The sequence below is a fragment of the Pseudoxanthomonas sp. SL93 genome, from assembly GCF_026625825.1.
In the GTDB taxonomy this organism is placed as follows: Bacteria; Pseudomonadota; Gammaproteobacteria; order Xanthomonadales; family Xanthomonadaceae; genus Pseudoxanthomonas_A.
The window spans coordinates 2484132-2712999 of the sequence record NZ_CP113065.1; the positions used below are offsets into that span (position 1 = coordinate 2484132).

At 67.7% G+C, this 228868-nt stretch carries 201 protein-coding genes, 2 tRNA genes, 4 pseudogenes and 1 riboswitch (1 of these 208 running past the window's edge); of the genes and pseudogenes, 100 read left to right on the plus strand and 107 right to left on the minus strand.

Features of this window, described 5'->3' with window-relative positions; translation table 11 throughout:
- Positions 1–138: 138 nt before the first annotated feature.
- The 11 genes from OVA13_RS11820 to OVA13_RS11870 all read right to left on the minus strand — a co-directional run bounded on the left by OVA13_RS11820 (position 139) and on the right by OVA13_RS11870 (position 17345).
- Positions 139–1227: a hypothetical protein gene (locus OVA13_RS11820; RefSeq protein WP_267790678.1), complete on the minus strand. Its 1089-nt coding sequence runs from the start codon at positions 1225–1227 to the stop codon at positions 139–141.
- Entirely contained in the window at positions 1211–1831 is a 621-nt protein-coding gene (locus OVA13_RS11825; RefSeq protein ID WP_267790679.1) for an aKG-HExxH-type peptide beta-hydroxylase, read from the minus strand. The genes OVA13_RS11820 and OVA13_RS11825 overlap by 17 nt, the downstream gene beginning before the upstream one ends.
- A 2954-nt stretch (positions 1832–4785) precedes the next feature.
- Complete coding sequence (locus tag OVA13_RS11830) at positions 4786–5334, minus strand: molybdenum cofactor guanylyltransferase (protein WP_267790680.1); 549 nt, start codon at positions 5332–5334, stop codon at positions 4786–4788.
- Complete coding sequence (locus tag OVA13_RS11835; protein ID WP_267790681.1) at positions 5334–6581, minus strand: molybdopterin molybdotransferase MoeA; 1248 nt, start codon at positions 6579–6581, stop codon at positions 5334–5336. The genes OVA13_RS11830 and OVA13_RS11835 overlap by 1 nt, the downstream gene beginning before the upstream one ends.
- Positions 6582–6998: 417 nt before the next feature.
- A complete protein-coding gene (locus OVA13_RS11840) occupies positions 6999–9560 on the minus strand; it encodes a glycoside hydrolase family 3 protein (RefSeq protein WP_267790682.1) in 2562 nt (853 codons plus the stop codon).
- Positions 9561–9878: 318 nt separating this feature from the next.
- Entirely contained in the window at positions 9879–11945 is a 2067-nt protein-coding gene (locus OVA13_RS11845; RefSeq protein WP_267790683.1) for an oxidoreductase, read from the minus strand.
- Positions 11938–13263 carry an amino acid permease gene (locus OVA13_RS11850; protein ID WP_267790684.1) on the minus strand — a complete coding sequence of 442 codons (1326 nt, stop codon included), beginning with the start codon at positions 13261–13263 and terminating at the stop codon, positions 11938–11940. Before OVA13_RS11850 ends, OVA13_RS11845 begins: the two co-directional genes overlap by 8 nt.
- 42 nt (positions 13264–13305) lie before the next feature.
- Complete coding sequence (locus OVA13_RS11855) at positions 13306–14361, minus strand: aromatic ring-hydroxylating oxygenase subunit alpha (RefSeq protein WP_267790685.1); 1056 nt, start codon at positions 14359–14361, stop codon at positions 13306–13308.
- 103 nt (positions 14362–14464) lie between these two features.
- Entirely contained in the window at positions 14465–14587 is a 123-nt protein-coding gene (gene cydX, locus OVA13_RS11860; protein ID WP_267790686.1) for a cytochrome bd-I oxidase subunit CydX, read from the minus strand.
- Positions 14588–14597: 10 nt separating this feature from the next.
- The gene (gene cydB / locus OVA13_RS11865; RefSeq protein ID WP_267790687.1) at positions 14598–15746 is read right to left on the minus strand and encodes a cytochrome d ubiquinol oxidase subunit II; all 1149 of its coding nucleotides are present in this window, start codon (positions 15744–15746) and stop codon (positions 14598–14600) included.
- Positions 15747–15758: 12 nt separating this feature from the next.
- The gene (locus tag OVA13_RS11870) at positions 15759–17345 is read right to left on the minus strand and encodes a cytochrome ubiquinol oxidase subunit I (RefSeq protein ID WP_267790688.1); all 1587 of its coding nucleotides are present in this window, start codon (positions 17343–17345) and stop codon (positions 15759–15761) included.
- A gap of 193 nt (positions 17346–17538) precedes the next feature.
- Between OVA13_RS11870 and ccoN the strand changes: the two genes are divergently transcribed.
- The 13 genes from ccoN (at position 17539) to OVA13_RS11935 (ending at position 31068) form a co-directional block, all read left to right on the plus strand.
- On the plus strand, positions 17539–18978 hold the full coding sequence (ccoN, locus tag OVA13_RS11875) for a cytochrome-c oxidase, cbb3-type subunit I (protein WP_267790689.1): 1440 nt from the start codon (positions 17539–17541) through the stop codon (positions 18976–18978).
- 9 nt (positions 18979–18987) lie between these two features.
- A complete protein-coding gene (gene ccoO / locus OVA13_RS11880; protein WP_267790690.1) occupies positions 18988–19608 on the plus strand; it encodes a cytochrome-c oxidase, cbb3-type subunit II in 621 nt (206 codons plus the stop codon).
- A 3-nt stretch (positions 19609–19611) separates the two neighbouring features.
- Positions 19612–19752 carry a cbb3-type cytochrome oxidase subunit 3 gene (locus tag OVA13_RS11885; RefSeq protein WP_267790691.1) on the plus strand — a complete coding sequence of 47 codons (141 nt, stop codon included), beginning with the start codon at positions 19612–19614 and terminating at the stop codon, positions 19750–19752.
- Positions 19749–20684: a cytochrome-c oxidase, cbb3-type subunit III gene (gene ccoP / locus OVA13_RS11890; protein WP_267790692.1), complete on the plus strand. Its 936-nt coding sequence runs from the start codon at positions 19749–19751 to the stop codon at positions 20682–20684. Before OVA13_RS11885 ends, ccoP begins: the two co-directional genes overlap by 4 nt.
- Positions 20681–20977 (plus strand): hypothetical protein, encoded by a 297-nt coding sequence (locus OVA13_RS11895; protein ID WP_267790693.1) that lies wholly within the window; start codon positions 20681–20683, stop codon positions 20975–20977. The genes ccoP and OVA13_RS11895 overlap by 4 nt, the downstream gene beginning before the upstream one ends.
- Positions 20978–21100: 123 nt before the next feature.
- On the plus strand, positions 21101–22654 hold the full coding sequence (locus OVA13_RS11900; protein ID WP_267790694.1) for a 4Fe-4S dicluster domain-containing protein: 1554 nt from the start codon (positions 21101–21103) through the stop codon (positions 22652–22654).
- 2 nt (positions 22655–22656) lie between these two features.
- Positions 22657–23169: a FixH family protein gene (locus tag OVA13_RS11905; RefSeq protein ID WP_267790695.1), complete on the plus strand. Its 513-nt coding sequence runs from the start codon at positions 22657–22659 to the stop codon at positions 23167–23169.
- Between the two features lie 9 nt (positions 23170–23178).
- Positions 23179–25560 carry a heavy metal translocating P-type ATPase gene (locus OVA13_RS11910; RefSeq protein ID WP_267790696.1) on the plus strand — a complete coding sequence of 794 codons (2382 nt, stop codon included), beginning with the start codon at positions 23179–23181 and terminating at the stop codon, positions 25558–25560.
- Positions 25557–25739 (plus strand): cbb3-type cytochrome oxidase assembly protein CcoS, encoded by a 183-nt coding sequence (gene ccoS, locus OVA13_RS11915; protein WP_267790697.1) that lies wholly within the window; start codon positions 25557–25559, stop codon positions 25737–25739. Before OVA13_RS11910 ends, ccoS begins: the two co-directional genes overlap by 4 nt.
- Positions 25729–26454, plus strand: a complete 726-nt coding sequence (locus tag OVA13_RS11920) for a sulfite exporter TauE/SafE family protein (RefSeq protein ID WP_267790698.1) — start codon at positions 25729–25731, stop codon at positions 26452–26454. The genes ccoS and OVA13_RS11920 overlap by 11 nt, the downstream gene beginning before the upstream one ends.
- 43 nt (positions 26455–26497) lie before the next feature.
- Positions 26498–28207, plus strand: coding sequence for a thiol reductant ABC exporter subunit CydD (gene cydD, locus OVA13_RS11925; RefSeq protein ID WP_267790699.1), 1710 nt, complete (start codon positions 26498–26500; stop codon positions 28205–28207).
- The gene (cydC, locus tag OVA13_RS11930) at positions 28204–29898 is read left to right on the plus strand and encodes a thiol reductant ABC exporter subunit CydC (protein ID WP_267790700.1); all 1695 of its coding nucleotides are present in this window, start codon (positions 28204–28206) and stop codon (positions 29896–29898) included. The genes cydD and cydC overlap by 4 nt, the downstream gene beginning before the upstream one ends.
- Positions 29899–29964: 66 nt before the next feature.
- On the plus strand, positions 29965–31068 hold the full coding sequence (locus OVA13_RS11935; RefSeq protein WP_267790701.1) for a phage tail sheath family protein: 1104 nt from the start codon (positions 29965–29967) through the stop codon (positions 31066–31068).
- Between the two features lie 10 nt (positions 31069–31078).
- Here the strand turns inward: OVA13_RS11935 and OVA13_RS11940 are convergent, their stop codons facing one another.
- Positions 31079–31849, minus strand: coding sequence for a Crp/Fnr family transcriptional regulator (locus OVA13_RS11940; protein ID WP_267790702.1), 771 nt, complete (start codon positions 31847–31849; stop codon positions 31079–31081).
- A 401-nt stretch (positions 31850–32250) separates the two neighbouring features.
- On the opposite strand from OVA13_RS11940, the gene OVA13_RS11945 reads away from it, so the two are divergent.
- The 3 genes from OVA13_RS11945 to OVA13_RS11955 all read left to right on the plus strand — a co-directional run bounded on the left by OVA13_RS11945 (position 32251) and on the right by OVA13_RS11955 (position 34654).
- Complete coding sequence (locus tag OVA13_RS11945; protein WP_267790703.1) at positions 32251–33618, plus strand: DEAD/DEAH box helicase; 1368 nt, start codon at positions 32251–32253, stop codon at positions 33616–33618.
- Positions 33619–33682: 64 nt separating this feature from the next.
- On the plus strand, positions 33683–34036 hold the full coding sequence (gene queD / locus OVA13_RS11950) for a 6-carboxytetrahydropterin synthase QueD (RefSeq protein WP_267790704.1): 354 nt from the start codon (positions 33683–33685) through the stop codon (positions 34034–34036).
- A gap of 225 nt (positions 34037–34261) precedes the next feature.
- Complete coding sequence (locus OVA13_RS11955; RefSeq protein ID WP_267790705.1) at positions 34262–34654, plus strand: phasin family protein; 393 nt, start codon at positions 34262–34264, stop codon at positions 34652–34654.
- A gap of 226 nt (positions 34655–34880) precedes the next feature.
- On the opposite strand, the gene bioD is transcribed toward OVA13_RS11955, so the two are convergent.
- Together bioD and OVA13_RS11965 are read right to left on the minus strand one after the other, a co-directional pair.
- Entirely contained in the window at positions 34881–35546 is a 666-nt protein-coding gene (gene bioD, locus OVA13_RS11960; RefSeq protein WP_267790706.1) for a dethiobiotin synthase, read from the minus strand.
- The gene (locus OVA13_RS11965) at positions 35539–35793 is read right to left on the minus strand and encodes a hypothetical protein (protein WP_267790707.1); all 255 of its coding nucleotides are present in this window, start codon (positions 35791–35793) and stop codon (positions 35539–35541) included. Before OVA13_RS11965 ends, bioD begins: the two co-directional genes overlap by 8 nt.
- Before the next feature lie 98 nt (positions 35794–35891).
- Here OVA13_RS11965 and OVA13_RS11970 point away from each other — a divergent pair, with 98 nt between their 5' ends.
- From OVA13_RS11970 to btuB, 3 genes are all read left to right on the plus strand, one after another.
- On the plus strand, positions 35892–36377 hold the full coding sequence (locus OVA13_RS11970; RefSeq protein WP_267790708.1) for a free L-methionine (R)-S-oxide reductase MsrC: 486 nt from the start codon (positions 35892–35894) through the stop codon (positions 36375–36377).
- Positions 36374–36748 (plus strand): TfoX/Sxy family protein, encoded by a 375-nt coding sequence (locus OVA13_RS11975; protein WP_267790709.1) that lies wholly within the window; start codon positions 36374–36376, stop codon positions 36746–36748. The genes OVA13_RS11970 and OVA13_RS11975 overlap by 4 nt, the downstream gene beginning before the upstream one ends.
- Before the next feature lie 12 nt (positions 36749–36760).
- A riboswitch (cobalamin riboswitch) is annotated at positions 36761–36988 on the plus strand.
- Positions 36989–37106: 118 nt separating this feature from the next.
- On the plus strand, positions 37107–38996 hold the full coding sequence (gene btuB / locus OVA13_RS11980) for a TonB-dependent vitamin B12 receptor (protein ID WP_267790710.1): 1890 nt from the start codon (positions 37107–37109) through the stop codon (positions 38994–38996).
- Between the two features lie 83 nt (positions 38997–39079).
- On the opposite strand, the gene dinB is transcribed toward btuB, so the two are convergent.
- A complete protein-coding gene (dinB, locus tag OVA13_RS11985) occupies positions 39080–40150 on the minus strand; it encodes a DNA polymerase IV (RefSeq protein WP_267790711.1) in 1071 nt (356 codons plus the stop codon).
- Positions 40151–40364: 214 nt separating this feature from the next.
- Between dinB and fabA the strand changes: the two genes are divergently transcribed.
- Positions 40365–40880, plus strand: a complete 516-nt coding sequence (fabA, locus tag OVA13_RS11990) for a 3-hydroxyacyl-[acyl-carrier-protein] dehydratase FabA (protein ID WP_267790712.1) — start codon at positions 40365–40367, stop codon at positions 40878–40880.
- Positions 40880–42088, plus strand: coding sequence for a beta-ketoacyl-ACP synthase I (gene fabB / locus OVA13_RS11995; RefSeq protein ID WP_267790713.1), 1209 nt, complete (start codon positions 40880–40882; stop codon positions 42086–42088). The genes fabA and fabB overlap by 1 nt, the downstream gene beginning before the upstream one ends.
- 6 nt (positions 42089–42094) lie before the next feature.
- On the opposite strand, the gene OVA13_RS12000 is transcribed toward fabB, so the two are convergent.
- Positions 42095–43141 carry a glycerophosphodiester phosphodiesterase gene (locus OVA13_RS12000; RefSeq protein ID WP_267793518.1) on the minus strand — a complete coding sequence of 349 codons (1047 nt, stop codon included), beginning with the start codon at positions 43139–43141 and terminating at the stop codon, positions 42095–42097.
- Positions 43142–43425: 284 nt separating this feature from the next.
- On the opposite strand from OVA13_RS12000, the gene OVA13_RS12005 reads away from it, so the two are divergent.
- The 7 genes from OVA13_RS12005 to OVA13_RS12035 all read left to right on the plus strand — a co-directional run bounded on the left by OVA13_RS12005 (position 43426) and on the right by OVA13_RS12035 (position 54592).
- Positions 43426–44067 carry a YjfI family protein gene (locus OVA13_RS12005; protein ID WP_267790714.1) on the plus strand — a complete coding sequence of 214 codons (642 nt, stop codon included), beginning with the start codon at positions 43426–43428 and terminating at the stop codon, positions 44065–44067.
- Positions 44067–44729, plus strand: coding sequence for a PspA/IM30 family protein (locus OVA13_RS12010; RefSeq protein WP_267790715.1), 663 nt, complete (start codon positions 44067–44069; stop codon positions 44727–44729). The genes OVA13_RS12005 and OVA13_RS12010 overlap by 1 nt, the downstream gene beginning before the upstream one ends.
- An 11-nt stretch (positions 44730–44740) precedes the next feature.
- Positions 44741–45376 carry a hypothetical protein gene (locus tag OVA13_RS12015; protein ID WP_267790716.1) on the plus strand — a complete coding sequence of 212 codons (636 nt, stop codon included), beginning with the start codon at positions 44741–44743 and terminating at the stop codon, positions 45374–45376.
- A 30-nt stretch (positions 45377–45406) separates the two neighbouring features.
- On the plus strand, positions 45407–47380 hold the full coding sequence (locus OVA13_RS12020; protein ID WP_267790717.1) for a flotillin family protein: 1974 nt from the start codon (positions 45407–45409) through the stop codon (positions 47378–47380).
- Positions 47381–47469: 89 nt separating this feature from the next.
- On the plus strand, positions 47470–52794 hold the full coding sequence (locus tag OVA13_RS12025) for a DNA repair ATPase (protein ID WP_267790718.1): 5325 nt from the start codon (positions 47470–47472) through the stop codon (positions 52792–52794).
- On the plus strand, positions 52791–53495 hold the full coding sequence (locus OVA13_RS12030) for a hypothetical protein (protein WP_267790719.1): 705 nt from the start codon (positions 52791–52793) through the stop codon (positions 53493–53495). Before OVA13_RS12025 ends, OVA13_RS12030 begins: the two co-directional genes overlap by 4 nt.
- A complete protein-coding gene (locus OVA13_RS12035) occupies positions 53492–54592 on the plus strand; it encodes a toxic anion resistance protein (RefSeq protein WP_267790720.1) in 1101 nt (366 codons plus the stop codon). Before OVA13_RS12030 ends, OVA13_RS12035 begins: the two co-directional genes overlap by 4 nt.
- Before the next feature lie 80 nt (positions 54593–54672).
- On the opposite strand, the gene glmS is transcribed toward OVA13_RS12035, so the two are convergent.
- Entirely contained in the window at positions 54673–56499 is a 1827-nt protein-coding gene (gene glmS / locus OVA13_RS12040; RefSeq protein ID WP_267790721.1) for a glutamine--fructose-6-phosphate transaminase (isomerizing), read from the minus strand.
- A 192-nt stretch (positions 56500–56691) separates the two neighbouring features.
- Between glmS and OVA13_RS12045 the strand changes: the two genes are divergently transcribed.
- The 7 genes from OVA13_RS12045 (at position 56692) to OVA13_RS12075 (ending at position 65334) form a co-directional block, all read left to right on the plus strand.
- Positions 56692–57960 (plus strand): efflux RND transporter periplasmic adaptor subunit, encoded by a 1269-nt coding sequence (locus OVA13_RS12045; protein ID WP_267790722.1) that lies wholly within the window; start codon positions 56692–56694, stop codon positions 57958–57960.
- Between the two features lie 128 nt (positions 57961–58088).
- On the plus strand, positions 58089–58823 hold the full coding sequence (locus tag OVA13_RS12050) for an ABC transporter ATP-binding protein (RefSeq protein WP_267790723.1): 735 nt from the start codon (positions 58089–58091) through the stop codon (positions 58821–58823).
- 10 nt (positions 58824–58833) lie between these two features.
- On the plus strand, positions 58834–60144 hold the full coding sequence (locus tag OVA13_RS12055) for an ABC transporter permease (RefSeq protein WP_267790724.1): 1311 nt from the start codon (positions 58834–58836) through the stop codon (positions 60142–60144).
- A 23-nt stretch (positions 60145–60167) separates the two neighbouring features.
- Complete coding sequence (locus OVA13_RS12060) at positions 60168–61391, plus strand: ABC transporter permease (RefSeq protein WP_267790725.1); 1224 nt, start codon at positions 60168–60170, stop codon at positions 61389–61391.
- A gap of 56 nt (positions 61392–61447) precedes the next feature.
- Positions 61448–62668, plus strand: a complete 1221-nt coding sequence (locus OVA13_RS12065) for an ABC transporter permease (protein WP_267790726.1) — start codon at positions 61448–61450, stop codon at positions 62666–62668.
- Positions 62669–62671: 3 nt separating this feature from the next.
- The gene (locus OVA13_RS12070; RefSeq protein ID WP_267790727.1) at positions 62672–64009 is read left to right on the plus strand and encodes a sigma-54-dependent transcriptional regulator; all 1338 of its coding nucleotides are present in this window, start codon (positions 62672–62674) and stop codon (positions 64007–64009) included.
- The gene (locus tag OVA13_RS12075; protein WP_267790728.1) at positions 64006–65334 is read left to right on the plus strand and encodes a sensor histidine kinase; all 1329 of its coding nucleotides are present in this window, start codon (positions 64006–64008) and stop codon (positions 65332–65334) included. Before OVA13_RS12070 ends, OVA13_RS12075 begins: the two co-directional genes overlap by 4 nt.
- Here OVA13_RS12075 and OVA13_RS12080 read toward each other — a convergent pair.
- Positions 65331–65900: a hypothetical protein gene (locus OVA13_RS12080; protein WP_267790729.1), complete on the minus strand. Its 570-nt coding sequence runs from the start codon at positions 65898–65900 to the stop codon at positions 65331–65333. The genes OVA13_RS12075 and OVA13_RS12080 overlap by 4 nt on opposite strands.
- 12 nt (positions 65901–65912) lie before the next feature.
- Positions 65913–67274 (minus strand): bifunctional UDP-N-acetylglucosamine diphosphorylase/glucosamine-1-phosphate N-acetyltransferase GlmU, encoded by a 1362-nt coding sequence (glmU, locus tag OVA13_RS12085; protein WP_267790730.1) that lies wholly within the window; start codon positions 67272–67274, stop codon positions 65913–65915.
- 80 nt (positions 67275–67354) lie between these two features.
- Here glmU and OVA13_RS12090 point away from each other — a divergent pair, with 80 nt between their 5' ends.
- Positions 67355–68929, plus strand: coding sequence for a hypothetical protein (locus tag OVA13_RS12090; RefSeq protein WP_267790731.1), 1575 nt, complete (start codon positions 67355–67357; stop codon positions 68927–68929).
- Here the strand turns inward: OVA13_RS12090 and OVA13_RS12095 are convergent.
- Positions 68892–69818, minus strand: a complete 927-nt coding sequence (locus OVA13_RS12095; protein WP_267790732.1) for a glycosyltransferase family 2 protein — start codon at positions 69816–69818, stop codon at positions 68892–68894. The genes OVA13_RS12090 and OVA13_RS12095 overlap by 38 nt on opposite strands.
- Positions 69819–69897: 79 nt before the next feature.
- Here OVA13_RS12095 and OVA13_RS12100 point away from each other — a divergent pair, with 79 nt between their 5' ends.
- On the plus strand, positions 69898–70332 hold the full coding sequence (locus OVA13_RS12100) for a GtrA family protein (RefSeq protein ID WP_267790733.1): 435 nt from the start codon (positions 69898–69900) through the stop codon (positions 70330–70332).
- Positions 70333–70405: 73 nt separating this feature from the next.
- Here OVA13_RS12100 and OVA13_RS12105 read toward each other — a convergent pair whose 3' ends face one another.
- From OVA13_RS12105 to OVA13_RS12145, 9 genes are all read right to left on the minus strand, one after another.
- A complete protein-coding gene (locus tag OVA13_RS12105; protein WP_267790734.1) occupies positions 70406–70828 on the minus strand; it encodes a F0F1 ATP synthase subunit epsilon in 423 nt (140 codons plus the stop codon).
- Positions 70829–70955: 127 nt separating this feature from the next.
- Positions 70956–72362, minus strand: coding sequence for a F0F1 ATP synthase subunit beta (gene atpD / locus OVA13_RS12110; protein WP_267790735.1), 1407 nt, complete (start codon positions 72360–72362; stop codon positions 70956–70958).
- Positions 72363–72505: 143 nt separating this feature from the next.
- On the minus strand, positions 72506–73369 hold the full coding sequence (gene atpG / locus OVA13_RS12115; protein WP_267790736.1) for a F0F1 ATP synthase subunit gamma: 864 nt from the start codon (positions 73367–73369) through the stop codon (positions 72506–72508).
- An 81-nt stretch (positions 73370–73450) separates the two neighbouring features.
- The gene (gene atpA, locus OVA13_RS12120; protein ID WP_267790737.1) at positions 73451–74998 is read right to left on the minus strand and encodes a F0F1 ATP synthase subunit alpha; all 1548 of its coding nucleotides are present in this window, start codon (positions 74996–74998) and stop codon (positions 73451–73453) included.
- Positions 74999–75043: 45 nt separating this feature from the next.
- The gene (locus OVA13_RS12125; protein WP_267790738.1) at positions 75044–75571 is read right to left on the minus strand and encodes a F0F1 ATP synthase subunit delta; all 528 of its coding nucleotides are present in this window, start codon (positions 75569–75571) and stop codon (positions 75044–75046) included.
- 16 nt (positions 75572–75587) lie between these two features.
- On the minus strand, positions 75588–76058 hold the full coding sequence (locus OVA13_RS12130) for a F0F1 ATP synthase subunit B (RefSeq protein ID WP_062357049.1): 471 nt from the start codon (positions 76056–76058) through the stop codon (positions 75588–75590).
- Positions 76059–76163: 105 nt separating this feature from the next.
- Entirely contained in the window at positions 76164–76463 is a 300-nt protein-coding gene (gene atpE, locus OVA13_RS12135) for a F0F1 ATP synthase subunit C (protein WP_055939490.1), read from the minus strand.
- A 76-nt stretch (positions 76464–76539) separates the two neighbouring features.
- The gene (atpB, locus tag OVA13_RS12140; RefSeq protein ID WP_267790739.1) at positions 76540–77337 is read right to left on the minus strand and encodes a F0F1 ATP synthase subunit A; all 798 of its coding nucleotides are present in this window, start codon (positions 77335–77337) and stop codon (positions 76540–76542) included.
- A gap of 24 nt (positions 77338–77361) precedes the next feature.
- Complete coding sequence (locus tag OVA13_RS12145; RefSeq protein ID WP_267790740.1) at positions 77362–77733, minus strand: hypothetical protein; 372 nt, start codon at positions 77731–77733, stop codon at positions 77362–77364.
- Positions 77734–78207: 474 nt separating this feature from the next.
- On the opposite strand from OVA13_RS12145, the gene OVA13_RS12150 reads away from it, so the two are divergent.
- Together OVA13_RS12150 and OVA13_RS12155 are read left to right on the plus strand one after the other, a co-directional pair.
- Positions 78208–79029, plus strand: a complete 822-nt coding sequence (locus OVA13_RS12150; protein ID WP_267790741.1) for a porin family protein — start codon at positions 78208–78210, stop codon at positions 79027–79029.
- A 105-nt stretch (positions 79030–79134) separates the two neighbouring features.
- The gene (locus tag OVA13_RS12155) at positions 79135–79338 is read left to right on the plus strand and encodes a DUF2061 domain-containing protein (RefSeq protein ID WP_267790742.1); all 204 of its coding nucleotides are present in this window, start codon (positions 79135–79137) and stop codon (positions 79336–79338) included.
- 72 nt (positions 79339–79410) lie between these two features.
- Here the strand turns inward: OVA13_RS12155 and lpdA are convergent, their stop codons facing one another.
- The 3 genes from lpdA to OVA13_RS12170 are packed head-to-tail and all read right to left on the minus strand — an operon-like array spanning position 79411 to position 83671.
- A complete protein-coding gene (gene lpdA / locus OVA13_RS12160; RefSeq protein WP_267790743.1) occupies positions 79411–81549 on the minus strand; it encodes a dihydrolipoyl dehydrogenase in 2139 nt (712 codons plus the stop codon).
- A gap of 20 nt (positions 81550–81569) precedes the next feature.
- A complete protein-coding gene (locus tag OVA13_RS12165; RefSeq protein ID WP_267790744.1) occupies positions 81570–82238 on the minus strand; it encodes a hypothetical protein in 669 nt (222 codons plus the stop codon).
- Positions 82235–83671 (minus strand): dihydrolipoyllysine-residue acetyltransferase, encoded by a 1437-nt coding sequence (locus OVA13_RS12170; protein WP_267790745.1) that lies wholly within the window; start codon positions 83669–83671, stop codon positions 82235–82237. The genes OVA13_RS12165 and OVA13_RS12170 overlap by 4 nt, the downstream gene beginning before the upstream one ends.
- Before the next feature lie 330 nt (positions 83672–84001).
- Between OVA13_RS12170 and OVA13_RS12175 the strand changes: the two genes are divergently transcribed.
- Positions 84002–84760, plus strand: a complete 759-nt coding sequence (locus OVA13_RS12175; protein WP_267790746.1) for a TspO-related membrane protein — start codon at positions 84002–84004, stop codon at positions 84758–84760.
- Here OVA13_RS12175 and OVA13_RS12180 read toward each other — a convergent pair.
- The 7 genes from OVA13_RS12180 to OVA13_RS12210 form a co-directional block, all read right to left on the minus strand.
- Entirely contained in the window at positions 84750–85280 is a 531-nt protein-coding gene (locus tag OVA13_RS12180; RefSeq protein WP_267790747.1) for a DNA-deoxyinosine glycosylase, read from the minus strand. The two genes, OVA13_RS12175 and OVA13_RS12180, sit on opposite strands and share 11 nt — an antisense overlap.
- Positions 85281–85284: 4 nt before the next feature.
- Complete coding sequence (locus OVA13_RS12185) at positions 85285–85740, minus strand: DMT family transporter (RefSeq protein ID WP_267790748.1); 456 nt, start codon at positions 85738–85740, stop codon at positions 85285–85287.
- 73 nt (positions 85741–85813) lie between these two features.
- A complete protein-coding gene (locus OVA13_RS12190; RefSeq protein ID WP_267790749.1) occupies positions 85814–87052 on the minus strand; it encodes an MFS transporter in 1239 nt (412 codons plus the stop codon).
- A gap of 162 nt (positions 87053–87214) precedes the next feature.
- Positions 87215–89623, minus strand: coding sequence for a TonB-dependent receptor (locus OVA13_RS12195; RefSeq protein ID WP_267790750.1), 2409 nt, complete (start codon positions 89621–89623; stop codon positions 87215–87217).
- Between the two features lie 74 nt (positions 89624–89697).
- A complete protein-coding gene (gene pgmB, locus OVA13_RS12200) occupies positions 89698–92727 on the minus strand; it encodes a beta-phosphoglucomutase (protein ID WP_267790751.1) in 3030 nt (1009 codons plus the stop codon).
- Positions 92728–92967: 240 nt separating this feature from the next.
- Positions 92968–94002 (minus strand): LacI family DNA-binding transcriptional regulator, encoded by a 1035-nt coding sequence (locus tag OVA13_RS12205; protein WP_324288208.1) that lies wholly within the window; start codon positions 94000–94002, stop codon positions 92968–92970.
- A gap of 5 nt (positions 94003–94007) precedes the next feature.
- Positions 94008–94457 (minus strand): DUF1801 domain-containing protein, encoded by a 450-nt coding sequence (locus OVA13_RS12210; RefSeq protein ID WP_267790752.1) that lies wholly within the window; start codon positions 94455–94457, stop codon positions 94008–94010.
- A gap of 332 nt (positions 94458–94789) precedes the next feature.
- Here OVA13_RS12210 and OVA13_RS12215 point away from each other — a divergent pair, with 332 nt between their 5' ends.
- Positions 94790–95431: an OmpW/AlkL family protein gene (locus OVA13_RS12215; protein WP_267790753.1), complete on the plus strand. Its 642-nt coding sequence runs from the start codon at positions 94790–94792 to the stop codon at positions 95429–95431.
- A 55-nt stretch (positions 95432–95486) separates the two neighbouring features.
- On the opposite strand, the gene OVA13_RS12220 is transcribed toward OVA13_RS12215, so the two are convergent.
- Positions 95487–96047, minus strand: a complete 561-nt coding sequence (locus OVA13_RS12220) for a DUF1453 domain-containing protein (protein WP_267790754.1) — start codon at positions 96045–96047, stop codon at positions 95487–95489.
- Positions 96048–96077: 30 nt separating this feature from the next.
- A complete protein-coding gene (locus tag OVA13_RS12225) occupies positions 96078–96959 on the minus strand; it encodes a DMT family transporter (RefSeq protein WP_267790755.1) in 882 nt (293 codons plus the stop codon).
- A gap of 76 nt (positions 96960–97035) precedes the next feature.
- Here OVA13_RS12225 and OVA13_RS12230 point away from each other — a divergent pair, with 76 nt between their 5' ends.
- Both OVA13_RS12230 and OVA13_RS12235 read left to right on the plus strand, forming a co-directional pair.
- Positions 97036–97518 (plus strand): YajQ family cyclic di-GMP-binding protein, encoded by a 483-nt coding sequence (locus OVA13_RS12230; RefSeq protein WP_267790756.1) that lies wholly within the window; start codon positions 97036–97038, stop codon positions 97516–97518.
- 1 nt (position 97519) lies between these two features.
- Positions 97520–98074 carry a DUF1415 domain-containing protein gene (locus OVA13_RS12235; RefSeq protein WP_267793520.1) on the plus strand — a complete coding sequence of 185 codons (555 nt, stop codon included), beginning with the start codon at positions 97520–97522 and terminating at the stop codon, positions 98072–98074.
- Positions 98075–98157: 83 nt separating this feature from the next.
- Here the strand turns inward: OVA13_RS12235 and OVA13_RS12240 are convergent, their stop codons facing one another.
- The 5 genes from OVA13_RS12240 to OVA13_RS12260 form a co-directional block, all read right to left on the minus strand.
- Positions 98158–98646: an REP-associated tyrosine transposase gene (locus OVA13_RS12240; RefSeq protein ID WP_267790757.1), complete on the minus strand. Its 489-nt coding sequence runs from the start codon at positions 98644–98646 to the stop codon at positions 98158–98160.
- An 83-nt stretch (positions 98647–98729) separates the two neighbouring features.
- Positions 98730–99413 (minus strand): HAD family hydrolase, encoded by a 684-nt coding sequence (locus OVA13_RS12245; protein WP_267790758.1) that lies wholly within the window; start codon positions 99411–99413, stop codon positions 98730–98732.
- The gene (locus tag OVA13_RS12250) at positions 99410–100117 is read right to left on the minus strand and encodes a pseudouridine synthase (protein WP_267790759.1); all 708 of its coding nucleotides are present in this window, start codon (positions 100115–100117) and stop codon (positions 99410–99412) included. Before OVA13_RS12250 ends, OVA13_RS12245 begins: the two co-directional genes overlap by 4 nt.
- Positions 100118–100121: 4 nt before the next feature.
- Positions 100122–101141 (minus strand): class I SAM-dependent methyltransferase, encoded by a 1020-nt coding sequence (locus OVA13_RS12255; RefSeq protein WP_267793521.1) that lies wholly within the window; start codon positions 101139–101141, stop codon positions 100122–100124.
- Between the two features lie 72 nt (positions 101142–101213).
- Positions 101214–101381 carry a hypothetical protein gene (locus OVA13_RS12260; protein ID WP_267790760.1) on the minus strand — a complete coding sequence of 56 codons (168 nt, stop codon included), beginning with the start codon at positions 101379–101381 and terminating at the stop codon, positions 101214–101216.
- On the opposite strand from OVA13_RS12260, the gene OVA13_RS12265 reads away from it, so the two are divergent.
- From OVA13_RS12265 to OVA13_RS12285, 5 genes are all read left to right on the plus strand, one after another.
- On the plus strand, positions 101380–101505 hold the full coding sequence (locus OVA13_RS12265; RefSeq protein WP_267790761.1) for a hypothetical protein: 126 nt from the start codon (positions 101380–101382) through the stop codon (positions 101503–101505). The genes OVA13_RS12260 and OVA13_RS12265 overlap by 2 nt on opposite strands.
- A 433-nt stretch (positions 101506–101938) precedes the next feature.
- Positions 101939–102008: transfer RNA gene (locus tag OVA13_RS12270), tRNA-OTHER, on the plus strand.
- Positions 102009–102010: 2 nt separating this feature from the next.
- A tRNA-Asn gene (locus OVA13_RS12275) sits at positions 102011–102076 on the plus strand.
- 387 nt (positions 102077–102463) lie between these two features.
- Complete coding sequence (locus OVA13_RS12280; protein ID WP_267793522.1) at positions 102464–103582, plus strand: slipin family protein; 1119 nt, start codon at positions 102464–102466, stop codon at positions 103580–103582.
- A 55-nt stretch (positions 103583–103637) separates the two neighbouring features.
- Entirely contained in the window at positions 103638–104861 is a 1224-nt protein-coding gene (locus OVA13_RS12285; RefSeq protein WP_267790762.1) for an RtcB family protein, read from the plus strand.
- Positions 104862–104950: 89 nt separating this feature from the next.
- Here the strand turns inward: OVA13_RS12285 and OVA13_RS12290 are convergent, their stop codons facing one another.
- Both OVA13_RS12290 and OVA13_RS12295 read right to left on the minus strand, forming a co-directional pair.
- Positions 104951–107452: an ABC transporter permease gene (locus OVA13_RS12290; protein ID WP_267790763.1), complete on the minus strand. Its 2502-nt coding sequence runs from the start codon at positions 107450–107452 to the stop codon at positions 104951–104953.
- Positions 107449–108198: an ABC transporter ATP-binding protein gene (locus OVA13_RS12295; protein WP_267790764.1), complete on the minus strand. Its 750-nt coding sequence runs from the start codon at positions 108196–108198 to the stop codon at positions 107449–107451. Before OVA13_RS12295 ends, OVA13_RS12290 begins: the two co-directional genes overlap by 4 nt.
- Before the next feature lie 97 nt (positions 108199–108295).
- Between OVA13_RS12295 and OVA13_RS12300 the strand changes: the two genes are divergently transcribed.
- The 3 genes from OVA13_RS12300 to OVA13_RS12310 all read left to right on the plus strand — a co-directional run bounded on the left by OVA13_RS12300 (position 108296) and on the right by OVA13_RS12310 (position 109845).
- Complete coding sequence (locus OVA13_RS12300; RefSeq protein ID WP_324288287.1) at positions 108296–108913, plus strand: arylesterase; 618 nt, start codon at positions 108296–108298, stop codon at positions 108911–108913.
- A 137-nt stretch (positions 108914–109050) separates the two neighbouring features.
- Entirely contained in the window at positions 109051–109263 is a 213-nt protein-coding gene (locus OVA13_RS12305) for a hypothetical protein (RefSeq protein WP_267790765.1), read from the plus strand.
- Between the two features lie 87 nt (positions 109264–109350).
- A complete protein-coding gene (locus OVA13_RS12310) occupies positions 109351–109845 on the plus strand; it encodes a DUF1579 domain-containing protein (protein WP_267790766.1) in 495 nt (164 codons plus the stop codon).
- A 30-nt stretch (positions 109846–109875) separates the two neighbouring features.
- Here OVA13_RS12310 and OVA13_RS12315 read toward each other — a convergent pair whose 3' ends face one another.
- From OVA13_RS12315 to OVA13_RS12330, 4 genes are all read right to left on the minus strand, one after another.
- Positions 109876–110532, minus strand: a complete 657-nt coding sequence (locus OVA13_RS12315) for a DsbA family oxidoreductase (RefSeq protein ID WP_267790767.1) — start codon at positions 110530–110532, stop codon at positions 109876–109878.
- Between the two features lie 10 nt (positions 110533–110542).
- Complete coding sequence (locus OVA13_RS12320) at positions 110543–111829, minus strand: Xaa-Pro dipeptidase (RefSeq protein ID WP_267790768.1); 1287 nt, start codon at positions 111827–111829, stop codon at positions 110543–110545.
- A gap of 228 nt (positions 111830–112057) precedes the next feature.
- Positions 112058–113092 carry an aldo/keto reductase gene (locus OVA13_RS12325; protein ID WP_267793524.1) on the minus strand — a complete coding sequence of 345 codons (1035 nt, stop codon included), beginning with the start codon at positions 113090–113092 and terminating at the stop codon, positions 112058–112060.
- 113 nt (positions 113093–113205) lie between these two features.
- Complete coding sequence (locus OVA13_RS12330; protein ID WP_267790769.1) at positions 113206–113940, minus strand: SDR family oxidoreductase; 735 nt, start codon at positions 113938–113940, stop codon at positions 113206–113208.
- 213 nt (positions 113941–114153) lie between these two features.
- On the opposite strand from OVA13_RS12330, the gene OVA13_RS12335 reads away from it, so the two are divergent.
- Both OVA13_RS12335 and OVA13_RS12340 read left to right on the plus strand, forming a co-directional pair.
- Positions 114154–115059: an AraC family transcriptional regulator gene (locus OVA13_RS12335; RefSeq protein ID WP_267790770.1), complete on the plus strand. Its 906-nt coding sequence runs from the start codon at positions 114154–114156 to the stop codon at positions 115057–115059.
- Between the two features lie 111 nt (positions 115060–115170).
- Entirely contained in the window at positions 115171–115743 is a 573-nt protein-coding gene (locus OVA13_RS12340) for a DUF3016 domain-containing protein (RefSeq protein WP_267790771.1), read from the plus strand.
- 45 nt (positions 115744–115788) lie between these two features.
- Here OVA13_RS12340 and OVA13_RS12345 read toward each other — a convergent pair whose 3' ends face one another.
- Positions 115789–116592 carry a hypothetical protein gene (locus OVA13_RS12345; protein ID WP_267790772.1) on the minus strand — a complete coding sequence of 268 codons (804 nt, stop codon included), beginning with the start codon at positions 116590–116592 and terminating at the stop codon, positions 115789–115791.
- 99 nt (positions 116593–116691) lie between these two features.
- Here OVA13_RS12345 and msrB point away from each other — a divergent pair, with 99 nt between their 5' ends.
- The 5 genes from msrB (at position 116692) to OVA13_RS12370 (ending at position 119803) form a co-directional block, all read left to right on the plus strand.
- Entirely contained in the window at positions 116692–117159 is a 468-nt protein-coding gene (gene msrB, locus OVA13_RS12350) for a peptide-methionine (R)-S-oxide reductase MsrB (protein WP_267790773.1), read from the plus strand.
- A gap of 89 nt (positions 117160–117248) precedes the next feature.
- A complete protein-coding gene (locus tag OVA13_RS12355) occupies positions 117249–118310 on the plus strand; it encodes a CorA family divalent cation transporter (protein WP_267790774.1) in 1062 nt (353 codons plus the stop codon).
- A gap of 47 nt (positions 118311–118357) precedes the next feature.
- Entirely contained in the window at positions 118358–119125 is a 768-nt protein-coding gene (locus OVA13_RS12360) for a HipA family kinase (RefSeq protein ID WP_324288288.1), read from the plus strand.
- Positions 119112–119519 carry a DUF3037 domain-containing protein gene (locus tag OVA13_RS12365; protein WP_267790776.1) on the plus strand — a complete coding sequence of 136 codons (408 nt, stop codon included), beginning with the start codon at positions 119112–119114 and terminating at the stop codon, positions 119517–119519. The genes OVA13_RS12360 and OVA13_RS12365 overlap by 14 nt, the downstream gene beginning before the upstream one ends.
- Positions 119516–119803 carry a DUF4031 domain-containing protein gene (locus OVA13_RS12370; RefSeq protein ID WP_267790777.1) on the plus strand — a complete coding sequence of 96 codons (288 nt, stop codon included), beginning with the start codon at positions 119516–119518 and terminating at the stop codon, positions 119801–119803. Before OVA13_RS12365 ends, OVA13_RS12370 begins: the two co-directional genes overlap by 4 nt.
- 140 nt (positions 119804–119943) lie before the next feature.
- Here the strand turns inward: OVA13_RS12370 and OVA13_RS12375 are convergent, their stop codons facing one another.
- From OVA13_RS12375 to OVA13_RS12405, 7 genes are all read right to left on the minus strand, one after another.
- Positions 119944–121821, minus strand: coding sequence for a M56 family metallopeptidase (locus OVA13_RS12375; RefSeq protein ID WP_267790778.1), 1878 nt, complete (start codon positions 121819–121821; stop codon positions 119944–119946).
- 1 nt (position 121822) lies between these two features.
- Complete coding sequence (locus OVA13_RS12380; RefSeq protein ID WP_267790779.1) at positions 121823–122218, minus strand: BlaI/MecI/CopY family transcriptional regulator; 396 nt, start codon at positions 122216–122218, stop codon at positions 121823–121825.
- 110 nt (positions 122219–122328) lie between these two features.
- Complete coding sequence (locus OVA13_RS12385; protein ID WP_267790780.1) at positions 122329–122808, minus strand: DoxX family protein; 480 nt, start codon at positions 122806–122808, stop codon at positions 122329–122331.
- Entirely contained in the window at positions 122805–123110 is a 306-nt protein-coding gene (locus OVA13_RS12390) for a DUF3861 family protein (protein WP_267790781.1), read from the minus strand. Before OVA13_RS12390 ends, OVA13_RS12385 begins: the two co-directional genes overlap by 4 nt.
- Positions 123107–123616: a DUF1097 domain-containing protein gene (locus tag OVA13_RS12395; RefSeq protein WP_267790782.1), complete on the minus strand. Its 510-nt coding sequence runs from the start codon at positions 123614–123616 to the stop codon at positions 123107–123109. The genes OVA13_RS12390 and OVA13_RS12395 overlap by 4 nt, the downstream gene beginning before the upstream one ends.
- Positions 123617–123631: 15 nt before the next feature.
- A complete protein-coding gene (locus OVA13_RS12400; RefSeq protein WP_267790783.1) occupies positions 123632–124540 on the minus strand; it encodes an SDR family oxidoreductase in 909 nt (302 codons plus the stop codon).
- A 56-nt stretch (positions 124541–124596) separates the two neighbouring features.
- Positions 124597–125346 carry an SDR family oxidoreductase gene (locus tag OVA13_RS12405; protein WP_267790784.1) on the minus strand — a complete coding sequence of 250 codons (750 nt, stop codon included), beginning with the start codon at positions 125344–125346 and terminating at the stop codon, positions 124597–124599.
- Between the two features lie 122 nt (positions 125347–125468).
- Between OVA13_RS12405 and OVA13_RS12410 the strand changes: the two genes are divergently transcribed.
- The 3 genes and pseudogenes from OVA13_RS12410 to motB all read left to right on the plus strand — a co-directional run.
- Positions 125469–126377, plus strand: a complete 909-nt coding sequence (locus OVA13_RS12410; protein ID WP_267790785.1) for a LysR family transcriptional regulator — start codon at positions 125469–125471, stop codon at positions 126375–126377.
- 68 nt (positions 126378–126445) lie between these two features.
- Entirely contained in the window at positions 126446–127300 is an 855-nt protein-coding gene (motA, locus tag OVA13_RS12415; RefSeq protein ID WP_267790786.1) for a flagellar motor stator protein MotA, read from the plus strand.
- 9 nt (positions 127301–127309) lie between these two features.
- Positions 127310–128370: pseudogene (motB, locus tag OVA13_RS12420) on the plus strand (flagellar motor protein MotB); the annotation flags it as partial.
- On the opposite strand, the gene OVA13_RS12425 reads toward motB, so the two are convergent.
- The gene (locus OVA13_RS12425; RefSeq protein ID WP_267793633.1) at positions 128343–128618 is read right to left on the minus strand and encodes an alpha/beta fold hydrolase; all 276 of its coding nucleotides are present in this window, start codon (positions 128616–128618) and stop codon (positions 128343–128345) included. The pseudogene motB and the gene OVA13_RS12425 sit on opposite strands and share 28 nt — an antisense overlap.
- 235 nt (positions 128619–128853) lie before the next feature.
- Positions 128854–129306 (minus strand): annotated as a pseudogene (locus tag OVA13_RS12430) (alpha/beta fold hydrolase); the annotation flags it as partial.
- Positions 129307–129469: 163 nt separating this feature from the next.
- Here OVA13_RS12430 and OVA13_RS12435 point away from each other — a divergent pair.
- Positions 129470–130291 carry a helix-turn-helix domain-containing protein gene (locus OVA13_RS12435; RefSeq protein ID WP_267790788.1) on the plus strand — a complete coding sequence of 274 codons (822 nt, stop codon included), beginning with the start codon at positions 129470–129472 and terminating at the stop codon, positions 130289–130291.
- A gap of 28 nt (positions 130292–130319) precedes the next feature.
- Here OVA13_RS12435 and OVA13_RS18015 read toward each other — a convergent pair.
- The 5 genes and pseudogenes from OVA13_RS18015 to OVA13_RS12460 all read right to left on the minus strand — a co-directional run.
- Positions 130320–130622, minus strand: a pseudogene (locus OVA13_RS18015) (OmpA family protein); the annotation flags it as partial.
- A gap of 698 nt (positions 130623–131320) precedes the next feature.
- Entirely contained in the window at positions 131321–134731 is a 3411-nt protein-coding gene (locus OVA13_RS12445) for a hypothetical protein (protein WP_267790789.1), read from the minus strand.
- Complete coding sequence (locus tag OVA13_RS12450) at positions 134728–144270, minus strand: SdrD B-like domain-containing protein (RefSeq protein ID WP_267790790.1); 9543 nt, start codon at positions 144268–144270, stop codon at positions 134728–134730. The genes OVA13_RS12445 and OVA13_RS12450 overlap by 4 nt, the downstream gene beginning before the upstream one ends.
- Before the next feature lie 377 nt (positions 144271–144647).
- Positions 144648–147137 (minus strand): mechanosensitive ion channel family protein, encoded by a 2490-nt coding sequence (locus tag OVA13_RS12455; RefSeq protein ID WP_267790791.1) that lies wholly within the window; start codon positions 147135–147137, stop codon positions 144648–144650.
- 62 nt (positions 147138–147199) lie between these two features.
- Complete coding sequence (locus tag OVA13_RS12460) at positions 147200–147754, minus strand: DUF6630 family protein (RefSeq protein ID WP_267790792.1); 555 nt, start codon at positions 147752–147754, stop codon at positions 147200–147202.
- Between the two features lie 335 nt (positions 147755–148089).
- Here OVA13_RS12460 and OVA13_RS12465 point away from each other — a divergent pair, with 335 nt between their 5' ends.
- The 4 genes from OVA13_RS12465 (at position 148090) to OVA13_RS12480 (ending at position 150185) form a co-directional block, all read left to right on the plus strand.
- Positions 148090–148545, plus strand: coding sequence for a fasciclin domain-containing protein (locus OVA13_RS12465; protein WP_324288289.1), 456 nt, complete (start codon positions 148090–148092; stop codon positions 148543–148545).
- Between the two features lie 132 nt (positions 148546–148677).
- Positions 148678–149391 carry a DUF6445 family protein gene (locus tag OVA13_RS12470; protein ID WP_267790794.1) on the plus strand — a complete coding sequence of 238 codons (714 nt, stop codon included), beginning with the start codon at positions 148678–148680 and terminating at the stop codon, positions 149389–149391.
- 81 nt (positions 149392–149472) lie between these two features.
- On the plus strand, positions 149473–149721 hold the full coding sequence (locus tag OVA13_RS12475) for a DUF3297 family protein (RefSeq protein WP_267790795.1): 249 nt from the start codon (positions 149473–149475) through the stop codon (positions 149719–149721).
- A gap of 89 nt (positions 149722–149810) precedes the next feature.
- The gene (locus tag OVA13_RS12480; protein WP_267790796.1) at positions 149811–150185 is read left to right on the plus strand and encodes a YciI family protein; all 375 of its coding nucleotides are present in this window, start codon (positions 149811–149813) and stop codon (positions 150183–150185) included.
- Between the two features lie 6 nt (positions 150186–150191).
- On the opposite strand, the gene OVA13_RS12485 is transcribed toward OVA13_RS12480, so the two are convergent.
- The 10 genes and pseudogenes from OVA13_RS12485 to OVA13_RS18020 form a co-directional block, all read right to left on the minus strand.
- On the minus strand, positions 150192–152135 hold the full coding sequence (locus OVA13_RS12485) for an alpha/beta hydrolase family protein (RefSeq protein ID WP_267790797.1): 1944 nt from the start codon (positions 152133–152135) through the stop codon (positions 150192–150194).
- A gap of 70 nt (positions 152136–152205) precedes the next feature.
- Positions 152206–153540, minus strand: a complete 1335-nt coding sequence (locus OVA13_RS12490; protein ID WP_267790798.1) for a phospholipase effector Tle1 domain-containing protein — start codon at positions 153538–153540, stop codon at positions 152206–152208.
- A 23-nt stretch (positions 153541–153563) separates the two neighbouring features.
- Positions 153564–154100, minus strand: a complete 537-nt coding sequence (locus OVA13_RS12495; protein WP_267790799.1) for a hypothetical protein — start codon at positions 154098–154100, stop codon at positions 153564–153566.
- A gap of 279 nt (positions 154101–154379) precedes the next feature.
- Positions 154380–154787, minus strand: a complete 408-nt coding sequence (locus OVA13_RS12500) for a VOC family protein (protein ID WP_267790800.1) — start codon at positions 154785–154787, stop codon at positions 154380–154382.
- Between the two features lie 22 nt (positions 154788–154809).
- Complete coding sequence (locus OVA13_RS12505) at positions 154810–155238, minus strand: YciI family protein (RefSeq protein WP_267790801.1); 429 nt, start codon at positions 155236–155238, stop codon at positions 154810–154812.
- Positions 155239–155351: 113 nt separating this feature from the next.
- Positions 155352–157451 (minus strand): NHL repeat-containing protein, encoded by a 2100-nt coding sequence (locus OVA13_RS12510; RefSeq protein WP_267790802.1) that lies wholly within the window; start codon positions 157449–157451, stop codon positions 155352–155354.
- 84 nt (positions 157452–157535) lie between these two features.
- Entirely contained in the window at positions 157536–158048 is a 513-nt protein-coding gene (locus OVA13_RS12515; RefSeq protein ID WP_267790803.1) for a DUF1697 domain-containing protein, read from the minus strand.
- Positions 158049–158061: 13 nt separating this feature from the next.
- Complete coding sequence (locus OVA13_RS12520; protein WP_267790804.1) at positions 158062–158817, minus strand: TonB family protein; 756 nt, start codon at positions 158815–158817, stop codon at positions 158062–158064.
- Between the two features lie 50 nt (positions 158818–158867).
- Positions 158868–159827 (minus strand): isoaspartyl peptidase/L-asparaginase family protein, encoded by a 960-nt coding sequence (locus OVA13_RS12525; protein ID WP_267793526.1) that lies wholly within the window; start codon positions 159825–159827, stop codon positions 158868–158870.
- A gap of 225 nt (positions 159828–160052) precedes the next feature.
- Positions 160053–160994 (minus strand): annotated as a pseudogene (locus OVA13_RS18020) (cyanophycinase); the annotation flags it as partial.
- Between OVA13_RS18020 and OVA13_RS12535 the strand changes: the two are divergent.
- From OVA13_RS12535 to OVA13_RS12545, 3 genes are all read left to right on the plus strand, one after another.
- Positions 160929–161525 carry an RNA polymerase sigma factor gene (locus OVA13_RS12535; RefSeq protein WP_267790805.1) on the plus strand — a complete coding sequence of 199 codons (597 nt, stop codon included), beginning with the start codon at positions 160929–160931 and terminating at the stop codon, positions 161523–161525. The pseudogene OVA13_RS18020 and the gene OVA13_RS12535 overlap by 66 nt on opposite strands.
- Positions 161503–162564: a FecR family protein gene (locus tag OVA13_RS12540; RefSeq protein ID WP_267790806.1), complete on the plus strand. Its 1062-nt coding sequence runs from the start codon at positions 161503–161505 to the stop codon at positions 162562–162564. The genes OVA13_RS12535 and OVA13_RS12540 overlap by 23 nt, the downstream gene beginning before the upstream one ends.
- Before the next feature lie 96 nt (positions 162565–162660).
- On the plus strand, positions 162661–165747 hold the full coding sequence (locus OVA13_RS12545) for a TonB-dependent receptor (RefSeq protein ID WP_267790807.1): 3087 nt from the start codon (positions 162661–162663) through the stop codon (positions 165745–165747).
- 81 nt (positions 165748–165828) lie between these two features.
- Here the strand turns inward: OVA13_RS12545 and OVA13_RS12550 are convergent, their stop codons facing one another.
- Together OVA13_RS12550 and arfB are read right to left on the minus strand one after the other, a co-directional pair.
- Positions 165829–166425 (minus strand): lysophospholipid acyltransferase family protein, encoded by a 597-nt coding sequence (locus tag OVA13_RS12550; protein WP_324288210.1) that lies wholly within the window; start codon positions 166423–166425, stop codon positions 165829–165831.
- A gap of 4 nt (positions 166426–166429) precedes the next feature.
- Entirely contained in the window at positions 166430–166864 is a 435-nt protein-coding gene (gene arfB, locus OVA13_RS12555) for an alternative ribosome rescue aminoacyl-tRNA hydrolase ArfB (protein ID WP_267790808.1), read from the minus strand.
- A 125-nt stretch (positions 166865–166989) separates the two neighbouring features.
- On the opposite strand from arfB, the gene OVA13_RS12560 reads away from it, so the two are divergent.
- The gene (locus tag OVA13_RS12560) at positions 166990–167550 is read left to right on the plus strand and encodes a DUF2059 domain-containing protein (protein WP_267790809.1); all 561 of its coding nucleotides are present in this window, start codon (positions 166990–166992) and stop codon (positions 167548–167550) included.
- A 115-nt stretch (positions 167551–167665) separates the two neighbouring features.
- Here the strand turns inward: OVA13_RS12560 and ung are convergent, their stop codons facing one another.
- The 5 genes from ung to rhlB all read right to left on the minus strand — a co-directional run bounded on the left by ung (position 167666) and on the right by rhlB (position 172672).
- Entirely contained in the window at positions 167666–168373 is a 708-nt protein-coding gene (gene ung / locus OVA13_RS12565) for a uracil-DNA glycosylase (protein ID WP_267790810.1), read from the minus strand.
- 16 nt (positions 168374–168389) lie between these two features.
- A complete protein-coding gene (locus tag OVA13_RS12570) occupies positions 168390–169229 on the minus strand; it encodes a response regulator (RefSeq protein WP_267790811.1) in 840 nt (279 codons plus the stop codon).
- Positions 169230–169243: 14 nt separating this feature from the next.
- Entirely contained in the window at positions 169244–170188 is a 945-nt protein-coding gene (gene ftsX / locus OVA13_RS12575) for a permease-like cell division protein FtsX (protein ID WP_267790812.1), read from the minus strand.
- The gene (ftsE, locus tag OVA13_RS12580) at positions 170185–170874 is read right to left on the minus strand and encodes a cell division ATP-binding protein FtsE (RefSeq protein ID WP_267790813.1); all 690 of its coding nucleotides are present in this window, start codon (positions 170872–170874) and stop codon (positions 170185–170187) included. Before ftsE ends, ftsX begins: the two co-directional genes overlap by 4 nt.
- A gap of 103 nt (positions 170875–170977) precedes the next feature.
- Complete coding sequence (rhlB, locus tag OVA13_RS12585) at positions 170978–172672, minus strand: ATP-dependent RNA helicase RhlB (protein WP_267790814.1); 1695 nt, start codon at positions 172670–172672, stop codon at positions 170978–170980.
- Between the two features lie 227 nt (positions 172673–172899).
- Between rhlB and trxA the strand changes: the two genes are divergently transcribed.
- Both trxA and rho read left to right on the plus strand, forming a co-directional pair.
- Positions 172900–173241, plus strand: a complete 342-nt coding sequence (gene trxA, locus OVA13_RS12590; RefSeq protein WP_324288211.1) for a thioredoxin TrxA — start codon at positions 172900–172902, stop codon at positions 173239–173241.
- Between the two features lie 201 nt (positions 173242–173442).
- Positions 173443–175173, plus strand: a complete 1731-nt coding sequence (rho, locus tag OVA13_RS12595; protein WP_267790815.1) for a transcription termination factor Rho — start codon at positions 173443–173445, stop codon at positions 175171–175173.
- Positions 175174–175218: 45 nt separating this feature from the next.
- Here the strand turns inward: rho and OVA13_RS12600 are convergent, their stop codons facing one another.
- On the minus strand, positions 175219–175629 hold the full coding sequence (locus OVA13_RS12600; RefSeq protein ID WP_267790816.1) for a hypothetical protein: 411 nt from the start codon (positions 175627–175629) through the stop codon (positions 175219–175221).
- Positions 175630–175660: 31 nt separating this feature from the next.
- Positions 175661–177187 (minus strand): winged helix-turn-helix domain-containing protein, encoded by a 1527-nt coding sequence (locus tag OVA13_RS12605; protein ID WP_267790817.1) that lies wholly within the window; start codon positions 177185–177187, stop codon positions 175661–175663.
- Between the two features lie 208 nt (positions 177188–177395).
- Here OVA13_RS12605 and OVA13_RS12610 point away from each other — a divergent pair, with 208 nt between their 5' ends.
- Positions 177396–178238, plus strand: a complete 843-nt coding sequence (locus tag OVA13_RS12610; RefSeq protein ID WP_267790818.1) for a DUF2306 domain-containing protein — start codon at positions 177396–177398, stop codon at positions 178236–178238.
- A gap of 151 nt (positions 178239–178389) precedes the next feature.
- Here the strand turns inward: OVA13_RS12610 and OVA13_RS12615 are convergent, their stop codons facing one another.
- The gene (locus tag OVA13_RS12615) at positions 178390–179235 is read right to left on the minus strand and encodes an energy transducer TonB (protein ID WP_267790819.1); all 846 of its coding nucleotides are present in this window, start codon (positions 179233–179235) and stop codon (positions 178390–178392) included.
- Between the two features lie 164 nt (positions 179236–179399).
- Here OVA13_RS12615 and OVA13_RS12620 point away from each other — a divergent pair, with 164 nt between their 5' ends.
- Positions 179400–181205 carry a monovalent cation:proton antiporter-2 (CPA2) family protein gene (locus OVA13_RS12620; protein WP_267790820.1) on the plus strand — a complete coding sequence of 602 codons (1806 nt, stop codon included), beginning with the start codon at positions 179400–179402 and terminating at the stop codon, positions 181203–181205.
- An 18-nt stretch (positions 181206–181223) separates the two neighbouring features.
- On the opposite strand, the gene OVA13_RS12625 is transcribed toward OVA13_RS12620, so the two are convergent.
- Entirely contained in the window at positions 181224–184535 is a 3312-nt protein-coding gene (locus OVA13_RS12625; RefSeq protein ID WP_267790821.1) for an ankyrin repeat domain-containing protein, read from the minus strand.
- Positions 184528–184785: a YcgL domain-containing protein gene (locus tag OVA13_RS12630; protein ID WP_267790822.1), complete on the minus strand. Its 258-nt coding sequence runs from the start codon at positions 184783–184785 to the stop codon at positions 184528–184530. Before OVA13_RS12630 ends, OVA13_RS12625 begins: the two co-directional genes overlap by 8 nt.
- Before the next feature lie 187 nt (positions 184786–184972).
- On the opposite strand from OVA13_RS12630, the gene OVA13_RS12635 reads away from it, so the two are divergent.
- Genes OVA13_RS12635 through hemF form a run of 3 tightly spaced genes read left to right on the plus strand, consistent with a single transcriptional unit; the run spans position 184973 to position 188853 of the window.
- Positions 184973–187315: a S9 family peptidase gene (locus OVA13_RS12635; RefSeq protein WP_267793528.1), complete on the plus strand. Its 2343-nt coding sequence runs from the start codon at positions 184973–184975 to the stop codon at positions 187313–187315.
- Between the two features lie 14 nt (positions 187316–187329).
- On the plus strand, positions 187330–187878 hold the full coding sequence (locus tag OVA13_RS12640) for a hypothetical protein (RefSeq protein WP_267790823.1): 549 nt from the start codon (positions 187330–187332) through the stop codon (positions 187876–187878).
- Between the two features lie 45 nt (positions 187879–187923).
- Positions 187924–188853 carry an oxygen-dependent coproporphyrinogen oxidase gene (gene hemF / locus OVA13_RS12645; RefSeq protein ID WP_267790824.1) on the plus strand — a complete coding sequence of 310 codons (930 nt, stop codon included), beginning with the start codon at positions 187924–187926 and terminating at the stop codon, positions 188851–188853.
- Between the two features lie 174 nt (positions 188854–189027).
- Here hemF and OVA13_RS12650 read toward each other — a convergent pair whose 3' ends face one another.
- Together OVA13_RS12650 and polA are read right to left on the minus strand one after the other, a co-directional pair.
- Complete coding sequence (locus OVA13_RS12650) at positions 189028–189516, minus strand: DUF421 domain-containing protein (protein WP_267790825.1); 489 nt, start codon at positions 189514–189516, stop codon at positions 189028–189030.
- 362 nt (positions 189517–189878) lie between these two features.
- Complete coding sequence (polA, locus tag OVA13_RS12655) at positions 189879–192662, minus strand: DNA polymerase I (protein ID WP_267790826.1); 2784 nt, start codon at positions 192660–192662, stop codon at positions 189879–189881.
- 101 nt (positions 192663–192763) lie between these two features.
- Here polA and OVA13_RS12660 point away from each other — a divergent pair, with 101 nt between their 5' ends.
- Positions 192764–193060, plus strand: coding sequence for a DUF2782 domain-containing protein (locus OVA13_RS12660; protein WP_267793529.1), 297 nt, complete (start codon positions 192764–192766; stop codon positions 193058–193060).
- A 27-nt stretch (positions 193061–193087) separates the two neighbouring features.
- Here OVA13_RS12660 and OVA13_RS12665 read toward each other — a convergent pair whose 3' ends face one another.
- From OVA13_RS12665 to OVA13_RS12675, 3 genes are all read right to left on the minus strand, one after another.
- The gene (locus OVA13_RS12665) at positions 193088–193528 is read right to left on the minus strand and encodes a universal stress protein (protein ID WP_267793530.1); all 441 of its coding nucleotides are present in this window, start codon (positions 193526–193528) and stop codon (positions 193088–193090) included.
- A 154-nt stretch (positions 193529–193682) separates the two neighbouring features.
- Entirely contained in the window at positions 193683–195887 is a 2205-nt protein-coding gene (gene uvrD / locus OVA13_RS12670) for a DNA helicase II (RefSeq protein WP_267790827.1), read from the minus strand.
- A gap of 38 nt (positions 195888–195925) precedes the next feature.
- Positions 195926–196567 carry a TIGR00645 family protein gene (locus tag OVA13_RS12675; RefSeq protein ID WP_267790828.1) on the minus strand — a complete coding sequence of 214 codons (642 nt, stop codon included), beginning with the start codon at positions 196565–196567 and terminating at the stop codon, positions 195926–195928.
- 122 nt (positions 196568–196689) lie between these two features.
- Here OVA13_RS12675 and OVA13_RS12680 point away from each other — a divergent pair, with 122 nt between their 5' ends.
- The 3 genes from OVA13_RS12680 to OVA13_RS12690 all read left to right on the plus strand — a co-directional run bounded on the left by OVA13_RS12680 (position 196690) and on the right by OVA13_RS12690 (position 200174).
- On the plus strand, positions 196690–197406 hold the full coding sequence (locus OVA13_RS12680) for a glutathione binding-like protein (protein WP_267790829.1): 717 nt from the start codon (positions 196690–196692) through the stop codon (positions 197404–197406).
- Positions 197407–197470: 64 nt separating this feature from the next.
- Entirely contained in the window at positions 197471–199699 is a 2229-nt protein-coding gene (locus OVA13_RS12685) for a dipeptidyl aminopeptidase 4 (RefSeq protein ID WP_267790830.1), read from the plus strand.
- Positions 199700–199730: 31 nt separating this feature from the next.
- Complete coding sequence (locus tag OVA13_RS12690) at positions 199731–200174, plus strand: cytochrome c oxidase assembly factor Coa1 family protein (protein ID WP_267790831.1); 444 nt, start codon at positions 199731–199733, stop codon at positions 200172–200174.
- A 101-nt stretch (positions 200175–200275) separates the two neighbouring features.
- On the opposite strand, the gene OVA13_RS12695 is transcribed toward OVA13_RS12690, so the two are convergent.
- Complete coding sequence (locus tag OVA13_RS12695; RefSeq protein ID WP_267790832.1) at positions 200276–200737, minus strand: hypothetical protein; 462 nt, start codon at positions 200735–200737, stop codon at positions 200276–200278.
- Between the two features lie 152 nt (positions 200738–200889).
- Between OVA13_RS12695 and OVA13_RS12700 the strand changes: the two genes are divergently transcribed.
- From OVA13_RS12700 to hemB, 5 genes are all read left to right on the plus strand, one after another.
- Positions 200890–201909: a chorismate transformation FkbO/Hyg5 family protein gene (locus OVA13_RS12700; RefSeq protein ID WP_267790833.1), complete on the plus strand. Its 1020-nt coding sequence runs from the start codon at positions 200890–200892 to the stop codon at positions 201907–201909.
- Between the two features lie 73 nt (positions 201910–201982).
- Entirely contained in the window at positions 201983–202231 is a 249-nt protein-coding gene (locus OVA13_RS12705) for a hypothetical protein (protein WP_267790834.1), read from the plus strand.
- A gap of 185 nt (positions 202232–202416) precedes the next feature.
- The gene (locus OVA13_RS12710; protein WP_267790835.1) at positions 202417–202860 is read left to right on the plus strand and encodes a post-PEP-CTERM-1 domain-containing protein; all 444 of its coding nucleotides are present in this window, start codon (positions 202417–202419) and stop codon (positions 202858–202860) included.
- The gene (locus OVA13_RS12715) at positions 202853–204481 is read left to right on the plus strand and encodes a PA domain-containing protein (protein ID WP_267790836.1); all 1629 of its coding nucleotides are present in this window, start codon (positions 202853–202855) and stop codon (positions 204479–204481) included. The genes OVA13_RS12710 and OVA13_RS12715 overlap by 8 nt, the downstream gene beginning before the upstream one ends.
- A gap of 110 nt (positions 204482–204591) precedes the next feature.
- On the plus strand, positions 204592–205581 hold the full coding sequence (hemB, locus tag OVA13_RS12720) for a porphobilinogen synthase (protein ID WP_267790837.1): 990 nt from the start codon (positions 204592–204594) through the stop codon (positions 205579–205581).
- Between the two features lie 76 nt (positions 205582–205657).
- On the opposite strand, the gene OVA13_RS12725 is transcribed toward hemB, so the two are convergent.
- Both OVA13_RS12725 and OVA13_RS12730 read right to left on the minus strand, forming a co-directional pair.
- On the minus strand, positions 205658–206359 hold the full coding sequence (locus tag OVA13_RS12725; protein WP_267790838.1) for a putative outer membrane beta-barrel protein: 702 nt from the start codon (positions 206357–206359) through the stop codon (positions 205658–205660).
- 292 nt (positions 206360–206651) lie between these two features.
- Entirely contained in the window at positions 206652–207551 is a 900-nt protein-coding gene (locus OVA13_RS12730) for a TolB family protein (protein WP_267790839.1), read from the minus strand.
- A 41-nt stretch (positions 207552–207592) separates the two neighbouring features.
- On the opposite strand from OVA13_RS12730, the gene aroE reads away from it, so the two are divergent.
- Positions 207593–208441 carry a shikimate dehydrogenase gene (gene aroE / locus OVA13_RS12735; protein ID WP_267790840.1) on the plus strand — a complete coding sequence of 283 codons (849 nt, stop codon included), beginning with the start codon at positions 207593–207595 and terminating at the stop codon, positions 208439–208441.
- A gap of 168 nt (positions 208442–208609) precedes the next feature.
- On the plus strand, positions 208610–208960 hold the full coding sequence (locus tag OVA13_RS12740) for a hypothetical protein (RefSeq protein ID WP_267790841.1): 351 nt from the start codon (positions 208610–208612) through the stop codon (positions 208958–208960).
- Between the two features lie 65 nt (positions 208961–209025).
- On the opposite strand, the gene OVA13_RS12745 is transcribed toward OVA13_RS12740, so the two are convergent.
- The 7 genes from OVA13_RS12745 to OVA13_RS12775 are packed head-to-tail and all read right to left on the minus strand — an operon-like array spanning position 209026 to position 215930.
- Positions 209026–210324: a DUF58 domain-containing protein gene (locus tag OVA13_RS12745; RefSeq protein WP_267790842.1), complete on the minus strand. Its 1299-nt coding sequence runs from the start codon at positions 210322–210324 to the stop codon at positions 209026–209028.
- Positions 210321–211319 (minus strand): AAA family ATPase, encoded by a 999-nt coding sequence (locus tag OVA13_RS12750; protein ID WP_267790843.1) that lies wholly within the window; start codon positions 211317–211319, stop codon positions 210321–210323. The genes OVA13_RS12745 and OVA13_RS12750 overlap by 4 nt, the downstream gene beginning before the upstream one ends.
- Positions 211316–212512 carry a DUF4350 domain-containing protein gene (locus tag OVA13_RS12755; protein ID WP_267790844.1) on the minus strand — a complete coding sequence of 399 codons (1197 nt, stop codon included), beginning with the start codon at positions 212510–212512 and terminating at the stop codon, positions 211316–211318. Before OVA13_RS12755 ends, OVA13_RS12750 begins: the two co-directional genes overlap by 4 nt.
- A complete protein-coding gene (locus OVA13_RS12760; protein WP_267790845.1) occupies positions 212509–214083 on the minus strand; it encodes a DUF4129 domain-containing protein in 1575 nt (524 codons plus the stop codon). The genes OVA13_RS12755 and OVA13_RS12760 overlap by 4 nt, the downstream gene beginning before the upstream one ends.
- Positions 214073–215071: a stage II sporulation protein M gene (locus OVA13_RS12765; RefSeq protein WP_267790846.1), complete on the minus strand. Its 999-nt coding sequence runs from the start codon at positions 215069–215071 to the stop codon at positions 214073–214075. The genes OVA13_RS12760 and OVA13_RS12765 overlap by 11 nt, the downstream gene beginning before the upstream one ends.
- Positions 215068–215748, minus strand: coding sequence for an RDD family protein (locus OVA13_RS12770; protein WP_267790847.1), 681 nt, complete (start codon positions 215746–215748; stop codon positions 215068–215070). The genes OVA13_RS12765 and OVA13_RS12770 overlap by 4 nt, the downstream gene beginning before the upstream one ends.
- Positions 215748–215930, minus strand: coding sequence for a hypothetical protein (locus OVA13_RS12775; protein ID WP_267790848.1), 183 nt, complete (start codon positions 215928–215930; stop codon positions 215748–215750). Before OVA13_RS12775 ends, OVA13_RS12770 begins: the two co-directional genes overlap by 1 nt.
- Positions 215931–216004: 74 nt before the next feature.
- On the opposite strand from OVA13_RS12775, the gene OVA13_RS12780 reads away from it, so the two are divergent.
- Entirely contained in the window at positions 216005–216271 is a 267-nt protein-coding gene (locus OVA13_RS12780; protein ID WP_267790849.1) for a YkgJ family cysteine cluster protein, read from the plus strand.
- Positions 216272–216344: 73 nt separating this feature from the next.
- Here OVA13_RS12780 and OVA13_RS12785 read toward each other — a convergent pair whose 3' ends face one another.
- Entirely contained in the window at positions 216345–216887 is a 543-nt protein-coding gene (locus OVA13_RS12785; RefSeq protein ID WP_267790850.1) for a gamma carbonic anhydrase family protein, read from the minus strand.
- A gap of 56 nt (positions 216888–216943) precedes the next feature.
- Here OVA13_RS12785 and OVA13_RS12790 point away from each other — a divergent pair, with 56 nt between their 5' ends.
- The 3 genes from OVA13_RS12790 (at position 216944) to xth (ending at position 220845) form a co-directional block, all read left to right on the plus strand.
- Positions 216944–218338, plus strand: coding sequence for a coniferyl aldehyde dehydrogenase (locus tag OVA13_RS12790; RefSeq protein ID WP_267790851.1), 1395 nt, complete (start codon positions 216944–216946; stop codon positions 218336–218338).
- Positions 218339–218443: 105 nt separating this feature from the next.
- Entirely contained in the window at positions 218444–220003 is a 1560-nt protein-coding gene (locus OVA13_RS12795) for an MFS transporter (protein WP_267790852.1), read from the plus strand.
- A gap of 71 nt (positions 220004–220074) precedes the next feature.
- The gene (gene xth / locus OVA13_RS12800) at positions 220075–220845 is read left to right on the plus strand and encodes an exodeoxyribonuclease III (protein WP_267790853.1); all 771 of its coding nucleotides are present in this window, start codon (positions 220075–220077) and stop codon (positions 220843–220845) included.
- A 73-nt stretch (positions 220846–220918) separates the two neighbouring features.
- Here xth and OVA13_RS12805 read toward each other — a convergent pair whose 3' ends face one another.
- Positions 220919–221176: a GlsB/YeaQ/YmgE family stress response membrane protein gene (locus OVA13_RS12805; protein ID WP_267793531.1), complete on the minus strand. Its 258-nt coding sequence runs from the start codon at positions 221174–221176 to the stop codon at positions 220919–220921.
- 257 nt (positions 221177–221433) lie between these two features.
- Positions 221434–221691, minus strand: coding sequence for a GlsB/YeaQ/YmgE family stress response membrane protein (locus OVA13_RS12810; RefSeq protein WP_267790854.1), 258 nt, complete (start codon positions 221689–221691; stop codon positions 221434–221436).
- Positions 221692–221913: 222 nt separating this feature from the next.
- On the opposite strand from OVA13_RS12810, the gene OVA13_RS12815 reads away from it, so the two are divergent.
- From OVA13_RS12815 to cls, 8 genes are all read left to right on the plus strand, one after another.
- Positions 221914–222465 carry a 4'-phosphopantetheinyl transferase family protein gene (locus OVA13_RS12815; protein ID WP_267793532.1) on the plus strand — a complete coding sequence of 184 codons (552 nt, stop codon included), beginning with the start codon at positions 221914–221916 and terminating at the stop codon, positions 222463–222465.
- A 32-nt stretch (positions 222466–222497) separates the two neighbouring features.
- Positions 222498–223157: a 16S rRNA (guanine(527)-N(7))-methyltransferase RsmG gene (gene rsmG / locus OVA13_RS12820; RefSeq protein WP_267790855.1), complete on the plus strand. Its 660-nt coding sequence runs from the start codon at positions 222498–222500 to the stop codon at positions 223155–223157.
- Positions 223158–223339: 182 nt separating this feature from the next.
- Complete coding sequence (locus OVA13_RS12825) at positions 223340–224137, plus strand: ParA family protein (RefSeq protein ID WP_267790856.1); 798 nt, start codon at positions 223340–223342, stop codon at positions 224135–224137.
- A complete protein-coding gene (locus OVA13_RS12830) occupies positions 224137–225033 on the plus strand; it encodes a ParB/RepB/Spo0J family partition protein (protein ID WP_267790857.1) in 897 nt (298 codons plus the stop codon). Before OVA13_RS12825 ends, OVA13_RS12830 begins: the two co-directional genes overlap by 1 nt.
- 252 nt (positions 225034–225285) lie before the next feature.
- Positions 225286–227049, plus strand: a complete 1764-nt coding sequence (locus OVA13_RS12835) for a DUF885 domain-containing protein (RefSeq protein ID WP_324288212.1) — start codon at positions 225286–225288, stop codon at positions 227047–227049.
- Positions 227050–227460: 411 nt separating this feature from the next.
- Positions 227461–227697, plus strand: coding sequence for a 50S ribosomal protein L28 (gene rpmB / locus OVA13_RS12840; protein WP_267790858.1), 237 nt, complete (start codon positions 227461–227463; stop codon positions 227695–227697).
- A 13-nt stretch (positions 227698–227710) separates the two neighbouring features.
- The gene (rpmG, locus tag OVA13_RS12845; RefSeq protein ID WP_027070918.1) at positions 227711–227875 is read left to right on the plus strand and encodes a 50S ribosomal protein L33; all 165 of its coding nucleotides are present in this window, start codon (positions 227711–227713) and stop codon (positions 227873–227875) included.
- A 187-nt stretch (positions 227876–228062) separates the two neighbouring features.
- On the plus strand, positions 228063–228868 hold the 5' portion of the coding sequence (gene cls / locus OVA13_RS12850) for a cardiolipin synthase (protein WP_267790859.1). It continues 607 nt past the right edge of the window; the window shows 806 of its 1413 coding nt (coding positions 1–806); its start codon is at positions 228063–228065; the stop codon falls past the right edge of the window.

Consider the following 228868-nt stretch of genomic DNA (forward strand, 5'->3'; position numbering starts at 1 on the left):
CTGCAGCTGACCACAGTATCAGCAGGGCCACCGCATATCTGATTATGGCCATCCAATCTGGCATAACTCCGATTGTAGGAAGCAATAGCATTTCGCACATGCAAGAATTAGCGGCCATTGGAGTGGCTATTGAGAAACTTACGCTCGATGCCCGATTGAGCGTTCGGTAGCATCCCTGATCGCACACAGAACCTCTTGCGCTAGCTCCGTCAGCTCGATGTGACGCTTTCCTATAACAGCGATCACGTCCGCCCCGAATCCTTTAGCACTCCGGTCGAGAAGCTCGCCTCCGCGACGACCCTCACACACCAGATGCGCGGCACCTTTAGCCAACGCATACCAGATCATCACCGCATGCACATACGTGCGAAGCGACAACATCTGACCGGTCCATGGAGATCTTATTACCCGCTCCTGTGAAGCAGAAGTGGTAAGCGGCGTCTCAAGCTCAACAATATCAAGCATAGAGTGAACTGCCTCATGAATGAGAGCATCATAGATCGCTTCTGGATACGCAGAACTTGGGTTATGTAGAACGGTCATTCCATTCGCCACCGGCGTCGAAGATGACCTAAAAGAAGGGCTTGCGGGATCACTCCGAACGACCACGGAGCGTGTAAAGCTCCGGAAGACACTAGCATGCCCCTCAAGGCCAGACTCGACCAGCGCGGCGGCTTTCACGATGAGGCTCAGGACAACACCGAATTCTCCTGGCGACCATGCTTGATGGCCACCACGCACCTGCGATAATGGACCGGTGGCGTAAGTACTCAGGCCGTCTACTACACAGCCGGCATTCAACCTTGGCAAAAATAACGCCTTCCCTTCCAGCAAGGCCGCGTCGCCTAGCGCGGTCCAGTTTGCTAGGGCCAGCCCACTAAAGCTCTCAGAGCCAACCACTGATTCATGCTCTGCAGGATCCTTGGACGCTAAAACTGCCTCCACGTGCAGGCAACGATCTAGCCAGCGAAGCTGCTGTGCTGGCTCCCGCAGCACGAACACTTCCCACGTCTGCGGCGCCTCAAGAACCCTAGTAACCTGAGTAGCGGGTGCGGCCAGGATGAGATCTACAAATCCCTTTTCCAATGTCAGAAGAGCGGCCAATCGCTCGCCAATGTATCTTCGCCGACGAGATAGTAGCGTAGCGTGGAATGTATCGCTTTCGTGCCCGCTCAATACCGCTAGTATCTGCGAGGCGACCTCGCCATTGCTAGGCGCGCCTTTCACGGATGCCTTCAACTAGCGCGGGATAATCCGATTTCATTACCATCTTCTGCATGGCGTATATACAATCGATAAGTATAGGGTCAGTCAAATGCCTCCACGAAGAGGTGAGCCCCACAAGATCGGAACGATAGAAACCTTTTCTTGCATCCCAGGCCATGGCAGCGGCGCGCTCATTTCCGAACTCCTTCACAGCCCCTGGCATTGTCCAGAATTTATACAAACCGAACCAAACGAAGCATGCCTGCATGAACTGCCGGGGCGTTAGCGTTCTTCCTGACCAGGGTGAGACAGCGCCATATCCGACGCCCGAGTAGACGTCTGCATCGGTGACCCAAGGAGCCATCTTCTCCTGCATATACAGGACGGAGTGGATGCTCTCGTGAACGAGAGCATCCGCAAGCACTGCCAGGTCGACTCCTGGCGCAAGTACGTTGGTGAGACAAGTTCTTCCAACATACTGCCCTGTCGATCCAGAAGTAAATCTGGATGGCTGCCGCGGATCATTTCGCACAACGAGGGAAAGCGTGAAACTCGTGACTGTCTCACCTATATGCTTATCAACTCTGTGTATGCGCCGCAGTGCTTCCGCCAGCTTAGCAACCACCTCCGACTCCTCGGCTAGCGTGTGAAGATGGACTCGACCCTCCAGAAAATGACGCTCCAGTTCTGAGCTTGTGAGCTGAGGGTGGTCCTCCTCAAGAAGAATCCCTGTTGCGTTTGGCGACCTAAAGTCAGCGCTCAGTCCATAGCCGATCGAAGATGCCTCAATTTGATCGCGAGCATCATCAGCCGGAAACAGCTGAGCCCGCGATTTAGCCTTTCCAAACCAGTCTCCCTGTGCCGTCCATAACTCGAGTTCGGGATCAGCACATTCAACACCATCTCTAGCGCGAAGCTCTGCGTGAACTGCACGGCGAAAGAAATCGGCTGACTCTGATGGTTGAACGTTATGCCAGGCAAAGTATGACGCCAAAGGCGAAGTTGACACTCTTTGAATAGAGTCTTCGCTTAGCCTAAGCCAAAGCCCTATTAATGAATCATCGTGCGCAGACGCATTTGCAAGCGCAATGCCAAGACCTCGCCGCGTACGAGAAAAGTAGGCGGACCTTAGCTCACCCAAAGACTGACTAAACTCTTTCTCCCATCCAAGCCAGTCTGGTGTGGCATCTATAGTTATTGTCACCCCGCTCCCCTTTGTGACCTGATGTGCTCAAGAGCTGACCTCCTACGTAAGGTTTCATTGCTATCGACTCTAAGCAGCACTCGCACTCTATGGAATATAGCTTTTATGTCCTTACACCAGATAGACGAGTGGTTGAACTTTGAAGCCCGCTCTCGCGCGTCATTCCTGTATCTATGCGGCAGGTATCCGCCCGCGCAAGTTGCACTCTCGCTGCACTCGACACAGTCGTCGGGCAAAGGCAGTTCACCTCGGGACACCATTGCGGAGAAGGAGTCACTACGAACGTAGTCGTGAAAGCCATGGCGGGAAACATTCAGAGAAGTTGCAGTCAGCCCGCTCTCACACACCTTCAGCACATCGAGCCCCTCGATGGTTCCATCCGCTTCTACGAACACGTAAGGGAGAGATCCAGAGCCGAAGGTGTCTACTCTTGAGCGACCACCCATCACTAGTTCTGCCACTTGCCGGAGTATTCTCACCCCTCCGCTTAGGTCTCCTCGAACTATCCATTCATCTAGCAGCGGAATGAGAAAATCTGCGACTGGGGTCTCACCGAATTCTCGCGTCGCAGCCAAGTGTTCTTCATATGACATGTCTGGGAACAAGAAATCTATTGACTCAAATCCCATACCCTTTAATGCAGTCATGACCTCATGGGGATTCTCTCCAAGAGGAATCACGCATAGCGCACTGAAAGTGGCCGAAGCTCGCTTAAGCTCTTCGACGCCCCTAGCCACACTTGCATAGCTGCCGTTCCCTCGCTTGTCTACACGATGCAAATCGTGCGACGCCTGAGTTCCATCTACGCTGACACTTGTATGCACATTGTGGTGCGCCAGCATTGTTGCCCAGGCAGGTGTGAGCAACGTTCCGTTCGTCTGGAGCACTATGTCAACTCGTCGAGGCGCCAAAGTCGATACAGCATAGCGGCACAAATCATCAAAGCGCCGAGCTCCGACAAGAGTAGGCTCCCCGCCATGCAGAACGATCTGCACTCTATCTAGGGACTCAATCTCTGCGTAGGAAGCTATGCGCTTTATGGCTTCATGCACAACCTCGCTTGACATTAGCTTAGGGCGGTTGCGCCAGCTAGCGTCTGCTTTGAAGTAGACGTAGCAGTAGTCGCACGCGAGATTACATCTCGACGAAATCTTAAGGACGAAGGATCTTAGTCTTGGGGCTGCTGAGCTTGGGCTACTCATCCCCTAAGTGGATCTTCTAGTTACTGGACAAGAAGGCACGCGCGAAGGCTATGTTCGCTTCCTCGGATATTTCAGGGGAACGCGCCACCCCATCCAGTATCTGAGCCCTACTAAAATCATGCCCAGATTTACTATGTCCGGTTCCACCACTCCGCGAGAAACCCGTCTCTTGTGTAGAGCCGTTTGAGTATGCCTGGAATGCCAGGCTCCCCTCTAGGGCCTCCTTCATGGCATTCAAAATCTCATTCTTCGCCTGACCGTCGGACGACATCGCACCCACTCCTTTGACAAGGACCCTTTGGATATCAATCAAAATCTAACCTGTCAACGCCATTCGTCAGAAGAGAGGTGTGTAATTCGTATTCTAGTGGGCGGCTCAGTAACCTTTCGGAATAGTTGATTCGAAACCGGAATGATCGTGTTCATTCGTTACCAACGCTTAGCGGTAAGTAGGATTACAAAGCCGCGACGTCCGAAGACTTAGTAAGGATTGGAAACTCTGCCGAAGTGGGCCTTCGGCTGGCGGCTTCTCGAGTTTGGATTTTTCCGATTATCCTGGGATCCAGCATCTACTACGCATGCTACGGACGCGAGCTCCAGAAGGCCAGCAAGCTTCGCACTGATGACGTACGCCCCTTCTCGTCCATGAGCCGGATTTCCATGACGCGGTGGCGGACCACTCCTGACGTGTACTCCCTTTGAAGGTTCAGCAGCTCGCCCTACTTGCCTTAGAAGGCCGCCGGCTTCAGGCCGGCTTATCAGCCTGTAAGTCGGCAGTCCGACTTAGGAAAACACTGATCTTCCTCATTATTTTCAGGAACTTGGCCGCATCGAGTCTTCACTCATAATGCTGGGGTCGGTGGTTCGAGTCCACCCATAGCCACCACACCGCGTGACCTGAAGCCTTGCAGCGAGGCGGGGCTTTTTCATTCCCAAGGGCAGCCATTGGGCTCCGCGGATCGCGGAAAACCTCCGGATCCCGCTGAGGTCTTCGGTGACCTCTGGCCATGCCAGGCGCTTGCGGGTCAAGCCCCAATGCGATCCCCCTCGTGGCATAGACCCATCCGGCCACCGCGTGCACGAGTTGGGGCAAACGCAAATCCGCTGACCCCCGCGACCCAAGACAGCAGAGACATTGGCCGTCACTTGGAGCACAGGACGCGCTGTACGTCGTCAGCGCGCCACGCCCTGCAACGCCATCCATTCCTCGGGCGTATTGCAGTTGCGCAGCGTCTGTTGCCAGGGCGAAGCCGGTACATGCACCGCGTGCAGGTGTTGCTGCAGCGCGCGCAGCGAGCGTTCGCGGCCGGTACGGTTGCCCATGCCTTCAATCACGGCGCGCATGTCGGCGTCGAGGCGCAGCGCCATCGGCAGGGGATGGTCTTCGACACAGACGCAGGCGGCGTCCGTGGCCAGCAATGCCTGCAACAGGTCTGACGACAACAGCGGCATGTCCACCGGCACCACGATCCATGCGCCATCCTGAAGTCGCGGGGCGAGCTGCGCCAGCGCGCCCATCGGTCCGGTATCTGGCCGCGTGTCGGGGATGCCCTGCAGGCCCGGCCGGTCACCACTGACGATGACCTCCTGCGCACCCGCCGCCTGCAGCAACGCGTGCATGTGCGAGAGCAACGTACCGCCACCCCACGGCAGGAGGGCTTTGTCCGCGCCCATGCGCGAGGATCGTCCGCCCGCCAGCAGCACCGCACGCCATGGCTTCATCAGAAGAGGGTCCACGACGGCGGATGCAGGTGGCCGTGCCCGTGAACCAGCACGCGTGTGCCAGCAGGTGCATGCGCTTCTTCAGCCGGCAACGTGATCCAGGCGGAGGAGCGCGAGAACGGCAGCAGCCGGAACGACGCCTGCGCCTCGGCGACATGCGCGCTCAGCCGTCCGTCGGCATCGCATCGCAGCGTGGCATGGTAGGCGGCGTGCAGGCCGGCACGCTTGCCGCACGAAGTGGCCAGCGGCAAGCGGAACTCCGCTTCCTCCGGCATGCCCAGCCACGCACGCAGCACAGGTTCCACCAGGAAACGGAACCCGACCGCCGTCGACAAGGGATTTCCCGGCAGGCCGACAAACAATGGACCCTCAGGCAAGCGCGCGCCCAGGACCGGCTTCCCGGGCCGCAAGGCCACGCCGTGGAAAAGCCGCTGTGCACCGCGCGCGTCCAATGCGTGCGGAACGAAGTCGTAATACCCCTTCGACACCGCACCCGTGCTGAGCACCAGGTCGACACCCTCCGCCAGTGCAGCATCCAGCGCCGCCTGGAAAGCCTCCACGTCGTCACCGACGCGCACGCGGCGTACCGGCTCCGCACCCGCGGCGATCAGCGCGGCAGCGAGGTACGGCGAGGTCGCATCGTGGATGCCGCCCGGTGGAAGCGGTTCACCGGGTGCCACGATCTCCCGCCCGGTCACCAGCAGGGCGACGCGCGGGCGTCGCGCCACCGCGACGTCATCGATGCCGAGGCCTGCCAGCAGCATCAGTTGTGCGGCTTCGATCAGGCGACCGCTCTCCAGCACCGTTTGCCCAGCTCGCACATCCTCGCCAAGCCGACGGATGTTCGCGCCCGGTCGCGCATCGGCCAGCAGCCGCACGCGGGCAGCGACTTCCAAAGTGGGTGCGATGTGCTCGATGTGCTCGACGGGCATGACGGTATCCGCACGCGATGGCAGCGGTGCACCGGTCATGATTTCCCAGGCACGGGCGGCGTCATGCGATGGCGACACGTCACCGGCACCGATGCGGGCCGCGGTCTCCCACTCGCTGCCCGCGGGCTGTACCTGTCCGCCAGACGCCAGCGCGATGCCATCCATGGCGGCATTGTCGAACGGCGGCAACGCGCTGCCGCTGACCACATCGGCGGCCAGCACGCGGCCGACGGCGGCACGCAGTGACACGCGCTGCACGGCGAGCAGGCTTGCGCCCTCCCGCAATCGTGCCACCGCCTCGTGATAACCGATCACCCTGCCTCCCTGTGCATGCCGCACCATCACCGACCATCGCCCGGTCGCGCATGGCGGGTCGCCGACAGCCTAGTGCGCGGTCGCTGCGAACGCCAATTGTCGCGTTGCGTGCTGCCACGCTCAGGCGTGCACGTAACCCAGCAAGGTTAACCTCACGCTGCGGCGAAAACCTTCTCCAGGACACCGCACAACGCAATACGCGTCCGGATGACCTCGACGGCTCCCGATATGGAATCCCCCAGTCGTGAAGTCGTCGACATCGCGGATCCGGAAACGCCCTTGTCCAGTACGTGCGGCGCCAACAGCGGGATGTCGGGAGCCCACGCGGATGGGAACCCCGGGCCGATGATCAGCCGTGTGGACTCCGCGATACTTTCATGTCTCCCGGGCGCGGGTGCGCCCGGGATTCGTGTTGTGTCAGCGTGCGCAGTCGACGGTCTGCTCCGCCTGGTCCAGCGACCCGAGTGCGACGCGCGAGACCGATACCGTCATCGCGCCAGCGGTGCCGATGGACCACGGGCGGTCCAGCTTGCTGACATCGGCGCCGGCCTTGGCCAGGCACTTCAGCGGCACGCCGACGCGCGTCCACTGGCCCACCGGCAATTTCGCCAACGTCGGCGCCAGCGCCACGCGTGCCGTGCAGCCGGTACCGCAGCCCACCGACAACCAGGCCTCCCCGCTCGGCGCGGTGTCCACACGCAGCGTGGTCAGCAACATCACGTCGCCGTTGCTCTCGCGTTGCAGGTCCAGCGCCGTATGCGATTGCAGCGCCGCGACCGCCTCGCCCTTGCCGGACCAGGCCAGCCGGCGTGCGTCTTCCTGCGCCAGATGGTCCACGCCGGTGACTTTCAGCAGATCGGCGTTCAGTGCCTCGGGTACCTTGGTGACGGTGACGCCCTGGCCATCGCCGGCTTCCAGACGCAACGCCACGCCGGAACCGGCATCGCCACGGGCGAAGTAGACGCCGCTCGCGCCCTCGTCGCCACTGACACCGGATTCTTCCGGCAGCGCCGCCAGGTCGCCCTTGTCGGCATAGGTCAGGCCGAAGCCGAACGCGAACAGCGGGTCGTAGTTTTCCTGACCCACGTTGTTGGCGTACTGCGTCGCCGTCCGCGGCCAGCTGAAGCTGAGCTTGCCCTTGAAGTCGTGCTGCACGCTGCCATCGGCCTTGCGCAGCAGGACATCAGCGATGCCCGCGCCTTCCGAACCCGGCAGCCATGCCGCCACGAAGGCATCGGCCGCATTGATCTCGCGGTTCATCCACAACGGGCGTCCACTCAGGAACACCGCCACCACCGGAATGCCATCGGCTTTCAGCCGCTTGATCAACGCGAGGTCGGCGTCGTCACCCGGCTTGTAGAGCAGTGTCTGCAGGTCGCCCTGGAATTCCGCGTACGGGTTCTCGCCGAACACCACTACCGCCACGTCGGGCTTCTGCGTGTACTTGCCGTCGACCGACAGCAGCGCCTCGCCACCGGCGGCCTTCGCCTGCTGCGCGATGCCTTCATAGATGGAATCCGCGTTCGGGAAATCCTTGCGCGTGGTGCCGGTGCCCTGCCAGTTGAGCGTCCAGCCACCGGCCTGCTTGCCGACATCGTTGGCGCCGTCACCGGCCACCAGGATGCGCTGCTTCGGCTGCAGCGGCAGCACGCCACCGGCATTCTTCAGCAGTACCAGCGATTCGCGCACGGCCTGGCGTGCGACCGCACGATGTTCCGGTGCGCCGAGCAGCGCGAACTGCCCGCCCACCGTGCGCGCCGACGGCTTGCCCGCCTCGAACAGGCCCAGGCGGAACTTCACCCGCAGGATCCGGCGCACCGCGTCGTCCAGGCGTTCCTGGCTGATCGTGCCGGCCTTCACTGCTGCCAGCGTGGTCTCGTAGAACCCCTTCCAGCTGTCCGACGCCATGGCCATGTCCAGGCCGGCGTTGATCGTCGCCGGGCAATCGGTGTTGGTGCAGCCCTTCACCTGGCCGTGGCCGTTCCAGTCGCCGACCACGAAGCCGCCGAACTGCATGCGACCCTTCAGGGCGTCGGTCAGGTACGGCTTGTTGCCGTGCATCTTCTCGCCGTTGACGCTGTTGAACGACGCCATCACCGTCTGCGCACCCGCCGCGATCGCGGGCGGATACCCGGCGGCATGGATGCGCACCAGGTCGGCCTCGCTGATCTTGGTGTCGCCCTGGTCCTTGCCGTTGGTGGTGCCGCCGTCGCCCAGGAAGTGCTTCACCGAGGCGATGACGTGGCGCCCGTCAAGGAAGCCCGGTGTGCCGACCTTGCCCTGCAGGCCTTCGACCATCGCGCCGGCATAGCTGGCGACGATCTCCGGCGACTCCGAATAGCCTTCGTACGAACGACCCCAGCGGTCGTCCTGCGGCACCGCCACGGTCGGCGCGAACGCCCACTCCATGCCGGTGGCGCGTGTTTCCAGCGCGGTGATCTCGCCGATGCGGCGCAGCAGGTCCGGGTTGCGCGTCGCGCCCAGGCCGATGTTGTGCGGGAACAGCGTGGCGCCGACGATGTTGCTCTGTCCGTGCACGGCATCGATGCCGAAGATCACCGGGATCGCCTTGCCGCCCTGCGAGGTGTCCATCGACGCCTCGTAGTAGGCATCGGCAAGGGCCAGCCATTCGGCCGGTGAGGCGTCGTAGCGCCCGCCGGGATCGGAATTGCCACCGGCGAGGATCGAGCCGAGCCGGTACTTGCGCACGTCGTCCGGGGTGATGCTGGCGATATCGCCCTGCACCAGCTGGCCAACCTTCTCTTCCACGGTCATCGTGGCCAGCAGGTCATTGATGCGTTTCTCGAGCGCGGCGTCCTCGGCCAGCGGCCAAGCCACCTGTGGCCAGGGATTGGACGGCGCCTGTGCCTGTGGGGCCGGCGCGTCGGCCTTGCCGTCGCCCTTGCAGGCAGCCAGCGCCAATGCCAGCGCGGCGAGCAGCAGGCCGCTGCGGGCACGCATCACGTTGCGGTTCGTCATCGTATTCATCCTTCCATCTGCTCCAGTTCCTTGCCCTTGGTCTCGTGAACATGCTCAAGCACGAAGAATACCGAGATGATCGCTCAGATCCGCTCGACGCTGTAGCCCTCGGCCAGCATACCCATTCCCTGGCGCCACGACCGTCGCCCCTCCCTCCGCGAGCCGTTTTGGAACGCCAGGACTACCCGTCTGCGATGTCGAAGACGGCCCGAGGTTGGCCCCCATTCCGGCTTCTTCAGCCTGCGGCTGGCGCTGTACAGCGCCGGGGCGGGTGCGGTCGAGCCCAGGCGACTTCCGCTATCGCCCTCGCCTGAGGCCTCACGCGATCGGCGTATCGTGGTGGAAGTGCCGCTTGAACGGCACCCCGTCGTGCTTCGGGGCATCCAGTTCCTGCGCATAGCGATGGCCGGCGTACACCGCGTGCGCGATCAGGCCAGGCGCCAGCGCATCGCCGATGCAGGCCACGCTGCGCATGCCCGCGTCGGCCCATTCCGGCTCCCGTGCCTTCAACGCGTGGTAGAGCGCATCGTCAGGCAGGCGCGCAGTGACCACCACGACGGCATTGCACTCAAGCGACGCGACGGCACCGCTCCATACCTGCTCCAACGCCAGCGTGGTACCGGCATAGCCGGTCACCATGTGCGAGACGCGCTGGGCGACGCCGAGCCCGGCCATCCGCCACTGGATGTGGCGGTAGTCCAGCGTATTCGCGCTCCACGAAGCGACGGTGTCGTCCGGCGTGAGCCAGGTGACCTCGCATCCGCGCAGGCGCAGGGCTTCGGCGACGACGCTGGCGGTGTAGAAGTAGTCGTCGTCGTAGACCGCGACGCGGCCTTCCGGCCAGCGCCCGTCCATCAGGTCGTCCGGGGTGAACACGCGCGGATTGCCGGCGAAATCCGCGACGCCCAGACCGTGCGTGCGGCCGAACCCGTCCCTCCGCCAATGGCAACCGGTGGCGATGACGACGTGGTCGGCGCCGAAATCGAGCACGTCCTGCGCGGTGAGCGCGGAGTCGAGGTAGGTGCTGACGTTCGCCAGCTTGCTAATCTGCCCCAGCCGCCAGTCGCGCACGCGCGCCCATTCGGCCAGGCCCGGCAGGCGGGCCTCGCGGGTGACGCGACCGCCGAGTTCTCGCCGTGCTTCGGCGAGATGCACTTCGTACCCGCGCTGGCCCAGCGCGCGCGCCGCTTCCAGGCCGGCCGGACCGCCGCCGACCACGAGCACGCGGGCCTCGCTCGCCTTCGCCGCGATGCGCTCCGGATGCCAGCCCTTGCGCCATTCCTCGCCCATGCTGGGGTTCTGCGTGCAGCGGATCGGCGAGATCGTCATGTCGCCGGACACGCAGATGTTGCAGCCGATGCATTCGCGGATGTCGTCGACGCGGCCTTCCTCGATCTTGCGCGGCAGGTAGGGATCGGCGATGGACGGGCGCGCGGCGCCGATCAGGTCGATCACGCCGCGGCGGATCTGCGACACCATCGTGTCGGGGGAGGTGAAGCGGCCCACGCCGACCACGGGCTTGGTGGTGGCCTTGCGGACGAAATCGATGAAGGGTTCCTGCGCGCCTTCGCGGGCGAAGCGCGAGGGCACCGAATCGTTGTACCAGGCCGCGACATTGACGTCCCACAGGTCCGGCAACTCCGCGAGCATCCCGACGATGTCCTGCGCCTCGGCCAGTTCCACCCCGCCCGGCCCCAGCAGTTCCTCGGTGGCAAAGCGCAGCGCCACGGCGCAGCGGTGGCCGACCGCCTCGCGCGTGTCCTGCAGCACCTCGCGCAGCAGGCGCACACGGTTCTCCAAGCTGCCGCCATAGGCATCGCTGCGCTGGTTGCGGCGTCGCTGCAGGAAGTGCATCGGCAGCGACAGGTCGTGTGCGGCGTAGACATAGATGATGTCCATGCCCGCCTTCATGCCACGCACCGCCGCTTCACGATGCCAGCGGCGGTACTCGGCGATGTCGTGCAGGTCCATCGCCCGCGCCTGCGAGGGATAGCCATACTTGGAAGGCTGGTGCGACGGCGCCAGCAGTACTTCCCGCGAGTAAAGGTTCGAGGCAGTCGGTCCGTTGTGCGACAACTCGAGCGCCGCCAGCGCGCCATGCGCGTGCACCTTGTCGCACATCAAGGCGAGCGCCGGGATGTCGCGGTCATCCCACAGCCGCGCCTCGACGTAGGGCGTCAGGTCGCTGCTCGGGTGGATCTCGCACTCCTCCGTCGACACCACGCCCCAGCCACCCTCGGCCTTCACCTCGCGCATGGCCGCGTGCGCCAGCGGCATCGCATGGCCCATGCCGTTGCAGTGCGGCACCTGGAAGAACCGGTTCTTCGTCGTCACCGGACCGATGCGTACCGGCTCGAAGAGGATGTCATAGCGCGGATCACGCATTACCCACCGCCCGGCCATGACGACGGCGCAGCAGGAAGTACAGCGGAAGACCCACCACCATCAGCGCCATCGCCAGCAAGAACGGCTGCGCGCCCATGCCGATGAAGGCGAACACCGCATAGGCCGTGCCGAGCACTGCCGCGACCAGCAGGTCGCGTCCTGCGTCGCGATGCCCGCGCCACCAGAGCACGCCAAGGGCGAGCGAAGCACACAGGTACAACGGCAGGTTGGCCGCCGTCACCACCGTGCTGAGGAAGGTGAAGCCGGACACCAGCGAGCGGCTGTAGCTCATCATTACCATGCCGCTGGCCAGCAGGCCGGTCAGGACCAGCGCGGCAACCGGCGCGCCGAAGCGGTTGTTGCGCCCGAATGCACGGGGCAGCACGCCGTTGTCGGCCATGGTGCGGGTCAGCTCGCCGGCCAGCAACGTCCATCCATTCAACGCGCCCAGCCCGCTGATCACCACGAACAGCGCGAGCCAGCGACCGTAGCCTTCGCCACCGAAGCGCTCCATCACCAGGGCGAACGGCGCGCTGGCTTCGGCAAGTTCTGCATGCGGGACCAGCAGCAGCGGCACCGCCGACACCACCAGGTAGATCGAAGCGGTGATCCAGGTGCCGGCCATGGTCGCGCGCGGAATGGTGCGTCCGGGGTCCTCCACCTTGGCCGCGGGGATGGTGGCCGATTCCAGGCCCAGCATCGCGAACAGCGCCAGCGTCGAAGCCGCCATCGCATCGCCCAGGCTGATCGGCCGCGCCGGCGGGTGGGCCGCGAAGGAGCCGGGCGACTGCACGAGCATCCACGCGCCAAGCAGTGCGACCGCCAGCATCGGCAGCAGCTTCATCACCGTGGTGGCCACCTGCACGCGCCCGCCCATGCGCACGCCCAGCAGGTTGATGCCGACGAAGAGCCACAGCAGCGTGATCGCCAGCAACGAAGGCTGCACGCGCGACAACGACGGGAAGATCGCCATCGCATACCCCACCACGCCCGTCACCAGGGCGGCATGGGTGATCCAGATGGACACCCAGTACGACCACAGCACCATGTACGCCGGCAATTCGCCCAGCGTGCCGCGCACGTAACCGTAGGGACCGTCCGCCCCCGGCAGCAGGCGCGCCAGCCGTGCGAAGACGCGGGCCAGTGCAAGGCAGCCCAGTACCGTGATGCCCCAGCCCAGCAGTGCGTTGTAGCCGAACGGCGCCAGCGAGGCGGGCAGCACGAAGATACCCATGCCGATCGTGTTGCCCACCACCAGCGCGGTGCACGTCCAGAACCCGATCTTCCTGCCATCGCCTGCGCGCATGTGATCGCTCACGAGCCGAAGCCGGTCGGCGTAGCGCTGTGCATGGCGCGGGTATCACGCATCGCCGTACGCGGCACGCAGCAGGTTGTGGAAATGCCACACGCCGCTTTCCCGCTTCGGGCACAACCGGCCCGCTTCGTAGAAGCCGGAGGCCAGGCCTTTCTGCACCGCCTCGCAGATGGCGATGTCCTCCGCCTGCACTTCATCGCTGAACGCCTGGTCGTTGGCGGTGCGCGCCAGCGCCGCATCGTCCTGGGCGTAGTAGTAGTCGAACTCCACCCGGCAGCGTCCCGGCCCCAGCGGCAGGATGCGGTTCGTCTGCAGGCGTCCCGGCATGATGTTGAGCATGATGTTGGGGTAGACGAAGTAGTAGAACGCGTCCCCCTCCCCGTAGAGGTCGCCGCTGTCGCGCAGCGGGGAATGCTGCAACGAATGCCACGGGAACAGCACGGTGTCGTAGGCACGGTAGTCCAGCACCTTGGACAGCCCCGGGTGCACATGCGGCAGGTGGTAGCCCTCCAGGAAATTGTCCACGTACACCTTCCAGTTGCACGCGATGTCGTAGCGGTCGCGGCGGTGGAAGCGCATGGCGGCCAGGTCGATCGGCGCGATGCGCTCGGCGATGCCGGCGTATACCTCGTCGAACGGTGGCACGTCGTCGTGCAGCGCCACGAACACCAGCCCCTGCCACGCATGCACCCGCAGCGGCGGCAGCCGGATGTCGCCGACGTCGAAATCGGCGGCGCCCTGCATTTCAGGCGCGCTGCGCAGCTGGCCTTCAAGCGTGTAGGTCCAGCCGTGGTACCTGCAGTGCAGCGCGCGGGCGCCCTTGCCGTTGCACAGCGCCAGCGGTCCGGCGCGGTGCCGGCAGACATTGGGGAAGGCACGCAGCACGCCGTCCTGCCCGCGCACCAGCAGCACCGGCACGCCGCCGACCTCTTCGACCACATGGTCGCCCGGTTCCGCCAGCTGTCCTTGGTGGGCGACCAGTTGCCAGCTGCGGTGGAACACTGACGCCTGTTCCATTGCCAGCATCGCGTCGCCGGCGTAGTAGCGCGCCGGCAAGGCGCGTGCGCGCTCCAGTGGAAGCGGGCTCTGTGGATCTGTCATGGCGTCGGCGCCCCGCCTGTCGGCATGGTGGATAGGCGCCCAAGGCTACCGCAGTCGACGCGTGTTGCGCGGCTCGCCGGCATGCGGGCCGGGTGGCGCAGGGTTACCCCTGTGACGCGCGCTCGGCGGCTTCGCGGTCGTTCTCGCGCATCTCGTACCACATGCCGTTGAGGATGGCGAAGCTGGCCGCGAGGCTGACGCCGAGTATCCAGGAGAAGTACCACATGGTGCGTTCCTCAGTAGGCGTTATGGTTCTGTTCCAGGCTTTCCGGGCTCACCTTGCCGCGCAGTACGCGGTACACCCAGGAGGTGTACAGCAGCACCAGCGGCAGGAACACGATCGTCGCCACCAGCATCACGAACAGTGTCAGGTGGCTGGACGAGGCGTCCCACAGCGTGAGGCTTGAACCGGGATGGGTGGACGACGGCAGCAGGAACGGGAACACCGCCAGGCCTTCCGTCAGGATGATGCCGGCGATGCCGAGCGCCGAGGCAAGGAAGGCCGCCATGCCACGCCCGGCACGCAACAGCGCGGCCGCGGCCAGTGACCCCGCCACGCCCAGGACCGGGAAGATCCAGGTCCATGGCATCGCCTGGTAGTTGGCCATCCAGCCGCCGCGCAGGGTGGTCACCTGCTTGAACAGGGGATTGGACGGCGCGTCGGTGACGGCGGCACCCGCCAGCGCATAGCCGTCCACGTCCAGCGCCAGCCAGGCCCCACCCAGCACGAACAGCACCGCCGTCGCCAGCGCCGCCAACATGCCGATGCGCCGTGCGCGCAGCGCCACGGGTCCGTCCGTCTTGATCACCAGCATGCTGGCGCCATGGGCCACCAGCATGGCGACGCTGACCAGGCCGCACAGCAGCGCGAACGGCGACAGCAGCCCGAAGAAGCCCCCGGAATAGTGGATGCGCAGGGTGTCGTCGAAATAGAACGGCACCCCCAGCAGCACGTTGCCCATCGCCACCCCGAACACCAGCGCGGGGACGAAACCACCGACGAACAGCGCCCAGTCCCACACCGCGCGCCAGCGCGGGTCTTCCACCTTGCTGCGGAACTTGAAGCCGACGGGCCGCAGGATCAGCGCGAACAGGATCAGGAACATCGCCATGTAGAAGCCGGAGAAGCTGACCGCATACAGCGCCGGGAACGCGGCGAAGATCGCGCCGCCGCCCAGGATCAGCCAGACCTGGTTGCCTTCCCATACCGGGCCCACCACGTTCAGCACCAGCCGGCGCTCGGCATCGGTGCGCGCCACCGCGGGCAACAGCGTGCCGATGCCCAGGTCGAAGCCGTCCATCACCGCGAAACCGATCAGCAGGATGCCCAGCAGCAGCCACCAGATCAGGCGCAGGGTGGCGTAGTCGAGGGGAATCGTGTCCATGTCGTCCTCCTGTCAGGCCACGGTCGTGGAAGCAGGCGCCAGCGGCGCACCTGCCTGGTCGGGTCGTCGTTCGCCGCCGGGCACGTCGTCCGGTCCCTTCAGGATCACCTTGCGCAGCAGGTACACGTCGATGACCGCCAGCGTCGTATAGACCAGCACGAACCCGCTGAGCGAGATGATGACCTGGTGCAGCTTCAGGCCCGACGCGGCGAGGAAGGTCGGCAACACGCCGTCGATGGCCCATGGCTGCCGCCCGTACTCGGCGATCAGCCATCCGGCCTCGATCGCCAGCCAGGGCAGCGGCAGGCTGTACAGCGCCAGCTTCAGGAACCAGCGGTAGTGGTCAAGCTTCTGCACCGTGGCCAGCCAGAACGCCAGCGCGAAGAAGGCGATGAAGTAGAAGCCGATGCCCGCCATCAGGCGGAAGCTCCAGAACAGCGGCGCCACGCGCGGGATGGTATCGGCCGCGGCGCGCGCGATCTCCTGCTCGGTGGCGTTGCCGATGTCTTCGCGATAGCGCTTCAGCAGCAGCGCGTAACCCATGTCTTGCCAGTGCTGGTCGAAGACCGCCTTCGCCTGCGCGTCCTCGCGGTTGGCGCGCAGCTGCTGCAAGGCCGCGTAGGCCAGCTGTCCGTTGCGGATGCGATCTTCGGCGCGCTCGACCAGTTCGCCGATGCCGGGGATTTCGGTGTTGAACGACCGCGTACCGATCAGGCCCATCACCCACGGGATGTGCAGCGCATACTGGTTGGCACGCGCATTCTGGTCGGGGATGGCGAAGGCGGTGAATCCCGCCGGCGCGGGTTCGGTCTCCCACATCGCTTCGATGGCGGCCAGCTTCATCTTCTGGTTCTCGCCGGCCACGTAGCCGCTCTCGTCGCCCAGCACCACCACCGACAGCGCCGCGGCCAAGCCGAAGCTGGCCGCCACCGCCATGGAGCGTTTGGCGAGGTCCGCGTGGCGCCCACGCAGCAGATAGAACGCGCTGATCGACATCACGAACACCGCGCCCAGCACGTAGCCCGCACTGACGGTATGCACGAACTTGGCCTGCGCCACCGGATTGAACAGCACGGCCGCGAAGTCGGTCACCTCCATGCGCATCGTGACCGGATTGAACTCCGCGCCGACCGGGTACTGCATCCAGCCGTTGGCGATCAGGATCCACAGCGCCGAGAAGTTGGTGCCCAGCGCCACCAGCCAGGTCACCATCAGGTGCTTCACGCGCGACAGCCTGTCCCAGCCGAAGAAGAACAGGCCGATGAAGGTCGCCTCCAGGAAGAACGCCATCAGCCCTTCGATAGCCAGGGGCGCACCGAAGATGTCGCCGACGTAGTGGCTGTAGTAGGACCAGTTCATGCCGAACTGGAACTCCATCACGATGCCGGTGGCCACGCCCATGGCGAAGTTGATGCCGAACAGCGTGCCCCAGAACATCGTCATCCGTCGCCAGATGTCGCGCCCGGTCATCACGTAGACGCTCTCCATGATCGCGATCATGAAGGAGAGGCCCAGCGTCAGCGGGACGAACAGGAAGTGGTACATCGCCGTCAGCGCGAACTGCAGACGGGAGAGCTCGACTACGGTCATGTCCGGCATGGCGGGGGCTACCGTGTGGATTGACGGGGATTCTAGACCCATCCGTGCCGCACCGGGCGCGACCGTCGGTCGCACCCCGGCGGGTGCGCGCCAGCCCGTCCTTCGCGCCCACGGCGGGGGCGATTGATCTGGATCAATGCCGCTTCTGGACCGGCGGCCGACAATCCCGCCGCACAGACGAGGAGGGGGTCGCATGCAAGGCGTCCAGGGGACATACAACGACAAGGTGGTGCGCCAGTTCACGGTGATGACCGTGGTCTGGGGCATCGTGGGGATGGCGGTGGGGGTGCTGATCGCGGCGCAGCTGTACTGGCCGGCCCTGAACTTCGACCTGCCGTGGCTCAGCTACGGCCGGCTGCGGCCGCTGCACACCAACGCGGTGATCTTCGCGTTCGGGGGCTGCGCGCTTTTCGCCACCAGCCTGCACGTGGTGCAGCGGACCTGCCATGTGCGGCTGCTGTCGGACCGGCTGGCCGCGTTTGTGTTCTGGGGTTGGCAACTGGTTATCGTGGCGGCGGCGGTCACGCTGCCGCTAGGGCTGACGCAGGGCAAGGAATACGCAGAACTGGAATGGCCCATCGACATCCTGATCACCGTCGTGTGGGTGGCGTACGCGGTGCTCTTCTTCGGCACCATCGCCAAGCGGCAGGTGAAGCACATCTACGTGGCCAACTGGTTCTACGGCTCTTTCATCATCGCCGTGGCGCTGCTGCACATCGTCAACAGCATGGCCATCCCGGTGGGCCCGACCAAGTCGTACCCGGTATACAGCGGCGCCGTGGATGCCATGGTGCAGTGGTGGTACGGCCACAACGCGGTGGGCTTCTTCCTGACCGCCGGCTTCCTGGGAATGATGTATTACTTCGTCCCCAAGCAGGCCGGGCGGCCGGTGTACTCCTACCGCCTGTCGATCGTGCATTTCTGGGCCCTGATCGCCGTGTACATGTGGGCCGGCCCGCACCACCTGCATTACACCGCGTTGCCGGACTGGGCGCAGAGCCTGGGCATGGTGTTCTCGCTGGTCCTGCTGGCGCCCAGCTGGGGCGGTGCCATCAACGGCATCCTCACGCTGTCGGGCGTGTGGCACAAGCTGCGCACCGACCCGATCCTCAAGTTCCTGATCGTCTCGCTCTCGTTCTACATGATGAGCACGTTCGAGGGGCCGATGATGTCGATCAAGACGGTCAACTCGCTGAGCCACTACACCGACTGGACCGTGGGCCACGTGCATGCCGGCGCACTGGGCTGGGTGGCGATGATCTCGGTGGGTGCGGTCTACGCCATGCTGCCGCGTCTGCTGGGTGGCGAGCGGATGTACTCCATCAAGGCCATCGATACCCACTTCTGGATGCACACCCTCGGCGTGGTGCTCTACATCGCCTCGATGTGGATCGCCGGCGTGATGCAGGGCCTGATGTGGCGCGCCACCAACGATGACGGCACGTTGACCTACAGCTTCGTCGAATCCCTCAACGCGACCTATCCCTATTACCTGATCCGGCTGTGCGGCGGACTGCTGGCGCTGGGTGGCATGTGCGTGATGGCCTGGAACATGGCCAAGACGTTCCAGGCCGCCCGGTCGACGGCGCCGCAGCCGGTGCTGGCGCCCGACGTTTCCGAAGCCCGCGCCTGAGGACATGACATGAGCAACGGAAATCCCCACGAGAAGATCGAAAAGAACGTTGGCCTGATGGCGGTGCTGATCGCGGTGGCGGTGTCGTTCGGCGGCCTGGCCGAGATCGTGCCGCTGATGTACCAGGCCGAGGCCATCCAGCCGCTGGAAGGCGTCAAGCCCTACCCCGCGCTGCAGCTGGCTGGCCGCGACGTCTACGTGCGCGAGGGCTGCTACAACTGCCATTCTCAGATGGTGCGCACGCTGCGTTTCGAAAGCGAGCGCTACGGCCACTACTCGCTGGCAGGCGAGTCGGTCTACGACCGCCCGTTCCAGTGGGGCAGCAAGCGCACCGGGCCGGACCTGGCACGCGTGGGCGGCCGCTACTCCGACGACTGGCACCGGGTGCACATGATCAATCCGCGCGACGTCGTGCCGGAATCCAACATGCCCGGCTTCCCCTGGCTGGCGAAGAACGCGGTGGACGGCGGGCAGGTCACCGACCGCATGCGCGCGCTGAAGAAACTCGGCGATCCCTACAGCGATGAGGAGATCGCCAACGCCGCGGGCGCCGTGGCCGGCAAGAGCGAACTGGATGCCGTGGTCGCCTACCTGCAGGCGCTGGGCAAGCAAGCACCGAGGGGGGGCTGAGCCATGGTGTCGGGCATCGTGACGGCGGTACTGCTGGTGTTGTTCGTGGCGGGCTGGATCTGGGCCTGGAGCCCGCGCCGCAAGAAGGATTTCGAGGATGCGGCGCGACTGCCGCTGGGCGAGGCCGGGGAGAAGGGCGAATGAGCGCCGCATGGACATGGTTCATCATCGCGCTGGTCGCGCTGAACATCCTGGGCTGCGTCTGGCTGCTGTGGTGGACCGCGCGCCGACGCCCCGGCGATCCCGCACCCGAAGACACCTCGCACGTGTGGGACGGCGACCTGACCGAATACAACAAGCCGCTGCCGCGCTGGTGGATCAACCTGTTCTACCTGACCATCGTGTTCGCGGTCGGATACCTCGCCTGGTATGGCGGGCTGGGGGCGATCCCGGGCTACGGCAAGTGGAGTTCGGCGGGCGAGCACGCGCAACAGAAAGCCAGGGATGACGGCAGGCTGGAGGCCACGTTCAAGCCGTACGCGCAGCAGCCCCTCGATACGCTGGCGCAGGACCCGAAGGCGCTGGCTCTGGGCCGCTCGATCTTCAACAACACGTGTGCGACCTGCCACGGTTCGTCGGCGCAGGGCGCAGTGGGCTACCCCAACCTCCGCGACGACATCTGGCACTGGGGCGGCGCGCCCGAGCAGGTGCTGCAGACCGTCCTCGACGGCCGCGAAGGCGTCATGCCCGAGTGGGGCACCGCCTTGACGAGCATGGGGGGCCCGGATGCGGTCGACTACACCATCGCCTACGTCAACACGCTGTCCAACCCGGAAAGCCTGCACAACAACTTCATGGCCTCGCAGGGCAAGGCGCTCTACAACGGCCTGTGCGTGGCCTGCCACGGCGTGGACGGCAAGGGCAACCAGGAACTCGGCGCGCCCGACCTCACCGATGCCTACTGGCTGTACGGCAGCAGCAAGGAGAGCCTGCGCCAGACCATCATGCAGGGGCGGCATGGCGTGATGCCCGCGCATCGCGAGTTGCTGGGCGAAACGCGCGCACGGCTGGTCGCCGCCTATGTGTGGTCGCTGTCGCACGACAAGCCTCCCGGCACGGCAGGCGCGGCGAGATGACCGATTTCAGCCAACCCCGGCTGGACCACCCGCCCCGGCCGCTCGCGCAGCGCATCGGGGCGGTGCTTTGGCCGAGCTTCTTCGCCGCGGGCGTGGCGACGATGGTGTTCTTCGCGTTCGTCGACCCGCTGACGCTGCGCGATGTGACCTTGCCCGACCTGGCGATCAGCCGGGAGCTGGGCTACACGCTGGGATTCTTCATGTTCTGGCTGGCCACGGCCTCCAGCAGCCTGTTCACCTGGATCCTGCTGCGCCCGGCCAGCCGCTTCAACCGCGCGCTGCCGCTGGACTGATCCGACCCCCATGGACATCACCGCCACCTTGCCCGTGTCGCTGCGACAAACCGTCGCTGCACCGCCGGTGGCGCGACAGCGAGCATTACGCCAGCCATGCCAGCCACGCCTGCCGAGCCACCCGTGAACCGTCGCATCCCCCTGGATGTGGTGGACGAACATGGCAACTCGTTCTACGTCAGCGAACGCAAGGTCTACCCGCGCGATGTGGCCGGCACGCTCAACCGCTTGCGCGTGGCAGCGGTGTGGTGGCTGCTGGGCATGTACTACGTGTTCCCCTGGCTGCGCTGGGACGACCGCCAGGCGGTGCTGTTCGACCTGCCGGCGCGCAAGTTCCACGTGTTCGGCCTGGTGTTCTGGCCGCAGGATTTCCTGCTGCTGGCCGTGCTGCTGATCATCGCGGCGATGGCGCTGTTCTTCTTCACCGCGCTGGCCGGCCGCCTGTGGTGCGGCTACGCCTGCCCGCAGACGGTGTGGACGGAAGTGTTCCTGTGGATGGAGCGCTGGACGGAAGGCGACCGCAGCGCGCGCATCAAGCTGGATGCGGCGCCGTGGAGTGCGCACAAACTGCTGCGCAAGGGTGGCAAGCACGTGCTGTGGGCGCTGTTCGCGCTGTGGACAGGCTTCACCTTCGTCGGCTTCTTCACCCCCATCCTCGACCTGGGGGCACGCCTCTGGCCGTTCGCCTGGGGCGGCTGGGAAACCTTCTGGGTCTTCTTCTACGCGCTGGCCACGTGGGGCTTCGCCGGTTTCCTGCGCGAACAGGTCTGCAAGTACATGTGCCCGTATGCGCGGTTCCAGAGCGCGATGTTCGACCGCAACACGCTGATCATCGCCTATGACCCCATGCGCGGCGAACCGCGCGGTCCGCGCAAGCGCGGCCTGGGCAGCGTGCTGGAACGCGCGCGCGGCCTGCTCGACCAGGTCACCGCCTACGACTACGTGGTGCGTGCCAACGCGCATCCCAGCGTCGCCGACGAGCGCCTGGGCGCGCGCGGCACCATCACCTTCGCCGGCGCCGGCGCGGTGGTCGAACCGCTGCCGAAATTCGTCCCGGAACAGTTGGGCGACTGCATCGACTGCACGATCTGCGTGCAGGTCTGCCCCACCGGCATCGATATCCGCAACGGCCTGCAGTACGAGTGCATCGCCTGCGGCGCGTGCATCGACGCCTGCGACGACGTGATGGGCAGGATGGGCTACCCGAAAGGACTGATCCGCTACACCACCCAGAACGCCATCGATGGCAGGCCATCGCGCGTGCTGCGTCCGCGCATCTTCCTGTATGGCGTGCTCCTGCTGGCGCTGGGGGTCGGCTGGGCATGGGGAGCGACGCATCGCAGCGAACTGATCGCCGAAGTGCTGCGCGACCGCAATGCGCTGTACCGCGATGTCGGCGGCGGCGCCATCGAGAACGACTACACGCTCAAGCTGGTCAACAAGGACCAGCAGCGCCACGACTACCGCATCACCCTCGGGGCCGCGACGCCCGGCATCCGCCTGCGCGGCGGCGACCTGCGCGTGCCGGCTGGGCCGGAGCAGGTACTTTCCGTGCCGCTGACGGTCACCGCGCCTGCGAACGTGCGGGGGCGCCACGCCATCACCGTGCGTGTCCGGCGCGAGAGCGGCGGTGAGGAAAAGACCATTGAAAGCAGTTACTTCGGGCCGACGCCATGACCATGACCACCAGCAGCTCCGCCCCCACCGCTCGTCCCTCGTGGCGCGAACCCATGCTGTGGCTGGTGTTCGGGCTGCCCCTGGCCTCCATCGTCGCCGGCGTGGGACTGGTGATCGTGGCCGTGCGCGCGGGTGGTGCCGACAGCGTGACCGACCAGGTGCAGCGCGTGGCGCAGATCCAGACCACCGACATGGGCCCGGACCAGCGTGCGCAGGCGATGAACCTCAGTGCGATCGTGCGGCTTGAGTCGGGGCGCATCGATGTGGTGCCGGTCACCGGCAACCTCGGCACGGGTGCGTTGCGGCTCACCCTGGCGCATCCTGCGCAGGCCGCCGAGGACCGGCAGCTGACGCTGGTACGTACCGCGACCGGCTGGTCGGTGGACGGCGTCCTCGATGCCGGCCACGACTGGAACGTGCAGGTCGCCGACGATGTTGGCCGATGGCGCCTGCGTGGGCGCTTGCAGAAGAACACCCAGGCGGTCCGCCTTGCGCCATCGCAGGCGCGTGACTAGGCCACCGGCATGGACATGGCCATCGCCTGCTGCCATCACTGCGGGGAGCCCGTCCCCCGGAGGGCGACGTCCGTCCGCGAAGATGCAACGACGCACGTTTACTGCTGCGAAGGATGCGCCGCGGCGGCAACGTGGATCGAACAGTCCGACCTGGGCAGCTATTACCGCCTGCGCAGCAGCACCGCCAATCGCGTGCAGGCCGACGCGGCGGACATGCAGGACTGGGACCGCACCGAACTGCTGGACGAACACGCGCGTGTCGTCGCCGGCGGCCGCGAGATCGTGCTGCTGACCGATGGCATGCGCTGCGCCGCGTGCGCGTGGCTGATCGATCGGGCGCTGGCGCGGGAACCGGGCGTGCTGGACACCACGGCCAACGCGGTGACCGGCCGCATCCGCATCGCCTGGGATCCTTCACGCGCATCGCTGTCCTCATTACTGCAACGGCTGGCGATGCTCGGCTACCGCGCCTACCTGGCCACCGGTGAAGCGCGCGAACAGGCGCGCCTGAGCGAGCGCAGGCGCTGGTTGCTGCGACTGGGCGTGGCCGGGCTGGGTTCGCTGCAGGCGATGATGCTGGCCGAGGCGCTGTACCTGGATGTCAACGCGACGATGCCGCTGCCCACGCGCGACCTGTTCCGCTGGCTGACGTTCCTGGTCAGCACGCCGGTGGTGTTCTACAGCGGCTGGCCCTTCCTGTCGGGGATGGCGCGCGAACTGCGTGCGCGTCACGTGGGCATGGACACGTTGATCGCCGGCTCCACGCTGCTGGCCTATTTCGCCAGCCTGGTGGAGACGGTCCGCGGCGGCACCCATGTCTGGTACGACGCGGCGGTGATGTTCGTGTTCCTGCTGCTGGCTGCACGCATGCTGGAGCAGCGCGCGCGCCACATCGCCACCGCGCAGGTCGATGCGCTGGCACGCGCGCAGCCCGTGTTCGCCACCCGTGAGCGCGCAGACGGCACGCGCGAAACGGTACCCCCGTCGGCGTTGCGCATCGGCGACACCGTCTGCGTGGCGGCGGGCGATGGCGTGCCGGCCGACGGCACGCTGCTGGACAGCCAGGCGGTGTTCGAGGAAGCGCTCCTGACCGGTGAGTCGCATCCTGTGGTGCGGCACCAGGGCGAGCCGGTCTATGCCGGCACCACGTGCCGCGAGCGGCCGGCACGGTTGCGCGTCGGCGCCACCGGCCCGGCCACGCGGTTGTCGCAGCTGGCCACGCTGGTGGAACAGGCGCAGGCGCATCGCCCACCGCTCGCCCGGACGGCGGATCGCGTGGGCCGCTATTTCGTGGTGACGCTGCTGGTGCTGGCCGTGCTCGTCTACGCGGGTTGGCGCATCGTCGCACCGGAGCGCGCCTTCGAAGTGACGCTGGCCCTGCTGGTCATCAGCTGCCCGTGCGCGCTGTCGCTGTCGGTGCCTGCCGTGCTGGCGGCCGCGCACGGCGCGCTGGCCCGGCGCGGGGTGCTGGCCACCCGACCGGAAGCCCTGGACACATTGGCGCGTGCAACCGACATCGTGTTCGACAAGACGGGCACGTTGACCGATGGCGCGCCTTCGCGCGTCTCGGTCGATCGATTGGCGGGTATCGATGAAGCCGCCGCGCTCACCATCGCGGCGGCACTGGAAAAAGACAGCGGCCATCCCTTGGCGGCGGCGTTTGCTGACATCGCGGTGCAGCGGACCGCGGTTTCGGTGACCACGGTCAGTGGCCTCGGCGTGCAGGGCCACGTGGATGGGCGGCTCTGGCGGCTCGGTCGCGCCGACTGGGCCGCGGGTCGGGGGGACGACGGCGCTGTGTGGCTGGGCGATGGCACGCAGGCCATCGCGCGCTTCCAGGTGAGCGAGCGCCCGCGCGCGGACGCGGCCCCGGCGCTGGCGGCCCTGCGTGCCCAGGGCCTGCGCATCCATCTGGCCAGCGGCGATGGCGAAGGGGCGGTGCAACGGCTGGCGCATGCACTGGACATCGGTGACGCGCATGCGCGCCAGTCGCCGCTGGACAAGCTGGCGCTGGTGAAGCGCCTGCAGGCAGAAGGCCGCATCGTCGCGATGGTGGGGGACGGGCTGAACGATGCACCGGTGCTCGCCGGTGCGGATGTTTCCATCGCCATGGGGGAAGGTGCACCGCTGGCGCAGCGCGCCGCCGACCTGGTGACCCTGCGCCCCAGCCTGCTGCGCATCGCCGATGCCGTACACGTGGCCCGCACGTCACGCCGGCTGGTCGCGCAGAACCTGGCGTGGGCGATCGGCTACAACGTGCTGGCGCTGCCGCTGGCCGCCGCGGGCATGGTGACGCCGTGGATCGCTGCCCTCGGCATGGCGGTATCCTCATTGGCCGTCACCCTCAACGCGCTGCGTCTTGCGCGGGATGGAGAAACGATCACCGCATGAACATCCTGCTGCTGCTGTTGCCGATCAGCCTGCTGCTCCTGGGCGCTGCCATCGCCGCGTTCGCCTGGGCCGTGCGCAAGGGCCAGTTCGACGACCTGGATACGCCGGCGCTGGACATCCTGGACGACGCGCCGCCTGCCCCGCCGCGCGCGCGGAAGAGCGACGGCGATGCCGGCTGACACGCCTGTGCTGGTGGCGGCACTGCTGGCCGGGCTGGTCGGTAGCACGCATTGCGCGGTGATGTGCGGCGGCATCGCCACGGGTTTCTCGGCACTCTCCGCGCGGCAGGGCTGGCCGCATGCGCTGCAGCTCAACCTGGGCCGGGTCGCGGGTTACGCGCTGGCGGGTGGGCTGGTAGGCGCATTCGGTGGCGGGCTGCTGATGCTGTTCCGCCACGATGCCGTCGCACTGGCGATGCGCGTGGGTGTCGGACTGGCGCTGGTGCTGCTTGCGTTGCGCCTGCTGGACCGGAAGGGGCGGCTTGATGTCGTCGCCCGGCCCGGCGCAAAGCTGTGGCACGCATTGCGCCCGCTGCATGCACGCGTACTGCCTGCGGACACCGTGCCACGCCGCCTGCTTGCAGGGGCCTTGTGGGGCTGGCTGCCCTGCGGCCTGAGTATCAGCGTGCTCACGGTCGCCTGGCTGCAGGCCAATCCGCGAGATGCGGCCTTGACGATGGCCGCCTTCGGCCTGGGTACGCTGCCGCTGATGGTGCCGCTGACGTGGTCCGGCGCGCGCCTGGGCCGACTCTGGCAGCGGACGTCCCTGCGCGCGTTCGCCGCCTCGGTGGTGATGCTGGCGGGCGTGCTGACCATCGCCTCGCCATGGTTGATGCAGCAACCCGCGCTGCACGGCATCCTTGCCGCCCTTGGATGTCGTACGTTGCCTGCATGAGCCTGATTGTCTGCGCAACGCCCCACTCCCCGGCGGCAACCCCATGAGCGCCGCACCTGGTTCCAACGGAGCGCGCACGGCCGCCGGGCAACTGGCGGGGCTTGGGCACGCCGCACGCGGCCGCCTGCGCGCGGCCAGCGCACTGGCCGTGCTGTCCGGCGTACTGCTGATACCGCAGGCCGCCCTCATCGCCTCGGCCGTGCAGCAGGTCTTCATCGACGGCGTGGCGCCTGGCCATGTCGCGATGTCGCTGTGGGGGCTGCTAGCCATCCTGCTGCTCCGCGCCGGACTGGGCTGGGCGGGTCGGCGGCTGGCCGACCGGGCGGTGGAACGCATCCGCGTGGATCTTCGCGCGCGCATCGCGCGGCGGCTGGTCGCGCGTGGGCCCTACTGGGTGCGTTCGCAGCAGAGCGGCGCGCTGGCCGAGCGCATGGGCACCCACGTCGACGCGCTGGAAGGCTACTTCGGCGGCTTCCTCCCCGTACGCGCCGAAGTGGTGTGGGTGCCGCTGGCGATCCTGGTGGCGGCGTTCTCGGTGGACCGCACGGTGGGCGCCATCCTGCTGCTGACACTGCCCCTAGCGCCGGTGTTCATGATGCTGGTGGGGTACGGCGCGGAAGCGGCCAGTCGCCAGCAGTTGCAGGCGCTGTCGCGGATGGGCGGGCATTTCGCCGACCGCCTGCGCGGGCTCGGGCTCATTCGCCTGTATGGCCAGGGCGAGAACGAACTGTGCGGCATCGAAGCCGCGGCCGAAGGCCTGCGCGTACGCAGCCTGAAGGTGCTGCGCATCGCCTTCCTGTCATCGGCGGTGCTGGAGTTCTTCGCGTCGCTCAGCGTGGCGATGGTCGCGTTGTACCTGGGGCTCACCTATCTGGGCATGCTCGACCTGCGCGCGTCGCCGCTGACGTTGGGCGCAGGCGTGTTCTGCCTGCTGCTGGCGCCTGAATTCCATGCGCCGTTGCGCCGGCTGGCGACGCACTACCACGACCGCGCAGCCGCACTGGCGGCGGTGGACGAGATCACGGCGGTGCTGGGCGATCTGGACGAGACCGTGCCTGGCGATGCGTCCACGACCGCGACCCTTGTCGTGGGCAGCACCACGGACGACATCGGCGCGCCGCTCATCTCGGTCCGTGGCCTGCGCGTGCGACACGCCGCGGCGATGCCGCCGGTGATCCAGGCATTGGACCTGACACTACGCCGCGGCGACCACATCGCCCTCGCCGGCCCCAGCGGCGGCGGCAAGAGCACGCTGCTGGAAGCACTGGCGGGCTGGCTGCCGATCAAGGACGGCACCATCGAGCGCGCGCACGGCCTGCGCATTGGTTACGCGCCGCAACGGCCTTTCCTGTTTGCCGGCAGCCTGGCCGACAACCTGCGCCTGGCGCGGCCGGACGCGAGCGACCTCGACCTCCGTCGCGCCGCCGAGGCGGCGCAGGTGCTGCGCTTTGCCGATCGCCTGCCGGAGGGACTGGACACGGTGATCGGTGAGCGGGGTTTCGGCCTGTCGGGAGGCGAGGCGCGCCGCATCGCGTTGGCGCGCGTGTTCCTGCGCGACCCGGACGTGCTGCTGCTTGACGAACCCACCGCCTTCCTCGACGCCGACACCGAAGCGGCGGTGCTGCGCGCGATCATCGCGTTCGCACAGGGCCGCGCCTTGCTGATGGCCACGCACGGTCGTACGGCGATGGCGTCGATGCAGCAGGTGTACCGGCTGCGGGATGGGCGCCTGCGCGCGGAGGACGCGGCATGAGCCTTCCCGACGACCTGAGCGGCGCCTCGCTCCGTTGCGTGTTCCAGCGGCATCGGCGCCTGATCGTGCTGACGGTGGCACTGCTGCTGTTGACGCTGCTGGCCGGCACGGGCCTGCTGGGCCTGTCAGGCCACTTCCTCACCGCCGCCTCGCTGGCGGGCGCGGGGGCGATGGGGTTCAACTTCTTCGGGCCATCGGCGGGCATCCGTGCTTTGACGTTCGTGCGCATCCTGTCGCGCTACGCCGAAAAGCTGCTGGGCCACGACGCCACCCTGCGCGTGGCGCGCGACCTGCGCGTGTGGTTCTTCCGCCGTGCCCTGCCACGGGCACCGCTGGGCCTGGGGCGCCTCCGCATCGGCGATCTCATGGCACGGCTGGTGGCGGACATCGAGGCCGTCGACGGCCTGCTGGTGCGCGCCATCGGTCCGCTGCTGGCTTTGCTGATGCTGGCGCTGGTGGCCGTGGGCGTCGCGCTTTCACTGCTGCCGTCGGCCGGCGTGCTGCTGCTTGGCGTGCTGTTCCTGCTGGGCGGCGCCATCCCGTGGATCACCTCGCGCGGTGTCGCGACGCTGGAAGAGGATCGCGCCACGGCACGGTCGGACCTGCGTGCCGCCGTGCAGGAAGGCATCGAGGGCGCCACCGACCTGGCCGCGATGGACGCCACCGCCGCGTGGCTGCAGGCCCTGGATGCACGCAGTCGTGCCGTCGCCACGTGGGAGGACCGCCGCAAGCGGCGGCTCGCCGCCGGCAACGCGGCGCATGCCGGCGTCACTGCACTCGCATTGCCGGCGATGCTGTGGCTGTTGCTGTCCGCCGCGCATGAGGGACGCATCGCTGCCGCCACGGCGGGCGGCCTGTTCTTCATGAGCCTGGCCGTGCTGGAAGCGGCCGCGGGCATCGCACTGGCATGGCAGTCCTGGCGGGCCACGACCGCGTCGGCGCGGCGACTGGAGGACATCACGCAGCCGGGGGACGACAGCACCGAGGCCACGGGCGGGGCGGCACCCTCGCGGCACGGCGAACTGGAGTTGCGCGACGTGTCCTTCCACTGGCCAGGCAGCACGCGGCAGGTGCTGGAAGGCGCGCAGTTGCGGGTCGGTGCGGGCGAGCGCGTCGTCATCTACGGCGACAGTGGCGAAGGCAAGTCCTCGCTGCTGGCGCTGGTGCTGCGCCTGTGCGACCCGCAGGCGGGCAGCGTGCGGTTCGATGGTGACGACCTGCGCACGCTCGATGCCGCGCAGTGGCACGCCCGCATCACCTGGCTGCCGCAGGACGCGCCGGTGTTTTCCGGCAGCGTGCGCGAGAACCTGCAACTGGGCGACCCGCAGGCCCCCGATGCACGCCTCTGGCAGGTATTGGAACAGGTACGCCTGGACACGCGGTTCCGCGAGACGGACCTGGGGCTGGACACATGGGTCGGCGAGAGCGGGGCCACGCTGTCGGCCGGACAGTCGCGGCGACTGGCGCTGGCGCGCGCGCTGCTGCGGGACGCGCCGCTGCTGTTGCTGGATGAACCCACCGAGGGACTGGACCACGACACCGCGGACGCGCTGATGCAGGACATGGCCACGGCCTGCGAAGGCCGCAGCGTACTGATCATCAGCCACGACACCCTGCCGGACGGCGTCGTGCATGCGCGCTACCGGCTGCGCGACGGCACGCTGCAGCGGATCCAAGCACCCGCGGAATGAGCGGACAGTGGCACCCTTGGACCGCTTTATGCGTGATCAAGGGCAATCGCTCGGAGCATGTGGCGCATGCCGACCTACCAGGCCCCCGGGGTGTATATCGATGAGGCCGGGCGCCGGCCGGGCATGCCGTCGGCCGCGCCCGCGACGTTGTTCGTCTGCGACACCCTGCAGGATGATGAAACGCACATCGTGCGGGTCGCCGGCATGGCGGACTATGCCGCGCAGTGGGGCAGCCCCGACACACACCTGGTCGGGCGCGCCCTCCGGCATTTCTTCGCCAACGGCGGGCACACGGCCCACGTACTGCGGCTGGCGAAGGACGAAGACGGCGTTGCCGCGGCCATCGCATCCGCGCTCGCGGCCGGAGGCGCACTGGAGACGGCGAGCTTCACCCTGCTCTGCGCACCGGGCCTGGCCGACCTGCCTGCACTGAAGGCCCTGCAGCAATGGTGCGCCGCGCGCGACGCGTTCCTGCTGATCGACGCGCCGCGTGACGCCAGCCACGATGCCGTGCTCGCCCATGCCGATGCGCTGGCCGGCGAAGACGCCTCGCACTCCGCGCTCTACCACCCCTGGCTGCGCGACGCGCGCGGCGCCTGTCCGCCATGCGGCGCCCTTGCCGGGCTGTACACGCGCAACGATGCCGCGCATGGCCCGTGGAAGGCGCCGGCGGGCACCGACGCGGACCTGCGCGGCGTACTGGGCGTGCAGGTGATGCTGTCCGACCAGGAGATCACCCGCCTCAACCCGCGGGCGGTCAATGCGATCCGCTGGGGCCGCAGCAGCGTGATCGCGTGGAGTGCACGCACGCTGGCGGGCCAGGACGGCAACGCGTCGGCATTCAAGTACGTTTCCGTGCGCCGCCTGGCCTCGCACCTGCAGCTGACGCTGCGGCATGACCTGGCGTGGGTGGCGTTCGAATCCAACACGCCGGCCCTGTGGGCACGGGTCGCGTCGCACGCGGAGCGCGTGCTGCAGGGGCTGTTCCTGGAGGGCGCATTCCGCGGTACCCGGCCGCGCGACGCCTACGTGGTCCGCTGTGGCAGCGATACCCTGACCGCCGACGACATCGCCCACGGCCGGGTCCATCTGCTGGTCGGATTCGCCCCGCTCAAGCCCAGCGAATTCGTGATGCTGCGCATCACGCTGCAGGCCGCGGACGCCACCTGAGTGATTCGGCTTACGCGCGCGCTTCCGCCAGCGCGTCGAGGCGTGCGCGGTCGAGCAGGCGCACGTGGTGGGGATCATCGGTGGCGATGCTGCCTTCCTGGCGCAGGCGGGTGAAGCTGCGGCTGACGGTTTCCACGGTCAGCCCCAGGTAGTCGGCGATGTCGGTGCGGGTCATCGGCAGGATCACCTCGCTGTCGTCCTGCCCCTGGCGTCGGCGGCGCATCGCCATGTCCACCAGGAAACCCGCCAGCCGCTCCATGGGATTGAGCCGCGCAAGCGACATCAGGTTGCCGCGGGTGGCATCCAGCTCCACGCAGGCGCGTTCCAGCAGTTCGCGCTCCAGCTGCGGATGGTCGCTGCACAGCGTGCGCATGTCGGACATCGAGAACGCGCAGACCGTGCTGTCGATGATGGCTTCGATGCTGTGGCGGTAGTGCGAGGCGCCGCTGAAGCCGATGAAGTCGCCCGGCATCAGGAACCCCGCCACCAGGCGGCGGCCATCCGGCAGCAGGCGCATGCGGCGCAGCGCACCCCTCGTGACCGTGAAAACGCCGCGCCGGGCCTCGCCCTCGCGCACCAGCAACTCACCGGCGCGCAGCCGCATGTCGTCTGCCAGGGCTTCCAGTTCGCGTGCGTTTTCCAGGGGCAGGGCCGCGCAGACGGCCAGATGGCGGACCAGGCAGCCGGTGCAGCCGCGCGCATTGGCCTGGCAGGCGGGGGGGTCAGCCAACGCCTCCGCAGGCACCGGCACGCCGTTCTGGCGGAGGATGCGGAAGCTCATGAGGGGCGCGGGAAGGATCGCATTCAGCGGGCATCATACGCCCGCGTCTCCACCCCCATCGCCGGCATCGACCTGAACCGTCGGTCCGGGCGCCAAGGAATTTCCCCCATTCAGGCGGCGGATCGGTTACAGTGCGCGCCGCTTGCCAGCGGCCGTTCGTTTCCCCATGGTCCGCCGGCGCCGGGATGTCCAATCGACCTCCCGCGCCCGCCCGCTCCGACTTCTTTCGTTGCGCAAGCCCGGATCCGCCGTTTTGGCGACTCCGCACCCCTTCTCGCAGCGCGGTTTCAGGGAACGCTTCGAGTCACGGTCATTCCGCATTCCGCGTGTCGAACGCTGCCGCACAGTTCCTGTGCCGGCGTCGCGCGTGTGTCCGGCCGGCCGACTTTGGAGCTTCAACAATGACGTTTGAAAACCTTGGCCTGGCGCCTGCCCTCCTGCGTGCGCTGGACGAACAGGGCTACACCCAGCCCACCCCCATCCAGGAACAGGCCATTCCGCTGGCCCTGGCAGGCCACGACCTGCTGGCCGGCGCCCAGACCGGCACCGGCAAGACGGCCGCGTTCGGCCTGCCGCTGATCCAGTACCTGGCCACCACCCCGCAGGAAGTCGCCGCCCGCGGCCCGCGCAAGCCGCGCGCGCTGGTGCTGACCCCCACCCGCGAACTGGCCGTGCAGGTGCACGACAGCCTGCGTGGCTACGGCAAGTACCTGCGCATTCCCAGCACCACCATCTACGGCGGCGTCGGCATGGGCAACCAGCTGGATGCGCTCCGCCGTGGCGTGGACATGGTGATCGCCTGCCCGGGCCGGCTGATCGACCATATCGAACGCCGCAGCATCGACCTGTCCGGCATCGAGATGCTGGTGCTGGACGAAGCCGACCGCATGCTGGACATGGGCTTCCTGCCGTCCATCAAGCGCATCCTGGCCAAGCTGCCCAAGCAGAACCGCCAGACCATGCTGTTCTCCGCCACGTTCGCCGAGCCGATCCGCGAACTGGCCATGGAGTTCATGCGTGATCCCAAGCAGATCCAGGTCACGCCGAAGAACACCGTGGCCGAGACCATCACCCACCGCGTCCACCCGGTCGACGGCAGCCGCAAGCGCGACCTGCTGCTGCACCTGCTGGCCAAGGACAGCCGCCTGCAGACGCTGGTGTTCGCCCGCACCAAGCACGGCAGCGACAAGCTGGCGATGTTCCTGGACAAGAGCGGCATCAAGACCGCGGCGATCCACGGCAACAAGTCGCAGGGCGCCCGCCAGCGCGCGCTCAACGACTTCAAGGCCGGCCGCATCAACGTGCTGGTGGCCACCGACATCGCCGCGCGCGGCATCGACATCGACCAGCTGCCGCAGGTGATCAACTTCGACCTGCCGATGGTGGCCGAGGACTACGTGCACCGCATCGGCCGTACCGGCCGCAATGGTTCGACGGGCGAAGCGATCTCGCTGGTCGCCCAGGACGAAGCCAAGTACCTGCGCGCCATCGTGCGCATGCTGGGCCGCGACGTGGACCTTCGTGACGTGCCGGGCTTCGAGCCGCAGACGCCGATCCGCTGGGGCAACAGCGCACCGGGCAAGGCCGAGCAACCCGGCGGCGACCATGCCCCGCGCCGCACGTCCGCGCAGAAGCATGCCCGACGCCCGCACAGTGAGGCCCCGCGCCATGCCCATGCCGGCCCGAAGAAGCACGGCAGTGGCCCGCGCCGCGAAGGCGACCGTCGCCCTGCCGGCGCCCGCCAGGGCCAGGCGCGTCCTGCCCGCTGAGCTGATCCGTGCGGCGCCGTCACCGGCGCCGCACGTTTGTTTCCACGCCCTCTAGAATCCCCCCATGGATATCTTCAAGGTCTTCACCCTGGAAGCCGCCCACCGGCTGCCCAACGTGCCCGAAGGGCACAAGTGCGCGCGCCTGCACGGGCATTCGTTCCGCATCGAACTGCACCTGAGCGGTGAACTCGACCCGCATACGGGCTGGGTGATGGACTTCGCCGACGTCAAGGCCGCCTTCAAGCCGATCTACGACCGGCTGGACCATCACTACCTCAACGACATCCCCGGCCTGGAAAACCCGACCAGCGAGCGCATCGCCGCCTGGATCTGGGAACAGGCCAAGCCCGTGCTGCCGCTGCTGAGCGAAGTCGTGGTGCACGAGACCTGCACGGCAGGCAGCCGTTACCGGGGCTGACCATCACGGGGCTGTGTGGGAGCGACGTCAGTCGCGATGACGCCATCGCGGCGGTCGATCGCGACTGACGTCGCTCCCACAGCGCCGCAGCGGGACCCATACAAGCGTTTGATTTTAAACGAACCCTGACCGTTCGTCGGCAAACCATACGGCTGTTATTGCACTGCAACATTTTCAGGGGTATGCTGCGTCGCAACAAATGGGAAATCCCCTCAGGAGTACGCCATGACCACCCAATTCAACGAAAGCTTCAGCCAGTTCACGCACCAGTTCGCCGCCGCTGCCTCGCGCGCCAACCGCCTGGCCCTGGAAAGCGCCGAGACCGTGTTCGGCGTGCAGCTGAAGACCTTCGAGAAGAACATCGACGCCACCACCGCCTTCTTCGGCGAGCTGGCCGAGACCCGCGACCTGGACGGTTACAAGAACCTGTGGCCGAAGGGCCTGCAGGTGGCCAAGGACAACGCCGAGCGCGTCGTCGCCGCCAGCCAGGAAGTGTTCGGCCTGAGCCTGAAGACCGGTGAGGCGTTCGGCCAGCTGGTGAAGACGCAGTTCGAAAGCGCGACCGACAACGTCCAGGCCTCCGTGGCCAAGGCGACCAAGGCCGCCAAGGGCAAGTAATCCCGCCCTGCTCCAACGCTTATTGCGCGGCTCCCCCTCCCTCCGCGCAGCCCGACCCGGCAGCACCTCCACGCTGCCGGGTTTTTTATTGCCGCGCCGCGCCGCGCCCACTGGAATCGTCAGCGGTGGGAACATCGAACGCGTCGCAACGCGTCCATCAGGTGAACGGCACCGCTTCCGAGCAGCCGCGACAGACACTCCGCGCCGCCAAGAACGCACGCGCGCCCTACGGCGGCGACAGATACGTCGCCAGATCCACCGCGCCCGCCTCCGGCGCATGCGGCAGCCTGCCCCAGCACGCCACCGGCATGCGCGCGGACAACAGCGCGAAGTTCTCGTCGCGGCGCTCCATCTGCGGGTCGACTTCGTTGGCGATCCAGCCCACCAGCCTCGCGCCGTCGGCCTGGATGGCGCGCGCGCTGAGCCGCGCATGGTTGATGCAGCCCAGCCGCATGCCGACCACCAGCACCACCGGCAGGTCCAGCGCCTCGACCAGATGGCGCTGGTCCAGCGTGGCGGTCAACGGCGCCGCCCAGCCGCCCACGCCCTCGACCAGCACGAGATCGGCACTGCCGCGCAGCCGCTCGAACGCCACCTGCAACGGCGCCAGTTGCACGTCCACGCCCGCCTCCCGTGCGGCGATCTCGGGCGCCAGGGGGGCCGGCAGGGCGAACGGATTGAGGTCGGCATAGGCCGGCACCGGCTGGCTGGCGGCCTGCAGTGCCAGTGCGTCGTCGTTGCGCCACCCGTCGCCGGTCAGCACGCAGCCGCTTGCCACCGGTTTCATGCCTACCGCACGCAACCCACGCGCCCGCCATGCATGCAGCAAGGCACAGCTGGCGACCGTCTTGCCTGCACCGGTATCGGTCCCGGTGACGAAGACCCTATCCATGCGACGCCTCCCGACCACGACGCCCGGCCCAGCGCAGGTGCGAGTACCGGAACATCGCCAGCCTCGCGAAACCGGCGGCGTTCAACGCCTGCAGCAACGCGGCCACGCTGCCGGGGATTCGATCGGCGGCAATCATCCACAGGCTGGCGGCGAACGCGACGACGGCATCGATGAAGGACGCAAGCTGCGGGTTGCCATGCCCGCACGCGTTGCCGCTGTCGTCGTCCGTCTGCGTCGTGATCGTCATGTTGCCCTGCCCGTACCGGTTGGGCGGCATCATATCGGGCCGAAGCGTTCCAGCCATCCTGCCGACGGCTAAAGCGGCGCGGGAGTAGAATCCGGGGCATGTCATTCACCACACAGACCCTGTCCGGCAGCAAGCCGGAACAATACGCACAGCTGGCCGCCCAGGCCCGCGCACTGCTGCATGGCGAAAGCGACCGCATCGCCAATGCCGCCAACCTGGCTGCCCTGCTCTACCACTCGCTGCCCGACTTCAACTGGGCCGGCTTCTATTTCTTCGATGGCCGGGAATTGGTCGTAGGTCCGTTTCAGGGATTACCAGCCTGCGTGCGGATCCCGTTGGACAAGGGGGTCTGCGGAGCCGCCGCACGCACCCGCCAGACCCAGCGCGTGGACGATGTGGAAGCCTTCCCGGGCCACATCGCCTGCGATGCGGCCTCGCGTTCCGAACTCGTGGTGCCGCTCGTCCGGGGCGACACGCTGATCGGCGTGCTGGACCTCGACAGCCCGCGCGTGGCCCGCTTCGATGCGGACGACCAGCAGGGCATGGAAACCATCGCGCGCCTCTTCGTGGAGTCCCTGGAATGACAGCCGCCAAGATGCGCAACATCGGCCCCAAGTCCGCCGCCTGGCTGCGCCAGGTCGGGTTGCGCACGCAGGAAGACCTGGCCTCGGTCGGGTCGGTGGAAGCCTTCATCCGGGTCAAGCGTGCCGGCTTCCGGCCCAGCCTCAACCTGCTGTACGCCCTGGAAGGCGCGCTGCTGGATTGCCACTGGCAGCAGTTGCCGGAAGACCGCCGCGGTGAACTGATCACCGCCTACGACGCCGCTGCCGCGCTGTTGCCGCCGCCACGCGGCCGCCCCGCCGCGGGCCCCGTCACCACCACCCACACCGAGCGCGAAGAGGACAGCGGCCCGTCGCTGAACCTGTTCGATGCACGCGGTGGCGACGACGACTGAGCCCCATCGCGTATACTCGCCGCGCTTCAAGGTGACCTGCGGCCACGGCCGGAGGTTGAAACGGGAAGCCGGTGACGTGCCCGCCACAGCGGCACCATTCCGGCGCTGCCCCCGCAACGGTAAGCGAAGACAGCCACGGCATCGGCCACTGTGCGTCCAACACGCATGGGAAGGCGCCACGGCGGAGTGCCCTGCACTCGTTCGCAAGCCCGGAGACCGGCCTGGGAGTCCACTGGTTGCGATGCGGAGGGCGTCGCGGCGTGCCGCGCCGCTTGCCTGCGCTGTCCGCAACGTTTCCCTTCGTGCTGCAACTCCACCCCGATGAATGCGCGCGGGGCGCGCGATGGAGTTGTTTCCGATGCACAAGCGTTTTCCCACTTCCCACCGACTGGCGATGGCCGTCGCGCTGGCCCTTCCCTTCTCCGGGCTGGCGCAGGACGCCACCACCGAGCTCGACGAAGTCGTCGTGTCCGGCACGCGCACCGAGGTGTCGGTGCAGGACAGCCTGGTGCCTGCCCAGGTGATCAACCGCGAGGAGATCGAGCGCTCGCAGGCGCGTTCGCTCCCCGAACTGCTGAAGGGGCGCGCAGGCATCAACCTGACCAACCAGGGCGGCATGGGCAAGCTGACCACGCTGTTCCTGCGCGGGGCCGAATCGGACCACGTGCTGGTGCTGGTGGACGGCATCCGCATCGGCTCGGCGAGCGCCGGCCTGGCGTCGTTCCAGGACCTGCCCGTCGACCAGATCGATCGCATCGAGATCATCCGCGGCCCGCGCTCCAGCCTGTACGGTTCCGAAGCCATCGGCGGCGTGATCCAGATCTTCACCCGTACCGGCGGCATGGGTTTCAGCCCGCGCCTGCGCGTCGGCGCCGGCAGCCACGGCCTGCGCGAAGCCAGTGCGGGCTTCAGCCAGCACACGGAGCGCGGCTGGATCAGCGCCGATGGCGCGTACCAGGAGACCGACGGCATCAATGCCTGCCGCGGCTCCGCCGTCACCTTCCAGGGTTGCTTCGCCGACGAACCCGATGCCGATGGTTACCGCAACGTCTCGCTGTCGCTGCGCGGCGGCCTTGAGCTGGCCGACACGCTGACGCTGGAAGGGCACTTCCTCAATGCCGACGGCGACAACGAATACGACGGCAGCATCTTCGGCGGCAACGAGACCGAAACCACGCAACGCGTCGTCGGCAGCAAGCTGACGTGGACGCCGGGCGATCGCCTGAAACTGACCGCGCAGGCGGGCCGCGCGGCGGACCAGTCCGACGCCTACTTCCGTGATGCCGGCGTGCGCACCTACGTCAACACCTTCGACACGCGCCGCGACACCGCGTCGTTGCAGGCGGACTTCACCCTTGCCGAAGGCCAGCTGCTGAGTGCAGGCGGCGACTGGCAGCGGGACGAGGTGACCAGCACCACGGCGTTCACCGTCGACAGCCGCGACAACACCGGCGTGTTTGTGGAATACCAGGGCCAGTTCGGCGCGCACCAGCTGCAGGCCAGCGTCCGCAACGACGACAACGAGCAGTTCGGCAACCACACGACCGGCAGCGTTGGCTGGGGAATGGCGCTGGGCGGCGATTTCAGGCTCAACGCCAGTTACGGCACCGGCTTCAAGGCGCCCACGTTCAACGACCTGTACTACCCGTTCGGTGGCAATCCTGATCTCGAGCCGGAGGAATCCGAAAGCCTCAACGTGGGCATCGGCCAGTACGCGGATGCCTTCAGCTGGACCTTCAACGTGTACGAAACCCGCATCGACGCCCTCACCGGCTACGACAGCTTCTTCAACCTGGTGCAGGTGGATGAGGCGCGCATCCGTGGCGCGGAGTTCACCTTCGCCACCACGCTGGCGGGTTGGGACATCGCCACGCAGCTCAGCTATGCCGATCCGCGCGCCCGCGCCGATACCACGGCCGAAGGCGCTTCGAATCCCAACTACGACAACCTGTTGCCGCGCCGCGCGCCGCGGACGGGTCGCATCGACGTGGATCGCCGCTTTGGCGCGTTCCGGTTCGGCACCACGGTCAACGGCGCCAGCGCGCGCTACGACGACGCCGCCAACAACGTGCGCGTGGCGGGGTATGGCACCGTGGACCTGCGCCTGGAGTACGCCATCAGCGCCGACTGGAGCGTGCAGGCGCGCGCCACCAACGTGTTCGACCGCGATTACGAAACCATCGCCTGGTACAACCAGCCGGGTCGCGAGTACGGCATCAGCCTGCGTTATCAGCCTGCGTCGGACTGATGGCGCGGCGGTTGCCAGCGTGAAAAAGAAAGCCCGGCAACGCCGGGCTTTCTTTTTCAGGCTTGCCGGGATTGCGCGGCCCCTCACTCCCCGGGAACGTCGAACAATCCCGGCTGTGCGGCTTCATCGCGCTCACGGAATCCCGACAGGCCCACGCCCACCAGCCGGTACAGCGTGGACGCCGGCAACGCCACACGGTCGCGCAGGGCCAGCGCGATGTCGATGAATTCGTGTGCCGATGCCGGCGGCGCCTCCGGCGTGAAGCTGCGGGTGAGGATGCGGAACTGCGCCGTCTTCAGTTTCAGCACCACGGTGCGGCCGACGCGATCCGTCTTGCGCGTGGCCTCCCACGTCTTGCCGGCCAGCTGGCGGATGGGCGCCTCGAGTTCGGCCAGCGGGATGTCGGTGGCGAAGGTGTCCTCCGACGAGATCGACTGCACCGGCTGGTCCGGTTGCACCGGACGTTCGTCGATGCCGCGCGCGCGCCGGTACAGGCTGCCGCCGAAGCTGCCGAAGCGCTGCTCGAGATCGTGCTGCGCGAAGGTGCGCAGGTCGCCTACCGTGTGGATGCCCGCCGCGTTCAACTTCCCCTGCATCACCTTGCCCACGCCGGGGATGCGCTCCACTGGCAGCGGCGTCAGGAACGCCTCCACCTGGTGCGGACGCAGGACGAACTGGCCATCAGGCTTGCGCCAGTCCGACGCGATCTTCGCGAGGAACTTGTTGGGCGCCACCCCGGCCGATGCGGTCAGCGCGGTTTCCTCCCGGATCTGCGCGCGGATGGTTTCGGCGACGGCCGTCGCGGTGGGCAGGTTTGACTTCGGCGCGGTGACGTCGAGATAGGCCTCGTCAAGCGAGAGCGGTTCAACCAGATCGGTGTGGCGCAGGAAGATCTCGCGCACCTGCCGCGACACCGCCTTGTAGCGGACGAAATCCGGCGGCACGAACACCGCCTGCGGGCACAACCGCTCCGCGCGCACGGCCGGCATCGCCGAGCGCACGCCGAACACGCGTGCCTCATACGATGCCGCGCACACCACCGACCGCTCGCCGCGCCACGCCACCACCACGGGGCGGCCACGCAGCGACGGATCGTCGCGCTGTTCCACAGAGGCGTAGAACGCGTCCATGTCGATGTGGATGATCTTGCGCATCACGTGATGATATCGGCCGCCGTACGCGATCGCATGGATGCATGCGCGCACGATACGCACGCGTGTGGAGTCGCGGGCAGAAAGCGCGAAACCCTTGCCGCAATTACGTCGCGCGAATGGTACGCCGGCGTATGGAAAAACCCGGTTGCCCTGCGTCAAGACAAGCGTATGCACATGTGTGCATTATTTGCGGCTTCGCATAACGGACCACGCAATGAACGCCCCTGCTTCCTTCTCGCGCGAACAGCTGCTCGCCAGCGCGCGCGGTGAACTCTTCGGCCCCGACAGCGGCCGCCTGCCGAACGACCCGATGCTGATGTTCGACCGCATCACCGAGATCCGCGAGGACGGTGGTGCGCACGGCAAGGGCATGGTGCGCGCCGAACTGGATATCCACCCCGAGCTGTGGTTCTTCAAGTGCCACTTCCTCGGCGATCCGGTGATGCCCGGGTGCCTAGGGCTGGATGCGATGTGGCAGCTCACCGGCTTCTTCCTGACCTGGATCGGCGCGCCTGGCCGTGGCCGCGCGCTCGGCACCGGCGAAGTGAAGTTCACCGGCCAGGTGCTGCCCACGGCCAAGCGCGTGACCTACGAGATCGACATCAGCCGCGTGATCAACCGCAAGCTGGTGCTGGCGGCAGCCGATGGCCGCATGCTGGTCGACGGCCGCGAGATCTACACCGCGCGCGACTTGCGCGTGGGTCTGTTCACCTCGACGGAGAGCTTCTGATGCGCCGCGTCGTCATCACCGGCCTGGGCATCACTTCCTGTTTGGGCAACGATGCGGATACCGTGTCGTCCGCGTTGCGCGAAGGCCGTTCGGGCATCCGCCATATCCCGCAATACGCCGAACTCGGCTTCCGCAGCCAGGTGGGCGGTGCGCCGGAGATCGACCTTGACGCGCAGATCGACCGCAAGCAGAAGCGCTTCATGGGCGATGCGGCGGCGTTCGCGCACATCGCGCTGCGTGATGCGATCGCCGATGCCGGCCTGGACGATGCACTGGTCAGCCAGCCGCGCACGGGCCTGATCGCCGGTTCCGGTGGCGGTTCGGCGGAATGGCAGATCGAAGCCGCGGACCTGCTGCGCGCGCGCGGCATCCGCAAGGTGGGGCCGTACATGGTGCCGCGCACGATGTGCTCGACGGTATCGGCGACGCTGGCCACCGCGTTCAAGATCAAGGGCGTGAGCTATTCGATCTCCGCCGCCTGCGCGACCTCGGCACACTGCATTGGTGCGGCGGCGGACCTGATCCGCGCCGGTCGCCAGGACATCGTCTTCGCCGGCGGCGGCGAAGAACTGCACTGGGCGCTGACGATGATGTTCGATGCGATGGGCGCGCTGTCGAGCAAGCGCAATGACGATCCCACGCACGCCTCGCGACCCTACGATGCGGACCGCGACGGCTTCGTCATTGCCGGGGGCGGCGGCATGCTGGTGCTGGAGGACTACGACCACGCGATGAAGCGCGGTGCACGCATCCGCGCCGAATTGCTGGGCTACGGCGTGACGTCCGATGGCGCCGACATGGTGGCGCCCTCCGGCGAAGGCGCCGTGCGCTGCATGCGGATGGCACTGGAAGGCGTCAGCGCCCCGCTGGATTACCTCAACACGCACGGTACCTCGACGCCGCTGGGCGACGTGATCGAACTCGACGCGATCCGCACTGCACTCGGCGACGCGCTGCCGCCGATCTCGTCCACCAAGGCGCTGTCCGGCCACTCGCTGGGCGCGGCCAGCGTGCACGAGGCGATCTACTGCCTGCTGATGATGCGCGATGGCTTCAGCGCCGGCTCGGCCAACATCGAGACGCTGGACGAGGGCGCCGCGGACTTCCCCCTCGTGCAGGTGAGCCGCGAGGCGACGCTGAACACCGTCATGTCCAACAGCTTCGGGTTCGGCGGCACCAACGCCAGCCTGGTGTTCGGCCGGGTGTGAGGCCGGTCAGCGGGCGTCGACCGCGCGACGCCCCAGCGCCGGATCGTCGGTGAAGAAGCCGCCGATCCCCAGCGCGAGATAGGCGCGGATCTCGGCAAGGGATCCGGCCTCGTTGCGCGTGCGCGGATCGTCGCCTTGGCGCAGTGCCTCCGGCAGGAACTGGTTCTCCGGCCGGAAGGTGTACGGCCACACGTGCAGGCCTTCCTTGCGCGCATCCGTCGTCAGTGCAGTGGGCGCGCCAAGCGTGCCGTCCTCCGCCACCGGGATCAGCAGGCGTGTCCACGGCCCGATGATCTCGGCGTAGCCGGCGATGTCCCGCAATCCTGCGGGCGTCATCAGGTCCGCGTAGCGTGTCGACTTTCCGGCTGCCAGTGCATCCCCGGGTTGCGTGTCCGCCGGGCCCAGCAGCTGCAGCAGGCGGATGTTCCCGTGCGACGGCCCCAGCCGCGTGCGCAGCGCACGCAGGTTCGCCTGTTCGAACGATTGGATCACCACCGGTGCCTCGCGCGTGTACGCATGCGCCGCCAGCGTCCCCAGCAGCCGCTCCTCCATCGGCAGGCCGATGCGCTGGAAGTGGCTGGGATGCTTGATCTCGGGAATCAGGCCGATGCGACGCCCACTGCGCGCAGCATGCTCCGCCGCCAATGCGATGACCTCATCCAGCGTCGCGATGTCGTATCGGCCATCGTGCGACGTACCGCGCAGCGCGGGCAATCTTTCACGTGCACGCAGCGTCTTCAGTTCGGCCAGGGTGAAGTCTTCGGTGAACCAGCCGTCGAATGCCTCGCCATCGATCACCTGCCGGCGCTTGCGTGCGGCGAACTCGGGCCGCTGCGCGACATCGGTGGTTCCGCTGATCTCGTTCTCGTGCCGTGCGACCAGGACGCCATCGCGCGTGGCCACCAGATCGGGCTCGATGTAGTCCGCACCGTCCTCCATCGCACGCGCATACGCCGCCAGCGTGTGCTCCGGCAGCTGCGCGCTGGCGCCACGGTGTGCGATCACGAGCACATCGGCCCACTCTTCGCCGGCGTGGACGGATGCGGCCGGCATCAGGGCCAGCAGGAAGGGGAGCAATCGACGGAACGGCATAGGCAATCCTTCATGCATGCAAGCATGCCATGCGAAGCACGGGAGCCGGACAGCACAAAGCCCGACCTTCGCCGGGCTTCGGTGCAACGCGGGAGGAGAGAGGCCCCGTTGCAGCGCGTATTCTGCGCGCCGACTGTTACAGGCGGGCGACAGCGGCGCCCCGTGGACCGCTGCAGTGGTTCATGCCGCACTTCGCTGCCGCACCGCCAGTTGACAACATTACATGTAATACATATCGTTATTTCATGACAGACACCCGCCCTGCCATAAAGGCATCCACGCTGCACGTTCGCAACTACCGCGAGCGCATGCGTGAGCAGGGACTGGTCAAGAAGGACGTGTGGATCCGGCCCGAGTATGCCGAGGAACTGGCGGCCATCGAGAAGGCCATGCGGGAATCGGCTCGGGATGCGGGCATCCCTTACCTGCCCACGCAATCCACGGAGGCGGGCTGGACGCTGGCCGCCATCCGGCACGCCCTGCAGCAGGCCAGCACGGTGCGGGACGGCCTGATCAGCCTGGAGACCATCGAAGGCGCGGAACCCAGCCTCCATCTGGTGATGCACGAATACGGGGACCTGTCGGTGTTCCTTGCTGTGGGTGGCGAGCAGATCCTGGTCGAAGCGTACCTGTGGCCGGTGGATGACGTGGCCGACCCGGCCGCCTTCAATGCGCATGTGCTGAGCACGCACGTGCTGCTGCCGCTGTCGACCATCGGCATGCAGCGCATCGGCGGCGTCCCTGGCTACACGATGTTCGGCGCGCTGGACACGCATTCCAGCCTGGCTAACGTCATGTTCGAGATCGAGACGCTGGCCGAGAATGTCATCAGCGCTACCGAAGCCTACCGCCCGTTCCTGCGCACGGCGACGCGGAGGAAGGCCTGATGCCCGACACGCTGAAGACACTGTTCAAGCGCATCCAGGAGGGCATGGAAGGGTTGGCTGGCTCCGTGATGGGCGACCGCGCAGAGCGCCTACTCGACGAAGAGATCCGCACCATCGATGATGCCCTGCATGCCACGCGCGGCGAGCACGCGGCGGCGAAGGCACGTCGTGTCGCCAGCGAACAGCACCAGGCGAATCTGGTCGCACGCATTGGCGAGGTCGAGGCCAAGGTGGAGACCGCGCTGCGCCAGGGTCGCGCGACACAGGCGCGCAAGGCAGCGGACGAGGTCGTCCATCTCCAGGCCGAGCGCAGCCAGCGCGTGGCGGAGGGACAGGAACTCGCCATGCAGGAACGCCAGTTCGCCCACGTCGTGGAACAACTCGAAGGCCGCCTGCGCCGCCTCAAGCACCAGTTGGACATCCTGCGTGCGTCGAACAGCCTGCAGCGGGCTCAGGCAACGGTGGCGCGTCGACAGCCCGGCGACGCGTTGTATCCGGAGCCGGCATTCGCTTCTGCTGCGCGGATGAAACAGCGCCGCGGACCATCGACAGGGGGGACCGCCGCCGTCCGGGAGAAGGGCAAGAAGACCACCGCGGATCCCGCAGAGGCTGTGCTGGACCGTGCCCGCAAACGCATCACATCGTCCGCGCGTAAGCGCTGAAGGGGAGTTGCTTGAACGAGTTCCTCACCATCATCCTGAGCTTCCCGACCGTCGTGTACGGCGTGCTGCTCGCCCTCTGCGTCATCTATTGGCTGCTGGCCGCGACTGGCCTGTTCGAGCTCGATACCGTGGACGGATGGCTGGGCAGCGACGGCGACACCATCCAACCGTCATCCGTCGCCGGCATGCTCGCCAAGATTGGCCTGTCCGGCGTTCCGCTGACGCTGGTGCTGACGACACTCGCGCTGTTCGGGTGGATTGTCTGCTTCCTCGCCCAGCGCTACCTCATCCCGCTGGTTCCGGGCGCCTTGCGAGGATTTGCCGGCCTTGCGGTCGCGGTCGCAGCGCTGGTGCCAGGAATACTGGCGACATCGGCGACGTTGAGGCCGCTTGCGATGCTGATCGCGCGGCTGCGACCGCCCATTCCGCCTTCCGTGCTGGGTCGCACCGGCCAGGTCGTTTCGCCCTCGGTCGACGAACGAAGCGGGCGCGCCCACTTCGATGATGGTGGTGCCGGCCTGATCCTGCAGGTCCGCGCCCCGCCAGGGCAGCAATTCCACCGCGGTGACCCGGTCGTCCTGATCGAGCACCTGGAAACCGCCAACGCCTTCCGGGTCATGTCCAAGACCGAATTCGACCAGCAGTAAGCATCCGCCACATCCTCAAGGAGTTTCGCCATGGATACCACCAACCTGATCTTCGTCCTCACCATCCTCGGCGTTGCGGTGGTGCTGCTGTTCGGCTTCATCGGCATCTTCAAGGCCTTCTACAAGAAGGTCGAACAGGGCACGGCCCTGATCGTCAACGACATGAGCGCGCAGCCGAAGGTGCACTTCACCGGCGCGCTGATCATCCCTGTGCTGTACAAGGCCGAGCTGATGAAGATCAGCCTGATCACCCTGCAGGTGGATCGCCGCGGCAAGGAAGGCCTGGTCTGCAAGGACAACATGCGCGCCGATATCGCGGTGGCGTTCTACCTGCGCGTCAACGAGACTCCTGCCGACGTGTTGCGCGTGGCCAAGGCAATCGGTGCCGACCGCGCGTCCGACAAGCACGCCGTGGACGAGCTGTTCAACGCCAAGTTCTCCGAGGCGCTCAAGACCGTCGGCAAGAAGTTCGACTTCACCGAACTTTTCGACAAGCGCCAGGAGTTCCGCGACGAGATCGTCGCCGTGATTGGCCAGGACCTCAACGGCTACGTGCTGGAAGACGTCGCCATCGACTACCTGGAGCAGACGCCGAAGCACCTGCTCGACCCCAGCAACATCCTCGACGCCGAAGGCATCCGCAAGATCACCGAGCTGACCGCGCGCCAGAACGTGCAGACCAACGAACTGGAACAGAACGAAAAGCTGGCGATCACCAAGAAGAACACCGAAGCCCGCGAGGCACTGCTCGCGCTCGAACGCCAACAGGCCGAAGCCGAGGCGCGCCAGCAGCGTGAAGTGGAGACTGTGCGCGCCCGCGAGGCCGCCGAGACCGCCAAGGTGATCGAGGAGCAGCGCCAGGTGTCCGAGCGCGCGCGCCTGGAGACCGAGGAGCAGATCAAGATTCGCGAGCAGGAGCAGCTGCGCCAGGTCGAGGTGGCCGAGCAAAACCGCCGCCGCGCCGTCGCCATCGAACTCGAGCGCGTGGCACGCGCCGAGCAGCTCGAGCGCGTCAACACCAACAAGGAAGTACAGCTGCAGGAAGTCGACCGCGACAAGGTGGTCGAACAGGGTCGCATGGAAGTGGCGAACGTCGTCCGCGAGCGCACGCAGATCGAACAGACAGTCGCCGTGGCCGAAGAGAAGATCAAGGAAACCCGCGAGGTCGCCGAAGCCGACCGCGCGAAACAGGTGACCATCCTGGCCGCCGAAGCTGCCGCGCAGGAAACGCTGGTCAAGGACGTCAAGGCCGCAGAAGCCGCCGAACAGGCCGCGCGCCACCGTGCCGTCGAGCTGACCGTGCTGGCCGAAGCCGAACTGCAGGCCGCCGGCAAGCAGGCCGAAGCCAAGCGCGTGATGGCGGACGGCGTGCGTGCCGAAAGCGCCGCACCCGGCCTCGCACTCGCCCAGGTGCAGGAAGCCAATGCCGTGGCGATGGAGAAGACCGGCCTGGCCGAAGCACGCGTGCTGGAAGCCAAGGCCGACGCAACCTACAAGCAGGGCAACGCGGATGCGCGTGTGCTTAACGAGCGCCTGACCGCCGAAGCCGAAGGCGCACAGAAGCTGGGCCAGGCCAACGCCAGCGCCAGCCAGGCCATGGGCGACGCCGAGGCCAGCAACATCGCCAAGAAGATGTCCGCCGAAGCCGAGGGCCTGACCTCCAAGTTCGACGCGATGGGCAAGATGAGCCCCGATGCGCGCAGCCACGAGGAGTTCCGCATGCTGCTGGAAACCCAGCTGCGTCAGTTGCTGGCGTCCATCGACGCAGGCAAGGCGATCTCGCGCGAGAACGCCGAGGTGCTGGCCAGCGCATTGAAGAACGCCAACATCGAGCTGATCGGCGGCGATGGCGGCGTCTTCAACGCGTTGACCAAGGGCATCTCGCTGGGCAAGGCACTGGAAGGCATCGTGGGCGAAAGCCCGATCGCATCGCAGCTGCTGGGCCGACTGGCAGGCGCTGGCCTGCCAGTGTCCGGCCGCCAGGCCGAGGCGACCGACGCCTGACGCACTGCCGCCTGAGCCCGGCCGGCGGCGATGGCCGCCGGCCCCCGATTTCCGCATCAACCGCCCAGGATGGGCGAGGATGAGGTTCGATGCCCGACACGACGAACACAGAAGTCCCCTCCACCGACACGCAGGTCGACCAGGCAGTGGCCCAGGGCGGCGCCTACGACGTGCTGCGTCGGCGGCTCGATGAGCAGGCCACGCGCCTGCGCACTGTCGTCGAAGCGCTCAACACGCGCCGGCTGCAGGAATTCGGCGACAGCCGGATGGAGGCGATCGGCCGCCTGCGCATCCGTACCGAACACAACTCCGTCGGCCGCGACATCGTGCAGGTCGGCGATCTGCTGCTGTTCGGTTTCAACGTCTACATGGGGCTTAAGGCGACCACGTCGGTGGCCGACGTGTTCGGTATCTACCGCCTCGTGGAGACCGGCGAAGGCTATGACGTGGCACCGGTCGACATCGCAGCGAGCTTCCTCGCCGATGGCGCGTTTCAGCGTGATTTCAGCGAGCTCTACAGTTATTACAAGGACGCGCGCCTGCTGCAGCTGATCGTCCGCGACGGCCGCCTGCTGATGGCGTTCCAGATCGGCCTGAAGTCCACCGACGTGCGCGTGTTCCGCTGGACGCTCACCGCGGAGGGCGAGGTCAATTACCTGGACGCGCGCGGCGAGCGCGACATCGTGCTGCCGCCGCCGTTCGATTTCGAATGGACGCGCGCGACCAAGGACATGGAGGTAAGCGGCCGCCATCCGCACCTGAACATCCTCGACACGCTGTTCGTCGAGACGATCGGCGGCGACCTGACCCTGAAGGCGGAAAACAACACCGAGACCGGCGCCGGCGTCTACAGCGAGCCGGTGGAGGACCGCACACAGTCGCTGGACGATGCGCAGATCGAGTTCGCGCGTGTCGGCTCGCTGATCCTGATCAAGGTGCTGCCCTACCGCGAGAGCGCGTGGCGCGGCCTGGTCTACAACACCCAGACCGGCAAGGTGACGCGACTGGACGCCATCGTGCAGGCCTGCATCCAGCTGCCCGAAGACCACGGCATCATCTTCCCCGGCGGCTACTACCTGCAGAGCGGTGAACACAAGGCGTTCGATGCCGCTGTGCAGGACATGCAATACAAGCGCACGATCCGTTCGCCGAACGGCGAAGACGTGATGTACATTTTTTACGAGCGTGAAACTGGCCAGGCTGCCTTGCTCGTCTACAACCTGGTGCAGCGCCGCCTGCAGCCGCCGGTACTCGCACATGGCTACGCGCGCCTGCACGACGGACGCATGGTGCTGTTCCGCGCCGAGAACGACGACGCCACGCGCGTCCACCAGATGCAGCTCTGGCAGACGCCTTTCAGCTCGGACGAATTCGCCGCGACGCGGCCTGCCGGCACCTCGTTCATGGCCAGGCTGGGCAATGCCGAACTGGTGCGCGCGGTGTCGAACCTGTTCGACCTGGCCCGCGAGATCGAGCGCCCGGACGTCTCCGCGCAACGCTACCAACTGCTGACGCACCGCACGCGCCGCCTGTTCGACCTGCATCACTGGATCGACGACGCGCAATGCGAAGGCCTGGGCACGCTGCTGCACGAGATCGCCGCCACCGGCGAATCGGTGCTGGACGAATACGAGAAGGTGCAGGAGATCCGGCGACAGTCCGAGACGTCGATGGCGCATGCGCAACGCGACCATCGGGCCCTGATCGGCCGCTTGCAACCGGAGGGATGGAACGGCGTCACCGAGTTCGTCGAAGCGCTCGGCGCGATCTCGCGCCTTCGCGGCCATCTGCTGACGCTGCGCGACTACCGCTACATCGATATTCCCGCCATTGACGCGATGGTCGCTTCGCTGCAGGAAGCCCACGAGCGCGTCGGCACGGCAACAGGACAGTTTCTTGCCGGCGAGAAAGCGTTGGCCCCGTTCCAGCAGCGCCTGGTCGCGCTGGATGCGCAGGCCCAGAAAGCCGCGAGTGCGCGCGAGCTGGTCGAGGCGATCGAGGCCATGCAGGGCATGGCCGGCGAGCTGGACATGCTTTCCGAACTGATGGCAACGCTGCGGGTCGACGACGCTACCCAGCGCACCCGCGTGGTGGATGCACTGTCGGGCATCTACGCGAAACTCAACCAGACCCGCGCGCGCGCCACCCAGCGCCGTCGCGAACTCGGCTCGGCCGAAGCGGTGGCGCAGTTCGGTGCGCAGTTCACCCTGTTCGGCCAGGCGGTCAGCAACGCGCTGGCGATGGCGACCACGCCAGAGCGCGCCGACGAGCAACTGTCGCGCCTGATGGTGCAGTTGGAGGAGCTGGAGAGCCAGTTCGGCGAGCACGAACAGTTCCTCGGCGACATCCTGTCCAAGCGCGAGGAAATGCTGGAGGCCTTCGAGGCGCACAAGCAGGCGCTGCTGGACGAACGCCAGCGCAAGGCGCATGCGGTGCAGGAAGCCGCCAATCGCATTCTCGAAGGGCTTGCGCGCCGTACCGAACGCTTCAGCACCCCGGACGAGCTCAATGCGTTCTTCGCCGGCGATGCACTAATCCTAAAGCTGCGCGAACTTGCTGGCCGTCTGCGCGAGCTGAAGGACTCGGTGAAGGCCGACGACATCGAGGCGCGCATCAAGGGCGCCCGCGACCAGGCCGTGCGCGGCCTGCGCGACCGCAGCGACCTGTTCGAGGACGCCGGCAACGTCATCCGCCTCGGCCCGCGCCACCGCTTCAGCGTCAACGCGCAGCCGCTGGACCTGACCCTAATCCCGCGCGGCGACACACTGGCCGTGCACCTGACCGGCACCGACTACCTGGCACCGTTGCAGGAGCCAGCGCTGGACGCGTTACGCGACTACTGGCATGTCACGCTCGAATCGGAATCGCCCTCGATGTACCGCGGCGAGTATCTCGCGTGCCGGCTGCTGGAAGAGGCGCTGGCGGGTGCTGGCGAACCGGACATGGCGCAGCTGGACCATGCCCTGGCCGATCCTGAAGCACTGGACCGGATCGTGCGCGACTATGCCGCCCCGCGCTATCGCGAGGGTTACGAAAAAGGCATCCACGACCACGACGCCGCTGCGATCCTGCGCGCGTTCCTGCCCTTGCGCAGCGCCGCCGGCACGCTGCGGCATGCGCCGGCGGCGCGTGCGTTGGCGGTGGCCTGGTGGTGCCGCAGCGACGCCGCCCCACAGGAGGCGATCGACCGGATCCGCGCGGCGCGCGCGATCGATGCGATGTCGCCGGCGGGACGCGCATTGCAGTCGGTGCGCGAGGAACTGGCGACCGCCATCATCGAATGGGTGCAGCGCGACGCGCTGCCCTTCGCTGCCACGGATGCCGTAGCGGCGGCGGCCTTCCTGGTGGACACCGTCGCCACGGCGACGCCCACGTTCCGTTTCACCCATTATGCGGAAGCACTGGTGACCGCGTTCCGCGGCCGCCTGTCCAACGACGCCGGCGGCGGCGTACTGACCAGTGCGCTGCAACGCCTGGACGGACGAGCGGCCGCGGCCTGGTCACTACTGCGACAGGCGCTGGATGCGCTGGTCGCCTTGCCGGAGTACGCGCACCTGGCCGCCTACGTGCCAGAAGCGATCGCGCTGTTCCGCCACGGCGCGCAGCTGACGCATGTAGTCGAGCACGTGACGCTGATGGCGACCGTCGAAGGTTTGCTGGGCGAACACGAGCGCATCCGCGAGGGCCGCCTGTCGCTGGCGGTGGACGACCTGCCGGCGCGCTTCGCCGCGCACCGAGACCACTTCGTCCCGGCCTGGCAGCGCTACCAGGCGCTGCGCAGCGAAGTCGCGCAGCGCGAGCGCGCGGCGATGCGCCTGTCGGAATTCAAGGCCCGTCCCCTCAGCTCGTTCGTGCGCAACAAGTTGATCAACGACGTGTACCTGCCAGTGATCGGCGACAACCTCGCCAAGCAGATGGGCACCGTGGGCGAAAACAAGCGCAGCGACCTGATGGGCTTGCTGATGATGATTTCGCCACCCGGGTACGGCAAGACCACGTTGATGGAGTACGTGGGGCACCGGCTGGGCCTGGTGTTCATGAAGATCAATGGGCCGGCGCTCGGGCACGGGGTGCGCTCCCTTGACCCGGCGCAGGCACCTGACGCGACATCACGACAGGAGCTGGAGAAGCTCAACCTGGCACTGGAGATGGGCAACAACGTCATGCTGTACCTGGACGACATCCAGCACACGCATCCGGAGTTCCTGCAGAAGTTCATCTCGCTGTGCGACGGCACGCGCCGCATCGAGGGCGTCTGGCGCGGCAAGACCAAGACCTACGACATGCGCGGACGCAAGTTCGCGGTGGTGATGGCCGGCAACCCGTACACGGAGTCCGGCGAGGTCTTCAAGATCCCGGACATGCTGGCCAACCGTGCAGACATCTACAATCTGGGCGACGTGCTGGGCGGCATGGAAGATGCCTTCCTGCTGAGCTACGTGGAGAACTGCCTGACCTCCAATCCCGTGCTGGCGCCGCTCGCCACGCGTGACATGGCCGACCTGTACCTGCTGGTCGACAAGGCTCGCGGCAAGGAGGTCAGCACCAACCAGCTGTCGCATGCCTACAGCGGCGCGGAGATCGGCGAGATCGTCGCGGTGCTGCAGCGCCTGTTGACCGTGCGCGACGTGGTCTACCGCGTCAACCGGCACTACATCGCCAGCGCCGCGCAGGCGGACAATTACCGCGTGGAACCACCTTTCCGGCTGCAGGGCAGCTACCGCAACATGAACAAGCTGGCGGAGAAGATTTCGCCGGTGATGAATGCGGCCGAACTTCAGCAGCTGATATCCGACCACTATCTTGGCGAAGCGCAACTGCTGACCACGGGTGCCGAAGAGAACCTGCTGAAACTGGCCGAACTGCGCGGCACGCTGACCGGCGAAGAGCAGATGCGCTGGGCCCAGATCAAGGCGGACTTTCTTCGCAACAAGGCCATGGGCGCTGAAGATGCCGATGTCGGCGGTCGGGTCGTCGCACAGCTGGCCGACATCGCCGTTGGCCTGCAGCGACTGAGCGACCCCGCCCCGGTGCAGGCCACTCAGCCGGCGCCTTGGGAGGCACTGCTGTCGGCGCTGCACTCGCTGCGGCCACCAGAAGCGGTGCCCCCCGCTCCGCCTGTGCCGCCTGCTGCGCCCGCGGTCGATACCGCACCCGTGCTGCAGGCCCTTCAACAGACGATGGCGAGGCAGGACCAGCTCAACGCAGCGCTTGTGGCACTGGCGCAGGCCATGCGCAGTGGAGCCCCTGCACTTGCAGCCACCGGCGTGCGCAAAGCCAAGCCGCGCTCGCCGCGCGAGGCGGAGTTCGACCAGGTGATCGCGAGTCTCGCGTTCAAGGAAGAACGCCCCACGCCAACACTGGATGTTTCACCGTCCCGACCGGACAGTGAAGAGGGAGACGGTTCGAGGTGAACCAGACGCGCATCGCGGATGTCGAGATCGCCGGCGTGGCCGAACACGCCGCCGCCATCCGCGCGTTGGCGCAGGCGGGGGCAGGCGATCTGCAGGCGACCCTACGCGACCTGCGCACCGTGCTGCTCTCGGCAGACCCGCGTGCGCTACGCCGCAGCGTGGGATTCTGGGGCCGGCTGATCGGCCGCGACATCCGCCTGGCCGCCGAAGCGCGCTCGCTGCGTGAGCGCACCGGCATCCTGCTGCAGCAAGCTGGTTTTGAAGCATCACGGCTGCGCAACCAGCACGCCACACTCGCTACACATGCGCAGCGGCTGCGCGACATCTGTGCACAGCTGCAACAAGTCATCGACAGCCTCGGGCGCCAACAGGCGATGGCGGAAGGCGACACGCCTGCCCGATCCCCACGTCTCGCGCACCTCATCACGCTCCGCAGCGCGTACGAGATCACGGCCAGCCAGCTGGACCTCGTCGCCGCCAATGCGCTCGCCATCGCCGACCGTCACGCGCAGCAACTGCCCCGGCTGACCGTGCTGCTCGACCAGCAGCTAGGTGTCACCGCCGGTGCCAGCCACGGAATGCAGCTATCCTCCGCTGCGCGGACGATAGAAGAGCTGGAAGCCCATATCGAAAACCTGCCCGCACCATCCGCCGCGCCCGCGACGGCGGCGCGCGCCACTCAAACCCAGGAGGCCTCATGACGACCCATCCCGAACAGCCGCTGGTTCCCGCGACGCTGTCGCCCCAGCTGCTGACAGACCTGGGCCTGCAAAACGGCGACATCCCGCGTATCCAGGAAGCAGCGAAAGCGCTGCAGGACATCACACCCGGCAACCTGCACACCTACGGTCGCGAAGCGACCACCAAGACCAGCGCCTTCAGCACGCAGTTGCTGGACAAGGTCCGCAATGCCGACCTTGACAGCAGTGGCGACAAGCTGGGCGAAGTGGTGCGCATCGCGCGTTCGCTGAACCTCGAATCCTTCCATGGCCGCTCCAAGTTGCCGATCCTCGGCCCGCTGATCGACAAGATGCGCGCCACCAAGAACGACCTGGTCCAGCGATACAGCTCGACCAACCGCCAGATCGACCAGCTGATGGGCGACGTGGGCAAGACCCAGCAGATCCAGCAGCAGCGCGTCCGCGAGTACGACCAGATGCACGACATCGTGCTGGAGGAACGCCGCGAGCTGGGCGTGCACGTGGCCGCCGGCCGCGTCCGCATTAGCGAGCTCGAGGCGGAACTTGCTTCGCTGGCAGGACATGAAGATCCCGAATCGCGCACCCGGCATGCGTCCCTCGACACGGCGCTGCGCCTTATAGACAAGCGCGTGTCCGATCTGCAGGTGCTGCAGCACGCCGCCAATCAGACGCTGCCGATGATCCGGCTGATCCAGGCCAACGCGATCCAGCTGATCGAGAAATTCAGCGCGGTACGCGACGTCACCATCCCGATGTGGCGCAACCAGTTCGCCATCCAGCTCTCGCTGGCCGACCAGCGCAACGCCGTGGAGCTGGCGAACGCCATCGACGATGCAAGCAATGAGTTGATGCGCAAGAACGCCGAACTGGTTCACTCCACCGCCGTTGGCACCGCACGAGCCAACCAGCGCTCGGCGATCGACATCGAGACGCTGCGGACCGTCAATGACACCCTTATCCGCACCGTCGAGGAAGTCCGCGAAATCCATCGCGATGGCATGGCCAAGCGTAAGCAGCTGTCCAGCGAACTCGTCGGCATGCGTGAAGATCTGGAGAAGCGGCTGGCACTCCCGACGACAGGCAGCACGCCAGCCTGACCACGAATTAACAGCGCTCGCCGCAAACGCAACGGGCCGCCCAAGGGCGGCCCGTCCTGTTCGCCTGGCAGCCTGCCGACTTACTCCACCGTCACCGACTTGGCCAGGTTGCGCGGCTTGTCGACGTCGGTGCCGCGGGCCAGGGCCGTGTGGTAAGCCAGCAGCTGCACCGGGATCGTGTGCACCACCGGGCTCAGTACGCCGGTGTGGCGGGGGGTGCGGATCACGTGGACGCCTTCCGATTCGCTGAAGTGGCTGTCCTGGTCGGCGAAGACGAACAGTTCGCCGCCACGCGCGCGCACTTCCTGCATGTTGGACTTCACCTTCTCCAGCAGCCGGTCGTTGGGGGCGATGACCACCACCGGCATGTCGGCGTCCACCAGCGCAAGCGGGCCATGCTTCAGCTCACCGGCGGGATACGCTTCGGCGTGGATGTAGGAGATTTCCTTCAGCTTCAACGCGCCTTCCAGGGCGATCGGGTAGTGCAGGCCGCGACCGAGGAACAGCGCATCGGACTTGGGTGCGAAGCGCTCGGCCCACAGCGCGATCTGCGGTTCCAGGTTCAACGCATGCTGCACGCTGCCGGGCAGGTGACGCAGCTCTTCCAGGTAGCCGGCCTCGTCTTCCGCGCTGACCTTGCCATGCAGCTTGCCCAGCACGACGGTCAACTGGAACAGTGCCGCCAGCTGAGTGGTGAAGGCCTTGGTGGAAGCCACGCCGATCTCGGCACCGGCGCGGGTGTAGCAGACCAGTTCACTGGCGCGCGGGATGGCGCTCTCGGGCACGTTGCAGATCGACAGCGTGTGCAGGTGGCCCAGGGACTTGGCGTATTTCAGCGCTTCCATCGTGTCGAGCGTTTCGCCCGACTGCGAGATCGTCACCACCAGGTGCTTCGGATTCGCATAGGCGGCGCGATAGCGGTATTCGCTGGCGATTTCCACGCTGCACGGCAGGCCGGCGATGGCCTCGATCCAGTAGCGCGCCGTCAGGCCGGCATAGTAGCTGGTGCCGCAGGCGAGGATCTGCACGCCCTCGACGCCTTTCAGCACCGCCTCGGCATTCGCGCCGAACAACGTCGCGGAGAAGCCGCCGTCGATCACCGCCTCGATGGTGTCGGCAATGGCGCGGGGCTGCTCGTGGATTTCCTTCTGCATGAAGTGGCGATACGGACCAAGCTCAAGCGACGCCAGGGAAACGTCGGAGACGTGCACCTCGCGCGTGATCGGCTGGTTGTCGCCGTCGAATACCTGCACCGCATCGCGGCTGATGTCCGCCGTGTCGCCCTCTTCCAGAAAGATCACCCGGCGCGTGGCCTGGATGATGGCCGACACGTCCGATGCGACGAAGTTCTCGCCGTCGCCCAGGCCCACCAGCAGCGGGCAGCCCATGCGTGCGCAGACCAGGCGTTCGGGTTCCTGGCGGCTGACGACCGCCAGCGCATAGGCGCCGGTGAGTTCCTTGACCGTCCGCTGCAGCGCGGCCAACAGGTCGTTGCCATCCTTCAGGTGGTAGTGCATCAGGTGCGCGATGACTTCGGTATCGGTCTGCGACTCGAACACGTAGCCCAGTGCGCGCAGCCGTTCACGCTGCTCCTCGTGGTTCTCGATGATGCCGTTGTGCACCAGCGCCACGCCATGGCTGATGTGCGGGTGCGCGTTGGATTCGGTGACCCCGCCATGGGTGGCCCAGCGGGTGTGGCCGATGCCCAGCGTGGCCTGGAAGCCCTCGGCCGCGGCGGCATTTTCCATTTCCGAGACCCTGCCGGTGCGGCGCACGCGGCGTACATCCTGCTGGTCAACCACCGCGATGCCGGCGGAGTCGTAACCCCGGTACTCCAGTCGCTTGAGCCCTTCGATCAGAACCGGAACCACATCGCGATCTGCGATCGCGCCCACAATGCCGCACATAGGCTGCTGCCACCGTTGGTTGAAGTTGATACGCCATTCTACGTGTCCGGGCCGGACAGTCGCTGTCCGCCCACTGTCCGCGGACAGCCGGACAGCGGCCATTCCCCGGACAACCCCTTTTGAATCAAATGCTTGCGTTTGGCACGCATCCTGCTTTGTTGTGCAGGTCTCTCCACAGAACGCACGCCACCGATGATTCGGGACACCTCCGCTCAAGACCGCCCCATCACCGCCGCCCAGACCCGCGCCCCCTGGCGCCGCTGGGTATGGCCTGCCGCTGGCGGCGCGCTGCTGCTGGCCGGCATCGTGTTCGCCGCGCGCGGGTGGCTGGGGGGCACGGCGTCCATCGACGGCGAGCGCCTGCGCATCGCCGAGGTGACGCGCGGTGACCTGGTCCGCGACATCGCCGCCGACGGCCGCGTCATTTCCGCCAACAGTCCCACCCTGTACGCCGTCGCCGGTGGTGTGGTGACCCTGAAGGTGGTGGCCGGCGACCAGGTCAAGAAGGGCCAGCCGCTGGCCGAGATCGACAGCCCGGAACTGCGCAGCAAGCTGGCGCAGGAACAGACCACGCTGGCCGGCCTGGAAGCCGAAGCCAGCCGCGCCACGCTGGACGCCAGCGTCACCCGCGCCAATGCGCAGAAGGCACTGGACCAGGCCGAAATCGAACGCCAGGCCGCCGAACGCAACCTGCAGCGCTACCAGCGCGGTTTCGACGGTGGCGCGGTGCCTCAGGTCGACGTGATGGAAGCCCAGGACAACCTGCGCAAGAGCGAGATCGCCGTAGCCCATGCGCGCAAGGATCTGGGCCTGCAGGGCCAAGGCGCGGGCCTGGATGCCCGCAACAAGCACCTGCTGGCCGATCGCCAGCGTGCCGTCGTGGTGGAAGTGCAGCGCCAGGTGGATGCATTGACGCTGCGCGCGCCGTTCGATGGCCAAGTCGGCCAGATCCAGGCCGTGCAGCGCTCCAACGTGGCCATCAATGCGCCCGTGCTGAGCGTGGTGGACCTGTCCGTGTTCGAAGTCGAGATCAAGGTGCCGGAAAGTTTCGCGCGTGACCTGGCCATCGGCATGCCGGCCACGCTGACCAGCAACGGCGCCCCCTTCCCCGGCGCGATTTCGGCCGTGTCACCGGAAGTGGTCAACGGCGAAGTGGTCACCCGTCTGCGCTTCTCCGAGAAGCAGCCGCCCGGCCTGCGCCAGAACCAGCGCCTGTCGGCCCGCATCATGATGGACACGCGTCGCAACGTGTTGATGGTGGAGCGCGGTCCGTTCGTCGAACAGGGCGGCGGCCGCTATGCCTACGTGATGGACGGCAGCACCGCCGTCCGCCGTCCCGTGCAGCTGGGCGTCAACAGCCTGAGCGCCGTCGAAGTGCTCGGCGGGCTGCAGGCCGGCGACAAGGTCGTCGTCTCCGGCAGCGATCTGTTCGGCGATGCCGAGCGCGTATCGGTCAACTAGCAATGCCAGGTGATTGGTGAGACGTGATTCGCAAGAGCACGCCTATCCCCGACCACCGCGCACCTCACCTCCCTCACCTCCCTCGAATCACCAATCACGAACCACGAATCACCATTAGGAGTCCGACAATGCTCGAAATGCGCCAAGTCGCCAAGGTCTACCGCACCGAACAGGTGGAAACGCACGCGCTGCGTTCGCTCGACCTGCATGTCCGCGAAGGCGAGTTCGTCGCGGTCACCGGTCCGTCGGGTTCCGGCAAGACCACCTTCCTCAACATCGCCGGCCTGCTGGAGACCTTCACCGGCGGCCAGTTCCTGCTGGACGGGCAGGATGTCAGCGGCCTGAACGACGATGCGCGCTCGCGCCTGCGCAACCAGAAGATCGGCTTCATCTTCCAGGGCTTCAACCTGATCCCGGACCTGAACCTCTTCGACAACGTCGACGTGCCGCTGCGCTACCGCGGCATGCCGGCGGCGGAACGCAAGCAACGCATCGAGGATGCGCTGGCGCGCGTGGGCCTGGGCTCGCGCATGAAGCACTTCCCGTCGGAACTCTCCGGCGGCCAGCAGCAGCGCACCGCGATCGCGCGCGCGCTGGCCGGCAGCCCGCGCCTGTTGCTGGCGGACGAACCCACGGGCAACCTCGACTCGCAGATGGCACGTGGCGTGATGGAGCTCATGGAGGAGATCAACCGCCAGGGCACCACCATCATCATGGTCACCCACGATCCGGAACTGGCGGCGCGCGCGCAGCGCAACGTGCACATCGTGGACGGCGCAGCCACCGACCTGTCGGTGGAACCGGCCCTGATCCGCGCGGCGCACTCGGCCGAATCCAGCCCCTCCGCTCCCGCCTCCGCGTAAGGGGAACGCCATGTTCGGCTACTACTTCAATCTCGCCCTGCGCAGCTTCAGGCGCAACAAGGCGCTGACGATGCTGATGGTGCTGGCGATCGCACTGGGCATCGGCGCCAGCATGACCACCCTGACGGTGTTCTACGTGCTGTCGGGCGACCCGATCCCGCAGAAGAGCGACAAACTGTTTTATCCGCGCATCGATCCGCGCTCGATGAACGGGTTCACCCCGGGCACCGAGCCGGAAGACCAGATGACGCGCTACGACGCCGAGCGTCTGCTGCGCGACAAGAAGGGCGACCGCCAGGCACTGATGACCGGCGGGCAGATGCCGGTGGAATCCGGCGACGGCAAGCTCGATCCGTTCGCGGTGGAGGCACGCTACACGTCGGCGGACTTCTTCCCGATGTTCGACGTGCCGTTCCGCTACGGCAATGGCTGGGCGGCGACGGACGACGAGGCGCGTGCGCGCGTGGCGGTGATCTCGACGGCGCTGAACGACAAGCTGTTCGGTGGCGCCAACAGCGTCGGCCGCGACCTGCTGGCGTCGGGCTACACGTTCCGCATCATCGGCGTGATGGACGACTGGCGGCCAACGCCGAAGTTCTACGACATGACCAACGACCGGTTCACCGAAGTCGAGCAGGTCTTCGTGCCGTTCTGGACCTCGCGCGCGCTTGATCTGGGCACGCAGGGCAACATGAACTGCTGGGGCGACTCGAGCAAGGAAGAAGAAGGCGCGACCGGCCCGAACGCACCGTGCTCCTGGCTGCAGTACTGGGTGGAGCTGGGCACGCCGGCCAAGGTCGCCGACTACAAGCAGTACCTGGCGAACTATTCGGACCAGCAGCGCGCCGCCGGCCGCTTCGAACGCCCGAGCAACGTCGACCTGCACAACGTCATGCAGTGGCTGGACAAGAACAACGCGGTGCCGGGCGACGTGCGCCTGCAGGTGTGGCTGGCCTTCGGTTTCCTGGCCGTGTGCCTGTTGAACACGGTGGGCCTGCTGCTGGCCAAGTTCCTGGGCCGCTCTTCGCAGATCGGCGTGCGTCGCGCCCTGGGTGCCACGCGTGGCGCCATCTTCACCCAATGCCTGGTGGAAGCCGGCACGGTGGGGCTGGTGGGTGGCGTGCTGGGACTGGCGCTGGCCTGGCTGGGACTGTGGGCCGTGCGCCAGCAACCGGCCGGCTATGCCGAGCTGGCCCACATGGACATACAGATGCTGCTCACCACGTTCGCGCTGGCCATCGTCGCCAGCCTGCTGGCGGGCATGCTGCCGGCATGGCGGGCGATGCAGGTGACGCCTGCCATCCAGCTGAAGAGCCAGTGACCCATTCACCTACGAGGCACGTCATGGACATCCGCCCCATTCTTTCGACACTGGCCCGCCACAAGACCGCCGCCGCACTCATCGTGCTGGAAGTGGCGCTGTCGTGCGCGATCATCTGCAACGCGGTCTTCCTGATCAACAACCGGCTGGAGCGCATGCAGCGCCCCACCGGCCTGGCTGACAACGAACTGGTCCGCATCAACATCGGTGGGATCGGCGAAGCCGCCGATGCCGACGCGCTGGTCAAGCAGGACGTCGCCAGCCTGCGTGCGCTGCCCGGCGTGAAGGCCGCCAACAGCATCAACCACGTCCCGTTCGACAATTCGTCCTGGAACAGTTCGATCAGCCTGCAGCCGAACCAGCCGATGCCGAACATGAACGCCAACGTCTATCTGGGGGAAGGCGTGATCGACACGTTCGGCCTGCGCCTGGTCGAAGGCCGCGATTTCACCGCCGACGAGTACCAGAACTGGACCGCGCTGAACGAGACCAACGCCGTCACCAACATTCCTTCGGTGATCCTGAGTCGCGAGACGGCCAACAAGCTGTTCCCGGGTGAAAGCGCCATCGGCAAGAACATCTATGCCTGGAACAGCGACGACGTGCCGCACCGCGTGGTGGGTGTGGTGGATCGGCTGATCCGCACCAACGACAATGGCGGCCCGGCCGAGCATGGCTACACCATGATCCTGCCGATCCGCGACTTGACGATGGGCCGTTTCGTGCTGCGCACCTCGCCCGACCGTCGCGACGAGGTGCTGAAGGCCGCGGTCGCGCAGCTGGAGAAGAACAGCGCACGCCGCCTGATCCTGCGCCAAGGGACGTTCTCCGAGGTCGCCGAGACCTACTACCGCGAGGATCGCGGCATGGCATGGCTGTTGGTGGCCGTGATCGTGGCGCTGCTGGTGGTCACCGCACTGGGCATCGTGGGCCTGGCGAGTTTCTGGGTGCAGCAGCGGACCAAGCAGATCGGCATCCGCCGTGCGCTGGGGGCGACCAAGGGGCAGATCCTGCGGTACTTCCAGACGGAGAACTTCCTGCTGGCCACGCTGGGCATCGTCATCGGCATGATCCTGGCCTACGGCATCAACCAGTTGCTGATGGGCAAGTACGAACTGCCTCGCCTGCCGCTGATCTATCTGCCTGTCGGCGCCGTGCTGCTGTGGCTGCTCGGCCAGGTGGCCGTGTACGGCCCCGCACGCAAGGCCGCATCGGTGCCGCCTGCCGTGGCGACGCGTACCGCCTGAGCACCGTGACCGCGCACGTCCTTCGGCGACGTGCGCGGCTGCCGGGACAAGACGCCATGGGAATGCGCTCACGCCTGCTGCTGCTTGGCCGCCATCCCATCCTGGTGGCGGCATTGGCCACGCAGTTGGCGGTCGGGTTCGTGCTGGCATGCGCGGCGTGCGCTGCAGCGATCACGCTGTGGAAAGAAACGACTGCCCCCCGTGGCATCGCGGACGACGAAGTGATGCTGGTGCATCCTCCGTATTTCGCGGATGGCCGCCGCGTACCGACCACCGATGTCCTCCGCGTGCTGCGTGCCGTGGACGGTGTCCGCGGCGTCTCGGCACTCAACCAGGTGCCGTACGGGCGCAACGCGTGGCATGCGGGCATTTCGATCACGCCGTTCCCGTCGCCGCGCCTGATGTCATCGGTCTATCTTGCCGATGAGCACGCCCTGGAGACGCTGGGGGCAAGGCTCGTACTTGGCCGCGGCTTCGGGCCCGATGAATTCCACGCCTACGGCGGCGATTCCTCTCGCCTGCATGATTCACCGTTGCCGGCGATCATCACGGCGTCTCTTGCGCGGCAGCTCTATCCGGATCGGGATCCGCTCGGGCTGCCGATGTACGTGCGCGGCGCCACTCCCCTGCGCATCATCGGGGTCGTCGAAGACCTCGCGCTACCCGCAGGCGCGCACCATCCCGACCATGGGAACCTGGGCGTGCTGCTGCCATTGAAGGTGGCAAACGCGACCGATGCCCACTTCCTGCTCCGCATGCCGACAGCCGGGCATGCCCAGCACGACCCCGTCGTCAAACGGGCGCTTCGCGATGCCTTTCCTGCCTGGGTCGCGACGACACCGACGCCGCTGTCGTCGTTGCGTCGGGAATCACTGGCACCGGAGCGCCAGCATCTGTGGCTGCTGTCGCTCGCCGTGGCGGCCTGGAGTTGCTTGACCCTGTTCGCCTTCAACGTGGCCGGCCAATGGTGGATCCAGCAGCATCCGCAGGAGCTCAGCCTGCGTCGCGCGCTGGGGGCCAGCCAACGCCAGGTGGACGCGGAGCTGCGACTGGAATACCTCGTGGTGGCCTGCGCCGGCATGCTGCTGGGTTTCGCCTTGCTGCGCCTGCTGGCGACCGGCGCGTGGGGGAGCTTGGGCAACCCGTCCCTCTTCGTCATCGTTGGCGTGGCCGCCCTGCTGATGGCGCTCGTCCAGCTGGCGATCGCATGGCCCCTGCGCGCCACGCGGAACATCCCGCCCCATCTGGTCAGCCGCAGCCCATCGGTTAGGCTATAGCGCATGCCGACCATTCTCGTGATTGACGACAACCTGGCCGTGAGCACCGCACTGGAAGTGCTGTTCTCACTGCATGACATCGATGCGCTGCACGCCGAATCACCCGAAGCGGGATTGGCGATGCTGCAGGAACATGCCGTGGACCTGGTCATCCAGGACATGAACTTCACGGCCGACACCACGTCGGGCCAGGAAGGCGAAGCGCTGTTCAGCGCGCTGCGTGCGCAGCGCCCGGACCTGCCGGTGATCCTGCTGACCGCCTGGACCCATCTGGAAAGCGCGGTCGGGCTGATCAAGGCGGGCGCCGCCGACTACGTCGCCAAACCCTGGGACGATCGCAAGCTGCTGGCCACGGTCAATACGCTGCTCGAACTCTCCGAGGCCCGCAACGAACTGGACCGCCGCCGCAGCCGCGAACGCCGCAGCCGCGACGAGCTTCTGCAGAAGTACGACCTGCGCAACCTCGTATTCGAAGACCCGGCCAGCGAACGCGTCATCGCGCTGGCGTGCCAGGTCGCGCGTTCGGACCTGCCGGTGCTGATCACCGGGCCCAACGGCGCGGGCAAGGAGAAGATCGCCGAGATCATCCAGGCCAATTCCAGCGTCAGGCAGGGGCCGTTCGTCACCCTCAACTGTGGCGCACTGCCTTCCGAACTGATCGAAGCGGAACTGTTCGGCGCGGACGCCGGCGCCTACACCGGCGCCAACAAGGCACGCGAAGGCAAGTTCGAAGCCGCCGACGGCGGCACGCTGTTCCTCGACGAGATCGGCAACCTGCCCTTGACCGGGCAGATGAAGCTGCTGCGCGTGCTGGAGACCGGCCGCTTCGAGCGGCTGGGCTCCAACCGCGAGCGCAAGGTGTCGGTGCGGGTCATCAGCGCCACCAATGCCGACCTCGGCGCGATGATCCGCGAAGGCACGTTCCGCGAAGATCTCTACTACCGCCTCAATGCCATCGAACTGGCCCTGCCGCCGCTGGCCGAACGGCCGGGCGACATCCTGCCGCTGGCCGAACGTTTCCGCCCCGACGACAAGCCGCTGGGCGAAAGTGCGCGCGCCGCGCTGCTGCGCCACGCTTGGCCCGGCAACGTGCGCGAACTGCGCAACGTCATCCAGCGCGCGGGACTGCTTTCCACCGGCAGCCGCATCGAAGCCGCCGACCTCAACCTGCCCAAGCCGCCGCCGGTGAAGACGGTGCACGTGGAGGAGCCTGAGCGCGCCGACATCGAAGCGGCGATCGCCCGCGCCGGCGGCGTCATCGCCCAGGCGGCCGCCGAGTTGGGCATGAGCCGGCAGGCGCTGTACCGGCGCATGGAACGCTTCGGCATCAAGGCAACATGATCCGTCGCTCGCTCGCCGGCCGCGTGCTGACCTGGCTGCTGCCGTTGCTGGCACTGGCCATCGCACTGCCCCTGCTGCTGTCGCACTGGTTGCAGGACGATCGGCTGGCGCTGCTGCTGTCCGCGCTGGTGGTGCTGCCGCTGGCGATGTGGGCGATCAAGCGCGGCCTGCGCTCCACCCACTCGCTGTTCCGTGCCCTGGCGGGCGGCGTCAACAGCTACCGTGATGGCGAGTACAACTTCGGCATCCACTGGCAGGGCAATGACGAGCTGGGCGAACTGGTCAGGGCGCATGCCGATCTCGGCGACGTGCTGCGCGAACAACGCCAGGGCCTGGTGCAACGCGAACTGCTGCTGGACACCATGGTGCAGAACACGCCGGTGGCGATGCTGCTGGTCACGCCCGGCGGCGACGGCGTGCGACGTGTGGTATTCGCCAACGTCGCCGCACGCAAGCTGCTGCACGGCGGCTGGAAGCTGGAGGGACAGGATTTCGAGTCGCTGCTGGCGGCCGCGCCCACCGAGATGCGCGAGGCGCTGTCGCGCGGCGGCGACAGCCTGTTCGCCATCGGCAGCGAGGAAGAGGACGAGGAAGAACAGGTCTACCACCTGGCCCGGCGCAATTTTCGGCTGAATGGCCGTCCGCACGAACTGCTGCTGCTGCGCCTGCTGACCAACGAACTGCGCCGGCAGGAAGTGATGACCTGGAAGAAGGTCATCCGCGTGATCAGCCACGAGTTGAACAACTCATTGGCACCGATCGCCTCGCTCGCTCATTCCGGTGCGGAACTCGTGCGTCGCGGCCGGCACGAGCGGCTGGAGGAGGTGTTCGGCACCATCGAGGATCGCGCCCGCCACCTGGAAGGCTTCATCCGCGGCTACGCACGCTTCGCCAAGCTGCCGCAGCCGCAGCTGCAGACCGTGCACTGGCGGAGTTTCCTGGAAGGCCTGCAGCGGCAGATCGCGTTCGAACTGGTCATGGCCGACGAGGAGGCGGCGGGACGCATCGACGTGGCCCAGGTCGAGCAGGCGCTGCTCAACCTGCTGAAGAACGCGCACGAATCCGGCACCACGTCGGACGGCGTATCGGTGCGCGTCACCCGCCTGCCCGACTGGTTGCGCATCGAAGTGATGGACCGCGGCAGCGGCATGAACGACGCCGTGCTGCAGAACGCGCTGGTGCCGTTCTATTCCACCAAGCGCAACGGCACCGGCCTGGGGCTGGCGCTGACCCGCGAGATCATCGAAGCGCATGGCGGCCGCCTGTCGCTGCACAACCGTGATGGCGGCGGGCTGTGCGTGGCGATCCAGCTGCCGGAAGCCTAGATCCGTCCGTACCGCTCGTGGGCCAGGTTTTGCATGATGCACCGTCGCGCCATCGCGCCCGCGAACAGGCTGCCCTTGTGGATCAGCAGTAGTTCGGCGCGCCGGACCTTTGCCACGTCTGACGATAGCAACGTCGCGGATACGGAAGACCAGAATCTGTTTCTCCCCCGACGGTGCATGAATTTGCACATCGCGAAGAACTCGCGGGATGCCGTCCGGTCAAGGTACCGCAAGGCTGCCCGTTCAAGCTGGGACAGTTCTCTCGCTTGAAGCGGACAATGCGCCAGCCATCGCCATAGATATTCCTTCAGGTAGCCCGAACGGAAGTGCATCGGATCAGCCAGCAGGAAGGCGAGCGCCGCATCCAGCGCCTGCGGATCATGGTGCCTGACCCGGTTGAATAGCGCGCCCCCGCCCGGGTAAACGAGCGAGTCGAAGCGTGCATGGAACTCGCGACACGCCTCCCGATGGGCATCTGAGTGAGGACGCTCGCGCGACAGAGCATTGATGTGTGCTCTGAGCCGATTAAGCTCCTCCGAGTCTCGCAGGATGTACCGGGCACTCACCATGCAGGCGGGTTATTTCTTCACCGGTCGCTGCCAGCCGTCCACGGTGACCTGCCGCGCGCGTGCGACCGTGAGCTGGTCGGCAGGCGCGTTCTTGGAGATCACCGAGCCCGCGCCGATGGTGGCGCCATCGGCCAGGGTCACCGGCGCGACCAGCGATGAATTGGAACCCACGAAGACGCGATCACCGATCGTGGTGGTGGATTTGTTCACGCCGTCATAGTTGCAGGTGATGGTACCGGCGCCGATGTTGGTACCGCTGCCGATCACCGCATCGCCGAGATAGGTCAGGTGGTTGGCCTTGCTGCCTTGCCCCAGCGTGGCGTTCTTGGTCTCGACGAAGTTGCCGACATGCACGCCGTCGGCCAGCACGGTCCCGGGCCGCAGGCGCGCATACGGGCCGATGTGCGCGGCGCCTTCGGTCACCACGCCCTCGAGGTCGCAATGCGCGCGCACCAGCGTGCCGGCGGCGAGCCTGACGTCCTTGAGCCGCGTGAACGGGCCGATCACCACGCCGTCGCCCAGCTCCACCTCGCCTTCCAGCACCACGTCCACATCGATCTGCACGTCACGGCCCACGCGCACCGTGCCACGCTGGTCCAGCCGCGCGGGGTCGAGCACGCGTGCGCCCTGCACGCACAGGGCGCGGGCGGCGCGCAGCTGGTATGCGCGCTCGAGCTGGGCGAGCTGCCACGGATCGTTGGCGCCCTCGGCCTCGATGGGATCGGAGACCAGCACCATCTCCGCCGGCGTGAATTCCTCGGCCGCCATCGCGAATACGTCGGTCAGGTAGTACTCGCCTTGCGCGTTGTCGTTGGACAGCCGCGCCAGCCAGCCCTTCAGCGCGCTGGCGTCGGCCGCGATGATGCCGGTGTTGACCGTGCGGATGCGGCGCTGCTCCTCGTCGGCATCCTTGTGCTCGACGATGGCGGCCACGCGCCCTTCGGCATCGCGCAGGATGCGTCCGTAGCCGGTCGGGTCGGTCGGCTCGGCCACGAGCACCGCCAGCCTGCCCGGCGCGTCCAGCAGGCGCTGCAGCGTCTCGGGTCGCGTCAGGGGCACGTCGCCGTACAGCACCAGCACGGAAGCACCATCGGGGATCTGCGGAATCGCCTGCGCGACGGCATGACCAGTACCGAGTTGTTTTTCCTGCTGCGCCCACTGAAGATCGGAGCGTCCGGCGAACGCCGCCTGGACCTGGTCGCCGCCATGCCCGTAGACCACGTGGATGCCTGCCGGCGACAGCGCGCGCGCGGCCTCGATCGCGTGGGCCAGCATCGGCCTGCCCGCCACCGGCTGCAGCACCTTCGGCAGGGCGGATTTCATCCGCTTGCCTTCGCCCGCGGCCAGGATGACGACGTGTAGTTGCTTCATGTGGTTTCCCATTACGATGATGCCGGCCTCGCGCCGTGCTGCGATGGTATCAATTCAGCCCCATGCACAAGGATGTTCCCTTGATTCCTGCTTCGTCCGCCGCGCCGCATCCCTGGAAGGCCCCCGCCATCACCGCGCTGGTACTGGTACTGCTGGCGATGGCGATCCAGGGACAGGATGGCAACTGGGACCTGCGCAATTACCACCTCTATACGCCATCCGCACTGCTGGACGGCCGCTTCAGCCAGGACATCGCCGCCGCGCAGCTGCAGACCTGGCACAACCCGATGCTGGACGTGCCGTTCGCATGGATGGTGCGCACCGGCTTCCCCGGCTGGCTGGTTTCGCTGTGGCTGGGCCTGCATGCGTTCATCGCCGTGCTGTTCGCCCTGCGCCTGCTTGACCAGCTGTGGCCGCAACAACGCAGCACGCTGCGCACCGCCATGGCCGGCCTGGTCGCCGTGGGCGGCGCGGCCGTGATGCCCAGCATCGGTACCACGTTCAACGATGCCTTCGTGGCGGCCGGCATGATGGCGGGCATGTGGTGGGCCGTGGATTCACACGGCCGGCGTGGCGCCTGGGCCACCTGGGTGCCGGTGGGACTGTTCGCCGGACTGGCCGCCGGCCTCAAGCTGACCGGCGCGATGTACTGCATCGGCTTCATCGGCGCGGCATGGGTCGCCGGTCCGCTGCGTGGCGCGCCTGCGCGGCTGCTGGCGCTGGCGGTCGGCGGCATCGCCGGTGGGCTGCTGACCGCAGGACCCTGGGGGCTGCATCTGTGGCAGACGCATGTCAACCCGTTGTTCCCCTACTTCAATGAATGGTTCGCCTCGCCCGATGCGTTGCCGCATGGCCACAAGGACACGCGCTTCGTTCCACAGGGTCTGGACGCCCTGCTGGTGCCTTTCCACCTGCTGGTCGAAGGCACCCGCTTCTCCGAGAGCAAGCTGGCCGACCCGCGCCTGCTGCTCGGGTTCTCCGCGCTTGCGGCCTGGTGGGTGACGGCGTGGCGTGCACGCGCCAGGCACGCACGCGACATGGGCATGGTCCATGCGCTGCTGGTGTTCGTGCTGCTCAGCTTCGTGGTCTGGGTTAAGCTCTACGGCATCTATCGTTATCTGTTCGCACTGGAACTGGTCTGCTCGATCGCGATCATCGGCATGCTGTCGCAGTGGCTGCCCAGACGCTTTCCCCGCACGGTGCTGGTGCTGTCGGCGTTGCTGCTGGTCGGTGTCGCCAATCGGCCCGGCTGGGGCCGCGAGTCCTTCAGTACGCCGATGGTGGACGTGCGCCTGCCCGCGTTGCCGCGCGACAGCCTGGTGGTGCTGGCCCAGGACCATCCGCTGGGTTACGCGGTGGCGTATCTGCCCAGCGGCGTGCCGGCGATCTCGATCCACAACAACTTCATGACACCGGAACGCTGCACGCGGCTGCAGGCGCGCGCCGAGCAACGCGTGCGGCGGCATGCCGGGCCGCTGTTCCTCCTGCGTGAGGTGCCGAAGTCCGCGCCACCCGCGGAGCACTACCAGGCTTACGGGCTCGCGCTTGGCGGCGCGTGCCAGGCCGTGCCGACCAACCTGAGCGGGCTCGAAATCTGCCCGCTGGTACGCCGCTCCGCTACTCCGACGATCTGCCCCGCAGCACCTGGTCGGTGATCAGGCGCAGGATCTCGTTCGAGCGGCGATTGACCGTGTCCAGGATCAGGCCCGTGGCCAGCGCCACCACGCCCACCAGGGTGAAGGCCACCGCCAGCACGGCGGTGGACGGATGCGTCACCAGGCCGGTCTGGGTGAATTCGTGGATGACGAACGCGCCGAAGCCCAGCCCCGCCAGCACGCAGAGCAACGACAACGTGCCGAAAAAGAGCAGCGGCCGCATATCCTTGAACAGGAACAGGATGGTCTTCAACACCCGCATGCCATCGCGGTAGGTGTTGAGCTTGGACTCGCTGCCGTCGGGGCGCGTGCCGTACTCGATGGTGCGCTCTGACAGGACGAAGCCATTGGACAGCGCGAATACGGTCATCTCCGTTTCGATCTCGAAGCCGCGCGACAGCACCGGCATCGACTTGACGAAGCGCCGCGAGAACACCCGGTAACCCGACAGCACGTCGCGCACGGGATGCCCGAACAGCGCGCCGATGCAGCTGCGCACCAGGCGGTTGCCGAATCCATGGAAACGGCGGAACGACGCGGTTTCGTGCGATTCCAGCCGCGTGCCCACCACCATGTCGGCGCGTCCGTCGGCCACGTCATGGATCAGCGCGCGCGCGGAGGCCGCCGGATAGGTGTCGTCCCCATCGGCCATCACGTAGATGTCGGCATCGACATCGCGGAACATGGCACGCACCACGTTACCCTTGCCCTTCGCCAACACCCGGCGCACGCGCGCGCCCGCCTGCGCGGCCAGCTCCGCGGTGCCGTCGCTGCTGGCGTTGTCGAAGACCCACACCTCGGCTTCCGGCAGCGCGTCGCGGAAGTCGGCGACGACCTTCTGCACGGTCAGTGCTTCGTTGTGGCAGGGGATCAGGACGGCGATGCGCAAGCGAAGTTTCCCGGGTCCGTGTGGGCGGCAAGCATCTTACACGGCAAGCCGTACGCGCCCCGCGGTTTAAGATGGCGGCATGATTCCGCGCCTGCGCCGACATCGCCTGCTCAAGCACCCCGTGTTGCAGCGTGGCCTGCTGCGCGAGGGCGGCAGCTTCGTTGTCGTGGGCGCTGCGCAGCTGCTGGTCGACTGGCTGGTCTTTGTCGCGCTGACCGCGGCGGGCGTGCCGGCCGCACCGGGCAACCTGGCGGGACGGGTCTGCGGCGCCCTGCTGGGGTTCTGGCTGAATGGCCGGGTGACCTTCGCGCAGGCGGGCGTCGCACGCCTGGGATGGCCGCGTTTCGGCCGGTTCCTGCTGGTCTGGATCCCGCTGACGCTGGTCAGCACGCTGCTGGTGAGCGGGGCCGCGTCCGCACTGGGGCTGCACCTGGCCTGGCTGGCAAAGCCGCTGGTGGAAGGCCTGCTGGCCGTGGTGGCCTTCTTCCTGTGGCGGCACGTGGTCTACCGCTGACGCCGCGTCGTTGCGCGCATAAAAAAACGCCGGCACATGGCCGGCGTTCTGTGAAGCAAGACCACGATGGGTATTAGTGCTTCAGGTTCTTGCGCAGACGCTCCAGCGCGCTCAGCTGGGCAATGCTCATGGCCAGCTGGGCCTGGGCTTCTTCCACGCTCATCTTGGGGTCCTGCTTGGCCAGGATGCGCTCGGCTTCTTCCTTGGCCTGGCGCACCGAGGCCTCGTCGATGTCCTGCGCGCGGATGGCGGTGTCGGCCAGCACGGTAACGACCTGCGGCTGCACTTCCAGGATGCCGCCGGAAATCGCGAAATCCAGCTGCTCGCCGGTGGTCAGCGTCACCACCACCTTGCCCGGCTTCAGGCGGGTGATCAGCGGCGCGTGCTTGGGCGCGATGCCCAGCTCGCCCAGTTCGCCGGTGGCCACGACCAGGGTGGCTTCACCGTGGAAGATTTCCTGCTCGGCGCTGACGATGTCGCAACGGATGGTGCTCATAGGTTCCTCACTGCATTCGGAACGTGATTCGTGATGGGTGATGCGTGATTGGCAAGAACATCAAAGCCCGCCAACCACCCATCGCCGCTTCCGCGAATCACGACTCACGCATCACCAATCCCGGCGCTTACGCCTTTTCGGCGAGCTTCTTGGCCTTCTCGACGGCTTCTTCGATGCCGCCGACCATGTAGAACGCCTGTTCCGGCAGGTGGTCGTATTCGCCGTCGACGATCGCCTTGAAGCCGCGGATCGTGTCCTTCAGCGAAACGTACTTGCCCGGCGAACCGGTGAACACTTCCGCCACGTGGAACGGCTGGCTGAAGAAGCGCTCGATCTTGCGGGCGCGCGACACGGCCTGCTTGTCTTCTTCGGACAGCTCGTCCATGCCGAGGATGGCGATGATGTCCTTCAGTTCCTTGTACTTCTGCAGCGTCGACTGCACGCGGCGCGCGGTGTCGTAGTGCTCGTGGCCGATGACGTTCGGGTCCAGCTGGCGGCTGGTCGAGTCCAGCGGGTCCACGGCGGGGTAGATACCCAGCGAGGCGATGTTGCGGCTCAGCACGACGGTCGCGTCCAGGTGGGCGAACGTGGTGGCCGGCGACGGGTCGGTCAGGTCGTCCGCGGGCACGTACACGGCCTGGATCGAGGTGATCGAACCGGTCTTGGTGGAGGTGATGCGCTCCTGCAGCACGCCCATTTCCTCGGCCAGCGTCGGCTGGTAGCCCACGGCCGACGGCATGCGGCCCAGCAGCGCCGACACTTCGGTACCGGCCAGCGTGTAGCGGTAGATGTTGTCGACGAACAGCAGCACGTCCTTGCCCTTGCCGGATGCGTCCTTCTCGTCGCGGAAGTACTCGGCCATGGTCAGGCCGGTCAGCGCGACGCGCAGGCGGTTGCCCGGCGGCTCGTTCATCTGGCCGTACACCATCGCGACCTTGTCGAGGACGTTGGAGTCCTTCATCTCGTGGTAGAAGTCGTTGCCCTCGCGGGTACGCTCGCCCACGCCGGCGAACACGGACAGACCCGCGTGCGCCTTGGCGATGTTGTTGATCAGTTCCATCATGTTGACGGTCTTGCCCACGCCGGCGCCGCCGAACAGGCCGACCTTGCCGCCCTTGGCGAACGGGCACATCAGGTCGATCACCTTGATGCCCGTTTCCAGCAGGTCGTTGGCCGAGGACTGGTCCTCGTACGACGGGGCGGCGCGGTGGATTTCCCAATGGTCGGTCGCCTGCACGGGGCCGGCTTCGTCGATCGGGTTGCCCAGCACGTCCATGATGCGGCCCAGCGTGCCGGCGCCGACCGGCACCGAGATGGCCTTGTCGGTGTTGACGGCGATGAGGTTGCGCTTCAGGCCGTCGGTGGAACCGAGGGCGATGGTGCGCACGACGCCGTCGCCGAGCTGCTGCTGCACTTCGAGCGTGATGGCGGTGTTTTCCACCTTCAGCGCGTCGTACACCTTCGGCACTTCATGGCGCGCGAATTCGACGTCAACCACCGCGCCGATGATCTGAACGATCTTGCCCTGACTCATGTTTGCTGCTCCGATTTAACTTGTTCGTTTCGGCGAGTTCATCGCCTGCCTGATTACGTGTGATGGGTGATTCGTGGTTCGTGATTCGTAAGGCGCGGGTCGCTGCTCTTTCCAATCACCAATCACTGGTCACCGATCACGGCTTACACCGCTGCCGCGCCACCGACGATTTCGGAAATTTCCTGGGTGATCGCCGCCTGGCGGGCCTTGTTGTAGACCAGTTGCAGCGTGCCGATCAGCTTGTTGGCGTTGTCGCTGGCGGCCTTCATGGCCACCATGCGCGCCGCGTGCTCCGACGCGATGTTCTCCAGCACGGCCTGGTACACCAGCGACTCGATGTAGCGCGTGATCACGTGGTCCAGCACGCTGGCCGCATCGGGTTCGTAGATGTAATCCCAGTCGTGGTGCGCCACCTGCGTTTCCGCCGCGGGAAGCGGCAGCAGCTGGTCGAACGCGGCACGCTGGGTCATGGTGTTGACGAAATCGTTGTACACCACGTACACGCGGTCCAGCTTGCCTTCGGTGTAGGCGTCCAGCATCACCTTGACCACGCCGATCAGCTGGTCCAGCTTGGGCGAATCGCCCAGGTGGGACACGCTGGCCAGCATGTTGACCTTGACGCGACGGAAGTACACCGAGGCCTTCTGGCCGATGGTGACCACGTCGACCTCGACGCCCTTCTCGTTCCACTGGCGGATCTCGCCCAGCATCTTGCGGAACAGGTTGTTGTTCAGGCCGCCGGCCAGGCCGCGGTCGGACGAGACCACCAGGAAGCCGACGCGCTTGACGTCCTTGCGCTCGACCATGAACGGATGCCGGTAATCGGTGTTGGCCTGGGCCAGGTGGCCGATCACCTGCTTCATCGCGCGCGCGTAGGGGCGCGAGGTCTTCATGCGCTCCTGTGCCTTGCGGATCTTGGAGGCCGAGACCATCTCGAGCGCGCGCGTCACCTTGCGGGTGTTCTGCACGCTCTTGATCTTGGTTTTGATTTCGCGTCCGCCTGCCATGCTCTGCTCGCTTGATTCGTCTTCGTAGGGCGGGCCCGGCCCGCCGCCTTCACGAATGGTGGGCCGGGGCCCACCCTACGCTTACCAGGTACCGGTCTGCTTGAACTCGGCGATGCCCTTCTTGAAGGCACCTTCGATCTCGTCGTTCCAGTTGCCGGTGCTGTTGATCGTGTCGACCAGTGCGCCCTGGGTGTTGGTGAAGTGCGCGTGCAGCGCCTCTTCGAACGCCAGGATCTTGTTGACCGGCACGTCGTCGATGTAGCCCTCGTTGACGGCGTAGATCGACAGCGCCTGCAGCGCGATCGACATCGGCGCGTACTGCTTCTGCTTCATCAGCTCGGTGACGCGCTGGCCGCGTTCCAGCTGCTTGCGGGTGGCTTCGTCCAGGTCCGAGGCGAACTGCGCGAAGGCAGCCAGCTCGCGGTACTGCGCCAGCGAGATGCGGATGCCGCCGGACAGCTTCTTGATGATCTTGGTCTGGGCGGCGCCACCGACGCGCGACACCGAGATGCCGGCGTTCACGGCCGGGCGGATGCCGGCGTTGAACAGGTCGGTTTCCAGGAAGATCTGGCCGTCGGTGATCGAGATGACGTTGGTCGGCACGAACGCGGACACGTCGCCGGCCTGCGTTTCGATGATCGGCAGCGCGGTCAGCGAACCGGTCTTGCCGGTGACCTTGCCTTCGGTGAACTTCTCCACGTACTCCTCGGACACGCGCGCGGCGCGCTCCAGCAGGCGGGAGTGCAGGTAGAACACGTCGCCGGGGTAGGCTTCGCGGCCCGGCGGACGCTTCAGCAGCAGCGAGATCTGGCGGTAGGCCACGGCCTGCTTGGACAGGTCGTCATACACGATCAGGGCGTCCTGGCCGCGGTCCATGAAGTACTCACCCATGGTGCAGCCGGAGTAGGCGCTGATGTACTGCATGGCGGCGGATTCGGAAGCGGTGGCGGCCACGACCACGGTGTGCGCCAGCGCGCCGTTCTCTTCCAGCTTGCGCACGATGTTGGCCACGGTCGAGGCCTTCTGGCCGATCGCGACGTACACGCACTTGATGCCGGTTCCCTTCTGGTTGATCACGGCGTCGATGGCCATCGCGGTCTTGCCGGTCTGGCGGTCGCCGATGATCAGCTCGCGCTGGCCACGGCCGATCGGGATCATGGCGTCTACGGACTTGTAACCGGTCTGCACCGGCTGGTCGACCGACTTGCGCCAGATCACGCCGGGAGCCACGCGCTCCACCGGCGCGGTCAGCGAGGTGCCCAGCGGGCCCTTGCCGTCGATCGGTTCACCCAGGGCGTTCACCACGCGGCCGAGCATTTCCGGACCCACCGGCACTTCCAGGATGCGGCCGGTCGTCTTGGCCACGTCGCCTTCGCGCAGGTGCTCGTAGTCGCCCAGCACCACGGCGCCCACGGAGTCGCGCTCCAGGTTCAGCGCCAGCGCGTAGGTGTCGTTCGGCAGTTCGATCATTTCGCCCTGCATGACGTCGGCCAGGCCGAAGATGCGCACGATGCCGTCGGACACGCTGGTGACCGTGCCTTCGTTGCGCGACTCGGCGGCCAGCTTGACCTTCTCGATGCGGGTCTTGATCAGGTCACTGATTTCAGAGGGGTTGAGCGTGGTAGCCATGGGTAAGTCCTATGTGCCGGCTTGCGCGCGGCGGTTCAATTGAATTCAGTGCGTAAGTGCGGACTGCAGGCGCGCCAGCTTGCCCTTCAGGGAGCCGTCGATGACCACGCTGCCCGCATCGATCACGGCGCCGCCGATCAGCGACTCGTCGATGGCCGTTTCCACGTCCACCTCGCGGCCGAAGCGCTTCTTCAGCGCGGCCTTGATGGCATCCAGTTCACCCGCCGGCAACGCCGTGGCGGAGGTGACCTTGGCCTTGACGATGTGCTCGGCCTCGGCGCGCAGTTCCTCGAACAGCCCGGCGATCTCCGGCAGCTGCGGAAGGCGGCGGGCATCGGCGAGGATGCCGAGGAAGCGGGCGAACGTCTCGCTGGCCCCCTCGGGCGCGAGCAGCGCCACCGCGTCGGCGGGCAGCAGCTGCGGATTGGGCAGCAACGCAGCCACGCGCGGATCCGCCGCGACATGCGCGGCAAAACCCAGCGCCTGCGACCAGGCAGCAAAGTTGCCTTCGTCGCGCGCGGTCGCGAAGGCGGCGCGGGCGTAGGGACGGGCGACGGTAAGTGCCTGGCTCATCGATCAGGTCGTCCGATCAGATTTCAGCGGCGAGTTCGTCGAGCAGCGCCTTGTGGGCGTTGGCGTCGATCTCGCGCTTGAGGAGCTTTTCGGCACCACTGACGGCCAGCGCCGATACCTGCTTGCGCAGGTCTTCGCGGGCACGCGTGGCGGCGGCGTCGATTTCGGCTTCGGCCAGCGCCTTCTGGCGGTTGGCTTCGGCGATGGCCTCGTTCTTGGCCGCATCGACGATCTGGTTGGCACGTGCGTGCGCCTGATCGATGATCTCGTTGGCCTTGACCCGGGCTTCCTTCAGCGCCTCGTTGACCTTTTCCTGCGCCTGCGCCAGGTCCTTCTGGCTGCGGTCGGCAGCGGCGAGGCCCTCGGCGATTTTCTGCTGGCGCTCTTCGATGGCAGCCAGCAACGGCGGCCAGATCTTGGTCGCGATGATCCAGATCAGGCCTGCGAAGGCCAGTGCCTGGGCGAACAGAGTGAGATTGATATTCATCGTAAACCTGCCGGTGATGAAGGGCCCGCGCACATCGCGCCGGCCCAGCTACGCCTGGTGACTGACCGCGGGCGGATGCCCGTGGTCAGGCGTGCACGCGACGGATCAGCCCGCCAGCTTGGCCAGCTGTTCGGTGAAGATCGTGATGAACGGGCTGGCGAAGGCGAACAGCAGGCCGACGGCGACCGAGATGATGAACGCGGCGTCGATCAGGCCGGCGGTGATGAACATGCGCACCTGCAGGACCGGGATCAGTTCCGGCTGACGGGCAGCCGATTCCAGGAACTTGCCAGCCATGATGGCCAGACCCAGACCCGCGCCCAGCGCGGCCAGGCCGATCATGATGCCGATGGCGAGGGCGGTCGAAGCCTGGACCTGGGCGAGGTTGGTGAGGATGCTTTCCATGGTGATCTCCGGAACTTAAGTGCTTGAAAGGTGGATGGTACGAAGGGAACGTGAAAAATAAGGGTGAAGCGGAAACTCAGTGACTGTCTTCCGACAGGCTCAGGTAGACGATCGACAGCATCATGAAGATGAAGGCCTGCAGCGGGATGACCAGCAGGTGGAACAGCATCCAGCCCAGGCCGAACGTCGCACCGCCGAGCATGCCGAGGATGCCGGCGCCGCCCAGCACCCAGATCAGCAGGAAGACGATCTCGCCGCCGAACATGTTGCCGAACAGTCGCATCGCCAGGGAGATGGGCTTGCTGACCCATTCGACGATATTGAGGATCAGGTTGAACGGCATCATCCACTTGCCGAACGGCGCCGTGAGGAATTCGTGCGCGAAGCCGCCCAGGCCCTTCGAGCGGAAGGCGAAAACCAGCATCAGGAAGAACACGCTGATCGACATGCCAAGGGTGGCATTGACGTCGGCGGTGGGCACCGGCTTCCAGTAATGCACGCCCATCAGTTCGAGCGGCTTGGCGATGAAGTCTGCCGGGATCATCTTCAGCAGGTTCATCATCAGGATCCAGAAGAAGATGGTGATCGCGATGGGCGTCACCAGCTTGCTGGTCCCGTGGTAGGTGTCGCGGGCCTGCTTGTCGACGAACTCGAGCATGATCTCGACGAAGGCCTGCCACTTGCCCGGCACGCCGGCGGTGGCCTTGCGGGTCGCCATCCAGAAGGCGAACACGATGACCAGGCCCATCAGCACGGCGGTCACGAAGGTGTCGACGTTGATCGTCCAGAACGGACCGTCACCGCCCACCTGGGCCGTGAGGTTCTTCAGGTGGTGCTGGATGTAGCTGGTGGGAGTAAGAGCCTCGCCCGCCATGAGTCGGAAACCTTTCTAGTTGGGTTATCGCTGCTTGCCGGTCGCAACCAGCACCTGTGCCACCAGTCCGGTGATCACGCCTGCCAGCAAGGGCAGCGGAGGCAGCTTGTACAGCCCCGCGCCCATCACCAGCACGCCAATCACCACGACCCACTTCACCACCATGCCCGCCACCAGCCTCAGGACCGCCGAGACGGCGCCGAGTACGCCGCCGCCGAAGGCCATCCAGGCCGCCAGCAGCGCGCCGGCCACGATTGCCGCCCCGCCCACCGCCGCCGCCAGTGCCTGGGGCACGCCCCAGAGCAGGAAGAGTGCCGCGACCAGCAGCACGGCCAGCCCTTGCCAAGCGGCGGCGCGCAACACTAGCCGCCGGCCCGCAGCGACGGAATTCAGCACACGAAAGCCCTACGGAATTGGCGGGGTACAAGGCCACAAAGCGCCTCGCCGAGCCGCAAAAGTATAGCAGGGGGGACATTTCAGGGACAACCGCCAGAGGTCAAAAACACCCGCAAACGCGCCACCGGGGTGCAAAGCCCCGCCCCGCATGGGTGGAAGCGTTTTCCCTGTTCAGAATTTTCCCGCACATTTCGCGGAACTTTGACCAATGCCCCCGGTCAGTCCTTGCAAGGCCTGCCGCACAAACTTCCTCGTCCGATGCTCCGTTGCAGGCCTATCAGAAGCCCCGGCTGCTCCCGGGGCTTCTTTTTTTCCGGCGCCGCAACGGCGCGGAGGCGCTGGCACGGGGGTTCTCCAGATGATCAGCCTCGTGCGCGGATGCGGGTACGCGCCGCGTTTCGTTCATCTAATTCACCGCGCGTCGACTTGCGGCCCACGAAGGTTGGATTCCCCCCCTCGTGAATGGAGCACGTCATGCCCTTCGGTTTTTCCCGCAACACCCTCGTCCTTCCCTCCTGCCTCGCCCTCGCACTGGCGACCGCACTGCCTGCGCAGGCGGCCGAAGGCGATGATCGCTTCACCTTGCGCCTGGGCGCCATGAACGTGGATGCCGAGGGTGAACTGCGCGGGTCCACCATCTTTGCCGGCAACGACATCGGCTTTTCCGAAGACTTCGATTTCGGCAGCACCGAGCTGGTGCCGCGCATCGATGGCGTGTTCCGCCTGGGCGAGCGCAACCGGCTGATCTTCGATTACTTCAAGTACGACAAGTCGCAACAGGCCACGCTTGGCGAAGACCTGTCCTATGACGACGTCACCATCCCGGCCGGCAGCTTCGCGCGCGGCGAGGCCGAGTTCCAGTTGGCCAGCCTGGTGTACGACTTCGCCGTGGTGGACGGCGAACGCAGCAGCCTGGGCCTGCAGGTGGGCGCTGAATGGGCAAAGCTGAAGGGCACGCTGGAGGCCGAGGCCGGCGAGAACCGCTACCGCGACACCGCCAGCGAGAGCGGCTACGCCCCGGTGCTGGGCCTGCGCTTCACCACCCGCCCCTCGGACAAGTGGCTGATCAACCTGCAGGGCCAGTATCTGGATACCGGTTGGGGCAACTTCGGCGATTACGACGGCAGCATCACGCGGGCCAACGCCATCGTCGAGTATCGCTTCACGCCGCGCTTCGGCGCCTTCGTCGGCTATGACTGGTTCAAGCTGGACGTGGAGCAGGCCGGATCCGATGGCCTGCTGGGCCTGGACCAGCGCTTCAAGGGCCCGGTGGCGGGCGTCTCGCTGGCGTTCTGACGCCCGCGAACCAATAGGCAAGACCTATTGATGCTTGCGGATCGTTTCATTGGACAGGTGCCGGGAGCGCCCCATAATGAGATCAATTCTCATCTGGAGCATGTCGTGAACAAGACCCTGAGCTTCGCCATCCTGCATTTCGCGGTGGCTTTCACGCTGGGCTACCTGTTCACCGGCAGCCTGTTGGTGGGCGGCATGCTGGCACTGATCGAACCGGCGACCAATACGGTGGTCTTCCATTTCCACGAGAAGGTCTGGAAGCGCATCGAGGCGAGGCGCGCCGCGCGCGTGCAACCGCTGGCCGCCTAGCAGCAAGCCAGCGGAAAAGAAAAAGCCGCGCCCATGGGCGCGGCTTTTTCGTGCGGCCCGCCTGTCGGCGGGCTACTTCTTCTTCGGGATGTACAGGTCGGTGATGGTGCCTTCATACACTTCCGCCGCCATGCCCACCGATTCGCTCAGCGTGGGGTGCGGGTGGATGGTGTGGCCGATGTCCGCCGCTTCGGCACCCATCTCGATGGCCAGCGCCACTTCGGCGATCAGGTCCCCGGCATGCACGCCGACGATGGCGCCGCCGATGACACGGTGGGTGGTCTCATCGAAGATCAGCTTGGTGAAGCCTTCGCCCCGCCCGATCCCGACAGCGCGCGCCGAGGCGACCCAGGGGAACTTGCCCACGCCGACCTTCAGGCCCTTGGCCTTGGCTTCGGTTTCGGTCACGCCCACCCATGCCACTTCCGGATCGGTGTAGGCCACCGACGGAATCACCCGCGCCACCCACTCCTTCTTCTCGCCGGCCGCGACTTCCGCCGCCAGCTTGCCTTCATGCGTGGCCTTGTGCGCCAGCATCGGCTGGCCCACCAGGTCGCCGATGGCGAAGATGTGCGGCACGTTGGTGCGCATCTGCGCATCCACCGGGATGAATCCGCGGTCGGTGACGGTGACGCCCGCCTTGTCGGCACCGATCTTGCCGCCGTTGGGCGAACGACCCACGGCCACGAGCACGCGGTCGTACGTGCCGGATTCCAGCTCGGTCTTCTGTCCCTCGGTGGCGCTTTCGAACGACACCGTGATGCCCTTCTTCGACGCCTCGACCTTGGCCGCCTTGGTCTTCAGGTAGACCAGCGCGCCCTGCTTCTTCAGGCGGTCGGCCAGCGGCTTGACCAGGTCCTTGTCGGCGCCTGGCATCAGCTGGTCCATGAATTCCACCACCGTCACTTCGCTGCCCAGCGCGCGGTACACGGTAGCCATCTCCAGCCCGATGATGCCGCCGCCGACGACGAGCAGCTTCTTCGGCACTTCTTCCAGCTGCAGCGCGTCGGTGGAATCCATCACGCGCGGGTCGTCCCACGGGAAGTTGGGCAGTTTCACCGCCTGCGAACCTGCCGCGATGATGCATTGTTCGAAGCGCAGCAACTGCGTCTTGCCGTCGGCGCCGACGATCTCGAGCTCGTTCGGCGAAACGAACTTCGCCACGCCCGTCACCGTGCGCACCTTGCGCTGCTTGGCCATGCCGGCCAGGCCCTTGGTGAACTGGCCGACCACCCTGTTCTGCTTGAAATCGCGCAGCTTGCCCAGGTCGATCTTCGGCTTGCCGAACTCCACGCCGATGTCGGCCGAGTGCGCGGCTTCGTCGATCAGCGCCGCGGCATGCAGCAGCGCCTTGGAGGGAATGCAGCCGACGTTGAGGCAGACGCCGCCGAGCGCTTCATAGCGTTCGATCATCACCGTATCCAGGCCGAGGTCGGCGGCGCGGAAGGCGGCGGTGTAGCCGCCCGGGCCGGACCCCAGCACCACGATGCGGCATTCGATGTCGGCCTGCCGGCCGGTACCCAAGGCGGGCTTGGGCGCCGAAGCGGTGGGCGCGGGGGCCGCGGGCGAAGGCGCGACCGGTGCCGCCTTGCCCGGGACGGCCGCTGCGGCGCCTTCCGCCTCGATGATCGCCACCACGCTGCCCTCGGAAAGCGCGTCACCCAGCTTGACCTTGATCTCCTTCACCACGCCCGCCACGGACGAGGGAACTTCCAGCGTGGCCTTGTCCGACTCCAGCGTCACCAGGCCCTGGTCCTTCTTCACCGTGTCGCCGACGGCGACCAGGATCTCGATGACGGGCACATCGGTGTAATCGCCGATGTCGGGAACCTTCGCTTCCACCGGTCCGCCCGGGCCCGCTGCCGAAGCACCAGGCGGTGTCGCAGGTGCAGGTGCGGCGGCAGCCACCGGGGCGGGTGGCGCGACGGCAGCAGCCGGCTTGGCGGCTTCAGGTGCCGGTGCGGTGGCCGCGCCTTCGGCCTCCAGGATCGCCACCACGCTGCCTTCCGACAACGCATCGCCCAGCTTGACCCTGATCTCCTTCACCACGCCGGCAGCCGACGAAGGCACTTCCAGCGTGGCCTTGTCCGACTCCAGCGTCACCAGGCCCTGGTCCTTCTTCACCGTGTCGCCGACGGCGACCAGGATCTCGATGACGGGCACATCGGTGTAATCGCCGATGTCGGGGACCTTGATTTCAATGGTGGACATTCGATTCTCCTGGGATCGTGTCAGTCGTTCGCCGGCGCCTGGCCGGAAAGCGACTGCTGCAGTTCATCCAGCGCGGCGTCGAGCTGCTGCCAGCGCTTTTCCTGTTTGGATTCGCTTTCGTTGCTGGCTTCGACCAGCAGGTCGACCTGCTCGAACAGCAGCTCCGCGGGCCCGCAGTCCGGCGCGACACCGCTGAAACGTTCGCCATTGACCAGGAACGACACCAGTCCGCGATCCTGCAGCGGCGCATTGACGCCTTGCGGTGCGGCCCGCTCCAGCGCCTGCTGCCACAGGCTGGCCACGCGCTGCGCCAGCGGGACGGGCATGCGCACCTCATCGCGGTCGGGCGTCTGCTCGGTGCGGAACTGCACGCCGCCACGGGCGCTGCCGCCGCTCCATACGTGCACGCGTTCGTCCGCTTCGCTGACACGCAGGGTCCATGCCGCCCCCTCCGCGCCGGGAATCAGCGCGATGCCGCGTTCCTTGCCGGTGGCGGGCAGCCACACCAGGGACACGGCAGGCTGCACATCACCGGTGAACAGCTGCTCCACCGCGGCGCCGTGATTGCCGGTGGCCGGTGGCCAGCCACGCCCGAAGCTGAGCGTGCAGTCGTCCTGCGCGAAGGCAACCGGTGCGGCGACCAGCAGCAGCGCGCCGATCAGCGCATGGCGGGCGGTGCCACGCGTCACAGCAGCACGCGGCGCATGTCGCCCAGCAACTGCGCCAGGTAGGCGGTGAAGCGGGCAGCGGAGGCACCATCGATCACGCGGTGGTCATAGCTCAGCGACAGCGGCAGCATCAGGCGCGGCTGGAACTGCTTGCCGTCCCACACCGGCTGGATCGATGACTTGGACACGCCCAGGATGGCCACTTCCGGCGCATTGACGATGGGCGTGAACGCCACGCCGCCGATGCCGCCCAGCGAGGAGATCGAGAAGCAGCCGCCGGACATCTCGGCCGGACCCAGCTTGCCGTCGCGCGCCTTCTTGGCCAGTTCGCCGGTTTCCTGCGCGATCTCGTTGACGCCCTTCTTGTCCACGTCGCGGATGACCGGCACGACCAGGCCGTTCGGCGTGTCGGCGGCGAAACCGACGTGGAAGTACTTCTTCAGCGTGAGGTTCTCGCCGCTGGCGTCGAGCGAGGCGTTGAAGTCGGGGAACTTCTTCAGCGCCGAGACGCTGGCCTTCATCAGGAAGGCGAGCATGGTCAGCTTGATGCCGGCCTTCTCGTTTTCCTTGTTCAGTGCGACGCGCAGCGCTTCCAGGTCGGTGATGTCGGCGTGGTCGTGCTGGGTGACGTGCGGGATCATCGCCCAGTTGCGCGCCAGGTTGGCGCCGGAAATCTTCTTGATGCGCGACAGCGCGACGGTCTCGACTTCACCGAACTTGCTGAAGTCCACCTTCGGCCATGGCAGCAGGTTGAGCCCGCCACCAGCGGCCGCCGGTGCACCCGCGCTTGCCGGCGCGGCAACGCCGCCCGCCAGCACGCCCTTGACGTACTTCTGCACGTCTTCCTTGCTGATGCGGCCACCGCGTTCGGTGCCGGCCACCTGGTGCAGGTCCACGCCAAGCTCGCGCGCGAACAAACGCACAGCAGGGCTGGCGTACGCCACCTTGTCAGGCAGCACGCGGTCGGCATTGAATTCCACCGGCGGCGAGCGCGGCGGCGAGGCTTCCGGATCGATGCCGGGCCTGTCGTCCAGCACGCGGGAAGCCGCGGGGGCGGCAGAGGCGGGCGCCGCGCGCTCCTGCGCGATCTCGCGCTGGGCGATCTTGTCGGGGACCGCCGCCACCGCCACCGGCTCCACCTTGATGCCGGTTTCGGCGGTGGCCGGTTGCGATGCCGGCGCGGACGGCGCGGGCTTGGCTTCGGCGGCGGCTTCGCTGACCTCGATCAGGGCGACCAGCGCGCCTTCGGCCAGTTCGTCGCCCAGCTTCACCTTGATTTCCTTCACCACGCCCGCGAACGCCGACGGCACTTCCATCGTCGCTTTGTCCGACTCCAGCGTGACCAGGCCCTGGTCCTTCTTCACCGTGTCGCCCACGGCCACCAGCACTTCGATCACCGGTACGCCACTGTAGTCACCGATGTCGGGAACCCGTGCTTCCTTGATTTCGGCCATTGTGTGACTCCAGCGGTCTGACTCAAAAGGGGAACCCCTATTGTGTCCGCATGGGCGCGATGCGCCAACCTTTGGCCGGATTTAATTTTCTGTCCTGAGCGGGACATCGCACCCCGCGGCGTCACGCATGGCATTCGCGTGCGCGCGAGCGGGCATTGGTATCGCTTTGGTCCGTGCCGCGTGGCGTTGGCGCGCGGGGTTCTCCGCACGATACGCATGCGCACTGTGGGCGACGGGCACCCATCCCGGGCACGCACAGCGAACGCGACTGCATGGCGCCTTCACGCCCCCGCGCCTACGATCGGCCGCTCTCCGTCCCGAGGATCCGCCATGCGCTGGACACTGCTCTTGTTGTCGCTCCTGATGCCCGCCGTGTCGTGGCTTTCGCAGCAGGAAGCATTCGGCCCCACCAATGGCGCCATCTCCGACCGCTACCCGACCCTGATCGTCGCAGCCGGGTATGCCTTCGCCATCTGGGGACTGATCTTCCTGTGGGATGTGGTGTTCGGTGCATGGCAGGCGTTCTCGAAGCGGGCCGCGGGCGCGGCGCTGGCCGGCGCACGCCCCTGGGCGGCCGGCGGGTTCGCGTTGACGGCCGCGTGGATGCCGGTGTTCTCGCAGCAGCTGTTCTGGCTGGCGCTGCTGATCATCTGGGGCGCGCTGGCTTGCCTGCTGGTGGCTGCGCTGAAACTGTCGAACGATGCCGCCCCTGTTCCGGGCCAGACCTGGCTGGCCTGGGCGCCCGTGTCGCTGCATGCCGGCTGGCTGGCGCTGGCGGCATTCCTCAACACCGCGCAGGTGATCGTGGCGTATGGCCTGTTGTCCACCACGAACATGCTGCCGTGGACGTTGGTGCTGTTCGCAGCGGCGGCAGTGCTGTTGTTGCTGGCCAATCGCAGGATGCGCGGCAACCTGCCCTTCGTGGCGGCGGCCCTGTGGGCGCTGGCGGCGGTCTACGTCAAACAGTCGCAGGCTGCCCTGGCCGGCGCCGATACGGCGGCGTGGGTCGCCGTGGGCGTGGCCATCGTGCTGGCGGCGCAGACGGTGTGGTTGCGCCTGCGGGCGCAGCCGCTGCACGTCACCGGTTGAGCGCCTCGCGATAGGGCTGCAGCACGGACCACGCCTGCTGCAGCTGCGGCAACGACATGGCGGCGTGGGCAGGGCTGGTGGAAGGCAACGCGAGGCATGCGATGTCGCCACGCGCCGATGACGCCAGCAGGGGCTGCACATGGCGACGGAAGGCCGTCGCCGCCTTCCCCCCATTCAGCGCGATCGCGCGCAGTGCCGGCGACGCATGCACCAGGTCCACGATCGGGTTGACCACTTCAGTGCCGCGCACGATGGCGGCATCCAGGCTGCCGGCACGCTCGCATTGCCCGATGACGTCCCAGACGCCCACGCCCGCCGCGTTCAGGGCTTGCAGGCGGCGCTCATACGGGAGAGTGGCGTCGAAACCGCACAAGGCGCCCATCACCGGCCAGAAGCGGTTGCGGGGATGCGCGTAGTACTGCGCGGCCTGCAGGGACGCGTCGCCCGGCATCGAACCCAGTACCAGCACGCGGCAATCGGCGGCGATGCGCGGCGGCAGGCCGGTCAACCGTGCCGCCATGCCGTCAGCCCGCCGAGCTCTGCCAGGGCCTTACGACCAGCAATGCGCCCACGACGACCATCAGCAGGCCGACGATGCGGAGCGGATCGACCGGCTGTCGCGCATGCAGCACGCCGAAATGGTCCAGCACCACCGACCCCACCAGTTGCCCGGCCACCACCAGGCAGATCAGCGACGCGGCCCCCAGCCGGGGCACCAGCAAGGTGGCCGATGCGACGAACAACGCGCCGATCACACCGCCTGTCCAGGCCCACCACGGCACTTTCGCCAGCGCGGCCGGGACGAATACCGGGCGCGTCAGCAGCCACCAGGCCAGCAGCACCAGCGTGCCCACCATGAAGGACGCCAGCGATGCGAACAGCGGCCCGAACGTCTGCCGCCCGAGCGAGGCATTGATCAGCGCCTGCAGCGGCAGCAGCAGGCCGATCAGGAGGGCCAGCGCAACACCGGTCGCGTTCATGGAGTGTCTCGTGACGAAAAGGCTGTCGCCACGATACGCGATGCGCCCGATCAAGCGACAGCGACCTCCGTCGTCACGCGCCCGGCAGCACGTGACGACGGCCGACCGCGCGCTGCAGCAGCGCCATGGACACCAGCAGCATCGCCATGGGCGCCAGCAGCAGGTAGAACGCGCGCGCGCCATCGAAATGCGCGAACAACTGGCCGGTGACGAACGAGCCCGTGGTGCCGCCCAGCGCCGAGAACACCACGATCAATCCGGTCATCGCGGCATGCCGCGACTTCGGCAGCGCGCTCAGCACCACCGAATTGATGGCCGGATAGATGGGCGCCATCAGCAGGCCGATCAGCGGGAACACATACGCCGCCACGGGCGCGTTCCACCAGCTCATGTCGTCGCGCGGGTGCACGTTGGCCGCCAGCGGCAGCGCCAGCAGCACCAGCACAGCCATGGCGACCACGCAGCCAGACAACAGCCAGAACCACGGCACGCGGCGCAGCAGCACGCCACCGCCCAGCCGGCCCAACGCCAGTGATCCGGCGAAGATGCTGGCGGCCTGCACGCTGAGCGTGGTCGGCAGGTGCAGGATCTCGCGGTTGAACGTGGGCAGCCAGGTGTTGATGGCCTGTTCCATCAGCACGTAGAGGAAGGCGGAAACCAGGAACACGCCCACCAGCGGCAACGCCAGCAGCCGGAACATGTCGACGAACGACTCACCCGCCGCGTGGTCGTCGCGCGCCGCGCGTTCGTCCAGGGTGCAGGTCGCCAGCAGCACGACCACCGCCACGCACAGCGCAGCCAGCACCCAGTAGACATCCAGCCAGACCGGGTCCCCCGGCGCGTCGGCATTGATGAAGGCGGCGAACAGCCACGCACTGCCCAGGATGCCCACCATGAACCAGCCTTCCACCGTGCTGGTCAGCGCGGCATGCGCCTTGGCATCGTCCGTCAGCAGGCCGATGCTGGAATACACCGCCACCTTGACCAGCGCGAACGACACGCCCACCGTGGCGAACAGCAGCTTGGTGGCCCAGAACGACTGCAGCAGCGGCATGGTGGCGCAGGCCAGCGCGACCAGAAGCAACCCGAGCATCATCGCGCGTCGGTAGCCCAGGCGCGGCAGCCATGAGGCGACCAGGAACGACGTGATCGCGATGGGCAGGTCCTTGAAGGCTTCCAGCAGGCTGGCATCGGCCTTGTCGATGCCGAAGCCCTGCACGGATTGCAGGATCACGGTGCCCACCGAGTTCAACAGCATGGCGAAGATCATGTAGGTCAGGATCATCGCCAGGATCATGCGGCTTCGGGTCATGTCCGGTACCGGTCGCGTCATCGGAATCCTAGCCCGTCCGGGCACACGCATGCGATCCGCCCGCCAGGGCCAGTGACCACGCGTGCCAGCAACGGAAGACGTCGGGTGGGGAGAGACCACCCGACGAAGAAGGAGGGCGCCGCAGGCGGCGCCCTGTGGACATCACCACCGGTACGCGGCGGATACCTGGTAGGACGTGCCTTCCAGCGGACGACCCATGAACACGCCGCCACTGGTCGCATTGCCCAGCACACGCGCATTGCCTTCGGTCAACGCGATCTCGTCGGTCACGTTGCGGCCCGCCAGGGTGAACTCCCAGTTCTCGCCCACGTGCGCGCTCGCACCGAGATCCCAGGTGTCGTATTCCGGCAGCACCTGGCCGTTGGCGGGATCGGAGTAACGGTCGCCCACGTGCGTGTACGTGGTGAACACCTTCAGGTCACCCCAGGGCATCGACCAGTAGTAGCTGGGCGTCAACCGCGCGCGGAACTTCGGCTGGCGGACCACCTGGTTGCCATCGAAGGTGGAGAAGTCACCGTACTTGGCGCGCAGCCAGGTCGCGTTCCACGCCAGTTCGAAGCCGCCCGCCGGCCGCCATGCGCCTTCGAATTCCAGGCCACGTGCCTTCGAGTCGCCGATGATCACGACGTTGTTGCCGTTGTTGTCGAACGCCTGGTACCGCAGGCCGGTGAAGTCGTTGTAGAACGCGGTCAGGTACATCTCGTACGTCTCGCCGCCGGCCTTCAGGCCCAGCTCGTACTGGTCGATCTCGGTCTTGTTGTTGGCGCCGTCGCGCAGGTTGTCGAACTGCGGGAAGGTGAAGCCCGAGTTGACGCGGCCGAACAGGCTGACGCTGTCGTTGAGGGTGTAGTTCAGGCCGGCCGTCCAGGACACGTCGCTGTCGTTCTGGTCGATGCTGCGCGGGGTGGTCGAGACCGAGGTGCTGTTGTCGTACAGCGTGTTCGGATTGCCGTCCAGGTCGACCGTGACCGGATCCCACACCGTGCCGTCCACTTCCTGCCGCTCGTAGCGCACGCCCGCGTCCAGGCGGATGCGGTCGTTGACGGTCCATTCGTCGGCGATGAAGAAGGCCGTGTTCTGCCCGTCGTAGTCGCCGCGGATGTTGTAGAACGCCGTGCCGACGAAGCCGTCGCGCGTGGCGACCTGGCCATTCGACAGAGCCAGGTTCACGCGGCGCGCGTTGTCCTGTGCGGTGAGCAGCATGTTGTTGCCCAGCCACCAGCGGTCCTTGGACGAATAGTCCGCGTAGTACACGCCGAAGGTCAGCGCATTGTTGTCGGTCAGGTCGATGCTGAAGCGCAGGTCGTTGGTGAACGAACTGATCTCCTTGTCCACCACCCAGAAGCCGGCGGTCAGCACCTGCTGGTTCGGGTCCACGGTGCCCCCACCATTGACGAAGCTGCCGGTGCCGGTGACACCCGCACCATAGGTGTCGGTGATGTAGGACGACAGGGTCTGCGGATTGGCGCCGGTGAACAGCGCGTAGGTCGGCGCATCGCCCTTGAGGTAGTTGAACTTGTCGCTGATCGTCCAGTTGCCGACGTACCAGTCCAGCGAACCGCCGAACACGTCGATGTCCACGCCGCGGCCATCGGCCAGGTCGCGCGTCATCGTCTGGTTGCCGACGCCGGTAGGCAGCGTCACCCGACGGAAGTCTTCACCGACCAGCGTGCCGGTGGTGGCATCCAGGCCCGGGAAGCTGGAGATGTCCTTGCCGTCGTTGCGCGAGACCAGCGGCACCGCGGTGTAGAAGGTGTTCTTGTCGTCGGTGTGGCGGGCATACAGATTGAACTCGCCCTCCGCCCAGCGCCTGGTCAGCGTGGCGCTCAGCTGGCCGCCCTTCTCCACCGGGAAGCCCGTCTGGCGCACGCCATCGGTCTCGCGGTAGAAGCCGCCCACGCTGTAGTACCAGCCGGTGTCGGTGCCCAACGGGCCGCCGCTGTAGAAATCGAGACGACGCAGGTCGTCGGTGCCCACGGTCAGCCGCACCAGGCCTTCCGGCGTGTCCTCGCCCTTCTTCTGGATGAAGTTGACGGTCACGCCGGGCTGGCCGTTGGAGTAGATGGGGCTGGGGCCGCCGCGCAGGCCTTCGACGCGCGCGATGGTGTCGTCGATGCGGAACAGGGTGGTGTTCTCGAGGAACGACAGCGTCGGCGGCGGGAAGATGGGCGAGCCATCCAGCTGCAGGGTGAAGAACGGCGCGTCGCCCTCGGAGGGCATGCCGCGCACGAAGACGTTGGCGCCGGTGCCGCCGCCGCTCGCTTCCGCCCACACACCGGGCACGATCTTCAGCAGGTCGGCGGTGCTGGTCGGCGCCGTCTCCTGGATCTGCTCGGGCGTGGCGGTGCTGATCGAGAAGCTGGTGTCGCGCTTGCGCAGGCCCTTGAACTTGGCCGTACCGCTGACGACCACCGCGTCCAGCGTGGTGGCCTCTTCGCGCGCCGCGGGCTCGGCGAGGGCGGCGTCCTGCGCGGCGGCCAGCGCGGGCGCCAACGCCAGTGCGATGGCCGCGGACAGCGCATATCGCATCGGGTGCTTGGTGTGTTGCATGGTCTCTCCCTCCACTTTCATTGTTGTCGTGTTGTTGACAGGCTTTCCACCGCGGCTTCTGTGGCCGCGTGCGGTCAAGGTGAAACGAAGTCCCTCAGGGTGAAGTCGGCGATGCGGGGAATCACCGCATCGGCATGGCGCAGGGCGCGGGCGTCACCGATGCCGATGGCCGCCATGCCGGCGGCGTGGATGGCATCGATGCCGGCAGCGGCATCTTCCACGCCGATGCACTGGTGGGCGGGCACGCCGAGCGCGGCGGCCACGTCCAGGAAGATGCCCGGGTCCGGCTTGGCCCTCGGGATGTGGCCGGCGTCGGCGATGTAGTCGAAGCGGTCGGCAATGCCGAGTTTCTGCAGCAGCATCGGCGCATTGCGGCTGGCCGACGCCAGCCCCAGCCTGAGGCCGGCCGCGCGTGCGGCGTCGAGCACCTCGACCACGCCGGTGAACAGGTCCTGCGGACCGAAGCGCTCGATCTCCTGCACGTAGTAGCCGTTCTTGATGTCGGCCAGTGCGCGCTTCTCGTCCGCGCTGTAACGGCGCGGCGCGCGCTCCAGGATGATCTCGAGCGACGCCATGCGGTCAACGCCCTTGAGGCGTTCGTTGACCTGCTGGTCGAACGGCACACCGATCTCGTCGGCCAGACGCTTCCAGGCGTGGTAATGCGTGTGGGCGGTGTCGGTGAGCACGCCGTCCAGGTCGAAGATCAATGCCCGGCAGACGCGGGGAAAGGTCGCTCGCGGGGGTGAAGGCAGCGCCAGCGGCAGCAGCGCTTCGCGCCCGGCTTTCAGCATGACCGCGCTGCCCGCATGACCGAAGGCCAGTGCATCGCCTTCGTCCAGCCGGTAGCGCACCCCGCGCATGTCCACGTCCACGCGCAGTGCGCAGCCGCGCCAGCGCAGGTTGAAGCCGTACCCGGTCCAGCCGGCGGGCAACGTGGGCGCGAACACCATCCGGCCGTCTTCCACCCGCAAGCCGCCGAACCCCTGCACCAGGCCCAACCAGCTGCCCGCCATGGCCGCCATGTGCACGCCGTGGTCGGTGTTGCCGTGCAGGTCGTCCAGGTCGACGCGCAGGCTGGCGTCGAAATAGCGCCATGCCTTCTCGTCCTGCCCGACCTCGCTGGCGAGAATGCCGAACACCGGTGCGGACAGGGTGGAGTCGTGCGTGGTCACGGCTTCGTAGTAGTCGAAGTCACGGCGCTTGCTGCCCAGGTCGATGCCGTCACCGGCCAGCACCAGCGCCATCACCACGTCGGCCTGTTTGCAGACCTGGTGGCGGTACAGCGTGAGCGGGTGGTAATCCAGCAGCAGCGGCCGGTGTTCGCCTTCGCGCTTCGGGAACGGCCAGCGGGGCTTGTCCAGGAAATCGTCGTCCTGGGCATGGATGCCGAGTGCGTCGTCGTAAGACAGGTACATGGTGTCCGCCGCACGGCGCCACACCGTCACTTCCCCTTCGTCCAGTCCCAGGCGCCCGGCGAGTTCCGCGAGCACCTGCGGCCGGCGCGCCTGCAGCGTTTCCCACGCGGAAACGGCACGCTGCAGATGCCGCTGCGCCATCCGGTTGGTGTAGTAGTTGTTGTTGACCAGCGTGGTGTACTCGTCCGGCCCGGTCACCTCGTGGATGCAGAACGCACCCCCACGGCGGGGATTGAAGTGGCCGGCCTGCGGCCAGATGCGCGCGGTCTCGAAAAGGATCTCGGCGCCAGCCTCGCTGAGGAAGTCGAGGTCTTCGCTGGCGTCGAGATAAAGGCCGATTCCGTGCGCGATGGCTGCGTTGATGTGGTACGCCGCCGAGCCACTCGGGTAATGCGCGGAGCATTCGCCACCGGCGATGGTGCGCCACGGGTAGAGCGCACCGGCCGGATGGTTCATCGCACGTGCCTGGGCACGCGCCGCCTCCAGCGTGCGGTAGCGGTACATCAGCATCGCGCGCGCCACGTCCGGGGCGGTGAACACCATCACCGGCAGCACGAATGCTTCGGTATCCCAGAAACAATGGCCTTCGTAGCCCTCGCCGGTAATGCCCTTGGCGGCGGTGCCGTTGACACCGTCGCGCCCCGCCGACTGCAGCAGGTGGAACAGATTGAAGCGCAGCGCCAGTTCAGCCGCCGGATCGCCGTGCACCGAGAGGCCCGCGCCCTGCCAGAAGGCCTGCATCGCTTGCGCCTGCGTGGCCGCGATGGCCTCGAAACCCTGCGCGACCGCCCGCTCCAGCAGGGCCGCGACGTCGCCTTCCGGGCCGCCGTTGCCATCGTCATAGGCCACGAATTTCTGCAGCGCGACCGTCATGCCTGGCCGCATCTCGGCCTCGAAATGTTGCGCCACGCGGCCGTTTTCCGCGTCCGCGCCCACGAAGGCGAGCCCCTCCCCGGCAACGCGATGGCGCTGCGCGCACACCAGCCGGATGCCACTGTGGTGCGTGCGCTGGACCAGCGACGCCAACTGCGCATCGGCCTGCTCGTCGGACACCGCCATCGGTTCGCCACCCGACACGCCGATGCGCGGATCGTCGCCCTGTTCCACCGCCTGCCGTCCGGTTTCGATGGACGACACCAGCCGCAGCGGCCCGGTGTAGTCGATGGAGATGACGCTGAAATGGATCGCCAGCAATGCACGCTCGGCCAGCGGCACCACGCGCCGGGCACGGATCTCCAGCGTGTGGCCGGATGCGGTCTTTAGCCGAAGGCGGCGGTCCAGCGATCCTGCGGCGAGATCAAGCGAGCGTTCGAACGCGAGCCATTCGCACTGCTCCAGCTGTAGCGGCACGTCACCCAGCAGCAGGCGGATGTGCTTGCCGTCCGCGACCGGCACGCGCGTATCGGTGCTGCGCGGAAAGCCGGTGAAACGTTCGTGGTAATGGATCGGGTTCTGCTCGAACACGCTCGCCAGGAAACTGCCGTCGCTGGCACTGCTGCCTTCCTCCAGGCCGCCGCGCACACCCAGCGTACCGTTGGCCAGTGCGAAGAGGGTTTCGTCGCGCGCGGCGCGATGGCCATCAAGGCTTCGCTGGGTGTATCGCCACGGGTCGACGGCGGACGTCGTGCCCTGGCTTTCCACTGTCTGCTTCGATCCCGTTTCCTGTTCCACCGACAACCCCGTCCGCATCCTGTCCCGCGCCCGGCCGGGCAGCGGCGGGAGGGAAGCTAGGAGGCATTGTTATCGATGTCAAGTTATCGATGTCATATCTCGCTCGCCCGCTCGGGGACCGATGACCAGCGGCGCGATACCACCCCATCAACGGGGCAAACAATGCATTCAAAACAACGGGTTGGGCGACACCGCCCCGGGCATGGTCAAGCGCTCACGGCCAGCCGTGTTCCGCTGCAACGCAACAGCCGGTTGCGCTCAGGTGGCGCGCAGCACCAGATGGGTGGGAAGGGTCTCGGACTGGGCCGGCTCGCCTTCGATCAGTCCCCGGATCTTCTTGGCCAGCAGCACGCCGGCATCCAGGAAATTCTGGTGCACCGAGGTCAGGGGCGGCACGTAGGTGGCACCCAGCGGGGTGTCGTCATAGCCGATGACCGAGACGTCTTCCGGCACGCGGCGGCCGCGCTCGATCAACGCGCGGATCGCGCCGATGGCGAGCAGGTCGCTGGCGGCGAACAGCGCATCCACCTGCGGCTGTTTTTCCAGCAGTGCATGCACGGCGTCGGCACCGGCGCTGACGGTGAAGCTGGCCACGGTCGGCGTCAGCGGGGTGATGCCATGGCGCGCCAGTGCACCGGTGAATCCTTCAAGACGCTCAGCGAACTCGCCATGCGCGGCATCTCCCAGGAAGGCCGGACGTCGACGCCCCAGCGCGATGAAGCGATCGGCGGCCAGCGCGCCGCCGCGACGGTTGTCGCTGCCCACCACCACCTGCGATTCGTGGCGGCTCACCGCACCCCAGACGACCATCGGGCGTCCCCAGCGCTGCACTTCGTGCATGGCGTCCTCATGCGCGCCCTGGCCGAGCAGGATCACGCCGTCGGCGGCCTGCACGTTGGGCAACGCGCCGCCCTGCAGCGACGTCAGCAGCACGCTGTAGCCGGTGGTGGTGAGTTCCTGGGTGATGCCGCCCAGCAGGTCCAGCGGATAGGGGCCGGACATCTGGCGCTCAACGGTGGGTTTCATTTCCACCACCACCGCCACGGTCATGCTGCGACGCAGGCGCAGGTTGCGTGCGCTGACGTTGAAGGAATAGCCGTACTGCTGCGCCACCTGGCGCACGCGCTCGCGCGTTTCCGCGTTGACCAGCGGGCTGTCCCGCAACGCACGCGACACCGTGATGGCCGAAACACCCGCCACTTTCGCCAGGTCCGCCATGGTCAGGTGATCACCGGGCGTGGGGAGCGCAGGCCGGGAACGTGCGGTACGTGGCGTGCGTTTGGCGGGGGGCATGCGGGTCACTTCCGTGCGCGGCTGGCTTCGTAGTGTGCAATATGCACGTCCACCGGCGTGGACGCGATCACCGCCGCGACGGGCTCCGGCAACAGCTCGTCCAGCGCCTTGAAGCGCAGGCAGGACTTGCCCATGTCCAGCTTCCTGCCCGCTTCCGCGTATGCCTGATGCAACGCGGCGTGGTGGGGCGAGCCTTCGCCGCAGCCCGACAGGTACAGGGCGAAGTACTGCTTCTGCGCCGCCAGCGCGACATAGGGAAGCGGTTGCCCGTTGTAGGTGACCGGATAGCGCGACAGCGGGATCTCCCAGCTGATCATTCCCCAGTTCATCCCCTCCGCATAACCCTCGGGAAGGTGGCGATTGACCAGGTCACGCACGGCTGCCACCACGGCGCGCCGTGGCTCGGGCAGTTCCTCCAGATACGCATCCACCGTTGCCGCCTTGCTGCTGACCATGGGTCTTCCCTCGCTGTCGCCCGCGCGCCGACCTTAGCGCAACCCCGGCAGGACGTCATCCGCCGCCCGCGCGCGGTGGGCTTTCGCATGTCATCCCGAGGGTCTTCGTGCGGATCCGCAGGCTGATGCGAAGTCGTGCATCACTTCATCAACGTCAGCGCAGGGTGAAATCGCGCGCAACTCCAGCGCGTTTTCGCCGTTATTTGAAAAGTGTTCATGTCGCGGCGCGGTCTGCATTCATGCAGGGGTGGTTACGGTGCGCTCGCCCTGCATCGATCCGCGGCATCACGCCGCTGGATGCAGGGCCATAAGAACACAACAGGAGAACCTCCATGACTTCGATCCGTACTTTGACGCTTGCGCTTGCTTCGCTGGTGGCCGTTTCCCCGGCCGCATTCGCACAGGATGCGTCCACGGACACTGCGTCCTCTTCCACCGGCAAGCGCTTTGCCGTGGTGGGCGGCGCCGCGATCCTGCACCCGGATTCCGATCCGCTGCCCGGCTCGCGCCTCGACATCGACGGCGACATCGCGCCGACCATCAGTGCCAGCTGGTACGCCACCGACAACATCGCGGTGGAACTGTGGGGCGCGGCCGACAAGTTCAACCATCGCGTGCGCGGCGACGCCGGCAAGATCGGCACCGTCGAGCAGCAGCCCATGGCGCTGAGTGGCCAGTACCATTTCGGTGCGCCCGACAAGGTGATGCGCCCGTTCGTGGGCCTGGGCTATTACGAGTCCAACTTCAGCAATGAAGACATCTCCGGCGGTGGCGACCACGTGGGCCTGGAAACCGCCAAGGGCGCCATCGCCACGGCGGGCGTGGACTTCAACATCAACGAGCGTTGGTTCGCCCGCGCCGATGCGCGCTACCTGAAGGGCGATGCGGAACTGCGCGTCGCCGGCCAGGGCACCGGTGAAGAGCTGACGCTGGACCCGTGGGTGGTGGGTGTGGGTATCGGCGCGCGTTTCTGATCATTCCTCGCGCTGATGCCAGCGGCGGGTCCTTCGGGGCCCGCCGTTTTCCTTTTCAGGGGGCGGCGCGACCTCGCAGGCGGTCCAGGCGGGCGACGCGCCACTTCACGCCCCACGCGTACGCCAGGTAGTAGCCCAGCAGCAGGCCTGCCACCCCGACCAGGCTGCCGTGGCCCGCCCACGCGGCCAACGCCGGGCTGGCATCGCTCTGCCAGTAGCGCGCCAGCTGGAAGAAGCCCAGCGCAATGCGCGCCGCCACCACCACCAGCAAGGCCAGCACCAGCCACGCATTCGGCTGGTAGAACACGCCCTGCGGCGCCACCTCCCACCGCGTCAGCCCTACGCCCGCCACGCCCAGCGCGGCACCGAGGGCGAGCCCCAGGCCTGCATGCATCAGGCTGTCGGGCCACCAGACCAGGCTCACCGCCGTGGCGACCAGGAAGACCGCCACCGACAGCAGCAGTCCCCATGCATTGATCAGCAACACCCAGCCGCGCGCCAGCCGGCGGGCGCGCCCATAGCGGTAGCGCTGCCACAGCGACAGCGGCAGCAACACCACCCACAGCAGGGGCAGCAACAGCAGCAGGATCAGCAGCAGGAAGGGCATGGCGGCCATGATGCCGCAACACGCGTGAGGATTGCCGGCTCAGGGGTGCTCGGCTTCGACGTGCACTTTTTCCCGCCTCAGCAGGTAGATGCCGCTGGCGACGATGATGGCCGCACCGATCCACGTGACGCCATCGGGCAGCACGCTCCAGAGCGCGAGATCCAGTGCCACGCCCCAGACGAGCGCGGTGTACTCGAGCGGCGCGATCAGCGAAGCTTCGCCGCGCCGGAACGCCTCCGTCAGCGCGACCTGCGCCAGCGAACCCGCAAGGCCGACCATGCCGATGATCCACAGGTGTCCGGCCTGCAGCGGCACCCAGCCTGGCAGCGCCAGCAGCCAGGCGCCCAGCGACAGCAGCACCATGAACCAGAACACCATCGCCTGCGTACTGTCGCGCTGGGCCAGCATGCGCACGGTGATGGCGCCGGCCGCATAGCAGACCGCCGCGATCAGGATTGCCAGGCCACCGGCCGTCAGCATGCCTTCGCCGGTGGGCCGCAGGATCACCAGCACGCCGACCAGGCCGATCACGATGGCCGCCCAGCGCCCCGCCCCGACCTTCTCGCCCAGCAGCGGACCCGCCATCGCGGTCACCAGCAGCGGCGCCACGAAGGTGATGGCATAGGCCGTGGACAACGGCATGGTGCGCAACCCGTACACGAAGCCGACCATCATGCAGATGCCCAGCAGCCCGCGCACTAGATGCAAAGGCCAGCGCACCTGCAGCAACGTGGCGGGCTTCACCGTGGCCAGCACCCACAGTGTCACCAGCGGCAGCGATGACAGGCCACGCAGCGCCGCCACCTGCAACGGTGGGTAGTGCGGCGACAGCAGCTTCAGCCCCGCATCCATCAGCGCGAACATCAGCACGGCCAGCAGCATCAGGATGATGGCGGCGGAATGGGGGTGGCGGGACGTCATGCCTCATTATCCACGGGAGCGCGACGCGGTTGGGGGCATCAGGCTAAAATTCGCCGGTACCAGCAAGGAATCCCCCATGCCCTCTTTCGACGTCGTCTCCGAAGTCAACGTGCACGAACTGACCAATGCGGTCGACCAGGCCAACCGCGAACTGTCCACCCGCTTCGACTTCAAGGGCGTGGACGCGAAGTTCGTGCTGGAGGACAAGCTGATCACCCAGTCCGCGCCGAGCGATTTCCAGCTCAAGCAGATGACCGACATCCTGCGCGCGCGCCTGATCGCGCGGCAGATCGATGCGCGCTGCCTGGACTTCGGCGAGGTGGAAACGAACCTCGCCGGCGCGCGCCAGAAAGTCACCGTGCAGCAGGGCATCGAGCAGAAGCTGGCGAAGAAGATCGTCGCCACCATCAAGGAAGCCAAACTGAAGGTGGAGGCGCAGATCAACGGCGACAAGCTGCGCGTGACCGGCAAGAAGCGCGACGACCTTCAGGACGTCATCGCCCTGCTGAAGAAGACCGAGTTCGAGCTGCCGCTGCAGTTCGACAATTTCCGTGACTGAGTTGCCTCGTGAAGACGCCGATGGCGTCGACCCCATCGCCGCCACCCGCCGCTGGGTGGAACGCGCAGTCATCGGCCTGAACCTGTGCCCGTTCGCCAAGGCCGTCTACGTCAGGCAGCAGGTGCGCTTCGTGCTGAGTGATGCCTCCACCCCGGAGGCGCTGCTGGAGGAACTGGCCGAGGAGCTGGTGCTGCTGCGCGACACCGACCCGGCTGAGATCGACACCACGCTGATCGTCCACCCGGATGTGTTGACGGACTTCCTGGACTACAACGATTTCCTCGACAACGCCGACGCCGCCATCGAGGCGCTCGACCTGCAGGGGGAGCTGCAGGTGGCGAGTTTCCACCCGGACTACCAGTTCGCCGGCACGGCGCCGGACGACATCAGCAACTACACCAACCGTTCGCCCCACCCCACCCTGCACCTGCTGCGCGAAGCCAGCATCGACCGCGCGGTGGAGGCCTTCCCCGATGCGGACGTCATCGTCGAGCGCAACGTGAAGACACTGGACGCGCTGGGGCACGCCGGCTGGGCGAGGCTGTTTGCTGATTGAGGTCGGGCGGGTTTGCTGTAGGAGCGACGTAAGTCGCGACCGGGAGTCTTTTCCACCATGACCCCCACCAGCACGCCCGCGCCCTAAAGCCACATCGCATCCCAGTACGGGTACTTCCCGATCTCCTCGACCAATCCGGCACGCAGCGGATTGGCAACCACATATCGCGCAGCTATCCGCAGATCATCATCGCGCCGCATGGCCCGGTCATGGAAGCTGGCTTCCCAGACTCGCCGCGGGCTCCCTCTGCTTGCCGGGTACGCCCGGGCCGTATTCGCCTTCAGCCTCTGCACGCACACGGATAACGTCTCCATCGGGCCCAGTTCGATCAGGCCGTGCCAATGGTCCGGCATCAGGACCCAGGCCAGAAGGCGCGAGCGATACCACAGGCGCTTGTCGGTGATGGCGCGCGCGACGGCATGCGCCGCTGCCGGGTCGGAGAACAACGGCCTGCGATCACGCGTGACGCACGTGACCAGGTAAGCCTGTCCAGATATCGATGCGCGACCGCGGCGGAGTGCCGCATGGCCATGCAGGGTCCTCTTCGCAGTGCCATCCATGCCGACCAACATGGCTAGAAGCTGCGTTAGACGACATCAGGAGATGACAGAAATCCTTGTAGGACTTTGCCGTGCGGTCGCGACTTACGTCGCTCCTACAGGGCGAGCCCCAGCCGCTGCTCCAGCAGCACGCGCGCATCATGCAGCGACGGCAGGATGGTGTGGCCGAGTGCGCGAACGGCGTCGTCGGGCTCCAGCAGGTCCGGGATCTGGATGGGGTGCATGCCGGCCGCCAGTGCCGCACGCACGCCGGTGGGTGAATCCTCAAGCACCAGACACAGCGCTGGATCGACATCCAGCGAGCAAGCCGCCAGCAGATAGACATCGGGCGCAGGCTTGGGGTGTTCGACGTCGCTGCTGGTGCAGACCGCGTCGAAGTACGGCAACAGCTGCGAGGCTTCTAGCTTGCGCAGGGCCAGCGGCCGGCGCGTGGACGTGGCGACAGCGCGCGGAATGCCGCGCGAGCGCAGGAACTCCAGCATCTCGATGATGCCGGGGCGGTGCGGCATGCCCGTCGCCACGATGGCGTCGTACAACGCATGCGAGCGCTGCAGGATCAGCTCGCGCTTCGCCTCGCCCACGGCTTCATCCAGCAGATGCCGGCATACGGCCTCACTGTGGCCGACCATCGACAGCCACAGCACCTCGGGAAGGTCGTGGCCGAGCTCGCGCGCGGCTTCCGCCAGGCAACCGATGATCGCGCGCTCGCTGTCCAGCATCAGGCCGTCCATGTCGAAGATGACCGCGACGGGCGCGAACGGCAAGGAAGGATCCTTCACGCATCGGCCTCGAACAGGCGGCGCAGATCGCCTTCATCCAGAAGACGCCACTGTCCGGGCGAGAGATCGCCCAGCGTCAGTCCCCCGATGCGGCTGCGATGCAGCGCCTCCACGTGGTTGCCGACGGCGGCGAACATGCGACGCACCTGGTGGTAACGACCTTCGGTGAGCGTGACCTGCCCATGGCGCGGATCGATCACGTGCAAGCCGGCCGGCGCCAGCGGCGTCTGCTCCGACTCCAGCATCAACGTGCCACTGGCGAAGACCGCGCCTTCGTCACCGCGCAGATCCTGCGCCAGCGTGACGTCATAGACCTTGGGCAGGTTGGCCTTCGGCGAAATGATCCGGTGCAGCAGTCCACCGTCGTCGGTGAGCAGCAACAGGCCACTGGTCTCGCGGTCCAGCCGTCCCACCGTGGACAGCACCGGCGAGCGCTCGCGGAAACGCGACGGGAACAGGTCGTAGACGATGCGGCCGGTGTCCTTGGTCGAGCAGGTGTAGCCGACGGGCTTGTGCAGCAGGATCGCCAGCCCCGGCGCCGGATCGAGCGGCTCGCCATCCACGCGGATGTTGTCGTGGTCGACGGGATCATCGGCGTACAGCACCTCGCCCGCGGCGTCGGTGATGCGGCCTTCGCGGAACATCCATTGCACCTGCTTGCGGCTGCCGTAGCCCAGGTTGGCGATGTGCTTGACGATCTTCATGCGCTCAACGCCTCGCCTTGACGGCAGCGATGACTTTGAAGCCATCGCGTTCGCCCGCCACGCGCACGTCGCCGAAGCGCTCGTTCAGTATCTGCTCGTACGGCAGATGGCGATTGGCGACCAGCCAGAGGCGGCCGCCCGGCTTCAACGCCTCGGCGGCCACGCTGATGAAACGCTGGCCGATGTCGGGACGATCGGCACGGCTTTGCGTATGGAACGGCGGATTGCTGACGATGAAGTCATAGCGCGCCGGCAGCCCGCGGGTGACGTCGTGCCACAGGAACTGGCGTGTAGCGGACGACGTGGAATCGGCCAGGTTGGTTTCGGCCAGTGCCAGCGCACGTGCTTCGGCCTCGTAAAGATCCAGCGCGGTGATCTTCGGGCAGCGCGCCAGCAGTTCGCTGGACAGGTAGCCGTAGCCCGCACCGAGATCCGCGCCCTGGCCGGCGATGTCGGCAGGCAGGTGCTCGACCAGCAGGGCGGAAGCCGGATCGATGCGGTTCCATGCGAACACACCGGGACGACTCAGGAAGCGACCGCCTTCGATGCGGCGCGGCGCATCGAGCGATGTCCACTTCTCCAGCAGCGCAATGTCGGCCGCCTCATGCAGGGGCCGCGTCCAGAAGGTGCGGCAGTGGAACTTGGTCAGCGTGCCCGCCAGGCCGGCGAGCTGCTTGAGGTCCGCCTCGCCCGACTTGGCGCCTTCGTTGTTGGTCATGCCGGCCACCACGATGCCGCCGGGCGCCGCCAGCTGCACCGCGCGCGCCAGCAGCGCGCGCGCTTCTTCACGCTGGCGCGGCGGCAACACCAGCACCAGCGGGTAGCGCGTGGCCGATGACGACGGCGATGCTTCGGCAATGACCTGGAGGCCGGCGTGCTCGAGCGCTTCCGCATCGGGACGGAAGCTCTGCTCGCATACCAGCTGCGACAACGGGAACTGGCGCAGCGCGGCGCCATCGCGCGCGCGCAGGAACAGCACCGGCCCGCTCGGCCAAGCCACCTGGCCCTGCACGAACGGCAGCATCAGCGCATCCAGCGCGGGATCGGAGTATCGGAAAGCCAAGGGGCACCGCCAGCAGGAAAACAGATGGCGATTCTAACCGGCCGCGTGCCTGCCTCCGGCAGCGACCGTTGCCTGCACGGCGTGGCCGCCGGTCGGCGCATTGATACCGCGGTTAAAAAAATGTTGCACATCGAAAACAACCGGCGTATCGTGCGCGGCCTTCGGCCCCTGCGGCTGTTTTTTCACCAGAACGATTTCCATGAAGCCCGCGCACTCCATCACCAACACGCTTGACCTGCAGCCATCGCGCTGCGGCCTGCGCGTGCGTGCGTATGCGTTCGATGCCAACCCCGGCAACGAATCCGCGCGGCATCTGGCCACCTGACATCCGGCTGACTCCCAGGGAGATCGGCCACCCCGATCTCCCGAGGAAACGCGAACGCCCTCGGGTCGCAAGCCGCGGGGGCGTTTTGTTTCCAGCGTTCGCGGAGGATGCGCATGCATCGACCAGGTTCCATCCATTCCACCACGGAAATTCCTTTCCGCCCTGAAGCATCCGGGTAACGCGCCTGCGCGTCCCGAGGCAGGGGCGCGGCTGCAACCGGCGCATGTGCGCTGCGTTGTGATGCTTCGACGCGAGCGGCGCGGGGAATGGACACCACAAGGGCGCATGGCGCCCGCACGGATTGCCGTTGGCGACAGCCGGCAATGAGGAACATCGATCGAACACGCTACAGCGGTGCGGGCTTGTGTCCCGTCCGGTGCGCGCGGCGTTGCCGTGGCGTATGCCGAAGCGTGGGAGGAGGTGTTCCTCGAGCGGACGATAGCTCAGAGGCAGAGCAGCGGCGCATGCCGTTGGCCACCGGTTCGAATCCGGTTCGTCCACCACTGGATAGCTCAGATGGTTAGAGCATCGGACTGTTAATCCGACTGTCGCGGGTTCGATTCCCGCTCCAACGCCTGAAAAGGCACATGACCTTTCACGTCATGACATGGGGACGCAAGTCCCACCCCGGAAACGCCCCGTGCGGCGTGACGCTTTCCCGCGACGGAGCGCAGGAAGACGGCATGTCGCAGCGGGGACGAAGCCGGCACCGCGCCCTCGACGCGGAGGCGCGCAGCGTTCGATGCGGTCCACCGATCGCACCCTCGTTGCGAAGCATCCGCGGACAGCGCCGGCCGCCCGCCTCGCCTCCGTCCAGGGGCGTTTCCACCTTCTTCCGTCGATCGCAGTGTGCGGTCGGCACACCATCGTCGTGGCGTTCGATCCTCCACGACGGTGTTCCCCAACGGATCGAACCACCAGAGCCAACAAGGAGAACAACGCCATGCTTCTGAACAGCATGTCCTGGACCAAGAGGGTCGTGATCGGTGACGGCGAGCGCGGCCTGGTGTATCGCAACCGTCGGTTCGAGCAGCTGCTCGCGCCCGGCGTGTACCGCTGGTTCGACCCGATGGGTCGCATCGAAGTACGCACCTTCAACATCGCCGCGCCGGAATACGCCGGCCACGACGTCGACGCGCTGATCGCGCGCCTGGGCGAACGCCTGGGCGACACCTTCGTCCTCGCCGACATCGGGGTGGACCAGGTCGGCCTGGTGCTGAAGAACGGCAAGCTGGAAGACGTGCTGCCGCCCGGCACGCGACGCCTGTACTGGGTCGGCCTGGTGAAGGTCGACGTGCAGGCCGTGTCGCTCGCCACGCCGGACGTGGACGTCGCCGTCGCGCGGCGCCTGCGCCAGCTGGGTGCGCTGTCGAAGCTGGCGGTGGTGGCCGATGTGCCGGCGGAGTTCGCCGGCCTGGTCTTCATCGATGGCAAGCTCGAGCGCACGCTGGCACCGGGCAGCTACGCCTTCTGGAACTTCCAGAAGAACGTGGTGGTGGATGTGGTCGACCTGCGCGTGCAGTCGATCGAGGTCTCGGGCCAGGAACTGCTGACCCGCGACAAGGTCAGCCTGCGCGTGAACCTGGCCGCCAGCACCCGCGTCACCGACGTGGTGGCGGCGCGGACCAAGGTCGCGAAGGTCGGCGACTTCGTCTACCGCGAACTGCAGTACGGCCTGCGCAAGGCGGTTTCCGCCAAGACGCTGGACGAACTGCTGGGCGACAAGGCCTCGCTGGACGCCGATATCTTCGCCTACGTGCGCGGCCAGTTGACCGGCTTCGGCGTGGAAGTGCTGGGCGTCGGCGTGAAGGACGTGATCCTGCCGGGCGAGATGAAGGAGATCCTCAACGGGGTGGTGCAGGCGGAGAAGACGGCGCAGGCCAACGTGATCCGCCGCCGCGAGGAGGCGAACGCCACGCGTTCCCTGCTCAACACCGCAAAGCTGATCGACGAGTCGCCGGTGCTCATGCGCCTGAAGGAGCTCGAGGCGCTGGAAAAGGTCACCGAGAAGATCGACAAGCTCACCGTGTTCGGCGGCCTGGATGGCGTGCTGAAGCAATTGGTGACGTTGAAGTAGTAAAGCCGGTCGCGGTGGACGGAACCACCGCTTCCGGCTTCAATGGAATGACGACATGAGTACGCAAACACACTTCGAACTGCTGCACGCCGAGGGCAGCACCACGCCGATCAAGGGCTGGGTGCGCGGCGTGCCCCTGGACCAGGGCGCCCACGAGCAGCTGCGGAACATCGCGGCGATTCCGTTCGTCGGTCCGTGGGTCGCGGTGATGCCCGACGTGCACCTGGGCAAGGGCGCCACCGTGGGTTCGGTCATCCCGACCCGCGGCGCCATCATCCCCGCCGCCGTCGGCGTGGACATCGGCTGCGGCATGGCTGCAGTGCGCACCACGCTGCGCGCGAAGGACCTGCCGGACAGCCTGGCGCAGTTGCGCTCGAGCATCGAACGCAGCGTGCCGGTAGGCAACGGTCGCGGTGGCGAGCACTGGAAATTGCCGGACAGCATCGCCACGCGCATCGCGCAGTCGGGGCTGGAACCGCGCCTGGAGGCGATCAAGCAGAAGCACCGCAAGATCCGCACCGACAAGCTGGACCGCCAGATCGGCACGCTGGGCGGCGGCAACCACTTCATCGAGATCTGCCTGGACGAGGCCGACGCGGTGTGGGTGATGCTGCACAGCGGTTCACGCGGCACCGGCAACCTGATCGGCACGTATTTCATCGAGCGAGCGCGCGAGCAGCTGGCGCACCGCGTGCTCGGCTTCCACCTGCCGGACAAGGACCTGGCCTTCTTCATGGAAGGCGAGCCCCTGTTCGACGACTACGTGGAAGCGGTGTCGTGGGCGCAGGACTATGCCCGCGAGAACCGTGAGGCGATGATGTCGCGCGTGCTGGCCGAGATGCGCCACCGCCTGCCGAAGTTCCAGTTGGAGAAGATGGCAGTCAACTGCCACCACAACTACGTGCAGAAGGAAATGCACGGCGGCATGGACCTGCTGGTCACCCGCAAGGGCGCGGTGAGCGCGCGTGCTGGCGAGCTGGGGATCATCCCCGGCAGCATGGGCGCGAAGAGCTTCATCGTGCGTGGCAAGGGCAACGCGGACAGCTTCCACAGCTGCAGCCACGGGGCCGGCCGCGTGCTGAGCCGTACCGCCGCGCGCCAGCAGATCACGCTGTCGCAGCACCGCGAGGCCACGGCGCACGTCGAATGCCGCAAGGACGCCGGCGTGATCGACGAGTCGCCGGCGGCCTACAAGGACATCGACGCCGTGATGGCCGCGCAGAGCGACCTGGTTGAGGTCGTCCACACGCTGCACCAGGTGGTGTGCATCAAGGGGTGAGCTTCGGCTCGCCCCTCTTTTTTTACCGCCATTGCGGTTGTGGGAGTGGTGCCGGCATTGCTGGCACCACTCCCACAACCTCGGGGAGGCTACCCCTGAAGTTCCCTCAACGTCACCGACGGCGGCGCATCCAGCACCTTGCGCGTGGCGAACAGCCCGGCGCCCAGTGCCGCCAGCATGCCCAGCCCGCCACCGATGGCGGCCAGCTGCCAGTTCGCCTTCCACGGCAGGTCGAACACCTGCGTGGCGACGACGCCCGACAGCACGGAAGCTGCGATCGCCGCGACCAGGCCCGCGAGCAGACCGATGGCCGCGAACTCCGACGCCTGGGCCAGACGCAGCTGGCGACGGCTGCCGCCCAGCACGCGCATCACGCCACCTTCGAGCAGGCGTTCGTCCTGGCTGGCGCTTACCGCCGCCATCAGCACCAGCAGGCCCGCCGCCAGCGAGAACCAGAACACCACCTGCACCACCAGCGACACCTGTTCGGCGGTGCTGCGGACCTGCTTCAGGACCGCCTCCACGTCGACCACCGACAGGTTGGGGAACTGCCCGACCAGATCACGGGTGAACGTGGTGGACCCGGCGGGCACGCTGACCGCGGTGATGTAGCTGGCGGCATAGCCATCCAGTGCGCCGGGCGATGCCACGACGAAGAAGTTCGGCCGGAAGCTTTCCCAGTCGACGCTGCGCAGGCTGGTGATGCGGCCTTCGAAACGCTGGCCCGCGATATCGAAGGCGACGCGGTCGCCGATCTTCCAGCCCAGCGACTCGGCGAATTCCTCTTCCACCGACAGCTCCGGCGATGAAGGCGTCCTTCCGGTCCAGAATTCGCCGGCGGTCACCACGTTGTCGTCGCGCAGCGCGTCGGCCATGGACAGGTTGAATTCGCGGTCGGCGCGGCGCTGCGTACGCTCGTCCTGTTCGGCGTAGTCCTCGCCGCGGGTCGGCTTGCCGTTGAGTTCCAGCAGGCGGCCGCGGATCATCGGGTACAGCGTGGCCTCGCCCAGTTCGCGCTGCGCCATGAAGGCGCGCACCGGATCCAGCTGGTCCTGCTGCACGTTGATGATGAAGCGGTTCGGCGCATCCTTGGCCAGCGCCAGCTGCCAGCGGTCCAGCAGGTCGGTGCGCACGAACGTCAGCAGCAGCAGTGCCATCAGGCCCAGGCCCAGCGCGGAAATCTGCGCGATGCTGGTGCTGGCGCGCCGGCTGACGTTGGCCAGGCCGTAACGCAGGCTGCCGCGCAGGCGCGAGCGCAACCGGCGCACCAGCACGATCAGCAGCCAGGCCAGCAGCGCTAGGACGGCCAGCGTGCCCGCGATGCCGACCAGCATCGCCGTGCCCAGCGTGGCCGAGCCTGCCTTCCACCACAGCAGCGCACCCAGGCCGCCGATACCCGCCAGGCCGACCAGCCAGGCGCTGGGTTCGGTCGGGTCCAGGTCGCGGCGCAGCACGCGCAGCGCAGGCACGCGGCGCAGCGCGAGCACCGGCGGCGCACCGAACGCCAGCAGCACCACCATGCCCACGCCATAACCCTGCAGTGCGGGCAGCAGGCCTGCCGGTGGAATGTCGATCTTCAACGCCTGCTGCAGCCAGCTGCCGATGCCCCACTGCAGGCCGAAGGCGATCAGCACGCCCACCGTGCACGCGGCCAGGCCGAGCAGGATCAGTTCGCCGACATGGATGCCGACCAGCGTGCGCTGCTGGGCGCCCAGGCAGCGCATCACCGCCGTGCCGGAAAGATGGCGTTCGCTGTGCCGGCGCGCGGCCATCGCCACCGCGACGGCGGCCAATACGACCGAAACCAGCGCGGCCAGGCCCAGGAAGCGGCTGGCGCGGTCCAGCGCGGAGCGCACTTCCGGGCGTGCATCGCGGATGGTCTCCATGCGCTGGCCGCGCGCGAGTTGCGGCTCCACCTGGTCGGTGAACTGCTCCACGGCGGCGGCATCACCGGCGACGACCAGCCGGTAGCGCAGGCGGCTGCCTTCCTGCACCAGGCCGGTGGAGGGAAGGTCGGCGAGATTGAGGAAGACTTTCGGTGCGACGTTGAAGTAATCCAGCGCCGCGTCGGGCTCCTGCACGACCAGTGCGGCGAGCTTCAACTGGCGCGTGCCGATGCCGATCTCGTCGCCGAGTCTGGCGCCGAGCGTCTCGGCCCCCGCCTGGCTGATCCACAGCGTGCCCGGCGCGGGAATGCCCGCGGCATCGCGCTCCGTGCGATCCGACGCATCGACGATACGGAATGCGCCACGCAGCGGGAAGCCTTCGCCCAGTGCCCGCAGGTCACCCAGCGACAGCGCCTCGCCGGCGCGGATCATGCTCTGCAGTTCCTGCGTCTCGGTGGCCTTCAATCCCGGCGCCTGGGCCAACCGACGCAACGCGGCCGACGGCGCGGTATCACCGCGGACCACCACGTCGCCACCCAGCAGGCGGTTGGCTTCGATGGCCAGCGCGCGTTCGGCACGATCGGTGACGAAGCCGACCGACGTCACCGCGACGACGGCCAGCACCAGTGCGGCGAACAGGATGCGGATATCGCCCGCCACCAGGTCGCGGCGCAGCTGGCGCCAGGCCAGCAGCAGCGTCCTCATGCCCGCGCATCCTCGCTGGCGAGCAGGCGGCCGGCCTCCATGCGCAGGCGGCGCTGGCAGCGCTCCGCCAGGTGTTCATCGTGGGTGACCAGGACCAGGGTGGTGCCGGTGTCCGCGTTCAGCGCGAACAGCAGGTCGATGATGGCCTGCCCGGTGTGCGTGTCGAGGTTGCCGGTGGGCTCGTCGGCGAACAGCAGCGCGGGCCGCGTCACGAACGCGCGCGCCAGCGCGACGCGCTGCTGCTCACCGCCCGACAGCTGTCGCGGATAGTGCCCCAGCCGCTGGCCCAGGCCGACCTTCTCGAGGATCTGCCGGGCCGGCCCTTCCACGTCGGTGTCGCCCCGCAGTTCCAGTGGCAGCATGACGTTCTCCAGCGCCGTAAGCGAGGGCAGCAGCTGGAAACTCTGGAAGACGAAGCCGACCTTCTCGCCACGCACGCGCGCACGGCCATCCTCGTCCATCGTGGACAACGACTCGCCGTCCAGCAGCACCGTGCCCACGCTGGGCACATCCAGGCCGGCCAGCAGCGACAGCAGCGTGCTCTTGCCGGAGCCCGAGGCGCCCACGATGGCGACGGTGTCGCCGTGATCGATGCGGAAGCCGACGTCCTCCAGGATGGTCAGGTCGCCCCCCGGGAGCGGCACATGCTTGCCCAGGCCGGATACCTGCAGGACAGGTTGCGTGCGGGGTGAACCGGCTTCAGTGTGCAGTCTGCTGGAATCGGCCATCATCGTCTCGTCGGTCATGTCGTCGATCATCAGGAGCGCGGATTAAATGTTCTTTAATTCTTTCAGGTATGGGGCCGTGCGGGTGGGCGCGCAATGGGCTTTGGGTCTCGCCGTGATGCTGCTGGTCGCATTATCCGCACGGCCTGCCGCAGCCCAGAGCGCGCAGGCCAAGCCCGCAGCCGCCGCACGCACGGTCCTGGTGATGGGCGATTCGCTGTCGGCCGCCTACGGGCTTTCGCCCGCGCAGGGCTGGGTGGCGCTGACCGCGGACCGCATCGGCAAGACCCGACCCGGCTGGCGCGTGGTCAATGCCAGCGTCAGTGGCGAAACCACCGCCGGCGGCGCTTCCCGCATCGCCGCGGAAATGCAGCGCCATCGTCCCGCCGTGGTGGTGATCGAACTGGGCGCCAATGATGGCCTGCGTGGGCTGCCGCTGGCACAGACCCGCGCCAACCTGGAGAAGATGATCAAGGCCGCGCAGGCCGGCAAGGCCAAGGTGCTGCTGGTCGGCATGCGCATGCCGCCCAACTACGGGCCGGACTACACGCGCGGCTTCGAGCAGAACTACACCGCGCTGGCCAAGCAGTACAACACCGCGCTGCTGCCCTTCCTGCTGGAACCGATCGCGCTGGATCGCGCCGCGTACCAGGCCGACAACCTGCACCCGGTCGCCAGCGCGCAACCGAAGCTGCGCGACCATGTGTGGAAAGCACTGGATCCGCTGTTGAAGTGACCGCATGTCGGGTGGCGGAGCAGCGTAGGAGTTTTCCTACACGCAGGCGCGGTTTCTCCCGAATGTGATAACCGGCACATTCGCGCACGCTATGCAGGCCGGATCCCTGCCCGGCGTCGCCCGTGCTGGAGATCACCATGCCCCGTCTACTTTTCACCATCGTCGCTGCCGCCAGCGGCTGGCAACTCTATGAGGGCGAGTACGGCCGCAACTGGTTCGAGACCCTCGGTGATGCGCGCGAGAACGCCAAGCTGCTCGCGGCCACCCTGCACCAGCACCATGGCATCCCCACTGCCGTGGTCATCGAGATGACCAGCAACGAGTCGGTGCTGCTGGCGCGACACGGCTGAGCCGGTCGCCGCATGGCCGGGCGCGCTGCAGCAGCCGGCCCCATTGCCCCGTGGCATGATCCCCGCTCCATCAACGGAGGCCGCACCATGGGCAAGCAGGCGTTCGAGGAATCATTGGCGCAGGGCCGGCATCGTCAACTGGCCGAGATGGCCGGCGAGTGGGAGGGGCGCTTCCGCCTGTGGTTCACCCGGGATGAACTGGCCTGTGAAGCCCCGCAACGCGGGCGCATCCGCAGCGTACTGGGCGGCCGGTTCCTGATGCACGAGTACGAAAGCCGCTTCAACGACGAACCCATCGAGGGCATCGTGCTGTACGGCTATCACCTGGACGACGGCAACTGGGAGTCGGCCTGGGTGGAAAGTTTCGGCACCGGCACCAGCATCATGTTCTCCACGGGCGGCGGCGACCCGAACCCCAATGTGCTGGGCAGCTATGGCGACGGCCAGGGCGGGCCCCGCTGGGGCTGGCGCACCACGCTGGAACAACCCGACCCGGACACGCTGGTCATCACCATGTTCAACATCACCCCGCAGGGCGAAGAGATGCGCGCGGTGGAGACCCACTACACCCGCGTCAGGTGACCGGAGCCGGCCGTTGCAATGCGGGAGTGATCAGGCCGCGACGCCCGACAGCTGGCGCAGCACCTGCTCGAACACCTCCACCGGTTGCCCGCCCTGCACCAGGTGGCGGTCGTTGAAGATCACCGAGGGCACGGCGCGGATGCCGTGCTGCTGGTAGAACTGTTCGCGTTCGCGTACCTGCGCGGCGAAGGTACCCGCATCGATCACCCGTCGCGCTTCGGCACCCTCCAGCCCGACGGACGCGGCGATGTCCACCAGCGTATCGGGATCGGACACGTTGCCTCCTTCCCCGTGGTACGCCCGCAGCAGCGCGTGCTTGAGTGCACGCTGCGGCGCCGCCCCCTGTTCGCCCGCCCAATGCAGCAGTCGGTGCGCATCGAAGGTGTTGTAGATGCGGTCGCGCTTCTGCAGGTCGAACCTGAAGCCGAGCGCCTCGCCACGCTGGCGCAGCGACTCGCCGTTTTGCGCGAGCTGTTCGGGCGTCAGCCCGTACTTGCGCCCCAGGTGCTCGGCGATGGACTCACCTTCCGGTCCCATGTCCGGATTGAGCTCGAACGGCTGGAAGCGCAGCTCGACCTGCAGTCCGTTGCCGATGCGGGCCATGGCGCGCTCCAGCGCCGCCAGGCCGATCGCGCACCACGGGCAGGCGACGTCGGAGACGAAATCGATCTTCACCGGGTTCGACATGCGCTGCGCCTCACTCGTTCGCCGTGTTCTTGTACACACGCCCCTGCTTCATCACGAAGCCGACGTTCTCGAGCAGTGCCACATCCTGCAGCGGGTCGCCATCGACGGCGATCAGGTCCGCGTAGTAGCCCGGCTTCAGTACGCCGACCTCCTTCTCGATGCCGAACAGGCGCGCGTTGACCACCGTCGCCGAGCGGATGGCCTGCAGCGGCGTCATGCCGAACTGCACCATGCGCGAGAGCTGGCGCGCGTTCTGGCCGTGCGGGTACACGCCGCCGTCGGTGCCGAACCCCATGATGGCGCCGGCCTGGTGCGCCTTGCGGAAATTCTCGCGCTGGGTGGCGCCCACACGACGTTCCTTCTCCAGCGACTCGGGCAGGAAGCCGGCCTTCTCGCCTTCGCCGAGGATGTACTCGGTGTTGTAGATGTCCATCACCAGCACGGTGCCGCCCTTCTTCGCCAGCGCGATGCCTTCGTCGTCGATGAAGCTGGCGTGCTCGATGGAGTCCACGCCGGCCAGCAGCGCATTGCGGATGCCGGTGGCGCCATGCGCATGCGAAGCGACCTTGCGGCCCAGGCTGTGCGCCTCGTCGACCAGCGCCTTCAGTTCTTCCAGCGAATACTGCGGCGCGCCGACTTCGGTGCCCTTGGACAGCACGCCGCCGGTGGAACAGGTCTTGATGAAGTCGGCGCCGAACTTGACGTTCTGCCGCACCTTCTGCCGCGCGGCCCACGGGCCGTCGGCCACGCCTTCGCCCACGGCCTTGTACTCCGCCGGCAGCAGGTTGTTGTCGCTGCAGTGGCCGCCGGTGATGCCGACCGACACGCCGCCGGCGAGGATGCGCGGACCTTCGACTTCGCCCGCCGCGATCGCATCGCGCAGCGCCACGTCGGCATACCCGGGCGAGCCGGGCACGCGCACGGTGGTGAACCCGGCCAGCAGCGTCACGCGTGCATTCTTGGCGCCCTTGATGGCGGCCGCGGGCAGCGAGATGGCCAGCCGGCGATAGCCCTGCAGGTCGGCATCGCCATGCAGGTGCACATGCGCATCCATCAGGCCGGGCAGCACGGTCTTCGTCGACAGGTCATGGACCGTCGCACCGGCGGGCACCGGCGTGCTCGCGGCGGGACCGACAGCGGTGATGCGCGCGTCCTCGATGACGATGGCCTGGTCGGCCAGCAGGCGGCCGGATTCCACGTCCAGCAGGCGGCCGGCCTTGACGTAGGTCGTGGCGGCGAACGCGGGTGCGGCAGCGGACAGCAGGACGGCAACGGCCAACAGGGACGGACGGCGCATGGGCGCTCCAGAGAAAGAAGATCAGGCGAATGTACCAAGGCTACGGGTGGGAGCGACGTGAGTCGCGACGTTTTCCCGTGGTCGATGGTCCCGGTCATGGACGGACGACCACGACGCGAGACCGATGCACCTGACGACGGCCTCTACTTCCCGTCGCGACTCACGTCGCTCGCACCGCTTCAGCACCCGCCAGACAGAGCACCGTTGCCGCGCGGGTGCGCGGGCGACTCAGACCGGCGTCGGATTGCGGTACTTGAAGCCTGCCTGGTGCCAGTACGGGTACGGCTTCGGGCGCTGGCTGGCGGCATCCAGCTTCGCCACCTGCGCGGGCGTCAGGTTCCAGCCCACCGCACCGAGGTTCTGCTGCAGCTGCTCCTCGTTGCGCGCGCCGATCACCACCGTGCTGACGGTGGGGCGCTGCAGCAGCCAGTTCAGCGCGACCTGCGGGATGGTCTTCCCGGTCTCCTGCGCGACTTCGTCCAGCGCATCGACCACGTCGTAGAGATAGTCCAGTTCCACCTGCGGACCGGCGTCGTTGGCGGTCTGCGACTGCAGGCGGCTGGTTTCCGGCAGGGGCTGGCCGCGGCGGATCTTGCCGGTCAGGCGACCCCAGCCCAGCGGACTCCAGACTACGGCGCCTACGCCCTGGTCGGCCGCCAGCGGCATCAGCTCCCACTCGTAGTCGCGGCCGACCAGCGAGTAGTAAGCCTGGTGCGCCACGTAGCGCGACCAGCCGTGGCGATCGGAGACGGCCAGCGACTTCATCAGGTGCCAGCCGGAGAAATTGGATACGCCCAGGTAGCGGAGCTTGCCCGCCTTCACCAGCGTGTCGAGCGTGGAAAGCACTTCCTCGGCGGGCGTGCGCGCATCGAAGCCATGCAGCTGGAACAGGTCGATGTAGTCCGTGCCCAGCCGCTTAAGGGCGCCATCGACGGCGTTGATCAGGTGATGGCGCGACGAGCCCACCTGGTTCTCGCCATCGCCGAACCGGAAGGTGGCCTTGGTGGAAATGATCAGCGAGTCGCGCGGGCGGCCCTTGATGGCCTCGCCCAGGATGGATTCGGCCGCGCCCTTCGAATAGACGTCGGCGCTGTCGAACATGTTCAGGCCGGCATCCATGCACAGGTCGACCATGCGGCGTGCCTGGGCGACATCGGTGCTGCCCCAGGCGCTGAACAGCGCACCCTCGCCACCGAAGGTGCCGGTGCCGAAACTGAGGACGGGGACGCGGAAGCCGGACGCACCGAGGTAGCGGTGCTCCATGGGCGGATGTTCCATGGGGAATGTTCCAGAAGCGGGGGGAGTGCGCCATTGCACTCCCCCTGCACCTCGGCGGCAAGCCCCGCGATGGAAAACTTTGTCGCGCGCGGGAACGCTCAGTTGGGGCTGGCGGCGGGGCGCACGATGATCTCGCTGACGTCCACGTCGTCGGGTTGTTCCACCGCGTAGGCGATGGCGCGCGCGATGGCCTCGGCGGGAATGGCGACTTGGCGGAAGTCCTCCAGCCACGCCTTGATGCCGGCATCGCTGGTGGTTTCGGCCAGTTCGCTGGTGGTCACGCCCGGCGACACCACGGTGACGCGCAGGTTGTCGTGTTCCTGCCGCAGGCCTTCGGAGATGGCCAGCACCGCGTGCTTGGTGGCGCAGTAGACCGAGGCGCTGGGCCACACGCGGTGGCCTGCCGTCGAGGCGATGTTGATGACCTGTCCGCCACCCTGCGCCTGCATCACCGGCAGCACCGCGGCGATGCCGTGCAGCACGCCGCGGATGTTGACGTCGATCATCTGGTTCCATTCGTCGATCTTCAGCGCGGCCAGCGGCGACAGCGGCATGACGCCGGCATTGTTGACGATGACGTCGAGGCGGCCGAACTGCGCGCGGGCGAAATCGACGAACGCCTGCACGTCGTCCAGGCGGGTGACGTCGAGCGTGCGGTAGCGGGCCACGCCGCCCGCGGCTTCGATGCCGACGGCCAGCTGTTCAAGCCGGTCGGCACGGCGCGCGCCCAGGACAACGCGTGCGCCGCGGCGGGCGAGTTCACGCGCGGCGGCCTCGCCGATGCCGCTGCTGGCACCGGTGATGGCGATGACTTTTCCTTCGATTCCGGACATGGGAGTAGTACCTCGTTGGGGGAACGGCGCGGGCTGCGCCGGAGCGGAGCGAAGTCTGGGCGCGCCAGCCGGGGCGTCGATATCCGGTTCCTCCGCGATCCTTGCCTGATCCTGCGCAGGCCGGCCCCACGCCATTCCCGCGTGCCGCTGGCTGCGTAGACTGGCCTCCAGCATTCCCGACCCCCTCGCTGCCCCTTCCTGCAGAGTCTTCCCATGCCTGACGCCGCTGCCCTCCACGACGCCCGCATCCACGAACTGGCCAACCTGATTGAACGATCCACCGGCAAGGACGGCCTGCACACCACCGCGATTCCTGCCCTGCAGTTCTCGCGCCTGAGCGCGCCCATGGCGCTGCCGATGCGCGGCGTGCAGGAGGCCGCGCTGTGCCTGATCGTGCAGGGGGCCAAGCGGGCGATGCTGGCGGACGAAGTCTACGAATACGATGCGAGCCGCTTCGTGGTGGCCTCGGTCGACCTGCCGGTGACCGGCCAGGTGACCGCCGCCTCGCCGGAAGCGCCGTACCTGTGCCTGGTGCTGAAGCTGTCGCCCGCCACCATCGCCGAACTGGTCACCGAAGCCGAAACGGCGAACGCACCGCTGCCGCCGCCTTCGCGCGGGCTGTTCCTGCAACCGAGCAGCGTGGAAATGCTGGACGCCGCGATCCGCCTGGTGAAGCTGCTCGACGCGCCGCACGACATCCCGCTGCTGGCACCGCTGATCGAACGCGAGATCCTCTACCGCGTGCTGTGCAGCCCGCAGGGCGCGATGCTGCGCCACATCGGCATCGCCGACAGCCAGGGCCAGCGCGTGGCGAAAGCGATCCACTGGCTGCGCCAGCACTATGCCAAGCCGCTGCGCATCGACCACATCGCCCGCGAAGTGCACATGAGCGCGTCCGCCCTGCACCATCACTTCAAGGCGGTCACCGCGATGAGTCCGCTGCAGTACCAGAAGCAGCTGCGCCTGCAGGAAGCGCGGCGGCTGATGCTCAGCGAAGTGATGGACGCCGCCAGTGCCGGCCACCGCGTGGGGTACGAAAGCCCGTCGCAGTTCAGCCGCGAGTACAGCCGCATGTTCGGCGCCCCACCCCTGCGCGACGTGGAACGCCTGCGGGGATGAATGCACTCTGACGGGTCCGGGTGGCGCGACCGGGGGCTGCGTTGCGGCGCCCGGTGGGCAGGCGCAGAATCACATTGAGCACGATCCGCGCTTGCCCGCAGGAGTCCCGCCATGAAAGCTTCCACCCTGCTGTTGACCGCCCTCCTGGGCCTGACGGCTGCATTGCCCGGCATGGCCCGCCAGAAGGACGTGACCGACCCCGCCCTGCCCCGCAGCCTGCCCGACAACGGCGGCGCGGTCAGCGTCAGCTGGACGGACCCCGCCGATTTCAGCGAACTCAAGTACAGCGGCAACCGCTGGGAGTCCAAGCGCGGCAACTGGGTCGTCACCCTGGCCGAACACCTGCGTGACGAGTCCGCCAAGCGCCTCGCGCGTGGCCAGACCCTGCAGGTGACCATCACCGACATCGAACGTGCCGGCCGCTACGAACCCACCGTACGTCCCGGACTGGACGACATCCGCATCGTGAAGGACATCTACCCGCCGCGCATGACCTTCAACTTCACGCTCAAGGGTCCCGACGGCCAGGTGCTGGCCGAAGGCGAGCGCAAGCTGGTCGACCACGGCTTCCTCAACGGCAGCTCGATCAGCAACAACGACAACCTGCGCTACGAGAAGCGCATGATCGACGACTGGGCGCGCCGCGAGTTCAAGGACACGCCGGCGGTGACGTCCACGCCCTGACGCGCCGTCCCCGCACGCGCCGCATGACACAGGCCCCGCGCTGCCTCAGCGCGGGGCCTGCGCGTTTGCGGCCTGCGGTTCGTGCGGGTAGACCGCCGATACCGTGCACTGGAAGCGAGTGCCGGGCCGCGAGAACCGGCGCGGGTCTTCCGGCAGCATCAGGCCCGGATCGCCGGTATCGAACAGGGTCCCGCCGCCGCTGTCCTGCGCGATGATGCGGTCGCCGGGATTGCCGCAGATCACGCCGATGCCCACCCCCGAGCGGAAGACGATCGCCGGCGCCGCGTCGAGGTCGGGACAATTCTGCGCCAGTTCCACCCGGTAATAACGGTGGCCGCCGGAGCGGCGCGGCGACAGCTCCACCAGCATGCCCTCGCTGTCCTCCGACCAGGCACGCAGGTAACGCGGGTTGAAACAGAAACTCGGCGAACCGGCGAATCCGCGACGCCGCGGCGCGCGCACGCTGACCGTCTCCAGCGTGGTCACGCCGTCATCGGCCTGCGAGGCCGTCCGCGCCAACGCGGCGTAGGTGCGCGCATCGACGCCGGCCAGCGCGGTGACCGCGCAGGTGGCAGGCCCGGTGCGGACGAACTCGTTCCCGGTACCGCACACCCAGCCTTCGCGCGCCAGCAGCACCGCAGGGGTGTCCGCCTGCAGCGGGCAGTCGGTGGCCAGCGCCAGGCGGAAACGGCGGCCGTCGCTGTCCTGCACGGCGAGCGTCCGCGCGTCGGCCTGGTGGATCTCCTGCATCCGGCGCGCGTCCAGGCAGTCGGGAGACGGGGCGGGGCTGCGCTCCTGCGCGTGCGCGGGCAACGCCGCGGCGAGTAAAAGAAAGACGATCGGTCGCATCCATGTGCTGCCAGGGGAACGGTGGCCCATCGTAACCGCGCCTTGCCTCACCCGGGTTGCGGCACCATATCCGGACCATCCCCGCGACCGGACACGACCATGAGCGCCTTCGACCTCACCCCACCCACCGACGCGCAGCGCGACGACCTGATCGCCGGCCTCAGCGACGAGGAACGCCGCGTGCTGCTGCACCACGGGACCGAGGCGCCGTTCTGCGGCGTGTTCCTGGACAACAAGACCGACGGCGTCTACACCTGCCGCCTGTGCGGCCTGCCGTTGTTCCGGTCCAGCGCCAAGTTCGATTCCGGTACCGGCTGGCCCAGCTTCTTCAAGCCCTACGACGCCGCCCACATCCGCTACATCCGCGACACCAGCCACGGCATGATCCGGGTGGAGGAAGTCTGCGCCCGTTGCGGCAGCCACCTGGGCCATGTCTTCCCCGATGGCCCGCCGCCTACCGGCGAACGCCACTGCCTCAACTCGGTCTCGCTGAGCTTCACGCCCGTGGGCGAGGCGCTGCCGGACAGCCTGCAGCGTGGTGGCGTCGAGGCGCAGCCCGCCGACTGACGCCGCCCCGCGGCTGTCATCTGCGCGGCATGTGGGACAGGTAGCCTGACCGTCATCGAACGGTCTTCCTCCTGCCCCACGGTCGCAACATGCCCATGCTGGTCGACACCCGCGACGCGTCTCCTTTTTCCGGCATGCCCGGCGTGCTGTGGGCCTACCGGTTCCATGCCGACGGCCACGCCGATGCCGTCGATGCCGGGGCGATGGCGGTGGAGTCGCTGTTGGCCTCGTGTCCCGCGCACGGCTGGATGTGGCTGCACCTCAACCTGAGCGATGCCCGCAGCGCACAGGTGATCGCCGCATTGCCCCTGCCCGAGGATGCACGCGAGGCGCTGCTTTCCCACGACACCCATGTCAGCCTGCAACGCGACGAGGACACCGCCTACGGCGTCTTCGTCGACTGGCAGCACCAGCGTGGCGTCGAACTGGGCGCGGACGCCGGCCTGCGCGGCGATGACGACACCGGCTGGCTGCATTTCGTGCTGACCGCCGGGCTGCTGGTCACCGCGCGCCGGCACGCGCTGCGCTCGGTGGAGATCAGCCGGCGCCGGGTGAACGCCGGTGCACGCATGACCTCGCCGGAGCGCCTGCTGGAGGCCATCACGGAACAGTTCGCCGATGCGGTGGAGCGCGCCACCGACGGACTGGCGTCGCGGCTGGACCACATCGAGGACCGCGTGCTTGCCGACACCATCGGCGAGGAGCGTCGCGACCTGGCCCTGCTGCGGCACCAGACGGTGCGCCTGCACCGGCCGCTCACCGCGATGCGGCGCGTGCTGAAGCAGTTCGAGCAGCGCCATGCGCCGGAGGGTGAGCACGAACTTCTGCTGGCCGCCGTGTCGCGACTGACGCAGCGCTTCGACGATCTGGATGGCGACGTCACCACCCTGCAGGAACGCGCGCGGCTGCTGCAGGACGAGGTGGCCGCCAAGCTCGCCGAACGCACCAACCGGCACCTGTACGTGCTGTCGATGATCACCGCCCTGCTGCTGCCGCCCAGCCTGGTGGCCGGCGTGTTCGGCATGAACCTGCCCGGCCTGCCGTTCGCGCACAGCACACATGGACTCGCGCTGGCGCTGGTGCTGGGCGCAGGCTCCAGCGTCGCGGTCTATCTGGTCCTGAGGCGCATGGGCGTGGCGCGTTCCACCTGAGCCGGAACGGGCGTGGGACGGCGACGGGTTATCCTTGCGCAATGAGCCTGCGAACGTTGTCCGCCACGCGTTACGTCACCCCGCTGCGCGAAGGCGGCTCGATGCCGGCCGTGGTGGAGGCCGACGACGATGGCCTTTACGTGCTGAAGTTCCGCGGCGCCGGCCAGGGACCGAAGGCGCTGGTGGCGGAGGTGATCGCCGGCGGCCTGGCCCACGCGCTGCAGCTGCCGATGCCGGAGATCGTGCTGCTGGAACTGGATGCGGAACTGGCGCGCACCGAGGGCGACCCCGAGATCCAGGACCTGATCCGCGCCAGCGCCGGCCTCAACCTGGGCATGGACTATCTGCCCGGTGCGGTGAACTTCGATCCGGTGGCCGAGCAGCCGGAGGCGACGCTGGCCTCGCGCATCGTCTGGTTCGATGCCTTCATCAGCAACGTCGACCGCACCGCGCGCAACACCAACCTGTTGATGTGGCACCGCCAACTGCGCCTGATCGATCACGGTGCCGCGCTGTACTTCCACCATGGCTGGGACGGCGACACCACGAACGCCGCGCGCCCGTTCCCGCTGATCCGCGACCACGTGCTGCTGCGCTGGGCGTCGCGCCTGGCCGTAGTGGATGCGGAGATGGCGGAGAAGCTGGGCGGTGACGTGGTCCGCGACATCGTCGCGCAGGTACCCGACGCCTGGCTGCAGGGGCCGGACAGCTTCGGCGACCCGGCCACGCAGCGCGCCGCCTACGTCGAATATCTGACGCAACGGCTGGCACGGCGCGACGGCTTCGTGCAGGAGGCGATCCGTGCACGCGCATGACACCTACGATTATGCGGTGATCCGCGTGGTCCCGCGCGTGGAGCGCGAGGAATTCATCAACGTCGGCATCATCCTGTCGTGCGAGAAGACCGGTTTCCTCGAGGCCCGCATCGACCTGGACGAAGCCCGCGTGCGCGCACTCGATCCACTGCTGGACATCGAGTCGCTGCGCCGCCACCTGGACACTATTCCCGCCATCTGCCGCGGCGGCGAGGCGGCCGCGCCGATCGGCCTGCTGCCGCAGCGCGCCCGCTTCCACTGGCTCACCGCCAAGCGCAGCTCCATCATCCAGACATCGCCCGTGCACATGGGCAGGTGCGGCGACCTGCCCGCCACGCTGGAACACCTGATGGACCGCATGGTGCGGGTGAAGGCCGCGACGCGCGCGCCATGAGCGTGTACGTGGACGACGCAGTGACCTTGTGGCGGGGCCGCCGCTGGGCGCACATGATGGCCGACACGCTGGAGGAACTGCATGCCATGGCCGCACGCCTGGGCATGCCGCGACGCGCGTTCCAGGACAAGTCGAGTGGCGCGCATTACGACCTGACGGTGGAACTGCGCGAAGAAGCGCTGCGCCTGGGGGCCGTCGCGATCTCCCGCCATCGCGACCGCGAGCAGGTGCGCGCGATCATCCGCCGGGCGCGCGCGCAGTGGAGCGGTGCAGGCCCAGGCTAGGTGTTGGGTTGCGTGCCGGCGTGGGCAGGATCAGCCGCCGGCCATCGCGGGTGGCGCCCTTCGACACGCAAGTGGGCACCGCTCAAACGCGAACGCCGGGCAAGCCCGGCGTTGCATGCATCAACCGACGCGAGCGGCTATCAGAGCCGCTGCGCCGTTCCGTTGCGGATGGCCTCGCTGATCACGCGTTCCACTTCGCGCTGCATCGCCACGGAGGCGGCTTCCTGCTTGCGGGCCAGGGCTTCCTGCTGGCGCGCCAGCGGTTCCTGCTGACGGGCCAGCGCTTCCTGCTGCCTTGCCAACGCTTCCTGTTCCTTCGACAGGGCATCCATCCGGCGGTCGTGTGCCTGTTCCTGCGATGTCTGTCCGTCGCGTGCTTCGCGCATCGCGCGTTCGACGCGCTCGCTGGCCAGTTCCGCCATCTTCATGCCCAGTTCGCCCTGGCGTTCGCCAAGCTCGCCCTGGCGTTCACCCAATGCGCCCTGCTTCTCGCCGAGCGCACCCTGCTGCTCGCCCAAGGCCTCCACCGGTGCGTGGGCCTGCGCCAGGCGCTTCAGCGTGGCCGCATCGCGGACCACGTACTGCTTGCCATCCTGGCGAATCCACAGCAACGGCTGGCCGTCCTGCTGCAGCTGTTTGACACGCCGGATGTCATCGCTGTCGCCATTCATGGTGACGTGCTTGCCGTTGATCAGGATGTACGAGTCGTCGCTGTCCCCTCCGTTGCGAATGCTCCACGACGACACGCCGTGGCCGAGCGACAACGCGGGCGGCGGCGGTGGCGCAGGGGGAGCCGGTGCGACGACGGTCGGCGTGGCGGGCGGACTGGGTGGCGCAGGGGGCGCCGGCATGTCGGCGGCACGCGCCACCCTGATCGGGCCCGGTGCCGCGACCGGATCCGGCGCGGCCGCCGGATCGGGCTGCGGCGCCACGGTCGGGCGCGCGACGGGTGCCGGCGCTGCGGGTGCAGGGGGTGCGGCAGGTGCGGCCGGCGCGCTGCTGGCGGTGACGCGGTACGGCACCACGCCCAGCAGGACCACGCCCAGCGTGAGCGCGAGTGCGCTGGCGCGCAGGGGGGAAGCGGTGTGCTGCAGCATGAGCAGTCTCCTCTTGAGGATGCGGAACGTGGGGGAGGCACCGGCCAGTGCCGGCGCGGGCGCGGTGGCGACGCCCAGCTTCACCAGCAGGCGTCCGTAGTCGTGCGGGGCGTGGCGTTCGTCGGCGATCACGGCGGCATCGCAGGCGACTTCGCGCGCGAAGCCGTACTCGCGTGCCGCCAGGTGCGCCACGGGGTGGAAGAAGAACAGGTGCTGGGCGAGCACGGGCATCCAGCTCCACCACAGGTCGCGGCGCTGCAGATGGGTCAGTTCGTGGTGCAGCGCCATGCGCAGGTCATCGGCTCCCATGCGTGCCAGCTGGTGCGACGGCAGCAGCAGCACCGGTTCGATGGGACCCACAAGCTGCGGCGAGTCGATGTCGTCGCTGGTCCGAAGGGCGGGCAGGCGGGCGATGCCAAGCTGCTCGCCGAGGTTGACGTATTCCTTGCACAGCGCGCGATCGGTGCAGGGGCGGGAGCGCGCGACGCGGCGACGCAACTGCACCCAGGCATGCAGCGTGCGCATCAGCATGACGCCAACGCCGGCCGCCCAGGCGAACAGCAGCACGACCGGCCACGACGGCAGTTGCCACGCCGTTGCCCCCACATCGGGAGAGGCCGTGGAGACCGCGGACGCGGCCAGCGGCGCGATTGCCAGGTTTTCGCCGGACAGCCCGGCGGTGGCGACCGCCATGACCGGCGCGGGTTCCGCCGGCAACAGCGGCAGGGGAACCGGCGAGGTCCACAGCAGGCCCACCACCATCTGCGTCGCCACCAGCCACCAGAGCCAGCAGCGCGTACTGGCGTCCAGGCGCGGCAGGTAACGGCACAGCGCCCAGACCAGGGCGGCGAGCACCAGCGACTGCGCGCTCACGGCCAGCAGGCGCGACAACACGACATCGGCAAGGCTGATCAGGTCCATGTCAGCCCTCCTTCCGGCGCGACTGCAGGTTGGCGACCATGGCTTCCAGCTCGGCCATTTCGTCGTCGCTCACTTCCGTGCGCTCGGACATCCAGGCGACGAAGGGCGACAGCGAGCCCTGCAGCGTCTTCTCGACGAAGCTGCCCACCGCGTGCCGCATCACGTCGTCGGACTGCGCGACCGGTGCGTAGCGGTAGACGCCCCCGACCTGCCGGCGGCGCAGGTAGGCTTTCGCGCGCAGCCGTTCCATCATGGTCAGCACGGTGGAGCGCGCCAGGCCGCGTGGCTCGCCGAACGCGGCGGCCACCTCGCCCACGCTGGCATCGCCGTGCTCGGAGAGATGCTGCAGCAGCGCCAGTTCCTGGTCGCCGATGGATTTGCGGGATTTGCCGGCCACGGATCGCCTCGCTGTAACTACATGTGTAGTCACCATGCCCGATGACGACAACTGTAGTCAACCGTGCCGAAGGTCATTCCCCCGGCCCGGCCGACGAACGGCATGCCGGTTCAGCGCCAGCCCAGCCAGCGATCCAGCGCATGGCGGCCACTTCCGCGGAAAGCCATGAACACCGCCAGCCACAGCATCAGGAACGGATACTCGATGCCGCGGTCGATCCATGGCCAGGTCGGCCCCAGGGCGATGCAGATGGCCAGCATCTGTACGGCGAACATCGGCGCCAGCAGCCGTGTGCCCAGCCCCAGTGCCAGCAGCACGCCCCCCACGCCTTCCAGCAGCGCCACGAACATCGCCAACGCCTCGGCGCCCGGCAGGTGCAGCACGTGGCGGATCAGATGGGTGGAACCTGCCATCGGATCCGCCATCGAGCCATGCGCGGTGCCGGCCAGTTTCGGCAGGCCATGGGTGAACAGCACGCCGCCGAAGACGATGCGCAGCAGGGTGTACGCCACCTCGCTGCCCTGCATGCACAGCCATTCGAATCGCGTCCGCAGGGTCGAGGGGGATGCGTCATGCGGTGCGCCGCTCATGGCATGTCCTCCGGCAACTTGGCAGCCGACTCCCCTCCATCCACCCGCGCCTTCAGGTTGCCGATGAAGGTGCGCATCGCCGGTTGCAGACCGGCGAACAGCGGATCGCGGCGATGACGCAGCATCACCCCGGTCAACAGCTTGGCGCCCACGGCCAGCGCCGCCGCGTCCGCGTCGAACGCGCCGCTGCTGCGCACGCGCTCGACGATCCGCAGCAGGTCGTCGTGCTGCTCCACGTCGAAGGACAGGCCGGCGTCCTGCGCCAGCGACTGCACGGTGATGCGGTAACAGTGCGCTTTCATGCCGCTGCACTCCCGTGCCTGTGCGGTGCCGTCGCGGCGATGTGGTGGTGCAGGCGGCTGGCGAACCACGCGGCGGTCGCGCCCAAGGCGGCTGAGCCCGCCAGCGTCAGCCAGGCCTCCATCGAGGGCGGCTGGTGTGCGGCGAACCAGCCCACCAGTCCGAGGAAGAACCCCAGCAGGTTGTTGAACACCGGCACGTGCCGCATCGGCAGCACCGCCGTCGCCACCGCGAACACCACGGCACCGGTCGTCAACGTGCCCAGCAGCGGCGACAGTTCGGCCATCGCCATGGCGGCCAGCACGCCGACGGCCATGCCGCCCGCCACGCAGGCCAGGTTGACCAGGCCGTGGCGCGCAGTGACGCCGCGGGTGAAGTACGAGATCCAGCCGATGAACATCGCCCACACCGGCCACTCCAGCAGCACGGCACCGCTGGCGGCGAGCGATGCCACCGCCGATTCGCCCAGCACGACCTTCACGGCCGTCGGAAAAGAGGAACGTGTCATGTCCGCGCCCCCCGGTCAGGCCGAGGCCGCGACGACGCGCGGCTTCAGCAGGTCATCCAGGCCGATGCGGCGCAGCAGTTCCGCGCGCACGCGGTCGGCCACGCCATTGACGATCTCGGCACCGTCACTGGAAGGATCGATGTGCACGCGGAACGGACGCTTGCCGAACGTCGCATCCACCACGTCGACGATGGCGGTGGCGACCGACTGCGGATCGGCATCGTCCGGTTCCAGCGCCGCCAGACCGCGGAGGGCGATATCGGCGATGTCCGCCGTGGGGCCATGTGCATAGACCTGCGCCGTCGCGTCGTCTTCCGGCTGGCCGGCGTGCGCGAAATGATTCGTGCCCTGGGTGAAGGCACCCGGCACGACGATCGAGGTCTCGATGCCCCAGCGTGCGAGTTCGCCCGCATAGCTGACCGCCAGCGAATCCATCGCCGCCTTCGCCGCGAAGTAGGGGCTGAGATACGGGGGCGTGCCGCCGCGCACGCTGCTGGACGACACCCAGACCAGCAGGCCCTTGCCCTGCCAGCGCAGCTGCGGCAACGCGGCACGGTTCACCCGCTGCGTGCCGAGCACGTTGATGTCGTAGAGCTGCGCGAACTGCTCCGGCGTGAAGGCTTCCGCAGGACCATAGCCCATGTGGCCGGCGTTGTGCACCACCACGTCCAGCCGGCCGTGGGCAGCGATGATCTGCGCGACGGCCGCGTCGACGGATGCCTGCGACTGCACGTCCATCTCGATGGCGCGCAGGTCGACGCCGTGCTCAGCGGCGTAGTCGTTGGCGGCCTGCACCTGCGGTGCGTTGCGAGCGGTCGTGGCGCGCATGCCGGCATAGACGGTGTGGCCGGCCTGCGACAGTGCACGCGCCGTCATGGCGCCGAAGCCGCTGGAGGCCCCGGTGATGAGGATGATCTGGTTCATGTCATGGCTCCTGGAATGCGGGGAAATGTCGTGCGAGGCGGAAAGGACGCAGGCAATCAGGCGAAGCCGCCGTTGGCGCGCAGCACCTGGGCGTTGACCCAGCCGCCTTCCGGGCCCGCCAGGAAGGCCACGACACCGGCGATGTCGTCCGGCGTGCCCAGGCGCTCCAGCGGCGGCAGCTTGGCGATCTGCGCGATCTGCTCGTCGCTCTTGCCGTCGAGGAACAACTGCGTGGCCACCGGGCCAGGGGCGACGGCGTTGACCGTGATGTCGCGGCCGCGCAGTTCGTTGGCCAGCACGTGCACCAGCCCTTCGACGCCCGCCTTCGAGGCGATGTAGGCGCCATACGTGGGGAAGGCCTTGGCGATGACGCTGGTGGACAGCGCGATGATCCGGCCGCCCGCCCGCACATGGCGCGCGGCTTGCGACAGCACCAGGAAGGCACCGCGCAGGTTGGTCTGCAACAGGCGGTCGAACGCCTCGACATTGCCTTCGGCGATGACGTGGTTGGCCATCACGCCCGCGCTGTTCACCACCACGTCGACGTGGCCGAAGGTGGTCGAGGCGGTGTCGAACAGGCGCTGCATGTCGGCCGGATCGGCGACGTCGCCCTGCACGGCGATCGCACGGCCACCGGCCTGTTCGATCAGCGCGACGGTCTGGTCGGCGCTGGCGTGGTTGCCGGCGTAGTTGGCGACGACCGTGAAGCCGTCGCGGGCCAGGCGCTGGGCGATGACGCGGCCGATGCCGCGCGAGGCGCCGGTGACGATGGCGACGCGATCGCCGGGTTGGGAGGAGAGGTTCATTGGGGGGCTCCGGTCGAGCGGCGGGGTGCCGCGGGAGGGAGCCAGTGTGTTAGTTCGTCCCGTATGGATAAATCGGCATAACTTGCCAATACAATCCAACCAGCCACAACAATGGAGCGACCATGGACCGGTTCGAAGCGATGAAGCTGTTCACCCGCATCGTGGAGCTGGGCAGCTTCACCCGCGCGGCGGGCGACCTGGACATCCCGCGGGCCACCGCCACCCATGCGATCAAGGAACTGGAAGCGCGCCTCGGCGCGCGACTGCTCGAACGCACCACGCGCCAGGTCCGCCCCAGCCTGGACGGCCAGGCGTTCTACCAGCGCTGCGTGCAGCTGCTCGCCGACCTGGACGAAGCCGAGTCTTCGCTGAGCGTGGCCGCCACCAACCCGCGCGGGACCCTGCGGCTGGAGCTGCACGGCGCGCATGCCAACCACATCATCCTGCCGCGCATCGGCGAGTTCCGCGCCCGCTACCCGCAGCTGGACCTGGTGGTGAGCAGTGGCGACCGGCTGGTGGACCTGGTGCGCGAAGGCATCGACTGCGTGGTGCGCGCAGGCCACCCGCGGGATTCCTCGCTGGTGGTGAAGCGGCTGGCCGCGATGCCGGAAGTGGTCTGCGCCAGCCCGTCCTACCTGCGGTACTTCGGCACGCCGCAGCATCCGGACGAGCTGCAGGCGCACCAGGCGGTGGGCTTCTTCGCCAGCGATCGCGACATTCCCTACCCGTTCGAGTTCACCATCGAAGGACAGGCGCGCGAGTACACGGTCGGCGGCTGGGTCTCGGTGAACGACGCGGAGTGCTACACCACGTGTGCCCTGCAGGGCGCCGGACTGATCCAGGTGCCGCGCTTCCGGGTGGAAGACCACCTGCGCAGCGGCCGGCTGGTGCAGGTGCTGGCCGACTGGCCCAGCCCGCCCTTGCCGGTATCGGTGCTGTATCCGCACCACCGCCAGCTGTCGCCGCGCGTGAAGGCGTTCATCGACTGGGTGAGCGGCGTCTACGAGGACAGGTTCGGCCCGCTGGCCTGACCCGGGACGCTCAAGAAACCGGTGGCCAAGCCGATCTTGGGGAGACCCCTTCCCGTGCCTGCGCCCCCATGCTCATCATCGTCGGCTTCCTTATCGTGATCGTCAGCGTGATCGGCGGTTATCTGGGCTCGCACGGCAAGATGGCCGCGCTGTGGCAGCCGTTCGAGCTGGTCATCATCGGCGGTGCGGCGCTGGGCGCGTTCCTGACCAGCAACCCGATGAAGGTGGTGAAGGGCACCCTCGCCGCCACCCTATCGGTGTTCAAGGGCGCCAAATACAAGTCGGCCGACTACCTGGATGTGCTGACGCTGATCCACGAGATGCTCAACAAGGCCCGCCGCGACGGCTTCATGTCGCTGGAAGAGCACATCGAGAATCCCACCAACAGCGCATTGTTCGCCAAGTACCCCAAGGTGCTGGCCGACCACCACCTGCTCGACTTCCTGACCGAATGCCTGCGCCTGATGGTGGGCAGCAACATCGAACCGCACGAACTGGAGCCGCTGCTCGAGCTGGAGCTGGAAAAGCACCACCACGAGGCGATGGCGCCGGCGCATGCGCTACAGAAGGTCTCCGACGGCCTGCCCGGCTTCGGCATCGTGGCGGCGGTGCTGGGCATCATCGTGACGATGGGCTCGATCGGCGGCGACATCGCCGCGGTCGGCGCGCATGTCGCGGCGGCGCTGGTCGGCACCTTCCTCGGCATCCTGCTGGCCTACGGTTTCGTCTCGCCGCTGGCGGCCGCCATCGAAGCGCAGGTCGAACAGGACAGCCGCATGTACGAATCGGTGAAGACCGCGCTGCTGGCCTGCCTGCGCGGCTACAACCCGGCCGTGGCGCTGGAGTTCGCCCGCAAGACGCTGCCCTCCGACGTGCGCCCGCCGTTCGCGGAATTCGAAGCGCACCTGAAGGCCAACAAGTAAGCCACGGCGATGAGCGAGCAGCGCCCGACCATCATCGTCCGCCGGGTCAAGAAGGTCGCCGGTGGCGGCCATCACGGCGGCTCGTGGAAGGTCGCCTACGCGGACTTCGTGACCGCGATGATGGCGTTCTTCCTGGTGATGTGGCTGATGGGCGCCACCACCAACAAGGAGCGCGCGGCGATCTCGGAATACTTCCGCAATCCCAGTCCGCTGAGCGGCAAGAGCTTCTCGCCCGCGCCGGGACCGGCCGGCCCGGGTGGCGCCAGCACGTCGATGATCAAGCTCGGCGGCACGATGGACCTACCCAAGGGCGAGAACGACAACCCGTTCGCCAAGCCGCCGGGCGATGCCCAGCAGGTGTCCGAAGAGCAGCAGAAAGCGCAGGAAAAGCAGCGGCTTGAAACCCTGATGCAGGCGCTGCAGGAGGCCATCGGCAAGAGCCAGGCGCTGGAGCCGTTCAAGGACCAGCTGCTGCTGGACCTGACGCCCGAAGGCCTGCGCATCCAGATCGTCGACCAGCAGAACCGGCCGATGTTCGACCTGGGCGGCACCACGCTGAAACCGTACACGCAGACGATCCTGGGCGAGCTGGCGGGCTTCATCAACCAGGTTCCCAACCGCGTCAGCATCACCGGCCACACCGACACCACGGCGTACGCCGGCAACCGCGGCTACACCAACTGGGAACTCAGCGCCGAACGCGCCAACGCTGCACGTCGCGCGCTGGTGGCCGGCGGCATGCAGGAAGAGAAAGTCTCGCGCGTGGTCGGGCTGTCGTCGTCGGTGCTGTTCGACAAGCAGAACCCGCAGAACCCCATCAACCGCCGCATCAGCATCGTGGTGATGACCAAAGCCGCGGATGAAGGGGCGCAGGGCGCGGGCGACATGCTGGCACTGGGCAGGAAGCAGGCGGACGCGGATACCGCGATGCCGGCGATGCCCGTCGCCGCGCCCACGGCCACCGCGGCGGTCCCTGCTGCCGCCACTCCCGCGGCGGGTGCGCATCCCTGACCGCGGGATCCCGGGCATGTCCGCGTCCGGCCTATGCGGCCCGCCAGAGCGCCAAGGCCTCCTCGGCGATGATGTCCGGGAATTCTTCCGGGAAGAACAGCTTGGCGTCGTCGATCCTGCGCACACCGCGCGAACCGCCGAGTATCCCGTGCAGATAGTCCGGTGCCCGCGCGGTGAAGATCGGGTCGCCGGTGCCCCAGACGATGCGTGCCGGCACCCGCAACGCCTTCAGCGGTGCTTCCACGCCGGCCAGCACGTTGCTGGCCAGTCCCAGCGCATAGGCATGGGTCCGCGCGGGATCGGCCACCAACGGCGACAGGTAGGTCTGCAGGGCTTCGTCGGTGGGATGGCTGCGGGAACGTGTAGGTCATGCCACCCAGGCCTTGCGGTGAACGCGCCAGCACCGGATCGCGCAGCCACGGCGCCAGCCACTCGCTGACGAAGCGGCCTTCGCGTGCCAGCGCCAGCACCGGCAGCAGCGCCGGTGGCGGGCAGTCGATCTCGGTATCGCAGTTGGTCAGCAGCAGCGTGCGCACGCGCGTCGGGTGGGCGACCGCGAACAACTGCGCGACGGCACCGCCGCTGTCGTTGGCCACCAGGTCCACCTGGTCCACGCCCAGTGCGTCCAGCAACGCCACCAGCATCGGCATCTGGTCCGCCGGCGCCACGCCCTGCCCTTCGGCGACGCGCGTGTAACCCAGTCCCAGCAGGTCCGGCGCGATGCAGCGGCGGTGCCGCCACAGGCGTTCGATCGCGCCCCGCCACTGGTAGCCGTTCAACGGAAAGCCGTGCAGGAACAACGCCGCGCGGCCCGCGCCGCGCTCGACGAAGGCGATGTCGCCCTGGGGCACGCGCACGAAGCGACGTGCGGCCGCGAAAACCGCCGCATTCTCAAGCGACACTTCGGCAGCCGCAGGCGATGCCGCGATGGGGCCCGCCATCAGGCCGGCGGCGGTCAACAGGCCGGCACTGGCAAGGAAGTCTCTGCGCAACATGGGGAACACTCCAGGGAGGATGGGCCTCCACGATGCGATCCGCCCCGTACGCCCTCAATGCCCGCCCGGGTCATGCCGGCATGACCTGCGAGGTCATGGTCCACCGCACATCACCGTACTAAGCTGCCCGCGCGGCGCCCGGCCGCGGCAAGGAGGATCCGCGATGAGCACGGCGCCTGTCGGCCTGCTGCTGCGCGAATGGCGTGCCACGCGGCGGCTGAGCCAGCTGGACCTGTCGTTGGCCGCGGACGTCTCCGCACGGCACATCAGCTATGTGGAAACCGGCAAGGCCCGCCCCAGCCGCGACCTGATCACGCGCCTGGCCGACACCCTGGAAATGCCGTTGCGCGAACGCAACACGCTGCTGCTGGCGGCGGGTTTCGCGCCGCAGTATCCGGAAACCGTGCTGGACATGCCGCTGCTGGCGCCGGTGCGCCGGGCGATCGAATCGATGCTGCGGCAGCAGGAGCCTTACCCCGCGTTCCTGCTCAACCGGCGCTGGGACGTGCTGATGGCCAACGAGGCGGCCGCGCGCCTGTCGCGCTTCCTGCTGGATGGGCGCGACAGCCCGCATGCGAACATGATCCGGCAGTTCTTCGATCCGCAGGACCTGCGCGCCGCCGTCGCCAACTGGGACGAGGTCGCGGGCGACCTGATCCGCCACCTGCATATCGAGATCGCGGCCGCGCCTGGCGACGGGGCGCTGCGCGAACTGCTGCAGCACGCGCTGTCCTATCCCGGCGTGCCCTCACGCTGGCGACTGCGCGATGTGGCCGCCGCGCCCGCGCCGCTGCTGACCACCCAGTTCCGGCACCGCGGGCAATCGCTGCGCTTCTTCTCCACCATCACCACCTTCGGCACCCCGCGCGACGTGACGCTGGACGAACTGCGCATCGAGTGCGCCTTTCCGGAAGATGAGGCCACCGCGGCGTTCTGCCAGCGGCTGCGCGAGGGACCTGCGATCACGCCGTCTCAGGACGCGTGACCACGAATGGAACGCCCGCGCCGGTCAGTCAGCGGCCGACGTGCAGCCGCACTTCCACCCGGCGATTGGGAATCAGGCACTCACGCAGGGCCGCCTGCGGCGTGACGCCGTCGCACTGCTGCACTTGCTGGGTATCGCCCTTGTAGGCGTAGCGGACGATGGCGGCGTCGATGCCACGTTCGACCAGCAGGTCGCGCACGGTCGTGGCCCGGCGCTCGGACAGACCCTGGTTGTAGTCGTAGCCGCGCCCCTGCAGGCGGTCGGCGTGGCCGACCAGTTCAACGCCGGTCAGCACCAGGCCTTCCTCGCGCAGGCGCGCCAGCTCGCGGTCCAGGCTCTGCAGCGAATAGCTGCGGATGTCGTGGCGGCCATCGCGGTCGAACTCGAACAGCACGTTCGCCGTCAGCACGGCCCCCACCGGCGATGCCGGCGCCGCACCGCACTGGCGCGACAGCGCCTCGGCGTCGCTGACCAGGTCTTCGGCGATCTGGATGTAGGGTTTGGCGTGGCGCCACTGCTGCTGGTTGAACTCGTTGCCGGCATGCACCAGTTCCACTTCGCCGCAGGCGACGGCCTGCTGCGCGCAGGCGAAACCAGGCGTACCGTGGATCGCGCCGAGGCGCTTCCACAGGTCTTGGCGCACGCGAGCAGCGTTGTTCACCAGCGGGGTGTCGGTCGGTAGCGGCGACACGCCCTGCTCCATGCCGACGATCAGCTTCTCGGATTCGGTCAGCGCCGCCTGCGGGAAGTCGCTGCGATCATTACGGCTGTATTCGTGGAAGGACACGTCCAGCCAGCACTGCGCCTTCGACAGGTGGTAGTCGCGTACCGGACGGCCGGCGTCGTTGAGCGCCTTGATGCGGCCCTGCGTGTGTTCATAACCGCCCAGGTCGGCGTGGATCGCCTCGTCGGTGATGCGGTCGCGCGGGGGCACGAGCTGCGTCTGCTGCGCGCCGGCGGTGAAGGCAAAGCCGGCCAGCAGGGCGGCGGACAGGAGGGAGATCTTGGTGTAGGTCATGTCGGTATTCCTCAGCGCACCGGATCGCGGTAGCGGGCGTCTTCCCTGCGGAAGAGGTCTTCGTCGAACTTGAAGCGCAGGCGGATGAACGCGCCCTGCTGCGTGTACTCGTAACCGGTCAGGTCCTCGTCGCCGCGGAAGCCGGTGGCGTTGTAACCCGCCGACAGCCAGAGGTTCTGCCGCAGCAGCCGCCCCACTTCCACGCCGAACGCATACTGGTTGGCGCCGTCCTGGCCGCGGAACGCGGAACCCAGCACGCCGATGTCCCAGTTCTCGGTGATGTCGTAGACGACCCGACCGGACAGCAATACCGCGTTGAAATCGTCATCGACGCGACCGGTATCCGCATAGAAGAAGCTGTCCTGCTGCCACTTCGCGGCCACGCGGCCGGTCAGCCACCACGGCCGCGACGGATGCCAGTCGGCATGCGCCGAGACGATGTGCGCGCTGGTGCGGATGTCCTGGCCCGTGTCCGAACCGAAGCCGGAACCATCCATGCCGCTCTCGTCCTTTTCCAGCTTGTACTCGTAGCGGGCCAGCGCGTTGACGCGGTTGGTGTCCGTGTCGCGGTATGCCGCACCGATCTGGAAGCGGTCCTGCAGCACGTCGCCGCGCGTGTCGTAGTCGGTGCGCAGCAGGTAGTTGCGGGCCAGCACCGTCCAGTCGCGGCTCAGCTTGCGCGCCGCCAGGAACTGCAGCAGCGTGGTGTTGTAGCCCTCGTTGGCCGGGGTGCCGGCCACGTCGTCGGAGATGCGGTGTTCGACACGCACGCTGCCGCGCCACATCGGGCTGGCGCTGTAGTCCAGCGCCACGCCCACGCCCGTCGAATCACCGACGTTGCCGGAGATGACGTTGGTGTGCTCCACCGACGTGTCCACGCGCAGGCCTTCGCGCACATCCCAGCGGTTGCGGATGCCGGAAGCGGCCTGGATGTCGCGACCGGCGATGGCATCACGCAAGCGGTATTCCGAGAACAGCTGCGTGTCCTTGACGAAGCTGGTGTCCACGCCGAGTGCGAGCGTGTCCGCTTCGCGACCATCCTGGGTCAGCCCGCTGGCACCGCTGATGCCGGTCTGCTTTTCGTAGCGGCCATACAGGCGACTGCGTTCGCGCAGCTGGTAGTCGAGGCCGAGCGCGATCCGGTTGCGGTCCTCGCCATGGATGTCCTGCTCCACTTCACCGCCCAGGCTGAAGCGGTCGCTGGCGCGGTAGCCCACGCCGATGCGCAGCATGTCCGACGACAGCTCCGTGCCGACCGGCAGGCCGCTGGCCACGTCGTCGGGATTGCCGCTGCTGATGATCGGCAGGCCGGTCAGCGGATCCAGAGGCTGCTGGCCGTAACCGAGCGCACCACCGCCGGATCCCGTGGCGTAACCGCCGGAGAGACCGCCGATGTTGCCGTAACCACTGCTGGTGGCCCACGTGTAGTAAGCGCCGACGGTCTCGCGGATGGCGCGGTAACCGAAGTCCAGGGTCAGCCGGTCGCCGACCTTCACCCGCGTGCCGGCACTGGCCGCGTTGCGTTCACCGCCGTCCGGGTTGCGGTCCTCGCTGCGCAGGCCTTCGGCGTACAGCTCGAAACGCTCGTTCAGGCGATAACGCGTGGTCAGGCTGTACTCGCCGCGACCGCCGTACAGCGGCGAGGCGGGGTTGTTGAATTCCGGATCGGACTGGCCCGCGAACAGCTTCACGTCCAGGTCTTCGCCGGCGTGACCCAGCTCGACGCGCCAGGCATCGCCTTCCACCAGCCCGCTGAGGCCCTGCAGCGCAGGCGTGCCGTACTGGTTGACCGAGTTGGTGTTCACTTCGCTGCGCGTGCGCGCGGCTTCGGCCACCAGCCACGTGTTCGCGCCCAGGCGGTAGCCGATGTTCGCGCTGCCCATCTCGAAGGCGGCGAACGGATTGCGGTCATCCACGTACGAACCGCCGATCTCGCCGTGCTCGCCCACGCGCAGCTGCGCATCCGCGCCCAGCACCAGGAACTTCTCGGTACCCTGGTCCAGTTCGTACGTGATGCGCAGCGAGACCGGATTGAGGTCGCTGTCGAACGAGGGCAGGAAGCTGTTGAGCAGGATGCGGCCGGAGAACGGCTCGAAGCTGTAGTCCACCAGCCGGCCCAGCGGGCGCACCGAGACGATGCGCGAGGGTTGGTTGCGGTCGCGCACGACCACTTCCACGCGCTCGCTGCCTTCCAGCACCGCGTTGTTGCGCAGTCCGTACGGGCCACTGCCGGAGGCGGGCAGCTCTTCGATCACCTGGCGCAGCGAATCCTCGATGGCGAAGACATTGCCGCGCACGCGTGCGTTCTCGAAGTGCCAGCCCAACCCGGTCGCGGTACGGTTGTAGGTACCCAGCACGCGCGGCGCCGCGCGGCTGCCGAAGTCCACCCCGGTCTGGGTCGCGATGTTCTCGCCGGTCTGGAAATCGCCGTACAGCAGGTAGCTGCGTTCCTTGTCCACGCGCACGTACAGGCGCTCGGCCGAACGTGCGTCGAAGCCCCGCAGCGAGGCGTCGCCGTAGACGGGGTAGAACTCTTCCGGCCGGATGTCGCGCAGCAGGCGCGCGCGCACTTCCTTGTCGGAATCGTACGCGGCGGTCAGCAGGTATTCGCCCTTGATCGTGCCCTTGGCGAAGAACGCCGCCCGTGCCGCGCCGTTGGCCTTGCCGCCGTTGAACTGCTTCTCCCAGCGGCGGATCTCGCGCTCGAAACCGTCGCCGCGCTGCGTGCTGTTGATCAGCCCGTCGCCGTTGCGGCGGAAATTGATGACGCCTTCGATCAGGCCGGTGGCGATCATGTCGCGCATTTCAGGCACGAAGCCGATGACGCCCTCGGCGCTGTGTGCACCCGACGTCACCCGCAGCAGCACGTCCTGCGGATCGTGCGGCGCCAGCAGTTCGAACTCGGCCTTGCCATCGCGCACCGGCAGCTGCACGCCGGGCGTGACCTTGTCGGCATCGAGGCGGCCGGGGCCGAGTTCGTCGGTGCGACCGTCGGGCAGCCTGATGCGGCCCCCGGTGTGCTCGATGGTCGCGAACGCGTCGCCCGCCATCGGCTTGCCGTCGGCATCGAACAGCTGCACCACCACGCGTACCGGCGACTGGCCGTCGGCAGGCACGCCGTCGCGGTCGACATCGACCACCACGCGGTCGACGCCCGCATTGACGCGATAGTCGACATTGCCGGGCTGCGCGTACAGCGGCTGCGATGCCGAGTCCTGCAGCTGCGGCGATTGCGGGAACAGCGGCGTACCCTGCCCCAGCACCGGCGTGAAGCGCTGGTCGCCGGACACGCTCTGCGCCAGGGCCAGTGTGGGCGCGAGTGCCAGGGCCAGCGCGAGCGCCAGCGGATTGAACGATTGACGCGGGACGCGCATGGACTGGGTTTCCGGCAGGGACGGGGAGCGGGAGGACATGCGGCTCATGGCTGCACCTCCGTGCCTGCATTGCCGCCGGTGTCGGTGGGCCTCGGTGCGACGATCGGCCGCTGGTTGGCGGAATCGGTGGCCTGCCGCGGTGCGCGCGCCGGCTTGCTGTCGAAGCGCAGCGGTTGCTGGTTGCGCTCGGTTTCCGACGCCCGGACCTCGCCCTGGGTACGGCGCGCCTTCACCTGTTCCATCACCGGGTTGGAGCAGCTGCCCTCGATGAAGTCGGCGCGGTGCAGCTCCCCGTTCTTCAGGTCGATGAAGAGGCTGTCCGCATCGCCCAGGTTGCGGTTGCTGCTGGTGGTCAGGCGCGAGCCGACCGGCAGCGTGGAGGCATCGACCTTCAGCGTGTGGCTCTTCGGCGGCAGGCCGCAGTAGCTGTACTTGCCTTCCGAATCGCTGACCATCCAGGTGCCGTCCTCGAAGTACATGCGTACGCCGGGGATGCCGATCTCTTCGCGGTCCTGCACGTGGTTGACGTTGCAGTCCACGAAGATCTTGCCCAGCACGCAGCCTTCGTCGGTGAACACGCCGCCGCTGACGATCACCCGGTACTCGGCCGGGTTGGACGGCACCACGCCACCGTCCGGATACGGGACGAGCGTGGTGGGATCGACACAGCCGCCGGTGATCGAGCAGCCATGCGCGCGCGCCCGGTTGATGCCGTCGCCCTGCATGCTGCCCACGCCGACCCGCACGCGGTAGCTGAGCGTCTTCTGCGCACCGACGGCGAGCGGTCCGACATCGAACACCAGCGTGGGACCCGGCTTGCCGACCGGATCGGCGATGCCAGCGCCGTCGACGCGCGCGGTGCCGTTGATGAAGGTGAAGCCGTGCGGCAGGCGGTCGACCACGTTCACCGTGCCCAGCGCCGCACCCGCGGTCTGGCGGATGGTGATGGTGTAGACCAGGCTGTCGCCCACCTCGACGGTCTTGCGGTCACCGGTCTTGGTGATCACCAGACCCGGTGCGACCTGCGGGTCGAGCGGGATGTGGTTGTGCACCGGCGTGGCGACGGCCGAACCCAGGGTCACTTCCAGGTAGTACGTGGTCGCGGTGCCCACCGGCCCGGTCGGCGCAGTGGCATTGCTCTGCACGGGATCGCCCACGCCCGGTGTCGCCGGCGGCGTCAGCGGCGCGGTCTCGGCGGGGATCATGCCGGACTGGAAGGTGTAGCCCGGCGGCGGCGTCACCTCGATGGCGAAGCGGCACGATGCCGGGGCGCTGGGCCCGAGCAGGAACTGGTAGAAGCCTTCGGCGGTGACGGTCATCGAGACCGACGTGCCCTGGATCGTGTAGCCGCCGGCACCGGCGTTGAGCACGTGCTGCTCCGGCGCGTAACCGGCGCAGGTGCCCACCGGCGACAGCGTCACGCGCGAGCCCGGCACGGGATTGCGCGTGACCGCGTCATACACCACGCCGCCGGGATTCAGCGGCAGGCTCTGCTGCGGCAGGTTGGCGCCGGGTGCCAGCACCACCGCCAGGTGCGTGTTGCCGCCGGCGTCGCTGCGACAGGAACTGGCCGTGCCGTTGGCGATCGCGGTGGTCGCATCGCAGGGCGCGGGAGCGCCGCTGGCGGTTTCGCCGCTGACCGGCCAGCCCCAGAGGATGCCGGTAGCGGGGTAGCGGAAGCGCACCTGCAGCGGCACGCCCGGCACCTGGTCGGCGACGGCGTAGCTGCCGTCGGCGCCAGTGGTGGCGGTGCCGACGATCTGGCCAGCCGCATCGACCACTTCGACGATCCAGCCGGACAGGCGACGATCACTGCCGTCGAGCAGACCCAGCTCGCTGCCCTGGTCGAACCAGACCGTGCCCGACACCGATGCCGACAACTGCACGGCGGTCGGCAGGCGGCATGCGTTCTGCGTGATCGCCGGATCGCACACCGGCAGGTCGGCCGGATTGCCTTCGAAGTCGGCGCGTTCGTCCGGCGTCGGCGTGCGGAATTCGTTCTCGCCGCCACCCTCGACCAGCACGACGTTGTTGACGGGCGAACCGGTGGCGGCGCTGGCATCGACGCGCACGCGGGCGATGATGCCGTCGGCGTGCGTCGCGCCAGCGGCGATCGCGGTGCTGCTGGCGCAGCGGAAGCGCGTGTCACCGGCCGCACCGGTGCACACCCAGCCGTTGCCGGCGGGCGTGGCCGCCAGCGCCAGGCCGGTGGGCAGGCGGTCTTCCACCACGTACTCGCCCAAGCTCGGCTGCTGGCCGATGTTGCGCACGCGGATGGTGTAGGTACCGGTGTTGTTGACGGTGAAGGTGGTGGGCGTGGCGGTCTTGCTGACCACCAGGTCGGGCGAATCGCCGATCTCGCCGAAGTTGTTGTCGATCGACTGCCCGCCCGGCGGCAGCACGATGGCGCTGATCGCCGACGGCGTGGTGGCCACCGGGGTGGCGGTGCCGACGGAGGTGCCGTCGATGGTGCCCGCGCTGGTGATGCCGTTGAGCGTCTCCTGCGGCTGCGTGGGCTCGGTCACGGTGTAGGTGCCCGGACGCAGGTCGTCGAACCGGTAGCGGCCATCGCCGTCGGTGGTGACGGTGACGTTGACGGTTTCGCCCAGTTCATTGGTGCCGGTCAGCACGACCTGCACGTTGGGGAAGCCGCCTTCGCCGGCATCGATCACGCCGTTGTTGTTGCCGTCGTTGTAGACGCGGCCGCTGATGACACCCGCGGGCACCTCACCGAAGTTGTTGTCGCTGGCCTCTTCGCCCACGCCGAGCACCACGTTGCCGATCACCGACGGTGCGACGGTCGGCGGGGTGGCGGTGCCGCCGGCGGTGCCGGGCACGGTGGTGCCGTTGAGGGTGCCGGCCGGCTGGTCGGGTTCGGTCAGGGTGTACGTGCCCGGCGGCAGGTCGGTGAAGGCGTAGCGGCCATCCGGCAGCGTGGTGACGTCGCGGGTGATCGTGTTGCCAGCCAGGTCGGTGCCGGTCAAGCGCACGACCACGTTGCCGATGCCCTGCTCGGACGGATCGATGACGCCGTCGTTGTCGGTGTCCTGCCACACGCGGCCGCTGATCGCACTGTTCAGCGGAATCTCGCCGAACAGGTTGTTGATCGATGCGCTGCCCGGCGTGGTCAGGTTGATGCCGGCAATGACGCTGGGCACGGTGGTGATGGGCGTGGCGTTACCGGAAGATGCGCCGCCGACGGTGCCGGCCACGGTCTGGCCGTTGCTGGTGCCGGTGGGCTGCTGCGGTTCGGTCACCGTGTAGGTGCCGGGACGCAGCCCGTCGAAGCGGTAGTCTCCGTTGGCATCGGTGGTGGTGCTCACCGACACCGCGGCGCCGGTATCGTCGGTGCCGGTCAGAGTGATGGTCACGCCGTCGATGCCGGTCTCGGCCGCGCCGGACTGGGCACCGTCGTTGTCGGCGTCGAAGAACACGCGACCCGCCAGCGACACGCCCAGCGTTTCGCCGAAGTTGTTCTGCACCGATGCGCCGCCCGGGGGCAGGACGATGCCTGTCACGGCGCTGGGCACGGTGGCGACCGCGGTCGCGCTGCCCGTGCCGGCGCCGCCGACGGTGCCGGCCACGGTGGTGCCGTTGAGCGTGGTGACGCCGCCGACCACGGGCTGCACCGCCTGCTCGGTGACGGCATAGGTGCCGGCGAGCAGGTCGATGAAGCGATAGTCGCCGTTGGCATCGGTCACCGCGGCGGTGACCGTGTTGCCGAGCGCGTCCACGGTGCCGGCGGGCAGGTTGACGGTGACGCCGGCGATGCCGTTCTCACCCGCATCGCGCACGCCGTCGTTGTCGGCATCCAGCCAGACGTTGCCGGACAGCGAAGCCGCCAGTTCGCCGAAATCGTTGCCGCTGGAGCCGGCGGCCGGAAGGTTGGTCAGGGTGATGGTGTTGGACGCGTTCTCCTGCCCATCGGCCAGGCCGGTCGGCTGGGTCTCGACGATGCGGTAGCTCTGGCCGGTGATCGCACCGCCATAGCTGTAGCCGCCGTTCGCGTCGGTGGTCAGCGTGACCGGCGGCAGGTCGTCGCCGTTGCCGAACACGCCGTCCGGACCCGCGCCCTGGATGACCACGGTGACGCCGGGGATGCCGGATTCGCCGGCATTCTGGTCGCCATTGTCGTTGCGGTCGAGATAGACGGTGCCACTGATGATGGCGTTGGCCAGTTCGCCGAACAGGTAGCCGGTGGCGGCCTGGCCCGCGTTGATCGCGATGCCGTCGATGACGTTGGCCGTGGTCGCGTTGCCCGGCGTGGCGGCGTTGCCCGGCGTGTGCCGGCCATCGATGTACCCGGTCGGCTGCGTCTCGGTGATCGTGTACGTGGTGGCTGCCTGTGGCGGCAGCAGGTCACGGAACACGTACGCGCCGGCCGCATCGGTCTGGACGACGACATTCACCGCATTGCCCAGCAGGTCGGTGCCGGTCAGGGTGACGGTGGCATTGGCGATGGGATTCTCGCCGCCATCGAAGGCACCGTTGTTGTTGTTGGCCGCGGTGGTGGAGAAGTCCTCGTACACCACGCCCGCCAGCGAACCCAGCCGCTCGCCGAAGTCGTTGCCGGACGAGCCCGCCGGCGCCAGGCCGGTGATGGTGACCAGGTTGCCGGCGTTCTCGGTGCCGTTGGCATAGCCCGCAGGCTGCGTCTCGGCGACGCGGTAGTTCTGGCCGACCACCAGGCCGGTGAACTGGTAGGCACCAGTGGCGTCGGTCTGCACCGTCACCGGCGCCGGATCATCGCCATTGCCGAAGATGCCGTCGGCACCCGCGCCGGTCAGCGTCACGTCGATGCCCTGCAGGCCACCGTTGGGACGCGAGTTGACCGTACCGGCATCGCCGGCGTCGAAATTGCCGTTGTTGTCACGGTCCACGTAGACGCTGCCGGAAATGCCGGCGACGGCGTCTTCGCCGAAATTGAACACGGTGCCGTCGGTACCCGCACCGAGGTCGATGCTGCTGATGCGGTCCGTGGTGGTGGCATCACCCGCCACACCGGTGCCGGGCGTACAGCCCGTGGCGCACGGCGCGCCGCCGATCTGGCCGGGATTCACCGCCGTCGGACGGTTCTGGTAGCTGCCGGTCGGCAGCACTTCGCGCAGCGTGTAGACGATCAGCGGATCGAGGTTGGGGAAGCTGTAGGCACCGGACGCGTTCGTCGTGGCCGTCGCCACCACGGTGCCGGTGCCGGCGTCCAACAGTTCGACCGTCGCGCCAGCGATGGCGCCGTCGCTGCCTTCGCGCACGTTGCTGAAGTTGCCGTCGATGTAGACGAAGCCCGACAGCGAGGGACGGCGCACTTCCGGGAAGTTGTAGCGCACGCCGGTGTCGTTGGCGCCCACCGGGATGGCGGCGATCACCGAGTTCGGCGAACCCGCGCTGTAGGTGCCGCCCACGGAAGGCTCGCTGCCGCCCGTGGTGGGTGGCGCGGACGGACTGTTGACGTAACCCGCGGGCTGCGTCTGGGTCAGCGTGTAGCCCGAGGCGTTCGCAGGCGACAGATTGTCGAAACGGTAGGTGCCGTCGGCGGCCGTGGTGGCGGTGCGGTTGACCGCGTTGCCGTACGCATCGGTGCCGGTCAGCGTGACGGTGACGCCGGCGATGGCCGGTTCCGCTGCCGCCGACTGGCGGGTGCCGCCATTGGCGCCTGCGCGGTCGCGGTCTTCGAACACCACGCCTTCCAGCGACGAGCGCGTCACGGCGAGCGGCACGGTCGTGGTGTTGTTGCCCGGGATGGGATCGACCTGCTGCGTGGCGATCGTCGCGGTGTTGTTGCTGGTGCCGCCCGCGGGATACGTATCCCAGCGCGCGGGCACGATGATGCGCACGCGACCGCTGGCCGTGACGTCGCCCACGTTGCACGTGACGGTGCTGCCCGCGATGGCGCAGGTGCCGGTGCCGTCCGGCTGTTCGCCGCCGCCCGGGTCCGGACCGACCTTCTGCCAGGTGATGGCGCCGGTCACCAGCACGTTGGCCGGCAGCGTGTCGGTCACCACCGTGCCGGTGCCGTTGAGCGGACTGGTGCCGGTACGGTCCAGCGACAGGCTGGCACCCGGTCCGTTGTTGATGCCGTCGATGACGTAGAAGAAAGGCTGCCGCAGCGCGACGCTGGTGACGGTCGGCGGCAGCGCGTTGGTGGGATCGCTGTCGGGCGCCACGACGACCATGGTCTTCGCCACGCCCACGTCGGCGCGCGCGCGGATGGTGGTGTCCTGGTCGGCGCTGTTGTTGGCCGGGTTGGTGTCGGTCTCGGCCGAGGTGGCATCGACCGTGTTCGCCAGCGTGTCGCCCGCCGCACCCGGTGCGGTCTCGTACTGGAAGCGGATGTACAGCGTGCTGGTCTGTCCGCTGGCGACGACACCCGGTTGGTTCGGCGTGAAGCCGATGCCCGGCATCTGGCAGTCCAGCGTCATCGGCGCGGCGACCGTGGGGTTGCTGCCCGCGGCCACGGCGCATGCACCCACCACATAGGGTCCGCCCGGCGTCGCGGAAGCACCCACGTAACGCACGGTACGACCGGGTTGCGGCGTGATGGTGTCGGCCAGGCGCACGTTGGTGGCCAGCGACGGACCATTGTTGCGCACCGTGATCTGGTAGGTGATCAGGTTCTGGGTGATGTCGTTGGCGTTGTAGCCCAGCGGATCCACGCCACCGCTGAAGCCCACGTCGACCTTGTTGGTGATCAGGTCGACGGTGCCGCTGCCGAACGGCAACGTCGCGCTGCGGCTGTCGTCACCGGCCGTGGTGTCGGTATTGAAGTTGAAGCTGCCATTGGCATCGGTGCCGCTGGCCGGATCGGCCGTGCCGTCGTTGTTACGGTCGAAGTAGAAATCGGCCACGTTGGTGAACGTGCGGCCGGTGTTGCCGATGTTGACGTTCGGCCGGATCACCACGGTCATGCTTTCGGTCTGGCCGTTGTTCAACTGCAGCGGAACGCAGGTCAGCGTGACCTGCGCGGTGCCGCCGGTCGGATTGGCATACGAGGTGCCACCGCTGGCCGGCGCGGTCGTGATGCCGGGGCCCGGCGTGGCCGTGCACGCGGCGGTGCCGCCGCCGGTGCGGGTGGCCGACACCAGCACGAAGCCGGCATCGTCCGCCGGCAGGGTGAACACGTCGCGGAACACGACGCCGGGCACCGACGACGGCCCCTGGTTGCGGAACGACATGACGTAGGTGGTGTTGACGCCGGCCTGACCGGTGGCGCCGGAGCTGATGTTCTTCGCCGTGGTCTGCACGTTGGCGACGCGATCGATCTGCAGCCAGTCCGAGCCGCTGTTGTTGGCCGCGTTGATCTCGCCGACCGAACCGGACACGGCGGCGTCGATACCGACACCGGCGGTGTTGCAGAACGCATTGCTGGTCGGCGCGCCGCCGCAGCTGCCCGCGCCCAGGCCCGCGCTGTCGAACAGCGCGCGCTGCACGGTCAGCACGATGACCGCGCTGGCGCCACTGGCCAGCGACGTGGTGTTGGAACGGCAGATCACCGTGCCGCCGGTGGCGCAGGTCCAGTTCGCCGGCACGGTGGTCGCGGTGACGAGGGTGCGGCCGGTGACGAAACCCGGGATCGGATCGTTTACGACGATGCCGGTGGTGGCATCGGGGCCGTTGTTGGTGACCGTGAGGGTGTAGGTCAGCGAGTTCTGCGACGCGGTCAGCACGTTGTCGGCGGTGCCCGGACCGTTGGTCTGCTTGGTGATGCTCAGGTCAGCGCGTTCGTCCGTGGTGCGCGTGCCGGCGCCGCTGCAGTCGTTGCCGGTCACCGGATCGTTGTTGATGCCGCCGCCGGTGAGCGGCTCCAGCGAACCGTTGGACCCGCCGGTGCAGGCGGTATTGGTCAGCGTGCCCGATGCACGGGCGCGACTGATGATCTGCAGCTGCGGTGCGTTGGCGTTCACCGCCAGCGGCAGCGAACCCGCATTGAGGTCGCAGGTGACGCGCTGGCGCGCGGGAGGTGCGGCGTACGGATTGTCGATGCTGCAGGTCCATGGGCCGGAGGCGGAGATGAATTCCTCGCCCGCCGCCAGTTCATCCACCACCTGCACCTGGCCGGTGGCCGTGCGCGGACCAAGGTTGCGCACGGTCATGGTCGAGGTCATGCGACTGTCGGCATCGCTGCCGATCCCGTCCCACGCCGCGACCAGCTGGGGCGTCTTGGCCTTGGTCATCGACAGGTCGGCGCCGTCGGACAGCACGGTGAAGGTGACGCTGCCGTTGTTGTTGTTGGTGCCCAGGCTGGGACCGTTGGGGTCCGGCGTGGTCGACGTGATGGTCGCCGTGTTGGTGACGTTGCCGCTGCTGTTCGGCCCCGTGGAAGGCACGGTGGCGACGATGGTGAAGTTCTCCACCGCGCCGGACGGCATGCTCGTCCCGCGGGTGCAGGTGCGTGCGGTGTCGCTGCCGTTGTTGACGCAGGTCCAGCCGGCGGGCTGGGTGCCGCCGGTGATCACGAACCCGGTGGGCAGCGTGTCGGTGAAGCTGGTGTTCTCCGCTGCGCTGGGGCCCAGGTTGCGCGCGGTCAGGGTGAAGGTGACCGGCTGGCCCGCAATGGCAGGCGCGGGCGCGGCCGTCTTGCTCAGCGATACGTCCGCACCCGGGGTGATGCTGGTGGTGACGTTGGCGTCGTTGTTGCCGGGATCCGAATCCGGCGTGCCGATGGCTTCGACGATGGCGCCGTTGGTGATGTTGCCGCTGCCGGCGTTCACCCGCGCACGGAACGTGAAGCTGGTACTGGCGCCCACCGCGAGCGTACCGGCATGCGTCGCCGTCATGGTGCCGTTGTTGAAGGTCCAGCCGGTGCCGTTGAAGCTGCTCGCCACGTAGGTGGTGGCCGCCGGCAGCGTGTCGACGACGCGGAAGTTCGTCGAAGCACTGGGACCGTCGTTGCTCACGGTCAGCGTGTAGGTTACTTCGCCGCCGCCGACGACGGGATCGGGCGTGGCCGACTTCTGCAGGCGCAGGTCGCCCGCGGTGGTCAACGTGGTGGCCTGGCTGCGGAGGTTGTTGCTGGTGTTGGTATCGGTGGCGAAGAACGGATGCGCCACCGTCAGGCTGCTGATGGGTGTGGTGGCGGGTGGCGCGGTGGCGCCGAAACCGATCGCGCCGCGCATGGTGACGGTGCCGGGCGGCTGCCCGCCCGTGTCGACGCCGATCTGGAACGTCACCGGCGAGCCGCCGGCCAGCGTGCCCTGCAGCGGCCCATGGTTGCAGACGATGCGCGTCGGCACGCCGGCATCGGCAGCGCAGAAGGCAGGCAGCGCGTTGGCCGTGGTGCCCGCCGGCAGATCGAAGAGGCTGACGGCGCTGGCCGAGGTATCGCCCGCGCCGTTTTCCAGAGTGACGCTGTAGACCACATCGCTGCCCGCAGGCACCGGGTCGTAGCCACTGTCGGACAGGTCGGTGAGCTGCAGGTCGGCCGCCCACGCAGGCAATGCCAGCAGGCTGGCCGCCAGAGCGAAGGCCCAGCCCAGACGACGAGGTGTAATCCGGATGACGCCACGGGATTCCGCGACAACCCGGGATTCCCCGCACGCAGCCGCGTGCAGGCCATCGGCGCCGTGCGCCGAACCGACTTCATCAAACACTGGTAGATCCCCTGTGCAACGCAACCGCCCGAAGGCGTCCCCTGACATGGCAGGGGACCCTTCACTGCGGCCTCCGACAGGCGTCACAGCAGCGGTTCGTCCCCCGCGATGCCTTGCTCACACCGCACGAGGCGATGCCATCACGGCGCCAGGAACTTGCGACCAGCGCACGCGACAAGTGTGATTGTGTAATGTTAATTCTGTAACGTCAATCACACTTATATGACAACGCCCCGGCGAGGCGGCGCAGATCGAGCGGCGGGCGGGGCACGAACTACCCGCCGCAACGCTACGGGTACAAGGGTTTCGGGGTCATCGGGGCGCCGGGGGATGGGACCGATCCGGCGTCGGCGCCTCATCAAGCCACGTGATGCAGGTCACGTTTTCTGGCCCGGGTCCTCCGGCGGCGCTGACGTTCGTGGCGCTGCCAGGGAGGCGAGGATCGTCTCGGAAACACTCCGCAGGTGCAGGTCCTGCTGCGGGAAGGGAATCTCGATGCCGGCCTCGACGAGCGCCGCATGCAACCGGGCCAGCAATCCGCTCCGGATCTGCGACCAGTCGTCGAACTCATGCGTCCATGCACGGATGGCGAAGTCCAGCGAGCTGGCACCGAAGCCGGTGAACAGCACGGCGGGCGCAGGCTCCCTGGCGATGCCGGAAGTGCCCAGCGTCACCTCCTGCAGCAGCTGCATCACCCGGGTGACGTCCGACCCGTAGCCGACGCCCAGGTCGACGTCGATGCGCCGGTTGTGGTCGATCAGCGTCCAGTTGGTGACCTTGTCGGACAGCAGCATGCCGTTGGGCACCACCACGTCGGCACCGTCGAACGTGCGCACCGTGGTGGCACGCATGCCGATGGTGCGAACGCGCCCGGAGGTACCACTGATGTCCACCGCATCACCCGGCTTCACCGGCCGCTCGAACATGAGGATCAGCCCGGAGACGAAATTCCTCACCACATCCTGCAGTCCCAGTCCGATACCGACACCCAGCGCCCCGAACAGGAACGCCAGCTGGCCGATCTTGAAGCCCGCCGCCGACAGCGCCGCCAGCAATCCGAGCAGCAGCAACACGTAGTAGCTGAGCGATGCCACGCTGTTGTCGACGCCACGGGGCAGCGACATCCGCGGCAGCACTTCCTCGCGCAGCAGCGCGCGCAGCGTCCTGGCGATCCACACTGCCATGACCACGCCGATGCAGAACACCAGCACGTGTCCCAGGCTGATGGACAGTTCGCCGTATTCGAAGCGGTGCGTCACTACCGCGCGCGCGACGTCGTACACCGGCCGGAAAATGCGGAACCGGCTCATCGTGTAGACGATCCACCCGATCACCGCCGCCACACGCGCCCAGCGCGCCAGCGATTCCAGCAGCGTGCCGCCATGCCGGCGCATCACCCACAGCCGGCGCACCCCGCTGCGTGCGCCCAGGCTGCGCAACAGCGCCTCGAGCACGGTAACCGCTGCGTACAGGACCAGGGCGAAGTAACCGCTCTCGATGATGCCGGACGTGAGCATTTCCGCCAGCGACACGTTGCCCAGTACGTTGGCGCCTATCGACACGAGCAGCGCCACCGCACTGGCCCAGGCCAGCGCGTGCACCAGCCGTCCCGACGTGCCGGTGAGACCCGCGAAACGCTCGCCGCGCGAGCGCCACAACAGCCATCCGGTGGCAACCAAGGCCAGCGCGGCCAACCCCAGGTAATACAGGCGGTACAGGTAGTCACTGGCCATCAGCAGGATCGCCAGCCGCTGCAGCAGGTAGAACGCGGTGGCCAGGTAAGGCCACGGCCCCAGCAGCCGTCGTCCCTGCTGCGGGATCAGGCGCAGCACCGGCACCAGCGCCACCAGCATCGCGATTTCATGGAGGAACAACGGCGCATTCGGCTCCAGCAACAGCACGCCGATCATCGAGAGCAGCAGCCAGGTGGAGAACGGGCGACCGAGCACCCGCGACTCGGCATCGGTCGCCAGCACCGCCGCTGGATCGACGCCACGGCGACGTCGGCGCCAGGCCACCCATAGCAGCGCGGGCAGCAGCAGCACCTGCAGCACGTGCAGCAGGCGCTGGTTGCCCAGGTCGGCCGCGGCGTACTGGGCCACGAAACTGTTCTCCGACTGGATGTCGCGGGTCAGCGTGGCGACCAGGTCGTCACGCAGGGTCGTGGTGTCCTGCGCTCGCCACAGCGGGGGCGCGTCCAGGTGCAGCAGGCGACGGTCGGTGTAGGCGATGGCATCTTCCACCGCGCGCTGCCCGGCGTGGATGCGCGCGGCCAGTACGTTGGCGCGACGTCCCAGCCCGATCTGCTCCGCCAGCGGCGCAGACAACGCCTGTTCCGCCAGGTGCAAGCGGTTGGCCACCGCATCCACCCGCATCCGCAGGGCATCCGGCGTGCTCTCAGGCGCCATCGCCTTGCGGGTCAGGTCCCAGTCGGCACGCCGCAGCGCCAGTTCGGCCGCATCCTGCGCATACGGGGAGACCGACGCCTGCATGTCGGCGCGCCAGCGCGCGTACTGACGCGCGTCGAATTTCCAGTGCCGCTCCATGCTCTCCAGGCGCACCACCGGCAACGTGCGCAGTTCGCCATAGCGGAACAGGCGCGTCTTCTCGTCCACGGACCGCTCGATGGTCGCCAGCCGTGGGACCAGCCGGCCGAGAGGATCCGCATTGGCCGCGCGCAGCGTGACTTCTTCCGCATAACGCTCGTCGGCGTCGGCGCGCGACGGCACATCGGCCAGCGCGATGGCCTCGGAGGCGCGCGGCTTGGCCGGAGAGAGCAGTGTCGTGATGTCCTGGGCGCGCGCCCGGGGCATCGCCAGCAACATCAGGCAGGCAAGGCAGGCCAGCAGGACGCGCATCACAGGCATCTCGACTCCGTGGGGTGTCCGCAGTCTAACGCCCACGCGGGCCGCGCGCGGACGCGGGGCGCTCAGAACGCATCGCTGCCGGGCCGGATCTCCACGCCCATCACGGCAGCGAGCTGCTGCATGCCTTCGTCGTCGCGCTTCAGCGCCATCCAGCCGCCATAGGCATCGCCGTCGGTATTCCAGTTCCACAACGAATAGCCATGCTCGCGCAGGCGGTCGTAGGCCGTGGCCATCAGCGCAGGCACATCGGTGTTGTCGAGAAAGTCCTCGTCGCTGGTGTCGCCACCCCAGTCGATCTCGATGGCGTAGCGCGCGGCCAGCTGGTTGATGCAGTCGATGAAGGACTCGGTGTCCTTCCAGTCCACGTAGAAGCCGGACGTCCAGTCGATGACGTCCTTCAAGGTCCACAGCACCTGGTCGGGTTCGATGCCTTCCTCGCCGCCGGCCTCGCGGTACGCGGCGAACTGGCGCAGGGCGGTTTCCTCGTCACCCGGATTGATCAGCACCAGCAGGTTCCACACCAGCGCCTCGGTGTCGTCCAGGTCCATCTCGTCTTCGTCGTCGAAGGCGTGGCCGAAGTTGTCGTCGGGGTCGAATTCGTGGTCGGGGCTGGACATGGCGGCAACGCATCAGGGGATTGGCGTACATGGTGACGCGCATGCACGCCACAGGGAAGCGGATGTCGACGCGCGCTGAACATTAAGACCACGTGATGCATCCGCGGCGCGGGGCGTGACGTAGACAGTCCGCACCCGCCAACACGGGGCGCTTGATTCCCCATTCCTTCCGGAGTTACACGATGAAGACCCACCTGCTCTACGCTGCTGTTGCCACGGTGCTGATCGCCACCGCCTGCTCGTCCAAGGAAGCCGAGGCCGACGCTGGCGCCGCGCCGATGCCTGTTGCCGAAGCGACCGACCCCGCGCCCGCCGAAACGCCCGCCACCACCGGCATGGCCAGCGAGCAGGGCGACATCGTCGATGTCGCGATGGCGTCGCCCGACCACTCGACGCTGGTGGCCGCGGTCAAGGCGGCAGGCCTGGTGGATACGCTGAAAGGCGCGGGCCCGTTCACGGTGTTCGGTCCGACCAATGCCGCCTTCGACGCCCTGCCCGCCGGCACGGTCGACACACTGCTCAAGCCGGAAAGCAAGGGCGACCTGACGGCGGTGCTGACCTACCACGTGGTCGCCGGCAACGTTGATGCCGCCACGCTGACGCAGCAGATCACCGCCGGGGGCGGCACCGCGAAACTCAAGACCGTGCAGGGCGGCGAGCTGACCGCCGCCGTGGCCGACGGCGGCGTGACCATCACCGACGCCAAGGGCAATGTGGCCAAGGTGACCACTGCCGACGTCAAGGGAAGCAACGGCGTGATCCACGTCGTCGACAAGGTGCTGATGCCGTAATCCATCGCGGCATTCCACCGCCGGGGCGGCTTTCGTCGGGCCGCCCCGGCGCCTGCCTGCCGTGCATTGGCGGCAGCGCCGGCGTATCGTGGTTTCGTCGGGCCCTGCCGCCCGGCCAGCCGCTGAGGCGCCATGTTCAATCCCGAGCCCCGCATCCAGGTGATGGCGATCGGACCGCACCACGCGTGCTGCGTGATCGACGACGCGTTGCGCAAGCCCGAGAAGCTCGTCGCCTACGCGGACGCCTATCGCGAAGACTTCGCGGAGGCACCGCGACATGCGTATCCCGGATGCGAGATGTACCTGCCGGAAAGCTTCACCGCGCTCGTGGACGACTTCTTCCGCCTGCACCTGCGCCGCCTGTTGGGTGCGCGCCGCACGCTGCGCATGGAAAGCCGGCTGGCCATGGTGACGCGGGCGCCGGACGAACTGGGACCGCCGCAATGGTTGTGCCGTCGCGACCGGCTGACATCCGGACCCGACCAGCGTGGCGTGGTGGCGGAAGCCTATCTGTTCCACGATGCCGCACTGGGTGGCACGCACTTCTTCCTGCCGCGCGCCTCGGCGCGGCAGACCGACCAAGTGCTGCATGATGCCCGCACGCTGCCGGCGGATGCATTCACTGCACGGCATGGGCTGCGCCCCGGCTATCCCGCAACGTCAAACGAGCACTTCGAACACGTGCTGACGGTGCCGGCGAAATGGAACCGCATGGTCTTCCACGGCGACGAGGTCTTCCACGCGCCCGCCATCACGCACCCCGGCCGGCTGCCCACCGATCCGCGCCAGGGCCGGCTGACCCTGCGGGCATTCTTCACCTGCAGCCGCAACCTGGTGCCCTGGTGAACCGGCGCATCCCCGCATGACCGGAAGCACGCATCGGTTTATCCTTTGCGCCCGCCATTCCCGCACCTACCGCAGATCCCCATGAACGACACGCCCCCCGACCACCTGGCTTCCGACCCGCGCAGCCCGTTCCATGACGCCGAGGCCCTGGACCGTGGCGTGGGCATCCGCTTCAACGGCGTGGAACGCGACAACGTGGAAGAGTACTGCGTCAGCGAAGGCTGGATCCGCGTGCCGGTCGGCAAGTCCAAGGACCGCCGCGGCAATCCGATGACCATGAAGGTCAAGGGCTCAGTGGAAGCCTACTTCCGCTCGCCCGCATCGGAATAAGCGCCGCGCCGCGAATCCACGGCGCCCGGACATCAGGCCGCGCGCCACCGTGGCACAATCCCGGCCTGCATGACACGCCGGGAGGGCGCATGAAGTTCCTGTTGATGGTGTACACGGACGACGAACTGCTGGATGCGCTGCCCGCCGGCGCGTACGACCAGATGATGCACGGCTGCATCACCCACGCCGATGAACTGAAAGCCGCCGGCACGCTGCTGGGTTCCGAGCAGCTGGAACACGGCAGCACGGCCCGCACCGTGCGCGTGCGCAACGGCAAGACCAGCATCGTCGATGGCCCGTTTGCCGAGACGAAGGAAATCCTGGGTGGCTTCAACCTGATCGAAGCCGACAGCATGGAAGACGCCGTGCGCATCGCGCAGGAATTCCCCTGGATCGGCACCGGCAGCATCGAGGTGCGGCCGGTGCGCGATTTCGAGGCCGTCAGGCGCCGCGTCGGCGCCTGACCTGCGTCACTTCGCGGTCGCGCCGCCCAGGTGGCGCGACAGGAAGCCGAGCAGGCGCGTGTAGTACGCGCGCCGGTTGGCCTCGGCATAGAAGCCATGGCCCTCGGTGCGGACGTACAGCGTTTCCACCGGCACGCCCGCCGCCTTCAGTGCCTTCTCCATGCGCTCGCTCTGCGCCTGCGGGGCGATTTCGTCCTTGCCGCCCGCCGCCAGGAAGACCGGCACGCGGATCCGTTGCGCCAGCGTCGTGGGCGACACTTCGCCCAGCGCGCTGCGGTCGTCGCCGACCCAGTCATTCATGTACGTGCCCAGCCAGCGCGCCGTGCGCGATTTCTGCTTGTGCATCAACTCGACGTCATACACGCCCACGTAGCCCGCCGCGCAGCGGTACAGGTCCGGTTCCCGGGCCACGCCCATCAGCGACGCGTAGCCGCCGTAGCTGGCGCCATACAGGCAGATGCGCTGCGGGTCGGCGATCTTCTGTTCGATGGCCCAGCGCGTGGCATCGGTCAGGTCGTCCTGCATCGCCTTGCCCCACTGCCGCGCGCCGGCATGCTGGAACGCGCGCCCGTAGTTGCCGGAACCACGGAAGTTGACGCGCAGCACGGCATAACCCGCGCCCGCCAGCATCTGCGCATCGTCGTCCACTTCCCAGCCATCGAAGATGCCGAACGGACCCCCGTGCGGCATCACGACCAGCGGCAACGGCGCGCCGCGCGCCGCGCGCGGACGCGTCAGGTAGCCATGCAGCGCCAGGCCGTCGCGGGCACGCAGGGTCACCAGCTCGCTGGGGGCCAGTTCCGCCGGATCCAGCCAGCTGCGGCGGCTGAAGATCAGGTCGGCGGCGTTGTTCGTCATGTCGAACAGGAAGAAATCGCCGGGATTGGTGTCGCTGGATGCGCGCACCACCTTCAGGCGGCCGTCGCGTGTCCCCGACGTGATCTCGATCGATGCGCCGGGGAACGAGCGCTCCAGCTTGCGGTACAGGCGCGCGATGTCGGACTTCTCATCGAAGAACGCGGCGCGCAGCTTCTCGTGCATGAAGAAGCTGCCCACCGGTGTACGGCCATTGTCGGCATAGATGATTTCATAAGGATCCACGACTGCGTCGCGCAATGCCTGCGTGCGGATGCCGGTGACCGTATCCAGCGCGACGATGCTGTCCGGGCCCTGCGACTGCTGCACCTGCAGGTAAGCGGTGCGCCCGTCGACAGAGAAACCCAGCGGCCATTCCACGTGTCCGCTCTTGGCCTCGTCGTTGACCATCTGCCACGGCGCATCGTTGTCGGCACGGTGATAGAGCTTGCTGACATTGTCGTCACCCGAGCCGATGGCGAAACGGACGCGCCGGTCCGCATCCACGACGAAGCTGGCGCTGCGCACCGGCGCGGTGGCCACGGTGTCCAGGTCGCCGTTGAACACATCCAGTGCCTCCACGCGGGTATTGGGCGTGGAGGTATCCAGCGCATACAGGCCGACCAGCACCTTGCGCGGGTCATCCGGCAACGTGTCGATGAGATAGGCCGCCCGCGGCTGCCGATGCAGGCCGTCCAGTCCATAGCGGGCGAAGATCTGCCGGCGCGCCGTGCCGTCGGCGTTGGTCGCGTACAGCTCACCGGTGGGGTACGGCTGATCGCGCGAACCGTATTTCTTGGCCACCGACACCACCACGCGCTCATCGCTGACCCACCACACCCCATTGATGACGCTGTCGCTGCCGGCGCTGACCTTTGACGTCACCTGGCGGTCGCTGCGCCGGATCACGGCCAGGATGGTCTGGTCCTCCAGTGGCACCGTCATCGCGTAATACGCGCCAGTCGGCGAAATCTTGAGCGTCTGCAGCACGTCCTTCTTCAGGAATGGCTCAAGGTCGATCTGCGCCTGGGCATGCGCCAACGGCGCCAGCAGGCACCCCAGCAGGATGCCCGCACTTCGCGTTCCCCACCCCATGGATGCCTCCCGTGGCATCGTTGTCCCCGGGCGGATTAAAGCGCATGCCGCCGGGATGCGACAAGCCGGCTCAGCGCGCGAGCGCGGCAGGCTCGCGCTGGGGCTCGATCGCCGGCGCACTGACGGCCTGCTGCAGTTCCTGCAATCGCTGCTGCCCGGCCTGCAGCCAGGCCTGCCCCGTCTCGCCATGCAGGTGCTCGCGCCCGATCCGGTCGATGGCAGCGCCATCGCCCTGCTTCGCTGCCTGCAACAACTGCTCCACCATGCTTGCCGGCGACGCCGCTACCGGCGTCGGCCCGATCTCCACCGGACGCCAACGCAAGTCCTCCGCCATCGCTGCATTGCGCGGCTGGGCGTCGAGGCAGTCGATCCTGCACAGGTTCGACGGCGCCAGCTCTTCCTGCCTCCCGCGGATGCCCTCCTTGTCATACACCGAGGTGCGATAGAAGAACTGGTGGTCTTCGGAATGATGGATGACGTTGCGCGCGGGGTCGGTGGGTTCTTCCCGCTTCTGCAGGAAAGGCGGATCGCTCAGGGCATTGAGGTAATCGATCATCAGGTTGCCACTGCGGATCGACAGGCCGTCCAACGTGTAGCTGCCGCCAATGTTGCTGTGCGCACCCGCCACGGTGACGTTGAGAAAGCGACCCCCATCGGTGACGCCCGGATCGAGGACGCGGGTCGACTGGAACAGGTTGCGCCGCTCGTCCTCGGCCGTGATCTGGAAACCCGACACCACCGAGGGCGGAAGACGCCGGTCATGGTTGCGCGGCTCACCGGTACCGACCGGATCGAACAGGCCGACCGCCTGGATCACGGTGCCGGGTTCGCGCAGGGGTGGGCCGACATAGGTAACGTGCAGGACGCGACCATCGCCATCACGTTCGACTCGCGCCCCTTCCGGATTCCTGATACCCCGTTCCTCAACCATCCGCGTGAAACCCGCAGCCTGTTCAGCGCCTCGGCTGAATCCGACTGCGGCAACGCGAATGTCCGCTTTCGGGTTCTCCCGTAACCACTCGGAAGCCCTGACAGTGAACTGGAGATACATGTCCTCCATGCGGGATGAATACGACTGCCCCTGGGCCAGATCGTAAGCTCCCTTCAACCCACCCTGCGTACCAGGCCCGGCCACGTAACCATGGCGAATGGCGGGATCCTTCAACGATTCAACCTGCCTTGCCAGGCGTGCCACATTGGTGTGGTTCTCAGGCGCATCCTTGAACATGTTGTTGCCGGTGCCATCGAACGCCGCCACATACAACCGCTCCCGCCCTCCCTCTCGCCCCTTTAGCAAGGGCGCCTGGAAGCCTCCAAGATGATCCTTCGCACGCTGGTAGCTCGCGAGATCTTCTGCCGTTGCCGGATAAGTCGCCACGCCATCAGGTTGCCTTTCTCCGCCCATACATCCCTCCTTGGATGGCCGCTTCAGTAGGTCTTGCTCCATACCCGCACAAGTTCGGAACGATGCCCGCTATAGGGGTTGTCCGGAACCTGCAGCTCCCTGGTCGGTATGAAGGCGCGCATATAGACGTTGATCGTGCGATCTTCGACTTCAAGGACGATGTCCGGGTCGGTGATGGAAACTCCCTCTCTGATCTCGCTTCGCGGAACGTTGTGCACGATCAGCCCATCACGGAACAAGTCGCCTATATCGACTTCCGCCTCATGTGGAGCGCCATCCTTTGAGCGCCAGGCAACGCGCACGGGCGGCGGGAAGTTTTCGCGGGCAATATGCCCAGCGCTGAGAATCTGTTCGCGTGTTCCCCGGTAAGCGGACAGCGGCGGACTCACCTCGTCCTGACCATCAACACCGTGGGTGAAACCGGAATAGCTGATCCGACAGCCTATCGTGTCGAAACAGTGTGCCCCGAAGTTGTGTCGCACAAATCTCAATGGCCAATCCGCGACTGTATTGTCGATTTTTGCCGGGCCTCGGGATCCCGTTTCCTGCGTCATCGCCATGCCTTGGCATCCTGTTGTGAAGATCGCCAATGCGATCAGCCCTGCGAGCCCACGTCGATCGCCACCTCTACCTGCATGCGGTGAACTTCCCGTCATTGCGAGGCCTCCTGCCAGAACCCGACACATCTGTACGTGACGACACGCCGCTTCGCAAGACCTGAAGCTCAAATGTGAGCAACCTTGTCCACTGCATTCATTTACATCAATGCCACCACCCTGCTCCAGTCCGATGGCGCAACGCCGACCTGAAGCGATAAAGCCCGTTGCATGTTCTGCGTGTCAGTCCGTCGGCATCGCACCTTCGTCCATGTGCACGAGCTCCCACAGGTGGCCGTCGATGTCCTGGAAGCCGCGCTGGTACATGAAACCGTAATCCTTCGCGGCGATCGGTTCGCTGGCACCCGCGACGAGCGCCTTGGCCAGCAGCGCATCGACATCGGCGCGGCTGTCTGCGGACAGGCAGAGGATCACTTCGGTCTGCGTGCGGGCATCGCAGATGGCCTTGCGGGTGAACCCTTGGAAGAAGGGTTCCACCAGCAGCATCACGTGGATGGTGTCGCTGATGACCAGGCAGGCGGCCTGGTGGTCGGTGAACTGGGGATTCGTGTCGTAGCCGAGCTGCTTGAAGAAAGCCTTGGAAGCTTCAAGGTCGCGCACGGGCAGGTTGACGAAGATCTGCGTGGGCATGGGACGTGTTCTCCGGATTCGATCAGCGATCCTGCGATTTCGCAGTGAGTTCGGCCGCCAGGCGGGTTTCCTGCGCGCGCAGTTCGGGCGTCAGCGCGTCGCCGAAGTCGTCGGCGTCGAAGACCGGGCGCAGCTCGATTTCCGTGCCGCCATCGAAGGGCGCACGCTTGATCCATTCGATGGCCTCGTCCAGGTTGCGCACCTGCCAGAGCCAGAATCCGGACACCAGGTCCTGCGTGCCGGAGAAGGGTCCGTCGATGACCGTCCGCTGCCTGCCTTCGAAGCGCACCCGTGCGCCGCGCGAACTCGGGTGCAGCCCCTCGCCCGCCAGCATGATGCCGGCCTTCACCAGGGCTTCGTTGAACCTGCCCATCTCGGCCAGCAGTTCGGTGCCGGGCATCCGGCCGGCTTCCGATTCCGCGGTGGCCTTCACGATCACCATGACTTTCATGCGTCTCTCCCGTGCATGCGGCCGGCGCTTTCCGGCAGCTTCCAGTGAACGACGAACGACCGGCAAGGGATTCGACACGGGCCGCGCTCTTTCTTTGCCGCCCCCCCGGCTGGCTAGTACACCCGCACCTTCAGGTCGCGGCCGGCCTGCGCGTGGTTGCCGCTGTAGTCACGCGCGGTGATGCGCAGCAGGTAATCACCCGCGGGAAGTCCGCCCGCGTGCCACAGACCCTCGGCCCAGTGCCCGTCGCGAACCGTGTTGGTGACCGCATACTTGAAGCGCGTCACCGCGCTGCCGTGCACGGTGATGCCGCTGCCGGGCGCGTATGCGACCTTGACGGCCTCGTCCGATGGCATGCGCTGGAAATCGATGGTCATGCGGGGCGATTCGTACCCCGGCATCGGTGTGCCGTCGGCGCGCAGCACCTGGTAGCCCAGCGCATACAGACCCAGGCGGCGACGCGGCAGGTTGCGGTCCACCTGGTCCCAGGCATCCACCACGATACGGATGCCGGCCAGCTCGCGCGGCATCAGGATGCGTCCGTCCTGCTTTTCTTCCAGTGGCTGGTCGAGCGTATCGGCCAGCTCGATGCGATCGATGCGGGGCGCATGGGCATCGGTGAAGCCGGTGAAGCCCAGCGCCATGGCATTGCGCTGGTAGCCGTTGGCGCCCACGGCAAGGTGTACGTGCGCCATGCGGTTGACCGTGCCCAACGCGTCGCCGGCGATGAACCGCGTGCCGCGGCGCACGCGGATGCGGCTCGGGTCACCGCTGAAGTCATGCAGCAACTGGAAGCGCGCCGGATCGAGCAGGTCGCCCCGCGGCGTGCGTCCCACGCGCATGTGGATGTAGTCCAGCGCGCCCACGCCCAGGCCTTCGCCCAGTCCGTCGAAGCCCCACGCGGCGGAAGGGCTGCTGACCTTGCCGGGTGCGATCGCGAGCACCGTCGCGCCGACGTCGCCGCGGATATCGAGTCCGCCATGCAGGTGGTGGCGGCTCTCACCCTCGTAATCGCCGCGCACCTCACCCAGCGTGCCGACCACCTCGTGCCATCCGTCCTGTGGCGCCAGCGGCCAGCGGCCGGCGGTATCCGGCAGCGGATCCTCCGGCGACGGCCCGACCGGCGACAGCGTCGGCGCCGCACCTGCGGCCAACGGCGCAAGCCGGTGCACGCGGTGGCTCCCGGCATCGGTGAAGTGCACGCGGCCGGCCCCATCCACCGCCAGCCCTGCGGCGCGCGACAGGCGTTGGCCGGGCAGATGGCCTGCCAGCACGTGCCAACGGCCGTCGCGCATCACCTGCATCACCCGTCCGGTGTGCAGTTCGCCGACGTAGAGGTTGCCGTCACGCGTCAAGGCGAGACCGAGCGGGCGACGCGGACCCATCGTCAGATCCGTGTCGGGCCGCAGCGACAGCGTGCTGACCCCGCCATGCGACTCGATGCGGCGGATGGCGTCGTTGCGGAGGTCCGCGACCCAGACGACACCGGTCGCGTCCACGGCCACCGCCGTGGGCGTATCGAAGCGCGCCTGCGTGCCCGTGCCGTCGAGGAAGCCCGGCATGTCGCTGCCGGCCAGCGTCGTCACCTGGCCATCGCGCGAGATCACCCGGATGCGGTCGTTGTACGTATCCGCGACATGGACGCGCCCGCGACCATCCACCGCCACGCCGATGGGACCGTTGAACTGCGCCTGCCTCGCCGGGCCATCCCGGAAGCCGGCCTCGCCCGTGCCGGCGATCGTGGTGACGATGCCCTGCGGACTGACCTTGCGGATCGCATGGTTGCCGGTGTCGGCCACGTAGAGGTTGCCTTCGCCATCCAGCGCAAGCCCGGAAGGCGTGTGGAACGCGGCGGCGGCACCGGCGCCGTCGGCGAATCCTTCGTTCCCTCCTGCCAGCGTGCTGACCGTGCCATCCACGGCAATGCGACGGATGCGGTTGTTGTCGCCCGCATCGGCGACATAGCGCGTTCCGTCCTCCGCTACCGCGATGCCGTATGGATCATCGAAGCGCGCCAGCATGCCCGCCCCGTCGCGAAGCCCGCGCACGCCATCACCGGCCGCCAGCCCAAGTTGCGCCTCCCACCCGAAAGGTGTCGGTGGGGGACCCGGGTCCGGCATGGGCACGGGAAATCGTGGCGTGACGAGAAAGGTCGTGGCCAGTGCGACGGTGGTCAGCACAACCACCAGCCAGAGCCAGGCGGTACGGGTCATGTCATGCGGCGATGCGGGAACAGGCCCGCACGATAGTCAGTCGATGGACGGATGGAAAGCGCCCTGCGTGCCGGCACGCGGGGATCATCCCGCGTCGCGCGCCATCTGCAGCAGTCTGGTGACGGTGTTGAGGTTGCGCGCGGTGCCGGCATGGGCGGCAGGGATCTTCAGGCGGGAATCGCGCATGCCCTCACCATAGTGCACATAGATCTCGCGCTCGCCGAGCGCGATCTGCTCATCCACCTGGTGGCTGACGCGGGCCAGCGTATCGGGCGGCGGCGCGGTATCGAGGAAGATGATGAGCGCGCGGTTCGGCGCCGCCTGCTTGAAGGGTTGCGCTTCCAGCGCCCGTGCAAGTTCCTGCGCGCTGCGCACGATCACGCCGACCGGTTTGCCCGCGTAGGTCGCCAGCGCCTTTTCCAGCATGGCCTTGACCTGCGCCGATGACATCTCGCTGGACAGCACCACGTTGCCGCTGGCGATGTAGGTGCGGACGTCGCTGAAACCGCAGCCTTCGCAGAGTGCCTTCAGGTCGGCCATCGGCAGCTTGCCGGTGCCACCGACATTGACGGCGCGCAGCAGGGCGATGTGGATCATGCGGCGCGGTCTGTCAGCCGGTGGTCAGCGGCTTGAAGGGGGAATCCAGCACGACCGGGCGATTCGGATCGTCCGCACCCGCACCTGCGGCCATGCACTCGGGCGAACGTCGTACTTTCTCCCGCTGTTCGTGCACGAGACGCTTGATGTCTCCCCCCAGGTGGAAGTCAACCGGAACCACCATCCGCGTTGCGATCGGCGCACCGGCCACCTCTTCCGGCACAAAGCGCATCTCAGCGATCCAGTCGTGCAGTGCGCGCCTGAAGGCGTCCACCGACCCTGTCTTTGCTTCGATCTTCTCCACCGTCGCGCGACCGTCGACGCCCACCTGGAACGCGACCTCGAAACTGCCTTCACGATTCCGCCGCGCGGCCTCCGTGGGATACCGCGGCGGTGGCAGCACTACGGGCGGAGCCGCCATGCCGGGGCCTCTGGCCAACCCGGGCCCATTGGAGAAGTAGTCCATGGCGATGCGCATGCCATCACCCGCGGGGTCCGGCACGCCGCAGCCCTGCAGCAACACGTGGGTGACACCTGCCCGCGCTTCGCCATTCACCCTTGCAGGTTCGAACCGCCACTGCATGACACGCTGCTCGACCAGGTTGCGAATGGCCGGCGGCAGCTTCTCGTTTGCCTGTACCTGTTGCGGTATGCCTTGCTCATCCAGGACTACCCGCGCGTTGGCGTAGAACCGGACCGGCTCTGCCTTCTCGGCTGCCGAAAGAGTGAATGTCGCGGCCAGCAGGCCTGCCCCCAGAATCTTCCTCACGGCGCCCCTCGTGATCTCCATGCCCGGCCGCAGCATAACCCGTTGCGGTCTCACCGTGCCGGCAGCGCATCCCCCTTCAACGCGTCGGTCGCGTAGACCGCCACGTGCGGCACGCCGTCAGCGCCGATCCAGCCGCGGTACATGCCTTCGGTGTTGAACGGCAGCACGAACGTCCCGTCGCTGGCCAGGGCGATGGCGCCGCCGTCGCCGCCGGCCTTGGGGATGTCGTCGTTGATGACGCCACGGGCCGCGCGGGTGATCGACTGGCCGGCATGCTTCACCCGCGCGCAGATCTCGTGCGCCGCGGCGGCGCGGATGTAGAACTCACCCCAGCCCGTGCCCGACACCGCGCAGCGCGCATCCGCATAGGTGCCCGCGCCGATGATCGGCGCATCCCCGACCCGCCCGTAGCGCTTGTTGGTCATGCCGCCGGTGGAAGTGCCGGCGGCCAGGTGTCCCTGCGCATCCAGCGCCAGCGCACCCACGGTGCCGAAGTAGTTCAACGCGCGATCCAGCCGCGCCTGGCCGGACGCCTCTTCCTTCAGCGCCTTCTGCAGTTGCTGCCAGCGCTTCTCGGTACGGAAATACGACGGATCCACCAGCGTGATGCGCTGCTCCCTGGCGAAGGCTTCGGCGCCGTCGCCGACCATCATCACGTGGCGCGATTTCTCCATCACCGCACGCGCCAGCAGGATCGGATTCTTCACCCGGCGCACGCCGGCGACCGCGCCCGCCTTGCCGGTGGCGCCATCCATCAGCGAGGCATCCAGCTCGTTCTTTCCGTCATGGGTGAACACCGCGCCGCGGCCCGCATTGAACTGCGGTGCGTCTTCCAGCACGGTGATCGCGGCCGCCACGGCGTCCATGGCGGGCTTGCCCGCCTTCAGCTGGGCATGGCCGGCGCGCAGTGCGGCTTCCAGTGAGGCGCGCGCGTCCGCTTCTTCCTTTGGTGTGATGCCGGCGCGCTCGACGCCGGCGCCGCCATGGATGACAAGCACCGGCGCGTCCATCGCCACCAGCACGCCGTCACGCACGGCATAGTGTCGTTGGCCGGCGGGGTTTTCCACGCGGCCGCTGGGCAGGTGCAGCACGGAATCCACGCCGGCAATGACGGTGTCCACGCGCGCCAGGTTCATCGCTTCGTCTTCGACCTGCGCCTGTGCGAAGCCGCCCTTCACCACCGTGGCGCCGGCACCCTCCGCGGTGGCGTACACGCGTGCCCGACCGTCCCCCTCCACGGCCACCGCGGCATCTTCGTCCACGCCCAGGCCGATCAGCGGACGCTTGGCCATCGATTCGGCCTTGGCGACGAAGGCGATCAACCGCCCCAGCCGGTTGCGTTCGCTGAAATGGGTGTCGGTGATGACGCCTTTCAGCAGCGCCAGGTGCAGGAAATCCGTTTCGATGGTGTTGTCGGGGCCGAGCGGATCGGCCAGGGCGCGTGGGCTGACCTGGCTGCCGCCATCCATCGCGCCGTAAAGGTATTCGCCCTGCATGGCGAGCCCCGCACTGGTGCCGCCCAGCGGCTTGCCCGCGCGCACGTGCGCGTCCAGCGCGTCGCCCACCGGCGTGCCGCGCCAGTAACGCACGTAACGCGACTGGTCGCCGCCGGCCAGGAAGATGCCGTCGGCACGCTTCAGGCTGCGCAGCACGGCGGGGTCGCTCGCGCTTTCGCGGTCGCTGAATACCCAGGTCTCGACCGAGGCGATGCCGCCGACGTCGTTGAAGAATTCCTCGCCGATCTCGCCGGCCTGCGACGCGCGCAGCACGACGATGTGGCCGTTGCCGGCCTTCTTCATGAACCAGCGCAGCGCATCGAAGTTGCGGTCGCCACCGCCCATCAGCAACAGACCGGGCTCGACCTTGCCGGGCGTCCGGGCCGAGGTATCGCCCAGCACGTAGTGCGCAGGCTTGGCGGCCAATGCAGGCAACGACAACACCAGCGCCAGCAGGCACACCGCGCCGCGCCGCACCGCACCAAAGACAGACACCATGCCGCCACTCCCATGTCGAAGGTCGCGACAGGATGCCACGCACCGGTACAGGAGGAGACGAACCTGCGTGCGCTTCCCCCCATGCGGAAGGCGCGGGCGATCGGCTAGAGTGCGGTCATGCCCACCGAATTCGACGACTGGTTCGTTCGCGAGATCCTCGTCCATGAGCGCGCCCTGGGGCATTACCTGCAACGCTGCTGGCCGCACCGCGACGACGTGCACGACCTGCGGCAGGAGGTCTACGTGCGCGTCTACGAGGCCGCCGGGCGCAGCCTGCCGGCCTCGCCCAAGGCCTTCCTGTTCACCACCGCGCGCCACCTGATGACCGACCGGCTGCGTCGCAGCCGGGTGGTGTCGATCGATGCAGTGGGTGATTTGGAGTCGTTGAACGTCTATCTGGTAGACGAGGTGTCGCCGGAACGCTGGGCAGGCACGCGGCAGGCACTGAAGCGCATGGTCCAGGCGCTGGACCGGTTGCCCGACCGCTGCCGCGAAGTGGTCTGGCTGCGCCGGGTGGAAGAGTTGTCGCAGAAGGAAGTCGCCCTGCGCCTGGGCATCAGCGAGAAGACCGTGGAAAAGCATGTAGCCAAGGGAATGCGCCTGATGGCGGACTACCTGTACGGGGGTGGTCCGGCGCAGGCGCGTGGCCGATCGGCGCCATCCACGGCGCTGGCAGACGAGGACGACGGACATGACCAGCAGCAGGCAGATTGAACACGCCGCGGCCGCCTGGCTGGCGCGGCGCGATGCCGGTCCATGGACGGCAACGGATGCGCAGCAGTTGGCGGCCTGGCTGGACGCGAGCACGGCGCACCGGGTGGCGTTCCTGCGCCTGGAAGCAGCGTGGACCGAAGCCGGGCGCCTGCAGGTGCTGGGCGCGGGCAGCGCGTCGCACGACCTTCCCGAGCGTGGTCACTGGTCCGCACCGGATCCCGTCACCGCCCACCACGCAGCGCCGCTGGATCTGCGCCACGTCCGGTTCGCCGCCCGCCCGCCGCCGGCGCGCCGCCCCGCCTTCGGGCGGCGCATCGCCGCGGCCACCGCGGCACTGCTGGTCATCACCGCCGCCGCGTTCGGCGCCTGGCAACTCACCGGCCGCGAACACGCGACCTATGCCAGCGGGCTGGGGCACATCCGGACGGTCACCCTGTCGGACGGCTCCAACGCCACGCTCAGCAGCGACACCCGGCTGGATGTAGTGATGTCGCGCCGCGAGCGCCACCTGGTGCTGCACGCAGGCGAGGCTTTCTTCGATGTCAGCAAGGACCCCGACCGTCCGTTCGTGGTGGTCGCGGGCGAACGTCGCGTGGCGGCGGTGGGCACGCGTTTCGCCGTCCGGCGCGATACGGACGAGCTTCGCGTGGTGGTCACCGAGGGCAAGGTGCGGCTGGATGCCGACCCCGGCACGCCGCAGGCGGCGCAGCCGGTGTCCCTGCTGCCGGCGGGCAGCGTGGCCACGGTAGGCCGCAACGGGGTGCTGGTCCGCTCCGTGGCGGTGGCGGATGCGGAGCGCTACCTGGAATGGCGCAGCGGATACCTGACCTTCGACGACACCTCGCTGTCCGCCGCCGCCGCCGAATTCAACCGCTTCAACGCGCGCCGGCTGGAAATGGGCGATGCCACCGTGGCGCAGCTGCGCGTGGGTGGCAATTTCCGCTGGTCCAACACGGAAGGATTCGTGCGCCTGCTGGAGCAGGGGTTCCCGGTGCAGGCCGAGCGCCATCCGGACCGGATCGTCCTGCACTCACGCTGAGCCTGGCACCCCACTGAAGAGCGCGGGGGGATTTGCCGGGCTCGTTCGTCCTGATAGCGAGAGGTGCCATTCCGAGCACCACGGGGAGAGCCGTCCATGCGTCATCCGTTGCGTGTACTGATGTTGAGTGTGGCCTGCTCGGCGGCCTTGGCTGCGCAGGCGCAAGCCCAGGCGGCACCCAACCGCATAGACCTGCCCGCCGGCGAACTGACCACCGCGCTGAACACGCTGGCGAAACAGTCCGGCACCCAGCTGGTGTACCGCGCCGACCAGTTGAAGGGACAACGCACCGCCGGCGTGCAGGGGGCGGCCACCACCGACCAGGCGCTCGAACGCCTGCTGCGCGGCAGCGGTTTCACCGCCAAGCGCGATGCCTCCGGCGCGGTGCTGATCGTGCGCGCGGATGCCGCGCCCCGCCCGGCCCCACCCCGCCCCGCACCCCAGGAAACGCCGCCGGGCGGCGGCTCCGCGCAGGCCGAGGAACCCGTGACGCAGTTCGAGACCCTGCAGGTCACCGGCTCGCGCATCCCGCGCGCGCAGATCGAAGGCCCGGCGCCGATCACCGTGGTGACCGCCGAGCAGATCCAGGCCGCCGGCCTGACCTCCGTGCCGGACGTCCTGCGCTCGCTCAGCCAGAACAGCGGCAGCGTGCAGGGCCAGCAGAACACCACCAGCGCCCAGTCCACGCCCGGTGCGCAGGCGGTCGACCTGCGCGGCCTCGGCCCCAACCACACGCTGGTGCTGATCAACGGCCGCCGCATCGCCGACTTTCCGCTGCCGCTCAACGGCCGCAGCAATTTCACCGACATCGGCAACATCCCGCTGGGCATGATCGACCGCATCGAAGTGCTGACCGGCAGCGCGTCGGCCGTGTACGGCTCGGATGCCATGGCGGGCGTGATCAACTTCATCCTGAAGAAATCCACCGACGGCACCACCATCGACTACCGCTACGGCGATACCGACCGCGGTGGCGGCGAGTCGCACAAGCTGACGCTGACCACCGGCTTCGAACGCGGCGACTTCAGCGGCATCATCGGCGTGGAGCTGCTGGACAAGCGCCCGCTGTGGGGCTACGAGCGTCGCAACCAGGATTCCACGCTCGACGCACCGACCTCGCGCCGCCAGCTGCCGCGCCTCACCGCCCAGCTCTACGACTGGGACGACGACATCAACATCGCGCCGGCCGATGACTGCGCGGCGATGGCCAGCTTGAACGAGGGCACCACCGTGCTGGCCGAGGACCGCTTCGGCGAACTCTACTGCGGCAGCGAACGCGCCATCGCGTACCGGACGATCCAGAACGAGCGCAAGGGCGCCACGGCGTACGGTTCGTTCGAGTACCGTTTCTCCGACGCGCTGTCCTGGTTTGCCGATGTGCAGCTGGGACGGCAGGAGGTCAAGCTGCTGACCGGCACCAACGGCAACGACGTGGTCAGCGACATCATGGGCTGGGAGTTCCACGACCCCACCTCCACCGACAACAACGACAAGGTGTTCTACAACGCCGTCACCGGCCACTACGAGACCTGGTCGCGGCAGTTCACGCCGGAGGAGGTCGGCGGCCTGCGCAACCGCATGAACACCACCACGCAGAAGACGCTGGCGGTGACGACCGGCCTCATGGGCATGTTCGGCGACAACTGGAACTGGGAAGCGGCCTACAACCATTCGCAGTACAACGCCGATGTGGACATGCCGCGCATCCGCGCCGCGGCCGCCAACCGCCTGTTCCTGGGCGAACAGCAGGGTTACGACGCCGACGGCTACGCGATCTTCAGCCCGGATCCGGCGCGCCTGTTCACGCCGCTGACGCCGGCCGAGTTCGCGTCGATCGGCGCGATGTCCACCTTTCGTCCCAAGGCCGACAACGACAACCTGAGCTTCACCATCGGCACCCCGGCGCTGTTCACGATGCCCGCCGGTGACGTCGGTTTCGCCGGCGCGATCGAATACGGCACGCAGTCGTACGAAATCAATCCCGATCCGCTCGCCCTCACCGCCGATGCCTACTACGGCCCGCGCTACGGCGACGGTGAAGGCGACCGCGACCGCTGGAGCGTGGCCGGCGAATTGCGCCTGCCGTTGCTGTCCTCGCTGGAAGCCAGCCTCGCCGGCCGCTACGACCGCTACAAGTACGGCAACAAGAATCCGGGCAAGTTCACCTACAGCATGGGCCTGGAATGGCGCCCGCTGGACACGCTGCTGGTGCGCGGTTCCTACGGCACCGGCTTCCGCGCGCCCGACATGCATTACCTGTTTGCCGGCGACGACTACTACCGCACGCTGTCGACCGATTACTACCAGTGCCGCACCGACGAGCCGGGCTTCACCGACGGCGAGTGCTACGACGACGGCACGTGGGACATCAACACCTTCGACGTCTACACCGGCAACATGGACCTGGACGTGGAAACCAGCAAGTCGTTCTCGGCGGGCTTCGTGTGGTCGCCGTTCGCCAACTTCGACCTGGCGGTGGACTACTACCGGATCAAGGTGTCGAACCAGGTGCAGAGCCAGAGCCGCGAGCAGCTGCGCATCGACGAGGCCAACTGCCGCCTCGGCACGACCGATGCCGGCGTGCCCGTGGACATCAACTCACCGACCTGCATCGATGCCATCGCCCGCGTGATCCGCGACGCCGACGGGTACATCACCAGCGTGCGCTTCGCGCCGATCAACATCGCCAACGAGGAAACCTCGGGCGTCGACGTCACTGCCAGCTACCGTCTGCAGACGGCCAGCGCGGGCGACTTCCGCTTCAGCGGCAGCTACACCTGGACGGACGAGCACACCCGCCAGCAGTATCCGGGTGATCCCGAAGAGGACATGCTGGATGTCAGTTTCAGCGCCACCACGCTGCCACGACAGAAAGGCAACCTGGGCCTGGCCTGGGACAAGGGCACGTTCGGCGCCAGCGTCTTCGGCAACTACCTGGGACGTGTCGCCAACTATGACAACGATGCCTGGACCGGTTCCACCTGGCGCTTCAACGCCGGTGCACGCTACGACATCACCGACCACCTGCGCGTGTCGCTGACCATCAACAACCTGCTCGACAAGATGCCGCCCAAGGACGCGACCTGGGGCAACTACCCTTACTACGACACGTCATGGTTCGACTCGATGGGCCGCAGCTATTTCGTGCAGGTCACCTGGAAGCTCGGTGGCGACGCCTTGTAAGTCCGCCAGCGCCGGCACCATTGGTAAACCCGCCTCACGGCGGGTTTTCCTTTTCTGTTGATCCGCAACGGCGCCGAAGCCTCACACCGTCCCGCGATTCTTGCCCTGCCACGGCCGGTACCATTCACGGATCGCCGCCATGTCGGCTTCGGCATCGCCGGTGGGATAGAACACGTCGCCGATGCCCACGGTCTTTTCCGGGTAATGGAAATACGCCATCAGGATGGGCACCTGGGCCTGGTAGGCGATCTTCAGGAAGCCCCCCTTCCACCGGTCAACGCGCTTGCGCGTCCCTTCAGGCGTCAGCGCGAACCACAGCTTGTCCGCCTCGCGGATCATCCGCACCGCCTGCTCCACCGTGCCCTGTGGCGAACTGCGGTCCACCGGCACCACGCCCAGCCGGCGCAGCAGCGGACCCAGCGGCCACCAGAACAGCTGGGCCTTGCCCAGCACGCGCACCTGGAAACCCATGGCGATCTTCGCCGCCATGCCCCAGATGCCGTCCCAGTTGGACGAATGCGGCGCCACGATCAGCACCAGCTTGGGAATGTCCGGCAGCGTGCCGGTCATCTTCCAGCCGAAGGTGCGCAGGAACGTGCGCCCCAGCCAGCGGGTGAACCGGTTCGGCGGCACCTGCGGCATGTTGGGCGGAATGCGCGGAATGATGTCGTCGCTCAAACAATTACTCCCAATGGCTTTTCTGCGAACGCGCGCGCTTGATCTGGCCGCGCTCGCGCTTGGCGTCCATGCGCCGCGCCTTCGCCGCGCGCGAGGGCTTGGTGGCCACGCGCTTCTTCGGCACCACCAGCGCGGCGGCGATGATCGCGGCCAAGCGCTCGCGGGCGTCCTGGCGGTTGCGGTCCTGGGTGCGGAAACGCTGCGCGTCGATCACCAGCACGCCTTCGTCGGTGAGGCGGCGGTCACGCTTGGCCAACAGCCGCTCGCGCAAGGGTTCCGGCAACGACGGCGAACCTGCCACGTCGAAGCGCAGTTCCACCGCGGTGGACACCTTGTTGACGTTCTGGCCGCCAGCGCCGCTGGCGCGCACGAAGCGTTCGACGAGTTCGTCGTCCGGAATCACCAGCGTGGGCGTGATGTCGAGTGAGCCGCTCCCCATGCGCGGATTGTAGACAGGATGGATGAAGGTTCGTAGCGCGAACGCGTACTTTCGCCGTCGGTTAACAACAGATTTACCTCGGGACGGGCACCATGCCGACCCGTTCCACGTCTCGGCCTGCCTGCATGAAGCCTTCTCCCCTGGACGCGACCCGTGCCGCCTGCCGCCTGTGCCTGCTGCTGGTGCTGGCCTTGGTGGCGCTTCCGTTGATGGCGGCCGAGCCCACCGATGCGGACATCGACCGGCTGCTGAAGGCCTCCCGCGCCGAAAGCCTGCTGGCCGCGATCCTGCCGCAGATGGAGGCCGTGCAGCAGCAGGAGTTCGACAAGCACTTCGCCGGCAAGGAGATGACGGAGGAACAGAAGGCCGAGGTGGCACGGATCCAGGCCAAGACCAACGAGATCGTGCGGAAGGCGCTGTCGTGGGAGCAGATGCGCCCGGTCTACCTGGAGGTCTACAAGAAGACCTACACCCGCGACGACGTGCGCGCGATCACGAAGTTCTACGAAAGCCCTGCGGGCAAACGCATGCTCGACAAGAACCCCGCGCTGATGCAGAACATCATGAGCGCCGTGCAGCAGAAGATGGTGCCGATGCTGGAAGAGCTGCAGGGCGAGATCAAGAACATTCCGGTCACGCCGCCACCGCCGGTGTCGCCACCGCAGAAGCGCCGTCGTACGCGCTGACCCCTGCAAGCGGGTTTTGTCGGGTGTGGGAGCGACGTCAGTCGCGATGAAGCGTTACCGTTAGATCGTCGCGACTGACGTCGCTCCCACAACGCACAACCGCACACCGCTTGCTTCAGATCGCCAACTGTTCCCGTGGCGGCAAGCGCCAGTCGATCGGCGCCTGGCCACGTTGCGCCAGGTACTGGTTGGTGGCGGAGAAATGCCCGCACCCCAGGAAGCCGCGATGCGCGGACAGCGGCGAGGGATGCGGTGCGCGCAGCACGCGATGGCGGCGCGTATCGATGACCTTGCCCTTGGCCTGCGCATAGCTGCCCCATAGCAGGAACACCAGCCCTTCGCGTTCGCGCGCGAGCGTTTCGATGGCGTGGTCGGTGAAGCCTTCCCAGCCCTTGCCCTGGTGTGCGCCCGCGCGCCCCTCCTCCACGGTCAGCACCGCGTTGAGCAGCAGCACGCCCTGCCGCGCCCAGGGCAGCAGGCAGCCGTGGTCCGGCGGCGGGATGCCCAGGTCGACGTTGATTTCCTTGTAGATGTTCTGCAGTGACGGCGGCACCGGCACGCCGGGCAGCACGGAAAAGCACAAGCCATGGGCCTGCCCTGGACCGTGGTACGGATCCTGGCCCAGGATGACCACCTTCACCGCCTCGAACGGCGTCGCATCGAAGGCGGAAAAGATCTGCGGCCCCGGCGGATAGATGCGCGCGCCAGCGGCCTTGCGCTGGCGCAGGAACGCCGACAGCTCGCGCATGTCGGGCCGTTGCAGCCAGTCGCCGATCCGTGCCTTCCACGAAGGCTCCAGCTTGATCCGCTCGTCGTCGGTCATGTGGGTGAACGTTGCCTCAGACCAGGCTGCGCGACTCGTCCATGCGCGCCAGCCGCAACTGGAACAGCACCTTGGTCACCAGCAGGCGTTCCTCGATCGGCTTGAGCACCAGATCGTTGGCGCCGGCCTGCAGCAGTTCCGCCTGGTTGTCGCGGTTGCTGTCGCCGGTCATCACCAGGATGGGCAGGCGACGCTTGCCGTAGGCGAAGTCCACGCGGATGCGCTGCACCACATCGCGACCGCTCAGTTCACCCTTCAGGGTGACGTCGGTCAGCACGATGTCGAACGAATGCGTGGACGCGCCCAGCGATTCGGCGGTGAGCAGGGCGAAGGCATCCTCCGCCTTCAGCACGTGCACCACCTTCAGCGACTGCCGTTCCAGCATGCGGCGGGTGGTTTCGGCGACCACGCGGCTGTCTTCCACGTACAGCACCGTGGCGCCGACCATCGGCTCGGGCTGCACGTAGCCGCGGATGAAGGCGGCCAGGGCCTCGTGGCCGAGCGACTTGTCGAAGTAGTCGGTGACGAATTCGGTGAAGCGGCGTTCTTCCAGGTGCTGCTGCGCATCACCGGACACCACGATCACCGGCACGTAGGCCTGGCCGGAGGCCTGGCGGACGCTGCGGGCGATTTCCAGGCCATCCCCGTCGGGCAGCGCCAGCGCGGTGGTGACCAGGTGGACTTCACCGGCTTCCAGCGCCGCGCGCGCTTCGGCAATGCTCGAGCAGCCGATCACCTGCACGCCCGGCAGCTCGTGCTGCAGCACGTCGGCAATCAGCTTGCGCACCAGCTTGGACCCGTCCACCACCATGACGCGGGGCGTGTCGCTGATCAGATGCCGGAGCTCTTGGGCCATGAAGGTGAGGTATCTCAGGTTTCAGTCGGGCGAGTCTGACGCAAGAAGTGCCCGGTCACCAGCCACGCACCCAACCAGCCGATGGCCGTAGCCGCCAGCACGACCACCGCGGCGCCCTGCGCATCCAGACCCGCCAGCGCGAACGGACTGCCGTAGCTCTTCGCCAGGGCGGCCAGCGGGTCACGCAGCGCGGTCGCCGCCAGCGTCAGCAGGCCCAGCGCGAGTGCGCCGGCCGCCAGCCCATACCAGGCGCCCAGATAGACGAAGGGGCGGCGGATGAACCCGTCGCTCGCGCCGAGCAGCTGCAACACCCCGATTTCCTCGCGCCGCGACTGGATGTCCAGCCGCACGGTATTGCCCACCACCAGCAGGGCGCCCAGGCCGAACAGCGCGGCCAGCACCCACACCAGGCGTTCGCCGAAGCCCATCCAGCCCGCCAGGCGCTCGCGCCAGGCGGCATCGTGCTGCAGCAGGTCGGTTTCCGGCAGCGCCTGAAGCGCGGCCACCAGCCGCGTGTCGTCGCCCTGCGGCACCAGGATCAGCAGGCTGGGCAGCGGATTGGCATCAAGCGCGTCCAGGGTGGCAACCAGGCCGCTGCGCTCGCGGAATTCGGCCAACCCCTGCTCGGGCGTGCGCAGTTCCACGCTGGCCACGTCGGAGCGGCCGCGGAATTCGTCGGCCAGCCCCTGCGCGCGCGCCAGCGGCGTTTCCGGTTTCAGGAACAGGTCGATCTCGCGCGACTGCTGCACGTCGCCGGCGAAGTGCTCGACGTTCTGCAGCGTCAGCCACAGCCCCAGCGGCAGCACGAAGGCCACCGCCATCACGCCGATGGTCAGCAGCGTGGCCCACGGGCGGCGCAGCACGCGGCCCAGGCTGGAGACGAAACTGTAGAGATGCTGGTCCAGCCAGATGCCGAACCCGGAACGCGGGCGCGTCCTGACGTTGTCCTGCTCGCTCATTCGGCCAGGTCCGCGGGTGAAATGTCGTCGACCAGCTTGCCGTGGTCCAGGATCAGCACGCGCTTCTTCATCCGCTTGAGCAGCGACAGGTCGTGGCTGACGACCAGCACGCTGGTGCCGCGCTCGGGCATGGAGGCGAACAGCGACATGATCTCCGCCGCCAGCGTCGGGTCGAGGTTGCCGGTGGGTTCGTCGGCCACCAGCAGGCGCGGCTCGGCGACGATGGCGCGGGCGATGCCCACGCGCTGCTGCTCGCCGGCGGACAGCTGGGTCGGCAACGCCTTCTCGCGGTGGCCCAGGCCCAACCGGGCCAGCACCTCGCGCACGCGCTTGCCGATGTCGCCCCGGCGGTCACCGCGCAGGATGAGCGGCAGCGAGACGTTTTCCATCACCGTGCGGTCGGTGAGCAGGCGATGGTCCTGGTAGACGGCACCCACTTCGCGGCGATGCAGGGGAATTCGCCCGCCGCGCACCTTCAGCAGGTTGCGCCCACCAAACACCACCGCGCCCCGGCTGGGGCGCTCGCTCAGGTGGATCAGTTTCAGCAGCGTGCTCTTGCCGGCGCCGGAGTGGCCGGTCACGAACAACATCTCGCCTTCGGCGACATCGAAGCTGACGTCCTCCAGCGCCGCGTGGCCGCCGGGGTATTGCTTGCTGACGTTTTCAAACCGAAGGACGCTGCTCATGGGCGTCGATTATGCCGGAGGCGCGCACGCGGTTGCGACGTGGCGCCACAAACGGAAAGAGCCGGGCAAGCCCGGCTCTTGGATGCACCCGCCGGCGGGCCGATCAGGAACCGGAAACCAGCGACTTCAGCTTGCGGCCCAGCCGGGTCAGGAACGACGAATTGTCCTGCACGGCCGCTGCCTGCACGGGCTTGCTGGCCGTTGCGGCCGGCGTGGCCACCGCGCCTTCGGCGCCTTCCAGCGGACGGCCATGACGACGGCGGCGACGCTTGCGCGCCGGACGCTCGCCTTCCGGCACGGTCGATGCCGCCACGGCCGGCGCAGCAGCGGCTGCGACCGATGCAACGGCCGGCGCAGGCGCGGCGGCCGGATCACGCGGCGGACGCGGCGTGCGCGGCTTGCCGTCGCCCGAACGCGGGCCTTCACGGCGACTGCCTTCGCGACGACCGCCTTCACGGCCACCCTCGCGACGACCACCCGCGGCCGGCTTGCGGCCACCGCCGCGACGCTCCTCGTCGGCGGCCTTCTGCTCGCGCGCTTCGCGGAAGATCTGGCCGATGCTTTCTTCTTCGTCGCCGTCGGCCACGCCACCCTCGGGGATCGCACGCGGTGCACGCGGCAACGAGGTCAGCAGTTCGGACGTCACCGGTTCAACCGGGATCTTCTGTTCGATGTAGGCCTCGATGTCCGGCAGGCTCATCGCATAGCGCTCGCAGGCGAAGCTGATGGCATCGCCCTCGGCACCCAGGCGCGCGGTGCGCCCGATGCGGTGCACGTAATCCTCGGCATCGAACGGCAGGTCGAAGTTGTAAACGTGCGACACGCCGTCGATGTGCAGGCCGCGCGCGGCCACGTCGGTGGCCACCAGCAGTTCCAGCTGTCCGGCCTGGAAGCGCTTGAGCAGGCTTTCGCGCTTCTTCTGCGGCACGTCGCCGGACAGCACGCCGACGCGGTAGCCGCCGCGCTCCAGCGCGCGCGCCACGCGTTCCACGAACACCTTGGTGTTGACGAACACCATGGTGCGGGCGCCCTCGCTGCGCGACAGCAGGCCCAGCAGCAGCGGGATCTTCTCTTCGTCGGCCGGGAAGTAGATGCGCTGGCGCACCTTCGCGGCCGTGATGAACTCGGTTTCCACGACGAGCTTTTCCGGCTCGTTCATGTGCTCGTAGGCCAGTTCCAGCACGCGATGGCTCAGCGTGGCGCTGAACAGCAGCGTCTGCCGCTCGGTGCGGATCGGCATGCGGCGCAGCAGGAAGCGGATGTCCTTGATGAAGCCCAGGTCGAACATGCGGTCGGCTTCGTCCAGCACGCACATCTCGCACGCGTGCAGGCTGACCACCTTGTGCTGCTTGACGTAGTCGATCAGGCGGCCGGGGGTGGCGATGATGACGTCCACGCCCTGCTGCAGGATCTCGCGCTGCTTGTCGTAGTCCACGCCGCCGTAGACCAGCGCGAAGCGCAGGCCCAGGTCGGCGCCGAACTTCACCGCGTCCTTGTGGATCTGGATGGCCAGCTCGCGGGTGGGCGCCAGGATCAGCGCGCGCGGATCCTCCGGCTTGCGATCCGCCAGGGCCGGGTTGTTCAGCAGCCGGTTCATCACCGCCACCAGGAACGCCAGCGTCTTGCCGGTACCGGTCTGCGCCTGGCCTGCGACGTCGCGGCCCGCCAGGGCCACCGGCAGGGTGAGCGCCTGAATGGGGGTGCAGCGGGAGAACCCTGCGCTCTCAAGCCCGGCCAACAGCGCCGGATGCAGGTCGAACGAGGAGAAAGTAATGTCGGTTAACGGTTTGTCGCTCATGCCTTCTTCTTTTTGCGTCGCTGTGTTCCGCGCGCGTATCAATAAGTGCGGTTGGGTGTGCTTGCATCGGCCTGACCGGCGTCGCACACTGCGCCCCCTGTGCCGGGTTGCGCGACCACCTGGGTAACCTTGAAAAGGCCGCGGAACGCCCCAGTTTACCCCAATAGAGGTGGCCGTCCCGGCCCGAACCCGTCCGCGCCCGCCCGCGGACCCCGCAGGAGACCCCAGTGAGCGATAAAGTGACCCACGTCGGCGATGCCGATTTCGATGCCGCCGTGCTGCAGTCCGACGAGCCTGTCCTGGTCGATTTCTGGGCTGAATGGTGCGGCCCGTGCAAGATGATCTCGCCCGTGCTGGACGAGCTGGCCGAAGCCTACGACGGCAAGCTGAAGGTGAAGAAGGTCAACGTGGACGAGAACCGCGCCACCGCGATCAAGTACCACGTCCGCTCCATCCCCATGCTGCTGCTGTTCAAGGACGGCCAGGTGCATGCCACCCAGATCGGTGCCGTGGGCAAGGGCCAGCTGACCCAGATGATCGACAAGGCCCTGGGTACCCAGGCCGCCTGAGTCGTCGCTTCGGCCCGCCCACCGCCGGCTGAATCCGCTTGAACCACCCGCTGCGGCCAGGCTTGCCGCCGCCGCAGCCCGGTGTTAGTGTCCAACCATCCGGCGCAGGGGTACGCGCCGCACCCATCTGAACACACACCACTCTTTTACCGTCCGCCGCTGCGTACCGCCGGCGCTCGCCACCTAGCGAGGAATCGCAACTTGTCCGACAGCAGCAACGAAACCGGCGCCCCCGCCGAAAAGCGCGTGCGCAAGCCCCGCGCCCCGAAGGCCCCCGCCGCCGAATCCACCGCCCACGAGGCGCCCGCCGCACCGGTCGAGCGCGCACCCGTCGAACGTGCCCATGTCGAGCGCGCTCCCGCGGAACGCGCCCCGGCCCCCATGCAGCAGCAGGCCCCGCAGGCGCCCGAGCGCGCGCCGCAGGCGTCTTCCGGCCCGTCGGGTGATGGTGCCGGCGAATTCCAGGGCGGTCAGGGCGGCGAAGGCGACTCGCGCGAAAACCGCTTCAACAACAGCAACAACCCCAACAACAACAACCGCCGCGACCGCTTCCGCAACCGCCGCGAGCGCAACCGCGAGCGTTACGGCAACGACGGCATGCCCGCCGACAACGGCGCCAACGAGCCGTTCGTGCCGCGCCAGATGCCCGGCGTGCCGGAAGGCTTCCCGCAATACTCGCTAAGCGACCTGAAGCGCATGCCTGCGCCCAAGCTGCTGGAAATCGCCGAGCAGCTGAACATCCAGGAAGGCGTGGCCCGTGCCCGCAAGCAGGACGTCATCTTCGCCCTGCTGAAGGTGCTGACCCGCCACGGTGAGGGCGTCGCCGCCGACGGCGTGCTGGAAATCCTGCCGGACGGCTTCGGCTTCCTGCGCGCGGCCGAAGCCAGCTACCTGGCCGGCCCGGACGACGTCTACATCAGCCCCAGCCAGATCCGCCGCTTCAACCTGCGCACCGGCGACCACCTGGGTGGCCGCATCCGCTTCCCGAAGGACGGCGAGCGCTACTTCGCGCTGTCGACCATCGACACGATCAATGGCGAGCCGCTGGAAGCCAGCAAGAACAAAGTGCTGTTCGAGAACCTGACGCCCCTGTTCCCGCGCCGCCGCTTCACGCTGGAGCGCGGCAACGGTTCGTCGGAAGACATCGCCGGCCGCATCCTCGACCTGATGGCGCCGCAGGGCAAGGGCCAGCGTGCCCTGATCGTCTCGCCGCCGAAGGCGGGCAAGACGATCATGATGCAGCAGATCGCCACCGCCATCACGACCAACCACCCGGACGTGCACCTGATCGTGCTGCTGGTGGACGAGCGTCCGGAAGAAGTGACCGAAATGCAGCGTACCGTGCGCGGCGAAGTGGTCAGCTCGACGTTCGACGAGCCCGCCGCCCGCCACGTGCAGGTCGCCGAAATGGTGATCGAGCGCGCCAAGCGCCTGGTCGAGCACAAGAAGGACGTGGTGATCATGCTGGACTCGATCACCCGCCTGGCCCGCGCCTACAACAACGTCGTGCCCAGCTCAGGCAAGGTGCTGACCGGCGGCGTGGACGCCAACGCCCTGCACCGCCCGAAGCGTTTCTTCGGCGCGGCGCGTAATGTCGAAGAGGGCGGTTCGCTGACCATCATCGCCACTGCGCTGGTCGAGACGGGCAGCAAGATGGACGAGGTGATCTACGAAGAGTTCAAGGGCACCGGCAACAGCGAAGTGCACCTGAACCGCCGCATCACCGAGAAGCGCGTCTACCCGGCCATCGACATCAACCGTTCCGGCACCCGTCGCGAAGACCTGCTGATCGAACCGGAGCTGCTGCAGAAGATCTGGATCCTGCGCAAGCTGCTGCACCCGATGGACGAGATCGCAGCGATGGAATTCCTGCTGGACAAGATGAAGAACACCAAGTCCAACGACGAGTTCTTCAGTTCGATGAAGCGCTGAGCAGCGCGCGATCGACGAAACGCCCCGCGATGCGGGGCGTTTTCGTTAGCGGCACTGGAAATCGTCGGCACCGACCGGCACGCAACCATCACCCCAGCGGCCTGTCTGCCGCCAGTACGCCACCACGCCCGCCTGGACCAGCAGGGCCTTGAACTCCGGATGGGCGCGCACGCCGGAGTAGGGTGAATTCCAGAAGACGACGTACGGCTGTTGCGCCATGCTGCCGGCCTCGAAACCCTCCCACTGCTCCAGGTCTTTTCGCATCGCGGCCACCGTCAGGCCGGCATCGCCAAGGGCATCGGCGACATTTGCCATCACATGCCGCGCACGCGGCCCGCCGGCGTAGGCGTCGTCCGCCAGCGCCTTGCGCACCAGCGCCAGCATTGCGTGGCGATCGTCCAGCACCACGCCGAGATCGCGGAAGAACGGCGTGTCGAATGCCGCATCCCGGCGCAACCGCGCATGCAGGTCGCGCAGCGCCGCGGGGTCACCCGGGCCGCCGGCCCGCCAGCTGGCGGCAGAACGCGAGGTAGTCGGGCGATTGCTGGTTGCCGTCGAGTGTCCGTCCTCGCCGGTATTCAGCCTCTGCCTCCGGGAAACGGCGCGCCGCGGTGTAATCGAACTGCAGGTCCCGCGACAGGTACAACGCCATCGGCTCGATCGCGCGCACCTGTTCGACCAGCCTGATCGTGTCGTCCAGGTGGCCCATCGCATAGATCATGTAGGCGTAATCCCAGACGCGCTCCTGAGTCGGCGGACCGGCATCGGCGACCTGTTTCGCCAGTGCGATGGCCTCCGCGCGCCGGCCTTCACGCCACAGCGCGTTGGCGCGATCACGCCGTGCCACCCAGCTGTCCGGCGCGATGCGGCCGATGTGGGCACGCACCTGCCGGGCTTCCAGCCGCAGCTGCCCCGCCTGCGGTCCGTCCGCCTCCTGAGCCATCGCGTTCAACGAGCGGGCCAGCGCATCCCAGCAGAGCACGCACCTCGGATCCAGCGCCACCATCTCGCGTGCGAGCCGCAGGCGCTCCCGGTCGTGTTCGGCATCCAGCTGCCCGCGCATCATGATGCTGCGCCAGCGCAGGAAGCGCTCGTAGGCCTCAACGTCGGTGGTACCCCCCTGCTCGCGATTGAACTTGGCCACGTCCAGTTTCACGCTCAATGCGAGCGCCACATCGCGCGAGATGTCTTCCTGCACGGCGAACACGTCGCGCAGTTCGCGCGCATAGGTCTTCGACCAGAGGTGGGATCCGTCTTCGGCACGGACCAGCTGCGCGGTGACGCGCAGCGCACTGCCCTCGCGGCGCACGCTGCCTTCGAGCAGATAGGCCACGCCGAGGGCGCGGCCGATGGCGCGCAGATCCTCGTTGCTCCCCTTGAACGCGCTGCTCGACGTGCGCCCGACCACCCGCAACGGAGACGCCTGCGCCAACTGGTTGCGGATCTCCTCGGCCAGTCCATCGGCAAGGTAGTCCTGGTCGCGTGCCTGTGAAAGATCGGCGAAGGGCAGCACCGCGAGCGAGGGCCGCCCCTGCGCTGCAATGGCTTCGCCAGCAGCTCCGCGAACGGCGTCCCGCTGCATCCAGATCAGCGCGGCCACGGTCAGCAGCAGCACGCACGCTGACACGATGATCCAGGGTTTCCGCCCACGGGGACCGCCCTCTATTTTCCCCGGCACGGCCATGACGCCGGTGGCGGCGGGCAGGTCGAAGCGATAACCGATGCCGTACACGGTGTGCAGCAGGCGGGGGTGCTGTGCATCCTCTGCCAGCGCCTGGCGCAGCAGGCTCATGATCCGGTTCAGCACGCTCTGGGTGACATGCCGATGCCCCCACACTGCATCCAGCAGTTCGTCGCGGGTGAACACCCGGCCGGGTGACCCCGCCAGCAGCGCGAGCACGGCAAACGCCTTGGGTTCCAGAGGCTGCTCGCTGCCCGCACGCACCAGCCGCCGACCGACGAAGTCGATCACCACGTCATCGAACGCCAGGCGGCTCGGATCAGGTTGCGGCATACGGTCCCCCGGCGGAGCCTCCCACACCCGATCCAGTATAGGTGCCGACCCGCCGCGGCCATCGCCCCCTGCTCCTGCGTTTTTCCTCACCGCGCCCTGCGACTGCCCTAACGACATGCCGAGGCCGCGACGGGAGGCTGTTGACGCCGGGAGCGACCCCGGGGCAACCAGAGAGGGACACGCCGTGAACGAGCCAGGCACACTGCCCATGGACCGGCCCGCACCGCCGCCGGCACCCGTCGCGGAACTATGGCTGCGCAGGCTCGCGCACTTCGTCCGTTATGCCGCCCTGGCCGGCCTCCTGGCCTTCGGCGCCTACATTGCGCTCCGGGCCACCGGGGCGACGTTCAAGAACTTCGAACAATGGCGCGCACTGGTGGGAGGCCTGCCGATGACGGCGTCGGACTGGGTCGCCAACCTCGGCATCGGCCTGCACTTCGTCATGGGCACGGTGCTGGTGCTGGCCTGGCCGATTCTGTTGTCGGCACGGATCCGTGCCCGCCACAGGGCCGTGCATCGCTGGACAGGGCGTGTGTACGTAAGCGCGGGCTTCCTGGCGGGCGTCGGCGGCATGTCGTTCATCCTGACGCACGGCGCCTACACCCCGGCAGCCTCCCTCGCGTTCGGTATCTGGGGCGCCGTGCTGATGTTGAGCGCGGCCATGGCGTACCTGCACGCGCGAGCGAAGCGGTTCGACCTGCACCGCGCCTGGGCGATCCGCCTGTTCGCGATGGTGCTCGGCTCCTGGGTATTCGACCTGGAGTTCCGCGCCTGGAAGGACCTGACCGGCGGCATCGGCATCGGCGCGGGCACCACCAGCGGCCTGTTCGACTACGCGATCCTGTACCTGTTCTTCGTCCCCAACCTGCTGGTCGCCGAGTTCTTCATCCGCAACCAGCACAAGCGCATCGTGCTACCCCGCCACCTGGCATGGCCGGCCGTGGGGGGGTTCGCGGCGGTCGCCCTGGTTTTCGCCTACGCGATCATCATGGTCAGCGCCACGCCAAGCGGGAAATACGGGAAACACCTGTTGCAGCTGCTGGCGGGCTGACGGGGACCGGCCTGCGTCGTGCGCAATGCATGGCGCATCAAGACCCACCGTCCCCTCACCCTGCAGAGCCAAGGGCGAGCCCGAACCGATGCCACCGCGGCGACGAGAAGTCCCGTATCCCGGTCCCCTTCCTCGGCGCCAGCCTTCAGCCCTAGATTGAAAGCGGGGTCAGCAGGCGAAGCCCGCTTTTCGACAGCATGTCAGTCGATCCTTCCGCCAAGGCTTCCGGAGAAATACGCAGCAGGTCCGAATCCACCCAGGGCACTGACTGGCGCGGCCCCGGAATGTAGGCCCGCCATTGCCCGTACTTGGGTTCGTCATGTCCCATGTAGAAATCGATGGGCGTACGGACGGACCAGTAGTCCAGTGACGCTTCGTCCCCTTGGGTCGGCGGCGTGAACGTCCAGCGGCGCGCCGCCGACAATGACGCGTCGGCGAACATCCGCCGCACGCGATCCATCACCCCCTCGCTGGCCACCGCGCGCAGATTCACCTGCTCGACGACGGCATCCTGCACCTTGCCATCCCGGCCTACCCGCAGCACCAGATAGACCGAGCCGCCCACGCCGGAGCGCGCTGCATTAACGGGATAGCGGGGCGGTGCCATTGTCTGGCTCACCAGCTCGTAGCCTTCCTTGGTGCTCAACGGACTGAAACTCACTGACTGCAGGCGTATCTGGTAACCACCTTCTTCCTGCGGCCTGGCGACCACGAGGATGCGCATCCTGTTGCGCACCACGACAGGCTGGCCGTTGAGTTTCTGTGGCTCGAACGCCCACGTGTCGATGCTGTTGTCGACGAAGGCGACCACGCCAGGAGGCAATTCCTCTGGATCCTTGAGTGTGTACGCGTCCACTCGGCCGTTGTGATCGACGGTGATCTCGCCCTTGATCAACATGCTGAGCTCCGCCTGCTTTCGCACCGCACCTGCACCCTGCGCGAACACGGGCAACACACACGCCAGCCACAGCCATCCTATCCATGCGAAACGATGCATTTCCGTTCTCCCTTGTCGGACTCGAAGGGGGGCGAATCCCTCTGTCGACACCCCCTCACCGCGGCAGATTAGCCGATTCCGGAAACCGCCGCCGCTCGGCACGCCGCTACCAGAGGACGCAGGCTGCCTGCCCCATAATGCGCCCCTGGGAATCGAGGTGACGCATGCACGGTAGTGGTCTGGAACTGGCGCTGGTCTTCCTGCTGGCCGCGGTGATCGCGGTGCCGGTGTTCAAACGTTTTGGGCTGGGTGCGGTGCTGGGGTATCTGGTCGCCGGCGTGGTGCTGGGTCCGGACGGGCTGGCGCTGGTGCGCGATGCCGACCGCATCATCAACGCGGCCGAGATCGGCGTGGTGATGATGCTGTTCGTGATCGGCCTTGAGCTGTCGCCGTCGCGGCTGCGGGTGATGCGCAAGCCGGTGTTCGGCGCCGGCGGCCTGCAGGTGCTGCTGACCGCGCTGACGCTGGGCACCATCGCGATGCTGGTGAACCATCACTGGAAGACCGCGCTGGTGATCGGGCTGGGCCTGGCCCTGTCGTCCACGGCCGTCAGCCTGCAGCTGCTGTCCGAGCGCAAGGAGCTGACCAGCGAACACGGCCGGCTGGGTTTCGCCATCCTGCTGTTCCAGGACCTGGTCGCCATTCCGCTGCTGGCCGCGATCCCGTTGCTCGGCGGTGCCAAGACCGAAACGCTGACATGGACGATGGTGTTCCAGGCGATCGGTGCCGTTGCCATCGTGATCCTCGGCGGGCGCTTGCTGCTGCGCCAGTTGTTCCGCGTGACCGCGCGTACGCGCATGCCGGAAGTGTTCACCGCCAGCGCGCTGCTGGTGGTGCTGGGCATTGCGTGGTTCATGCAGCTGGCTGGCATGAGTGCGGGCCTGGGCGCGTTCCTCGCCGGCGTGCTGCTGTCGGATTCGGAATTCCGCCACGAACTGGAATCGCAGATCGAGCCCTTCAAGGGCCTGCTGCTGGGCCTGTTCTTCATCGCGGTCGGCATGGACATCGACCTGGACCGGGTGATCGCGGAGCCGGAGATGATCACGGCCGGCGTCATCGCGCTGCTGGTGGTGAAGTTCACCCTGCTGTTCGGCGTGGGGCGCTGGCCCGGGCGCCTGGATCCGCGCGGCGCGCTGATGCTGGCCGGCACGTTGTGGCTGGGCGGCGAGTTCGCCTTCGTCGTCTTCAGCGAAGCGGTGCGCGTGCAGCTGATGGACGACGATCTGCGCGACCGCCTGGTGGCCATCGTCAGCCTGTCGATGGCGCTCACGCCGCTGCTGCTGCTCGGCCTGGCCCGGCTGCTGTCGGGTGTCAGCAAGCCGCGTCACCCGCAGCGCGCGTTCGACGAGATCCCGGACCAGCACCCGAAGGTGCTGATCGCCGGCATGGGCCGCTTCGGCCAGATCGTCGCGCGCGTGCTGACCGCGCAGCGCATCCCGTTCGTGGCGCTGGAGCACAGCCCGGAGACGGTGGACACGCTGCGGCGCTTCGGCAACGTGCGCATCTACTACGGCGACCCGACGCGGCCGGACCTGCTGCGCGCGGCGGGCGCCCAGCACGTGGAGGTGTTCGTCATCGCGATGGACGACCCCGACACCAACATCAAGGCGGCGCGACTGATCCGCCGCATGTTCCCGCAGGCGCGCGTGCTGGGCCGCGCGCGCAACCGCCAGCATGCGTGGCGGCTGATGGACCTGAGCGCCGAACCGTTCCGCGAAACGCTCGGCTCCAGCCTGGAAATGGCACAGCAGGTGCTGGTGGAACTGGGCATCCCGCCTGAGACGGCCGCCGAACAGGCGCGCCGCTTCCGCGAACACGACGAGAAGCTGCTGCGTGCGCAGTACCTGGTCTACGACGACGACGCGGCGGTGATCCAGACCGCGCGCGACGCCGTCAACGATCTGGAAAAACTGTTCGAGGCCGATGCCGGCGACGATACCGCAGCGAAGAAGGGCGCCGGCGCGGAATAAGCGCCCGGCGCGCGGCGATCAGTTCCGCTCGCGCAGGAAACGCGCCATCGAGCCGCCCGCGCCCGGCACCGCCGGGGTGAACTCGGCGGCCACGTCGACGAAACCGCGCATCACCGCGATCTCGCGCGGGGTGCGGTTCAGTGCATCGCGCAGGTCGGGATCGGCACCGGCACGCAGCAGGCGGCTGACCACCCGCAGCAGGCCATGCAGGGCCGCCAGGTGCAGCGGGCCGAAGCCGCGCGGATCCTGGACTTCCAGCGAGACATCCTCGTCGAGCAACCGCTCCAGTCCGGCCAGCACGATTTCCTCGTCGCAGGCGGTGCCCGGTTCGGCGCGCGCGCCGAGCAGCAGCAGCAGCGGCGTGACCGCTCCGGCGGCAACCTGTTCCGGATCGGCGCCGGACAACAGCAGGGTGTCGAACAGGGCCACCAGTCGCGGCTTCTCGCGCGCGGTGAAGCCGTACAGGGCGGTGCAGTGCAGTGGCGTGAGGCCCTGCGAATCGCCGGCATGCACGTTGGCGCCGGCGTTGATCAGGCGGGCGACGATTTCCGGTAGGCCCAGCGCTGCCGCCAGCATCAGCACGGTGACACCGCCCGGCAGGCGGTGCTCGATATCCGCGCCCGCCGTGAGCAGCGCGGTGACGATGTCGGCCTGGCGCATGCTGACGGCCGCCGACAACGGGGTGGCGCCGGTGTTGGCGGCCCGCTGCGGGTCCGCGCCGCGGGCCAGCAGCAACTCCACCGTAGCGACATGACCGCCACCGGCGGCCCGCAGCAGCGCGGTGCAGCCCTGCGCATCGGGTGAATCCACGTCGAAGCCCAGGTCGAGCAGGCGCCGCACCGCATCGCGGTCACCGACCATCGCCGCGGCGGGCAGGTCGGACGTGCGCAGCGCACGCCGCGGCAATGCCCAGCCCCGCCAGTCGAGCCAGTCGGCCAGGTCGCGCCGACCGCAGGCCAGGGCCACGCCCAGCGGCGTCTGGCCGTCGGCGGCCCGTGCGTCGGGCGAAGCACCCTTCGCGATCAACTGCTTCAGCGCGGCCTCGCGGCCCAGCACCGCCGCGAGATGCAGCGCGGTCATGCCGTGGCTGTCGCGCGCCTCGCGGTCGACGCCAATGTCCAGCAGGCGATCCAGCAAGCGCTGCCAGCCCAGCCGCACGGCCAGGGACAGCGCGGGATCGCCCTGCGGTGACGGCGCGAACGGATCGGCGCCCCGTTCCAGCAGGTCCAGCGCCAGTTGTTCCAGCCCGCGTGAGGCCTGGTCGTCGGCAGCGCAACCGGCCAGGAATCGCGCCAGCCCGCCGGCGCCAGCGGGCGACGCGGCGCGCCGCAACAGCGCGCTGACGGCCGGCACACCCGCGGCGCCCTGCGCCAGTTGCGCGAAGAGCACGGTGTCGCCCTCGGCATTGCGGGTATCGGCGTCGGCGCCATGGCGCAGCAGCCAGTCCAGGCGGGCGGGTGTCTGCGCCAGTTCACGGTCGTGCAGCAGGGCGCCCAGTTCCTCGCGCGAGCAGAGCTTTGCCAACGTCGCCAGGCCATCCAGCTGGCCGCTGGCCAGGCCTTCACGCAGCAGTTCGACCGGCGCACGGTCGGCCGGGGCATCGTCGTCACCGGAGGCGACGGCGGAAGGCAGCGCATACGACGGATCCAGCACCGACACCAGCGTCCAGCGGCCCGCTTCGGCAGCCAGGTCGACGGCACGCTTGCCGTGTGCGTCGGCATGCTCGGCGGCGATGCCCCACTCCAGCAGACGGCGCACCAGCAACGGCGAGACATGCTCGGCCGTGGCGGCCAGCAGCAGGGCGTTGCGTTGTTCGTCATCGACCGCAAGCACGTCCGAGCCGGCTTCGGCGAGTTTTTCCATCACCCCGATGCGGCCGCCGCGCGCGGCATCAAGCCACGGCGTGCGCCGCGACGCATCGCGCGCATGCACGTCCGCACCGGCGGCGATCAACGTGGATGCGATCTCGACATGGCCGGCGAACGCGGCCTCGTGCAGGGCGCTGCGGCGCTGCGCGTCACGGGCATCCACCTTGGCCTTGTGCTTGAGCAGCAGCTGCACGCCAGCGGGATCGTCTTCCTCGGTGGCGGCGGCGGCCAGCAGCACGGGCTGGCCACCCTGCGGGTCGGGGCGCGCGCCACGCTCCAGCAGGAACTTGGCCAACCGCCAGTTGCCGGCCACGCAGGCCACGCCGAGCGGGGTCAGGCCGTCGTGGTTCAGCGCATCCAGTTCCGCCGCGGCATCGCGCAGCAGCGCGACCACGCCGGGATCGGAACTGCGCGCGGCATGGTGCAGCGGCGTGTTGCCTTCGGCATCGGCCACGCGCGGATCGGCACCGTTGGCCAGCAGCGTGGTGACCGCGTCGGGCCGTCCATGCCAGCTGTCCCGCGTGGCGGCAAGCAGTGGTGTGACGCCGGCATGCGCGTGGTTGAGATCCACGCCATGGCCGATCAGCGTGCGCAGCAGGCGCAGGTCGGGCAGCACGGCGGCCAGCACGCCCAGGCTGCGCTGGTCGCGCGACGCCTCCGGCGGCAACGCATGCGGATCGGCACCGGCGTCGATCAGCTCCAGCGCGCGGTCGACGCGACCGGCGCGGGCGGCCTCGAACAGCGCGAGGTCCAGGTCCAGGTCCAGATCCAAGTCATTTGCCGGCGCAACCGGTACCCCATCGGCCGCAGGAAACCCGAGCGTGGCATCCACCATCTCCACCACGGGCAGCGCCCCGGCGCCGGCCACGCGCTGCACGCCCAGATGGAGGACCGGCAGCAACAGCGCATACGCCGCCGCCAGTCCGGCGCGCACGCCATCCGGCACCAGTCCCGGCCAAGCCAGGCAGAGCCCGACGCCGACCACGACCGCCAGCAGCGCGGCCACGCCCAAGCCGCGCCAGGCGTGGAAATCGCGTTCGGCCAAGCCGCGCACATGCGCTGCCAGCGCACCACCGTCGCGTTCAAGTCCATGCCACAACGGCCAGGTCCGCCACAGGCCGATCAGCACCGCACCGATCACGGCGCTCACGGCCAACGCCGCCGGCAGGCTGCCGCTGTCGCGCAGTGAGGCCAGCGGCCAGGCCACCAGCAACGCGGTGACCACGAACACCACCGCCCACGCCAGCAGCAGCGCCGGCAGGTCCTCGCGCATGGCATGGCGGGGGGCCAGCACGCGGGTACCGCGCACCCACGAGACACCCAGTGCCAGCGCGGGCTGCACCAGCCATGCCGTCAGCGCGGCCACCACGCCACCGGCCAGGCCACCCAGACCGGCCAGCAGCATGCCCAGCGCAATGGCGCCCAAGGCGATGTGGCGGGTCTGCAGGCGGGGCTCAGGCATCGTGGCGATGGGCGGGATCGGGTGGCGGGGGGAACTGGATGTGGAAGTCGTGCGCGGCCAGGTTCTGCCTGACCACCGCGGCATCGCCACGGGCGAGCTTGCGCTCCGGGGTCAACGCCACTTCCAGCACAAACACCAGCTCGCCCAGCTGCGTGCGCAGCGGTTCGGGCAACAGGGTGAAGTCGTCGCGCGTGGCCAGGTAGACGAACGTGTCCGCCTTGCGCTGGCTCTTGTAGACGTAGGCTTGCATCCGCGCGCGTCGCGCCTTGCGTGTGAACAAGCACGGATTGTGCGGGAAATGCCCGTTGCGCGAAACCCGCACGGCGTTCACGGAAATGCATGACCATCGGCCGTCAGCCACGCGGCGGCGGGCTGGTAATCTCCCGCTTTCACCTCGCACTAACGGATGCCCGATGCGCCCTGCCCTGCTCGCCCTGCTGCTGCCGCTGGCCCTGTCGCCTGCCGCGCTTGCCCAGACGCCGTCCCCGCTCACGCTGGAACAGGTGATGGCCGAACCGGACTGGATCGGTGCGCCGGTCGAACGCGCGTGGTGGGCCTGGGACGGCCAGCGCGTGCAGTACGAACTGAAGCGCGATGCCAGCGCCGTGCGCGACACCTTCGAACAACCGGTCCAGGGTGGCGCGGCCCAGCGCGTGGGCGATGCGCAGCGCGCTACGCTGGACGCCGGCAATCCGGTGTACGACGCCGGCCGGCAGCGGATGCTGCTGGTCCGCAACAACGACCTGTTCGTGCGCGACCTGCGCAACGGCGCACTGACCCAGCTCACCCGCAGCAACGAGGCGGAAACGCAGGCGCGCTTCAGCAGCGATGGCGGCGTCATCTGGCGTACCGGCAACACCTGGTACCGCTGGACCTCGGCAGGCGGGGTCGCCACCGTGGCCGAGCTGAAGGCCGAGCGCGATCCGAATGCCGCGCCCAAGCCCGATGCCCTGCGCGAGCAGCAGCTGCGCACCCTGCGCACGCTGGCCGACGATCGCGCCCAGCGCGAAGAGGCCCGCAAGCAGGCGGACGCATGGCGCAAGGCCGACCCGACCCGCGCACCCGCGCCGGTGTACCTGGGCACCGACGTGGAGATCACCGGCAGCGCCCTGTCGCCCAATGGCCGCTGGGTGGTGGTGGTCACGCAGAAGAAGGGGGCGGACACCGGGCAGGCGGGCAAGATGCCCAAGTACGTCACCGAGTCCGGCTACGAGGAATTCCAGGACGTGCGCACCCGCGTGGGCCGCAACAATCCGCAGCCGCACACACTGTGGCTGGTGGATCTGGTCGACAACGGCGTCAGGGAACTCAAGTTCGACGCACTTCCGGGCATCGACAAGGACCCGCTGGCGGCGCTTCGCAAGGCGGCCGGCAAGGACCCGCTGAAGGGCAACCGTGACGTGCGCATCGAGAACGACAGCGACGGCAGCGCGATCGCCTGGAATGGCGACGGCTCCCAGATCGCCGTGCAGATCCACGCCGTGGACAACAAGGATCGCTGGATCGCCACCGTCGACCTGGCCCAGGCGCGCCTGCAGTCGCGCCATCGCCTGACCGACGAGGCCTGGGTCAACTGGGGCTTCAACGAATACGGCTGGCTGCCCGACAACCGCACGCTGTGGCTGCTGTCGGAAGAATCCGGTTATTCGCATCTGTACACGCTGGCGGGCGACGGCAGGGCGCGCGCGCGCACGTCGGGCAAGTGGGAGGTGTCGTCCCCCGCGCTTACCGCCGACGGCAGCGGCGTGCTGTTCCTGTGCAACCGCGATTGGCCTGGCGATTACGAGGTCTGCAGGCTCGACCTTTCCAGCGACCAGGTGAAGGAAGTCACCGCGCTGGACGGCGTGGAGGACTTCAGCCTGTCGCCCGACGGCCGCCAGCTGCTGGTGCGCCACTCGCGCAGCTACGTGCCGCCGCAGTTGTCCGTGGTGGGCGTTGACGGCGGTGCCGCCACCGCGTTGACCGATACGCGCACCGCCGCGTTCAAGGCACGCGAGTGGATCCAGCCGGAATATGTGCAGGTGCCTTCGCAACACGGCGCCGGCGTGGTCTGGGGCAAGTACTACGGCCCGAAGACGATGGAAGCCGGCAAGCGCTACCCCATCGTGATGTTCGTGCATGGCGCCGGCTACCTGCAGAACGTCAGCGCGCGCTATCCCAACTATTTCCGCGAACAGATGTTCCACCAGTTGCTGGTCGAACGCGGCTACATCGTGCTCGACCTGGACTATCGCGCCAGCGAAGGCTACGGCCGCGACTGGCGCACCGCCATCTACCGCAACATGGGCCATCCGGAACTCGAGGACTACCTGGACGGCCTGGACTGGCTGGTCAAGCAGAAGCAGGGCGACCGCGACCGCGCCGGCATCTACGGTGGCAGCTACGGCGGCTTCATGACCTTCATGGCGCTGTTCCGCGAGCCCGGCAAGTTCAAGGCCGGTGCCGCGCTGCGCCCGGTGGTGGACTGGACCCAGTACAACCACGAGTACACCAGCAACATCCTCAACACGCCGGAGCTGGATCCGCAGGCCTACCGCACCTCCTCGCCGATCGAGTACGCGGACGGCCTGCAGGACCACCTGCTCATCGCCCACGGCATGATCGACGACAACGTGTTCTTCAAGGATTCGGTGGTGCTGGCGCAGAAGCTGATCGAACTGCGCAAGGACAACTGGGAACTGGCGGCGTATCCGCTGGAACGCCACGGCTTCACCCGCTCGGACTCCTGGCTGGACGAGTACAAGCGCGTGCTGAAACTGTTCGAGCAGACGCTGAAGTAACCTGCGGCATATCCGTGGCCACCCCGCTGAAGCCATCATCGTTCGTCACGGTGATGGCGCAGGTTTCGCTGGTGCTGGGCATCGCCGGCACCGTGTACGCGCTGGTGCAGGTGATCGCGGCGGCCGTGCTGCTGCGCGCGGGCGAGCTGGAACAGGGCATCGCCGCGCTGCCGCTGGCCGACATGCCCCCCAGTGCAGCCTGGCTGCTGACGCACCTGGAAGGCCTGGCGTGGGGCTTCCTGCTGGCCAGCGCGGCGTTCCTGACCGTTTCCTGGGGGCTGCTGCGGCGACGCCCCTGGGGGTGGTGGGGGTTCGTGGCCTTCATGGTGTTGGGGGCGCTGGCGAACTTCGTCGGCATCGCCGTGGTCGACCAGGTTTTCGCGTGGATACAGGCGCTGCCCGCCAATCCCGAGGTGGCAGACCTGCAGGCCGAACTGGCGTCGCTGCGCACGATGTCGCTGGCGATGACCACGTCGACCGCGCTGGTCTTCGCGGTGCTGCACGGCATGATCGTGTGGAAGTTGTGCACGGCGGAGATCCGCGCGGAGTTCTTTCCCCGTTGATCGCAATCAATGGGCGGTCCTCCCCGGGCCGGTAGAATGCGCGCCATGAACGACATGACGCCCGTCCGCGATTACCTGACCGGTCTGCAGGACCGCATCTGCACCGCCATCGAAGCCGCCGATGGCAGTGCGCGCTTCCGTGAGGACGCCTGGTCGCGGCCACCCGCCGACACGTCGCCGATCCGCGGTGGCGGCCGCACCCGCATACTGCGCGACGGCGCCGTGTTCGAGCAGGCCGGCATCGGATTCTCGGACGTGTCCGGCGATCGCCTGCCCCCGTCCGCGTCCGCGCACCGTCCCGAACTGGCGGGCGCGTCGTGGCGCGCGGTCGGGGTGTCGCTGGTATTCCACCCTCGCAACCCGCACCTGCCCACCACGCACGCCAACGTGCGCCACTTCCGCGCCGAGCGCGACGGCGAAACGGTGGCGTGGTGGTTCGGTGGCGGTTTCGACCTGACGCCGTTCTATCCGGTGGACGAGGACGTGCGCCACTGGCACCGCACCGCGCGCGACCTCTGTGAACCGTTCGGCGGCCAGGCACGCTACGACGCGCACAAGCGCTGGTGCGACGAGTACTTCTTCCTCAAGCACCGCAACGAGACGCGTGGCGTCGGCGGGCTGTTCTTCGACGACCTGGGCATGGACTTCGATACCGACTTCGCCTACCTGCGCGCGGTGGGCGACGGCTTCCTCGATGCCTACCTGCCCATCGTGGCGCGCCGCAAGGACAGCCCGTACGGCGAACGGGAGCGCGACTTCCAGCTTTACCGTCGCGGCCGCTACGTGGAGTTCAACCTGGTCTACGACCGCGGCACGCTGTTTGGCCTGCAGAGCGGTGGCCGCGCCGAATCCATCCTGATGAGCCTGCCGCCGCTGGTGCGCTGGGAGTACGGCTACACACCCGAAGAAGGCAGCGCCGAGCAGCGCCTGCCGGATTACCTGCGGCCGCGCGACTGGCTGACGGAGCTGGCCTGAGACTCCCTCCCTGTAGGAGCGACGTAAGTCGCGACCGCGGAAATGAACCGTCCGGGACAGAGATCGACGCGGAAGTTGCACGTCAAAGCCAGGGCCTGCTCGGTGTTCATGGGGCCTCGCAGCGCCCGGTAAGCGGATCGCGTGGGGTCGCGACTTACGTCGCTCCTACAGAGGTTACTTCTGCCGCGACACCAGCGTGATGTGCCCGTTGTTCTCCAGCACCGCGAGCTGGATGTCGGCCATGTCGAGGCAGCCGGCCTCGCGCATCGCCTTCTCGAAATCCTCGCGGCTGATGAGTTCGCGGCGCAGCACGTCGCGATAGACCTGCCCGTCGCGCGCCAGCAGGACCGGCGCGCCTTCGACCCAGCGCTCCACGCGTGGCGAACGCGCCGATACCAGGCCCACGGTCCAGTTCAACATGATCAGCGTGGCAGCCAGCAGCAGTCCGCCGCCGACGGACGTGTCGTCGCCCAGCAATGCGTTCTGCACGGCATTGCCCAGCAGCACCACCAGCAGCATGTCGAACGGGGTGAACTGCCCCATCGTCCGCTTGCCCGAGAGACGGATCATGCCGAGCAGCAGGAAGTACACGGCGCACGCCCGCAGGATGAACGCCCACCATGGCATCGACAACGCGAACATGTCGGCGAACGGAGATTGCATGTGGCGCCCTTCGGGAGTGGATGTCCGCGCATATTCCACGCCGGCGCGGGACGCGGGCAATAAAAAGCCCCGCAGACCAGGGGGAGGTCGGCGGGGCCAGGGGAGCGGGACCTGGGGAGGGGTCGTCGCTCCGGGGGAGATCGCTCCAGGGGAAGGGAGAGATCAGCGACAGACGTTGCATCTGTCGCGAGCTATATGACCACTCCGCACATGGATGGTTCGTGAAGATTTCGGTTAAAAAACCGTAAGATTCAGGAGGAATTCAGTTTATTGAACTCGCCGGTATACAAATATACCTGTCAGGGTTTTCCTGAACATTCCGCAAGTCCATGTTCCGCAAGGGAAACCGTTTTCATCGCGACTCAATGGGCCTCATCCCAGTTGTCGCCGACCCCACTGTCGACCACCAGCGGAACGCTCAGTTGCGCCGCGGCCGACATGCGGGCTGTCGCCTCTTTCAGCAAAGTCGGCACGAAATCGGCGTCCACCTCGAACACGAGTTCGTCGTGCACCTGCAGGATCATCAGCGCCTTTCGCTGCTGCTCCGCCAGCCATGCATCCACCGCGATCATCGCCCGCTTGATGATGTCCGCGGCGGTGCCCTGCATCGGCGCGTTGATCGCGGCGCGCTCGGCGCCGGCACGCTGGCCCTGCGTGCCCTTGTTGATGTACTCCAGGTACAGCCGGCGCCCGAACACGGTTTCGACGAACCCATGTTCGCGTGCCTGCTGCCGCGTGCGCTCCATGTAGTCGCGCACGCCGGGGTAGCGGCTGAAGTAGAGCGCGATGTAGTCCTGCGCCTCGCCGCGCCCGATGCCCAACTGCCGTGCCAGGCCGAACGCGCTCATGCCGTACATCAGGCCGAAGTTGATGGCCTTCGCCGCGCGGCGCTCGTTGCCGGTGACCTCGTCCAGCTTGCGGCCGAACACTTCCGCCGCCGTCGCCTTGTGGATGTCGGCGCCGGATTCGAAGGCGCGCACCAGGCCCGGGTCCTGCGACAGGTGCGCCATGATGCGCAGTTCGATCTGCGAGTAGTCGCAGGCCACCAGCTTGCGGCCCGGCGGTGCGACGAACGCCTTGCGGATGCGGCGGCCGTCGTCGGTGCGGATCGGGATGTTCTGCAGGTTGGGATCGGTGGATGAAAGACGGCCCGTCGCCGCGCCTGCCTGGTGGTAGCTGGTATGCACGCGACCGGTATCCGGATTGACCATCTCCGGCAGCTTGTCGGTATAGGTGCTGCGCAGCTTCGCCAGGCCACGGTACTCCAGGATGATGCGCGGCAGTTCGTGCTGGTCGGCGATCGCCTCCAGCGCTTCCTCGTTGGTGCTGGGTTGGCCGGTGGGTGTCTTCAATACTGCCGGCAGCTTCAGTTCGTCGAACAGCAGCGCCTGCAACTGCTTGGGCGAGTCCAGGTTGAACGTGCGGCCGGCCAGTTCGGTGGCCTTCTGCTGCGCGGCCAGCATGCGCTTTGAGAGGTCCGCGCTCTGCCGGCGCAGCTCATCGCCATCGATGCGTACGCCATTGGCCTCGATCCGCGCCAGCACCGGCACCAGCGGCATCTCGATGTCGCGGTAGACGCTTTCCAGCGCAGGTTCGTCCGCCAGCCTCGGCCGCAACGCGCGATGCAGGCGCAGGGTGATGTCGGCGTCCTCGGCGGCGTAGCGGGTCGCGTCGTCGATGGCCACCTGCGAGAACAGGATCTGTTTGGCGCCCTTGCCGGCCACCTGCTCATACTTGATGGTGTCGTAACCCAGGTAGCGCTTGGCCAGGCTGTCCATGTCGTGCCGGCTGCTGCCGGAATTCAGCACGAAGCTCTCCAGCATCGTGTCGTCGGCATAGCCATTCACCTCGACGCCGTGACGCCTCAACACGTGCAGGTCGTACTTGCCGTGCTGGCCCAGCTTGCGCTTGCCGGCATCGGCGAAGATCGGCGCCAGCCTCTGGAGCACGGCCGCGCGGTCCAGTTGCGACGGCACGCCGGGATAGTCGTGCGCGAGCGGCAGGTAGACCGCGCTGCCGGTCTGCACGGCAAAACTCAGGCCCACCAGGTTGGCCAGCATCGGGTCCAGGCTGTCGGTCTCGCTGTCGAAAGCGAATTCGTCCGCCTGCCGCAGGCGTGCGATGCAGGCTTCCAGCTGCTCGTCGGTCAGTACCGTTTCGTAGTCGCCCGGCGCCGACAGGGCGGGATCGGTGACGGGCTCCGGCTCGCTGGCGGAGGCTACGCGGCCAGTGCCACGGGCGCGGCCGGGCTCCTTCTCGGCGACCGCGTCATTGCCGGCCGCGCCGCCGTCCAGTTCCTTGAGCGCCTGGTTGAAACCGTAGCGTGCGTACAGCTCGCGCAGCTCCTCGACGTGGCGTTCGCGCAGAGGCAGCGTCTCCGGCCCACCATCCAGCGCCACGTCGGTCTTGATGGTGACCAGCTCACGGTTCAACGGCAGCCGCGGCAACGCCGCGCGCAGGTTGTCGCCGATCTTGCCCTTGATCTCCCCGGCCCTGTCGATGATCGCGGCCAGCGTGCCGAACTCGCCCAGCCACTTGGCGGCCGTCTTGGGGCCGCACTTCTCCACGCCGGGCACGTTGTCCACGGTGTCGCCCATCAAGGCAAGGAAGTCGACGATCTGGTCCGGGCGCACGCCGAACTTCTCCACCACCGCCTCGATGGAATCCAGCCGGCTGCCGCTCATCGTGTTGACCAGCGCGATCGAACCGGCGCCTTCAGCCGCGGGCTGCACGAGCTGGGCGAAGTCCTTGTCGCTGGTGGAAATGGTGACCTCCATGCCCCGTGCCGCACCCTGCAATGCCAGCGTGCCGATGACATCGTCCGCTTCCACGCCATCGATGCACAGCAACGGGAAACCCAGCGCCTGCACGATGCGCCGCATCGGTTCCACCTGCGCGCGCAACTCTTCCGGCATCGGCGGGCGGTTCGCCTTGTAGGCCGGATACAGGGTGTCGCGGAACGTGGGCCCGCTGGCGTCCAGCACGAAGGCCACGTAGTCGGGCTTTTCCTTCAGCGTGGCGCGCAGCATGTTGACCACGCCGAACAGGGCGCCGGTCGGCTCGCCGTCCGCGTTGGTGAGCGGCGGCAGCGCGTGGAAGGCGCGGAACAGGTAACTGGAACCGTCGATCAATACGAGTCGTGTCATGCCTGCATTCTACGCCCGGCTCCTGCGGGGGCGTCACGCGCCCGGCGCCGGGATGGGGGCATAATCGGGCCTCCGACCCCGAGGAATTCCCGATGCCCCGCATGACGAACCACACCGTGCTGATGGCCGCCCTGCTGGCACTGGCGGGCTGCGCATCGACGGGCGCCGGCAACGACCCGGGCATCGATCTGGCCGATGCGCAGGTGGCGGTGCGCACGGAGAAGAACGGCGACGTGATCGAGGAATACCGCGTGGGCGGCGCCCTGCGCATGGTCAAGGTCACGCCTTCGCGCGGCCCTGCGTATTACCTGATGGACGAGAACGGCGACGGCCGCCTGGACCGCAGCAAGGGCGAAGGCCCGGTGTCGCCGGTGTACTGGAAACTGTACGGCTGGTAGTCCCCCCGTGCTTCCCTGCACGCGGGCTCACCGTACGACCAGCACCGGGACCTTGCTGTGCGTGGTGACTTCGCTGGCCTGACTGCCCAACAGCAGTCTTCCCATGCCCCGGCGCCCGTGGGATGCCATCACGATCAGGTCGCTGCCGTGGGCCTGTGCCGTCTCCAGAATTCCCTCCGCGGCCTGCCGGTCGCGAACGTGCAAGGTCGTTGCCTGCAATCCCATCGCCTCCGCCGTCGCGGTGGCTTCGGACAGAATGCGTCGCGCGGTTTCGTCCTGCGCCTTCCCGTATTCGACATGCAGGCTGTACAGGCCACCCAGCGGATCGTCGTAGCCCGCCAGAATCGGCTCGCTGACGGTCACCACCGTCACGTGCGAACCCAGGCAGCGAGCGAGCGCCAGCCCGTGCTCCAGCCCCTTGTTGGCAAACACGGAACCATCCGTCGCGATCAGTATCCTCTGGTACATGCGGCACCTCCCTTCACGATGGGTGCCGCCATCAGGCGCTCTGGCGACCGCTCGCGCCTTGATCACGATCAATCCGGGGTGCCGTACCGACGAATGGTCGGGCGAATGGTCGAAGGCCCGCTGTGGAATCCCGGGTGGAACTGCCGCGAACGCTTCAGACCGCCTGCAGGTTTGCGTACGCCATCACCAGCCACTTGCTGCCCTCGTCATCGAAGTTGACCTGTACGCGCGCGTGCGCGCCGGCGCCTTCGTAATCGGTGACCACGCCGCGACCGAACTTGGCATGCACCACGTTCTGGCCCAGCTTGAGGCCCGGCGACTCGATGGCGGCATGGCCCAGGTCACGGCGCGGCGCGTAGTTGCCCGGCATCGGCCGGCTGACCTGCACGCGGGGGCGCACTTCATGCAGCAGCGGCGCGGGGATTTCCCGCAGGAACCGCGAGGGGATGCCGTACATCTCCTGCCCATGCAGGCGACGCGCTTCCGCATAGCTCAGTACCAGCTTCTGCCGTGCGCGGGTGATGCCGACGTAGGCCAGGCGACGTTCTTCCTCCAGCCGCCCGCTCTCATCCAGTGAACGGTTGCTGGGAAACAGCCCCTCCTCCAGCCCTGCCAGGAACACCAGCGGGAACTCCAGTCCCTTCGCCGAATGCAGGGTCATCAGCTGCACGCCATCCTCGCCGGCCTCGGCCTGGCCTTCACCGGCCTCCAGCGCGGCGTAGGCGAGGAACGCGACCAGCTCCGTCATCCCTTCGCGGCCGTCATCAAGCACGCCGTCGTCGTCGCGGCGGACGAAGCGCGAGGCCACCGAGACCAGTTCGTCCAGGTTTTCGGTACGCGATTCCGAATCCAGTCCACCGCGGCCTTCCTTCGCCCAGTGGTCGCGCAGGCCGGAACGCACCAGCACATGGTCGACGCGTTCGGCCAGGGTCATCTCGGCGGTTTCCGCCGAAAGACGTTCGACGAGTTCGATGAAGGTCGCCAGCGAATTGCGTGCGCGCCCGGCCAGGTCGGTTCCCTGGGTCGCCAGCATCGCCGCGCCCCAGAGCGAGACACGCGCACCGCGCGCCAGCCGGCGCACTTCGTCCAGCGTACGCTCGCCGATGCCGCGCGTGGGCGTGTTGACGGCGCGCTCGAAGGCGGTGTCGTCGGCGCGGTTGGCCATCAGGCGCAGGTAGGCCAGCGCATCCTTGACCTCGGCCCGCTCGAAGAAGCGCATGCCGCCATAGACGCGGTACGGCACCTGTTCGGCGAGCAGCGACTCTTCGAACGCCCGCGACTGCGCATTGCTGCGGTAGAGGATGGCCGCGTCGCCGATGCTGCCCCCGTCGCGCACCCACTGGCGGATGCGTTCCACCACGAAGCGCGCCTCGTCCATTTCGTTGTAGGCGGCATACAGGTCGATGGGCTCGCCATCACCGGTATCGGTCCACAACTGCTTGCCGATACGGTCCGGGTTGTGCGCGATCACCGCGTTGGCGGCACCCAGGATGTTGGCGCTGGAACGGTAGTTCTGTTCCAGCCGGATGGTCTGCGCCGAAGGGTAGTCGCGCAGGAACTGCTGCATGTTCTCGACCTTCGCGCCGCGCCAGCCGTAGATGCTCTGGTCGTCGTCGCCCACCACGAAGACATGGCCACTGTCGCCGGCCAGCACGCGCACGAAGGCGTACTGGATGGCATTGGTGTCCTGGAACTCGTCCACCAGGATCTCGCGGAAACGCGCGCGGTAGTGCGACAGCAACGCGGGTGTGTCGCGCAGCAGCTCGTGCGCACGCAGCAGCAGCTCGGCGAAATCCACCAGGCCCGCGCGGTCGCAGCGTTCCTGGTAGGCGGCGTAGACCTGCCGCCGCACGTCCAGCCAGCTGTCGTTGGGTTCGGGCTGGATGTGCTGGGGACGACGGCCTTCGTCCTTCTGCTCGTTGATCCACCAGGTGAGCTGCTTGGGCGGATACTTCGCCTCGTCCAGTTCCATGCCCTGGACGACGCGCTTGACCAGACGGACCTGGTCGTCGCTGTCCAGCACCTGGAACGTCTCGGGCAGCTTCGCCTCATGCCAGTGCAGGCGCAGCAGGCGATGGGCCAGCCCATGGAAGGTGCCGATCCACATGCCGCGGCTGCCGTTGCGCAACTGCACGTCGGCGCGCGCGCGCATCTCGCCGGCGGCCTTGTTGGTGAAGGTCACCGCCAGGATGCCGTGGCTCGGCACGCCATGCACTTCGTTGAGCCAGGCGATGCGGTGCGTCAGCACGCGCGTCTTGCCGGAGCCGGCGCCGGCCAGGACGAGATAGTGGCCCGGCGCAGCGGAGACGGCTTCGCGCTGCGCGGGATTCAGGTGATCGAGTAGGTGAGAGACATCCACCGGGGCATTTTACCGCCTCGGCGACATCCCCGCCCGGCTCAATGGGCGCCTTCAGGCCTGGCGTGCTTCACCGGCGCACCGCTGTTCATCAGCTTGTCGGTATAGGCGATGCCGATGGCGGACAGGATGAAGATGGCGTGGATGATGGTTTGCCACATCACGCCGGTGGAGGTGAAGTCGCTGCAGGTCTTGGCCAGCCAGCCGGCGGCCTTCGCGGCTTCGGCGGCGGCGAACGCCTCTGACGTGCCGCACAGCGGCAAGCCGCCCAGCGTGCTGGCGCCGATGAAGGTCTTCAGCAGGTGGATGGACGAGATGCCGATGATCGCCATGGCCAGCTTCACCTTCAGCACGCTGGCGTTGACGTGGCTCAGCCATTCCGGCTGGTCGGGGTGTTTCTCCAGCCCCATGCGCGACACGAAGGTCTCGTAACCACCGACGATGACCATCATCAGCAGGTTGGAGATCATCACCACGTCGATCAGGCCCAGCACCAGCAGCATGATGTCCTGCTCGCTGAGGCTGGTGGCGCCATGCACCAGGTGCCACAGCTCCTTCAGGAACAGGACGACGTAGACGCCTTGCGCCACGATCAGCCCCAGGTACAAGGGAAGCTGCAGCCAGCGCGAGCTGAAGATCAGGGCGGGCAGCGGGCCAAGGCGCGCGGGTTTCGGTTCGGTCATGAGGGGAACAGTGTTTTCCGGGGATGCGGCAGGGTAGCGGCCGCGAATGACACTGCCAACCCTGCCCGTGCCGCTAGACTCCCGGGACCCCTCCGCGAACCGCATCCCCACGAGGTGCTCCCATGATCGACCTGTACTACTGGCCCACGCCGAATGGCCACAAGACCACCCTGATGCTGGAAGAGCTTGCCGAATCGGGCAGCAAGCTCGACTACCGCATCGTGCCGGTGAACATCGGCGCGGGCGACCAGTTCAAGCCCGACTACCTGGCCATTTCGCCGAACAACAAGATGCCGGCGATCGTCGACCACGCACCGGCCGACGGCGGCGCACCGATCAGCGTGTTCGAGTCCGGCGCCATCCTGCTGTACCTGGCCAACAAGACCGGCCGCTTCTTCGGCACGGACACGCGCCAGAAAGTGGCGGTGAACCAGTGGCTGATGTGGCAGATGGGCGGCCTGGGACCGATGACGGGACAGTACGGGCACTTCACCGTCTATGCACCGGAGAAGATTCCCTACGCCATCGACCGCTATACCCGCGAGGTACAGCGCCTGCTGGGCGTGCTGGACAAGCAGCTGGAGCGCAACGCCTACATCGCCGGCGACGACTACAGCATCGCCGACATGGCCACGCATCCGTGGATCAACGCCTACGACAAGGCGCCGCTGGACCTGTCGCCGTACCCGCATCTGCAGCGCTGGCATGCGGCCATCGCCGCGCGTCCGGCCGTGCAGCGCGCGTATGCGCTGAAATCCCAGGTCAATCCGAATGCCGGCCAGCCGCTCAGCGACGAAGAGCGCAAGCACCTGTTCGGCCAGGGTGCGCCGAAGGCATGAGGAGCCGGGCGGCCGGTTCGCGTCATAATCCCGCCCTGACCGGCCCTGCCGCCCGAGAAACCCCATGCGCCTTGCCCTGTTCGCCCTGATGACCGTCGCCACCGCCCTGCCCGCCCACGCCGAGAAACTCACCCTGGAAGCCATCACCGGCAGCGCACCGCTGTCGGGGCCCACGCTGACCAAGCCGCAGATCGCGCCGGACGGCACGCGGGTGACCTTCCTGCGCGGCAAGGACAGCGACCGCAATCGGCTGGACCTGTGGGAGTACGACGTCGCCAGCGGGCAGACGCGTCTGCTGGTGGACTCGTCGGTGGTGCTGCCGGGCGAGGAAGTGCTGAGCGACGAGGAGAAGGCACGCCGCGAGCGCCAGCGCATCGCCGCGCTGTCCGGCATCGTCGACTACCAGTGGTCGCCCGACGGCAAGGCGCTGCTGTTCCCGCTCGGTGGCGAGCTGTACGTCTACGACCTGGCGAAGACCGGCAAGGCCGCCGTGCGCAAACTCACCCAGGGGGGCGGCTTCGCCACCGATCCGAAGCTGTCGCCGAAGGGCGGCTACGTCAGCTTCATCCGCGACCGCAACCTGTGGGTCATCGCGCTGGCCGACGGCAAGGAAGTGCAGCTGACCCGCGACGGCAGCGACACGATCGGCAACGGCGTGGCCGAGTTCGTGGCCGACGAGGAAATGGACCGCCACACCGGCTACTGGTGGGCGCCGGACGATTCGGCCATCGCCTTCGCCCGCATCGATGAAACACAGGTGCCGGTGCAGAAGCGCTACGAGGTCTACCCGGATCGCACGGAAGTGATCGAGCAGCGCTATCCGGCGGCGGGCGATCCCAACGTGCTGGTGCAGCTGGGCGTGATCGCGCCGAAGAGCGGCGCCGCGCCGCGTTGGGTCGACCTGGGCAAGGAGCCGGACATCTACCTGGCCCGCGTCGACTGGCGCGATCCGCAGCGCCTGACCTTCCAGCGCCAGTCGCGCGACCAGCAGAAGCTCGAGCTGATCGAAACCACGCTGGCCACGGGTGCGCAACGCACGCTGGTCACCGAGACGTCGAAGACCTGGGTGCCACTGCACAATGACCTGCGCTTCCTGAAGGACGGCCGTTTCCTGTGGTCGTCGGAGCGCAGCGGCTTCGAGCATCTGTACGTTGCGTCGGAAGACGGGTCGAAGCTGACCGCACTGACGCAGGGGGAGTGGGTCGTCGACGGCCTGCTGGCCATCGACGAATCCGCCGGCATGGCCTACGTAAGCGGCACTCGCGACGGTGCCACCGAGACGCACGTCTATGCCGTGCCGTTGACCGGCGGCGAACCGCGCCGACTGACGCAGGCATCCGGCATGCATGCGGCCGCATTCGCCCGCAATGCCAGCGTCTTCGTCGACAGCTGGTCCAGCGACACCACGCTGCCGCAGATCGAACTGTTCAAGGCCGATGGCACGAAGCTGGCGACCCTGCTCGCCAACGACGTCACCAGCGCAACGCATCCCTACGCGAAGTACCGCGCAGCGCACCAGCCGACGACCTACGGTACGCTGACGGCTGCCGATGGCGCCACGCCGCTGCACTACAGCCTGATCAAGCCCGCCGGCTTCGATGCGAAGAAGCGGTATCCGGTGGTGGTCTTCGTCTATGGCGGACCCGCCGCGCAGACCGTCACGCGCGCCTGGCCCGGCCGCAGCGATGCCTTCTTCAACCAGTACCTGGCCCAGCAGGGCTACGTGGTGTTCTCGCTGGACAACCGTGGCACGCCGCGCCGCGGCGCGGCCTTCGGTGGTGCGCTGTATGAGAAACAGGGCACGGTCGAAGTGGATGACCAGCTGCGCGGCGTCGAATGGCTGAAGTCGCAGCCCTTCGTCGATCCGGCGCGCATCGGCGTGTACGGCTGGTCCAACGGTGGCTACATGACGCTGATGCTGCTGGCCAAGCACGACGAAGCCTATGCCTGCGGCGTGGCCGGCGCGCCGGTCACCGACTGGGCGCTGTACGACACCCACTACACCGAGCGCTACATGAACCTGCCGAAGGCGAACACCGCCGGCTACCGCGAGGCCAGCCTGTTCACCCACCTGGATGGACTGGGCGCGGGCAAGCTGCTGCTGATCCACGGCATGGCCGACGACAACGTGCTGTTCTCCAACTCCACCAAGCTGATGAGCGAACTGCAGAAGCGCGCCACGCCGTTCGAACTGATGACCTACCCCGGTGCCAAGCATGGCCTGCGCGGCAGCGACCTGCTGCACCGCTACCGCCTGACCGAGGACTTCCTTGGCCGCTGCCTGAAGCCGTAAGCGTTCAAACCGGAACGACCGGAGACCGCGCATGCAAACGACAACCCCGCCCGCCACTTGGTGGAGCCGCAACTGGAAATGGTGCGTGCCGGTGTTGGCGGCGCTGCTGCTCGCGCTGTTCGCCGCCTTCATCTTCGGGATCCTGGCGCTGGTCTTCGGCGCGATGAAATCCTCCGGCCCCTACCAGCACGCGATGGCACGGGCGCAGGCCGATCCCGCCGTGACCGCCGCGCTCGGCACGCCCATCCAGGCCGGCTGGCTGGTGCAGGGCAACTTCAGCAGCAACGGCCCCGATGGCGAAGCCAACCTGTCCATCCCGCTGGACGGCCCCAAGGCCGACGGCACCCTGTTCGTCGTCGCGAAGAAGCACGCCGGCGAATGGCGCTACGAGACGCTGGCGGTGAACGTGGAAGGCGGCGAGCGGATCGTGCTGGCGGAGGAGGCTCGCGATCCGGAGGGCGTTTCATTGCGGTGATGCGCAGGCCTCACAGGCTAATGCGACCGTCCCTGCCCGGATGATGAAAACGGCGGCCATGGCCGCCGTTTTCCTGTCGATGACACTCCATCATCGGCCGGTCACTTCTTCGGCGCAGGCTCCGGCACGACGATCGAAGGATCCACCGGCGTGCCCGGCGGCACGTAGATCGCGACGCCTGCGGCCTGGCGCTGGGTGGTGGGGATGCCCATGCTGAGTCCGCCGCCGGAATGGCTGCCGTAGCTGCCTGCGCCCACCGACATGCCGACCGGCGAGCCGTTGGAACCTACCCCCAGCAGCACCACGCCATTGGCGCCCAGTGCAGCGGCTTCGCGCTTCAGGCGGGCGATGGCGGCATCGGTCTGGCCCTGGGTGCCGAACCCGACCGCGCTGGTCGATTCGAGCTGGGCGATTTCCTGCGCGCCCGCGGGCGGCGTGCGGTAGACCTGCACCTGCGCGGGGTCGATGGGCGCGCGAGCCTGGCCCAGCATGACCTTGGAACTGCTGGCACAGCCTGCCACGAGCAGGACAGCCAGCAGCACGGCGGCGAGACGGAATGACATGGTGGCTTCTCCTGAGGCTTGCGGCCGATCTTCCGCCGCACCGGCTGAATACTGGCATATCCCCGGGAAGGCGCGTATCCGGCCCGGCGAGGGCAGGCCGAAAACCCGGCGGGTTATCATTCGCGCCTGACCATGCCTCTTTTCCCCGCACGATGAGCCTCGCCTCCGACCACCCGCACGCCCCGCAGCGGCTGGCGGTCGACTATGTCCACACCGCCTCGCCCACCGCACTGCTGGGCCTGCCCGAGACGCTCGCCGTGTTCGGCTTCGGCACGCTGGCACCCGCCAAGGCCGGGGCGGATGATCCGCGCTACCTGCGCGTGCCGCTGTCGCCCCTGCAGGGCACGGCCGCGCCGTTCGAGGTATGGCGGGCGGGCGGGCCGGTGACCTGCGGCGTGACCGACGGCATCCGCTACAGCCACGATGGCGCGCTGATGTTCGGCGTGCTGGAGTGGGAGGAACCCGAAGGCGGCATCCTGCACGCCAGTGCACGCGCCTATGCCGCGCTCACCGCGTTCTGGCGCGACTGCGGGTATCCGCACCTGCTGCGCATCTGGAACTACTTCGACGCGATCACCCTGGGCGACGGCGATGCCGAACGCTACCGCCAGTTCTGCATCGGCCGCGTGCAGGGGCTGGGCGATGTCGACACCCGCACGCTGCCGGCCGCCACGGCGATCGGCAGCCGCGACGGGCGGCGTGTGCTGCAGGTGTACTGGCTGGCCGCGCGCGAACCGGGATTGCCGCTGGAGAATCCCCGCCAGGTCAGCGCCTACCGGTACCCGCGCGAATACGGCCCGCAATCGCCCAGCTTCGCGCGCGCGCTGCTGCCGTCCTCGCCGCGTGTTCCCCTGTTGCTGTCCGGCACCGCGAGCATCGTCGGCCACGCCTCGCAGCATGCGGATTCGTTGCGCGCGCAGCTGGACGAGACGCTGACCAACCTCGACAGCCTACTGGCCACCGCGCACGCGCGCGAACCCGCCCTGCCGGCGCACCTGGACGCGACCTCCCGCCTGAAGGTGTACGTACGCGATGCGGAAGATGCCGACACCGTCGCGGCGCAGCTGGATGCCCGACTGGGCGGCCGCGTGCCCTACCTGATGCTGCAGGCCGATGTCTGCCGCCGCGAGCTGCTGGTCGAGATCGAGGGCATGCACGGCGTCATCGCTTGAAGCGCGCTCCAGCCGACCGCATAGTGGAAGCAAGAGGCGCCACACCGCGCGCCTGGCAACGGAGCCGGAAACGATGGGACTGATCAGCCTGCTGTGGGGCATCGTGGCGATGATCCTGATGATCCTCGCGTTGATACCGCTGCTGGGCGCGGCCAACTGGCTGGTGATCCCGTTCGCAGCGGTGGGCGCGATCATCGCCGCCATCGGCATCCTGTTCACCCGCACGCAGCACCGCGGCCGGGCAAAAGCAGGCCTCGTGCTGAACGGCATCGTCATCGTGGTCGGCATCATCCGCCTGTCGCTGGGTGGCGGTGTCATTTAACCCGTCAATCGAGAACCACGATTACAACGTTGCACCGCAGGATTGATCCTTTGCGATGCGCGGGCGCAGACTCGGCGCGCGGATGCTCCCCCGAAGCGTCCGCGTCCCCTGCGAGTTTCCCCTGATCGCGCGCCCGTCATTTTCGGGGTGTGGCGGCACGCACACCGCACGCAAGGAACTGCTCGATGAAGACGTTCGCCCGCACCGGGTGGATGCTGTGCCTGGCATTGGCTGCATCCGCCAGCACCGCCGCCCCGCAAGCCACTGAAGAAACGCCCCCGCAAGACCGCAGCGGCAGCGACAGCAAGGCCGCCATCGATCCCCGCACCGGCCAGCTGCGTCCCCTCACCCGCGAGGAACGCCAGCAGCTGCAGGCCGCCGACAAGGCATTGCGCGCCGCGCGCCGCACCGAACCTGCCGCTGCAGGCAAGAAAGGCTTCGTCGCACCGCTGACCGAGGCCGAGGCCGGCGCCAACCAGCGCCGCCTGGCCAGTGGCGGCATCGTGCAGCAGGTGCCGGAATCCCTGATGACCGATCTGGTCGTCGTACGCAACGCGGACGGCACGCTGCGGATCGGCCATGCCGACGCGGATGGCCAGCCGGTGGCCGAGGAGGTGCCGCATGAATAGGTCGATCCTGCGTTCAACGGCCCTGACGGCCGCTCTTGCCCTGGCGATGGTGGCACCGGCGTATTGCGCCGAACTGGTCATCGTCAGCGGCGATGCCGGCACCGGCCTGGGTCTGGAAGATCCCACGCCGAAGGCGCCGGAAGGCCTCAATCCCGGTACATCGCTGGGTGAGCAGCGCACCATCGCGTACCAGTTCGCGGCGGACCTGTGGGGCGCGGTGCTGCAGAGCGACGCCACCATCTTCGTGGGGGCAAGCTTCCAGCCGCTGGCCTGCACGCCCACCAGCGGCACGCTGGGTTCGGCGGGCACCACTTTCGTCTTCAGCGACTTCACGCCCGGCGTGGTTCCCAACACGTGGTATCCGTCGGCCTTGTCCGATGCGTTGGCGGGCAGCGACCTGAATCCCGGTTTCATCGACATCAATTCGCGCTTCAACGGCGACATCGGCGTCAACCCGAACTGCCTGACGGGCTCCGACTGGTACTACGGGCTGGACGGCAACACGCCGGTGGGCAAGATCAACTTCCTGAACGTCGTGCTGCACGAGATCGGCCACGGCCTGGGATTCCAGGGCTTCACCGGCTCCACGGGCGCGTTCTTCAGCGGTCGCCAGGACATCTATTCGACCTTCGCCTACGACAACGTGCTGGCCAAGACGTTTCCGCAGATGACCCAGGCCGAGCGCAATTTCTCGTTGCGCAATACCAGCCAGCTGGTCTGGAACGGGGCCGAGGTGACGCAGCAGGCTTCGCTGGTGCTCGACAACCGCAGCGTGCTGGTGGTGCAGTCGCCCGGCGTGATCGCCGGAAGCTACGAGGTGGGTTTCGCCGGCTTCGGCGCCGTACCCAGTGCGGCCAACTTCACCGGCACCGTGGTGGCCGCGATCGACGCCGGTGGCGTGAGCAATGCGGACGGCTGCGAGCCGATCAGCAATGCCGCGGAAGTCGCGGGCCGGTTCGGACTGGTCAATCGGGGCAACTGCACGTTCGTGATCAAGGCGGCCAACCTGCAGGCCGCGGGCGCGGCGGGCATGCTGCTGGCCAACAACGCCGCGGGCGCACCGGCGATGGGAGGGGCCGACCCCGCCATCACCATTCCCAGCCTGAGCGTCTCGCTGGCCGATGGCGCCTTGATCCGGGCGAACCTGCCTGCGCAGGTGACCTTCGCCGTGGATCCCACCCTGTATCAGGGCGCGGATGGCAACGGCAGGGTGCGGCTGTATGCACCCAACCCGTATGAGAGCGGATCATCGTTCTCGCACTACGACACCTCGCTCGTGCCCAATGCGTTGATGGAACCGGCCAACACGGCCACGCTGCGCGGCAACATCAACATCGACCTGACGCCCGCGCTGTTCACCGACATCGGGTGGACGCTGAACCCGGGCGATGCCCGCATCGGCAACTGCACGACCAATGTCGACGTGGTGGGGGATGGCGGCCTGATCCCGGGCGCGAACGTGCAGGCCTGGAGCAATCTTTGCCTGCGCGAGAATCCCGGCAGCAAGGGGGGCTACCAGAGCTGCATGGAGGGCTACAAGGAGTACGCGCTGGCAGACGGCATCCTGATCGGCAACCAGGGCGGCAAGGTGATGTCCTGCGCCGCCAAGATCCGCAAGTAGGCCACCGCCCCAGCAGCAAGGACAACGCCGGCACCCGTGCCGGCGTTGTCGTTCCGGCCATCGCCCAATGGCAACAGGCGTATCATCTGCGCCTCTGCCTGGAGCCCCTGATGGCCTACCCGTATTCCCGTCCGCGCCGCATGCGTCGCGACGATTTCTCCCGCCGGCTGATGCGCGAGCATGTGCTGACGGCGAACGACCTGATCTATCCGGTGTTCGTGCACGAACTGGCGGGCCGCGAAGCGGTGCCCTCGATGCCGGGCATCGAACGCCTTTCGATCGATGAACTGCTGAAGGTGGCCGAACAGGCGGTCGAGCTGCGCGTACCGGCATTGGCATTGTTCCCGGTGACCGCACCCGAAGCCAAGTCACTGGATGCCGAGGCGGCATGGGACGACGACGGCCTGGCCCAGCGCGCCGTGCGCGCGCTGAAGCAGCGCTTCCCCGACCTGGGCGTGATCACCGACGTGGCGCTGGATCCGTTCACCACGCATGGCCAGGACGGCATCATCGACGACAGCGGCTACGTGATGAACGACATCACCGTCGCGGCGCTGGTGAAGCAGGCGCTGTCGCACGCGCGTGCCGGCGCCGACGTGGTGGCCCCCAGCGACATGATGGACGGCCGCATCGGCGCCATCCGCGAAGCGCTGGAAGCCGAAGGCTTCGTGCACACCCGCATCATGGCCTACTCGGCCAAGTACGCGTCGGCGTTCTACGGCCCGTTCCGCGATGCGGTCGGCAGCGCCGGCAACCTGGGCAAGGGCAACAAGTACAACTACCAGATGGACCCGGCCAACACGAACGAGGCGCTGCACGAAGTCGCGCTGGACATCGACGAAGGCGCGGACATGGTGATGGTCAAGCCCGGCATGCCCTACCTGGACGTGGTGCGGCGGGTGAAGGACGATTTCGGCGTGCCGACCTTCGCCTACCAGGTCAGCGGCGAGTACGCGATGCTGAAGGCCGCGTATGCAAACGGCTGGCTGGATGAGAAGGCGTGCACGCTGGAAGCGCTGACGGCGTTCAAGCGCGCCGGTGCAGACGGCGTGCTGACCTATTTCGCACTGGATGCGGCGCGCTGGCTGCGCGGCGACTGAGCACCGCAAGGGCGGCCATGCCCGGATCGTGCACGAATGAAACGGGAGCCTCGCGGCTCCCGTTTCCGTTGCAGGCTCAGAAGCGGCCTTCGATACCCAGCATCACCGTGTCGGCGCGGTTGAACTCGCAGTCGCCGTAGTCATCGCAGTCGTCGTAGTAGTAATCGTCGGCGTAGACGAATGCGGTGTAGCCCAGGCTGACATTGAAGTGACGGTTGATGTCCACGCCGATGGCCACGCCGGCATAGCCGCCATCGGTGGAGAAGTCGCCGCCATCGGGATAGTCCTGGTCGGCGCTGAAGTAACCGCCGCGTGCGACGACGAACCACGGGCTGTCGCCGAAGTTCATCCGCGCGTTGGCGCCGATCGCACCGTAGCTGGCTTTGGGGATCAGGTAGCCGTCTTCGCGGGTGCTGTCGAGGCGGCCGCCGGAAATTTCAAAGCCCACCTGCGCCCACGGGCCAGCCTGCCAGCGGTAGCCACCATTCACGGCGACGGCGTCCTGCTCGATGTCGTCGTAGATCCAGCCACGCCCGCCCTGCACGCCGATGAAAAAGCCGGGCTGTTCGCGCTCAGACGAGCGTGATGCCGCCGGTGCGGCGTAGGGCTGGGCCGGTGCCGGGGCGGCGACGGGCGTCTGCGCCTGCGTGGCCGGCTGGCCCTGCACGGGGGCCTCCTTCTTGCGGTATTCGTCCCAGGTGGGCGAGACCGACTGGGCGTTCGCGTGCAGGGCAACGGCTGCCAGCACGAGCGGCAGGCAACGGATGGGGTACTTCATGGGTGGATCCTCTCCTTGGCAATATGGAATGTTTCCCAGGTCCATGCGCGATCGAACGTCACGCCGGGCATTGCCGGCATGTCCGAGCTGGAATGTGCACACGCCCGCCGTGCCCGCCCATGAAGGAAGGCATGTTCGGCGGAATCGAGACGGCAGGCCGGAACACCGACCTGCCAGTGTCATGCGTTGTTACGCCCACTCCCCGGGCGGCGGAACATTGGCGTGGCGCATGCACCCTGTCAAGTCGGATACACCCTGACAGCAGCCCCCCGCGGGCTGTGGGCGAACGTGCTCAGCGACAGCCGGGCTTGCCCTTCAAGGTGGGTGTCACGGTGCGATAGAGATCGCCCTTGCCCGCCTTCGGCGCGCGCGCCGAGCCGGTCACCACGATCTCCGTCGGCCTGGAAGCATCCACTACCGGCGCGCGGGTGACGCCCTCGCCGGTGTTGAACGACAGCGTCCACGGTCGTGCATCGGCATACGCCTGGCCGTTGCACGCGGCAAGGTACAGGCGCGTGGCTTCGCCGCCCGCCTGCGACGAACGCGAGAACAGCAACACGCGCCCGTCGTCCAGCCAGGTGCTGTCGATCTCGTCCGCCTCGGTATTCACGCCCGGCACCGGCCGCGGATCGATGAAGGCCTTGCCGTCCCATCGGGCGACGAACAGGTCGTAGCCGCCCGCGCCCTTGCGGCTGTCGCTGGAAAACAGCAACCACTGACCATCGGCGCTGATCGTCGGCGAACGCTCATGGCCGCGGCCGTTGACTGCCGCACCCAGGTTCACCGCTGCGCCCGTCGCGCCATCGGCCAGTACCGGTGCGCGGTACAGGTCATGACCGCCGCTGCCGCCCTTGCGTGCGGACGCGAAGTACAGCCATCGGCCATCCGCGCTGAACATGGGTTCGGCATCATCGGCCGGCGAGTTCAGCGGCAATGGCGCCGGCGCGCTCCAGCGCTTGTCTTGCAGGCGCGCCTGCCACAGGTCGCCGCCGCCTGCCCCGCCTGGCCGGTCCGCGCTGCCCCAGACGATCCGTTGACCCCCGGGCGACACGGTGCCGCGCATTTCGGCATCGCGGGTGGAGACCATCCAGAGGCCTTCGATGCCGTATTCGGACAGCTGCGCCAGCGCCGTGGCTGAGAGTAGACTGCCGACGAAGGCGGTGGCGGCCAGTCGGCGCTTCAGGGTGGTCATCGCGTATCCCTTTCCTTTTCCAGCGGGATTGATACCACGCCATGTCCACGCCTCGATACGCTGTTTTCGGTCATCCGGTCGCACATTCGCTGTCGCCCCGCATCCATGCCGCCTTCGCGCGGCAGACGGGCATCGCGCTGGAATACACCGCCATCGACACCGCGCCGCACGATTTCGTGGCGGCGCTCGACCGCTTCGCAGGGGAAGGCGGCAAGGGCGCCAACGTCACCCTGCCACTCAAGGAAGCGGCCTTCGCCATCTCGGCCACCGTCACCGATCGCGCACGACGCGCAGGGGCGGTCAACACGCTGTCGCGCAACGATGGCCGCTGGCAGGGCGACAACACCGACGGCGCAGGCCTGGTGCGCGACCTGACCGGCAGGCAGGGCCTGGACCTGCGCGCCCGCAAGGCACTGCTGCTGGGTGCCGGCGGCGCGGCGCGCGGCGTGGCACCGGCGTTGCTGGATGCGGGCATCAGTGAACTCGTCATCGTCAACCGCAGCCCGGAACGCGCCGATGCGCTGGCCGATGCGCTGGGCGAACCGGACCGCGCGCATTCGCGCTACTGGGCCGACCTGGGCGATCTCGGCGACTTCACCCTGATCGTCAACGCCACGTCGGCCTCGCGCGACGGCAAGGGCGAGTTCTCGCTGCCGTTCGGCCTGGCAACGCCGCGCACGCTGGCGGTCGACCTGAACTACGGCGAGGCGGCGATTCCGTTCCTCGCGTGGGCGCGCGCCGCCCACTGCCATGATGCGGTCGATGGCCTGGGCATGCTGGTGGAACAGGCCGCCGAAGCCTTCGAGGCATGGCATGGCGTACGCCCGGATACCGACGCGGTGTATGCGGAACTGCGCGATCGGGACAAGGTGCTGGTCACGGCGGATTGAGTGACTTCGCACGGGCCCTGCAGGGTACGACGGCCGGCGAGCCCGCTGCGATGTCATTCTGGTGATCCGACCCGCACGATGGACGGGGGAATCACGCCCCACCACCCGCGTGGTTTGCAGCATCGCGCAAGCCCTGCACACTGCCCGCTTTCCTGACGGAGTTTCCACATGGATGGTTTTCTCACCCAGTTGCTGACCATGCTGGGTTACCAGTTGCCCGAACTGCTGGCCTGCGTGGCGGGCCTGACGATGTTGTGGATGTGGGCACCTGCGGTACCGGGGCGCGCGTTGGCGCTCGCGGGCACGGGCATGATCCTGGGTGCTGCGCTGCTGCGCCTGGCGATGAGCGTCGGCCAGGCCTGGATGATCCATACCGCGGAAGGCGGCTACAGCGGCATGACCGGAACGTTCGCGCTGTTCAGTGCCGGTGGCATGCTGCTGGGCGTGCTGTCGTCGGCCGGGCTGGTCATGCTGGTGTGGGGTGCGTGCAAGGCGATGCAGGCAACTGCGCGGGGCTGAAGCCGGCCTCCTGCAGGAATGCCCTGGCCGCCCAGGAAAACGGCACGCACGGTTGCCGCCTTGCCCTACAGCAATCCGTCGCGCTTCACGGCCAGGTAGCGTTCCACCAGCGCGGCGGGAAGTTCGTCGCTGGTCACGTCCAGAACCATCACGCGGTGGCTGCGCAGGGCTTCGTGCGCCGCGGTGCGTTGCTCCAGGTAGCGCGCGACCGCGCCGGCATGGATCGCGCCGGTGAGGTCGTTGACGTCCCGGTCCAGCGCTGCGTCCAGCGAGGTTTCGCGCAGGCTGGCCACGCAGACCAGATGCCGGCGCTGCAGCAGGCGGACGGCCGCCAGCAGGTCCTCGATGTCCTCGTCGCGCACGTTGGTGACCAGCATCACCAGCGAACGACGGCGCTGGCGCAGCGTCAGTTCGGTAGCCGCCGCCAGGTAATCCGTGGCCACCGGTTTTGGTTGCAGGTCGTAGCTGGCGCGCAGCAGCGTGTCGATGGCGGCCATGCCGCGCTGCGGCGCGACCCACCGGCTGTCGCCACCCGAGGCCAGCAGGCCGACCGCATCGCCCTGTCGCAGGGCCAGGTACGAAACCACCAGGGAGGCATTCAACACGTGGTCGAAGTGGCCCAGTTCGTCTTCCCGCGCCAGCATGCGCCGGCCGGTGTCGATCAGCATGACGAGCTGCTGGTTCTTCTCGTCCTGGTACTCGCGCGACACCAGCTTGCGCGAGCGCGCGGTCGCCTTCCAGTCGATCTGGCGCAGGCTGTCGCCGACGCGGTACTCGCGCATCTGGTGGAAATCGGTGCCTTCGCCGCGACGGCGCTTGAGGTGCGCGCCGACCAGGCGCGACGCCTGTTCGGCACTGAACAGCGCGAAGCGCGTCAGCGGCGCGAAGTTCGGATACACCCGCACGCGCTGCGGCGCCCCCGCCACGCGCGACTGGCGCCACAGGCGCAGCATCGAATGCAGGCGCAGCTGCACGCCGTCGAAGGCGGCATCGCCGCGCGCCGTCGGCCGCAGCCGGTAGCTGAAGCTCGACGCCGTCACCGGGGCCAGCGTGAGCCTGCGCGGCAGGCCGCTGGACGACCAGCCGCCGGGATGCAGGTCAAACACATCAACGCGCTGGCGCCGATGGGATTCCAGGCGAAGGCCGATGTCGCGCTCGATGCCCAGTGGCAGTGCATCGGGCACTTCCCGCATGACCTCCGGGGTGGGCCGGCCACGCAGCCACAGCGCGTCCAGCGCCGCCAGCAACGCCAGCAGCGCGCCGCCCAGCTGCCACTGCCACAGCGGCAACGCCAGGAACGGCACGGCCAGGCCGCACAATCCCCAGATGGCCAGCAGGGCGATCAGCAGCGGGGCCGGCCTCATTTCCGCGGCGCTTCCACCTTGGCCAGCAGCGCACGCAGCGCGTCATCGGGCGACTGCCCCTCGATCTGAAGTTCCGGCGCCAGGGTGATGCGATGGCGCAGCGCGGGGCGGGCGATGTCGCGCACGTCATCCGGCGTGACGAAGTCACGGCCCTGCAGCACGGCCTGCGCACGCGCCGCACGGATCAGCGCGATGCTGCCCCGCGGACCCGCGCCCAGCGCGATGCCCGGCCACTTGCGGGTGGCGGCGACGATGCGCACGGCGTAGTCGATGACCTGTTCGTCCACCTGCACGGTGGCGGTTTCGCGCTGCATGGCGATGATGTCGTCGGCACCCAGCACGCGCTTCACCTGCGACAGGTCGAAGTCGGCGGCGGTACGGCCGGTGGTGATGGCATCCACCATGCGCTTTTCGTCGTCCAGCGCGGGATAGTCGATCAGCACCTTCAGCAGGAAGCGGTCCAGCTGCGCTTCCGGCAGCGGGTAGGTGCCTTCCTGCTCCACCGGGTTCTGCGTGGCCAGGGTGATGAAGGGGGGCGACAGCTCGAAGGACTTGCCTTCGATGGTCACCTGCCCTTCCTGCATGACCTCCAGCAGCGCCGACTGGGTCTTGGCCGGCGCGCGGTTGATCTCGTCGGCCAGCAGGATGTTGGTGAACACGGGACCGCGGCGGATCTTGAAGCTCTCGGTCTTCGGGTCGTACACCGCGTGGCCACTGACGTCGCTGGGCATCAGGTCGGGCGTGAACTGCACGCGTGCATAGGTCAGCTCCAAGGCCTGCGACAGTGCGCGCACCAGCAGCGTCTTGCCTAGGCCCGGCACGCCCTCGATCAGCACATGGCCACCCGCGAGCAGGGCGATCAGGATCTGGTCCAGCACATCGGGCTGGCCGATGAAGGCCTTGGACACCTCCTCGCGCACGGCGGCGGCGCGGTCGCCCAGCGTCGAGCCGGACGGCGCGGGAACCGCGGGAGGCAGGGCGGTCGTATCGTTCATAGTTGGTTTCTCAGCTGGATCAACGTGGAAATGCGGTCGCGGAAGCCCTGGCGGTCGTGCGAGCCCGGCGTCTGCAGGGCGGTGCGGACACGGTCGGCAGGCTGGCCGAGGCGCTCGGCGATGGCGGTGACCTGCGGCTCGCCGGTCAGTGCCGCGGCAATCGGATCGCGGCGGCGCAGGCGTGCCAGGAAGGCTTGGCGCACGGCGGTGTAGAGCATCACGCCACGCCCGTAACGGTACAGGTGTTCGCCGCTGGCGCGGACGTGTTCGAGCAGCGAGCGCCGCTCGCCCGGCGGTGAGGGAAAAGCCGGCCCGAAGCGCTGCATGCGCGCCCACAGCCACGCGGCCAGCGCCAGCAGCAGCGGCAGCCACACCATCCAGCCGCGGACCAGCACCGTGCGCCAGAAGGAAGGCATTTCCGCTGCGTACACCAGGTGCTGGGTGCCCTGCCCGTAGTTGGGCGCGAGCACCTGCCGCGCGAGGGCGCGGTGGGGGCCATCGCGCAGTCCGCCCTCCGGCTTGTCGGTCAACGCGTTGTCCAGCGCGCCGCGCGAGCCGGTGTTCACCAGGAAATCGAAATCGGCCAGCACGTCCACATGCCCTTCGCCGATGGCCAGGCGCGCATAGACGTAGCCGGCCTGCAGGTCGCCCCACGACAGTTCCGGCTCGACGCTGTCGAAGGCGAAGCGACGGCCGCGACAGAACTCCACGTGGTGGCCTTCGCCCTCGACCTGCAGGCCCTCGCAGTCGGGCGGTTCGCCGACCAGCCACAGCGACAGCTGCTCCATCAGTGCCGATGCCGGCGCATCCTCGCCCAGGCTGTCCTCGCCGGGTGAATAGAGCGGCGTGCGCACGACCAGGTGGCCGCCTGCGTCCACCCAGTCCAGCAGGCGTTCCACCTCGGTGGGCGACAACGCACGCGGGTCGTTGAACAGCAGCAGCGTGTCCCGCTTGCCCAGCGGATGGTCGTCCAGCTGCAGGCGCTGGCGCGCGTTGATCTTCAGCCCGTCGGCCTGCAGTGTCTTGCCGAGCGCGTACAGCGGGTTGTACGCCGCTTCGCCGTCGGGCGGCAGGTACAGCGTCTTTTCGACGCGCTTGAATTCGCGCTGGAACCACCACGCACCCGCGGCACCCAGCGCCAGCACCACTGCCACCACCACGACGATCCAGGCGATCCGCGTGCGCGCCGTCATGCCGTCCACCCGTAGCGGTGCTGCAGGTCGCCGACCAGCGCTTCGAACGCCTGTGCCTCCGGCAGTCGTTGCGCGTAGGCGGCGTACTGCCACATGCGCACGATGCGGGCGAACACGCTGCGGTCCTGCTCGTCAGGTTGGCGACGCGATGCGCGCAGGCATTCGGCCTCGGTGGCGCCCGGCACCAGCGCGATGCCGGCGCGCGCACTCATGCTCTCCACGCTGGCGCGGTACAGCAGCGCCAGCGCATGGCGCGGCTTGCCCTCCGCCCACAGGCGGCGTGCCACCGTGGCGACGTCATCCGGCAGCACGTCCGGCAGCACCAGGGCCTCGGTTTCCACGGCGTCGGAGCTGGCCTTGCGATCGCTACGACGGCCGCGCATCCAGGGCAGCCAGTACGGCGTGGTGACCAGCAGGACCAGCACGAGGGCGCCGACGATCAGCCACAACCCCCATTCGCCCAGGAAGGCGAAGACGTTGCCGAAGGACCTGAGCCAGGGCGGCAGGTCGCGGGCTTCGTCTTCTTCTTTTTCTTCCGGATGCCGCCGCTCCCACGTCGACTGCGTGCGGGTGCGGTCGAGCAGCGGATCCTGGTAGGCCTTGTCGGCGGCGCGGCGGAATGCCGCCTCGTCCACGCGCTGCTCGCCGAACACGCGTGGCAGCGTGGGGGGCGCGGTGGTCTTCTGCGCCGAGCGCACGGCGTGCGCGGATTTCGCCGGCACGTCGTCCCGTTCCTGTGCACGCACCGGTGCCGATGCGCCCGCCAGCAGGCTTGCCCCCAGCAGCATGACCGCCAGCAACAGCGGCGTGGCGGCTGCCAGGCGGGTACGCAGTTTGCGGAAAACGATCTCCACGTCCCACGCTTCGATCTGCGTGCGCCGGTTGAGGTACAGGCCAAAACCCGCGCCCACGAAGAACGGCTCCACCACGCTGGTGGCCATCCAGAGCAACGCATTCCACGCCAGCTTCATCCACGCGGGCGGGGCTTCGGACAGCAGCTGGAACGCCGCCTGCACGTTGTCAGGCAACAGGCTGGTGGGCAGGTAGACCAGCACGGCGGTCAACCCGCCGACCACCAGGGCCGCTTCGAAGTGCAGGCAGATCAGCGTCAGCAGGACGGCGGTGCCGTAGGCCTGCCCCCCCAGCACGCTGCGTCGCTGGCGCAGCCGGTCGCCCTGCACGCCTTCCAGCAGATCGATGGGCATGTACAGCGAGCGCACGGGGCTGAAGCGGCGCCAGGTCAGCAACTGGCGCACGCTCTTCCAGCCCCAGGTCTTCTGCGCGCGCAGGGTCTCGGCCGTGGTCGGCACGCTGCCGAAGACGGCACGCGACAGCACGTACAGCGGCACGCGGTCGAACAGCGGCTTCAGCCACCACATCAGCAGCGCCGCCAGCCAGAATTGGTCGGTCAGCCATGCGCCGGCATTGAGCACCACGAACAGCGGCAGCGTCAGCCACAGCCACGGCTTCCACACGGCACCCGCGTGCCGGCGCACCAGCGCCATGCCCAGCTCCACCGCCTCCCATGCGGTGCGCACGCGCAGGCGGACCGTCAGCTGCTCAATCCGCATCCGGCACCCCGCGTCCGCCCAGCAGCAGCCACGCCAGCACCACGGTCCAGAGCACGCCGGACACACCGTACTTGACCCCGGCCGGGATCGACTGGGTCGAGGACCAGAAGGCCTCGATGAAGGCAGCGACCAGCAGCATCACCGCCACGCCCAGGCACAGCTTCGCGCCCTTGGTTCCCGCCCGTACCAGGGCATCGATGCGGCGATGCCGCCCCGGCGCGATCAGGCCCAGTCCCAGCTGCAGGCCGGCACCCCCCGCCAGCACGATGGCGGTCAGTTCGAACGGCGCATGGCCGGCGACGAAACGCCACAGCGGATCGCCGTAGCCGATCTGCTGCAGGTGGCCGAACACCGCGCCGATGCCGATGCCGTTGGCGATCAGCACCAGCAACGAGCCCACGCCGGCCAGCAGCCCGCCGGCGAAGGTGCGCAGGCCGATGCTGATGTTGTTCCAGATGTAGACGCCGAACATCTGCCAGTCGCTGCCGCTTTCGCGGCCCAGCGAATGTCGCGGGTCGGAGGGGTCGTACATGCGCTCCCAGCCGGCGACCGTTTCCGGAGACGCAATGCTGTAGACCAGTTCCGGCCGCTGCTGGATCAACAGGAACATCACCACCAGGGGAATGACGAACACCAGCGTCGCCGCCCACATGCAACCGGCCTCGCTGCGGACCAGCCGCGGGAACTCGGCCAGCAGGAAGCGCGCCGCGCGGCGCCAGCGCGGTGGCGGCGTGCGGTACAGCAAGCCATGGCCCTGCTGCATCAGCTGCTGCAGGCGGTCCACCACCACCGGGCTGTAGCCCCGCTTGCGCGCCAGCGCCAGCTGTTGGCAGATGCGTCGGTAACGCGACGGGATTTCCTCATCGTTGAACACGCCGTGGTTGCGCTCGGTGCGCGCGCGGCGCGCACTGCCGCCGCGCGCCTGCAGCCACGACTCGAAGGCCAGCCATTCCGCCTGATGGCGAGCGACGAACTGTTCCTGTCTCATCGCCGCCCCAGCAGCCAGTTGGCCATGCCGTACAGGCGCAGGACGCCGGGCTGGCCTCTCGCCTCGGTGAGCGAGGCCGCGATGTCGGCCAGCTCTTCCTGCCGTGAAGGCGTGAGCTGCTGCGCGCGTTCGCCGAACGCGACGATGGCGGCCTGCTCTTCCGGCTGCAGGCCGACCGGCGGCGCGTAGACCGCGTTGATGGGTGCGTGCGCGTGCTCGCGTTCGGGGTTGACGTGCACCACCAGCGTGCCGGCCACCATGTCGCCCAGGCGCCGCCCATGCGGGTCGGCCAGGCAGGCCACCAGCCCGACGGCGTAACCGAACGGCAGCATGTCCACCGTGCGCAGCAGGTTGCGGGTGATGGCCGCCAGCCAGCCCAGCGGCGCGCCATCGGCCGACACCACGCGCAGGCCCATCGCCTTCTTGCCGGGCGTCTGCCCGTGCCAGACCGCCTCCAGCACGATGGGATAGGCCCAGAACAACAGGAACACCGCGATCAGGTAGAGCCCTTCGCCCACCTTGCCCAGCATCGCCAGGATCGACGCCATCACCGTCACGATGCCCAGCCGGATGGCCAGGTCGATGCCCCACGCCAGTGCCCGCGGCACCGGCCCGGCGGCCGGCAGGTGCAGGGCGACGCCTTCGGGCGTGACGACTTCGCGGTAGGTGTCCAGCATCAGGTCATCACCACGATGGTGTCGGCCATGTCGTCGTGGATGCCGCGGCGCTCGTCGCGGAAGACCGTCGCGGCCAGGCGCAGGCCACGGCTGGCCCGCACCTGCGGCATGGCCTCCCCGGGCACTGCCACGGTAGCCACCGGCGCTGCATATGGATTGACGTGCTGGTCCGCGCTTTCCATGCGTAATCCCCTGTACACGCCGACTTTAGCGGGCCGCGCCGTGCTTGCCCAGCCGGACTACACTGCGCGCCATCGTGGATACGTCTTTCCCCTGCCGCAGCGGTTGCGGCGCCTGCTGCACCGCGCCGTCGATCACCTCGCCCATTCCCGGGATGCCGCACGGCAAGCCGGCGGGCGTGCCGTGCGTGCAGCTGGACGACGCGCTGCGCTGCCGGCTGTTCGGCAAGCCGGAGCGGCCGGCATTCTGCGGCTCGCTGAAACCCGGGCCGGAGATGTGCGGGCGGAGCCGCGCCGAGGCGATGGCGTGGCTGGCGGAGCTGGAAGCCCTGACGCACCCATGACCGGGCGATGGGATGCGCACGCCCGTCACCCTTCCCACGAGGCACCCTGCCCGACCCGGAGAATCGCGGACGGCTACGCCTGCGTGGCGCCGAGGTAGCGGTCCTTCAGCCGCACGTAGTGCTCCGCCGAGTACTGCAGGCTCTCGATTTCCCTGTCGGTCAGCACGCGGGCGAAGCGGGCGGGGTTGCCCAGCCACAGCTCGCCTTCACCGACCACCTTGCCCGGTCCGACCACCGCGCCGGCCCCGACGAAGCCGTGCCGCTTGATCACCGCGCCGTCCAGGATGCACGCGCCCATGCCGATCAGGCACAGGTCCTCGATGGTGCAGGCATGGATGATGGTGCCGTGGCCGATGGTGACGTCGGCGCCGATCAGCGTGGGATGGCCGGCCTTGTTGTATGGGCTGTGGTGGCTGACATGGATGATGGTGCCGTCCTGAACGTTGGTGCGCGCACCGATGCGGATGAAGTTCACGTCGCCGCGGATGATGGTGCCGGGCCAGACGGATACGTCCTCCGCCAGTTCCACGTCACCGATGACGGTAGCGGCCGGGTCAACGTAGACGCGCGGGCCCAGGGCGGGAAAACGGTCAAGATAGGGGCGGATGGCGGTCATTCGGCCATTGTAGCGAGCAGGGCGGATTCGGCCCGACTACACTCTGGCGTATGGACATGACCGCCACGCCCGACCTCACTGCCACCCTGCAACGCCTGCGCGCCGCATGGCAGGCGAACAAGCCCGACCAGGCCCAGCGCCGCGCCGACCTGCTGCGCCTGCGCGAAGCATTGAAGCGGCGGCTGCCGGAAATGGCGGACACCATCGCCGCCGATTTCGGCCACCGCTCGCGCCACGAGTCGCTGATCGCCGACGGCATGACGGTGCTCAACGAGATCGACCACCTTGCCTCGCACCTGCGCAGGTGGATGAAGCCGCGCCGCGTCGGCGTGGGCTGGCGGTTCTGGCCGGCACGCGCGGAGATCCGCAGCGAGCCGGTCGGCGTGGTCGGCGTCATCTCGCCGTGGAACTACCCGGTGAACCTGGCGCTGATCCCGCTGGCGACCGCCATCGCCGCCGGCAACCATGTCTACCTGAAGCCCTCCGAACACACCCCGCGGACCACCGAGTTCCTGCGCTCGCTGCTGGCGGAAGTCTTCCCCGCCGACCGCGTGGCACTGGCGAGCGGCGGCGCCGACGTGGCGGGCGCGTTCGCCGCGCTGCCGTTCGACCACCTGGTCTTCACCGGCTCCACGGCGGTCGGCCGCAAGGTGATGGCGGCGGCGGCGCCCAACCTGACGCCGCTGACGCTGGAACTGGGCGGCAAGTCGCCGGCCATCGTCTGCGACGACTATCCGGTGGAGCAGGCGGCGGCACGGCTGGCGACCGGCAAGTGGTTCAACGGTGGCCAGACCTGCATCGCACCGGACTATGTGCTGATCGGCGAAGGCCGCCGTGATGCACTCGTCCAGGCCCTGCGCGACCAGGTGAAGGCGCGCTACGGCGGCCTGCAGGATGCCGGCGACTACACCCGCATCATCAACGACGGCCAGTTCGCACGGCTGGAAGGCTACCTGCAGGATGCGCGCGCGCGCGGCCTGCAGGTCATCCCGCTGGCCGACACGCACGATGCGGGCCAGCGCCTGTTCGCCCCGACGCTGGTGCTGGAACCCGGCGACGATGCGCAGGTGATGCAGGACGAGATCTTCGGCCCGATCCTGCCGATCCGCACGGTGCCGTCGCTCGACGCGGCCATCGCCTACGTCAACGCACACGACCGTCCGCTGGCGCTCTACCCCTTCAGCCATGATCACGGCCGGGTGGAGAAGATCCTGCGTACCACGCTGGCCGGCGGCATCACGGTCAACGACACCGTGCTGCATTTCGGCATCAACAACCTGCCGTTCGGCGGCGTCGGCCCCAGCGGCATGGGCGCGTACCACGGCCGTGCCGGGTTCGACGCCTTCAGCAAGGCGCTGCCCATCCTCTGGCAGGCGCGACGCGCGGGCAGCGACCTGCTGAAGCCGCCCTACAGCAAGGTGGCCAGGTTCATCGACTTCATCATCCGCTGAACCCATCGCGCGGATTGCATGCTTCGGACTAACGCTGCACCCGCGGCAGCGTCGAGAATCGTGTTTCCCGTTCGTCTACGGGAGACACCCTGCTGATGGAACGCCATGTCGACGACTCCCGTACCCGCCAAAGCCACCCGCCGCGAATGGATCGGGCTGGCCATCATCGCCCTGCCCTGCCTGGTCTACGCGATGGACCTGACCGTGCTGAACATGGCGATGCCCGCCATCAGTGCGGAGCTGGACCCCACCGCCAGCCAGATGTTGTGGATCGTGGACGTGTACGGGTTCCTGGTGGCCGGCTTCCTGATGACGATGGGCACGCTGGGCGACCGCATGGGCCGCCGGCGCCTGCTGCTGATCGGCGCGGCGGCGTTCGCCGCGGCATCGGTGGTCGCGGCGTTCTCCAACAGTGCGGAGATGCTCATCGCGATGCGCGCGCTGCTGGGCGTGGCCGGCGCCACGCTGGCGCCCTCGACGATGTCGCTGATCCGCAACATGTTCCATGACGAGCACGAGCGGCAGTTCGCCATCGGCGTATGGATCGCCGCGTTCTCGGTGGGCGGGGCCATCGGCCCGCTGGTGGGCGGCGTGCTGCTGCAGTGGTTCTGGTGGGGTGCGGCGTTCCTGGCGGCGGTGCCCGTGATGGTGCTGCTGCTGGTGCTGGGACCGAAACTGTTGCCCGAGTACCGCGACCCCGAGGCGGGCCGGCTGGATCCGGCCAGCATGGCGCAGTCCCTGTTCGCGGTACTGGCGGTCGTGTACGGCCTGAAGCGCATCGCCGAATACGGGGCGGATGCGCGTGGCATCGTCGTGTTCGTCGCCGGCGTGTTGCTGGGCGTGATGTTCGTGCGCCGGCAGCGGCACCTGGAGTATCCGTTCCTGGACGTGACGCTGTTCCGCCGCCCGGCCTTCAGCGCGGCGATCGTGGCCTATTCGTTGGCGGGCCTGTCGATGATGGGGGTGTACATCTTCATCACCCAGTACCTGCAGCTGGTGCTGGGCCTGACACCGCTGCAGGCCGGCTTCGCCACGCTGCCGTGGGCGCTCAGCTTCACCGTGGGGTCGTTGCTCGCGCCGCGCTGGGCGCAGCGCTGGGGTGCCCGGCAGGTGATGGTGCGTGGCCTGCTCCTGTCGGCCGCCGGCTTCGGCATCACCGCGCTGGTGGTGCCACCCCATCAGCTCTGGATCATGATCGCCGGCATGCTGGCGATGAGCCTGGGCATGGCGCCCGTATTCACCGTGGGCAACGAGCTGATCATCACCACCGCGCCGCCCGAGCGCGCCGGGGCGGCCTCGGCCCTGTCGGAGACGAGTGCCGAACTCAGCGGCGCGCTGGGCATCGCGGTGCTCGGCAGCGCCGGCATGCTGCTGTTCCGGTTGTGGCTGGCGCCGGCTTTGCCGGCCGGCCTAGAGGCCACCGACAGCACGCGCGCGCTGGCCACGCTGGGCGGTGCGATGTCGGTCGCCGGCGAACTGCCGGGGCAGGCCGGCGCGTTGGTCGCCGACACCGCGCGCACGGCGTTCGCCCATGCGATGCGCGCTGTCGCCGTGTTCGGCTGCGCGATGATGCTGCTCGCCAGCTGGATGGCGGCGCGGCTGATGCGCGATGGCGAGGGCGAAGGCCATGCCGTCGCGATCGCGGATGAAGCATCCGGGGCGTGAATGCCGCGCGCGGGGCTGTTAACGTGTGCGCCGGCCGCGCCGCCGCGTACCCCTGAAGGAATGCCCGTCCGATGAAGATCGCCAGCTGGAACGTCAACTCGCTCAACGTGCGCCTGCCGCACCTGGAGCAATGGCTGGGCGCGTTCGCGCCGGACGTGGTGGGGCTGCAGGAAACCAAGCTGGAGGACCACCGGTTCCCCGACACCGTCCTGGCGGGCCTGGGGTATCGCAGCGTGTTCGCCGGCCAGAAGACCTACAACGGCGTGGCCCTGCTGTCCCGCGAGCCGGCCACCGATGTGCAGGTCGGCATTCCGGGCTTCGAGGACGAACAGAAGCGCGTCATCGCAGCCACCATCGGCGGCGTGCGCATCATCAACCTGTACGTGGTCAACGGACAGGACGTGGGCACGGACAAGTACGCCTACAAGCTGCGCTGGCTGGACGCCGTGCACGCCTGGGTCGCGGCGGAACTGCAGGCGCATCCCCGGCTGGTGGTGATGGGCGACTTCAACATCGCACCGGATGCGCGCGACGTGTTCGACCCGAAGGTGTGGAACGACGACCACATCCTGACATCGACGGCCGAGCGCGATGCCCTGAAGCGCCTGTATGCGCTGGGCCTGCATGATGCGTTCCGCCTGCACAACGACGAGGCCGGCATCTACAGCTGGTGGGACTACCGGATGGGTGGGCTGCGCCGCAACCTGGGCCTGCGCATCGACCTGACCCTGGTGTCCGACGCCCTGCGTGGCGACGCGCACGCCGCCGGCATCGACCGCGAGCCCCGTACCTGGGACCGCCCCAGCGACCATGCACCGGCATGGGTGCAGCTGCAGGGCTGACGCCGACGGCGGTATGCAAGAAAAAAGCCCGGGGAAACCCGGGCTTTTCTTTTCACCGTTGGTACGGGCGCGATCAGCGCGCGTGGCCGCGGGTGAACAGGTTGATCACCAGCAGCAGCAAGACGGCGCCGAGCAGCGCCGAGACGATGCTCAACGGCCAGCCGCTCAGGAAACCCGCGAGGAAGCGCGAGAACAGGAAGCCGCCGATGAACGAGCCCGCGATGCCGACCACGATGTTCAGCAGGATGCCCTGCTGCGCATCGCGACGCATGACGATGCTGGCCAGCCAGCCGATGATGCCGCCGATGACCAACCAGATGATGAGACTCACAAGATCCATGCCGTATCGCTCTCCCGTAGGTGGATGGGTGCCCGAGAAAGTTCGGGTCGCCGCAGTCTTCCACACTCTGTCGGGCGAGAGCGCACGCGTCGCGCTAATGGGAATCTACTCACTTTTGCGCACGCGACGCACCGCGCGTACGGCACGCCGGCTTCTTCCACAAAGACAAAGGCCCGGCTTGCGCCGGGCCTTTGTTTGCCACGGGCCTTGGGTGCGTCTCGAAAGCGCACGCGGCCGCAGCGGAAGCGTTACCTCGCCCTGCCCCGCGTGAACAGGTTGACGATCAGCAGCAGCACCACCGCGCCGATGAAGGCCGTGATGAGGAAGCCGACCATGCCGCCGCCCAGGCCAAGGCCCAGCGTGGGCAACAGCCAGCCACCCAGGAAACCCCCGATGATGCCCACCACCACGTTAAGGATGATGCCCTGCGAACCATCGCGCTTCATCACGATGCTGGCCAGCCAACCTGCGATGCCACCGACAATCAGGTAAATGAGAAAATTCATCTCGCCGTCTCTCCTTCCAATGTGGACAATCCCCTTGCAACGGGGTGCGCTTGGATTAAGCATCTGCCGGCGTGAAACCGCCGTTAACCACACATGGGGGCAGCGTCCCTGCCCTTCCTTTCATACTCCTCGCCCGGAAGCCTTGCACGCCGTGATGCACCAACCCCGCAGGATACACCGGTGAGCGGACACGCCGTTGTCGCTCAGTGGCGGCACGAAGGCATCGCGCTGTGGCTGCTCGCGCACGTGCCGCGGCAACGCGGCGAACCGGGCGCGCGCCACGTGCTTGCCCAGGCGCTGGGACAGGACGCGGATGCATTGCCGATCGTCCGCGATCCGCAGGGGCGTCCGCATTTCGTCGCGCCGCTGGACCACCTGGAGACCGGCTGGAGCCACAGCGGCGATGCTTTGCTGGTCGCGCTGGGCGAACGCATCGAACTGGGCGTGGATGTCGAGCGACTGCGCCCGCGCCCCCGCGCGATGGAAGTGGCCAGCCGGTTCTTCCATCCCGATGAGACATGCTGGCTGCGTTCGCTCGATGACGACGCGCGCGACGACGCCTTCTTCCGCTTGTGGTGTGCGAAGGAAGCGGTGCTGAAAGCGCATGGGCAAGGCCTTTCATTCGGGCTGCACCGGCTGCGCTTTGCCGCCGACGGCGCGCGCCTGCAGCTGGTGGAATGCGACGTGAGCCTGGGCCGCGCCGACGATTGGCGCCTGCACGATTGGCAACCCCAGCCCGGTTATCACGCAGCACTGGCGTGGCGCCCGCGCTGAACGTGGTCAACGCAGCCTGCGATAATGCCGCGATGAATGACACCGCCTTCCCCGCCGACCTGCGCGAGACCCTGCACCGCGGCCTGACCACGCTCGGTCTGGACGCCGATGCGCTGGCGCCCCCGCTGCTTTCCTACCTGGCCCTGCTGGACCGCTGGAACAGGACGTACAACCTCACCGCCATCCGCGATCCGCGCGAGATGGTCACCCGCCACCTGCTCGACTCGCTGGCGATGCATCCGTTCGTCGACGAGATCGCCGCACGGGGTGGCGCCCTGGCCGACCTGGGTACCGGCCCCGGCCTGCCGGGCATTCCTCTGGCCATCGCCAAGCCCGGGCTGCGCGTCACCCTGGTGGAGAGCAACGGCAAGAAGGCGCGCTTCCTGCGTGAGGCCGTCCGCACGCTGAAACTCGACAACGCCCGCGTCGCCGAATCGCGGGCCGAAGCGCTCGACGAACCCCAGGCCTACGACGCACTCACGGCGCGCGCGCTGGACGTGTTGGCCGGCATCATCCAGGTCGGCGGACACCTGTTGAAACCTGGCGGCCACCTGCTGGCCATGAAAGGCGTGCGGCCCGACGAGGAGATCGCGGCGCTGCCCGCCGGCTGGTCGCTTGACGGACTGCATGCATTGAGCGTGCCGGGGCTGGTCGGTGAACGCCATATGGTGACCGTGCGCCGCGACGGCTGACGCACCGCCGCGGTGCGCAGGCGCCCAAGTCATTGATAAGGCTGGCCGGAAACCCGTTTCGCCACCCCCGCTCCAGCCCTCCCGGGTGACCGGCGTGCCACCCCGGGTCGGGCGATTTCGCAGAGCCGCCCCCGAGCCCGCATAATCCTCGACCCACCCAGGTTCCCAAAGGCGCCCACCGCATGGCCCGCATCATCGCCGTCGCCAACCAGAAAGGCGGGGTCGGCAAGACCACCACCGCGGTCAACCTGGCCGCCGCGCTCGCCCGCGCCCCGCAGCGCGTGCTGCTGGTGGACTTGGACGCGCAGGGCAATGCCACGATGGGCAGCGGCGTGGACAAGCGCGAAGTGGAAGCCTCCACCTGCGACGTGCTGCTTGGCGAAGTCGAGGCGCGCGCGGCGGTGGTGACCACGCCGGAAAACTTCGACCTGATGCCCGGCAACATCGACCTGACCGCGGCCGAGATCCAGCTGATGGATTCGGACGCCCGCGAGCAACGCCTCAAGAACGCGCTGGAACCCTTGCGCGCCGACTACGACTTCATCCTCATCGACTGCCCGCCGGCGCTGTCGCTGCTGACCCTCAATGCATTGACGGCCGCCGATTCGGTGCTGGTGCCCATGCAGTGCGAGTACTACGCGCTGGAAGGCCTCTCCGCCCTGATGGAAACCATCGAGGCGCTGCGTGCGCGGCTGAACCCGACCCTGGAGATCGAAGGCGTGCTGCGCACGATGTTCGACATCCGCAACAACCTGGCCAACGCCGTCTCCGGCGAACTGACCAACCACTTCGGCGACAAGGTGTTCCGCACCATCGTGCCGCGCAACGTGCGCGTGGCCGAAGCGCCCAGCCACGGCCAGAGTATCGTCGGCTACGACCGCGCCTCGCGCGGTGGCGTCGCCTACCTGGGCCTGGCCGGCGAGATCCTGCGCCGCCAGGCCGACCGCAAGAAGCAACAGAAGCAGATGGAGCACGCTTGATGAGCGCACACAAGAAGCGCGGCCTGGGCCGCGGACTGGAAGCCCTGCTCGGCCCGAAAGCCGCCGAGACGCCGCCGCCGGAAGCGCAGCCGGGCGAAGCCCTGCGCACGTTGCCGGTGCAGCAGCTGCAGCCGGGCAAGTACCAGCCCCGCACCGCGATGGACCCCGGCAAGCTGACCGAGCTGGCCGAATCGATCAAGGCGCAGGGTGTCATCCAGCCGATCGTCGTGCGCGAGCTGTCGCCGGGCAAGTTCGAGATCGTCGCCGGCGAACGCCGCTGGCGCGCCTCGCAGGAAGCCGGCCTGGCCGAAGTGCCGGTGGTCGTGCGCGACCTGGATGACCGCACTGTCATCGCGATGGCGCTGATCGAGAACATCCAGCGCGAAGACCTGAATCCGCTGGAGGAAGCGCAGTCGCTGCAGCGCCTGATCAACGAATTCGCGCTGACCCACGCCGAAGCCGCCGAGGCCGTCGGTCGCTCGCGCGCCGCGGTCTCCAACCTGCTGCGCCTGCTGGAACTGCCGCCCGCCATCCGTGCCTTGCTGGAAGCGCGCCGGCTGGAAATGGGCCACGCCCGCGCCCTGCTGACGCTGTCGCCCGACCTGGCCAGCAAGCTGGCCTCCGACGCCGCCGACCAGGGCTGGTCGGTGCGCGAGGTGGAACACCGCGCGCAGCAGTTCGCCGCCGGCAAGGTGCCGGCGACCGGCAAGAAGGCCAAGCCGGGCAAGGCCGCGCCGCAGCCGGACATCGCCTCGCTGGAAACCGAACTCTCCGAGAACCTGGGCACCCGGGTCACCATCGCCCACGGGCGCGGCGGCAAGGGCAAGCTGATCATCCAGTACACCGACCTGGACACCCTCGAGGGCGTGCTGGAGCGACTGCGCCCGAGGGCGTGACCTGGTTCATTGTAGGAGCGACGTAAGTCGCGACCGCACGCCGACCGGTCATCGGCGATCTCATCCAAGCGCGGCTTCCCGGAAGCCGCGAGCCGTGGGTCATCGGCCGCACGCGCGATACCGGCGCAATAGCGTGTACGGGCCACGGTCGCGACTCACGTCGCTCCTACAACCCCTTCTCCCGCTTGCGGCACAGTCGCGCCGGCAATCCCTGCATTACCATCCGGTTTCCGCTTTCACCGGATGTCCGCCTTGAAGCTCCGCACCGCCGCCCTGCTGCTTGCCTGCCTGCCGCTGCAGGCGATCGCCTTCGCCCCGTCCGACGCCGACAAGCGCTTCCAGGCGCTGTACGAGAAGGAATGGAAGTGGCGGCAGGAACAGACCGGCCAGGCCGACGAGGACGCCGACACCACGGGTGGCAAGACGCGCCTGCCTGACGTGGGGCCGGAAGCGCAGCAGGCGCGGCTGCGGGTATGGGAGCAGGTGCTGAAGGACCTGGACGCCATCGACGCCGGACAGCTGTCGGCGGAGAACCGCATCAACCTGGCCATCTACCGGCCGCAGGTGGAGAACCTGGCCGACGAGGTGCGCCTGCGCGCCTACGAGATGCCGTTCAACTCCGACTCCTCGTTCTGGTCCAACCTGTCGTTCATGGCGCGCCGGCCCATGAAGGACGCCGACGACTACCGCGCGTATGCCGCACGCCTGCGCGATGTGCCGCGCCATTTCGACCAGCAGATCGGCAACATGCGCGCCGGCCTGGAGCGCGGCTTCAGCGTACCGCGGGCGGTGCTGGACGGCCGCGACGTGTCCATCGCCAACGTGGCGGAATTGAAGGACCCGGAACAGTCCACCTTCTACGCGCCCTACAAGAAGATGCCGGCGAGCATCCCCGCGGCCGAGCAGGAGGCCCTGCGCAAGGAAGCGCGCGCCGCGATCAGCGAACAGGTCGTGCCCGCGTTCGGCACGCTGCTGACCTTCTTCCGCAACGAATACGTCCCGCGCGCGCGCACCACGCTGGCCGCCGAGGCCATGCCGGGCGGCAAGGCGTTCTATGCCCAGCAGATCCGCGAATACACCACGCTGGACCTGACCGCCGAAGAGATCCACCAGATCGGCCTGAAGGAAGTCGCGCGCATCCGTGCAGAGATGCAGCAGGTCATCGAGCAGACCGGCTTCAAGGGGAGCTTCGCCGAGTTCCTGACCTTCCTGCGCACCGATCCGCAGTTCTACGCGAAGACGCCGCAGCAGCTGCTGGACCGCGCCGCCTGGATCTCCAAGCGGGTGGACGGGGAAGTGGGCAAGGTGATCGGCACGCTGCCGCGCGGCCGCTTCACCATTGTCGAAGTGCCGGCCGACATCGCCCCGTTCTGGACCGCCGGTCGCGGCGGCCTGGGCACGTACTGGCTCAACACCTACGACCTGCCCTCGCGCCCGCTCTACAACCTGCCGGCGCTGACCCTGCATGAATCGTCGCCGGGCCACTCGCTGCAGGCCGCGCTGGCGCAGGAGCAGGGCGAGCAGCCCGCGTTCCGCCGCGAGAACTACATCTCCGCCTACGGCGAAGGCTGGGCGCTGTACACCGAGAAGCTGGGCAAGGAAATGGACATCTACGAGACGCCCTACGAAGACTTCGGCCGGCTGACCTATGAAATGTGGCGCGCCAGCCGGCTGGTCATCGACACCGGCGTGCACCACAAGAACTGGACCCGCGACCAGGCCCTGGCCTACCTGCGCGACCACACGGCACTGTCCGAGCATGAGGTCACCACCGAGGTGGACCGCTACATCTCCTGGCCGGCGCAGGCGCTCAGCTACAAGCTGGGCGAGATCGCCATCGTCCGTCTTCGCGGCGAGGCCGAGCGCGAGCTGGGCCCGAAGTTCGACATCAAGGCCTTCCACGATGCCGTGCTCAAGCAGGGCTCGGTGACCCTGCCGGTGCTGGAAAGCCAGATCCGCGCCTTCATCGCCGAGAGCAAGGCCGGCACGGTCAAGCCGGCCACCGCCGCACCCTGACCGCAGGCCGGGCCGGCCCCTTGCGTACAACCTTCCCGCCGACGGGTCGTGGGACCAGGGTCGCGATGCCGGGCCAGGGCCCTGCCTGCGGGCTGCGCCCCTGCAGGAGGGGCTTGAGCCCCGACCGGGCGAGCCCGGCAGGGCGGCGGCACCGGAAGCGTCACGGATCGGGCTGCAGGCTCTCTGCCGGGGTCTCGTGCGCCTAAGTGCTTGCGGCACAAGGGAAACGTCGGCATAATGCGCGGCTCGCTGTGTCCGGTCGGCCTTCAGGCCACGACCGGGCGGGTTCCGGAAGCGCGATTCCGGCCCGCCGCCGACAGCGGATTTTCCTCCCGTTTCGCGCACCGCCATCCGCGGTGGGGCCGCCGCCTCCCTGGCCAAGGGAAGCCACAATTACCTTCGAGGTGCGTAATGTCCCGCGTATGCCAAGTGTCCGGCAAGCGTGTGATGACGGGTAACAACGTCAGCCACGCGAACAACAAGACCCGTCGTCGTTTCCTGCCCAACCTGCACGAGCGCCGTTTCTGGGTCGCCAGCGAGAACCGCTGGATCAAGCTGAAAGTTTCCGCGCATGCACTGCGCACCATCGACAAGAACGGCATCGACTCCGTCCTGGCCGAGCTGCGCGCGCGCGGCGAGAAGATCTGAGGAGTAATCGAACATGGCATCCAAGCGCGACAAGATCCGTCTGATCTCCTCGGCCAACACCGGCCACTTCTACACGACGGACAAGAACAAGAAGAACACCCCGGGCAAGATGGAAATCAAGAAGTACGACCCGGTCGTGCGCAAGCACGTGATCTACAAGGAAGGCAAGATCAAGTGAGATGGCGGCGCGCATGCCCCGCATGCGCCTCTGCCGCTGTTTCGCCCCGGCGCACGTCGGGGTCCAGCGCCTCAAGGAAACCCCGCTCCGGCGGGGTTTCCTGCTTTCGGGCTGTCGACACGGGTTTTCCTTTGCCCGCGCCACACCGCAGAATCGGGCCACGCCCATCCCGGACTGATGCCCCCCCATGGACTGGTCCTTCGGCACCGCGCTCTTCATCCTGGACTGGGCCATCCGCCTGGCCGCGCTGCTGTGGATTCCCAGCCGCACGTCTCCCGCGGCCGCACGCAGCTGGATGCGGCTCCTGGTCGGCTTCGTGCCGCTGCTGGGGCTGCCGCTGTACCTGTTGCTGGGCCATCCGTGGCTGTCGCGCGAACGGGTATTGCGGCAGGCGCGCGCCTCCGACGTGATCCGCGAGGAACAGCGCCCGCTCAGCGCCCTGCGCTGGATGCCGCCCGGCGGCGCGGCGGCGGAAATGGCGCCGCTGATCGAACGCCAGGGCGCCTTCATGCCCACCCACGGCAACGCGGTGCAGCTGCTGGACGACTACGACATCTCGCTGCGCGCGCTGCTGGACGACATCGGCGCGGCGAAGCAGCAGGTGCACCTGCTGTACTACCTGATGTTCGACGACGCGGTGGGTGATGCCGTCACCGATGCGCTGTGCGCCGCCGTGCAGCGCGGTGTGGCCTGCCGGATGCTGCTGGATGCCGTGGGCGCCAAGCGCGGCCTGCGCCGCTACCGTGCGCGCCTGCGTGCCGCGGGCGTCGACGTGCACGAACTGCTCCCCGGCGGCCTGCGCTGGCGGCGCAGCGGCAGGATGGACCTGCGCAACCACCGCAAGATCGCGGTGATCGACAACGTGGTGGGCTTCGTGGGTTCGCAGAACCTCGCGTCCGCGACCTTCGTGCCCGGCCACCCGAACCGCGAGCTGGTGGCCCGCGTGCAGGGACCGGTGGTGTCGCACCTGGAGGCCGTGTTCGCCAGCGACTG

Coding starts and splice junctions, on each gene's coding strand:
- OVA13_RS12220 (WP_267790754.1), bottom strand. CDS start 96,047: ATGGCCGCCATGCCCTTCCTGCTGCTGATCCTGCTGCTGTTGCTGCCC.
- rsmG (WP_267790855.1), top strand. CDS start 222,498: ATGAATGACACCGCCTTCCCCGCCGACCTGCGCGAGACCCTGCACCGC.
- OVA13_RS12610 (WP_267790818.1), top strand. CDS start 177,396: ATGGACCGGCCCGCACCGCCGCCGGCACCCGTCGCGGAACTATGGCTG.
- OVA13_RS12240 (WP_267790757.1), bottom strand. CDS start 98,646: ATGTTGGTCGGCATGGATGGCACTGCGAAGAGGACCCTGCATGGCCAT.
- OVA13_RS12405 (WP_267790784.1), bottom strand. CDS start 125,346: ATGAACCTCTCCTCCCAACCCGGCGATCGCGTCGCCATCGTCACCGGC.
- OVA13_RS12340 (WP_267790771.1), top strand. CDS start 115,171: ATGAAAGCTTCCACCCTGCTGTTGACCGCCCTCCTGGGCCTGACGGCT.
- OVA13_RS11920 (WP_267790698.1), top strand. CDS start 25,729: ATGCCGGCTGACACGCCTGTGCTGGTGGCGGCACTGCTGGCCGGGCTG.
- OVA13_RS12400 (WP_267790783.1), bottom strand. CDS start 124,540: ATGAACCAGATCATCCTCATCACCGGGGCCTCCAGCGGCTTCGGCGCC.
- OVA13_RS12410 (WP_267790785.1), top strand. CDS start 125,469: ATGGACCGGTTCGAAGCGATGAAGCTGTTCACCCGCATCGTGGAGCTG.
- OVA13_RS12055 (WP_267790724.1), top strand. CDS start 58,834: ATGTTCGGCTACTACTTCAATCTCGCCCTGCGCAGCTTCAGGCGCAAC.
- OVA13_RS12750 (WP_267790843.1), bottom strand. CDS start 211,319: ATGAACGATACGACCGCCCTGCCTCCCGCGGTTCCCGCGCCGTCCGGC.
- OVA13_RS12000 (WP_267793518.1), bottom strand. CDS start 43,141: ATGCCGGCCGCATCCGTCCACGCCGGCGAAGAGTGGGCCGATGTGCTC.
- OVA13_RS11910 (WP_267790696.1), top strand. CDS start 23,179: ATGGACATGGCCATCGCCTGCTGCCATCACTGCGGGGAGCCCGTCCCC.
- OVA13_RS12195 (WP_267790750.1), bottom strand. CDS start 89,623: ATGCAACACACCAAGCACCCGATGCGATATGCGCTGTCCGCGGCCATC.
- lpdA (WP_267790743.1), bottom strand. CDS start 81,549: ATGTCCACCATTGAAATCAAGGTCCCCGACATCGGCGATTACACCGAT.
- OVA13_RS12765 (WP_267790846.1), bottom strand. CDS start 215,071: ATGAGACAGGAACAGTTCGTCGCTCGCCATCAGGCGGAATGGCTGGCC.
- OVA13_RS12685 (WP_267790830.1), top strand. CDS start 197,471: ATGCGCCTTGCCCTGTTCGCCCTGATGACCGTCGCCACCGCCCTGCCC.
- ung (WP_267790810.1), bottom strand. CDS start 168,373: ATGACCGACGACGAGCGGATCAAGCTGGAGCCTTCGTGGAAGGCACGG.
- OVA13_RS11840 (WP_267790682.1), bottom strand. CDS start 9,560: ATGACGAACCGCAACGTGATGCGTGCCCGCAGCGGCCTGCTGCTCGCC.
- OVA13_RS12675 (WP_267790828.1), bottom strand. CDS start 196,567: ATGACCGAACCGAAACCCGCGCGCCTTGGCCCGCTGCCCGCCCTGATC.
- OVA13_RS12545 (WP_267790807.1), top strand. CDS start 162,661: ATGCGTCATCCGTTGCGTGTACTGATGTTGAGTGTGGCCTGCTCGGCG.
- ccoO (WP_267790690.1), top strand. CDS start 18,988: ATGAGCAACGGAAATCCCCACGAGAAGATCGAAAAGAACGTTGGCCTG.
- OVA13_RS11945 (WP_267790703.1), top strand. CDS start 32,251: ATGACGTTTGAAAACCTTGGCCTGGCGCCTGCCCTCCTGCGTGCGCTG.
- OVA13_RS12045 (WP_267790722.1), top strand. CDS start 56,692: ATGATTCGGGACACCTCCGCTCAAGACCGCCCCATCACCGCCGCCCAG.
- OVA13_RS12625 (WP_267790821.1), bottom strand. CDS start 184,535: ATGCCTGAGCCCCGCCTGCAGACCCGCCACATCGCCTTGGGCGCCATT.
- OVA13_RS12005 (WP_267790714.1), top strand. CDS start 43,426: ATGACAGACACCCGCCCTGCCATAAAGGCATCCACGCTGCACGTTCGC.
- atpD (WP_267790735.1), bottom strand. CDS start 72,362: ATGAGTCAGGGCAAGATCGTTCAGATCATCGGCGCGGTGGTTGACGTC.
- ccoN (WP_267790689.1), top strand. CDS start 17,539: ATGCAAGGCGTCCAGGGGACATACAACGACAAGGTGGTGCGCCAGTTC.
- OVA13_RS12470 (WP_267790794.1), top strand. CDS start 148,678: ATGTTCAATCCCGAGCCCCGCATCCAGGTGATGGCGATCGGACCGCAC.
- OVA13_RS12650 (WP_267790825.1), bottom strand. CDS start 189,516: ATGCAATCTCCGTTCGCCGACATGTTCGCGTTGTCGATGCCATGGTGG.
- OVA13_RS12390 (WP_267790781.1), bottom strand. CDS start 123,110: ATGAAAGCGCACTGTTACCGCATCACCGTGCAGTCGCTGGCGCAGGAC.
- OVA13_RS12795 (WP_267790852.1), top strand. CDS start 218,444: ATGTCGACGACTCCCGTACCCGCCAAAGCCACCCGCCGCGAATGGATC.
- OVA13_RS12665 (WP_267793530.1), bottom strand. CDS start 193,528: ATGTACCAGAGGATACTGATCGCGACGGATGGTTCCGTGTTTGCCAAC.
- OVA13_RS11885 (WP_267790691.1), top strand. CDS start 19,612: ATGGTGTCGGGCATCGTGACGGCGGTACTGCTGGTGTTGTTCGTGGCG.
- fabA (WP_267790712.1), top strand. CDS start 40,365: ATGAACGCCCCTGCTTCCTTCTCGCGCGAACAGCTGCTCGCCAGCGCG.
- OVA13_RS12710 (WP_267790835.1), top strand. CDS start 202,417: ATGAAGACGTTCGCCCGCACCGGGTGGATGCTGTGCCTGGCATTGGCT.
- OVA13_RS12285 (WP_267790762.1), top strand. CDS start 103,638: ATGAGTACGCAAACACACTTCGAACTGCTGCACGCCGAGGGCAGCACC.
- OVA13_RS12615 (WP_267790819.1), bottom strand. CDS start 179,235: ATGCATCGTTTCGCATGGATAGGATGGCTGTGGCTGGCGTGTGTGTTG.
- atpB (WP_267790739.1), bottom strand. CDS start 77,337: ATGGCGGGCGAGGCTCTTACTCCCACCAGCTACATCCAGCACCACCTG.
- OVA13_RS12790 (WP_267790851.1), top strand. CDS start 216,944: ATGACCGCCACGCCCGACCTCACTGCCACCCTGCAACGCCTGCGCGCC.
- OVA13_RS12290 (WP_267790763.1), bottom strand. CDS start 107,452: ATGAGGACGCTGCTGCTGGCCTGGCGCCAGCTGCGCCGCGACCTGGTG.
- OVA13_RS12065 (WP_267790726.1), top strand. CDS start 61,448: ATGGGAATGCGCTCACGCCTGCTGCTGCTTGGCCGCCATCCCATCCTG.
- OVA13_RS12185 (WP_267790748.1), bottom strand. CDS start 85,740: ATGAACGCGACCGGTGTTGCGCTGGCCCTCCTGATCGGCCTGCTGCTG.
- OVA13_RS12485 (WP_267790797.1), bottom strand. CDS start 152,135: ATGGGGTGGGGAACGCGAAGTGCGGGCATCCTGCTGGGGTGCCTGCTG.
- OVA13_RS12630 (WP_267790822.1), bottom strand. CDS start 184,785: ATGCAAGCCTACGTCTACAAGAGCCAGCGCAAGGCGGACACGTTCGTC.
- OVA13_RS12810 (WP_267790854.1), bottom strand. CDS start 221,691: ATGAATTTTCTCATTTACCTGATTGTCGGTGGCATCGCAGGTTGGCTG.
- OVA13_RS12660 (WP_267793529.1), top strand. CDS start 192,764: ATGACGAACCACACCGTGCTGATGGCCGCCCTGCTGGCACTGGCGGGC.
- cydD (WP_267790699.1), top strand. CDS start 26,498: ATGAGCGCCGCACCTGGTTCCAACGGAGCGCGCACGGCCGCCGGGCAA.
- pgmB (WP_267790751.1), bottom strand. CDS start 92,727: ATGCGGACGGGGTTGTCGGTGGAACAGGAAACGGGATCGAAGCAGACA.
- OVA13_RS12495 (WP_267790799.1), bottom strand. CDS start 154,100: ATGGCGATGACGCAGGAAACGGGATCCCGAGGCCCGGCAAAAATCGAC.
- aroE (WP_267790840.1), top strand. CDS start 207,593: ATGTCCACGCCTCGATACGCTGTTTTCGGTCATCCGGTCGCACATTCG.
- OVA13_RS12535 (WP_267790805.1), top strand. CDS start 160,929: ATGCCCACCGAATTCGACGACTGGTTCGTTCGCGAGATCCTCGTCCAT.
- ftsX (WP_267790812.1), bottom strand. CDS start 170,188: ATGAGCGAGCAGGACAACGTCAGGACGCGCCCGCGTTCCGGGTTCGGC.
- ccoP (WP_267790692.1), top strand. CDS start 19,749: ATGAGCGCCGCATGGACATGGTTCATCATCGCGCTGGTCGCGCTGAAC.
- OVA13_RS12230 (WP_267790756.1), top strand. CDS start 97,036: ATGCCCTCTTTCGACGTCGTCTCCGAAGTCAACGTGCACGAACTGACC.
- OVA13_RS12250 (WP_267790759.1), bottom strand. CDS start 100,117: ATGAAGATCGTCAAGCACATCGCCAACCTGGGCTACGGCAGCCGCAAG.
- OVA13_RS12515 (WP_267790803.1), bottom strand. CDS start 158,048: ATGATCCACATCGCCCTGCTGCGCGCCGTCAATGTCGGTGGCACCGGC.
- OVA13_RS12695 (WP_267790832.1), bottom strand. CDS start 200,737: ATGTCATTCCGTCTCGCCGCCGTGCTGCTGGCTGTCCTGCTCGTGGCA.
- OVA13_RS12260 (WP_267790760.1), bottom strand. CDS start 101,381: ATGGAAATCGTTCTGGTGAAAAAACAGCCGCAGGGGCCGAAGGCCGCG.
- OVA13_RS12725 (WP_267790838.1), bottom strand. CDS start 206,359: ATGAAGTACCCCATCCGTTGCCTGCCGCTCGTGCTGGCAGCCGTTGCC.
- OVA13_RS12255 (WP_267793521.1), bottom strand. CDS start 101,141: ATGCTGCCGTTCGTGCAGGGCCAGGTGGCTTGGCCGAGCGGGCCGGTG.
- OVA13_RS12050 (WP_267790723.1), top strand. CDS start 58,089: ATGCTCGAAATGCGCCAAGTCGCCAAGGTCTACCGCACCGAACAGGTG.
- OVA13_RS12225 (WP_267790755.1), bottom strand. CDS start 96,959: ATGACGTCCCGCCACCCCCATTCCGCCGCCATCATCCTGATGCTGCTG.
- OVA13_RS12460 (WP_267790792.1), bottom strand. CDS start 147,754: ATGTCCAGCCCCGACCACGAATTCGACCCCGACGACAACTTCGGCCAC.
- OVA13_RS12395 (WP_267790782.1), bottom strand. CDS start 123,616: ATGACACGTTCCTCTTTTCCGACGGCCGTGAAGGTCGTGCTGGGCGAA.
- OVA13_RS12125 (WP_267790738.1), bottom strand. CDS start 75,571: ATGAGCCAGGCACTTACCGTCGCCCGTCCCTACGCCCGCGCCGCCTTC.
- OVA13_RS11870 (WP_267790688.1), bottom strand. CDS start 17,345: ATGCCGGACATGACCGTAGTCGAGCTCTCCCGTCTGCAGTTCGCGCTG.
- polA (WP_267790826.1), bottom strand. CDS start 192,662: ATGACACGACTCGTATTGATCGACGGTTCCAGTTACCTGTTCCGCGCC.
- OVA13_RS12180 (WP_267790747.1), bottom strand. CDS start 85,280: ATGGCGGCACGGTTGACCGGCCTGCCGCCGCGCATCGCCGCCGATTGC.
- OVA13_RS12300 (WP_324288287.1), top strand. CDS start 108,296: ATGCTGCTGGTCGCATTATCCGCACGGCCTGCCGCAGCCCAGAGCGCG.
- glmS (WP_267790721.1), bottom strand. CDS start 56,499: ATGTGCGGCATTGTGGGCGCGATCGCAGATCGCGATGTGGTTCCGGTT.
- OVA13_RS12320 (WP_267790768.1), bottom strand. CDS start 111,829: ATGCGCCGTCCGTCCCTGTTGGCCGTTGCCGTCCTGCTGTCCGCTGCC.
- OVA13_RS12265 (WP_267790761.1), top strand. CDS start 101,380: ATGAAGCCCGCGCACTCCATCACCAACACGCTTGACCTGCAGCCATCG.
- OVA13_RS11905 (WP_267790695.1), top strand. CDS start 22,657: ATGACCACCAGCAGCTCCGCCCCCACCGCTCGTCCCTCGTGGCGCGAA.
- rpmB (WP_267790858.1), top strand. CDS start 227,461: ATGTCCCGCGTATGCCAAGTGTCCGGCAAGCGTGTGATGACGGGTAAC.
- hemF (WP_267790824.1), top strand. CDS start 187,924: ATGAACGACATGACGCCCGTCCGCGATTACCTGACCGGTCTGCAGGAC.
- OVA13_RS12105 (WP_267790734.1), bottom strand. CDS start 70,828: ATGAGCACCATCCGTTGCGACATCGTCAGCGCCGAGCAGGAAATCTTC.
- cydX (WP_267790686.1), bottom strand. CDS start 14,587: ATGTGGTACTTCTCCTGGATACTCGGCGTCAGCCTCGCGGCCAGCTTC.
- glmU (WP_267790730.1), bottom strand. CDS start 67,274: ATGAAGCAACTACACGTCGTCATCCTGGCCGCGGGCGAAGGCAAGCGG.
- OVA13_RS12100 (WP_267790733.1), top strand. CDS start 69,898: ATGATTCCGCGCCTGCGCCGACATCGCCTGCTCAAGCACCCCGTGTTG.
- btuB (WP_267790710.1), top strand. CDS start 37,107: ATGCACAAGCGTTTTCCCACTTCCCACCGACTGGCGATGGCCGTCGCG.
- atpA (WP_267790737.1), bottom strand. CDS start 74,998: ATGGCTACCACGCTCAACCCCTCTGAAATCAGTGACCTGATCAAGACC.
- OVA13_RS12605 (WP_267790817.1), bottom strand. CDS start 177,187: ATGCCGCAACCTGATCCGAGCCGCCTGGCGTTCGATGACGTGGTGATC.
- OVA13_RS12190 (WP_267790749.1), bottom strand. CDS start 87,052: ATGACCCGAAGCCGCATGATCCTGGCGATGATCCTGACCTACATGATC.
- bioD (WP_267790706.1), bottom strand. CDS start 35,546: ATGGATAGGGTCTTCGTCACCGGGACCGATACCGGTGCAGGCAAGACG.
- OVA13_RS12330 (WP_267790769.1), bottom strand. CDS start 113,940: ATGTCCGGAATCGAAGGAAAAGTCATCGCCATCACCGGTGCCAGCAGC.
- OVA13_RS12355 (WP_267790774.1), top strand. CDS start 117,249: ATGCCCATGCTGGTCGACACCCGCGACGCGTCTCCTTTTTCCGGCATG.
- OVA13_RS12480 (WP_267790796.1), top strand. CDS start 149,811: ATGAAGTTCCTGTTGATGGTGTACACGGACGACGAACTGCTGGATGCG.
- OVA13_RS11940 (WP_267790702.1), bottom strand. CDS start 31,849: ATGAGCTTCCGCATCCTCCGCCAGAACGGCGTGCCGGTGCCTGCGGAG.
- OVA13_RS12280 (WP_267793522.1), top strand. CDS start 102,464: ATGTCCTGGACCAAGAGGGTCGTGATCGGTGACGGCGAGCGCGGCCTG.
- atpG (WP_267790736.1), bottom strand. CDS start 73,369: ATGGCAGGCGGACGCGAAATCAAAACCAAGATCAAGAGCGTGCAGAAC.
- OVA13_RS12445 (WP_267790789.1), bottom strand. CDS start 134,731: ATGAGCCGCATGTCCTCCCGCTCCCCGTCCCTGCCGGAAACCCAGTCC.
- OVA13_RS12010 (WP_267790715.1), top strand. CDS start 44,067: ATGCCCGACACGCTGAAGACACTGTTCAAGCGCATCCAGGAGGGCATG.
- OVA13_RS12310 (WP_267790766.1), top strand. CDS start 109,351: ATGGGCAAGCAGGCGTTCGAGGAATCATTGGCGCAGGGCCGGCATCGT.
- msrB (WP_267790773.1), top strand. CDS start 116,692: ATGAGCGCCTTCGACCTCACCCCACCCACCGACGCGCAGCGCGACGAC.
- OVA13_RS12295 (WP_267790764.1), bottom strand. CDS start 108,198: ATGACCGACGAGACGATGATGGCCGATTCCAGCAGACTGCACACTGAA.
- OVA13_RS12375 (WP_267790778.1), bottom strand. CDS start 121,821: ATGGACCTGATCAGCCTTGCCGATGTCGTGTTGTCGCGCCTGCTGGCC.
- motA (WP_267790786.1), top strand. CDS start 126,446: ATGCTCATCATCGTCGGCTTCCTTATCGTGATCGTCAGCGTGATCGGC.
- OVA13_RS12500 (WP_267790800.1), bottom strand. CDS start 154,787: ATGCCCACGCAGATCTTCGTCAACCTGCCCGTGCGCGACCTTGAAGCT.
- OVA13_RS12560 (WP_267790809.1), top strand. CDS start 166,990: ATGAAGCCTTCTCCCCTGGACGCGACCCGTGCCGCCTGCCGCCTGTGC.
- OVA13_RS11895 (WP_267790693.1), top strand. CDS start 20,681: ATGACCGATTTCAGCCAACCCCGGCTGGACCACCCGCCCCGGCCGCTC.
- OVA13_RS12215 (WP_267790753.1), top strand. CDS start 94,790: ATGACTTCGATCCGTACTTTGACGCTTGCGCTTGCTTCGCTGGTGGCC.
- OVA13_RS11830 (WP_267790680.1), bottom strand. CDS start 5,334: ATGAAGCCATGGCGTGCGGTGCTGCTGGCGGGCGGACGATCCTCGCGC.
- OVA13_RS12620 (WP_267790820.1), top strand. CDS start 179,400: ATGCACGGTAGTGGTCTGGAACTGGCGCTGGTCTTCCTGCTGGCCGCG.
- OVA13_RS12570 (WP_267790811.1), bottom strand. CDS start 169,229: ATGGCCCAAGAGCTCCGGCATCTGATCAGCGACACGCCCCGCGTCATG.
- OVA13_RS12510 (WP_267790802.1), bottom strand. CDS start 157,451: ATGACCCGTACCGCCTGGCTCTGGCTGGTGGTTGTGCTGACCACCGTC.
- OVA13_RS12175 (WP_267790746.1), top strand. CDS start 84,002: ATGCGCTGGACACTGCTCTTGTTGTCGCTCCTGATGCCCGCCGTGTCG.
- OVA13_RS11855 (WP_267790685.1), bottom strand. CDS start 14,361: ATGACAGATCCACAGAGCCCGCTTCCACTGGAGCGCGCACGCGCCTTG.
- OVA13_RS12490 (WP_267790798.1), bottom strand. CDS start 153,540: ATGGGCGGAGAAAGGCAACCTGATGGCGTGGCGACTTATCCGGCAACG.
- OVA13_RS12385 (WP_267790780.1), bottom strand. CDS start 122,808: ATGAGCGGCGCACCGCATGACGCATCCCCCTCGACCCTGCGGACGCGA.
- OVA13_RS12730 (WP_267790839.1), bottom strand. CDS start 207,551: ATGACCACCCTGAAGCGCCGACTGGCCGCCACCGCCTTCGTCGGCAGT.
- OVA13_RS12020 (WP_267790717.1), top strand. CDS start 45,407: ATGGATACCACCAACCTGATCTTCGTCCTCACCATCCTCGGCGTTGCG.
- OVA13_RS12130 (WP_062357049.1), bottom strand. CDS start 76,058: ATGAATATCAATCTCACTCTGTTCGCCCAGGCACTGGCCTTCGCAGGC.
- OVA13_RS12540 (WP_267790806.1), top strand. CDS start 161,503: ATGACCAGCAGCAGGCAGATTGAACACGCCGCGGCCGCCTGGCTGGCG.
- OVA13_RS12170 (WP_267790745.1), bottom strand. CDS start 83,671: ATGGCCGAAATCAAGGAAGCACGGGTTCCCGACATCGGTGACTACAGT.
- OVA13_RS12210 (WP_267790752.1), bottom strand. CDS start 94,457: ATGGTCAGCAGCAAGGCGGCAACGGTGGATGCGTATCTGGAGGAACTG.
- OVA13_RS12825 (WP_267790856.1), top strand. CDS start 223,340: ATGGCCCGCATCATCGCCGTCGCCAACCAGAAAGGCGGGGTCGGCAAG.
- OVA13_RS11955 (WP_267790705.1), top strand. CDS start 34,262: ATGACCACCCAATTCAACGAAAGCTTCAGCCAGTTCACGCACCAGTTC.
- OVA13_RS12525 (WP_267793526.1), bottom strand. CDS start 159,827: ATGGACGCGCCGGTGCTTGTCATCCATGGCGGCGCCGGCGTCGAGCGC.
- OVA13_RS12745 (WP_267790842.1), bottom strand. CDS start 210,324: ATGAGGCCGGCCCCGCTGCTGATCGCCCTGCTGGCCATCTGGGGATTG.
- OVA13_RS12070 (WP_267790727.1), top strand. CDS start 62,672: ATGCCGACCATTCTCGTGATTGACGACAACCTGGCCGTGAGCACCGCA.
- OVA13_RS12705 (WP_267790834.1), top strand. CDS start 201,983: ATGGGACTGATCAGCCTGCTGTGGGGCATCGTGGCGATGATCCTGATG.
- OVA13_RS12325 (WP_267793524.1), bottom strand. CDS start 113,092: ATGGAGCACCGCTACCTCGGTGCGTCCGGCTTCCGCGTCCCCGTCCTC.
- OVA13_RS12715 (WP_267790836.1), top strand. CDS start 202,853: ATGAATAGGTCGATCCTGCGTTCAACGGCCCTGACGGCCGCTCTTGCC.
- OVA13_RS12075 (WP_267790728.1), top strand. CDS start 64,006: ATGATCCGTCGCTCGCTCGCCGGCCGCGTGCTGACCTGGCTGCTGCCG.
- OVA13_RS12475 (WP_267790795.1), top strand. CDS start 149,473: ATGAACGACACGCCCCCCGACCACCTGGCTTCCGACCCGCGCAGCCCG.
- OVA13_RS12755 (WP_267790844.1), bottom strand. CDS start 212,512: ATGACGGCGCGCACGCGGATCGCCTGGATCGTCGTGGTGGTGGCAGTG.
- hemB (WP_267790837.1), top strand. CDS start 204,592: ATGGCCTACCCGTATTCCCGTCCGCGCCGCATGCGTCGCGACGATTTC.
- OVA13_RS12770 (WP_267790847.1), bottom strand. CDS start 215,748: ATGCTGGACACCTACCGCGAAGTCGTCACGCCCGAAGGCGTCGCCCTG.
- OVA13_RS12305 (WP_267790765.1), top strand. CDS start 109,051: ATGCCCCGTCTACTTTTCACCATCGTCGCTGCCGCCAGCGGCTGGCAA.
- OVA13_RS12700 (WP_267790833.1), top strand. CDS start 200,890: ATGAGCCTCGCCTCCGACCACCCGCACGCCCCGCAGCGGCTGGCGGTC.
- atpE (WP_055939490.1), bottom strand. CDS start 76,463: ATGGAAAGCATCCTCACCAACCTCGCCCAGGTCCAGGCTTCGACCGCC.
- dinB (WP_267790711.1), bottom strand. CDS start 40,150: ATGCGCAAGATCATCCACATCGACATGGACGCGTTCTACGCCTCTGTG.
- OVA13_RS12680 (WP_267790829.1), top strand. CDS start 196,690: ATGATCGACCTGTACTACTGGCCCACGCCGAATGGCCACAAGACCACC.
- OVA13_RS12740 (WP_267790841.1), top strand. CDS start 208,610: ATGGATGGTTTTCTCACCCAGTTGCTGACCATGCTGGGTTACCAGTTG.
- fabB (WP_267790713.1), top strand. CDS start 40,880: ATGCGCCGCGTCGTCATCACCGGCCTGGGCATCACTTCCTGTTTGGGC.
- OVA13_RS12455 (WP_267790791.1), bottom strand. CDS start 147,137: ATGCCTGTGATGCGCGTCCTGCTGGCCTGCCTTGCCTGCCTGATGTTG.
- rpmG (WP_027070918.1), top strand. CDS start 227,711: ATGGCATCCAAGCGCGACAAGATCCGTCTGATCTCCTCGGCCAACACC.
- queD (WP_267790704.1), top strand. CDS start 33,683: ATGGATATCTTCAAGGTCTTCACCCTGGAAGCCGCCCACCGGCTGCCC.
- OVA13_RS12060 (WP_267790725.1), top strand. CDS start 60,168: ATGGACATCCGCCCCATTCTTTCGACACTGGCCCGCCACAAGACCGCC.
- OVA13_RS12345 (WP_267790772.1), bottom strand. CDS start 116,592: ATGCGACCGATCGTCTTTCTTTTACTCGCCGCGGCGTTGCCCGCGCAC.
- OVA13_RS12775 (WP_267790848.1), bottom strand. CDS start 215,930: ATGGAAAGCGCGGACCAGCACGTCAATCCATATGCAGCGCCGGTGGCT.
- OVA13_RS12690 (WP_267790831.1), top strand. CDS start 199,731: ATGCAAACGACAACCCCGCCCGCCACTTGGTGGAGCCGCAACTGGAAA.
- OVA13_RS12830 (WP_267790857.1), top strand. CDS start 224,137: ATGAGCGCACACAAGAAGCGCGGCCTGGGCCGCGGACTGGAAGCCCTG.
- OVA13_RS12025 (WP_267790718.1), top strand. CDS start 47,470: ATGCCCGACACGACGAACACAGAAGTCCCCTCCACCGACACGCAGGTC.
- OVA13_RS12370 (WP_267790777.1), top strand. CDS start 119,516: ATGAGCGTGTACGTGGACGACGCAGTGACCTTGTGGCGGGGCCGCCGC.
- OVA13_RS12035 (WP_267790720.1), top strand. CDS start 53,492: ATGACGACCCATCCCGAACAGCCGCTGGTTCCCGCGACGCTGTCGCCC.
- OVA13_RS12505 (WP_267790801.1), bottom strand. CDS start 155,238: ATGAAAGTCATGGTGATCGTGAAGGCCACCGCGGAATCGGAAGCCGGC.
- rhlB (WP_267790814.1), bottom strand. CDS start 172,672: ATGAGCGACAAACCGTTAACCGACATTACTTTCTCCTCGTTCGACCTG.
- OVA13_RS12315 (WP_267790767.1), bottom strand. CDS start 110,532: ATGTCGAACCCGGTGAAGATCGATTTCGTCTCCGACGTCGCCTGCCCG.
- OVA13_RS12335 (WP_267790770.1), top strand. CDS start 114,154: ATGCCTGACGCCGCTGCCCTCCACGACGCCCGCATCCACGAACTGGCC.
- OVA13_RS12150 (WP_267790741.1), top strand. CDS start 78,208: ATGCCCTTCGGTTTTTCCCGCAACACCCTCGTCCTTCCCTCCTGCCTC.
- arfB (WP_267790808.1), bottom strand. CDS start 166,864: ATGGGGAGCGGCTCACTCGACATCACGCCCACGCTGGTGATTCCGGAC.
- OVA13_RS11965 (WP_267790707.1), bottom strand. CDS start 35,793: ATGACGATCACGACGCAGACGGACGACGACAGCGGCAACGCGTGCGGG.
- OVA13_RS12785 (WP_267790850.1), bottom strand. CDS start 216,887: ATGACCGCCATCCGCCCCTATCTTGACCGTTTTCCCGCCCTGGGCCCG.
- cydB (WP_267790687.1), bottom strand. CDS start 15,746: ATGGACACGATTCCCCTCGACTACGCCACCCTGCGCCTGATCTGGTGG.
- cydC (WP_267790700.1), top strand. CDS start 28,204: ATGAGCCTTCCCGACGACCTGAGCGGCGCCTCGCTCCGTTGCGTGTTC.
- OVA13_RS11935 (WP_267790701.1), top strand. CDS start 29,965: ATGCCGACCTACCAGGCCCCCGGGGTGTATATCGATGAGGCCGGGCGC.
- ccoS (WP_267790697.1), top strand. CDS start 25,557: ATGAACATCCTGCTGCTGCTGTTGCCGATCAGCCTGCTGCTCCTGGGC.
- OVA13_RS11845 (WP_267790683.1), bottom strand. CDS start 11,945: ATGCGTGATCCGCGCTATGACATCCTCTTCGAGCCGGTACGCATCGGT.
- OVA13_RS12435 (WP_267790788.1), top strand. CDS start 129,470: ATGAGCACGGCGCCTGTCGGCCTGCTGCTGCGCGAATGGCGTGCCACG.
- OVA13_RS11975 (WP_267790709.1), top strand. CDS start 36,374: ATGACAGCCGCCAAGATGCGCAACATCGGCCCCAAGTCCGCCGCCTGG.
- OVA13_RS12760 (WP_267790845.1), bottom strand. CDS start 214,083: ATGCGGATTGAGCAGCTGACGGTCCGCCTGCGCGTGCGCACCGCATGG.
- OVA13_RS12205 (WP_324288208.1), bottom strand. CDS start 94,002: ATGCCCCCCGCCAAACGCACGCCACGTACCGCACGTTCCCGGCCTGCG.
- OVA13_RS11970 (WP_267790708.1), top strand. CDS start 35,892: ATGTCATTCACCACACAGACCCTGTCCGGCAGCAAGCCGGAACAATAC.
- OVA13_RS12465 (WP_324288289.1), top strand. CDS start 148,090: ATGGCCAGCGAGCAGGGCGACATCGTCGATGTCGCGATGGCGTCGCCC.
- xth (WP_267790853.1), top strand. CDS start 220,075: ATGAAGATCGCCAGCTGGAACGTCAACTCGCTCAACGTGCGCCTGCCG.
- ftsE (WP_267790813.1), bottom strand. CDS start 170,874: ATGAGCAGCGTCCTTCGGTTTGAAAACGTCAGCAAGCAATACCCCGGC.